Genomic DNA, 228,389 nt, shown 5'->3' with positions numbered 1-228,389 from the left:
CCACATTGCGCTTCATCGACCTGCCGTCGTCGGCCCGCACCGCACCGGTTGACGGCACGGAGGATACGGAAGCGAAGGAAGCGGGAGCCGAGCCAGACAATGACGCGGCGCCGCATCTGCGTGACCCGATCGGGACGCTGGCACAAGCTGCCGGCTATGAGGATGGCGAGAGCTGGTGGTCTGATATCATCGAGCAGAACCCGCAGCCGGGCCCCATCTTCGCCGCCATAGCGGATGCGATGACGACGCTGCGGGACGGCGAAGGTCCGCTTGCGGCGCTCGAGGCGAAACGCGAAGCGCATATGCGGCTTGAAATCGCCGCCGCGCGCAAGGAATTCGACGGTCCGATCGCGGCCGTTTGCGGCGCCTGGCATGTACCGGCCTTGCAGGCAACACGGCCGCAGAAGGACGACCAAGCGCTTCTCAAGGGGCTCGCGCGGCGCAAAAGCATGATGACCTGGGCGCCATGGACGGGACCGCGTCTGGCGCTCGGTTTCGGCTATGGCGCAGGCGTCGTCGCGCCCGGCTGGTGCAAGCATCTGTGGCGCACACGCGGTCGCCATGACGCGGCGACTCTATGGCTGGCGATGATCGCGGCGGTGCTGAGGGCCAAGGGGCACATAGCCTCGACCGCCTCGCTGATCGAGGCCGAAAGGCTGGCCCGCACGCTGGCCGTGATCCGCGAGCGTCCAAAGCCCGGTTTCGAGGAACTGCGCGATGCCGCGATCGCCGCTCTGTTCAACGGCGAAGCGCTGCTGTGGGCGCTGGTCGAAGCCGAACTGCTCCTGGGCGCGGATGTTGGTGAAATTCCGCCCGACACCCCGCTGGCGCCGTTGATCGAGGATCTGCAACGCAACCAGAAAGCAGCGCGCCTGAAGCCCGAGGCGCTGGAGCGCGAACTGTCGGTCGATCTGCGCAGCGAGAGCGGGCTGTTTCGGTCGACCTTGCTGCACCGGCTGAACGTGCTGGGCGTGCAGTGGGGCAAACTGACCGACAGCGGTCGCAGCCGCGGCACGTTTCGCGAGCGGTGGACCCTGTCGTGGGAGCCGGAATATGCCGTGCGCCTGGTCGAGAACCTGGTCTACGGACCGACCATCGAAAAGGCCGCCAATGGCCGCCTGATCCAGATGATCGGTGCGGCGACGTCTCTCGATGCGTTGGCGGCACTGGTTCAGGGCGCCATCACGGCAAACCTGTCGGAGGCCTCGACGGCCGGCTTGGCGACACTAGAGGAACGCGCGGCGCGCAGCAGCGAATGCCTGGAAATTCTGGCGTCGGTGCCGCCGCTCGCCGACATCATCCGGTATGGCGAGGCCCGCAAGACGGAAACCGCCCGCCTGTCCGGTCTGCTGGAGCGGCTGATCGTCGAAGGCGGGATCGCGCTTGCCTATGCCGCGCGCGACCTCGACGCCGAGGCTTCGACGGCGCTGGTCGGCGCCATGCGCAAGGCCGACGAGGCGATCAGGCTGGTCGAACCCGAGCAGGACGTTCTGGACGCCTGGCGCATTGGATTGGCCGCCGTGCTCGATGGATCGCGATCGACGGCACTCGTGGCGGGTTGCGCCGCGCATCTGCTTTACGAAGCCGGCCATTTGTCCGCCGACGCCGCGGCGGCCCTGATCGCACGGCGCCTGTCGCCGGGCACGCCGGTCGCCGACGCGGCAGGGTTCTTCGAAGGCTTCTTCAGCACCGCCGCTCAACGGCTCATCTATGACGAGGCATTGCGGGGAGCCGTCGATGCCTGGCTTACATCCGTCGATGAGGAAGCCTTCATTGCGTATCTGCCGCTGTTGCGCCGGGTTTTTTCGCATCTTGACTCGATGGAGCGGCGGCGGCTGATCGAGGCGGTGCTCGGCCGCGCCAGGCGCTTGCCGGCGGGGCTGACGCCGACGCCGGATGGCGGTGAGGTGTGGCGCCGGCACTTGGAACGGCTTGGGCCTTTGCTGATGAGCGAGACCGGCAATGGATGAAGAGGCCGATATCGGCGAAACCGAATCGGCCGGCGACGAACGGGAGCGCCGCTGGCGCCTGGCGATCGGTGCGGATGACGAGTCTTCGTCAGCGCTGTCCGGCAATGACAAGCGGCTTTCGGCGGCGCTCGATGCACTCTACGGCGATGGCGCCGGCGATGCTGCCGCCGATCCGCGCAAGCGGCGCGGCGGGCTCGGGCGCTCGGCGCCGAGGGTGGCGCAGTGGATGGGCGATATCAGGTCGTTCTTCCCCGCGCAGGTCGTCCAGATAGTCCAGAAGGATGCCTTCGAACGGCTCAACCTGAAGCAGATGCTGATGGAGCCGGAATTCCTCAAGGCGATCGAGGCGGACGTCAATCTCGTCGCCGACCTGATTTCGCTGCGCTCCGTCATGCCGGCCAAGACCAAGGACATTGCGCGTACGATCATCGCCGATATCGTCGCCAAGTTGATGCAGCGGCTGGAGCAGAAGACGGCCGAGGCGATACGCGGCGCGGTCGAACGGTCGCAACGCACCAACCGCCCACGCCAGCGCGACATCGACTGGCCGCGTACGATCTCGGCCAACCTTCGCCATTACCAGCCCGAGTACAAAACCATCGTGCCGGAGAAGCTGGTCGGCTTCATGCGCAAACAGCGAAGGCTGGTCGACCTGGATGAGGTGGTGCTGTGTGTCGACCAGTCGGGCTCGATGGCAAGCTCGGTGATCTACGCCTCGATATTCGCCGCGGTGATGGCTTCCCTGCCGGTCGTGCGGACCAAGCTCGTCTGCTTCGACACGGCGATCGTCGATCTGACAGAGGAGCTCAGCGATCCTGTCGAAGTCCTGTTTGGCGTGCAACTGGGCGGCGGCACCGACATCAACCAGGCCGTCGCCTATTGCGCGGACCGCATCGAACGGCCGACCAAGTCGCATATGGTGCTGATCACCGACCTTTATGAAGGCGGCAACGGCCAGGAATTGCTGCAGCGGCTTGCAGCACTCGTTCGCTCCGGCGTCAACGTCGTGGTGCTTCTGGCGCTGACCGATCAGGGCAGGCCTGGTTATGACCCCAAGATGGCGGGCTCAGTGGCCGCCTTGGGCATTCCGGTTTTCGCCTGCACGCCGGATCTGTTTCCAGACATGATGGCGGCAGCATTGCGTCGGGAAGATATAGGCGCCTGGGCGGCCGGCGCCGACATCAAGCTTGTTCGAGCCGAAGCCGAAGCGCCGGAGTGAAACAGCTGGTACCAGAGCTGCCAAGGTGCTCCTGGCAGCTCTGGGAAAGATCGCTGGAGCTCAGCCGAACTTCGGGTCGAGACTGCCTGACTTGTAGCGCTTGGCCATCTCCGCGACCGGCAGCGGCTTGATCTTCTGCGCGTTGCCGGCGGTGCCGAACTGTTCGAAACGCTCCTTGCAGAGCTTGCGCATCGCCGCCATGGCAGGTGTCAGGTACTTGCGCGGGTCGAACTCGCTCGGGTTCTCGGTCAGTACCTTGCGGATGGCGCCGGTCAGCGCCATGCGGTTGTCGGTGTCGATGTTGATCTTGCGCACGCCGTGCTTGATGCCGCGCTGGATCTCCTCGACCGGCACGCCCCAGGTCGGCTTCATCTGGCCGCCATATTTGTTGATGATCTCCTGCAGGTCCTCCGGCACCGAGGACGAGCCGTGCATGACCAGATGCATGTTCGGCAGCCGGCGGTGGATCTCCTCGATGACGTTCATGGCCAGCACCGCGCCGTCCGGCTTGCGCGAGAATTTGTAGGCGCCATGGCTGGTGCCCATGGCAACCGCCAGTGCATCGACATGGGTGTCCTTGACGAACTCCACCGCCTGTTCCGGATCGGTCAGCAACTGGTCGTGGCTGATCGCGCCTTCGACGCCGTGGCCGTCTTCCTGTTCGCCGCCGCCGCTCTCCAGCGAGCCGAGCACGCCGATCTCGCCTTCGACGGACACGCCGCCCCAATGCGCCATGTCGACGACGCGTTTGGTGATGCCGGAATTGTATGCGTAGTCGGCCGGGGTCTTGCCGTCTTCCTTCAGCGATCCGTCCATCATGACAGACGTGAAGCCGTACTGGATCGCGGTGACGCAGGTGGCTTCGTTGTTGCCATGGTCGAGATGCATACAGACCGGAATATCGGGATGGATTTCGACCAGCGCGTCGATCAGCTTGGCCAGCACCACGTCATTGGCATAGGCGCGCGCGCCGCGGCTCGCCTGCAGGATGACCGGTGACTTGGTCTCCTCGGCGGCCTCCATGATGGCGAGGCCCTGTTCCATGTTGTTCATGTTGAAAGCGGGCACGCCGTAGCCGTATTCGGCGGCGTGGTCGAGCAATTGTCTCAGTGTTATGCGAGCCACCCAATAGTCTCCCGTATCTGGTTTCAAGCGCAACGTCACGGGCCAGCCGATTGCCGCCCGGCCCTTGATGCTTCTGGCCGGATTTCAACGGAACCGCAACCTTCAGCGGTCTTCTCGATCGCAATTCTTGTTGCAGGGTTGAAATCCGGACTGTTTGGTGACCTCAGGCCGCGATCAATTCCCGCGCCGCCAGGATCTGCACGCAGGCATTGGCCGCTTCCTTGCCCTTGACCGCGAAGTGCTCGAAGAAGAAGCGGTGGTGCTCGGCGCTGTCGTGGTAGTTGTGCGGGGTGAGCACCGCCGACAGCACCGGCACGCCGGTCGACAGCTGCACATTCATCATGCCGTCGATCACCGCGCTGGCGACGAACTCATGCCGGTAGATGCCGCCATTGACGACAAAGGCGGTGCCGAGGATCGCGGCATAGCGGCCGGTCCCGGCCAGGGTCTTGGCATGCAGGGGAATTTCATAGGCGCCCGGCACGTCGAAGACATCGACGGTGAAGCGCTCGCCTCCGAGAGTGGCCAGTTCCGCCTCGAAAGCACTTACACATTGGTCGACGATGTCGGCATGCCAGCGCGCGCGAATGACGGCAATGCGAACAGTTTCATAGTCTTTGTGGGAATGCTGATTCATGGGTCCATCCTTCCGTTTCGAACCAGAATCAGGACGCACGATACGCAATCCGGCCCGCCGGGGCGGTCCGTCTTGCATTTCGTTCTCTTCCATCCGGACTTTAACCGTCGGCTCCGGAATCACACCGGATCTGCTGACCTTCCCGAAACCGGAAAGCGCTCGCGGGCTTGGGCCTGCCGCATGACCCCGAAAACCGGAATCGGTTTTCGGAAAGGTATCATGCGCAACTAAGAGTCCTTACCGCCGGTGGGGACTTTCACCCCGCCCTGAGAACATTAACGCCATTTGTATGAAAGGGCAGGGCGCTGCTGTCAACCGTGAGAAGGTTGGGCCAAGCACGTTCGGCCGCTACCTCGTGCGCCAAGCCGCCGCCGACGCGGCAATCAGCATCAGCACTGCCGCAACCGCCGCGCATATGGCGAAGCCGAAGCTGGAATAGAGCGGTCCGAAGCTGGTGGTGCCGACGAAGACCGCGAGATAGGTCACCGCGCTGTTCAGGCCCATGATCGTGCCGCGCCGCGATGGATCGAGCGCTGACAGGCGCATCACCAGGACGTTCAGGCCGAAATGATTGGCCAGCCCCCAGACCGCGACCATGGCTATGGTCACACCGAAACTGCCGCTCGTTGCGGCCATGGCCACGTAGACGACGGCGACCAGGAGATAGGCGAATGGCATGACGCGTCGTGCGCCGAGCCGATCGATGACGCCGTCGAGGAGAGCAGCCGTGCCGAAGCCGATGCCATAGGCAAGGGCTGCCAGCCCATTGGCGCTGACCGGCTGCCCAAGCCCAACGTGAAGGTGGTCGCCTAGATAGCCATAGACACCATAGAACGCGGTCATGAAGGCGGCGCAGGCAATGAGAAGCGGGACGATGCCGGGAATGCCGAGCGCGTCTATTGGCGTCGGCGCTGGGCCGCTCTTCCTGACGTCGCTCAGCGACGACAGTGCGAGGCCGGCCAACGCTAGCATTGCCAGTAGCGCGACCGCGGCGAAAACGGCACGCCAATGCACGAGATCGGCAAGTACGGCCGACAGCGAGACGCCGGCCACCATGCTGAGCGTCCATCCGGTGAGCACGACGCCGATCGTGCCGCTCTCCCTGCCCGGTGGAGCGATGGCCGCGGCGCTGGCATAGATTGCCGGCATGGCGATACCGGCGGCAATGCCGGCGAGCAGCTGTGCCGCGACCAGCATGATCACAGTGGGTGCCGCGGCACTCGCGACCAATGCCAGTGCCAGCAGCAACAGTGCGCCCTGCAGCATCCGGCGTGCACCGAGCCGGTCGATGTAGCGGGCCAGGAACAGGGCGCTTGCGGAGGTGCCGAGACCGAACGACGCCGCCGCAATCATCACGGTCGGCACGCTGGTCCCGAACGACGAGGCCACTGCAGGTGCGATCGGACCCAGCACAAGCGAGTTCGAGCCGATCACGGCGATGCAGCCCGTCAAGAGATAGGCGAGCGCCGGGATCGGCGCTCGGGCAGTCAATGGTGCAACTTGATCAATGTTCGACATATCAGCATAATGGCCGTATTTTATTCAGCGGAGAACAGGGAATTTCGCCATGGATGAAGAAACAGATGGCATTCTGCAGAACAGGGCTGCGGCCCGCGATCTCGACGCGACAGACCGAAGAATATTAGGCGTCCTGGTCGATGACGCCACGATCAGCTATGCCGAACTCGGCGATCGCGTTGGCTTGTCGCCACCCGCAGCACATGAGCGGGTCAAACGGCTCCGGCGCAGCGGCGCCATCCGCAACACGGTCGCCATCATCGATCCCCGGGCGGTGAAGAAGCCTTTGCTTGCCTTTGTCCACATCGACACCAGGGGCTGGGGAAAGACGCCGGAACTGATGGCGGTCTCGCAATATCCCGAAGTCGAGGAGATCCATACCGTCGCCGGTGATACCTGCATGCTGCTGAAGGTCCGCACGGAAGACACCAGAGCACTCGAAGGCCTTTTGGCGCGCCTGTACGAAACGCCGGGCGTCACCTCGACGCGCAGCTATGTGGTTTTATCGACCTATCTCGAGCGGCCGGTGCAGCCGGGCATTACAGAGACATGGCCCACGCCGAAGCATATGGCCGAGCCTCTGTACTAGAAGTGAGCGGCTACGCTCGCTCTGGGAACATCGCCTTCAGGCCCTCGCGTGATGCCTTGGCGACACCGCGCTCGGTGATTAGGCCGGTGACCAGCCGCGCCGGCGTCACATCGAAGGCCGGGTTCGCCGCGGGCGTCGTCTCCGGCGAAATGCGCACCTGGGCAATCTCGCCGGCAGCGGTCTTGCCCCAGACCAGCGAGACCTCGTCGGCCGAGCGCTGCTCGATCGGGATCTCGGCCAGTCCGTCATGCACTGTCCAGTCGATGGTGGGCGACGGCAGCGCGACATAGAACGGCACATCATTGTCGGCGGCTGCGAGTGCCTTCAGATAGGTGCCGATCTTGTTGCAGACATCGCCGTCGGCGGTGGTGCGGTCGGTGCCGACAATGACCATGTCGATCGCGCCGCGCTGCATCAGATGGCCGCCGGCATTGTCGACGATCAGCGTATGCGGCACGCCGTGGCCGGCCATCTCCCAGGCGGTCAGCTGGGCACCCTGGTTGCGCGGCCGTGTTTCATCGACATAGACGTGAACCGGAATTTCGGCCTCCGTCGCCAGATAGATAGGCGCGGTGGCGGTGCCGTAGTCGACGGTCGCCAGCCAACCGGCATTGCAGTGGGTGAGGATGTTGACCGGCTCGCCCTTCTGCTTGCGTGCCGCGATCGCCTTGATGATGGCGAGACCGTTTTGGCCGATGGCGCGGTTGAGGCCGACATCCTCATCGGCGATCTCGCCGGCGCGCCGATAGGCGGCCGCGGCGCGCTGGTCTGCCGGCAGCGGTCGCAGGAAGCGTCGCATCTCGTCCAGCGCCCAGCGCAGATTGATCGCGGTCGGACGCGTTTCGTGCAGGGTCTCCCACACGGCGTCGAGCGCTGCATCCGACGGATCGTCAGCCATCTGCATGGCGACGCCATAGGCCGCTGTGACGCCGATCAGCGGTGCGCCGCGCACCCACATGTCGCGGATGGCGGTGGCGATGCCGGCAACCGTGCCGATCTTCTCGATGCGGAAATCATGCGGCAGCCAGCGCTGGTCGATGATCTCCACCGAACGTCCGTCGTCGCTCAGCCAGATGGTGCGATAGTGGCGGTCGCCGACGTTCAAATGCTGCTCTCCTGTTCGATCAACGCGGCCAGTTGGTTGACCTCGTCGACGCTGTGGATCTGGCGCCGGTTGACGGCGAGATGGCGACCGAATTTCAGCGCTTTTGCTTCACAACTGGCGCGCAGATCCTCGTCGGCAATGGTCTCGAAATCGGCATTGTGGGCGAGGCCGAGGATACGCCGGTGGACCTCGATGCCGGCAAAGCCGAGCAGGTCGGTCCAGATCTGGTGCAGCACATGGTCGAGCGCCTGCTCGGCGCCGAGCCTGTCGCCCTGATCCTCGAACAGGCTCTTCTGATAGAGCATGCCGGTGCGCTCGGTGCGCCACAGATGCGAGAATTCGGCGCGGAATACGACCCAAGTCTCGACCGTCACCTCGAGCAGATAGGCGCGCATGGCGTCGCGCTTGCCCTTCTGCTCGTGGCCGCGCTGCGAGAAGAACGACATCCAGAAATTGGCGAGCAGCATGCCGACATCGAAGGCCATCGGGCCGTAGAAGGCGAACTCCGGATCGATCATCCGGGTTTCCCTTTCGGTGACCATGATCGAGCCGGAATGCAGGTCGCCATGCAGCAGCGTTTCGGCATTGGCGGCGAAGATGTGCTTCAGCCGCTGCGCCTCGACCTTGAGGTCGCGGTCGGCACGCAGTTCGGCGACGAGGCCGTCGAGCTGCGGCGAGGTGTGACGGTTCATCTTGGCGTCGAAATAGGGGTCGGAAAACACCAGGCTCTCGGTGATGTCGCAAAGCTCGACATTGTCGGCGAACAGCGCCAGATCGGCCTTGCGGTCCTTGGTTGCCATGTGCAGGTCGGAGCCGCGAAACAGCGTGCGGGCCATGAACAGGCCGATATCCCGGGCAATGTTCGGCAATTGCCGGCCCTCGATCAGCGCCCGCCGCAGGATGATGTGCGGCGGCGCAAGATATTCCATGATGATCAGCGCCTGGCCTTCATCGAAATAAAGGATCGCCGGCACCGAGCCCGGCGCGCGCGCCTCTTGCCTTGTCAGCGCGTGATATTCGAAGAAGGAGCGCTTCAACGGCAGCGGCCAGCTGTCGCCGACCAGGCGGACATAGGGCAGGGCCTGCTTGACCACCGCCGCACCGCTTGCGCCCTCGACGATGAACACCAGGTTGAGATTGCCGTCACCGACCTCGCGGACCTTCCAGCGTGTCGTGTCCTTGCCGATCATCGCGCATAGCGCCTCGTTGTCACCGAGGCGGGCAGCCAGGGTCTCTACCGACAGTGCTTCGAACGGCAATTTTTCAGTCATCGTCATCCTCCCGCATATGCGCTCCGAACATAACGGAGGCATGGCGGCCGGTCCAAGCTAGGAAGCGATCTGGCAATTGTCAATCGTGTTGACAATTGACGACACAGCCCATAGCGTCATGTCAGGGAGGAACGCATGGTCGGCAATGCCGTGTTCCGCGTAGAGGGACTGAGGAAATCCTTTGGCCATAACGAGGTGCTTGGCGGCGTCTCGCTGGAACTGCATGCCGGTGAAGTGACCGTGCTGATGGGCGCCAACGGCGCCGGTAAATCCACCCTCGTCAAGATCATCTCCGGCGTCTATGAGCGCGGCGGCGGCACGATGGCGCTCGCCGACCAGGATTTCGCGCCGAAAACCCCGGCTGAAGCGATCCGCGCCGGCGTCGTCACCGTGCATCAGAACATCAATGACGGTGTCGTCGCCGATCTCGACGTCGCCACCAATTTGACTCTCGACCGGCTGAGCGGCAGCGGCGCGCCGACCCTGTTCAATCCGGTCCGTGTACGCAGAGAGGCCAAGGCGGTCGCCGACCGCATGGGGCTGGCCATCGATTTGAAGGCGCGGGTGAGCGATCTTTCGCTGGCCGATCGCCAGATGGTGGCGATTGCCCGCGCGCTGGCGCACCAGCCGAAAGTGCTGATCCTCGATGAGCCGACTTCATCGCTCTCCAGCGCCGAGGCTGATCGGCTGTTTGCGCTGATCGACAGGCTGCGCGAGCAAGGCGTGGCGATCCTCTATATCTCGCACCGCATGTCGGACATCAGGCGGTTGGCCGATCGCATCGTCTCGATGCGTGACGGGATCGTCTCGGGCATTTTCGACAAGAAACCGCTCGACTATGAGGGCGCGGTCAACGCCATGCTCGGCCGCAAGATCCATCTCGACCAGATCATTGTCAGGGATTCGGCCAATGCTGTCATCAAGATAGACGGCCTGCGCATAGCACCGGGCGCCCGACCGATCTCGCTGACGCTCGGCGACGGCGAGGTCGTTGCTATCACCGGCCTCGTCGGCGTCGGCAAGACGGCGCTGGCCGAGACGCTGTTTGGCGTGCGCAAGCCGCTCGCCGGCACCATGACGATGAACGGCAAGCCTTATGCACCGAATTCGACGGGTGAGGCGATCGCCGCCGGCGTGTTCCTCGTCGCCAAGGACCGCGGCGAAAATGGCATCGTCGACGGCTTCAACATCCAGGAAAATATCAGCCTGCCGTTTCACAAGCGCATGTCACGTTTCGCTGTTCTCAGGCGCCGTCTGGAACGCGCTACCGCACGCCGGCAGATCGAAGAGCTGGGCATCGTCTGCCGTTCCGAGAAGGACGAGATGTCGGAACTGTCCGGCGGCAACCAGCAGAAGGTGATGGTCGCCCGCTGGATGGCCCAGGATGCAAGACTGTTCATTCTGGACGAGCCGTTTCAGGGCGTCGATATTTCCGCCAGGCGCGACATTGCCGCCAAGCTCAGGGCCAGTGCAAACGGCCGCGCCACGCTGCTGTTCGTCACGGAGCTCGACGAGGCGCTGGAGACCGCCGATCGCATCCTGGTGATGTCCGAGCAAACCATCGTCGGCGAACACCGCAATGCCGACGTCGATCTCGATCGCCTGCTGGCCGAGGTCGCCGGCGGACCGCTGCACAGCGCGGCCTGAAGGGCGGGCGATAGGAATTGGAATGAGAGAGCATGGGTTCGAGTTGGGTAAAGACGGCAGCAGCGCGCGGGAGCGCCGAATGACATTGCGCGACCACGCCATCCGCTACGGGTTCATCGTGCTCTTGTTCGGGCTCGTCGCCTATTTCTCGATCGCGGCCGACGGTTTCGTTTCGCCGCAAAGTGCGGTCTTCATCTTCCAGTCGGTCGCCATCACCGGCGTGCTGGCGCTCGGCGTCACCGCCACGCTTGTCGTCGGCGGCTTCGATCTGTCGATCGGCTCGGTCGCCACATCAGCCATGATGGCGGCGGCCTATGTGATGGTGGTGCTGGAGCAGAACGCCCTTGTCGCGGTCGTTGTCTGCTTGCTGATCGGCGCCATTGTCGGCCTGATCAACGGCTGGCTGATCGTCTACATGCGCGTGCCCGACCTGCTGGCGACGCTCGGCATGATGTTCCTGCTCGTCGGCCTGCAGCGCATTCCGACCGAAGGCCGCTCGATCGCCACAGGCATGACCATGCCGGACGGTTCGGTCGCCAATGGCAAGTTCAGCGATGCCTTCCTGGCGCTCGGCCGCCACCGCTTCGACTTCTTCATCCCGAACCTCATTCCGGTGTCGGTGGTGGTGCTGCTCGTGCTCGCCGTGCTGATCTGGTTCTTCCTCGAATACACCCGCTTCGGCCGCATGATGTATGCGGTCGGCAGCAATGAGCGCGCCGCCGAACTCGCCGGCGCGCCTGTCAAGGCATACAAGATCTGGGCCTATGTTATTTCAGGAGTTTTTGCCTCGATCGGCGGCATTTTGCTCGCCGCCCGGCTTGGACGCGGCGACATCGCCTCGGGTAATAATCTGCTGCTCGATGCAGTTGCCGCGGCGCTGATCGGCTACGCGGTGCTTGGCGCCGCCAAGCCGAACGCCTTTGGCACCGCCATTGGCGCGCTGTTCGTCGGCATTTTGCTGCAAGGCCTGACGATGATGAACGCGCCTTACTACACGCAGGATTTCGTCAAGGGTGTGGTTCTGGTCGTCGCCCTTGTCTTCACCTTTGCGCTTTCAGGCAGAGGCAGGAGGTAGCTTTCGACCGGAACAGGATTTTGGGTTCAACAAGAGTGGAGGAAAACAAAGTGAGCATTACAAGAAGACTTCTGGGGAAGGTGGCGCTCGGACTGGCCGGCGCAACCATGCTGATGCAGTTTCCGGCGCTGGCCGCGGACAAGCCGGCGCCTTTCGACAAGCCTGGTGTCAAGATCGCACTGGTGCGTTATCTCTCGACTGGCGACTTCTTCCAGGCCTATCTCAGCGGCGTCGAGGCGCAGTCGAAGGCGCTCGGCATCGACCTGCGTGTCCTCGACAGCCGCCAGGATGCCGCCCTTCAGTCCGACATGGTCGATCAGGCCATCGCGCTCGGCGTGCAGGGCATCATCATCCAGCACGGCCTGACGGAATCGATGAAGGATGCCGCCCAGCGCGCGGTTGACGCCGGCATCAAGGTGGTGGCCTTCGACGTCAATGTCGAAAACCCCAAGATCCCGCAGATCGAACAGTCCGATCGCGACTTGGCCCGCCTCGCGCTCGAGCAGGCGGTCAAGGACAATGGCGAGAGCTGGAATGCCGGCTACGTCTATGTCGCCGGCATCGCGCCGCTCGACCGCCGCAACGAGACCTGGGTCGACGTGAAGAAGAAGTATGCCGGCATCAAGGAAGTCGCGATGTTCGGCACGCTCGACAACCCGATCGCCAACTCCGTCGCCAACCAGGCGCGCTCGGTGCTGTCGGCCCACCCCGACATCAAGGTGATGTTCGCTCCCTATGACGAATTCGCCAAGGGCGTGAAGATCGCCGTCGACGAAGCGGGCCTCAACAAGGGCATCAAGATCTATTCGGCCGACATCTCGACGTCCGATATCGCCGCGATGCGCGAGGCCGACAGCGCCTGGGCGGCCACCGCCGCGACCAACCCGGCCGTCGTCGGCCAGGTCTCGGTGCGAGCGCTGGCGCAGTTGCTGGCCGGCGAAGACCCCGGCCACAACGTCGTCGTGCCGCCGACGCTGATCACCCAGAAGGACCTCATCGACAAGGACATCAAGAACATGGAGGACCTGTCGGCCAAGCTGCCGCAGTTCGCCCATGCCGATGTCGCGATGCCGGCCTGGATGCCGAACCCGAACGCGAAGTAGGCTTCGCTATCGAAGGCCGCTTGCAGCCGCTTGCTGCAGGCGGCCTTTTTGCCGAATATTTGCAGCTGGCGCGCAGGTTCCGGCCCAAGGTTCGGTGCCTATATGGAAGTCCAGGCTGTAATCGAGGAAAACCTGTCCGGCGCCGTCGCCGGAACATTGTTTCGATGCCCGCACGCCACCACCGGTGTCGTGGTGTTGGGTGGGTCGAGTGGCCGCGTCGATGTCGGGCGCGCGCGGCTGTTTGCAAACGAAGGCTCGTCTGCCCTGGCCGTGCAATGGTTTGGCGGCGAGGGCCAGGCTCCCGGAATATGCGAGATTCCCCTCGAAACCTTCTTTGCGGCAACCGATTACCTCCTCGAAACAGGATGCCGCCGCATCGTTTATGTCGGCACATCCAGGGGTGCCGAGGCTTCACTGCTTGCGGCGGCCCATGACCAGCGCATCAACGCTGTGGTCGCAATCAGCCCATCGTCGGTGGTTTGGGGAAATATCGGTGCGGGCCGGGATGGTGTCAGCTGGCCTGAACGATCCTCATGGTCGCTCGACGGTGTCCCGCTGCCGTTTGTGCCGACGGATCCGAATTGGAGCCGAGCGTACGCAGATGGCCTGGTGTCTTACCGCGGGCTTTTCGAACATTGTTTGAAAACCTTCGAACGCGAAGCAAAGGCGGCGACCGTTCCCGTTGAGACCGCATCGGCCGAGATCCTGCTTGTCGCAGGTGGCGACGATGCCCTGTGGCCCTCCCTATGGTTCGCGACAGACATTGTTCGGCGGCGAGACAACACAGGCAAGGTCACGCGCCTCGTTTCGTCGCCCGATGCGGGCCACCGCATTCTGTTGCCGGGGGAGGACACACCACGCTCGACATTGCATGCACATGGAGGCAATGACGAGGCAGATTCAGAGCTGGGCAGAGAGGCTTGGGAAGGCATCCGAGACCTGCTGTAGCAGCAGTTCAAGAATACCTTCCTGGCTATGAGGCGCGAAACTCCCAGAATCCGCGCCTGTCTCGGCCGGTTCCGCCTACCGCAGCGCTGCCGCGATATTGCCGCCGTCGACCGTCGTCACATCCGCGGTGGTTCGGTCGGCCAGCGCGTGGTGCAGGAAGGCCTGCGCCACGTCCTGTGCCGTCACTTCCTGGCCGAGCAGATTGCCGGACATGTAGTCCTTCTCCGACACGCCGCGCGCACCCGAACGGCTGGCGATCATGGCGTCGGTCAGAAGCCCCGAGCGGATGCGGTCGGCGTTGACGGCGTTGGAGCGGATGCCATGCGCGCCATAGTCGAGCGCGTATTGCCTGGACAGGAACAGTGTCGCCGCTTTCGGCACGCCATAGGCGCCGAACTTCGGCCCTGGGTTGACCGCTTGTTTGGAGGTGTTGAACAACAGCACGCCGCCGGTGCCCTGTTCGAGCATGATGCGCACGGCGTTCTGCGCCACCGACTGGTGGGCGAAGAAATTGAGCTCGAAACTCTTGCGCAAAAGCGCGTCGTCGAGCTCGCCGATGCGGCCTTCCCAGGCCGCCCCTGCATTGGACACCAATATGTCGACACCACCGAACATGGCGACCGCCCTGTCGAAGGCGGCGCGCACCTGTGCCGGGTCGGTGATGTCTGCGGCGACGCCGATCGAATTGTTGCCGGCTTTCTTGGCGGCCTCTGCGGCCTTTTCGGCGTCGAGATCGACGACGACGGCATGGGCGCCATTGTCGGCGAACAGCTTTGCCGTCGCCGCGCCGATCGCGCCGGCGCCGCCGGTGATCAGCACCACCTGGCCGGTCAGCGGCTTCGGTTTGTTGGAGGCGAGCTTGGCCTGTTCCAGTGACCAGTATTCCAGCGGGAACAGGTCGGCCTTGGCGAGCGGATGGAACCGGCCGACCGCCTCGGCGCCACGCACCGCCTCGATCCACATCTCGCCGACATCCGACGCGATCTTCGCGTCCTTCAGCGTGCGGCCATGGCCGAACATGCCGAGGCCCGGCACCAGCGTCAGCCGCGGCATCTGGTCGAGCATGGTGCGCTTGACGTCGTCGAGCGCATCATTGGTTTCGAAATAGGCGCGGTAGTCTTTGGCGAAGGCGTCGACATGGCTCTTGATTACGGATTTGTAGTCGCCGGCCTTGTCCGCATCGGGCGCCGGCAGCGCCATCGGGCCGGTCTTGATGCGGATCGACAGATCGGGCGTCGACACGCCGCGTCCGGCATAATCGGCAATCTCGGATGAACTGATGAAATCGACGATTGCCGGCGAAGTGCGGAAATCGCTGATCATGCGATCGAAGCGGCCTTCGCCGCGCGCTACCGCCACCGCGCCGCGCAGCATCGGTGCAATGGACGCCGGTGTCGCGAGCTTTGCCGGCAAGGCTACCTTTGCAGCTTGAGGCTTGCCGTGAGTGGCGATGTAGTCCTCGGCGACATTCACATAGTGGATCATACGGTCATAGGCTTGTTTGGCATCGTCGCCGAAGGTGAAGATGCCATGCTTGTCGAGGATCAGCCCTTCGACGGTCGGGTCGGCATCAAAAATATCGGCGGCTACCTTGGCGAGGTCGAAGCCGGGCATGATGTAGGGCACGTAACCCATCTTGCTGCCGAACACCGTCTCCACCAGCGGCTTCGAGTCTTCCTGGTCGACGATGGCCAGGATAGCGGTCGAGTGCGTGTGGTCGACGAATTTGTGCGGCAGGAAGGCATGCAGCAGCGTCTCGACCGAGGGGTTGGGGGAGGATGGATCGATGAGGTTGACACGTTGCAGCGCGACCATGTCCTCGTCGGCCAGTCTGTTCAGTGCGCGCGCCTTGAGCAGCGGCTTGAGCTTGACCGCTGGCAGGCCCTGCGGCTCGATGACGCCCATGTCCCAGCCGCTGCCCTTGACGCACAGCACGTCCCATTCGTCGCCGACGAGATCGGTCGCTGTCGTCTTGCAGGAGGTGTTGCCGCCGCCATGCAGGACCAGCCTTGGTTCGCCGCCCAGTAGCCGGGTCGTGTAGACGCGCAACGCCAGGTCGCGGCCGACACCCTTTTTCGCATAGTCGGCAACGAGCTTTTCGGCGGCATCGTCATTCCACAGGTTCTTCATGTTCGCTTCGTCCGGTTGCTGTCTTTGATGGTGAAACAGGAATGCCGCGACGCTTTGATGACAATGCGCCGGCGGCGGAGAGGAGGATATTCTAGGAGGCCTTTTCTGTCGTGGCAGCCGCATGATCCAGGAGCCGCTGCGCCATGCGCGCGCCGACAACCAGATGCGTGCAAAGGCCGCCGGCGATCGCCGCCAGCAGCGGCTCGAACTTGCTGTCCTCCTGCACGACCATCAGCCGCCTGGCGATGGCGCGCAGCGAAGCCAGCTCGGCGGAGATCACGCGACGGTTGTAGCTGCAGTCGAGCACCTTGCCCTCGGCATCGATGATCTGACCGGCGATGACGCCGGCAGCGCCTTGCCGGCGCAGTTCCGCCATTTCATCTGGCGTCAACGCGCCGCATTTGACCAGATGGCTGTCGGCGTCGACCGCGCCGACAGAGTACAGCGCCAGATCGCATTCACCGACACCTGACAACTGCTCGCGGATCACCGGCTCGGCACGCAGCGCGCGCGCCAGCTCTTCCGTCGACAGCACCAGCGGCGCGTAGAAGTTAAGCCCCTTGGCGTTCAGCCGTCGCGCGATTTCCATTGTGCATTGGTCGGGCCGGTAGGAATAGGGCGCGCCGAGATTGCCGCAGAGCTGCACCACAGTGACATCCTGCAGGTCGGCATAGGACATGATGTCGGCGATCATGTAGACGGTGCGGCCCCAGGCGACGCCGATGCGGTCGCCCTTCTTGACCAGCTCGAGGAACACGCTTGCCGCCAGCACGGCAATTTCCGTCGACGGGTCGGCGATATGGTCATTTTCCGGCGCGATCCAGACGGCGTCGAGGCCCAACGCATCCTCGAGCTTGCGCGCCAGCACATCGTCGGTGAAAAGCTGGGTCGAGGTCGAGATGTTGACGATGCCGGTCTCGCGCGCCTTGCGCAGATACATGGCGACCGAGGCACGGGAAATGTTAAGCTGGCTCGCCACCTGGTCCTGCCGCAGGCCATGGGCATAATAGAGCCAGGCGGCCTTGTGGATGAGTTGTTCTGCCGGTCGGATCGCCATGCCGTCTCCTCGGCTGACATTATTCACGGCCTTCGACAAAAGTCAAATTGAACAAAAAATCCAAAAACCTCGCTCCTGTCTTGACGGGGATCAAGGCGAAGCTGGGTGCAGTGCCTGACAGGCTTCGCTACAAGAATGGTGACGTGGGCTGGAGCCTGTGATTAGAAGTCTCCAGCTAGGAAGCAAGGGGAGGCGGGATGGGCAATCCTTACGAACAGGATCTCGACAAGAACGCGGCCAACCACCAGCCGTTGACGCCGCTCACCTATCTGGAACGCGCGGCCAAGACCTATCCCGACCATATCGCCATCGTTCATGGCCGCCAGCGCATCGACTATCGCAATTTCTGGCAGCGGTCGCTGAAGCTTGCCTCGGCGCTTCAGAAGCGCGGCATCGGCAAGGGTGATACCGTCACCGTCATGCTGTCCAACACGCCGCCGATGCTGGAGGCGCATTTCGGCGTGCCGATGACCAAGGCGGTGCTGCATTCGCTCAACACCCGCCTTGATGCGGCGGTCATCGCCTTCCAGCTCGACCATGCCGAGACCAAGGTGCTGATCGTCGACCGCGAGTTCTCCAGCGTCGTCAAGCAGGCCCTGGAACTGGCCAAGGTCAAGCCGCTGGTCATCGACTATGATGATCCCGAATACGCGGCCGACACACCCTATCCGAAGGGTGAGCGCATCGGCTCGCTCGATTATGAGGACTTCGTCGCTGGCGGCGACGAGGATTTCGCCTGGGCGATGCCCGACGACGAATGGGATGCTATCTCGCTCAATTACACTTCCGGAACAACGGGCAATCCGAAGGGCGTCGTCTACCACCATCGCGGTGCGGCCCTGATGGCCTACACCAACACCATCCATGCCGGCATGGCCAAGCATGCGGTCTATCTGTGGACGTTGCCGATGTTCCACTGCAACGGCTGGTGTTTTCCCTGGACGCTCGCCGTCCAGGCCGGCACCCATGTCTGCCTGCGCTGGGTGCGGCCGAAGCCGATCTACGATGCGATTGCCGATCACGGCGTCACCCATCTGTGCGGCGCGCCGGTGGTCATGTCGGTGCTGATCAATGCCAGGGACGAGGACAAGCGGGAATTCCCGCAGATGGTCACTTTCAACACGGCCGCAGCACCCCCGCCGGAAGCGGTGCTGTCGGGGATGGCCGATGCCGGCTTCGCCGTCACCCATCTCTACGGCCTGACCGAGACCTATGGTCCGGCGGTCGTCAACGAATGGCATGGCGCGTGGGACGATCTCGAAAAGAGCGAGCGCAGCGCCAAGAAGGCGCGGCAGGGCGTGCGCTATGCGGCGCTCGAAGGCCTGACCGTGATGGATCCCGAGACGATGCGGACGACACCGGCCGACGGCGAGACCATTGGCGAGGTCATGTTCCGCGGCAACATCGTCATGAAAGGCTATTTGAAGAACCGTAAGGCGAGCGACGAGGCCTTTGCCGGCGGCTGGTTCCATTCCGGCGATCTCGGCGTCATGCACGCCGACGGTTATATCCAGCTCAAGGACCGCTCCAAGGATATCATCATCTCGGGCGGCGAGAACATCTCCTCGATCGAGGTCGAGGACGCGCTCTACAAGCACCCGTCCGTTGCCTCTTGCGGTGTCGTCGCCAGGCCTGACGACAAATGGGGCGAGGTGCCTGTCGCCTATGTCGAACTGAAGCCCGGCAAGGCGGCGACCGAGGCCGAGATCATCGAGCACTGCCGCGCGCTGCTCGCCCGCTTCAAGGTGCCGAAGGCGGTGATCTTCGCCGAAATCCCAAAGACCTCGACCGGCAAGATTCAGAAGTTCCGGCTGCGCGAGATGGCCAAGGTCGCCTGAGACCTCGTCGCTGCTCTCCTCTAGTTACGACTTTCGCGGTTAGGCAAAGCCTCCGCGACCTCGTCATCAACTCTGAGGAATCGAAGCGTGTGGTGGCCGACAGCAGGCCCTCTGTCACCATCTGTCACCAATCGTACGCGTACACAGAATCCGCGTTGACAGGTCGCCCATTTCGATTTACGAGTGACGAAAGTTGAAATTCGTCACTCGTAAATTGACAGAGGATCATGTCCGAAGCCGCTACCATAGTCGCCGACGCCGCCCGACAGGAAAATGTGACGCGCATTCTCGACTGCGCCGAGCGCCTGTTCCGGCACTATGGCTACGGCAAGACCAATGTCGCCGACATTGCCCGTGAACTCGGCATGTCGCCGGCCAACATCTATCGCTTCTTCGCCTCCAAGGTGGAAATCCACCAGGCCGTCTGCGGCCGGATGCTCGGCGCCAGCTACAAGATGGCCTACGAGATCATGCACCTGCCGGTGAGCGCCGAGGAGCGCCTTAGGCGCTACGTGCATGCGCAATACAAGATGACGATGGAGGTCATGCTTGACGACAAGAAGGTCCACGAGATGGTCATTGTCGCCCTCGAACGCGACTGGGGCGTGATCGACAAGCATGTCGACAGCATTCACGACCTGTTTGCGGAAGTGATTCGCGACGGTATCGAGGCCGGAGAGTTCAGGCAACAGGACCCGGTGACCGCGTCGCGCTGCTTCGGCGCCGCCACAGTTATCCTGTGCCATCCGCAGATGGTGGCACAGTGCCTTGCCAAGACCAACCGGGCGATGCCCGACGACCTGATCGACTATGCGATCAAAGCTCTGAAGTAATAGCCGCCCAACGCCGGTCGACCATTTATCTCCAGTCGGGAGTACCAATATGTCTTTGTCCAGCTCCATTCTCCGCAAGCTGCCGGTTGCCGGCCTGATCGTCGCGGCGCTCGGGCTTGCCGGCTGCAGCCAAGAGAAAGCTGAAGTCAAGGATATCATCCGCCCGGTCAAGGTCGTCGAGATCGCGAAGGCGCATGACACCCGCACGCTCTCCTATTCCGGCTCGGTGCGGGCCCGCACCGAAAGCGCCCTGGCTTTCCGCGTCAACGGCAAGATCACCGAGCGTCTCGTCGATATCGGCCAGCATGTGGCCGCCGGCGATGTGCTCGCCCGCATCGACCCCATCGACTACGACCTGTCGGTCAAGAGTGCGCAGGCATCGCTTGATGCCGCGGATCGGCAGGTCGAGACATCAGAGCTTGCCCGCAAGCGCGCCGAGCAGCTGTTTGACAAGAAGTTCGCGCCGAAATCGCAGCTCGAGCAGGCGACCCTAAGCTACGACCAGGCCGTCGCCACTCGCGATTCCGCTCGCTCGACGCTTGCCCAGGCCAGGAACCAGGTCGGCTATACCGATCTCAAGGCCGACAGGGATGGCATCGTCACCGCGGTCAGCGCCGATGTCGGCCAGGTGGTCGGCTCCGGCGCGCCGGTGGTCACTGTTGCGGTCGACGGTGAAAAGGAAGTGCTGATCGCCGTGCCGGAGATGGAGATAGCCGAATTCAAGCCGGGCAAAATCGTCAAGGCGGGCTTCTGGTCCGACGACGCGCTGGCGCTCGACGGCAAGGTCCGCGAAGTCGCCGGTAGCGCCGATCCGCAATCGCGCACCTTCGCCGTCCGCGTCAGCCTGCCTAACGATCCGCGTGTGCTTCTCGGTATGACCGCCAGCATCGAAGCCTCGGCGGCCAATGAGCGGCAACTCGTCTCGATCCCACTGAGCGCACTGGCCGAGCAAGGCAAGCAGTCGATCGTCTGGACCGTCGATCGCGGCGCCGACACCGTTCACGCCCGTCCGGTCAAGGTCGCCGCGTTCGCCGCCGATGGCGTGCGTGTTGCCGAGGGACTGAAACCCGGCGATGTCGTGGTCGCTGCCGGCACACAGTTCATGACCGAGAACCTCAAGGTGAAACTCGCCGGGGATGCGGCGCTGCAGTCCGCATCTGCGGCAGACGGCGACGCCAAGCAGGTGCGCTGACGACAGACAACCGGCTGCGCGTTCCCGCAGCCGCTGGTTTCCGGGCGGCAATCGCTCGAACCGAGGCGCTCGATTGATGTAACCCCCACATCGATTTTCGCGTCCCACCGCGATGAGCGTTTCTCCGCTCGGAGAGCCTTGCCGCCCGGAAGCCACTACCGAACCTGGATTTTGCTCCGCGCCAGGACTTCGCATCGGCGCGCTGACGATCAAACGAAGTGGACGATCACCGATGACCAATTCCACGGAAGAGAAGCGGCCCTTCAACCTGTCGCGCTGGGCAATCGGCCATCCGTCCATTGCGCGGTTCCTGTTCGGCCTGATCATCATTTCCGGCGCGCTCGGCCTGATGCGCATGGGCCAGAAGGAAGATCCCGATTTCACCTTCCGGGTCATGGTCGTCCAGGCGATCTGGCCGGGCTCCTCGATCAAGGAGATGGAAGACCAGGTCGTCAACAAGATCGAGCGCAAGCTGCAGGAGACGCCGCATCTCGACTTCGTGCGCTCCTTCACCCGCGCCGGAAGCGCCATCATCACAGTGCAGATCAAGGGCGATACCAGCGCCGCCGAGGTGACGGACGCGTTCTACCAGGTGCGCAAGAAGGTAGGCGATATATCAGGCGATCTGCCGCAAGGCCTGCTCGGCCCGTATTTCAACGATGAGTTCGGCGACACCTTCATCACCTTGCATTCGATCAGCGGTGACGGCTTCAGCTATCCCGAGCTGAAGAAGTTCGCCATCCAGGCACGCGACATGCTTTTGACGACGCCCGGCGTCGAGAAGGCGGTCATCATCGGCGACCAGCCGGAGAAGCTCTATATCGACGTCTCGTCCAAGGCGCTGGCCGAACGCGGTCTGACGCTGACCGATCTGCAGAACGCGATCAAGGGACAGAACAATGTCGACCCGGCCGGTTCCGTCGACACCGGCACCAATTCGGTGCGCATTTCCGTCGAAGGCGATGTCAGCAAGGTTGAGGACATCAGGAACCTGCGCCTGCGCGCCGGCGGCCAGGTCACAAGGCTTGGCGACATCGCCACGGTGACCTCGGGGCTGGAAGATCCGTTCCAGCGCAAATACCGCTTCAACGGCCATGACAGCGTGCAGCTCGGCGTCGTCATGGCCAAGGGCTTCAAGGTCACCGATGTCGGCAAGGATGTCGAGGCGACCTACAAGCGCTTCGAGGAGGCGCTGCCTTACGGCGTTTCGGTGGACCAGATTTCCGACCAGCCGGGCGTCGTCACGGATGCGGTGGCCGAATTCATGCATGCGCTTGGCGAAGCGCTCCTGATCGTGCTGGTCGTTTCCTTCCTGTCAATCGGCTGGCGCTCGGGCCTGGTCATCGCCATCGCCATTCCGCTGGTGCTCGCCGCCACCTTCGCCATCATGTACGAGCTCGGCATCGACCTGCAGCGCATCTCGCTCGGCGCGCTGATCATCGCGCTCGGCCTGCTCGTCGACGATGCGATGATCGTCGTCGAGATGATGGAGCGCAAGCTGGAGGAGGGGCTGGTCAAGGTCGAGGCGGCGAGCTTCGCCTATTCCTCGACCGCCTTCCCGATGCTGACCGGCACGCTGATCACCACCGCCGGCTTCATCCCGGTCGGCTTCGCGGCCTCGACGGCCGGCGAATATGTCCGCACGCTGTTCTATGTCGTCGGCATCGCGCTGATCGTGTCGTGGTTCGTCGCGGTCTATTTCACGCCGTGGCTCGGCAACATGATCCTCAAGCAGCGCAGGCATGCCGGCAACCATCATGATGTCTTCGACACCCGTTTCTACCGCCGGCTGCGTGCCACGGTGGGCTGGGCGGTGCGCCATCGCATCATCGTCCTGGTGATGACGTTGGTGACCTTTGGTACCAGCCTGTGGGCCTTCCAGTTCATCCCGCAGAACTTCTTCCCACAATCGTCGCGGCCGGAAATCCTCGTCGACCTCTGGCTGCCGGAAGGCACCAGCATCAAGGAAGTCGAGGCGCAGGCCAAGGCGCTTGAAACCAAGATGATGGACGACAAGGACAAGCGTTTCATCGCCACCTATATCGGCGAAGGCGCGCCGCGCTTCTTCCTGCCGCTCGACCAGCAGCTCAGCAATCCCAACTTCGCCCAGATGCTGGTGATGGCCAATGACGAGCCGGCGCGTGAACGGCTGATCGTCAAGCTGCGCACTGTTCTGGCCGAGGACTTTCCGTCCGTCCGCGCCAAGGTCGATCGCCTGTTCCTGGGTCCGCCGACCGGCTGGCCGGTGCAGATGCGCGTCATGGGGCCGGATCGCCAGGAGGTGCGCCGCATCGCCGACCAGGTGAAGGCGAAGTTCCGTGAGGATCCGCTGCTTGGCGCCGTGCATGACGATTGGCTCGAACCCGTGCCGGCGATGAAGCTGGTCATCGACCAGGATCGTGCCCGCGCACTCGGCGTCACCTCGCAGCGCATCCGCCAGATGTTGCAGGCGACGATGTCGGGCGCGCCGCTCGACGACTTCCGGGACGGCGAGGAGACGGTTTCCATCGTCGCCCGCGAGCCGGATGCCAGCCGCAGCCTGCTGTCCTCGGTCGACTCCGTCTACATCCCGACCGACTTCGGCGGCTTCGTGCCGCTGTCGCAGGTGGCCAAGGTTGTCCCGGTGCTGGAGCAAGGCATCGAGTGGCGCCGCGACCGCCTGCCGACCATCAGTGTGCGGGCAACGCTGCCCGACGGTATTCAGTCCAATGACGTCGTCACCAAGCTGTACAAGGACATGCAAGGCCTGCGCGACGGCCTGGCGCCCGGCTACAAGATCGAGATCCAGGGCGGTGCCGAGGATTCGGCGGAAAGCCAGGCCTCGATCGCTGCCAAGGCGCCGATCATGCTGGCCGTCATCGTCGTGCTCCTGATGATCCAGCTGCAGCATTTCGGCAAGGCGATGCTGGTGCTGGCAACCGGTCCGCTCGGCATCATCGGCGCTGCCGCGGCACTCTTGATCAGTGGCGCTCCGTTCGGCTTCGTCGCCATCCTCGGCGTCATCGCGCTGCTCGGCATCATCATGCGCAATTCGATCATCCTGGTCGACCAGATCGACCAGGATATCGCCGCGGGCATGGATCGTTACGAGGCGATCATAGGTTCGGCCGTGCGCCGTTTCCGGCCGATCACGCTGACGGCGCTGACGGCGGTGCTGGCGCTGATCCCGATCTCGCGCGGCGTCTTCTGGGGGCCGCTCGCCTACGCCATGATGGGTGGCATTCTGGTTGCGACCGTGCTGACCATCCTGGTGCTGCCGGCAGGCTACGCCCTGTTCTTTGGCCGGGAGCCCAAGAAGGTCGTCGAGAAGGAAGGCGATTTGGCTTCCAGCGAAGAAGCCGAAAGGCCCCAACTGGCTCTGGCGGCTGAATGAGATATCGGCCGGTCGAGTTTCGACCGGCCGATTTTCCTTCCTGTTACGGGTTCCCGTGCGGCCGACCTTTCACGAAGACGTCAGATGACGAAGAACCAGTTGGCGAGCAGCATCACCACCACGCCGGCGACCAGCGTCAGATAGGGCAGCATGCCCGCCTTTTTGACCGAGAGGTCGGCCCCCGCCATGCCCAGGTCGGCCAGCATATGGTCGGGGAATTTCCCCTTGTCCTGGATGTAGTGGCGGAAGCAGAACACCGGAATGATCAAGGCTGCGGTGATCAGCCCGGCCCACAGCGCCATTGGGTTCCACACCTTGGCGCCCGCGCCCATGAAGATGGCGTTGACATAGGCAAAGATAGCCCCGACCCCGAGCAGCCAGCTCGGCGCCTTCCAAGGCCGCACGATATGGCCGTTGTCGATGCGGTGGATCCAGCCGGCGTTGAGGTTGAGGAAGTTGAAGATGATGTAGCCGCAGTTCGATACGGCGAGGATGAAGAAGAAGCTCGTCGCGTCGGCCGAGGCGATCGCCAGCACGATCAGGTTGAAGCAAAGATCGGTCCACATCGCCCGCGTCGGTGCGCCATGCTCGTTGACATGGCTGAGATAGCGCGGCAGCCAGCCGTCGACCGAGCCCTGGTAGAGCGTGCGCGAAGAGCCTGCCATGGCGGTCATGATGCACAGCACCAGCGCCAGGATCATCAGCATGACCAGGAGGCTGTGGATCAGCGCACCGCCGCCGACCATGCCGGCCAGCGCATCCGCCACGCCCGAGCCGTCGACGATCGGCGTCGCCAGCATGCCATTCAGGCCGAGCACGCCCTGGAAGGTGAAGGGCACCAGGATGAACAGCAGCATGCACAGCAGGCCGGAATAGAAGATGGCCTTGAACGTGTCGGTACCCGGGTTCTTGAACTCCGAGGTGTAGCAGACGGCGGTCTCGAAACCGTAGGTCGACCAGGCGGCGATGAACATGCCGCCAAGCACCAGTGTCCAGCCGGCGATGTTCCAGGCGCCGGGCTCGGGTGCATAGGCGGCCGCCAGCGGCACCAACGGCGAGAAATTCGCCCAGTCGATTTGGCCGGTGATAATCGGCACCACGCCGACGATCAGCATCGGGATGATGACCAGCAGGCCGATATATTTCTGCACATTGGCCGTGCCGAGGATGCCGCGATGCTGGATGGCGAAGATGATCAGCATCAGCACGGCGCCGATGCAGAAGGTCGCGTTGAACGTGAACGAGACCGGTCCCAGCGTGTGACTGTAAAGCGTCCAGTTGCGGATCGCCGGCGTTGCCGCGGCGGTCACCGCCGTGATGGCGTCGGCGGCACTGGTTCCGGCATGCGCGGCGATATAGGCGACGACATCCGGTGAGGCATCGGTGAACAGCGGCACCGGCGCCAATGCGTTGAGGATATAGGCGGCGGCGATCGAGCAGCCGAGCGACAGCACCGGCGACCAGGCGAACCAGTTGCACCATACCGACAGCGGCGCGATGAACTTGGAGTAGCGCAGCCAGGCGGTGGCGCCGTAGATCGAGGCGCCGCCCGACTTGTTCGGAAACAGGCCGGCGATTTCGGCATACGTGAAGGATTGCAGGAAGCCCATGATCATGGAGGCGATCCAGATCCCGAAGGCCAGCGTGCCGGTCGTGCCGGCAATGCCGCCGATCGAAAACAGGACGAGGGCAGGGACGCCGCTTGCCACCCAGAAGGCGCCGCGCCAGTCGATATTCCGGTGCAGCTTGCTTTCCGCCGGCTGCTCCAGTGCAGTCGCAATTGTGCTCATGTGTCTTTGTTCCCCATTTTGATGCTCCCCCGTTCGTGACGGCCGCGACTTCGCGAGGTTTCATCATCGACACATGCTTTGCGCGGCTGCCGGTGTTTCCACTCAGTCGCATTTTTTTCTTAACAGTGAAGATTGATCCGGCGCGCTTTCAGGTCAAGCGTTTTGTGAAGCCGTGCACATCACGCTTGTGAGCACGCAGGCTCACACACTCGGCGACGTCATCGACCGACCGGTCTGTTCGTCGCGAAAGTGGCCGTCAGGAGCGCGGTTTGGTCTTCTGCGGATCGTAATGCGCAAAGGCGACGACGCGCGCCGGCAGTCGCTTGGCATGGCCGTCGAACTTGCCGATCTCGACCTCGGTGCCAATGGCCGAATGGGTGACGTCGAGTCTGGCCAGCGCGATGTTCTTGTTCAGCACTGGCGAGCGCGTGCTCGAGGTGACCACGCCGATCTGGGCGCGGCCGACATGCACGCAGTCGCCATGGCCGACAGCGACATTGGCGTCGATATCGAGGCCGACCAGCTTTGTCTGCGGGTGCTCCTTGCGGCGGATCAGCGCTTCGCGGCCGATGAAATCGTCGGTCTTGCTCTTTAGCGGCACGGTGAAGCCGATGCCGGCCTCGAACGGGTCGGTCTGGTCGGAGAATTCGTAACCGGCGAAGATCAGCCCGGCCTCGATCCGCACCATGTCGAGAGCCTGCAGCCCCATCGCCTTCAGCCCGTGCGGCTGGCCGGCCTCCCAGATAGCGTCGAACACTTTTTCGGCGTCGCGCGGATGGCACCAGATCTCGTAGCCGAGTTCGCCGGTATAGCCGGTGCGCGAGACGACGACCGGAATGCCGTTGCCGCCACCGATGCGGGCGACGGCGAAACGGAACCATTCGAGTTCATCGATCGATGGCTGCAGCGGCGAGGTCCAGATCACTTCCCTGAGGATGTCGCGGCTCTTCGGTCCCTGCACGGCGACATTGTGCATCTGGTCGGTGGAGGAACGCACGAGTACGTTGAGGCCGAGTTTCGTCGCCGTCTCGCGCAGCCATTCGCCGGACAGATCGTCGCCGCCGACCCAGCGGAAATTGTCCTTGCCGAGGCGCAGCAGCGTGCCGTCGTCGATCATGCCGCCATGCTCGTAGCACATGGCCGAATAGACGACCTGGCCGACGCCAAGCTTCTTGACGTCGCGGGTCAGCGTGTATTGCAGCAGCGCCTCGGAATCCGGGCCAGTGACTTCGAACTTGCGCAGTGGCGACAGGTCCATGATGACCGCGTCCTGCCGGCAGGCCCAGTATTCGGCGATCGGTCCGTCCTTGGCGAAGGAATTGGCCAGCCAATAGCCCCTGTACTCGACGAAGTTGCGGGTGTGCTTGGCAAAGCTCGAATGAAAAGCTGTCTCGCGGGTCATTTTCGGTTCCGAATCGGGCGTCATGCGTCTGGCGATCGCTCGCGAGAATTTGTGCTGGCCGGAATAGGTCCGCACATGGATGTCGGTCGGGTTCCAGCCATTGGCCGGCGTCGTGTCGTCGGGGCAGGCGGAGGATACGCAGACGATGTCGGTGAGTGCGCGCAACAGCACATAGTCGCCCGGCCGCGACCATGGCTCGTCGGACACCATGACGCCATGCGCGTCGATCGCGGTGTTGAAGAAGAAGTTGATCGCCATCCAGCCGGCGCGGGGCGTGACGCCCTTGTCGGCCAGCGCACGGTTGAAATTCTCCGAGCAGTTGGTGTGGCCGGGGTAACCTATATCGTCGTAATATTTGGCAGCGCAAGCGAGCGCGAAGGCATCATGGCGGCCGCATGTGTCCTGTACCACCTCGACGAGCGGCTCCATGTCCTGGTCGTAATATTTCGAATGCAGGCCGGGCATCGGGTAGCTCGCACCCATCAGCGTGCGCGTCGTCGTCACGTCGAGCGGATGGTCGCGGCCCTTGTCCAGCTTGCGCGCCGAAAAGCACTGGAAGTCGGTGCACTGGCGCCCGTCGACGTCGATGATTTGCAGATAATCGCCGGCTTTGACGAAATAGGATTCCGCAGTCGCCGAATGGACGCGCAAATCGAGCACCGGCTCGGCGAGCGGATCGGCCAACTGCGATCTCAGCGCCGGACGGATCGTGGCGCGGCGGACTATGGCGGTGAGGGGCGTCGCCGTGTCGTGGCCATCGACCAGCATCGGTCCGCCGGGGGCGGCGATGACCATCGAGCCGTCGCGTACGACCGCGAAAGACTGTTCGGTGCCGGCCGGTGTGGCGCCGCCGAACACGCGCACCGCCTTGGCCTGATCGAGCTGCACCTGCCGGCGCGCGAGCCCGCCCCGCAGGGATGCGAGACTGTCGTCGCCCTCGACTAACAGCGCCTTGATGCCGGCGGCGTTGCTGTTCGATGTTTCCCCAAAAATGCCAGGGTCGGTCGCGCCGGTCCTGTCCCAGGCCAGAAGTTCGCAGGCCTGGCCACCCTCGACATTGCGCACGGTGATCGTATCGCCGGCTTCGATCTCGACGAGCACCGCGCCGTTGCCCTGGATCGTATAACGCTCCATGCCGGGCGGCAGCGCGATCTGGCCGGGCCTCAGGATGAGGCTCGGCCGGGGCGGTCCGGCTGCAATTGCGGGGTAGGGCGACTGGCTCATCTCAGCCTTGCGGTTCGAGAAACAAGTTTGCCTGTGTGTGAAATTACTTTAGCAGCAAGAATAGCAGTGCGATCGCGTTTGGCAAGGCGGAGGTGCCATGCAGCGCGTTGCCGGCATTGGCAAAATTCTACGCCAGTTCCTCAGAGTGGCTGATAGCAACTCCATATTCCGCAGCCGAGTCGAGCAGAGTATGCCAAAGGCTCTCGGCAAACGTCGCAAACACCAGAAGATTGAACACCGCCAGGCCATCCGGCCGATCATTCCCGCGCCAGAGCGTGACGCTGGTGTGATCCATGGACGTTGCGGCGGCAGCGCCGATCAGGAATGCTCCCACGTGCAGGTCGATCGACGACAGCTTGGCGAGCATCGCCCGCGCCTTGACTCCGGAAATGCTAATCAGAACGCGTGCGTGCGACTGGTCCGACAGCGAAGCGGGACCGGACAATGCCGGCACAAGCGTTTGCAACGTGTGCTTGCCACCCGCCGACAGGACAAAAAACTGATCCGGTCCAGACCAGATCAGCGTGGCGTCCTTGCCTTGGACCGCCTTGGGTGCATCAGGAGCAGTAACGCCGAAACGGGCCTTGGCCGCCTTTGCCAGTTCGGCCCCTTTGCCGCGCCGCGCCATCACCTGGATCAGGTCGAAATTGCGGATCTCGGTCAGCGAGACGCCGGCCTCGATACCGCGCGTGCCATGTGCGCCGGTGACAAGCGCATGCTCGAGTGGACTGCGGGGAGCCCAGGAAAACTCAACCACGCTGGCGCCCTCCATCCGGATCGTAGAAGACGGGATTGCACAGCTCGACATCGTAGTCTTCGCCGCGCAACGGGTCGTGCGCATGGACGATCTCGCCGATGCGCTCGCGGCCACGTTCGACAAGCGCGAGCCCGATCCACCGGTCTGATGTCGGCGAGAAGCAGACCGAGGTGACGTAACCCTGGTCATTGCCCGGGCCGGGCGTCTGCCCCTTCGGGATGATGTGCGCTCCGGAGCGCAGCCTGCGTGCCTTGTCCGCCGGCTTGATGCCAACCACGACCTGCCGGTCCGGCGCGATCAGCGCTTCGCGTCCGGCCATGACGCGGCCGATATAGTCTTTCTTGGTCGACATCATCTTGCCCAAGCCAAGATCGGCCGCCGTCGTCGTCCCGCTCAGTTCCGGTCCGGCGATGTGGCCCTTTTCGACGCGCATGACGCCGAGCGCTTCGGTGCCGTAAGGCGTCACGCCGAACGGCGCGCCTGCCAGCATCAGATTGCGCACCAACGCGTCGCCGTAGCGCGCCGGCACCGAAATCTCGAAGGCCATCTCGCCGGAGAACGAGATGCGGAACAGCCGTGCCTTGAGGCCGCCGCGCAAAGTCACTTCGCGTGCGCCCATGAACGGAAAGCCTTCGTTCGACAGGTCTTCGGCCGGATCGACGATCTCCTTCAGCAGGTCACGGGTCTTGGGTCCGGCAATCGAGAATTGCGCCCACTGGTCGGAGACCGAGGTCAGCTGCACGTCGAGTTCGGGAAACAGCACCTGCCGGCAGAATTCGAGATGCTGCATCACCAGCCCGGCCTTGGCGGTGGTGGTGGTCAGGAAATAATGATCCTCGGCCAGGCGTGCCGTCGTGCCGTCGTCATAGACGATGCCGTCCTCGCGCAGCATCAGCCCGTAGCGCGCCTTGCCGACGGCGAGGTTGGAAAAGGTATTGATGTAGACGCGGTCGAGGAAGGCGCCTGCATCCGGGCCGTGCACGTCGATCTTGCCGAGCGTCGAGACATCGCAGAAGCCGACGCCGCCGCGCACCGCCTTTACCTCGCGGGTCACCGATTCCAGCCAGTCCTTCTCGCCGGCGCGCGGATACCATTGTGCCCGCTTCCACAGGCCGGTGTCGACGAAGATCGCGCCCTGTTCCACGGCCCAGTGGTGCGACGGCGTCAGCCGCGTCGCATGAAAAGTCTCGTCGCGATGATGGCCGGCGAAGGCGCCGATGGCGACGGGCACGTAAGGAGGCCGGTAGATCGTCGTGCCGGTCTCGGGGATCGACCGGCCGCTGACAGCCGCCATGATGGCGAGGCCGGCGACATTCGAGGTCTTGCCCTGGTCGGTGGCCATGCCGAGCGTCGTGTAGCGCTTCAGATGCTCGACCGATTCAAAGCCTTCGCGTTGCGCCAGTTCGATGTCGGAAGCGGTCACGTCATGTTGGTAGTCGACAAAGGCCTTGCCCTTGCCGGCGACATGCCAGAGCGGCGTCAGCGAAAAGGCCTCGTCATCGGCGACAGGCGCGGCGCCCGGCGTACCATTGTGCCCCGCGTCACGCGCCGCTGCCGCGCCGGCTGCAAACCCCTGGCTCAGGCAGGCGCCTAGGCCGAAGTCGCCATTGGCGGCGCCCGCGGCAACCATGCCTGGCGGCGCGCCATCCGGCACGAAAGCGGCGATGTCGTCGCGCCATTTCGGCCGGCCGCGATGGAAGGAGGTCAACCCGACCGCCGGGTTCCAGCCGCCGGAAACGGCGAGGCCGTCGGCTTCGACTTCGGCGCGCGCGCCGCCGGTGAGCGACACCGCGATTTTCCTGACGCCGTCCTTGCCGCCATCGACACCGCTGACGGCGCCATGCAGCACCGGGAAGCCGCCCTTGGACGCCAGTGAACGATGCGCCGGCGATACGTCAGCCCGCGCGTCGATGACCGCGGCAATCTGCAATCCCGCCCCGAGCGCCGTCTCGACCGTGCGCCAGCCATCTTCATTGTTGGTGAACAGCGCGAGACGCTTTGCCGGTGTCGCCGCATAGCGCGCGACATAGGTCCGCATTGCCGAAGCCATCATCACGCCGGGCGTGTCGTTGCCGGCAAAGACGATAGGCCGCTCGATGGCGCCGGCCGCAACGACGCAGCGCTTCGCCACGATCCGCCACAGGCGCTGGCGCACCTGGTGCTCAGGTGGGGAGGGCAAATGGTCGTTGACCCGCTCGATCGCGCCATAGGTGCCGCCATCGTAGACGCCGAACAATGTCGTGCGGGTCATGATGCGCACGTCGGGCATTGCCGCGAGCTCAGCCAGCGTTCGCGGCAGCCATTCGGCTGCCGGAACACCATCGATCGTGCCACCGTCCGACAGCAGGCGGCCGCTGGGGACAAAATCCTCTTCGCACAGGATGACGCGGGCGCCAGAGCGGCCGGCTGCCAATGCCGCGGCCAGACCGGCCGGGCCTGAACCGGCGATCAGCACGTCGCAATGCGCCCATGCCTTGTCGTAGTGATCGGGATCGGCAACGCCGGCGGCGCGGCCAAGGCCGGCGGCGCGGCGGATCGCCGGCTCGTAGATCGCTTCCCAGAATTTCGCCGGCCACATGAAGGTCTTGTAGTAGAAGCCGGCGACGAAGATCGGCGCGAACAGCTGGTTGACCGACATCACGTCGTGGCGCAGCGACGGCCAGCGGTTCTGGCTGGCGGCCTCAAGCCCCTCATAGAGTTCGGCCGTGGTCGCCTTGGTGTTCGGCTCACGCCTTGCGCCCGTGCGCAGCTCGACCAGCGCGTTGGGTTCTTCCGAACCTGATGTCAGGATGCCGCGCGGACGATGGTATTTGAACGAGCGGCCGACCAGCTTGACGCCGTTGGCTATCAGCGCCGAGGCGAGCGTGTCACCCTGGAGGCCGGAGAAAGCCTTGCCGTCGAAACGGAAGTTCAACGGCGCCGAGCGGTCGATGAGACCGCCATTGCCGAGCCGGTGTGTCTGCGCGCCGGCCATCACGCACCGACCTTCGCAGCACCAGCACCGGCCGCCGGCTCGACCGAAGAAATCTCGTGCGTTAGCGTGTTGCGGGTGACCTTCAGCCAGGCCCGGCAGCCGCCGCCATGGTACCAGTATTCGTTGGTCTCGCCGGCGACATTGTCGCGCAGATAGACATAGTCGAAGACCTCGTCTTCCGAGGCGCCGGCTTCGGGCCGCACCGGCTTGGCGTCGCCGAGATAGGTGAACTCGCCGAGTTCGCGTTCGCCGCAGAAGGGACAGACAATGCGCATGCTGTTCTAGACCGCCTTCAATGCAGGTTCGGTTGGGCGCCCTGGCCCTTTTCGTCGATCATCGCACCGCGCCGGAACCGATCGAGGCGGAACCGTGCAGCCTCTTCGTGCGGCACATCACGGGCCAGAAGGTGGGCAAAGACAAAGCCGGATCCTGGTGTCGCCTTGAAGCCGCCATAGCACCAGCCGGCGTTGATATAGAGCCCGTCAACCGGCGTCTTGTCGATGATCGGCGAGCCGTCCATCGACATGTCCATGATGCCGCCCCACTGGCGCAGAAGGCGCACGCGGCCGATCATCGGCATCAGCGCCATGCCGCCCTCGCAGACGTCCTCCATCACAGGCATGTTGCCGCGCTGGGCGTAGGAGTTGTAGCCGTCAATATCGCCGCCGAAGACCAGCCCGCCCTTGTCGGACTGGCTGACATAGAAATGGCCGGCGCCGAAGGTCATGACGCCAGGGATAAGCGGCTTGATCGCCTCGGAGACGAAGGCCTGCAGCACATGGCTTTCGATCGGCAGGCGCAGGCCGGCCATCGCCGCGACGCGCGACGAACTTCCGGCAACGGCCATGCCGACCTTGCCGGCGCCGATCTTGCCGCGCGATGTCTCGACGCCGGTCACCTTGCCTTTGGCGTCGCAGGTGAAACCGGTGACTTCGCAATTCTGAATGATGTCGACGCCGAGTGCGCTCGCCGCGTGCGCGTAACCCCAGACAACGGCGTCATGCCGCGCCGTGCCGCCGCGCCGCTGCAAGAGCCCGCCTTGCACGGGGAAGCGCGCATTGTCGAAGTTCAGGAACGGTATCATCTTCCTGACCGCGGCGAGGTCGAGCAGTTCGGCGTCAATGCCGTTGATGCGCATGGTGTTGCCGCGCCGCGCATAGGCGTCGCGCTGCGCGTCGGAGTGGTAGAGGTTGATGACGCCGCGCTGGCTGACCATCGTGTTGTAGTTGAGGTCCTGCTCCATCCGCTCCCACAGCTTCATCGACAGTTCGTAGAAGCCGGTATTGCCGGGAAGACCGTAATTGGAGCGGATGATGGTGGTGTTGCGGCCGGCATTGCCGGAGCCGATCCAGCCCTTTTCGAGCACGGCGACATTCTTGATGCCGTACTCGCTGGCCAGGAACCAGGCAGTGGCCAGCCCGTGGCCGCCGCCGCCGATGATCACCACGTCGTAGCGGTCCTTCGGCGTGGCGTCGCGCCAGGTGCGTTGCCAGTTCTTGTGGCCGGACAAGGCGGCGCGGGCGAGCGAAAAGATCGAATATTTCATCAGTTCATTCCGAGGTCGCTCGCGTCGCGCTGGTGGTCAGATATCCAGCGTGTGGTCGCGCTCCCATTGCGTGAAGTGCGAAGCATAGGAATTCCATTCCTGGTGCTTCAGCTTTAGGTAGGCCGACGAGAATTCCTCACCCAGCGCCGCCTTGAGCGATTTGTCCTTGTCGAACTCGCGCAACGCGTCGAGCAGGTTGAGCGGCAGCCTCGGCGCGCCCTTCACCGTATGGCCGTGCTGGTACATGTCGATGTCGTAGCGCTTGCCGGGATCGGCCTTCGAGCGGATGCCGTCGAGGCCGGCCGCGATGATCACAGCCTGCAGGAGATACGGGTTCGCCGCACCATCCGGCAGGCGCAGCTCGAAGCGGCCGGGGCCGGGCACGCGCACCATGTGGGTGCGGTTGTTGCCGGTCCAGGTCACCGTGTTCGGCGCCCAGGTCGCGCCCGAGATGGTGCGCGGCGCGTTGATGCGCTTGTAGGAATTCACCGTCGGGTTGGTGATCGCGGCCAGCGCGGAGGCATGCTTCATGATGCCGCCGAGGAAATTCCTGCCCTTGGCCGAAAGACCGAGTTCCATCGAATTGTCGGCGAATACGTTGGTCTTGCCGGCTTTGTCCCAGACCGAGATATGGGCATGGCAGCCATTCCCGGTCAGGCCCTGGAAGGGTTTGGGCATGAAGGTCGCGCGCAGGCCATGCTTTTCCGCGATCGACTTGACCATGAACTTGAAGAACGAGTGCTTGTCGGCGGTCGCCAGCGCGTCGTCGAAGGCCCAGTTCATCTCGAACTGGCCGTTGGCGTCCTCGTGGTCGTTCTGGTAGGCGCCCCAGCCGAGCGCCAGCATGTGGTCGCAGATCTCGGCGATAACGTCGTAGCGGCGCATCACCGCTTGCTGGTCGTAGCAGGGTTTTGAGGCGGTGTCGTATTCGTCGGAAATCGTCTTGCCGTCGGGCGAGATCAGGAAGAACTCGGCCTCGACGCCGGTCTTGACATGCATGCCGTCACTGGCGGCCTCCGCGATCAGCCGCTTCAGCGTGTTGCGCGGCGCCTGGTCGACCTCCTTGTCGTCCATGATGCAGTTGGCGGCGACCCAGGCGACCTCCGGCTTCCACGGCAGCTGGATGACCGAATCCGGATCCGGTACCGCCAACATGTCTGGATGTGCGGGCGTCAGGTCCAGCCAGGTGGCGAAGCCGGCAAAGCCGGCACCGTCCTTCTGCATGTCGGCGATTGCCTGTGCCGGCACCAGCTTGGCACGCTGGCCACTGAACAGGTCAGTGTAGGAAATCATGAAATATTTGACGCCGTTCTCTTTGGCGAATGCGGCGAGATCGTTCCCCATTATAGTTCCTCGCTTATGGTATTTTGGAAGCTGTTGTGTCTCTTTGCTGGAGCATGATCTTTTCCGAAAACCGGATTCCACTTTTCGGGATCATGCTCTAGAAGCCGTTTTTCCCCGGTATCCAGTTGGTGCCGGCCAGCGGTACGCCGGCCATGGCGGCTGCCTCGATCGTCAGCGCGACGAGGTCCTCGGGTTCGAGATTGTGCAGGCTGTTCTTGCCGCAGGCGCGAGCGATCGTCTGCGCTTCCAGCGTCATCACTTTGAGGAAGTTCGCCAGCCGGCGTCCGGCGGCAATCGGGTCGAGCCGTTTCATCAATTCGGGGTCCTGCGTGGTGATGCCCGCGGGGTCGCGGCCCTCGTGCCAGTCGTCATAGGCGCCGGCCGTGGTGCCGAGCTCGTTGTATTCCGCCTCCCAGCGGGGATCGTTGTCGCCGAGCGCGACAAGGGCAGCCGTGCCGATCGAGACCGCGTCGACGCCCAGCGCAAGGGCCTTGGCGACGTCCGCGCCGTTGCGGATGCCGCCGGAGACGATCAGCTGCACCTTGCGGTGCATGCCGAGATCCTGCAGCGCCTGCACCGCCGGCCGGATGCAGGCAAGCGTCGGCTGGCCGACATTTTCGATGAACACTTCCTGGGTCGCGGCGGTGCCGCCCTGCATGCCGTCGACGACGACGACATCGGCGCCGGCCTTCACCGCAAGCGCGGTGTCGTAGTAGGGCCGGGCGCCGCCGACCTTGACGTAGATCGGCTTTTCCCAGTCGGTGATTTCGCGCAGTTCGAGGATCTTGATCTCGAGATCGTCGGGCCCAGTCCAGTCAGGGTGGCGCGATGCCGAGCGCTGGTCGATGCCTTTCGGCAGCGTGCGCATTTCGGCGACACGGTCGGAGATCTTCTGGCCAAGCAGCATGCCGCCGCCGCCGGGCTTGGCGCCCTGGCCGACGACGACTTCGATCGCATCGGCCCGGCGCAAATCGCGCGGGTTCATGCCATAGCGCGACGGCAGGTATTGATAGACCAACTGCTTGGAATGGCCGCGCTCCTCCTCGGTCATGCCGCCGTCCCCCGTGGTGGTCGAGGTGCCGGCTAACGTCGCGCCGCGCCCGAGTGCTTCCTTGGCAGGGCCGGACAACGATCCAAAACTCATCCCGGCGATGGTGATCGGGATCTTCAGCTCGATCGGCTTCTTGGCGTGACGCGAGCCCAGCACGACGCTGGTGTCGCAGCGCTCGCGATAGCCTTCGAGCGGATAGCGCGAGATCGAGGCGCCGAGGAACAGAAGGTCGTCGAAATGGGGCAGTTTGCGCTTGGCGCCGCCGCCACGGATGTCATAGATGCCGGTCGCCGCGGCGCGGCGGATTTCGGAAAGCGTATAGTCGTCGAAGGTCGCGGATTTGCGCGGCGTCGTCGGCGGGTTCTTGTAGGTCATGCTGCCTCAATACGCGTCGGCGTTGTCGATATTGAAATTGTAGAGCGTGCGCGCCGAGCCGTAGCGCTTGAACTCCGACGGCTTGAAGCCGGTGACGCCGGCGCGGTCGAGCAGGCCTTGCAGCAATTCCAGATGCTCGGGCCGCATCTCCTTGGCGATGCAGTCGGCACCCAGGCTGTCGACCTTGCCGCGCACGAACAGCCGCGCCTCGTAGATGGAATCACCCAGCGCGTCGCCGGCATCGCCCAGCACCACCAGATTGCCCGATTGCGCCATGAAGGCCGACATGTGGCCGATATTGCCGTACACGACGATGTCGATGCCCTTCATCGAAATGCCGCAGCGCGACGAGGCGTTGCCTTCGATGACCAGCAGGCCGCCTTTGCCCGTGGCGCCGGCATATTGGCTGGCGTCGCCTTTGATGGTGATCGAGCCCGACATCATGTTCTCGCCGACGCCTGGGCCTGCCGAACCATGCACGGTGATGGTGCTGCCGGAATTCATGCCGCCGCAGTAATAGCCGACGCTGCCACGCACATCGATGGCAACAGGTTGGTCGACGCCGACGGCGACCGAATGACTGCCTTTCGGGTTCAGCACTTCCCATGCCGTTTCGTTCGAGCCGGGGGCCAGATTGTGCAGCGCCTGATTGAGCTCGCGCAGCGACTGGTGGTCGAGATCGAAGACCCGAGGGTCGTGCGCCGCCGTCCTTGAAAGCTTGGTTGCCGGCATGAACTCAATGCTCCCAGAAATAGACGGTTGCGGGCTCGGGTTCCCAGACCCTCGCATTGTCTATGCCGGGCAGTTTGGTCAGCGCGCGATATTCCGAGCCGAAGGCGACATACTGGTCGGTTTCGGCCATCACGGCGGGCTTGCAGGCGATCGGGTCGCGCACCACGCCGAAGCCGTTCTTGGTGCCGACGACGAAGGTGAAGAAGCCGTCGAGATCGGAGAGCGTGCCTTCCAGCGCCTCGCCGAGATTCTTGCCATGCGCCATCTGCGACGAGAGATAGGCGGCCGCGACCTCGGTGTCGTTCTCGGTCTCGAAGGTCATGCCTTCGCGGATCAGCTCGCGGCGGACATTGTTGTGGTTGGACAGCGAACCATTGTGCACCAGGCACTGGTCGGCGCCGGTCGAGAACGGATGCGCGCCCATCGTCGTGACCGCTGATTCCGTTGCCATGCGGGTGTGGCCGATGCCATGCGTGCCGGTCATCTTGCGGACATCGAAGCGATCGACGACCGCCTCGGGCAGGCCGACTTCCTTGTAGATTTCGACAACGTCGCCAGCGCCCATGATGCGGATGTCGGGGCGCAGCGCCTGGATGGCTTTGCGCGCCTCATCGATCTTGGCGGGCGTGGTCTTGACGACCGCATGGGTGGATTTCACCGCGATCGTCACCGGCGTGCCAATGGCCTTGGCGAGCTCCGCCTCGAGACTGCGGAAATCGCGGTCGGGCTTGGCTGACTGGATGGTGATCTTGGCCTCATTTTTGGACGGCGCGCCATAGATGGCAATGCCGGCGCTGTCCGGTCCACGATCGCTGAGCGAGATCAGCATCTGCGACAGCATCGCACCAAGCTGGGGTTCCAGCGACTTGTCCTTCAAAAACAATCCGACAATTCCACACATGTCAGCCTCCCGGCGTTTGTAGCTAAGAGATGATGTATCGAATGAGTCCCATAAATTCAATCAAATGAAAAAAATTTTCCTCTAGTTACGCGTGCGGCCCAATGCCGCTCTGCGCACTGTCGCCGTCTCGCCGGGCATTGTGAACCCATTTGGCGGTGCGAATGCGGGCGATCTTGTAAGCGTCGAGAATCGACAAGGCATAGATGAGGAAGCCGCCGGCGTGGCGACCGACAAAGCTGGCGTCTGTCGGCGCGATCTTGGCTGTGACCCATGCCAGGATCACCATGAAGAAGAGGAACTGCAGGCCGCGCACCGGTACGCCCAGCATGACGTGCCCGCTTACCGGCAGCACGATTGCCGCGCCGAGAACCAGATAGGGGTTGGTGGGTGCAGGGATGGAACTGGTCATGCGGCCTGCCGTTCGCTTTTGTTGATGGCGTCGCGAAGCGCCGACACCGACACCAGCAGTCTCTCGATCAGCGCGGCATCGAGTGTGGCGTCGCCAAATTCGGCCTGCCGGAAAACGCCATAGCGCGCCCGATCGGCCTCGGCCAGCAGCCAGACGATACGTATACCCTTGGGCGTGATCAGCATTTCCTTGGCGCGCCCTTCAGCAAAGATCTCGATATGGCTGGCGATGAGGCCTTGTGGGAAGCGCGCCACCCTCCGGTCGGTGCGCAGCACCGCCTCGGCAGGAAATCCCGGAGATTTGGGCAGCGTATGCTCTAGATGATCGAAATTGGAGAAGCTCGTCGGCGAGCCCGACCGCATCATCATGTCGAACGTCGCTGGCACCGCGACCTCTTCGGTGATCGAAACACTGAGCCAGCGCGCCGGCAGTTTCCGCGTCGCCAGCGTATCGACGATGGTGCGCACCTGGACGCGTTGGCTGTTCCACGATCCTTCCCAGGTGATGACGCCGGCGGTGCCGTCCGAAACATTGGCAGCGTCGGCGATGACTGTGCGGATGCGGCCCTGCTCGACGGCGAGCGCCATCGAGGCCCTGCTGCGGCTGACACGCGCCTGCCAGGCAAGGTGAAGGACGAGAGCCAGGACAATGGCCCCGGCCAGCAGTGCTGATGTCACCTCGGACATTTTCTCACGCCAGGCCCGCCCGGGATCCGAACGGGCCTACTCCCATCAATAGCCCTGCGGCTTTGGCCACGGCATGGTGAATTGGTCGCCGCGCCGCACAAATTTGTAGCGATAGAAATGGAACCACAGCGAGATCAGGAAATAGAAGGCGACCATGGCGATCAGTTGCGAGCCGAAGCCGAGGAAGATGGCGAAGAAGGTCACCACACACAGGCTGAACAGCACGATGGCCGGGATCGGATGAAAGGGGTGCGTGTAGCCGCGCCGGATGGAGCCGAGCGGCCATTTCTTCCTGAACATGATGATGTTGATGCTCATGAAGGTGTATTGCAGCACGCCTGACAGGATCGAGAAGGTGATCGCCTGGTTGAGGTCGGCGATGAAGGCGAAGGCTAGCGCGATCGGCAGCAGGAACAGGATCGAACGATAGGGCGTGCGATATCTCGGATGCACAGCCGAGAACCATGTCGGCAGATAGCGGTCGCGACCGAGCGAGAACCAGGCACGCGCCGCATCGTTGATGCAGCCATTGGCCGACGCCAGTGCGGCAAGCAGCGTCGCGACGAACAGCAGGTTCTCGAGCAGCGGGCTGCCGGTAAGCTTGCCCGCGTCCCACAGCGGGTAATAGGTGATGCCAAGATATTCCCACGGCATCATCGAGGCGCAGACATACCAGGTCATGGCGGCGGCGATCAAAAGCGTGATCATGCCGGCCATGGTGCCGTAGGGCAGCGAACGGGCGGGCGAGCGCACTTCCTCGGCGGCCTGCGTGGTGCCCTCGATGCCGAGATAGTACCAGATGCCGAACTGGAAGGCGGCGATGACGCCTATCCAGCCATAGGGGAGCGCATTGCCGGGAGTGACCAGCTCGTTCAGCTTCAGCACCGCGCCTTGCGTCCACGGGCTGACCGAAAAGAACAGGATGACGATCGAGATATAGGCGATCGCGGTGATGACGAAGTTGACGTTGAGCGTCATCAGCACGCCGCGATAGTTCAGCCACGCCAGCACGACGATGGTGGCGGCGATGAAGGAATTGTGGGTGAGCCCTTCGACCCCCGCCTTGGCGACGATCGTATCGCCGAGCAGGATGGCGTCGGACACTTCGAGCATGGTGTAGGCAAAGACCAGGAACAGAGCGACGTTGAACGCCATCAGCGGCCCGACGATGTGCTTGGCCTGCGCATATTGGCCGCCTGCGGCGGCGACGGTCGATGTGACCTCGGAATCGATCATCGCGACCGAGGTGTAGAGCAATCCGACGACCCAGCAGACGATCAGTGCTGCCAGCGCACCACCCTTGTCGGCGGCAAAGTTCCAGCCGGTGAATTCGCCGACCAGAACGATGCCGACGCCGAGTGCCCAGACATGGGCGGGGCCAAGCACGCGCAGCAGTGAAACCCTGTCCCCGTGAATTGCCGGTTCAAGTGTGACCGTCATTGTTCAATCCCCACTCAGATCCGGTGTTTTTCGGAAGCGGCTTCAAGCTCGCCTTCGCGCGATGAGGTCAGCACCTCCTCGGAAAAGGTCGTGTCGACCTTGAACCAGTCATAGAGCATCCACAGGGCAAGCACGATCGAGATGCCCCAGCATGCATAGGAGAGTAGCGTCCACATGGTGCGTCCCTCGATTACTTGTCGTCGAATTTTTCGTTGATGACGTCGCGATATTCGCGGTCGGATGCGCGGAACAGGAAGACGAAATAGCCGATCAGCACCGCGGCCATGATGACCAGCGTCGGCCAGTCGATGACATAGTGGAAGCGGTTCTGGATGATGTCGTGCGCGGTCTCGGGCGTGTAGCCGAGCTTTTCCCAGATCGAGGCCATGGTCGGGTTCTGGCCGAGCGCTTCCCACGTCTTGGCGTCGAGCGCGTCGATGGATTTCGCCGCACCGGCAAGGCCCAGCTTGAGCGGCAGCCACAGCGCCACGAAAATGGCGACCACGACGACGGCGATGTCGAAAACCTGCCCGGCCTTGCTCTGCTCCGGTGGCGTGTAGCGGGACATCTCTTCTACCCCTCAGGACTTGCGGTTGCGGAACGCGTCGGCGTTCTTGATATCGAGCCCGTAGATGAACTCCTTGTCTTCCTTGTAGTGCTTGACCATCGCCAGGATCGCGGCCGTGTTGAAGATCAGCACTGCAGCGGCGGCGATCGCGACCACGGCCTTGATGCCGCCGTGCGGGATGTAGGGCCATGTCATCAGGAGCACGAAGAGGATCGTCGCCCACAGGCAAACGATCAGGAGCGCGGATCCGCGCACGTCGGAACGATACAGCGCTTCGATGCGCTGCTGCATGTCTGACATCGGCTTTCCCCTTTTTCCAACGCTCGACCCCGAATTGGCCGCCCGTTGCCCTCTTTCAAGAGAGTGAAATTTTTTTCATAAATTCAGTCCGAATTCCGCAATTGTCAAGCGCGATTTACGTTGGGTTAATTGTTTGCTTCGCGCGGCGGATTTTGCCTGACAATGAAATTAATTGCTTATGGGGATTGCGGCACCCGGAGGTTTGCGGTCAATATTCGGCCAAAGCTCCCGCCGCTGCGCAGGGGGCAGGGAACAGCTAAAGAATTTTCGAAACGGAGGACGAGCGGATGACGGCATCCTGGAGATTTTCGACCCTGGCGGATCGCCATCGCGCGCTCGGTTCGAAGCTCGAAGACTGGAGCGGCATGGGAACTGCCTGGACCTACGACAAGGATGCCGACGAGGAGTACATTGCCATCCGCACCAAGGCCGGCCTGATGGATGTCTCCGGCCTCAAGAAGGTCCACATCACCGGGCCGCATGCTTCACACCTGATCGACCTGGCGACGACGCGCGATGTCGAAAAGATCTACCCCGGCAAGTCGGCCTATGCCTGCATGCTGAATGAGGCGGGGAAATTCACCGACGATTGCATCCTCTACCGCACCGGCCCCAATGCATGGATGGTCGTGCATGGCTCCGGCACCGGCCATGAGGAGTTGCAGCGGGCAGCGATGGGGCGGGATGTCTCGGTGCGCTTCGACGACAATCTGCACGATTTGTCGCTGCAGGGTCCGACAGCGGTCGACTATCTCGCCCGGCACGTGCCGGGTATCCGCGACCTCAACTATTTCCACCACATGCAGACGCAGCTGTTCGGCTTGCCCGTCATGATCTCGCGCACCGGCTATACCGGCGAACGCGGCTACGAGATCTTCTGCCGCGGCCAGGATGCCGGCACGATCTGGGACAGGATTCTCGACGAGGGCAAGAGCGCCGGCATCATTCCATGCCGCTTCACCACGCTCGACATGCTGCGCGTCGAAAGCTACCTCTTGTTTTATCCCTACGACAATTCGCAGAAATACCCGTTCGACAATGAAGGCCCCGGCGACACGCTGTGGGAACTCGGCCTCGACTTCACCGTCAGCCCCGGCAAGACGGGGTTCCGGGGCGCCGAGGAGCATTACCGCCTGAAGGGCAAGGAGCGCTTCAAGATTTATGGCGTTCTGCTGGACGGCAAGGAGCCGGCCGATGAGGGCGCGCTGGTCTATCGCGACGGCAAGAAGGTGGGCGTGGTGACCTGCGCCATGTATTCGCCGCTGGTCAAGAAATCGATGGGCATCGCCCGGCTCGACGTCGATTGTGCGGTCAAGGACACCAAGCTCGAAATCCGCAACAAGAGCGGTGCCATCAAGGCCACCGCTCAGCCACTTCCCTTCGACGATCCCAAGAAGACCAAGCGCACGGCGAAAGGTTGAGGCATAGTCAACGGCGAGGGGTTTGAGGCACGAAGACTTAAATGGCAGCCAAAAGTATCATCAGCCGGCCCGTTTACGGAACCTTGTCTCCGCAACCCGGCAAACAGCATCTTTTTATCGCGGATGCGGAAGGGGCGCTGGCGATAGCGGAGATGGCCGAGAGGGCGCCGCCCGGGTTTTTCGACGACGCCGAAATCGTCTTCATTCCCGGGCCTGACGGCAAACACATCGCCGCGCTCGAAGCGCTGAAACCGGCGCAGTTTCATCAGGCGCCGTCCTTCGCCAGCCTGCTGCCACGGCTCAGGCAGACACTCGCCAACGCGCATATGGGCGTGCGCCTCTATCTCTCGGGCACCGAGGGCCTGATCGGCCAAGCGATGCAGGTGGCGCTGGAAACCGGCATCGACCACACCTCGATACAGACCGAGCACCGCGGTTCGCTGGCGCGGCGCATGCAATGCGTCCACTGCAAGGGCATCACCGAGAACGTGACCACGCAGCCGGCGACCTGTGCGCATTGCGGCCTGCTGCTGCTGGTGCGCGATCACTATTCCAGGCGCATCGCGGCGTTCCAGGGCGTCTGCATCAATGCGGAAGATCGCTCAGAGATTCCTCCGATGGAGGAGATTTTTCGATGAGCACCGGAACAACAAAACTCGATGTCGTGGTCAGCGATGTCGTCCCGGTCAACGATCTGGTCACCCGCTTCCATTTCCGCCGGCGCGACGGCGAGCTTTTGCCGACCTTTTCCGGCGGTGCCCATGTCGTGGTCGAGATGCGCGATGGCGAGCGCACCCGGCTCAATCCCTATTCGCTGATGGGCTCGCCGCTCGACACGCGCGAATACACGATCTCCGTGCGGCGCGACGATGTCGGCCGTGGCGGCTCGCTGTTCATGCACCGGAGCGTCAAGCCCGGCATGGAGATGGTGGTCAGCTATCCGGTCAATCTGTTCTCGCTCGACCTGCGCGCCAGGAAGCATCTGATGCTGGCCGGCGGCATCGGCATCACGCCGTTCATGGCGCAGACCGCTCAGCTTGCGGCGGAAGGCGGCAATTTCGAACTGCACTACACCTGCCGCACCGCATCGCTCGGCACCTATGCCGATGTGCTGCGCGAACGCTACGATCGCCGGGTCAGGCTCTATCATGACGACCTTGACGAGCGCATCGAACTCGACCGGTTGCTGTCGACGCAGCCGCTCGGCACGCATCTCTATGTCTGCGGCCCGGCGGGGATGATCAACTGGGTGCGCGATCGCGCGGCAAGCCTTGGCTGGCCGGCGGAAACCGTGCATTTCGAGCATTTCGCGGCACCCCAGCCCGGACTGCCGTTCGATGTGACGCTCGCCGTCAGCGGCAAGACGATCCGCGTCGATGAGCAGCAGAGCCTGCTGGAAGCGATCGAGGCGGCCGGCGTCGATCCGCCCTATCTCTGCCGCGGCGGCGTCTGCGGCCAGTGCGAAACCAACGTCATCTCTTCGGACGGCAAGTTCATCCACAACGACCATTGGCTGAGCGAGGAAGAGCACCGTTCGGGCAAGAAGATCATGCCGTGCGTGTCGCGCTTCGAAGGCCAGTCGCTGGTCCTGGAGCGGTAGGAGAAAATCATGGGCATCACCTTTCGCAAGGAAACGTTCCGCGACGACTTCACCTTCAAGAACAGCCCGGAGCACATCAAGCGCTTCCCGTTTCCGTTCCACGAAGACGCTTACATGTATGCGGTCAACATCGAGCCGCATGTCGTCGGCCCGAAGGGCAGCGTGCTGGAAAACCTGATCGACGTCGACGAGCACTATGTCGCCGAGATGCAGGACCGCGCGCTGGTGCTGGCCGAGGATCCGCTGCGCTGCCAGTCGCTGCCGCACATGACGCTGGCCGGCTGGGACCTGCTCGAGCTTTTGATGGAGCAGCAGGCTTCAGGCTATCCCGAGCATTTCACGCTGACGCGCGACGGCGACCGCTGGCGCTGGATCAACCGGCCGCTAGGCATCGACGACACCTTCACCTTCGGCGACACCTCGACGCTGCCTTACGGGCCGATGGAATACATCACGCGGCAGAGCCAGGGCGATTTCTGCATCCTCGACCAGCGTGACGGCAATCTGTGGATGGATGCCGGCATGGTCACCACCCAGGCCGACTGGTCGCTCGATTTCGACATCGGCATGAACTTCTTCGAATGGCACGCGCCGGTACCACTGGCGCATGAAAAGGGGATTTTTGTCAGGGCGCTGAAATTCCTCACCAACATCCAGCAAGGCAAGCCGGCCCGGCGCCTGAACTGGACGATGACCATCAACCCGCGCCTCGACACCAGCCCGGAGAACTACCACAAATGGGGTCCGGACCGCACCACGGTGACGCCGGAGAATGTCGGCGACAAGGTGCATCTTCGCGTCGAACTGCAGAGCTTCTGGCGGCTGCCGCGTTCGAACGGCATCGTCTTTCCGATCCGCTGCTATCTGATCAAGATGGACGAACTGGTGACGCAGCCGAAATGGGCACGGCGCCTGCATCGCGTCATCCGCGACCTTCCAGACGAACTCGCCACCTACAAGGGGCTCACGCGCTATCGGCCGACGCTGGTCGAATGGCTGTCGAAGCTGGATGACGGCAGTCCGACGAGCCCGGGGTTCGGACCGGACTAACCCGCGCTGTTTTGCGGATAGCAGATGATCGAGAGATAGCGCATCGGCAGTCGCGTCAGTTGCTCCGGTCCGTGCGGTGCGTCGGCGTCGAAGAACAGGCTGTCGCCGGGCTTCATCGGGTAGAGGTTGCTGCCGTGCCGGTAAACGACCTCGCCTTCGAGCATGTACAGGAACTCCATGCCCTCATGCTGGAAGGTCGGGAACACGTCGGAATCCTCGGTCAGCGTGATCAGGTAGGGTTCGACGACGACGCCGCTGGTGTTGGAGCCGATATGGCCGAGCAGGTTGTACTGGTGACCGGCGCGCGTGCCGCGGCGCTCGACATCGAGGCCTTCGCCCGCCTTGACGAAGACGGCGCTGCGCTCCTCCTCGAAGCGGCGGAAGAATGCGGTGACGGGAACGCCGAGTGCCCGCGACAGCGCCTGCAACGTAGTCAGGGAGGGCGAGGTGATACCGTTCTCGATCTTCGACAGCATGCCGAGCGAAATGTCGGTGGCGACGGCGAGATCGGCGACGGTGATGCCGAGCTTCTTGCGGAAGGCCCGCACCTCGCGGCCGATCGCGACCTCCAGCACCTTTTCGCGGGTGTCGCGAATGGCATGCGGGTTCTGCGTCAGCGGCGCGCGGATGGTTTTCCCGTCGGCCGAGACCTTTGGCAGCGGCTTGGCCTTTGCGGCCGTGGGACCAGCCTTGGAATCGGAAGTTTTCTTCGCCATGTCGCCCCCGGCACTCCTGGGATTTATTTCACTCTAGGTGAACATGTCAGGTGCCGATACAGCAGCGCAACCGCGACGGCAAGTCGCCTGAAGGCGCATGCGCATGATCCGGCGTTTAGCCGCGTCTGGTTTTTCGCAGGAAATCCACCGCGGTGGAACCTAGTTTCAGCACCGGACTGTTGACAGCACGAAAGGGCGAATTACTGTCCCTGTGAGTGAAATTTGTTTCGTAAGAGCAATTCAGATCGGGAGGCCTGCAATGAAAAGTCGCGTTGCCGTCATCGGAGCCGGCCCGTCCGGCCTGGCACAGCTCAGGGCCTTCAAGTCGGCGGCCGACAAGGGCGCCGACATTCCCGAAATCGTCTGCTTCGAAAAGCAGTCGGACTGGGGCGGCCTGTGGAACTACACCTGGCGCACCGGTCTCGACGAGCATGGCGACCCGGTGCACGGCTCGATGTACCGCTACCTCTGGTCGAATGGGCCAAAGGAATGCCTGGAATTCGCCGACTACACCTTCGAGGAGCATTTCGGCCGGCCGATCGGCTCCTATCCGCCGCGCGCCGTGCTGTGGGACTACATCAAGGGCCGCGTCGAAAAATCCGGCCTGCGCAAATGGGTGCGCTTCAACAGCCCGGTGCGCATGGTCACCTTCTCCGACGCGACGAAGAAATTCACTGTCACCGCCCATGACCGCACCAACGACGTCACCTATTCGGAAGAATTCGACAATGTCGTCGTCGCTTCTGGGCATTTCTCGGTGCCCAACGTGCCCTATTTCGAAGGTTTCTCGACCTTCAACGGCCGCATCCTGCACAGCCATGATTTCCGCGACGCGATGGAGTTCAAGGGCAAGGATATCCTGATCATCGGCCGCTCCTATTCGGCCGAGGACATCGGCTCGCAATGCTACAAGTACGGCGCTAAATCGATCACCTCCAGCTACCGCTCGAAGCCGATGGGCTTCAAATGGCCTGACAATTGGAAAGAGGTGTCGCTGCTGCAGAAGGTCGTCGGCAAGACCGCGCATTTCAAGGATGGCACCACCAAGGATGTCGACGCCATCATCCTGTGCACCGGGTATCTGCATTCCTTCCCTTTCCTCACCGACGACCTCAAGCTCAAGACCGCCAATCGCATGTGGCCGCTGGATCTCTATGAAGGCGTGGTGTGGGAGAAGAACCCGAAGCTGTTCTATATCGGCATGCAGGACCAGTTCTACACCTTCAACATGTTCGACGCGCAGGCCTGGTTCGCCCGTGACGTCATCATGGGCCGCATCAAGCTGCCCTCGGCCGAGGCGATGGCGGAACACGGCGCGAAGTGGCGCGCGCGCGAGGAGACGCTGGAAGACGCCGAGCAGATGATCTGGTTCCAGGGCGACTACACCAAGGAATTGATGGACCAGACCGACTATCCCGGCTTCGACGTCGAGGCGGTCAACCAGACCTTCATGGAGTGGGAACACCACAAGGGCGAAGACATTATGAGCTTCCGCGACCACGCCTACCGCTCGCTGATGACCGGCACCATGGCGCCGCTGCACCACACGCCTTGGCTGCAGGCGCTGGACGATTCGATGGAGAGTTATCTCGAGGTGAAGGGGGTTGCGGCGGAGTAACCGGCGGGCTTGCCGTCAGGCCGGCGCTGCGACCCAGTCGTGGCGACTCTTGTCGTAGACTGACTGTGTCGGCGCCGGGAACGACGGGTCAGCGAAGCAGCCGACGGCAACGGCCACCGCTGCGGGTCTCCGTGACGGATACCAGAAGACCGTCGAGCCGCACGTTCCGCAGAAATGGAAGGTGACGGGAAAGCCGCTGTCGGAATCGCGTTGGTATGACTGGAATGAGCCGCTGATCTCGGTCTCGGCGGCATCAAAGAAGGCGGCGATCCCGAACGGACTGCCGGTCCGCCGCTGGCAGTCCAGGCAATGGCAAAGCGAGACCTTGGCCGGCTCTTGCGGGCAGCGGATCTGCAATTGGCCGCAGGTGCAGCGAGCTGTCCGGCTTGTCATCACTCTCTCCTTTGCAGAGTTCGGCAGAATCCTACCCTAGCCTTGCCCTGGCCTTCGCCGTCCAGGCGCTGAACAGCCGGTCGGCGACGATGCCGATGAAGGCGATGGCGAGACCGGCGACGATGCCACGGCCGGAATCGGCCTTGGACAACGCGATGAACACTTCCTGACCGAGGTCGCGGGTGCCAACCATGGCGCAGATGATGATCATCGCCAGCGCCATCAGGATCGTCTGGTTGACGCCCAGCATGATCTCCGGCAGCGCCAGCGGCAATTGCACGCGAAAGAAGGTCTGGCGCGGCGTACAGCCCGAAACTTTGGCCGCCTCGATCAGCGCCGGCGACACCTGCCTGATGCCATGATTGGTGTAGCGGATGGCCGGCACCACCGCGAAGGCGACGGTGGCAATCATCGCGGTGACGTCGCCGACCCTAAATAGCATCACCACCGGAATGATGAAGCAGAAGGACGGCAGCACCTGCAGCGTATCGATGACCGGCGTGACGATCTTCTCGAAGCGGTCGCTGCGTGAGGCCATCAGGCCGATGGGGATGCCGATCAGGCACGCGATGAAAGCCGAAATGCCGCAGAGATAGACCGTCGCCATGGTTTTTTCCCACAGGCCGGTGACGGCGCAGAAGGCGGTCAGTGTGGCGACCAATACCGCCAGCCGCAGGCCGGAGAGCTGATAGCCGGCAAGGCCGAGCAGGAAGACGGCACCCAGCCAAGGAAACCCTTCGCAAAAGGCGCGCAGCGGATTCAGCACGTTCAGGATGAGCGCCACGCGAAACGCCTCGATCGTGTCGAAGAAATTGACCGTCACCCAGTTCACCGCCGCTTTCCACGGCGGCGCGGTGGTGAAGGTGATCGCTTTCGGCATCGCCGCGAAGGCCGGAACGAACAGGCCGAGCAGCGTTGTGACGACAAGGATGGCGATGGCCAGCGTCAGGTTGGGGTAGCGCCACCAGAACCTCGCTCTCATCTCCCGGTGGACATGGCCCTTTGCCTGTTTGTGCGCGATGGCCTGGCTCAACCGATCGAGCGCGATGGCCAGCGCCACGATGGCGAGACCGGCTTCCATCGCTTCGCCGACCTTCAGCGCGCGCAGGGCCAGAAGCACGTCGTAGCCGAGGCCGCCGGCGCCGATCATCGAGGCGATGATGACCATATTCAGCGCCAGCATGATGACCTGGTTGACGCCGATCATCAGTGTCGACCGCGCCGACGGTAGCAGCACCCGCCACAGTTTCTGCCGCGCCGTGCAGCCGGCCATTTCGCTGAAATCGTCGATCTCGGGCGGCACCCGCGACAACCCCAGCATCGTCGCCCGCACCATCGGCGGCGTGGCGAAGATGGCCGTCGCGATCATCGCCGAAACCGGGCTGTTGCCGAACAGCAGCAGCATCGGGATAAGATAGGCGAAGGTCGGGATCGTCTGCATCAGGTCAAGGGCAGGGGAGACGATGAGCCTTTCCGCCCACGGCTTGCGCCACGCCCAGATGCCGGCGAACAGCCCGGTGACGATGCAGAACGGCACGGCGATTGAGATCAGCGCCAGCGTCAGCATGGCACTGGTCCATTGGCCGAACAGGGCGATGTAGAGGAAGCAGCCACCGACCAGCAGGCTGAGTTTTCTGCCGCCAACGGCATGTCCGGCGAGGAAAGCGGCAGCGCAGACGCCAACCCAGGACAGGCGCGGCAGCACATAGGCATCAGTGCCGTGACCGATCTTGAAATTCTTGGCCAGCAGATTGAGCGCGAAATCGAGGGGAACGCCGAGCACCGCGGTGATCGAGCGGGTCAGCCACGACAGGTTCGACTTGATCCAGCGCATAAGCGCACTGACCCAGTCGGCGATCGGCACGACGGCGCTGGCCGGATAGTTGACCGCCCAGGGCAGGCGGTCCTGCAACAGGAACACGACAAGCACGGCGGCAAGCGCGAACGCCCAGATCAGCAGCCAGATCTGAATCGGCCGCGACCTTGCCTCGCTGGCGCTTGCCGTCACCGTCATGCGCCGGCCCTTGAGCGATCGATGCCGGCCAGCAGATCGATCACCGCTTGCGGCGTCACCTCGCCGATCGGTTTGCCGGTGCCGTTGACCACCGCGAACGGCTTGTTGGCGGCAACGATACCGGCTGAGAAGCTGGCGATCTTGGCACCTGGCGCCACCGTGCCGCCGTGCTCCGAGCCGTCGCAGGCGCGCATCAGGCTGCGCGCCGAAATCACCTTGGCGCGGTCGACGTCGCGGGTGAACTCGGCCACGTAGTCGGTCGCCGGATTGACCACCAGCTCCTCCGGCGTGCCGATCTGGATGACCTCGCCGTCCTTCATGATGGCGATGCGGTCGGCCAGCCGGATAGCCTCGTCGAAATCGTGAGTGATGAAGACGATGGTTTTGTGCAGCATGGTTTGCAGCCGCATCAGCTCGTCCTGCATTTCGCGGCGGATCAGCGGGTCGAGCGCCGAGAATGGCTCGTCGAGGAACCAGATTTCCGGTTTTGTCGCCAGGCTGCGTGCGATGCCGACACGCTGCTGCTGGCCGCCGGACAGTTCGCGCGGATAGAAATGCTCACGACCGCGCAGGCCGACAAGCTCGATCACCTCGCGCGCCCGTGCCTCGCGTGTCGGCCGATCCTGCCCCTGGATGCTGAGCGGGAAGGCGATGTTCTCCAGCACATTGAGATGTGGCAAGAGCGCAAAATTCTGGAAGACCATGCCCATGCGGTGTCGGCGCAATTCGATGAGTGCTGCATCCGAGATTTTCAGCAGGTCATTGCCCTCGAACTCGACCTTGCCATGGGTCGGCTCGACCAGCCGCGACATGCAACGCACCAGCGTCGACTTGCCGGAGCCCGACAGGCCCATGATGATGAAGATCTCGCCCTGGCGGATTTCGAGGTCGACGGCGCGCACCGCACCCACCAGCCCGGCAGCGGTGACGTCGGCCATGCTGGCCTTGCCGTCGCGTTCGCGGATGAAACGGGCCGCGTTCGATCCGAACAGCTTCCAGACATTGCGGCAGGCAAGTTTTATCGGACGGACATCTTTTGGCGCGCCCGCTCCGTTCAACCCCTGTTCAGTCTTCTCCGTCATTCAAACGTCCTTCTGGAACATCAACAGTGAGGCCCGGCTGATCATGCAGCCGGGTCTCATTTTCCAGTTGGAACGATCACTGCGCCCAGGCTTTCCAGTCGGCCTCGTGGGCGGCGATCCAGGCAGCGGCGACGTCTTCCGGCGTCTTGCCGTCCAGGTCGATCTCGCCGCTCATCTTGTTGAGCTCGTCTGTGTCGATCGTGTAGGCCTTCGCCACCTTGTAGGCGACAGGCCATTTGTCTTTCATGCCGGACCAGGAGTATTTCCAGATCTCGCCATGCGGCTTGCCGCAGTCATATTTGGCGTCTGGGTTCACGCCCCATTTCGGGTCGTTGTAGCACTCGGGTGTGTATTCGGGGAATTCGACCCACTCGCCCTTGTATTTGGCCGGCGCCCAATGCGGCGAATAGATCCACAGCATGATCGGCGCCTTGCGCTGATAGGCAGAATCCAGCTCGGCGAACATCGCCGCGTCGGTGCCGGCATGGATGACGGTGAAGGGCAGTTTCAGCGCCTCGACACGCTCGTCGTCAAAGCCTTCCCAGGTCACCGGACCTCCGAGATAGCGACCCTTCGGTGCGGTCTCCGCCGTCGAGAAGGCTTCGGCGCATTTCGGATCCTTGAGCGCTTCCCAGTTGGGCAGGCCCGGGCATTTCTCTTTCATGTATTCGGGAAACCACCATTCTTCCTTGGCCTTGGGTCCGAGCTTGCCCAGCCGTTCGGTCTGGCCGGTGGCATCGGATGCCTTCATGGCTTCGCCGGCGGTCGTGTCCCAGAACTCCAGGCCGATATCGAGGTCGCCATTGGTGAGGCCGGTGGTCAGGCTGGAGAGGTAGTCGGCGGTGGGATACTCGACGGTGTAGCCGAGCTTTTCCAGGATGCCGCCGAGGATCTTGGCGTTCAGATTGACGCTGGTCCAGTCGAACAGCGCGATCTTGATCGGATCGTTGGACTCCGGTGCGGCGGCTTGGGCGGAAGGTGTCAGTGCACTCGCCGCGGCGAGTGCGAAGGCTCCCATTGTTAGGTTCGAAATCACACTGCGAAGTGACATGCTTGTTCTCCTTCAAGCTGTGAAAATTATCGTTCGTTCCCTTCTTGCGGCTTTTCTTGATTGTGTTGGAAAGACTGGTCTTTGCGCAAGGCCGTCGGCGCCAAATTGTTGCCCCGGCTTTGGCCAGCGCAGGCAAGATGGTGCTCAATTCTAGTGATGATGGAACAGGATTGGAGTGTCCGCGTCATGGCTGCCGACGGATCGCTGCGGGAGCGGTCATCTGCGGATCGATTGCCAGTCTTGCGGCGCCCTGCAAGGTGCGAGCCATCAAGGTTCCATGTTCTCGGCTGTCGACCGGCAAGCCCCAACTCGCCAAGGCCGTTTCATAGGATGAAATTATATATACCAAGGTTCATGTCGTGCAACGACTAACGCCTCACGGGACATATAAATTCAGACTGCAGGCGAAGTCGAACCCTACCAACAGACGTAGCCGCCATCGACAATCAGGTCGAGGCCGGTGACGAAACTCGCTGCGCGGCTGGCCAGGAACACCGTCGGCCCGACCATTTCCTCCGGCGCCGCCATCCGCCCCATCGGCGTGTCGCGCTTGAAGATCTTCACCTCTTCCGCCACCTCCGGCCGCTTGTTCATCGGCGTCAGCGTGTAGCCTGGGCTGACGACGTTGACGCGCAAGCCGCGATCGGCCCACTCCATGGCGAGGCTCTTCGACATGTGGATGACGGCGGCCTTCGAAGAGTTGTAGTGCGCCTGCGTCAGGCCCCGGTTGACGATGGTGCCCGACATCGATGCGATGTTGATGATCGAGCCCTTGCCTCGCGCCAGCATCTTGCGCGCTTCGGCCTGACAGGACAGGAAGACACCGGCGACATTGACCTCGTGCACCTTCCGCCATGTCTCCAGCGGCATCGTTTCGGCGGGTTCAGAGCCGGCAATGCCGGCATTGTTGACTGCGACGGTCAGCGCACCGAGTTCCGCCTCGACGCGATCGATCGCCGCCGCGAGATCGCTCTGCGACGTCACCGTTCCGGTTAGCACCAGCGCCTTGCGGCCGAGCGCCGTGATCCGGTGCGCGGTTTCGTCCAGCCCACCCTTCGACGCATGGCCGAAACAGGCGACGTCGGCGCCTGCCTCGGCCAGTCCGATCGCGATTGCCTGGCCGATGCCGCTGCCGGCGCCGGTGACCAGCGCGACATCGCCGTCCAGCTTGAAAAGATCCATCGATAGCCCTCCCTGCCTCGGGGAGGGTATGCGCTGAACCGTGCTTCGATCAAGCGCCCCCGCGCAAGCGGCGTCGACGCTCAGAAATATCCGCTCGACGCGGCCGTGGCTTCCTTGCGGATTTCGACGCCGTCGACCAGGATCTTGTCGACCAGTTCGTGGTGGACTCCGCTTTCCCCATTCGGCTGCTCCCAAGGAAACCGAAAGCAAGGCAAGCAGATTGTCGACAATCTAACAAGAGGTCATCTTCGGATTCCTGGGAACCGCTGGCATGGCTGTTTCTTCAGCCTCAGGCTGCGCGGCCGTAGAAACCGACACGCTCCTCGGCGCTGAACATCACACCGGGCTTCTCATAGTAGGAAAACACCGCGATCATGCGCTCGCGCTCGCCTTCGACGGTGGTGACGCGATGCGCGGTGTTCTTGCCGCGGAAGACATTCAGCGTGCCCGGCTTCATGCGCAGGATTTTTGCATCGGGGTCACGCCCTTCAAGCAATCTGGCGACGCCATCATAGTTCGGATTGTCGTCAGATCGCAGATCGGTGCGATATTCGAGGTCGCCGCCACGCTCCGCTGCCTGCAACAACAGCGTCGTCGTGAATTCCGAACGGTCGAAATGCCAGTTCAGGGCCTCGCCGGCGCGATAGGCCATGACGTTGGTTCGGGCCAGCGGATCCTGCATGACATGCAGTCTGGTCTTGCCCATCGTTGCCGCCAGGAAGTGCAGCAGCGGCCCGTATTCGTAGATGGCGAGCACGACGCTGCCCGGAATCTGGTCGGCGCAGACGGTGTGGCTTGTTGTCTCGACCTTGCGCAGCGCCGGATGGTCGGGTGCAAGCTCGGGAATGTCGGGCTTGAAGTAGATGTTGTGCATCCGCTTGTGCACATGCGATCGCGCGGCCATCACCGGCTGGATTTCGCGCACGGCTTTCTCAGCCACGCCGGGGCGCAAAAACTCTTCGAGATTGAACATGCCGTCGGCTTCGAGCGCGGCGATGGATTGTCGGACGAGGCGTTGCCATTCGGCGCTGCCTTCGCGATCGAGCGGGTAGCGGTCGAGATCGAGAATGTCTTTCATCGTCATAGCTCCGAAGGTTGTGGGCCCTATGAGACGGCAAAAAAATCTTTCTCTCAATGCGGAAAATAGTTAGGATTGAGCAAGAAAAACTTATGGAGGGGATATGGAACGCCTGCCCCCGCTGAATGCGATCAAGGCTTTCGAGGTTGCGGCGCGTGCCGGCAGCTTCACTCTGGCCGCCTCTGAACTCGGCGTGTCGTCGGCGGCGGTCAGCCAGCAGATCCGCAATCTCGAAACCTGGTTCGGCAAGCAGCTGTTCGTGCGCAGCGGCAACCGCATCGCGCTCACCGACGCCGGCCACGCCATCTATCCGCAGACAGCGAAGGCTTTGGGCGACATCGCCGCCATAGGCCGGCGCATGCTGGAGGGCGGCTTGCGGACGCGTCTGGTCGTCAGCGTGCCGTTCTCGCTGGCCGAACTGTGGCTGGCGCCGAGGCTGGCGATGCTTCTCGATGCCTTCCCGCAGATGGCGATCGACGTTCGGGTCGAGGACGACCCGGTCGACCTGATGCGCCAGAACATCGATCTGCGCATCAGCTATGGCGACTATCACTATCCCGGATTGAAGCTCGTCCGTCTCGTCCACGACGACGTCCTGCCCGTCTGCGCGCCGGAATTCTGGCGCCGGCACGGCAATGGCGATCCCAGTCTGGCCGATCTGCACGAGAGCCAATTCATCCACACCAATTGGGGGCCGAACTATGCCTCGCACCCGACTTGGGCGGATTGGTTCGCGGCCTCCGGCGGCAGCCGCTCACCCGATCCGTCGCACGGGCGTCGCGTTGGCCTGTCCAGCCTGGCGATCGCCTCGGCGAGGTTGGGCCTGGGCATCGCGCTTGGTCAGCGGGTCATGGCTCGCGCCGATCTGGAAGCGGGGCGGCTGATCGAGCTCTCACCCGTATCGGTTCGCCTCGGCCATCCCTACTGCGCGTTCATGCCGCCGGCCAAGGCCGACCGCGCCGATGTCGCCGGCCTGGTGGAACTGCTCACGAAAACGGCGCCCGCGACCTGTGGGAAGGTCGGGGCGCCGCGCTGAAGCCGGACCTGACGGGGGTGTTCAGGTTGCCGGCTTTTCCGGCATCGGCGACACCGGTGCTCCGGGGCCGATCTTCTGCAGATTGCCTGTGATCACCTGGTCGCCCTCGGCGACGCCGCTCAGTATGGCCACCTGATCGCCGCTCGTCGGCCCGAGCGAGACCAGCCGTTGATCGACCGTGTTGCCTTTGCCGACGACGTAGAGATATTTGCCGAGCTGGCTCGAGCCCAGCGCGGTCTGCGGCACCATCAGCGCGTCGGCCTGCTGCCTCACATGCAGCCGGACCCGAACATACTGGCCAGGCAGCAGCTTGAACTTGCCGTTGCCGATCGTGGCGCGTGCCGTGATCGTGCCGGTCGAACGGTCGACCGAATTGTCGATGAAGGTGAGTTCGCCCTTCTGGCTGGCCTCGGTCTCGCCGGGAAGCAAGACCTCGACCTCGATCGGGCCGTTCGCACGGGCCTGCTCGATTTCGGCCAGATCCGTCTCGCTCGGATTGAAGGTGACGTAGATCGGATCGAGCTGCACCAGCGTGTTGAGCACCGTGCCGGCGACGCTGACCAGGGTTCCGACCGAGGCCTGGTTGCGGCCCAGGCGTCCGCCAAACGGCGCGCGGATTTCGGCATAGCTCAGATTGAGCTCTGCCGTTCTAACGGCAGCCTGGTTGAGCGCCAGCGACGCCTGCGCTTCGCGCAAGGTGCTGGTGCGCTGGTCGAAGCCGTCCTTGGCGAGGTAGCCGCTCTTGGCAAGCTCGGTGCCGCGGCCAAGGCTGGAGCGGGCATAGTCGAGCGTCGCCGTGTCGCGCTGTACCTGGGCCTTCGCTTGGTCAAGAGCCGCCTGGAAGTCGTCCGGTGAGATCTTGTAAAGAAGATCGCCTTGCCGGACGTCGACCCCGTCAGCAGCGATCTGCTCCTGCAGATAGCCAGGAATCCTGGCCTGCAAGGTGATGCTGCGGATAGGCTCCGTCCGCGCGGCATAGTCGAGATAGATCGGGATCGTCTTTCTGACGACGCTGACCACCGGCACCGGCATGACGAACGCCGCAGGAGCAGGCGCCGCGCCTGCCGTGCCGGCATTGAGGCTGAGATTGCCCATGTCGAGCAGGTGGACGCTGGCCACCGAGATCGCACCCAGCGCGACAGCCGTTCCCAACGCGATTTTCCATTTACGCATGATTAGTCTCCAATCTTATTCGGCCGCTTCCGCCAGGGGAGGGAAGGCGGGTTCGGCAGTTGGTTCATTGTCTTGAGAGGCGGGCTCGTCATTGCCGCGGCGTTCGCGCAGCTGTTCGATGACCGCGTAGAACACCGGCACGAACACCAGCGACAGGATGGTCGCCGCGACCATGCCGCCAAACACGGTGGTGCCGATCGACTGCCGGCTTGCCGCACCGGCGCCGGTCGCAAACATCAGCGGCAGCACGCCGAGGATGAAGGCGAAGGCCGTCATCAGGATCGGCCGCAGCCGCAGCCGTGCTGCTTCCATCGCCGCATCGACGATACTGAGGCCTTCTTCGCGCCGTCGCCGGGCGAACTCGACGATCAGGATCGCGTTCTTGGCCGCCAGTCCGATCAGCATGACGAAGCCGATCTGCGAGTAGACGTCGATCTGCATGCCACGCACCCACAGCACCACGAACGCGCCGAACAGTGCGAGCGGCACCGCCAGCAGCACCATGAACGGCATCGCCCAGCTCTCATATTGCGCCGCCAGGATCAGGAAGACGAAGACGATAGCGAGGCCGAAGACGACGGACGCGATCGATCCTGCCTTGAGTTCCTGGAAGGTGATGCCGGTCCATTCGAAACCGAAATCCCTGGGCAGTGCGGTGGCCGCGGCCCGTTCCATGGCGGCGACCGCCTGGCCCGAGGAGAAACCCGGTGCGGCACCGCCGTTGATCGAGGCCGAGGCGTTGTTGTTGTAGTGCGGTACGGTTTCCGGGCCGACGAAGGGCACGAGTTTGCCCAGCGTCGAGAGCGGCACCATGCCGCCGGAGGCGTTGCGTACATAGAGCCGCGAAATGTCGGCGGCACCCGCACGTGCATCCTTGTCGGCCTGGATGGTCACCCGGAAGGTGCGGCCGAACAGGTTGAAGTCGTTCACGTAAAGCGAGCCGAGATAGATCTGCAGCGTGTTGAACACATCCGGCAGGTTGAGGCCGAGCAGTTTCGCCTTGCTGCGGTCGAGGTCGTAGTTGAACTGCGGCGTCGAGGTCGAGAATGGCGAGAACAGCTGCTGCGGGTTGATCTCCGGCTGCTTGCGCGCCTCGGCTATCACCGCTTGCGTGGCATCGTTGAGGGCCGAACTGCCGCGACCGGTGAGATCCTCGACGACGAATTCGAAGCCGCCCGTGGTGCCGATACCCGGTATCGACGGCGGATCGAAGCTCAGCGCGAAGGCTTCCGGAATCTGCATCAGCTTGCCGCGTACGTCGGCGACGAGCTTCGAGGCACTCTGGTCGGGGCCGCGTTCCTCCCAGGGCTTCAGGATGGCAAATTCGACCGCCGAGTTCGATTGCGCGGCACTGGTCAGGAAGTTCAGGCCGCTGATCGAGCCGACAATGTCGACGCCGGGCGTTGCCTGCAGGATGTCGCGCGCCTTTTGCGCCACCGCGTCGGTGCGTTCCAGAGACGCGCCGTCGGGCAACTGGATGACGACGAAGAAATAGCCCTGGTCCTCGACCGGAAGGAAGGTCGAGGGCAGGCGTTGCCAGACGAAGTAGGTGGCGACCAGTCCGGCCGCGAACAGGCCGAGCATGATCCAGCGCAAGCGGATGAGAATGCGCACGCCATTGGCATAGGCGTGCGACAGCCTGTCGAAGCCGGTGTTGAACCAGCGGAACGGGGCGAACTGCGTCTCGCCGCGATGCCGCAGGAAGGCAGCACTGAGCGCGGGGCTCAGCGTCAGCGAGTTGAAGGCGGAGATGCCGACGGAAATCGCCACCGTCAGCGCGAACTGGTTGTAGAGCTTGCCGGATACGCCGGGAATGAAAGCGACCGGCACGAACACCGCCATCAGCACGGCGGTGGTGGCGATGATCGGACCGGTGACCTCGGCCATGGCGGCCTTCGTCGCCGCGAGCGGCTTGAGCCCGGCCTCCAGCTGTCGTTCGACATTCTCCACCACGACGATGGCATCGTCGACGACCAGGCCAATCGCCAGCACCATGCCGAGCAGGGAGAGCATGTTGAGCGAGAAGCCGAGCATCTCCATGACGACCAGCGTCGCCACCAGCGACACCGGAATGGCGATGGTCGGGATGATTGTCGTGCGCCAGCTCTGCAGGAAGATGAACACCACGGCGACGACCAGCACCAGCGCTTCGCCAAGCGTGATCAGCACGTCATGCATCGACGCCGAGACGAAGCGGGTGGTGTCGTAGTGCATCGCATAGGAGACGCCCTTCGGGAACCGTCCCGAAAGCTCCTGCATCTTGTCCTTGACGCGCTGCTGCAGATCGAGCGCGTTGGAACCGGGCATCTGGTAGACGGCGAGCACCACGGTCGGATCCTTGCCGAAGAAGGCCGACGACGAATATTGCAGCGCGCCGAGCTCGATGCGGGCAACGTCGCGCAGTCGCACCAGCGAGCCGGTATCCGTGTTGGCGCGCACGACGATGTCGCCGAATTCCTTGGGATCGCTCAAGCGGCCGACGGCATTGACCTGCATCTCGAAGGCAGTACCGGCCGGAGCCGGCGACTGGCCGATCTTGCCGGCCGCCACCTGGACGTTTTGCTCTGCGATGGCGTTTTGGACGTCGACTGCGGTGATGCCGAGATTGGCGAGCTTGTCGGGATCGAGCCAGACGCGCATCGAATAGCGACGCTCGCCGAAGATCTGCACGTCGCCGACGCCGGGCAACCGCTTCAGCGGATCGACCACCTGCAGATAGGCAAGGTTGCTCAATGCCACCGGATCGACCGAACTGTCGGGCGAGGTCAGGTTGACGATGAGGACGAAATTCGGGTTCTGTTTCTTGATCGTCACGCCGCCCTGGTTGACGATCGCCGGCAGCGACGAGGCGGCCTGCGAGACGCGGTTCTGGACGTCGACGGCTGCTGTGCTCAGCGAATAACCGACATCGAAGGTGATGGTGATGGTCGAGGAGCCGTCATTGGAGCTCGTCGACGACATGTAGGTCATGCCTTGCACGCCGTTGATCTGCTGCTCCAGCGGCGTCGTCACCGTGTCGGCCACCACTTGCGCGCTGGCGCCCGGATAATGGGCGCTGACCACGACCTGCGGCGGTGTGATGTCGGGAAACTGCGAGACGGGCAGCAGGAAATAACAAATCGTCCCGGCGAGCACCATGATGATGGCGATCGCCGAGGCGAAGATCGGACGGTGGATGAAGAAGTTTACCACGAGACGCAAGCCTCCCCGGCCGCTCTTGCCCGCCCGAAGGCGCTGGCAACCCTGGACAACTGGCCGTGCCCGTCACGGGAGGCTTCCCGTGACCGCAGCAACGGCACCTCGCCACGCTGCCCATCGGCAAGCGAGCGAAGCATCTTCTCGAAAGCGCGGGGGTCGACCCCATCTGCTTTCATGACCAGCCGGATCATCGGATCCCGGACGGCCTCATCTATGGTAAGATCGCGGCGCTGGGGCATTGGCCGGCTCCTTGTCTGTCGATTCGCAGCCCATGCTCGCGAACCGTTTTTCATCTCTTCACCGGCCGGAGCCGCATGAATTGCAGTTTTTCGCTCATTCCGATCTGGCAGGACCAGTTCACGGCCTTGTTATTGACGGAAGGCGACATAGGTGTTACCAGTAAGTAACATTTGCATAGTTACAGACCGGTAACACCCTAGTCAAGAGGTGGCCGTGGTTTTTAGGAAACGAAAGGAGATCATGATGACAGACGGCGTCGTGGAGCGCTCACGTCCCCGGGATCGAATCCTGGAGACGGCACGCGACATGTTCCACAAGCATGGCATCAAGGGCGTCGGCGTCGATGCTATCACCGAAGCTGCCGGCACGAACAAGATGACGCTCTACCGTCACTTCGAATCCAAGGACGAGCTGATCGTCGAATGTCTGCGCGCCAATGCGGCTAAGGCCGGCGCCATGTGGGATGCATTCGAGGCCGAATTTCCTGGTGACAAGCTTGCGCAAGTGCACGCCTGGGTTCGCAAGGCGGCTGCCATGCTCAATGCTGACGGCCGTGGCTGTGACATGGCCAATGCCGCCGCTGAGCTGACCGAGCCGGACCATCCGGCCAGGCTGGTGATCAAGGAGCTCAAGGAAGCCCAGCGCGCGCGCCTTGTGACGTTATGTCGGGATGCCGGCATTGGTCAGGCCGAGCTGCTCGCCGATACGCTGTCGCTGCTGTTCGAGGGTGCGCGTGTCAGCGTGCAGACCGTGGGTACCGAAGGTCCGAGCACGCAGTTCGTGCGCATGGCCGAAGGGTTGATCGTATCCTTCCGGGGCACCGCCGCCGGTTGAAATCCGCCGCGACTGTTGGCGATTTGCCGGTCTGCGACCGAGGGATTCCTAGCGCCCCCTTGGCGCAGGGCGGCACCGGAATTCCCGACGGCTGAACGAAAAAAGCCCGCTGCCGGGAGGAGGTGGCAGCGGGCTCGATTTCGAATGTGGCGCGGGAGGAGGTGCACCCCATTCAGCGTCGGCATCGCATCTGGGAGGAGTAGATGGCCGACAACCAAAACCTATGAGTTGCCCAATGATTCGGCAACAATGAATTGTGCATAGCTGCTGTGCAGATTCGCCGGGTCAATTGTCTTACAAATCTGGAAACAGGCTTTGCCGGGGCCGCCCACCTCACTGCACCGGCACGTTTTCCCTGAAGATCAAGCGCGGTTCGATGAACTTCCGCGTCAGATAGGGTGCGGAGGACGCAATCGAGCCGAGCAGGCGAATGACTGACTGTTCCGCGATCAGCCGGGCATTCTGGTCGATGACGACATCGAGCAGGTCGTCGACGAGGTGGCCCCGTGTGTCCTTCGTCAAGTCGTGGCAGATGAACACCGGCTTGCGGTTCGGCCTGGCTTCCCGGATCGCCTTTGCAATGCCCGAGTGTCCGGCTCCGACGCAATAGATGCCGAGCAGCTCAGGCTCGTTGTGCAGCGCCTTCATGGTCTCGGTGTAGCTGACGTCGGGCTCGTCGTTGATCTCGACGGCGCTGCTAACCGTCAGGTTGGGGAACTCTTCATTGAGCACGGAGCGGAAACCCATTTCGCGTTCCTCGTGGCCGCGATAGGAGCGCGAGCCGACGACCATCGCCAGATGGCCGGTGCGACCGCCAAGGAAGCGTCCCATCAACAGCGCCGCCGTTCGTCCCGCCCCCCGGTTGTCGATGCCGACATACGCCGATCGCGGCGCCGCCGGAACGTCGGACACCAGCGTCACCAGGCGCATGCCGGCGTCGACGATGTCGCGCAGGATGTTGCGTGTGCGCGGATGATCGACGGCGATGACACCGACACCATTGGCCCTGAGCGACAGGTTTTCGACGGCTGTCTGCAGTGCGTTCGGCGAGATACCGGCAAGGTTGTGGACCCGGCACGAGGCGACGAGCGGCAGGCGCGCGGCATAGTCCTCGATATGCCCGGCGAGATCGCGCATGAACGCATTGCTGCCGATGGGCAGCAGGAATTCGAGATGGGCGGGCCGTGACGGCAGCGTCACCTGATCGGCGACCGGCAGGTAGCCGAGCTGCTTGGCCGCCTCCATGACGCGCTGCCGGTTGGCCGCACTCGCACCCGGCCGGTTGTTGAGCGCCCTGTCGACCGTTGCGGTCGACAGTCCGCAGCTGCGGGCGATATCGGCGACGGTGGCTTTCATGCCGCAACCCACAGCCCGCAATTGCGGGCGATATCCGAGACGGTGGCTTTCATGCCGCAACCCTATGCGCCGATAAGCGATGCGATTTGAGGTGACGGTTTGATTGCCGCCCATCACCCGATAGTCAGTGCGATGGCTTGCCATCGGCGATGGCATCGCGGATTTCCTTGTCCGACATGCCGGTGATGATCCGCTCGACCTCCGCCACGCTGGTTTTCTTCGGGTCGATGTCGTCGGCGACCACCTTGCCCCGGCGCATGACGACGATGCGGTCGACCACCTGGAAGACATGGTGAATGTTGTGCGCGATGAAAATGCAGGAATGGCCGGAATCGCGGGCGTTACGCACGAAACTCAGCACGCCCTGTGTCTCGGCGACGCCGAGATTGTTGGTGGGCTCGTCCAAGATGATCAGGTCGCTGTCGAAATGCATGGCGCGCGCGATCGCCACCGCCTGGCGCTCGCCGCCGGACAGCGAGCCGATCGGCGTCGTCGGCGGGATGTTCTTGGAGATGCCGACCTGCTTGAGCAGGTCGCGGGCGACCACGTTCATGGCGTCCTGGTCCATCCGGTTGAGGAAGCGCGGCGGCTTGATCGGTTCGCGCCCGAGGAACAGATTGCGGGCGATCGACAGTTGCGTGACCAGTGCCGAGTCCTGGTAGATCGTCTCGATGCCTTGGGCGATGGCGTCGCTAGTGCTGCGCAAATTCACCCTCTTGCCGCGGATGAAGATGTCGCCGCTGGTCAGCGGGACCGCACCCGAAAGCACCTTGATCAGCGTCGACTTGCCGGCGCCATTGTCGCCGAGCAGGCCGACGATCTCGCGCTCATTGACGTGGAAATTGGCATCCTCCAGCGCCTGCACGCGGCCATAGGACTTGCGGATGTTCTGCATGCGGATCAGCGGCTCGGCCATCGTTCAAGTCCCCGCCTGATGCCGGCGTTCCAGCCATGAATGCAGCGCCATCATGCCAAGGATGATGGCGCCGATGAAGATATTGTAGGCAAGGCCGGGCACGCCGATCAGCACGATGCCGTTGCGCATCACGCGCAGGATCAGGATGCCGAGCACGGTGCCGATGATCGTGCCGCGCCCGCCGGTCAGTGCTGTGCCGCCGATCACCACCATGGCAATGACTTCGAGTTCATAGCCGGTGCCGCTGTTGGGGTTGGCCGCGGAAGTGCGCAGCGAAGAGATGACGCCGGCGAGCGACGCCATGACCGACGACAGCACGAACAGGCCAATCTTGACGCCGCTGACGTTGACGCCGCGGGCGCGCGCGGCGCTGGGGTTGCCGCCGGCCGCCTGAATCCAGTTGCCGGTTCGGCTTTGCGTCAGCACATAGCCGAGTGCGATGGCCGCGGCGATGAACCAGAACAGCGACATGTAGATGCGGAACGGCCCGATGAAGAAGTCGCCGACCAACGCCTCCGCCAGCCAGCTGCCTTCGGCGCTCCAGGTGCGCTGCGGAAAACCGTCGGTGACGAAAAGAGCGGTGCCGCGCACCACCAGCAGCATGCCGAGGGTCACCAGGAAGGATGGGATCTTGAGCTGTGTCACGAACCAGCCATTGACCAGCCCGATGAAGGCGGCGACCAGCAGTGCGGCGACAAAGCCGACCTCAAGCGAGGTGAGGCCGCTGTTGAACAGCGTCCACATCAGCACCGGCGAGAAACCGAACAGCGAACCGACGGACAGGTCGAATTCGCCCGACGTCATCAACAGCGTCATCGCCAGCGCGATCAGGCCGAGCTCGACCGTGAAGGCCAGTGTGTTGGAGATGTTCTGCGGCGACAGGAAGTCGTGATTGAAACCCCAGAAAACGGCGATCTCGACCACGAGCAGCACGAAGGGGCCAAATTCTGGCCGCGCGATCAGGCGTTGGATGAGCGAACGATTTTCCACGAGCAACCCGCGACATGAGTGGAAAGGCTGAGCCCTGCACATTCGCGTGCAAAGGGCTCGGCGAAAACGGAGACGTCAGTCGCGACCGCCGGGGCGGTCGCGACTGTTGAGGGCTGGGATGTTACTTGCCGGACAGGATGTCGTCGTAGATCTGCGCGGTGTCCTTTTCGTAGAGCGCGCCGGTGATGACGTTGAAGCCCGGAGGAATGCCGCTGGCGGCCATGTTGGCCAGCGAAAGCGCGACATAGCTGGTCGCCTGCGGGTCCTGCCACTGGCCGGCATTGACGTAGCCGTTCAGCACTTCCTGGGTGGTGTCGAGCGAGTTGCCCCATCCGACGACCGGGATTTCGCCCGCCTTGATGCCGGCCTGGTCGAACACCCGCTTGATCGAGCCGGTGACAAGGTCGCCGAGACCGATGATCGCCTTGACCTTGGCCTTGTTGGCGGTGAGGTAGTCGACCATGCGGTTGATGGCTTCGGCCTGGTCGAGCGTCGCTTCGGTGATTTCATAGGTGATGCCGAGCGGCTCGAAGACGCTCTTGATGCCTTCTTCTTCCTGGACGCCATAGGTGGCGCCGGGAATCTCGACCGGCATCCAGACGAAGTCGCCCTTCTTCACCAGGCCCTTGTCGACCAGATACTGCGCCCAGTGCTTGCCGAAGGTGACATTGTCGCCGCCGACATAGGCGTTGAAGTCGGCTTTCGGGTCGGGCGTGTTGAAATTGATGATCGGCACTTTCGCTGCCCGCGCTTCCTTGACGATCTCGATCAGGCTGCCCGGATCGGGGCTCGTGGTGACGATGCCGTCGGCCTTGGCGGAGAGGGCAGCGCGAACCGCTTCCTGCTGCGAGGCGACATCGCCATTGTGGAACGAGGTGTTGACCGTGTTGCCAGTGTCCTTGGCCCACTGCTTGGCGCCGGCCAGGAAGTAGGTCCAGACCGGATCGGCCGGGCCGCCATGCGAAATCCAGTAGAATGTCTTGGCCTGTGCCGCTGCCGGTATCACCATCAGCGCCACCAACAGGCCGTATAGAACGAGTCTTAGCCGTGTCAGCATTTGATTTCCTCCCGTTTGTAGATGGTCAGTTCCGATTCCGTCCTTGTGTTCCGGCGACCGCCGGATTGCGTCTTTTGCCAGCGCCGGTTGGATGCATCAGAGCATTCCCTTTTTCGACGGATGGCAAGCCTCTATCTGAAAGTCGTAGTTGTCGTCCGACGAGGCGCCATCAACGCTCCCATCAGATTGCATCAGTTCAGGTGATTTTCCGACTGTCGGATATTGGTGTCGAGGCTCAGCCGAGCAGATTGTCTTCACCGTGTCCAGCACGCAGGTTGCGCCACATCCTGAAGAGCCGGTCCACCGCCAGCGCGAGCACGGTCAGGGCGCCGGTGGCGAAGGTGCTCCACGCGGCATCGACGTCAAGCAGGTTCATTGCGCTCAGGATCACCTGGACGAGCAGGATGCCGATCACCGCGCCAATGACGCTGCCATGGCCACCTGAAAGCGATGTGCCGCCGATGATGGCCGCCGCAATCGCCAGCAGCATGAAGCTGCTGCCGTCACCGGGGGCGACGGAGCCCTGGGCGCCGACATGGATCACGCCGGCCAGCCCGGCTATCGCACCCATCAGCACCAGCGTCAGCAGCCGCACCTTGGGCGTCGGAATGCCGGCATAGGCAGCGGCTTGGCTGTTGCTGCCGACGGCCTGGACCCGGTAACCAAAGCGGGTGCGATGGAGCACGACGTGCATCGCCAATGCCAGCAGGGCGAAAACGATGCAAGCCGCCGGCACCACCGCGAAGGCCTTGCCTGACAGCGTCGTGAAGAAACCGCTGTTTGCGCCTGGCGGTGCGATTGTCTGTCCCTTGCCGGCCACCAGCGACAGGCCCTCGATCATCCACCAGGTGCCAAGCGTCACCACCATGGCCGGCAAGCGCAGCGTGATCGCCAGCAGCCCGTTGATGAGGCCGAGGCCAGCGCCAAGCGCGATCCCGGCCAGGGCGGCAAGCCAGGGGTCGATGCCGGCAATCATCAAAAGGGCTGCGGCAGCCGCCGCGAGATGGAACGCCGCGCCCGCCGAAAGGTCGATGTCGCGCATGGTGAGCACGAACACCATGCCGATAGCCAGCAGGCCGGGCAGGGCGGCTTGCCCCAGCAGTAACGACAGATTGGCCGGATCGAGGAAGGAGGGCTGGAGCCAGCCGAGCAGCCCGACCAGGGCGGCGAGCCCGACAGCGGCACCGGTTTCTGCCGGCAGCCGAATGCGGCGCCCCGGCTTACGGTTCGCCGATCCGGCTAAGGGCGGTGCGGTATCGGTTCTGGTCATGCAACGCCCTCGCGACTGGTCTGTTGGCCTTCGCCCTCTGCCTCGCCCGGCGCAATCAGCTGCAGCAGCCTCGCGCCATCCATGTCGGCGCCGGCGATCTCGCCCGCGAGCCGGCCCTGGTGGAAAGCAAGGATGCGATCGCTCAAGCCGGTCAGCTCGGACAACTCCCTCGAATGCAGCAGCACGATGCATCCGCTGGCCGCCATCTGCCGGATCAACGCGTAGATCTCCTGCTTGCTGCCGATATCGATGCCGCGCGCCGGCTCGTCGAGCAGCACCACTTGCGGACCGATTTCCAGCCATTTGGCGATGATTACCTTCTGTTGGCCGCCGGCCGACAGCGAGCCCGCCGGCGTCGAGGGAGCGGACCTGATGCGCAGCGCCTCGATCTGCCGCGCGGCGCGGCCGAGCGCCATCACCGGTGAATACCAGCGCGACCCCCAGTCGCGTGCGCCGACGACAACGTTCGCCAGGTTGAAGGCGATGGACTTGTCTTGCATCAGCCCGTTGCCGCGCTCGCCTGAAATCATGCAGATGTTACGCCGCGCCGCCTCTGTTCGTGTCTTCGGCAAGCCGTCCCCGTCCGGGAAGCGCACTCTGCCCGCGCCCGCCTTTTGCGCTCCGAACAAAAGGGCAATCAGGTCCGACACGCCGGAGCCGGCAAGCCCGGCAAGGCCGACGATCTCGCCCGCGCGCGCCGCAAAGCTGACGTCGGACAATCTACCGCCGCCAAGCCCCGAAACCGCGAGTTGCGGCCGCAGCGTGCCGGCAAGCGTCGGCATGGCCCTGAGCGGCAGCGGAAACAGCGATTGGCGCAACTGGCCGATCATCGCTTCCTCCGATGTCGTCAGCTCCTGGCGCGCCTTTGACAGCACGTCGCGGCCGTTGCGGATGACCGTCAGCTGGTCGGCGATGGCCAGCGCATCCTTCAGCCGGTTCGAGGCGTAGAGCATGCTCATGCCCTTGCCCTTCAGTCCTCGCAGCACCGCGAAAAGCCGATCTGTCTCGCGTCGGTCGAGCGCCGAATGAGGGTCGTCGAGGATGAGCAGTCTCGGGTTTTCCAGAAGCGCACGGGCGATCGCGATGAGTTGCCGCTCAGCCGGCCCGAGCTCGCCGAGCGGCGCGTGGACATCGACGGCGAGACCAAGCTGGCGAAGCAGGTCACGGCTGCGCGCCTCCATTTCGCGCCGCGAGATCAGCCCGTTGTGCAGCGGTTCGCGGTTGACGAACAGATTGGCCAGAACCGGGCGCTCCGGAAACAGCCCGGCCTGCTGCAGGACGACGCCGATGCCGAGCTTTCGCGCCGCATTGGGGTTGCTGATCGTTGCCCTCTTGCCGTCAAACTCGATGGTGCCGCTGTCCGACCGGACGATGCCCGCCAGCACCTTTATCAGCGTCGATTTGCCGGCGCCGCTTTCGCCAACCACCGCGTGGATCGAGCCGCGCTCGATCACAAGGTTCATGTCTTCGAGCACGACCGTGCCGCCAAAGCGTCTGGCAACATTGCGCACGAACAGTATCGGCGAATCAGACATACGGACGGCCCCCCGACCGCGCAGCGATCTTGGAGCGGATTGCGTCCGCAGTCACCCGGCTTTCGCATAAAATTGTGTTGATGGCGATCCGGGGCAAAAGCCGGCTAGATGAGGTCGGCCTTCGCCAGTTCCCGCATCAGATGGCTGGCGCCGTAGGTCCAGGGCGGGCAGTCAGGCGACAGCCGCACACGGTTGACCAGCGCACCGAATTTTTCCGACGAGATGGTGACGATGTCGCCGACCTTGTGGGTGAAGCCCTTGCCTTTCTCGCCGCGATCCTTCGACGGCACGAACATGGTGCCGAGATAGAGCGCCAGCCCGTCCGGATACTGGTGGTGCGGCCCCATGGCGGCGGCAACCAGTTCTTCAGGCGAGCGGCTGATCTCGGCCATCGAGCTTGCGCCCTCCAGCGAAAACCCGTCCTCGCCCTCGACCTTCAGGCGCACGACGGCCCGCTTCACGTCATCGATCGAGAACGTGTCGTCGAACAGCCGGATGAAGGGACCGAGTGCGGCCGAGGCATTGTTATCCTTGGCCTTGCCGAGCAAAAGCGCCGAACGCCCCTCGACGTCGCGCAGATTGACGTCGTTGCCGATGGTGGCGCCGACGATCCTGCCGCTTGAGGCGGCGATCATGGCGATCTCGGGCTCCGGATTGTTCCAGGTCGACACCGGGTGCAGGCCGACATCGGCGCCGAAGCCGACCGAGGCCATCGGCTGGCACTTGGTGAAAATCTCGGCGTCGGGGCCGATGCCGACTTCCAGATATTGCGACCAGGCGCCGCGCGCGATGAGCTTGGCCTTGATCTCCATCGCTTCGGACGAACCGGGCTTCAGCTTCGACAGATCGTGGCCGATCAGTCCGGCAATGTCGGCGCGGATGGCGTCGGCTTTCTCCGCCGAACCGCGCGCCTGTTCCTCGATCACCCGTTCCAGCAGGCTGACGACGAAGGTGACGCCCGAGGCCTTGACCGCCTGCAGGTCGATCGGGGAGAGCAAATACGGTTTTGCCGGATCGCGCTTGGTCTCGAAACTGTTGGCGGCGATGTCGTCGAGCGATCCGATCGGTCTGCCCTTGGCCGATAGCACATGGCCGGCAGGATCGGCCATCTCGCAGATGTCACGCACAGTCGGTGCCGTACGTGACGTAATGTCGAAAACCGTGCCGTCGCGGACCGTGACCACGAGGGGATGGGGGGCGGCCGGTGATCGGGCGCGGCCGAGAAAGACACCATCGTCATCAGGCAGAAAGATCATGTTCGTTACCACTCTCTCGTCACAGGGCAGGATGTTTCAACATTGTGGAGTGCCATGGTCGCTTCTTCAAGTCGGCGTGTGGCAGAGCGACAGACGCCCAACGGAAAAGGCCTATGTCCGGCCATGTCCCTGCACCGACTAACGCCGCTTCGCAACTCCGGATTCGGCGCTAGAGCTCGTCCCAGCGTAGACGCAAATGCGCGCTTGTCGATCTGCCTTGTTCCAGCGTCGTCAGGCCGCTGCCATGATGGGCGTCCACGACATGTGAAACCGGTTCGAAACAGAAGAAATCAGCATCTGGTGCCGGCGAATAGAGAACGAAGACGTTCAGCGTCGACGATGCCTCGAGCGTGACAATGATGGCGTCATCCGGCTGGGCGATCGAGGCACGGCCGTCCCAGCCTTCGAACGCATTGTTGACCCAGGTGTCGGGAAGGAGCGCGGTTTGCGAAAAATCCCAGTCCGGGCGGGAATTGAGCGACACAGCCGCCGTCGGCAGGTGACGTTCGTCCTCCAGCCATACCCTTGCCGCAGATGCTTGGAGAGAGGTGCGCGGGCCGCGCGGAAACCACGGATGGAAGCCGAGCCCGTAGGGCAGGCACATGGCGGCGCGGTTCTCAACGGTCAGGATCGCGGCCAGCGCGCCATCCTCCAGCGCGTAGCGGGCACTTGCATGGTAGCGATAGGGCCCGATTGCACCGTTTTCCAAAACCAGCTCCATTTCAGTGCCGGTTCGTCGTGTCAGCCGCCACGGCTTTTGAAAACCGTCGCCATGGAGCGGGAACGGCTCGCCTTCGACATTGGGTTCGATCGCATGGTAGCGCCCTTCGAACTCGAAGCCCCCGCCGGAAATACGGTTCGACCATGGAATCAACAGTTGAGACCCGAACTTCAGCAGACCCGTCGATGGCTTGATAACAGGCATGGGCACCCGGCCCGGGCGCAGCGCGTCGTAGCGCAGGATGGCGGCGCCTTGGCGAGGGCTCACCACCAGGCTTGCGCGCCCGTCGGCAAGCTCGACCGCATCACTATTTGTCATCGACGGAACGCCACTTCTACCAGCCACCATCGACATTGATGTTCTGGCCGCTGATCATGTCCGAGTCTGGGGAGACAAGGAACAGCACGAGATCGGCGACATGCTGCGGCTCGATGCGACGCTTCAAGCTCTGGTTGGCCAGAATCCAGTCGTTGTATTCCTGGAGCCGTTCTCCGAAAACGCGCTTCTCCGCCTCGGAAACGACAGCGCCCGGCGACACTGCGTTTACGGTAATGCCGTGCGGTCCCAATTCCCGCCCCAGAGACTTCGTGAGACCCAGCATGGCGCCCTTCGAAGCTACATAAGGCACGTAACCCTCCCAGCGGCCGTTCAGCGTCACCGAACAAAAATTGACGATCCTCCCGTTGCCCTTCTTCTTCATGCCAGGAGCGCAGGCGCGCGCCAGCGCGAAGGCAGCAGAGGAATTCACGCGGATCTGGTCCTCATATTCGGCGAGGGAAAATTCCTCGAAGGGACGGTTGATGATAAGCGCCGCGTTGTTGATCAAGATGTCGATCGCGCCCTCTTCGTCGGCGAGCGCCCTGACCGCCGCTTCGGCTTCGGCCAACTGGTTCAAGTCGCAGCCGATATAGACGATCGCACCCTTGCTCGCCGACGCCAATTCAGCCGCGATCCCAGGTCCTTCGACAGTCTCGGGGCGGTCAAGCAAAAGCACGCGAGCGCCGGCGCGTGCAAGTGCGGCAGCCTGGGCACGGCCGAGCGAACCCAGACCGCCCGTCAACAGCGCAACTTTGCCCGAAAGGTCCGTCATCACCGTTACCCGCTTCTCAAAGCACGTTGTGGACTTCGTCGATGGAGGTTTCCTCGATGCGCTTGTCGAGCACGACCTCGCCTCGCGCCATCGCGACCACGCGATCACAGCAGTCAAAAACGTGATGCATGTTGTGGCTGATGAAGACGCCGGTGACACCCTGCTCCTTCAAGCCGCGAACAAAGCCGATCACCTTCTGCGTTTCCTTGACCGAGAGATGGTTGGTCGGCTCGTCGAGAATCATCACTTTCGACTTGAAGTGCATGGCGCGCGCTATGGCGACGCCCTGCCGCTGGCCCCCTGACAGTTCACCGACCAGCGCATCGGGCGAGCGCAGATGCAGATCGACATTGGCGATCGCCTTGATGCTTTCGCTGCCCATCTTCTTCTGGTCGAGGATGCCCACGCCGAACACGGAAAACCGCGTCGGTTCCCGCCCGATAAACAGGTTCCTGGCAATCGACATGGTGGGAACCATGGAATTGTATTGGTAGATGGTCTCGATACCGAGGTTCATCGCATCGCGCGGCCTGGCGATCCGCACCGGCTTGCCGTCGACCAGGATTTCACCCTCATCGGCTGTTTGGACGCCGGATAGAATGTTGATGAGCGTCGACTTGCCGGCACCATTGTCGCCAATCAGCCCGAGCGCCTCGCCTCGCTTGAAGTCGAGGCTCACGCCCTTCAGTGCATGGACGCCCGAGTACCATTTGTGAAGATTGCGGACGGAGATGATCGCGTCGTCCATATCTCAATTCTCCATCTTGATCGCCTTGGCACGCTTGCGCATCCAGGCATTGGCGACGACGGCGAAGATGGTCAGGAAGCCGATCGCGAATTTGAACCAGTTCGCGTCGACTTGCGAGAGCACAAGCCCGTTGTCGATAATGCGGATGAGGATCGTGCCGATGATACCGCCTGCGACCGTACCGATGCCGCCTGCCAGCGAAGCGCCGCCGATGACCGCTGAGGCGACTGCTTGGAGTTCCAGACCCTCGCCGATGGAAGGCAGAGGAGAGCCCAGTCTCAGCACCTGCAACATGCCGGCGAAACCGGACAGCATCGAGCAAAGCATGAAGCATGCGAGTTTCACCCTTGCGGTCGGAATGCCCATCGAGGCGGCAGCGGGATGGAAGCCACCGGTGGCCTTTATCCAGTTGCCGAAATTGGTTCGGGAAAGCATCAGCGACGTCAGCACGGCAATTCCGGCAAACCACAGGAACGACATGCGGAACATGTGGCCGGGACCGACAAACGAGGTGAACAGCCAGTTCGGCAGATCCGCGGGAAGCAGGGGTGGAAACCCGCCCGAGACGACGATCGTCAGCGACCGGGCGATGAACAGCATGCCAAGCGTGGTGATGAAGCTCGGGATCTCGAACCGGATCGTCACATAGCCGTTGATGAAGCCGATAGCCGCGCAAACGCCAAGGCCGGCCAGCAAAGCGAGTGGGAAAGGCACACCCTCGACCATGAGGACGGCCATGGACATCGGCATCAGCGCAAACACCGATCCAACCGACAGGTCGAACTCGCCGCTGATCATCAAGATCGTGACACCGATGGCGACGAGGCCCGTTTCCGGCAGAATGCCGAGTATGCCACGAAGGTTATCCTGGTTGAGGAACACGCCATCCGAGCGGATCTCGAAAATCACCACCAGAAGCACCAGCAGGATCAGTCCAGCCAGTTCCGGCTTTTCCAGATAGGTCTTGAAGAGGCGTTTCAAGGCAGGCTCCAGGAATTGAGGCGAGGGACCACCCGGCGGCGCGGGCACCGCCGGGTGAACACATGGCGCGTGTGGGCCTAACGCAGACCTTGCGCGGAAAGCGTCATGATCGCGTCGGCCTGGTTCGGGCGTACGATGCCTTGGCCCGTATCGATGTCGGAGGGTGCCAGACCTACCTTCTTGTTCAGGTAGGCTTCCATCACCGGCATGAAGCCCTGCATGTAGGGCTGCTGGTCCACCAGGGCCTGCACATAGCCCTTCTGCATCTGCTGCAGGACTTCCGGCACCAGATCGAAGCCGCCAAGGAGAACCTTGCCCGGCGCGACACCGCGATCCTGCAAGGACCGCGCAACGCCCGCGCACCAGAAGCCGGTGTCGAAATAGGCGGTGGTGTCGGGATGCGCGTTGAGATAGGCGCCGACACGATCGGACGTGACCGCAAGGTCTGTTCCGCTGTCAATCCGCTCCCATGAGACCTGGCGGTCGGGATGGGCGGCCTTGTACTCTTCCAGGAACTGCATCACGCCTGCGCCGCGACTTTCCGACCAGTTCTGGCCTGGTGCGGAAATGCCGACCAGAATCTTGATTGGCCCTTCTTTCGGGAAGCTCTCGGAAATCGCCTTGCCGAGCGAATAGCCCGCCGGCTTGAAACCTTGCCCAATGAAGGCCTGCCGGGCATTGCCCCTGGCGCCTTCTGTGTCATCGACGTTGACGGCAATCACCAAGACGCCGGCGTCTCGCGCTTCCTTGATGACGTCGTCGAACGCCTTGTTGTCGACGATCGAGGTCAGCAAGGCATCCGGCTTGGCGGCAAGTGCTGCGCGCATGTTGGCGAGTTGCTGCTCGACCGAACCCTCGGTCTGGGTGAAGATCATGTTGCACTTGGCCTCGACCTTGCCGCAGGCATCGTCATAGCCCTTCTTCACCGCCTGCCAGAAGGTGTTCGAGGCTGACGAATGGTGCGTAAAGACGATGTTGAGCCCGTCGGCGCTGGCGATGGAAGGCCCCGCGAACAGCGTCGTGGCGAGCAAAAGCGTTGCAGTCAGTCGTTTCATTACTATTCCTCCCGTTGAGTGTTATTCAGATGTCCGCCTTGTCCGAGACGCGGCGATGGACGGTGTAGGCCCGACCGAGGTCGGGATTGAGTTCCAGCCCGAGGCCCGGGCCGGGCGGTACGGTGATCATGCCGTTCTTGACTTCCGGTAGCGCGGTCACGAGGTCGCGATACCAGGTCCGGTAGAATGCCCTCACACTCTCCTGTACGAGTGCGTTGGGCGCGTTGAGGGACAAATGTGTCGACGCCGCCAGAACCACAGGCCCAGTGCAGTCGTGCGGGGCGACTGGCAGGTGCCAGGCCTCCGCCATCGCGGCGATCTTGCGTGCTTCCGAAAGTCCGCCGCACCAGGAAATGTCCAGCATCACGATGCCTGCGGCGCCGGTCTCCAGCAGATCCCGGAATGCCCAGCGACTGCCCAAGGTTTCTGACGCCGAGATCGGCGCCGGGCTCGCGGCCTCATAGCGCTTGAGATCGCCGAGGCTGTCCATGCGGATCGGATCCTCGTGCCAGTATGTGCCATAAGGTCCGAGCGCCTTTGCGATCTTGATCGCGGGCAGGAGCTGCCACATCGAATGGAACTCGACCATGATGTCGATCCTGTCGCCGACGGCCCTGCGGATCTTCTCGAAAGGATGCAACGCGGCTTTGAGGTCGGCGGCGGTGATATCCTGCCCCCTGCTTTTCTCGGCGGCATGGTCGAAGGGCCAGATCTTCATGGCCGTGATACCGTCTTCAAGGAGTTCCGCCGCCAATTCGTCGGCGCGGTGGAGAAACCCGTTCAGGTCGTCGTAGCCTTGCTTCGTGCCGAGACCATAGTTTGCGGTGGTCTGTCCCTTGCCGTCCTTGATGTATTCGGTGCCGGCGCAGGTATTGTAGGTGCGGATGGACTGCCGTGAAAAGCCTCCAAGAAGCTGCGCTATCGGCTGGTTTGTCGCCTTGCCGAAAATGTCCCAGAGCGCGATGTCGAAGGCGGAATTGCCGCGAACCTCGGCGCCACTTGAGCGGAAACCGAGATAGCCAACCAGATCCGCGGACAGCAGATCGATCTGCAGCGGATCGCGGCCGATGACGCGTGGCGCAACATATTCGTGCAGGTATTCCGCGACCGTGCGCGCCATGAAGAAGGTTTCGCCAAGGCCGGTGATGCCTTCGTCGGTATGCACCTCGACCCAGAGCAGGTTGGGCCGCTCTTCGATGCGAATGGTCTCGATCGCGCGGATTTTCATGCGATCCCCGCGTCGTTCAGCGCCTTGACGCTCTTGTCGAAATGCGCGGCCATGTGTTCGGCGGCAAGTTGCGGATTTCCCGCGATGATCGCCCGGGCAATATCAGCGTGACCCTCGATCATCTTGATCTGATCTTCCACGGAGGCGCGTGTACGCCAGCCGATCACCCAGGTGCGTCGCGTGACGCCGCTGAAGGCGGTGATGATCAACGAGAACACCGGGTTGTGAGAAGCCCGCGCGATCGCCTCATGGAATGCGATGTCGTGCTCCATGACGATCTCAGGCGTACGATAGTTCTCGCGCATCAGTCGCGCGTATTCTTGTATTTCAGCGGCCTCGGCATCGCTCCGCCGGAGTGCGGCGAGCGCCACCGTGCGCATTTCGATGGTGCGGCGAACATCATAAACCTGGTGGACGCTGATCTGTTCGGTGGTGACGCCGTGCTCGATCACCATCGACATGGCACCGATGTCGAGCTTGGCGACGCTGGCGCGCCGACCGGCGCTCATGTCGATGAGGCGCATCGCCGACAGCGATCGAAACGCCTCCCGCACCACCGTCCGCGAGACGCTGAGCCTGCGGGTCATGTCGGCTTCGCTTGGCAAGAGGTCGCCGGGGCCGAGTCCCTCGACGCGGATGTATTGGGTGATGGCCTGAATAGCGGCGCTGACCAGGCCGGGATTGGTCTCCTCCGGCATCATGCTACGATTGGCCACCATTTGCCCTCAACCTGTATGACATGTTTTCTTGAAATGCCTATATCTTTGTGAGATGTTGTCTGTCAAGTGACGCCAACAAGCGCGACAAACGAGGCAACGCATGGATAGCGGAGAGATGCAGGCGATTTTCGTGTTCGATGCCCGGGATGTCGTCGGGGAGAGCCTGATCTGGGACGAAAACAGGAAAACACTGATCTGGGTGGATATTATCGGGCGGCGTATCCACCGGCTCGATCCGGACACTCTCGATCACCAGAGCTGGCAAGCTCCGGGCCTCGCAACCTCGATCGGCCTGCGCAGGAACGGTGGCGCAATCGTCGGGTTGCGAAAGGACGTGGCATTGTGGGATTTCGGGGAAAACTTCAGGGCGATCGCGACGATCGAACCGGATAGTCCGGACACACGGTTGAATGAGGGCGTGGTCGCCCCAGACGGCTCATTCTGGGTCGGAACCATGGAAAACAATATCGGCCCGGATGACCTTCCGCGCGATATTTCGCGGGATGCGGGGCGGATCTATCGCGTCGCCACGACCGGCATTGTGGAGGCGCTCAGCGCCGATCGTTTCGGTATCACCAACACCATGATCTGGATGGCGGATGATACCTTCGTCACGGCGGACACGATGAAGAACCAGATATTCAGCTATCGCTGGGATAGGGTGCAATCGCGAATAACCGACAGGCGCCTTTTCTTCTCGGACTTTCCGCGCGGTCTGCCAGATGGGTCGTGCGTGGATGCGGAGGGCTATGTCTGGAATTGCCGCGTTGCGGGCGGCGGCTGCCTCGTCCGCATTTCTCCCGGTGGAGTTCTCGACAAAGTCGTGGATCTGCCCTGCAGCTGGCCGACGAGTTGCGCTTTTGGTGGCGAGAATTTCGATACTCTCTTCGTCACGTCGGCGCGATTTACCATGAGCAGGGAGCACTTGCAGGCAAATCCGCAAGAGGGCGGGTTGTTTGCGGTGCGGACCGGCGTTCGGGGCACGCCGGCCAATCGGTTCGGATGAGAGATGGGTTTTTTCATCCGATGCAACTCGCAGTGCCGGGAAACCCTCGGCGAGATCTGCAAGTCGCCAGACTAAAACCCACTTTCAAAATGATGAAATGACATCTAGGATTTTCATTTTGCAATGAATCCCAGGTGACCCTTGCCCGCACCATTCTCCGATCCGATCTGGCGCAAGCCGCAGGCGGCTTCCAGATTTCAGTCGCTTTTTCCCAGTGGTGAAAAGGCCGATGTCGTCATTGTCGGCGGCGGCATCATGGGTCTGTCGACGGCTTTGCATGCTGCCCGGCTTGGCATGTCGGTGCAGGTGCTGGAAGCCGGCGAAATCGGCCAGGGTGCATCGGGCCTCAATGGCGGCCAGGTCATTCCCGGCCTGAAGTATGATCCGGAATGGCTGTTGGAGCATTATGGCCCGGAGCGCGGCGAGGCGCTTGTCGATTTTGCCGCCTCGACCGCCGATGCGGTCTTCGAACTGATCCGCGACGAAAAACTGGCTGTGCCGTTCGTTCGCAATGGCTGGATCCAGGCGGCGCACACCGAGGTCGCGCTGAAGGCGGCGGCGAACCGTGACCGGCAATGGCGGGCGCGCGGCGCCGATGTCCAGCTTCTGAGCGCGGCGGAGATCGCAGCCAGGACCGGCGCACAGGGCTATCTCGGCGGCTGGCTCGACCGCCGCGCCGGTGTGATCGATCCGCTCGCCTATACGTCGGAACTCGCGCGTGTCGCGGCCGCGGCTGGAGTGAGGATAGCCGAGCGCCAGAAGGTCGTACGGCTTACCAATGCCGCCGGTATTTGGCGTATTTCGACCGAAAACGGGACCGAGTTGCAGGCAAGAGTAGTCGTGCTGGCGACCAACGCCTATACGGATGGCCTGATCCCCGGTCTCGCCCAGACGATCGTTCCGCTACATTCCTTTCAGATCGCCACAGCGCCGCTGTCGCCCAACCTGGCCGCAACGATCCTGCCGGAAGGGCAGGCGGTGTCGGACTCCCGTCGCATCCTCGTCTACTACCGCAAGAGCGCCGACGGCCGGCTGGTGCTTGGCGGACGGGGTCGCATGGCGCTGCCGACGAGCGCTGGCGACTGGGCGCATCTCGAGCGCGCGCTGGCACGGCTCTATCCCTCGCTGTCCGGTGTCGCCATCGAGAAGCGCTGGTTCGGTCGGGTGGCGATGACGCCGGACCATCTGCCGCACATCCACGAGCTCGAGCAGGGCCTGCTGGCTGTGGTCGGTTGCCAGGGCCGTGGTGTCGGCCTGATGACCGCGCTTGGCGAGCGCATCGCTGGTTATCTCCAAGGTGGCGACGCCAGGCAATTGCCGTTCCCGCTTTCACCGATCCGGCCGATCCCGTTCCACGCCTTCCGCCAGGTCGGCGTCGCCGCGACCATCGCCTGGTATCGCTTGCTCGATGCGCTGGAGCGCTGACCAAGGGGATTCCCGTCATTGGGATTCCGTTTGGGAGATTCCTCTTGACAGTTTCATGAATATGAAAAATTCTAAGGTAATTTCAAAATTCCGATAGGCAGGTCGATGTCGACCCTAGTTGCAACATCAGCGCCAGAGGCCCGGTCTTCTTCGGGCTTCCGGGCCGCCATGCTGCTGCCGGGCGCTCTGGTCACTTTCCTGCTGATCCTGTTTGCCCTTGGCCTTGTGCTTTTCCTCGCCTTCCGCACCAATGACGGTTCGCTGCTCGGCGCCGGTTTCACCGCGGCGAATTTTGTCACGGTGGTGTCCGATCCGCTGTACTGGACGGTGACGCTGCGCTCGCTGGTCATTGCCGCTCTGGTCACGCTGGCCACGGTCGTTACTGCCTATCCCGTCGCCTACTACCTTGCCTTCCACGCCGGCCGGCGGCGCGGCCTGCTGCTGTTCCTGGTGACGCTGCCGTTCTGGACCAGCTATCTTCTGCGCGTCTTCGCCTGGAAGATCGTGCTCGCCTATAACGGCGTACTGAACTCGGCGCTGATCGAAAGCGGCATCTGGTCCGAGCCGACATTGGCCTTTCTCAACACGCCGGCCGCCGTCGTCGTCACGCTCGCGCACGCCTATGCGCCGTTCGCCATCCTGCCGATCTATGTGGCGCTGGACACGATCCCGAAATCGCTGGTCGAGGCCGCTTCCGATCTTGGTGCGCGGCCGTTCACCTCTTTCCGCCGTGTCGTGTTGCCCAATTCGATGCCGGGCGTGCTGGCAGCCGCACTCGTCGTCTTCGTGCCGACGGTTGGCGATTATGTCACGCCGGCTCTCGTCGGCGGTCCGGCCAGCACCATGATCGGTACACTGATCCAGGCGCAATTCGGCAAGGCCAATGACTGGCCGTTCGGCGCAGCACTCTCCGTCGCCGTCATGCTGGTCATCCTTGCCGTGGTGCTGGTTGCGCGCATCGCCGACCGCAGATTTGGCAGCCGCACATGAGCGAGGGGCGGCACACACAGCGAGGCGGCGGCTGGCTTGGCGTCTATGTCATTGCCTATCTGGTCTTTCTCTATCTGCCGGTCCTGCTGATCCCGCTGTTTTCCTTCAACAACTCGATCCAGGCAGCGTTTCCGCTGCAAGGCTTTACCGTGCAATGGTACGCGACTTTGTTCGGCAATTCGGCGCTGACCAGTGCGCTCTTGAACAGCCTCGTCATCGGTGTCATTGCAGCCACGGGTGCTACGCTGTGCGGCATCACTGTATCCTATATGGACCTCTATGGCCGCTCGCCGCTGGCCGCCACCATCAGCGCCATCGCCCGGCTGCCGATCCTGATCCCGGGTGTCATCGTCGGCATATCGCTGCTGATCCTTATCAACCTCATCGGTCTGGGGCCATCGCGCATCGCCATCGTTCTCGGCCACATATTGGTGGCGCTGCCGACGACCGTGGTGATCATGCGCAGCCGCTTCGCCGCCATCCCGAAAACCATTCGCGAGGCGGCTCTCGATCTCGGTGCCTCCGACTGGACGACCTTCCGGCGGGTCATGCTGCCGCTCAGCCTGCCGGCCATCGTTTCGGCCTTCATGCTGGCCTTCCTGATCTCCTTCGACGAATTCATCGTCGTCTTCTTCCTGGCCGGCACCGAGCCGACGCTGCCGCTCTACATCTGGAGCCAGCTGCGTTTTCCAAGGTCGCTGCCGACGGTCATGGCGCTGGGCACGTCGATCCTGGCGGTGTCCTTCGTGATCGCCGCAGCAGCCGAAATCCTGCGCCATCGCGGCCTGTCCGCCACGGCGCCAAGACCCGCGGATCCATCACAACCAAATCAAACCAAGAGAGGAGAACTGCAATGGCATTCGACCTGATATCCGGAAAGACGGCCCGGGTCGGCCTCGCCGCCCTGGCATTGGCGCTATCGTCGACCGTCGCTTCCGCCGGCGACAAGCTGCAATATTTCACTTGGTCGGGCTACGAACTGCCCGATTTCAACAAGAGCTTCCTCGCCGCGCATACCGATGGCGTCGAGGCCTCCATCTTCGGCGACGACGACGATGCCTTCACCAAGGTCAAGGCCGGCTTCCGCCCCGACATTGCGCATCCCTGCTATGACAAGGTGGCGCGCTGGAACAAGGAAGGCCTGCTGCAGCCGATCGACACCAAGCGCATCAAGAACTGGGATTCGATCTTCCCGGTGTTCAAGAACCTGCCCGACCTGCAGGCCGGCGACGGCAAGGTCTGGATGGTGCCGTGGGACTGGGGCAACACCTCGATCCTCTACCGCACCGATCTGGTGAAGAATCCGGAAGCGAGCTGGAACCTGCTGTGGGACAAGCAGTATGCCGGCCGCATGGCGACCATCGACGCCGTGCATGACACGCCGATCGTTGCGGCACTTCTGGCCGGCGTCAATCCGTTCGACATGACGCCCGCCGAGATGGACAAGGTGGCCGAGAAACTGCGCGAACAGCGCCCGCTGCTCTCCAACTACACCACCGACATGACCTCGGTCGAACAGGCGCTGGCCAGCGGCCAATTGGTCGCCGCCATGACCTGGAACGCTTCCGCCACCTCGCTGAAGAAGCAGGGCGTGCCGGTCGAGTTCATGAAGCCAAAGGAAGGCATGCTGACCTGGGCCTGCGGCTTCGTCATGCTCAAGGACGCCAAGAACGTCGATCTCGCCTATGACTTCATCAACAGCCGCCTGGACGCCGACTCCGGCAAATACCTGATCGAGGCCTATGGCTATGGCAGCTCGCTGAGTTCCGCCTTTGCCACAGTGCCGAAGGAAGAGCTGGAGAAATTGCAGCTGCCGTCCGACCCGGAAGTGATGCTGAAGACCACCATCTTCACCGGACCGATGAAACAGAATGACGACCTGGCGAAGATGTTCGAGAAGGTGAAGGCTGGAGGGTGAGTTGAGGCCTGCCTTCTCCCTTGTGGGGTGAGCAGCCGGTTCGCGTAAGCGAAGTCATCGTGCCATTGGCGCGATGAAAGGCCGGCGAACGCCGGGACGCTGCGAAGCAGCGGGGGGCCCGGCAGGGTGGATCGACTAAGCACGCCCGGCCCCTCGCAGGCTCAGGGCGTTCGAAGCTCGAAAAGCCAAGCTATTGGCTTTTCGTTCGCTGCGCGAACCGCTTCTCACCCCACCAGGGGAGAAGGGTAAAGTAAACGAGGACGAATGGATGGACATGCTGGACGAAGCGGCTGAGAAGCCGAAGGACGATGCCGATATTCGCGTCGGCCGGCGCGTGCGGGCGCTGCGGCTGGAGCGCAAGCTGTCGCTGGCCGATCTTGCGGCAAAAGCCGGCGTCTCGATCGGGGCGCTCAGCCAGATCGAGCGCGGCATGTCCTCGCTGCGCGTCAAGGTAATCTGGCCGCTCGCCGCCGCCCTCGACATCGAGCCGTCGGCGCTGATCGCCGACGGCAACGATGCGGCCAACGATCTCTATTGCGTGCGTGCCGACAAGCGGCGGCAAATTCCGGTCAAGTCGGAAGGCATCGCCAAGGCGCTGCTGTCGCCGCCGGGCGCGACGCTGACCGGTATGCTGGTGACGGTGGAAGCCCGCGGCGGCACGGCCGAGGCCTATGCCCATGCCGGTCATGAATTCGGCTTCGTGCTTGCCGGCGAGGTCGAACTGGTGGTGGATTCGACAAAATACGTGCTGAAGGCCGGCGACAGTTTTGCGTTCAAGAGCACGCTTTTGCACGCCTTTCGCAATCCGGGCGCCGAGCGTTGCCAGATCCTTTGGGTCAACACCACGAAGCCGTCCGAGGTTCGCGATGGCGCCTGATCCACTCGTCCGACTGCAGACGGTCTCGAAGATTTTTCCCGGCGGCATCGTCGGGCTCGACGCTGTCGATCTCGACATTATCAGCGGCGAGTTTATCACGCTGCTCGGACCCTCGGGCTGCGGCAAGACCACCAGTCTGCGCGTCATTGCCGGCTTCGAAAGCCCGTCGAGCGGCAAGGTGTTGCTCGATGGGCGCGATATCACGGCACTTCGGCCGTTCGACCGGCCGGTCAACACCGTGTTCCAGGACTACGCGCTGTTTCCGCACATGAATGTCGCCGAGAATGTCGGCTTCGGTCTGTCGCTGCGCAAACTGTCTGGCGCCGAACAGGCAAAACGGACCGGCGACGCTCTCGACATGGTCGGTCTTGCCGACAAGCTCCGCGCCCGCGTCTCCGAACTGTCGGGCGGCCAGCGCCAGCGTGTCGCGCTGGCGCGCGCCATCGTCTGCGAGCCGCGCGTGCTGCTGCTCGACGAGCCGCTGTCGGCACTCGACGCGCATCTGCGTGAACAGATGCAGGTCGAGCTGAAGCGGCTGCAGTCGCGGCTCGGCACCACCTTCGTCATGGTTACCCACGACCAGACCGAAGCCTTGTCGATCTCCGACCGAATCGTCGTCATGAACAAGGGCCGCATCGAGCAGATCGCGCCGCCGGCCACCCTTTACGACCGGCCCGCCACGAAGTTCGTGGCGAGCTTCATCGGCACCATGAATCTCCTGCAATCACGGTTTGTCGGCCGCGATGGCGAGCGCTTGCGTTTCACCGCCGGCACCTTGCCGCTGGAGGCCATTTCTGAAACCGGCCAGTCACCCGGCGAAGGCGAGGTGCGGACCATTGGCGTGCGTCCGGAGGATCTGCTGGCGATGACCGAGGCCGTGCCTGGCACCGCGCCGGCGCGCGTCGACAGCATCGTCTTTCACGGCCGCACGCTGCGCCTGCATGCCGAACTCGAGCAAGGCGCACCTGTTGTCATCGACGCGCCGCGCCAGGCCGAGGGTTTTCAATTCAGCGCCGGCGACGTGGCGCATATCCGCCTGCGCCGTGGCGCCAATTGCCCTGTGCTGCCAAGCTAGTCTCAACAACATTCGCAAGGCGGCAGCACGACCGCGCGCGGGGCAGGTCCCGATCACCTTCCTGAGGGGGACACCTTCCAGCCGGCTGTGAACAAAGACCATGGAACTAAGGAGGAATTGACTCGGCGAGGAATACATTCCTAGTTTGGCCGATGCCGGAACTGAGCAACCGACCGCGCCGAAATGTGCAGACCCTGTGCCTCGCGCACGAAGTCGGGCAACTCATTCGTGTTCGATGCCGGCACTGCAACATCACGCGGCACTACCTGCCAGGCGAGCTTGCAAAGCTTGTCGGTGACATTCCCTTTTGGGATGTCGAACGGCATATGCGGTGTGAGCGCTGCAAGCTTCGCGAGCTTGACGCCGACATAATTTTGCCGAGCGCTGCCGAGCGCTTGAAAATTCGAGTCAGGCGCCTTGTCGAAATCCGCATGGTTCGCCGGGTGATCTGGCGAGACGAGGATTGAGGAAGCTGCTGAAAGCTGGTCCTGCATCCTAGAACAGAGACCCTTGGGCCGGAGCCTGCCGCGGAAACTTGATTTGTGTGGCTGGCTTCTCGACGATGACCAACGCGTCGTCTGGCGCAGTCCGCTGCAAATGCCGTGCTTCTGCCCACGGTGCTGTCAGCCAAGCCTCGGTCTCCTCCGACGTGGTCAGGATCACGGGCATAGCCTTCTCATGGATCGGCGCGATGAGGGCGTTGGGCTTGGTTGTCATGAAGGCAAATAGTTCGAAGTCACCAGGTCCGTCCTTGACCTTTCGCACGCCCTGCCAACGGGTCCGGAAACCGGCGAAAAAGAACAGCGGCCGGCTTTCGTCTCGGGCAAACCAGTAATTGCGCTGGATGCCTGTTTCTGGGTCTTTGTCGCTCGGTGCAGGACTGGGTTCGGCAAAACTGGTCACCGGCACGACGCATCTATGCTCTACCCCGACAAACTGTTGCCAGTGCGAATATTGTGGATTGCGAACGTTTGTCGTGCCGTAGTCGGCCTTGCCTTTCGTGCGCTCTGGTGGCGTCGGCAACCCCCAAAGCAGTTTCGCCAGTTCGCGCTTCCCGTCTGCCGTGTTGCGAACGACGGGGCCGGGCTGATTGGGATAGACGTCAACGGAAGGTTCAAGATTGCCGCTGATATCGCGCAGTGTGCGCGTCCATTGACGGACCGCCTCTTGCGTCGTGGTAATGTTGTAGAGGTTGCACATGCGGCCAGCATTGCGGAATTGGCTCCTGTCCGCAACCAAATGTACGGGTCACATAACCTTGCCATTATCCACCGTGCTGACACGTATTGTCAGCTAAGACCGACCAGTAGATGGCAGGCTGGCAGGCGGTTCCCTATTTGCAGTGCGTCTGAACAGGAGGAACACAGATGACCATCGCGGAAATTGCCAAGGATTTTACCGAACTGCTCCAGCAGGGCGATCATGCGGGTGCGGCCGAGAAGTACAATGCCGACGATATTGTCAGCCTCGAAGCCATGGAAGGGCCGATGGCCATCGCCCGCGGCAAGGAGGCTCTCAGGCAGAAAGGCCAGTGGTGGCAGGAGAACAACGAAGTGCATGGCGGCTCGGTCGAGGGCCCCTATGTCAACGGCAACCAGTTCGCGGTGCGCTTCAAGTTTGACATAACGCCCAAGGCCACCGGCCAGCGTGTCACCATGGATGAAGTTGGCCTCTACACGGTCAAGAACGGCAAGATCACCGAAGAGCGCTTCTATTATTGAGGCGGAATACCACCGGCTTTAGGAGCTTGCTTTCTTAGATCCCGGATTGAAAACAAGCATGACGGCCAGGACGACGTCCTGGCCGTCGTGTGAGAAGTTCAGATCGTCTTCACGTACTGCGCAAGCTGATCGGCCACCGTGCCCCAGCCGTCGAAGAAACCCATCTCCTCGTGGTTCTTCCGGGTTGCTTCGTCGCGATGGATGGCGGTGGCGGTGTATCGCGTGCCCCGGCCATCCGGATGGAGGGAAATGACCGCGGTGATGAACGGCTCGCCTGACGGCCGGTAGCCCGGCAGCAGTGCGTCCGTCCACACCAGCCGCTCGTTCGGCACGATTTCGAGAAAACAGCAATGGCGGTCGTTGACCTCCTTGCCGTCGGGCGACTGCATGCGTGTCCGGAACAATCCGCCCGGCCTGAGGTCGATCTCGCAGTCGGTGATCAGCCACGGCTTCGGTGTGAACCACTGCTTGACATGCTCCGGCGTCGTCCAGGCGCGCCACAGCAATTCGCGCGGCGCATCGATGACGCGCTCCAGCACCAGGTCCAGTCTGGGATCCGGCTTGAAGAGATAGCTCATTCTTCTTTCTCCTTGAGGGTCATCACATAGGCGTCGAACTGGTCGAGGCGGCTCTCCCACAGCGTGCGCTGTTCGGCCAGCCAGGTTTCGGCGAGCTTCAATGGCTCGGGTGCCAGTTGATAGGTCCTGACCCGGCCGGTCTTTTGCGAGCGCACCAGTCCGCAGATCTCAAGCACCTTGAGATGCTCGATGAAGGACGGCAGCGCCATCTCGAAAGGCTCTGCGAGTTCGCTGACCGAGGCTGGGCTGCGGTTCAGTCGCTCCACAACGCGTCGCCGCGTCGGGTCGGCAAGAGCACGAAAGATGCCGTCGATGGGTGGAGGGCCGGGAGTTGCGGTCTGAAGGCTTGTCATGGTCGCTCCCGAGGCGCTGTCAAAAAAAGGCTCGACATATGCTTAGGAAAAAACCTTAGTATTGGCAAGGGCAAAAACAACGCACGCCGCAGAGCGCTGGCAAAGCGCGCGGCGCGTCCGTAATCTGCGATCAGATTCGAAATCCGAAGGGTCACTGTTTTGACGATCACCATGTACGGCATCACCACCTGCGATACGGTCAAGAAGGCGCGCGTCTGGCTGGAGGGTCATGACGTAGCCTACCGGTTTCACGATTTCAGGGCAGAGGGGCTGGACGCCAAGCGGCTCGATGACTGGGCGGGCAAGGTCGGCTGGGAAAAGCTGCTCAACAAGGCAAGCACGACGTTCCGCGAACTGGCGGACAAGGACAAGCAGGGCCTCGACGAAAAGCAGGCCAAAGCGCTGATGCTGGCCAAGCCTACGATGATCAAGCGGCCGGTGCTGGAGGTCGGCGACCGGATTCTGGTGGGGTTCAAGCCGGATGTTTATGAGCAGGCGGTGGGGAAGTAGAGCGACACTCGCCCCCGCCGCGTTCCTTCACGCCGGCCTCAGAAATTCCAGCCGCCTCAGTCTGTCCCGCGCACATATCCCGCCAGCGCCACCGCATTGTTATGCGCCTCGTCATGCGCGCCATAGAGCAGCGTCACCTTGCCGTGGCGGAGCAGGCCGCGCAATCGCCCAACCGCCTCTTCATTCCCATCCAGCTCAACACGATACCGCTCCCGAAACTCCGCCCAGCGCGCTGGCTCGTGGCCGAACCATTTGCGCAGCTCGTCGCTCGGCGCGATGTCCTTCAACCACAGCGTCAGCGCGGCGTCCTTCTTGCTGACACCGCGCGGCCAGATGCGGTCGACCAGAACCCGCTGCCCGTCATCGGGAGCGGGTGGCTCGTAGATACGCTTAACCGCCAGGTCGAAGGCCATCGGACCCTCCGGGTCAGGCCCACTCGCCCTTGCGCATGACTGGCACGCGGGCGCCGTCCTTATGGACGCCGTCAATGTCGATCTTGTCGGAACCGATCATCCAGTCGATGTGGATGAAGCTCTTGTTGCCGCCGCGCGCGGCGATCTCGTCCTGGCTGAGCGAGGCGCCATCGACGAAGCACTTCGAATAGCACTGGCCGAGTGCGATATGGCAGGCGGCGTTCTCGTCGAACAGCGTGTTGAAGAACAACAGCCCGCTCGCCGAGATCGGCGAGGAATGCGGCACCAGCGCCACCTCGCCGAGGCGGCGCGCGCCTTCATCGGTGTCGAGTACTTTCTTCAGCACGTCCTCGCCCTTCGATGCCTTGGCCTCGACGATCCTGCCCGCTTCGAAACGAACCGAGATCTCATCGATCAGCGTGCCCTGGTAGGACAGCGGCTTGGTCGAGGAGACATGACCGTCGACGCGCCTTGCATGCGGCGTGGTGAAGACCTCTTCGGTTGGGATGTTGGGATTGCAGGTGATGCCGTTCTTGGCGGTCGAGGCGCCGCCCATCCATTCATGGCCCTCCGCCAGCCCAACCGTCAGGTCGGTGCCCGGTCCGGTGAAGTGCAGCGCATGGAAATTATGGCCGTTGAGCCATTCGGTGCGGCCGCGAAGCGCTGCATTATGCGCCGTCCAGTTGCCGATCGGGTCCTCCACATCCACGCGCGAGGCGGCGAAGATGGCGTCGGCGAGTTTCGCGACCGCAACATCGTCGGCATCATCAGGAAAAACCTGCCTGGCCCAGGCGAGGTCCGGATAGGCGACGATGTTCCAGTTGATGTCGAAGCCGGTGATCTTTTCCAGCGCTGGCTGGTAGGCCATCGAATTCGCCTTGTTGGCGCGCGCCACCTTCGCCGGATCCTGTGCCGACAATAGTGACGGATCCTCGCCGCGCACGGCCAGCCTTGCCGCATTGTTGGAAAAGGCCTTCGCCATGCCTTCGTAGAGCCAGCCGGCGGCGCGGTCGAAGCTTGCATCGGCGCCGAAGCGGTAGCGGGCCAGCGTCATCTCGTCGTCGTTGAAGATCGGCGTCACCAGGCCGGCGCCGGCCTTGTAGGCATGTTCGACAATCCGTCGGGTCAGCGGCAATGCCGCGATGGAGGATGTCAGCACCAGATCCTGTCCCGGCTGCAATTGCAGCCCGACCTTGATGGCGACTTCCGCCAGCCTGTCGAGCTTCACCGGGTCGATCGATGCGGAAACGCCGCGCGAATGTGTGGTCATGATCCTGCCTGCCGTAGTTTGATGTCCGACTCACCATAGATCGGCGCCACGGTGCTTTCCACCGCGATCGCACCGGCGGTTTCGGCATTCGCGGACCCGAACTGCGCCATGGTCGCCTCGATCTCTTCCCTGATCCAGGCCTTGAAGTCGCGGACCTTGCGGCTTTCGGCCTTGGCGGACGAGGTCACCAGCCAATAGCCGAGGCCGCTCTGGGCGCGGATTCCGAAAGGCGCAACCAGCCGCCCGTCGGCCAGCGCATCGGCGGCGAGCAATTGCCAGCCCAGCATCACGCCATGGCCGGCAATCGCCGATTCCAGGCACAGCATCGGGTCGGTGAAACGCGCGCCCTTCAGGAAGGTGATAGGTGGAACGCCGGCCGTCTCGAACCAGCTTTCCCAGTTGATCATTGCCCGCTCGTCGGTGATCGCGCAGGTCTGGGCAAGATCCTCGATCGATTTCAGTTTTCTGGCGATCGCCGGCGCACAGACAGGGAAGACTTCCTGCGCCAGGAGCAGTTCCGTCCGCCCGCCAGGCCATTTGCCGTCGCCAAGCCGGATGGCGATGTCGATATCGGAATGATCGAGATTGGCCAGACGCACCGAAGCGTCGATGCGCAGCAGCACATTGGGATGCCGGTCGAAGTGGCGCGACAGTCGCGGCAAAAGCCACTTCGAGGCAAAAGCCGGCGCCACCGAAACCACCAAGGTGCACTGCGTCGCCTCGTCGGCCAGCGCCACGGCCTGGGCAAGCTCGCGAAATCCGGCACCAAGGCGGGTCGCGAAGACGGCGCCGAATTCGGTCAGCAACAGACCACCCGCCGTTCGTTCGAACAGCGCCTGGCCAAGCTGCTTCTCGGTGCGGCTTATCTGCTGGCTGACGGCGCTGACGGAAACGTTGAGCTCACCGGCCGCCGCCGCCAGCGATCCGAGACGGGCAACGGTTTCGACGGCGCGGAGGCCGTTGAGATGGACGCGGTTGAGCATAGCCATTTGAGTTTTTCTAAACCGACCCCGTTGAAATCTCAATTGTAAGAGATGTCGAAACGGCAGACCTTATCAGGGGAGACAGACCTGTGGAGCCGGAAATGCTGAGGATCTTGTCGTCGTCGCTGAAGGTCTTTTTCGCGAGCACACCATATGAACCGCGCTGGGAGAGCGAGGCGCAGAGATGGTTGACCGATCCGCTTTCGCATCCCGTGCTGAACACCATGTCGGAGCGCGAGCTTGGCGACGTGCCGTTCAGGCTGACGGCACGGCGAACAGTGCACGAGACGGCTTCATTGGATGCCGGTTTCGGCGGCCGCTGCTGAGCGGATGACACGCCTTCCGATTTAAGCATAGGTCCAGGCAATCACGGCACCCGGCCGCTGTTCTGGCCCAACATCTGGCCCAACAAAAGGCGGATTGTTTCACCGGCTCGCGCACTTATTGTGCACTGCAATGACATCCGTCGCCTCAACAGCGCTGCGTTTCGCTTTCGCCGGCATGGTTGCCATGGCTGTTGCCATGGGTATCGGCCGTTTCGTCTACACGCCGATCCTGCCCGGCATGATGGAGGAATTGCATCTGTCGCCGGCCGATGCCGGGTGGATAGCCTCCGCCAACTATCTGGGCTACCTCGTCGGCGCGTTTGCCGCGGCGGGCGGCTGGGCGCATGGGCGCGAGCGCCTGCTGATGCTGGCGGGGCTTGGCGCCAGTGCGGTCCTTGCCGCGCTGATGGGGCTGACCGACGCGATGGCCGCCTTTCTCGTCATTCGCTTTCTGGCCGGTCTGGCCAGCGCCTTCGTCATGGTGTTCATGGCCAGCATCGTTTTCAGCCACATAAACGCTGCCGGTCGCGGCGACCTGCAGGCGTGGTATTTCGGCGGCGTTGGCCTCGGCATCGCGGTGTCCGCGGCGATGATGGCGGTGCTGGTCACCGAACATGCAGGCTGGTCGGCGGGCTGGCTGTGGTCGGCGGCAATTTCGGCTTGCGGCTTCGTACTCGTGGCATTGTTGGTCAACGAGGGCCCGCTCAGCAACGGCGAAGTCGCCCGTGAGCCTGCACTGCGGATGGATCGGTCGTTGATCAAGGTCGTCATTGCCTATGGCCTGTTCGGCTTTGGCTATGTGGTGACGGCGACATTTCTGGTCGCCATCGTCCGGCAAGGCGGCGGCAGCCGCGTCTTCGAGGCCATGGTGTGGATGGTCGCCGGTCTTGCCGGCTTTCCCTCGACCTGGCTGTGGCAGAAGATCGCTGCCCGGACCGGGCTCTATGCCGCCTATGCGCTGGCATGCTTCATCGAAGTTGTCGGTGTCACCGCCAGCGTCGCCATCGGCGGACGCACCGGGCCACTGCTTGGCGGCGTGCTGCTCGGCGGCACCTTCATTGCCATTACCGCCTTTGGCCTGCAGACGGCCAGACAACTGGCACCGCAGGCGCCGCGGCGGATCTTTGCCCTGATGACGGCTGCGTTCGGCCTTGGCCAGATCATCGGTCCGGTCGTCGCCGGGTTTCTGGCGCAAATGTCCGGCGATTTCTTCCTCGCCTCGATCACCGCCGCGGTCGTGCTGGTCGTCTCCGGCGCCATCACATGGTCGGCTGCGCCAAAATCGCCATGATTATGGGTTTGCTCGGAGCGAGGCATCGGGCACGGGCATTTTCTTTCCAACTAATGTGTGACTTTATGCCCGCCGTAGCCAGCTGATTTGCGCCCAGATCGAGGAATTCGCCACAGTGTTCGTATCCTTTTTCCCGCAGCCGAAGCTCTTTTTCTCTTCGGCCGCCGTCTGGAGCCTTGCGGCAATCCTGTTCTGGTTCTTTGGCGGCGAGCAGTTGGGAGCCGTATTCGGGCTGCCGCCCGCCGCCGCCGGCGCGCCGCCCATCATCGGCATCGCCATCCTCATATCGCCGCCGTTTCTGTGGTTTTATCTCTACTTTGCGTTTTGCGTGCTCGTCTTCTACGCATTCTGGAGCTGGTATTCGCCGCATCCGTGGCAGCGCTGGTCGATCCTGATGACCGCGGTCATCCTGTTTTTCATCTATTTCAACGTGCAGGTCAGTGTAGCCGTCAACGCTTGGTACGGGCCGTTCTTCGACTATGTGCAGGGACTGATGTCGGGGACTGGAAAGTCGACCAACGGCGAATTTTATATCGGATTGGCCGATTTTTCGTGGCTCGCGCTGGTGGGCATGAATGTGCAGGTGGTCAATGCCTTCATCGTCAGCCACTGGATCTTCCGCTGGCGCACGGCGATGAACAACTACTTCGTCGAGAACTGGGGCAGGCTACGCCATATCGAAGGTGCCTCTCAGCGTATCCAGGAAGACACGATGCGGTTCTCGCAGATCATGGAAGATCTCGGCTCCAGCTTTGTCCAGTCGATCATGACCTTGATCGCATTCCTGCCGGTCATGATCCAGTTGCAGGCCCATATAACCGAGTTGCCGATTATCGGCGCGATCCCGCAGCCATTGGTTGTCGCAGCCCTTGCCTGGTGTCTGTTCGGAACGATCTCGGTCATGGTTGCCGGCCTGAGACTTCCAGGACTGCAGTTCCGCAACCAGCGTGTCGAAGCCGCCTACCGCAAGGAACTCGTCTACGGCGAGGATCATGCGGACCGCGCCCAGCCGGCCACCACTGCCGAGCTGTTCGAGAATGTTCGTCACAATTATTTCAGGCTCTATTTCCACTACATCTATTTCAACGTCGTCCGTTACACCTACCTGCAGGCCGACAACATTTTCTCGCTGCTGATCCTGGGGCCGTCGCTGGTGGCGCACAAGATAACGTTCGGCGCGCTGAACCAGATATCGAACGCATTCGGCAAGGTGACCGGCTCGCTGCAGTTTCTGCTCACCTCCTGGTCGACCATCGTCGAACTGCAATCGGTCCACAAACGCTTGCGCGCCTTCGAGGCGACGCTGCAAGGCGAGCCGTTGCCCGATATCGATCAGCGCTATATGGCAAGACAGAGCGCCGAGGATCCGGCCTAAAAACCGAGGTCTTGGAAATCGAAACCGGTTGGCGGCTCAGCCGCCGACCGAAGCCTGCTTCTGGGCAGCGTCCTGGCGCGATACATAGTCGCGAAAACTGATGCATTCGACATCCTGCTTGACGCAGACGTCGCCGGCAAAGCGCTCCAGCGCGTTCCAGTAGGCGCCGTCATTCATCAGCGCGAAGTGGAAGCCGAGTTCCAGGGGAATGCGCTTGCCGGCATACTGCTTGTCGAAGGCCGTGCGGAAGGCATCATAGGTCCGGTTGGCGAACTCGTCCGCCTTGCTTGGCCGCTCGAAGCCGCCGGAATGTCTGACATAGAGATTGTAGTCCATGGCGATCACCGGCCTTGACTTCGGTCCCTCCGGAATCTGCGGCAGCGAAAAATGCACGATGCCGTTGCTGGCCGTCGGTCGGGCAGGGCCCTGCGAGACGCCACTCGCGTCGAATTGATAGCCGGCCGCCGGTAGCGCCTCGTAGAGCGTCTTGCTGGTCGACAGGTACGGCGCGCGAAAACCGACAACCGCATGCCGCACGAAATCGCGCCAGTCCTCAGGCTCGGGCGCGATGCCGTTGATCGCATAGGCGTTCTCGAGAATGTGCTCAAACGAACTGAACTCTTTCAGCCAGTCGGCCTTGCTCCAGTCCTTGCCGTCGAAATGGCCGCAGCCATGGCTGGCGATATCGTGGCCTTCATGCGCGGCAAGGCCGATCTGCTCGAGCCGCTCGGTGACTTCCTGCTTCGAGGCGGCAAAGCCGATGTTGGATTTGCCGGCGCTTTTGCCCGGTGCGGTGTATTCCTTGCGTGTTTCCGGCGACAGCAGGAAGACGCAGGAGAGAAAGTAGGTGAAATGCGCCCCGGTGCGCTGCGCCAGCGCCCGGCTGCGCTTCCACTGCGAAATGTCGCGGGCGCTGTCGAAAGAGATGATGACGACCTGTTTCGGCTTTGCCGGCGCCGGTGGATCGGCCAAGGCCCCGCCGGCAGTGGCGAACGAGGCGAGGGAAAACGCAAGAACACGCAACGGAGGGTACATCGGCAATCTGATCTGCATTCTGGGGGACGTCTTGAAGCCGGCTATCGCCTAAATGTGGCGTGGGTGCGATGGGCCTTTTCGGCTGCCTGCCTCGGGAATAGGCGATTTTCCGGTTGAACCCCTTCCATGCCGACAAAATTTCGCTAAAACGCGGGCTGACAAAGGCCCGACAGGGCAGGAATGGTTTTGATAGATGTCGGACGACAGTTTTATTCGTGAAGTCAACGACGAGATCCGTCGCGAACAGGCGCAGGCGCTGTGGGACCGTTTTGGCCCCGCCCTGATTGTCCTTGCGATCCTCGTGGTGCTCGGCACCGCCGCCTTCGTCGGCTATCGCTATTGGGACGAGACGCGCGCCAACCGTTCAGGCGATGCGTTCTCGCAGGCGCTGAAGCTTGCCAATGACGGCAAGGACGACGAAGCCCTGACCGCGCTCGATCAGTTGGAGAAGGATGGCTACGGCGCCTATCCGTTGCTCGCCCGCATGCGCGGTGCGACCGTCAAGGCGAACAAGGGCGATATCGACGCCGCCGTCAAGGATTTCGACGAAGTCGCCGCAGACACGGCTATTCCCCAGGGCATTCGCGATATGGCGCGGCTGCGGGCAGCACTCCTGCTTGTGGACCACGGCTCCTTCGCCGATGTCTCCAGCCGTGTCGAAGCGCTGACATCCGACACCAACACGCTGCGCCATACTGCGCGCGAGGCGCTCGGCCTTTCCGCCTGGAAGGAAGGCAAGACCCAGGATGCGCTGAAGCTGTTCGACCAGATCGCCGCCGATGACGGCGCCCCGCGCAACACCCGCGAGCGCGCAACGTTGATGTCCGAGCTGATCCGCGGGTCGGGCAGTGCGTCGTGACCTTCAAAGTCGCCATCATCGGCAGACCTAACGTCGGCAAATCGACTCTTTTCAATCGGCTGGTGGGAAGGAAGCTGGCGCTTGTCGACGACACGCCGGGCGTCACCCGCGACCGTCGTGTCCATGCCGCCAAGCTCTACGACCTGCATTTCGATGTCATCGACACCGCCGGCTTCGAGGACGCGGGCGCCTCGACCTTGCCCGGCCGCATGCGCGCGCAGACTGAAATCGCCATCCGCGAGGCCGACCTGATCTTCTTCACCATCGACGCCAAGTCCGGGCTGTTGCCTGACGACAGGACCTTCGCCGAGATCGTGCGCAAGTCCGGCAAGCCGGTGGTGCTGGTCGCCAACAAGGCCGAGGCGAAGGGCGCCCAGGGCGGCATGCTGGAGGCCTGGGAACTCGGCCTTGGCGAACCGATCCCGGTTTCGGCCGAACATGGCCAGGGCATGCCCGACCTGCGCGATGCCGTGATCGGCGCGCTCGGCGAAGCGCGCGCTTTTGGCGAAGAAGAAGATGGCGAAGACGAAGAAGTCGCGGCTGGCGAGGTTCTGATCGGCGAGGATATCGCCGATCCGGATGCCGAGCACACCTATGACGACACCAAGCCGATGCGCATTGCCGTCGTCGGCCGTCCCAATGCCGGTAAGTCGACGCTGATCAACGCGCTGATCGGCGAAGAACGGCTGCTCACCGGTCCGGAGGCCGGCATCACCCGTGATTCGATCTCGGTCGACTGGGATTGGCATGGCCGCCGCCTGAAACTGTTCGATACGGCCGGCATGCGCCGCAAGGCCAGGATCCACGAAAAGCTGGAAGTGATGTCGGTGCAGGACGGCCTGCGGGCCATCCGCTTCGCCGAGATCGTCATCATCGTGCTCGACGCCACTATTCCCTTCGAGAAGCAGGATCTGCAGATCGCCGACCTGATCATTCGCGAAGGTCGTGCGCCAGTGATCGCCTTCAACAAATGGGACCTGATCGACCATCCCCAGGAGCTTCTGGCCGAACTGCGCGAGAAGACGGAACGGCTTCTTCCCCAGGCGCGCGGCCTCCAGGCCGTACCCGTGTCGGCCGAGACCGGCCGCGGTCTCGACAAGCTGATGGATGCCGTCATCAGGACCCACAAGGTGTGGAACAGCCGCGTCTCGACCGGCAAGCTCAACCGCTGGCTGGAAGGCATCCTGGCACACCACCCGCCGCCTGCCGTGGCCGGGCGCCGGCTGAAGGTCAAATACGTCACCCAGGCCAAGACACGGCCGCCGGGTTTCGTCGTTCAGTGCTCGCGGCCCGATGCGATGCCGCAATCCTATGTCCGCTATCTCTCCAACAGCTTGCGCGAAGCCTTTGACATGCCCGGCGTGCCGATCCGCATTGCGTTGCGCACTTCGGACAATCCCTTCGCCGGCAGGTCGAACAAGCGCAAATGAGCGTCGGCGCTCGAAAGGCGCTTCCTGATCACTCCACGTTGCGCAAGCTGCTGTCGCCGGCCCGCGTATTTTCAGGCAGCGCTTGCCGCGCGGCGTCCAGCAGGATGTCGGCGAGGCGGGCCGCCACCGGCTCGGCCTCGGCGTCCTTGCGATGCAGGAACAACGCCATCTTGGGCAGCGCCGGCAATCCGGCGATCTCAGGCGTCATCGCGCTGACGCTGGCCGGCAGGCCGATGTCGGTCCGGATCGTCAGCCCTAGCCCCGCCGCAACCGCTGCCCAGATGCCGCCAAGGCTCGGGCTGGAAAAGGCCATCCGCCACGACAGCCCCGCCCTGTCGAGCGTTTCGGTTGCCACCGTGCGCAAGAGGCATGGCGCTTCGAGCGCCACCAGCGGCAATGGCTCGCCGCCACGCAGGCTGGTCTCGATGCGCTTTGCCGGGCCGATCCAGCGCATCTGCACATCGGCGACATGCTCGCTGTAGGGCAGCGTCTCGCCACCGTGCCAGGCGAGCGCGATGTCGAGGCTGCCTGATAGGATCCGTTCGGCAAGGTCGTGGCTGCGCGCGATCCTGGCTTCGATCTTGACCTTGGGGTGCGCCCGGGCGAAGCGGCCGAGCACGTCAGGCAGCACCGCCTCGCCGAAGTCCTCCTGCAGGCCGAGCCTTACCCAGCCCTCAAGCTCGACATCGTGGATGGCTGATGCCGCCTCGTCATTCAGCTCGATCAGCCGGCGCGCATAGCCGAGCATGGTCTCGCCGGCCTCCGTCAGGGCGAGGCCGCGTCCCGACTTGCGGAAGATCGGCGTCGCCGCCTGTTCTTCCAGTTTCTTCAATTGCGCGCTGACCGCCGATGTCGACCGCCCAAGCCGGTCAGCCGCCTTGGCAAAGCTGCCCAGCTCCATGCCGGTGACGAAACTGCGGAGGACGTCGAGGTCGAATGTCACGCGTCTCATAGTCTTAGTCCTGTTTTTCAGGATGGTAAGTTTAAAAATTCCTGATTTTAAGGACGAAACTATGTCGCTAGAGACAGACCGTCAAGGCCAGACCACTGGCCCGGCACGGGAATGAAATCATGTCCGCCATCGTCAATTGCACTGACCAACAGCCGCCGGAACTTCATGACGATACCGGCTCCGCGAGGGCATTCAAGCCCGGTCACCGCTGGAAGGTCCTGGGCATCGGCGTTGCCGCCAATGCCAGCTTCTCCGCCACTTTCTCCGGCATACCGGCAACGGCGGTCGGGCTTCGTCAGGGCTATCATTTGGGCAATGCAGATCTCGGCCTGGCTCTCGGCCTTCTCGGGCTGGGGGTCGCGCTCAGCGAACTGCCCTGGGGCTTGCTCACCGACCGCTGGGGGGATCGCCGCGTGCTTTTGATCGGGCTCGGCGCGACGGCTGCGTGGCTCCTGGTCATGGCAATGCTGGTCGTGCCGACAAGGACCGGGATTCCCGACGTCACGCTGCTCTCCGCGAGCCTGCTCGTCACCGGACTGCTCGGCGGCAGCGTCAACGGTTCGAGCGGCCGGGCCATCATGGGCTGGTTTCGAGAAAACGAGCGCGGCTTTGCCATGAGCATCAGGCAGACGGCGGTGCCGCTCGGCGGCGGCCTTGGCGCGTTCATCCTGCCCTCGCTTGCCTTGGCTTTCGGCTTTACCGCGGTGTTCGTGGTTCTGGCGGGTGCATCCGCTCTTTCTGCCGTGTTCGCGTGGCGCTGGCTGTACGAGCCGCCGGCGGCGGGCGAGGGTCACCTCGCTTCGGCGGTCGCCGGACCGGCGCCGCTGCGCAATCGCGACGTCTGGCGTACCACCACCGCCATCGGCCTGCTCTGCTTTCCGCAAGTGGCGGTGCTCACCTTCGCGTCCGTGTTCCTGCATGACTTTGTTGGCCTGGGAACGGCAGCAATCAGCGCGAGCCTCGCCGCCGTGCAGATCGGCGCCATGGTCATGCGTGTCTGGAGCGGCCGCTTCACCGACCGCCACGGCAACCGCCGCCAGTTTCTTCGGTTGTGCAGTGTGCTCAGCGCGCTTGCCTTCCTGGTGCTTTGGCTGCTGGTTCTGGCCAGTCCCGCCATGTCGGGCGGACAGTTCTTGCTGATGGCTGTCCTTCCTGTTGTGCTGATTGTCGCGGGCATTTCGGTCTCCGCCTGGCACGGCGTCGCCTATACCGAGCTTGCCACGCTTGCCGGTGCCGGTCATGTCGGAACCGCGCTCAGCCTTGCCAACAGCTTCGTTTTCGTCGGCTTCTTCCTGGTCCCGGTGGCCATTCCGGGGCTCTTGCACGTCTGGTCGTGGTCCGGCGTCTGGCTGGCGGCCGCCATCTGCCCGCTGATCGCCTGGCCGATCTTCCTGCGCCCGGCCTGAGTTCACATGCAGGCCGCAAAACCGCCTGACTTCGCAACCACGACCTCGAGCCGACCGGGAAAACCCGATTGAACCCGTTAACGTCCCATCAAGGTTAATGCATCATTTTGCTCTCCAGTGGAGTCTGTAGCGTTCCTGGAGAGAGTTCCGTGCATCGACGTGTGTTGAAGCGGCTGATTGCCGCCGCCGGTGAGAGAAAACGTGGCTTTCTGACACCGTTCGTCATTGGTCTCGGCATCTGGATCGGCTTTCCGACCGTCGCCGCCTACCAGGACATGACGAGCCTCGTCTCCGGCCTTGAAGCATCGAGCACCCGCTGGAATTCCTATGTCGAGAAATCCGTCGCGGGCTCGACCCATGCGGCCGAGATGCCCTTTGTCGATTCCGACATCAATGGCTCCATCTCCGGATCTGGCGTCCACCTGGCCGGCGTCGGCAATGTGTCGTTTCGCGGCAAGGGTGGCAAGGTCAGCGGCACGCCCGATGAAGATCGCGTTGTGCGCGCCGAGAAGAAAGGGCGCATCGTCCAGGTATCTCCCGTGGCGCCGCCGAAGAACTTCAATGCCGGCTCGATCTTCGAGCGCACCTCCTCCTTGCTGCGGCCCAGCATGGACAGCGGCCTGAAGATGGCCTTTGCCAAGCCGCAGATCAAAGGCAAGGAAATCCAGATCGCCGCGGCGTTCCATGCACGCGAGGACAAGAAGCCGGATCCCGGCGTGCCGGCCATGCTGGCTTCGCTGGTCAACAATGATCATCCGGACGTGCTGGCGACCGCCTATGCGCAGTCCGAGCCCGACTATGCCAAGGCATCGCCCTTCGAAGCCCTGCTTCAGGACGAGCAGCCCAATGACGGCCGCTTCATTCCGCCGATGGCCAAGGGCGATCATTCGTGGATCCAGAACCCGTTGCCGGCCAGTGTCTTCTCCAAGAAGGAGCAGGCATGCCTTGCCAACGGCATCTATTTCGAGGCGAGGAGCGAATCAGTGCGCGGCCAGGCCGCCGTCGCCCAGGTCATCCTCAATCGCGTCCGCAACCCGACCTATCCGAATTCGATCTGCGGGGTCGTCTACCAGAACGACAGCTGGTTCAACCGTTGCCAGTTCTCCTTCGCCTGCGACGGCAGGAAGAAGCGCATCGACAGCCCGGTCGCCTACAAGACCGCCCAGGATATCGCCATGGCTGTCACCGCCGGCAAGATATTCATCCCGGAGGTCGGATCGTCGACCCACTACTACGCCCAATATGTCCATCCCGGCTGGGCGCGCACGATGCAGAAGATGACCAAGATCGGTCTGCACATCTTCTATCGTACCTATGGCGGCGGCTGGAGCTGAGCGACCAACAGCCGCTGATCTCTGGCAAGGCGCATAGTCGATCAAAGAGCCATTGCCCGGGGGATTCGCGCCATGCATTCCCATCATTGCGTCGGGCACGATGTCGCACCTTTCTAAATAATTGATTTTGTTGCCTAAAATACATGGCAATGAACTTCCGCCCGTGGCTTGACGGGCGCAAACCCTCTAACTATGTTGCCGGCGACTTTAGAAGCGGACGGACGGTGACGGTCTGACCGGGCAGGGGGGGTTGCGATGGCCGACAAGAATGGGCCAGACGGAACCGGAGAGACCGGCCGCGGCAAGCAGCATGAGCCCGACATCCGCGACGACGATCTCGAGCGCCGCCGGCGTGACCTTGAAGCTTCGCTTGCGACAAGGCGGCCGGACCGGCTCGAGGGGAAAGATGACGCGAAAGCGGGTGGTGCGGCCGGGTATGGCCAGGCGGTCAAGCTCTCCAGCGAATTTATCGCTGGCGTGGTGGTGGGTGCCGGCATCGGCTGGATCATCGACCGTCTGGCGGGAACATCGCCATGGGGTCTGATCGTGTTTTTGCTGCTTGGCTTTGGCGCCGGAGTGCTCAATGTGATGCGTTCCGCCGGCGTTGTGGCAGAATTCGGACAGGGCGATAAATCGCGCCGTGACCAAGACGACAAGAAATGACCGCGCTTCATGTGCGGTAATGCTAACGAGGCCGTACGCGGCATTGACGGGGTTTGAACGTGGCAGCTGACAAGGTCGATCCGATCCACCAGTTCCATATCAACAAGCTGATTCCGATCGACATCGGCGGCTACGACCTGTCTTTCACCAATTCGGCGCTGTTCATGGTCACAACGGTGGTCGTCGCGGCTGCGTTTCTGTTTCTGACGACCTCGAGCCGCAGCCTCGTTCCTGGCCGCCTTCAGTCCGTCTCCGAGATGGCCTATGAGTTCGTCGGCAACATGTTGCGCGACGCCGCCGGCACGCAAGGCATGAAGTTCTTCCCTCTTGTGTTTTCGCTGTTCATGTTCGTGCTGGTCGCCAACCTGCTCGGCCTGTTTCCGTATTTCTTCACCGTCACCAGCCACATCATCGTCACCTTCGGCCTTGCCGTGCTGGTGATCGCAACTGTGGTCGTCTACGGCTTCATGAAGCATGGTTTCGGTTTCCTTAAGCTGTTCGTACCGCATGGCGTGCCGGTGTTCCTGCTGCCGCTGGTGGTGCTGATCGAGGTGATCTCCTTCGTGTCGCGCCCGGTCAGCCTCTCGGTTCGTCTGTTCGCCAACATGCTCGCCGGCCACATCACGCTGAAGGTGTTCTCCGGATTCGTCGTCAGCCTGAGCGCGCTAGGCGCGCTCGGCGTCGCCGGCTCGATCCTGCCGCTGGCAATGGCCGTGGCGCTGACGGCACTGGAACTGCTGGTCGCCTTCCTGCAGGCCTACGTCTTTGCCGTGTTGACCTGCATGTACCTCAACGACGCCCTGCACCCCGGGCACTGACCAAGAGTTTCCGGCCCGAGAGTTTCCAACATTGGCGTCGGATGGAATCGCAACGGAATTTTAGATCCAAAGGAGTTGAACAAATGGACGCAGAAGCAGCAAAGTACATCGGCGCCGGTATCGCTTGCCTGGGCATGGGCGGCGCGGGCATTGGCCTCGGCAACATCTTCGGCAGCTACCTGGCGGGCGCACTGCGCAATCCGTCGGCTGCCGATGGCCAGTTCGGCCGTCTGATCTTCGGCTTCGCCGTGACCGAAGCTCTGGGCATCTTCTCGCTTCTCATCGCGCTTCTGGCCCTGTTCGGCTGAGCACTCGGGAAGATTGGACAGGCCGGCCGCGCAAGCGGCGGGCCTGAATTTCAGGGATAGTCCATGTTCGTGACATCTGCCTTCGCGCAAGAGTCCGCGCCATCAGCCGATACCAGCCATGCCGCAACGGAAGGCGACACGCATTCCGGCACCAGCGTGCCTGCTGAAGCGCATGGCGCGTTTCCGCCATTCGATCCGGCGACGTTCCCGTCGCAGCTTCTGTGGCTGGCGATCACTTTCGGGCTGTTCTACCTCTTCCTCAAGCGGGTTGTGATGCCGCGCGTCGGGGGCATCATCGATGTCCGCAACGATCGCATCACGCAAGACCTCGACCAGGCAGCCAAGTTGAAGGGCGAGGCCGACGCCGCTGTTGCTGCCTACGAGCAGGAACTGGCGGAAGCCAAGACCAAGGCCAACGCGATCGGCCAGCAGGCCAACGATGCGGCCAAGGCCGAGGCCGAGACCGCACGTAAGAAGGTCGAGGCCGCGCTAGACGCGAAGCTTGGCGAGGCCGAAGCCCGCATTTCTTCCATCAAGGCCAATGCCATGAAGGAAGTCGGCAGCATTGCCGAGGACACCGCTTCGGCAATCGTAGAGGCCCTGGTCGGCGGCAAGGCCAGCAAGGCCGAGATCGCGGCCGCGGTCAAATCCGTGGCCCGGTGAGGAGCGCATCATGGACGCCACATCTCTTGCAACGCTTTGGGCCACGGTCGCCCTGGTCATTTTCCTGGGCGTTGCTGTCTACATCAAGGTGCCTGGCCTGATCGCCAAGGCGCTCGACGCCCGCGCAGCCAGGATCAGCAATGAGCTGGACGAAGCGCGCCGGCTGCGCGAGGAGGCCCAGCAACTGCTTGGCCAGTATCAGCGCAAGCGCAAGGAAGCCGAGCAGGAGGCCGCCGATATCGTTGCCGCCGCCAAGCGCGAAGCCGACATGCTTGCAGCGGACGCCCACAAGAAGACCGAGGATTATGTCGTCCGGCGCACCGCGCTTGCCGAACAGAAGATCGGACAGGCCGAACGCGACGCCATCAGCGAAGTCCGCGCCAGCGCCGTCGATATCGCCGTCGAGGCAGCACGCACGCTGCTTGCCGGCAAGATCGACGCCAAGGCCGGTGCCGATCTGTTCAAGGCTTCGCTCGCGGACGTGAAGTCGAAGCTGAATTAGGCGTTCCAACCGACCTGATGATCGAAAGCCGCCCGGGCAACCTGGCGGCTTTTTTGTTGTGGAAAACCAGATTGGCAAAGCGGCCGAGATCGTAATCTCCCCCCTTGAGGGGGGAGATGGCCGGCAGGCCAGAGAGGGTCGCCGCGCGTGAAGCGCTGGCCTCTTCCTTGCTGAAAAATGGCGTGGTGCCCAGTCGAGCCGCCCCCCTCTTGTCGCCTTCGGCGACATCTCCCCTCGAGGGGGGAGACTGCTGTCGCAGCCGCTTAACTCAATCCAGGCCGGCCAAGCTCTCTTCTTCCGCCACTTCCACCCCGCCAAGCCGAAACGGCGCAAACGACACGCGGTGCAGCCGCGCCACCGGGCCATGCGCTTCGATCGCCGTGCGATGGCGGACCGTGGCGTAGCCCATGTGGACTTCGAACCCGTAGCGGTCGTGATGGTTGCCGCAGCCGCACATCATGCGGTCACGCATAACCTTGGCGACGATCGAGGCGGCGGCGATCGACTGCGAACGCTGGTCGCCCTTGATCAGCGCGCGCCCGGCGCAAGGCAGGCCCGGTGGCACGTCGCGCCCGTCGGCAAGGGCGAGCTTTGGTTGAACCGACAGGCCGACCAGCGCGCGGCGCATGGCTTCGAGGCTGGCCTTGAGAATGTTGCTGCCGTCGATGCCCTCGGCGCTGATCGACGCCATTGAAACCGCTAGCGCGGAGCCGAGGATTCGCAGGAACAGGGCCTCACGCTGCAAATGGCTGAGGCGCTTGGAATCGTCGAGCCCGTCCGGAATGTTGGCGGGGTCGAGCACCACGGCCGCGGCGACCACTGGCCCGGCCAGGGGGCCACGGCCGGCCTCGTCCATCCCGGCGACCGGCCACAGGCCGTCCGCCATCGCCTTCGTCTCGAAGGAGAAGTCGGGTTTCTCGATGATCTCAAAGAGAAGCGGAGAATCGGAACGCGCGCGAGCCATGTTGCGGCGAGGTTCGCATCGGCTCCGATTCTCCGCAAGTCCCTCCGGGTCGGGTGGGGCGTCGGACCGGGAGGGCACCGTCTGCAGGCCGGGGCAGGCCGGACGGAATTCCTATGCTGCGGCAGATCAAACCGCCGCAATGAAGTGCATTCTCAAAGCAGCGTCAGCTGCAACTGATCCTTGGCGGCGACAACGAACTGGTCGGTCCGCAGCGTGCGCCGTTCGGCATTGAGGCCGAGTCGCTTTGCGGTGATCTCGAAGCGCCGGCCAATCTGCCAGGCATAGGGACCGGCGCCCTTCATGCGCTTGCCCCATTCCGAATCGTAGTCCTTGCCGTCGCGCATCGAGCGGATCAGCGACATCACATGGCGGTAGCGATCAGGATAATGACGCAGCAGCCAGTCCTTGAAGATCGGGCTGACTTCCAGCGGCAGGCGCAGCACGACATAGCCCGCCTCACGAGCGCCGGCCGCGCGTGCCGAATCGAGGATGCGTTCCATCTCCTGGTCGGTCAGGCCCGGGATGATCGGCGCGACCATGACCGAAGCCGGAATGCCGGCATCCGAAAGCTGGCGGATCGCCTCCAGCCGCTTGGTCGGCGTCGACGCGCGTGGCTCCATCGTTCTGGCCAGCATGCGATCGAGCGTCGTCACCGACAGCGCCACCTTGGCGAGCCCCCGTTCGGCCATCCGCGACAGGATATCGATGTCGCGCGTCACCAACGCGGATTTTGTCACGATGCCGACCGGATGGCCGCGCGCTTCCAGAACTTCGAGGATCTCGCGCATGATCCGATATTGCTTCTCGATCGGCTGGTAGGGATCGGTGTTGGTTCCGATGGCGATGGTGCGCGGCTGGTAGCCATCCTTCGAAAGCTCCTTGTCGAGCAAGCGCGCCGCATCCGGCTTGGCGAACAGCTTGGATTCGAAATCGAGGCCCGGCGACAGGCCCATGAACGAGTGCGTCGGCCGGGCAAAGCAATAGACGCAGCCGTGCTCGCAGCCGCGATAGGGGTTGATCGAACGGTCGAAGGAGATGTCGGGCGATTCGTTGCGGGTGATGATGGTTCGCGGCTTCTCGACCTGCACTTCGGTCTTGAAGGGCGGCAGTTCCTCCAGCGAATTCCAGCCATCGTCGAACACATGCCGGCTGACTGGCTCGAACCGGCCGGACGGATTGATGCCCGCCGACCTGCCGCGGTTGCGGTCCGGACGGACACGCACGCCACTCTGCTCGATCATCGCATTGGCCATCTCGGCTCTTCCTGCTCCGAAAGCTGCAATGTCGGCGCGCACGATCTGTTCCATCTTCGCCCGCTCCCAGGGACTGTCCATGTTATGTCGAATCGCTCTGTTCATGAAATTATTCCTATTTTGTCGATGAGAACAAAGCAAGAACTTTTTATGGTGCGCTGCAGTAACTGGCGCTGTGCCGCGCTTTCCGCTATTCGGCTAATGATGCTCAGTGTACTCATCGAAACCCGCAATGACGAGGAAGGCCTGACCCGCACGCTTGCCTCGCTGATTGGCGGCGCGGTCGAGGGCGTCGTGCGTGAAGTCATCGTCTGCGACACGGGCTCCACCGACCAGACGCATCACGTGGCCGAGCATGCCGGATGTCAGTACGTGACTGGCGGCGTTGCTGCCGGCATCCGCCAGTGCAAGGGGGACTGGCTGCTGCTGCTGGAGCCGGGCGCGCGGCTGGTGGAGGGCTGGATCGACGTGGTGGTCGACCATACGGCCAGGCAAACCATGCCGGCACGGTTTTCGCGGGCGCGCGGCAGCCGCACGCCGTTCCTGGCGCGCGTCTTTTCGGGAAACCGTGCCTTGGCCGACGGATTGCTGATCAGCAAGCGTCAGGCCGCGGCCTCGGCCAAGAGTGCCGGCAGCGCCGAGGCCATCGCCCGCGGCCTAGCGACAAAGCGGCTCGACGCCGAGATCTGGGTAGCGCCGGTAAAGCAGAAGCATCGCTCACGACAATGATTTTTTGCAGGTGCTCTCTCCGTTGTGCATTGCACAAAATCTGACGCCGGGTTAGTTTCCAACCGAAGCGGTGAATTGGGTTTGGGTCATGCCGAGTGGTGAACACCGATGCGGCATCGGTGGCGCTCTCATAGTCGAGGACCCAATGAATCTTACAACCCCCGACAATTCCGGCACGGCCAGCCTCGAGGCCATTGCGCGCAACGGCGGCCTGTTGCGGCGCATCGCCGTGCGCATTCCGACCTATCTCAAGGATCTTCGCGAAAACCCCGCCTGGCTGCCGATGTTCGTGCTGGCGCGTACAATGCCTGGACGCCGCATGCATTGGCTGGGTGCAAAACGCGCCCGTCCAGTCGACAATACGGTGGATACGATGTTTGCCGGCGTCGAGCGTGAAGCCGTGGTCGAAGCGCTGCGCTCCGACGGGCTGTTTTCAGGCCTGGTCCTGCCGTCTGATATACACGAGGAGATCGCTGACTTCGCCGGACGCACGCCTTGCTTCGGCAATTTCGACCGCCGCCTCGAATTCATGCCGGGTGAACATTCCGAGGCCGAGAAGCGCTTCGGCCGCTCGCTGCTCAGTGGGCATTTTTTCGAGCGCATCCTCGACTGCCCGGCGGCGCTGGCCATCCAGCGCGATCCGCTGCTTCTGGATGTTGCCGCGCACTATCTCGGCGGCCAGGCAAAACTGATCACGACGCGCGTCTGGTGGAGTTTTCCGACCGGTGCTGCCTCTGATGCCGACAAGAACCTTGCCTCGCTCGGCAAGTATCATTTCGACCTCGACGACTGGCGCATGCTGAAATTCTTTTTCTATCTCAAGCCGGTCGATGCCGACACCGGTCCGCATGTCTATGTCAGGGGCAGCCACAAGCGACGCAGCCTCAAGCATCAACTCACCCTCCTGGTCGGCCATCCCGCACAAGAGGTTCTGGAGGTGTATGGCGAGCAGAGCCCGGTGACGCTGACTGGCGAGGCCGGTCTCGGCTTCGTCGAGGACCCGTTCGGCTTCCACATGGGCACCGTGCCGGCGCGCACGCCGCGGCTGATGATGGAAGTCGGCTTCGGCGTATCGCCGCCATCGCGCCGGCGATTCCATGGCGAGCCGGTCATCCGCTGAGCCTGTTTATCCAGCCTTGGTGCCACGCCGCAGATGCTCGTCCAGGCGCGGCATGATCTCGACGAAGTTGCACGGCATGTGCCGGTAGTCGAGTTGCGCCTTCAGGATGCCGTCCCACGCGTCCTTGCAGGCGCCTGGCGAACCCGGCAGCACGAAGACGAAGGTGGCGTTGACGACGCCGCCGGTTGCCCGGCTCTGGATCGTTGAGGTGCCGATCTTGTCGTAGGAGATGCGGTGGAAAACTTCCGAAAAGCCGTCCATGCGCTTTTCGAAGATCGGCTCCAGCGCGTCCGGTGTCACGTCACGACCGGTGAAGCCGGTACCGCCGGTGGTGATCACGACATCGATATCCTTGTCCAGCGACCACGCCAGAACCTTGTCGCGGATTTTCTCCCGGTCGTCGGTGACGATATCGCGGGCTGCCAGGATGTGGCCGGCCTCGGTGATGCGATCGGCCAATGTCTGGCCGGATTTGTCGTCGGCGAGGCCGCGCGTGTCTGAAACGGTCAGCACTGCGATGCGCACGGGAATGAAGGAACGGCTCTCGTCAATTCTGGCCATCAGCGCCCTCCGATGCGATGCTGCGTGTCGCCGCGACGAACCAGTCGGGCTGGCGGCCGCGGATTTCGGCGGCCGCGCGCTTGGCGACATTGCCGGTCTCGAACAGGCCGAAGCAGGTTGCGCCCGACCCGGACATCCGCGAAAAACCGGATCCAGCCTTGTTCAGCCAGGAAAGCGCCCTGCCAATCGCGGGCTGCATGGCAAGCGCTGCAGGCTCGAGATCGTTGCGGGTGATCTCCAGCCAGTTGCGCAGGCTGTGAAAGTCGATGCTGCGTGGCAGCGGCGGCAAGGCTTCGTTGTCACGACGCGAAAGCGCTGCGAAGACCTCGGCCGTCGAGAGCGGCGTGCCCGGATTGACCAGCACCAGCCCAAGCGCCGAAAAATCCGGCACCATCGACAGCTCGTCCCCAATGCCGCGTGCGACCAGCGGCCTGGCCGCCAGGCACATCGGTACATCGGCGCCAAGCGAGAGGCCGATCCGTGCCAGCTCGATGCCGTCGATGTCCAGGGCCCATATCTCCACCAGCCCGCGCAGCACGGTCGCCGCATCGCTCGACCCGCCGCCGACGCCGGAGGCGACAGGCAGGTTCTTTTCGAGCCGGATGGCGACCGGCGGTGTTCTCTCGTGCCCGACCGCCTGTCGCAAGGCATCGCGCGCCTTGAGCACCAGATTGCTCGCATCGAGAGGAACGGCCGGGGCGTAGCGGCCGGACACGGCAAACCCGTCGCTGTCGGCGAGCCCGATTTCGACCCTGTCGCCAAACCGCGTGAACACCGCCAGGCTTTCGATCAGATGATAGCCGTCAGGGCGCCTGCCGGTGACATGCAGCGCAAGATTTATCTTGGCGTGCGCGTGCCAGCTACGCGACCCGATGTCGGTGTCCACAATGGTATGCGAAATGATGCTCAGTCCTTGGCCAGCCGGTATTCGCCGGTCTTCGGATCCTTGACCAGCGTTCCGATCGCCCCATTGGCCGCCTGTTTTTCGGTGCGCCGCACCTTGGCGGTCACGCGCTCGGCTTCGCGGATGAAGGTGCGGTAGCCGAAATAGGCGGCGACGCCAACGACGGTGAAGAAAATGATCTGCGGCATGCCAAAACTCCTCCCACGCTGGGCCGGCGAAGGCGGCCGGTCGGGTCGGTTGATGCATGTCACCCAAAAGTGGATCCGGTTTTGGGAAAACGACATGCACGAGACTTCAAGGCTCTCATGCTAGACGGTTTTGTCGGCTTTTCAAAGCCCGAAGCGTGCCCACAACGCGCGCTCTTCCGCCGCATCGATCACGCCGCTGGCGGCGGCTGCTGCGATATCGGGCACTGAGAAGCCCTTGCTCGAACCGAACAGGCCGAAGCGCCCGAGGAAACCGCGCGGCGCCGTGATCAGCCTGAGCTGGGTTTTCGCCCCGAAACGGGTCTTGAGCACCGTGCGCATGTCGCCAAGCGCATCGACCAGGCCAAGTTCGAGGCCCTTGATGCCAGTCCAGAACAGGCCGGTGAACAGGTCTGCATCGTCTTTCAGTTTCGTGCCGCGCCGCTCCTTGACGAGATCGATGAACGTGCCGTGCACCTCCAGCTGCAGCGCCTTCAGGCGTTCGACGTCTTCCTTCTTCTCGGGCTTGAACGGGTCGAGCACCGCCTTGTTCTGGCCGGCGGTGTGGACACGGCGCTCGACACCGATCTTCTTCATCAGTTCCGGAAAGCCGAACGAGGCCGAGACCACGCCGATCGAACCGACGATGGAGGACGGATCGGCAAAAATCTCGTCACCGGCGACCGCGATCATGTAGCCGCCCGATGCCGCGACGTCCTCGACGAAGACCAGCACCTTTTTGTTCTTTTCCGTGGCCAGGTCACGGATACGCGTGAAGATCAGCCGCGACTGCACCGGCGAGCCGCCGGGCGAATTGATCGAGATGGCGACCGCCGGCGCGTCGTAGGAGAACGCCTTCTCGATGAGGCCGGCCGTCGAAGCCAGCGACAGGCTCGGCCGGAACTGGCCGCCGCCGGCCATGATGGTGCCGTGCAGCCGGATGACCGGAATGGTGACGACGGTGGAGCGCCAGGATTTCGGCAGCAGGCGGTTGATAAGTCGTTTCACGAGGGCGCGGTCTCCAGTCGATGGGTTGCAGGCATGTAGGCATTTCCCGGCCAACGGCAATGTGGCCCGGCTGAATAGCTCAATCTCCGAACAGCGAGGCGAGGCCGTTGGTGATCATTTCGCTGCGCTCATCGGGACCATGACCTGATTGCGCGTGCAGCATCAGGGGCGGACGGATGGCAAGCTTTCCCCGCGCCCCGAGCGTTGCCCGCACAACGATACGGATTGCCGCCGCGTCGGGGCGAGGGTGGACGGCAAGCATCTGGGCATCGCCGAAGCGCCCCGCGATCGCATCGAGAATGGCGCCGAGCTGCTCGGGACGGGCAATCACGGCAAGCCCGCCGCGCGGCCTGACCACCCCTGCCGCGCTGCGGATCCAGCTTTCGAACAGCCCGTCCTCCATGACATGGGCTTCTTTTCTGAGGCGATCGGGGGTGGCGCGGTCCCGTGCTGCGTTGAAAGGCGGGTTCATGATAACGAAGTCGAAATCATTGTCGGCGAGGCCGGCGGCCGCTCGAGCCCGCCCAGATACGGTGACATCGGCGACGAGCACAGAGGCACGATCGCTGAGATGGGCATTGCCGGGATGGGCAAGGGTGGCCGCCGCGAAGGCCGACATTTCGGGCGCGCGTTCGATCAGAACCGCCTCGGCGGCCGGGCAGCGTGACAGCACCGCCAGTCCGGCGGCCCCGGCGCCGGCACCGAAATCCGCGAGACGCCCGGCAAAGGAGGACGGCACGGATGCTGCCAGCATCATCGCATCCATGCCGGCGCGATGGCCGCCTTGCTTGGGCTGCACCAGCCAGAATCGGCCGCGATGGAAAGCATCGACCGTATGGGCTGGCGTGTCCGAGACGAGGGTGGCCGGCGCGGCGGACATTATTTTCCGCGGATTTCGTTGGCGATGCCGGCATCCGTTAGGATGCGCCGTGCCGCGTCGGCCTGGTCGGCGTCGACCATGACGCGCCGCGGCAGGATGCCAAGCGAGCCGTCGAGCACGCTCATGTTCTGGTCGGCGACGAAACACCCGATGCCGGCATCGCGCATCAGCGATTCGACAAAGGAGATGATGACGGCGTCGTTGGTGCGAATGAGCTCTATCATCGGGCGAAACTCTCAGTTTGCAGCGCTGATGTAAACGGGCAGGCGGATTTCCGTGGCAAAACGGAACTGCCTTTCGGCGTCGGTTGACATTCCGTCATCGCCGCCGCGCCAATTCGCCACTTGCCGTGGCCATGTCCGCCGCCCTAGAGTCCGTAGAGGGACTAAGGGTGCCGTCGCACGCGTTATACCAAGACGGGAGTGATTGTCGTGGGTGTCGTTCTCAACATCGAAAACGGGAAGCGGGAGCCCGCCTCCATCAAGGATCTGATCGATCTGACGGCGGCCGACATGGGGCGCGTCAATGAATTGATCCTGTCCAAGGCCGGCTCCGACGTCGAGATGATCCCCGAGGTCGCCAATCATCTGATCTCGTCCGGCGGCAAACGGCTGCGGCCGATGCTGACGCTCGCCGCCGCTCAGATGTTCGGCTATGCCGCCGAAGGCCACGTCAAGCTCGCCACTGCGGTCGAATTCATGCATACGGCGACGCTTCTGCACGACGATGTCGTCGACGAGAGCGGCATGCGCCGCGGCAAGAAGACCGCCCGCATGATCTGGGGCAACCAGGCAAGCGTGCTGGTCGGCGATTTCCTGCTCGGCCAGGCCTTCCGCATGATGGTCGATGTCGGCTCGCTCGAAGCGCTCGACATCCTGTCGAGCGCGGCCTCAATCATCGCCGAGGGCGAGGTCATGCAACTTGCCGCCGCCAAGAATCTCGAAACCACCGAGGATGAGCATTTCGCCGTCATCAAGGCCAAGACCGCGGCGCTGTTTTCGGCGGCGGCCGAAGTCGGCCCCGTCATCGCCCAGGCGACGCGCAACGATCGTGCCGCGCTGCGCTCCTATGGCATGAATCTCGGCCTTGCCTTCCAACTGATCGACGATGCGCTGGACTATGGCGGCACAAGCAAGGACCTGGGCAAGAATGTCGGCGACGATTTCCGTGAGGGCAAGGTGACCTTGCCGGTCATCCTCGCCTATCGGCGCGGCACCAAGGCCGAGCGCACCTTCTGGAAGCGCGCCATCGAGGACAATGTCACCGATGACGCCGGCCTGGAAAAGGCAATCGGCCTGATGACCCGCCACGGCGCCATTGCCGATACGATCGGGCGCGCCCGCCATTTCGGCGAGATCGCCCGCGACGCGCTGGCGCCGCTTGAAGCGACGCCGCAGAAATCGGCGCTGATCGACGTCATCGATTTCTGCATCAGCCGGGTGAACTGAAGCTGGCTTCGCGACGCTCCCTCTGGCCTGTGCTGGGGAGTAAGTTTGCGAATTCGGTCCCGCCGGCTCGACAAGCTACCCTGCCGCAAATTATCTATAAAACATGGCAAAGGGCACAGACGACACCATAGCCGTCCGCATCAGCAAGGTGCTGGCGGACCGCATCATCTCAGGCGCGATCGAGCCGGGGGCCAGGCTTCGGCAGGATCATATCGCCGAGGAATTCCACACCAGCCATGTCCCGGTGCGCGAAGCCTTCCGCCGTCTTGAGGCGCAAGGGCTGGCCATCGGTGAGCCACGCCGTGGCGTGCGCGTGGCATCTTTCGATCTGGGCGAGGTCAAGGAGGTCGCCGAAATGCGGGCGGCACTCGAAGTGCTGGCGCTGCGCCACGCCGCGCCACATCTGACATCCGCCATTCTCGATCTCGCCGAGGAGGCGACCAAGGCCGGCGACAAGTCCCGCGATGTCAGGTCGTGGGAGGAAGCCAATCGCGCCTTCCACCGCTTGATCCTGGCGCCATGCGGCATGCCGCGCCTCCTCGCCACCATCGACGACCTGCACGCGGCGAGTGCCCGTTTCCTGTTCGCGGCATGGCGCTCCGAGTGGGAGACACGCACCGATCAGGATCACCGCGCGATACTCGCCGCCTTGCGGCAGGGAAACACCGAATCGGCGGCCGTGACGCTGGGGCGGCATGTCCAATGGATCGGCCGCAAGCCGGTCAGGACAGCTTCCGGGACCACGCGCGAAGCCTTTGCCATCGTCGGCTAGGACGACCCCTTGCTCAGCCAGGGCTTGCTATCTCGGCAGATTTGTGGATTCGATAATAGATCGAAATCAGAAATTATCTATAATTTGCAATCGATCGAAGGAATCGCAATGACAGACGTCGCATTCTCGTCCAGCAGGCCGTCATTCAGCCCGCTCCGGCTTCAGGATCGTTCTCTGGCCTGGCAGGCTGGAGCCGTCGCGCTCGGCACGCTGTTCCTGGCGCTGTCGTCCTACATCGAAGTGCCGATGGTGCCGGTGCCGGTGACCATGCAGACCTTCGCCGTGACCTTGATTGGCGCGCTCTATGGCTGGCGGCTTGGCGCGATCACCATCGCGGCGTGGCTGGTCGAGGGCGCGGTCGGCTTTCCGGTTCTGGCCGGAGGCGCTGCCGGTGCGTCGTTTTTCGTCGGGCCAACGGGTGGTTATCTCTTTGCCTTCCCGCTTGCCGGCGCGCTTGTCGGTTGGCTCGCCGAACGCGGCTGGAACGGCAACAGGGTGGTGCTTGCCTTCGTCGCCATGCTGCTCGGCAACCTTGCCTGCCTGGTGCTCGGAACAGCATGGCTAGCCGTGATGATCGGCGCCGAACAGGCCATCACCTTCGGCTTCCTGCCCTTCCTCCTCGGCGGGCTGCTCAAATCGGCACTCGGTGCTGCGACCCTCATGGCCCTTCCCGGCGGCAAGGCGAAACCGGCCAATCCGTGACAATCAGGCTGCGCGCTCATCACCTCCTTTGCCTGCTCACCTATGTGGGCAAGGGATACACTCCCGCCTTCACCGCCAATTATGATCGCGTCGCGGACCGCCTGAGCCGGGGCGAGGACATCCTCCTCGTTTCCGGCCCCGACGATGTCTGCGCCCCGTTGCTCGACGAGCCGGAACCGCATTGTCTCAACGAGAGCGTCGTCGAGCGCGACCGGCTCGCGGCACAGGATGTGGAGGAGTTGCTGGCGCGCCCGATCCGGGTCGGCGCCCGTCTCGATCTCGACGCGGCGATCCTGGCCCGGATGCGACGGGCGTTTTCGGCTGGCCGTGTGCGCAAGGCTTGCGGCGGCTGTGAGTGGAACGAGCTGTGCAGCACGATTGCGGCCGGCGGATATAGCGGCACGCTGGTGCAGCGGTCTGCCTCGTCAGGCGAGGGCTGATATTGGCGCCGAGCCCAGCGGTCGAATCCGTGATATGTTCGGCTCCGAGTAGGGCCATGGCCGAAATTCAAGATCGGAAAACTGGTGCCTGTCGCCATGGTTTGTTAATCGGGTGCCCGGATTGTGAATTCGAGGCGGATTGAAGCACGACCCCAAAAAGGCCATGCTTTGCCTGGAAAGATCGAGTCTACGTCGATCCCGCTGACGCGGAGATGGCGCCTGGCTGAAAGGGATACGATGCGGCAAGGACGTGCGCGCTGGCTGACAAGGCTGGCAATTGTGGCAGGCATGGCGATCTCGGCTTTGCCGGCCTATGCCAAGCAAACCACAGAACCGGTCAAGATCACGTCGTTCTCGGGCGCCTATCTGGCAGCCCGGATCGCCGAAGGCGACAACGACCTCGACAGCGCCATCGCCTACTACAAGCAGGCACTGGCCTTCGACCCGAGCGACACCGGCCTGCAGCAGAGCCTGATGCTGTCGCTGATCGCGCAAGGCCGCTTCGACGAATCCCTCGTTTATGCCGACAAGCTCAAGGAAGTTCCCGATGTCGAGCGCTTCTCGCGCCTGGCACTCGCCGTTGATTCCTTCCACAAGAAGGATTTCACTAAGGCGCAATACTGGCTCAAGCTGTCGCTGGAATCCGATCTCGACCGGCTGATCTCCGGGGTGATGTCCGGCTGGGCCCAACAGGGCGCCGGCGAAGCCTCCGACGCGATGGCCTCCATCGACAAGCTGCAGGGGCCGGATTGGTTCGGCCTGTTCAAGTCGTTCCACCGGGCATTGATCGCCGATGCGTCCGGTATGCCCGAAAAGGCCGAAGCGATCTACGCCGCGACCATGCAGGACACCGCCGCCGGCGGTGCCGCTCCCGAAACCTGGATGCGCAACGCGCAGGCCTACGCCTCGTTCCTGGCCCGCAAGGGCGACAAGGCCAAGGCGCTGTCGGTGCTCGACCAGGCCGAGGCGTTTTCGCCGGGCAAGCTGGAAATCGTCGCCTTGCGCGGCATGATCGCCAAGGGCGACAAGATTGCGCCCTTCGCTGCAGGCCCGTCGGATGGTGCGTCGGAAATTCTGCTCGACCTCGCCACCGCGCTCAACCGTGGCGGCGGCGAGCCGTTCGTGCGCCTCTATCTGCAGTATGCGCTCGCCCTGAGGCCTGACAGCGACGCCGCCCTTGTGCAGCTCGCTGCCGTTTCCGAGCAACTGAAGGACGGCGAGGGCGCTATTGCGCTCTATCGGCGGATCCCCGCTACCTCGCCGTTGAAAGAGCTTTCGGACCTGCAGCTTGGCCTCAACCTTGCCGATCTCGACCGTCACGAAGAGGCGATCACCCATCTTAAGGCCTTCGTCGACGCCCATCCCGACGACATGCGCGCCTATCTGGCGCTCGGCGGCGTCTATTCCTCGAAGGAGGATTTCCGCTCGGCCGCCAATCTCTACGACAAGGCTGTCGATGTGCTGAAGACGCCGACCGCAGCCAACTGGAACATCTTCTACCAGCGCGGCATCGCCTATGAGCGCCTGAAGGAATGGCCCAAGGCCGAGCCTAACTTCCGCAAGGCGCTGGAGCTGTTCCCCGACCAGCCGCAGGTGCTGAATTATCTCGGCTATTCCTGGGTCGATATGAACACCAACCTCAAGGAAGGCCTGGCGATGATCCAGAAGGCCGTCGACCTCAGGCCAAGCGACGGGTACATCGTCGATTCGCTGGGTTGGGCCTATTTCCGCCTCGGCAGGTTCGATGACGCCGTGCGCGAAATGGAACGCGCCGTGTCGCTGAAGCCGGAAGATCCGGTTCTCAACGATCACCTCGGCGATGCCTATTGGCGCGTCGGCCGCAAGCTGGAAGCAACTTTCCAGTGGAACCAGGCCCGCGACCTGAAGCCGGATCCCGATGTGCTGGCCACCTTGCAGCAGAAGCTGATGAAGGGCCTGCCGCCGATCGAATCCAACACGGCGCAGGAGACCCCGAAGGTCAAGCCATTGCCGGTGCCCGCCCCGAAGGGGTGAAGTCGACTATTTGATTGCGAGCGGGGCTCTTTTCGGAGCCCCATTTTCGTTTCCGACCCATAATCTCAGCAGATTCTAGAACATCTTCCGGTAGACGACGAAGCCGGAGCGTTCGCCGACCTTGTCGTAGAGCTTCATCGCCGTGTGGTTGGTTTCATGCGTCAGCCAGTACACCCGGCCAGAGCCGGCGGCCTGGGCGCGCTCATAGACCCCCTCGATCAGCGCCCGGCCGATGCTTTTTCCTCGCGAGGCCTCAGCGGTGAAAAGGTCCTGCAGGTAGCAATTCGGCGGGATCGCCGTCGTACTGCGATGGAAGAGGTAATGCACCAGGCCGAGAAGCTTCCCCTCGCTTTCGGCTACCAGCGCATGGACCGGCTCATAGGCATCGAAGAAGCGCGACCATGTCATCGCCGTGATCTCGCTAGCCAGGGCCGTTTCGCCTGAGCGGCCATAGAATGCGTTGTAGCCATCCCACAGCGGCAGCCATTGGTCGAAATCCTGGGGCGCAATGGGGCGGATGATGATCGGGCTGGGCATGGCTGGACCTGTTGTCATTGACATGGACGACGCATCGAACAGACCTCAGGCTTCCATGACCGGCAATGGGCCAGCCCCTCGCAATGCTTTCAACATCATCCCGCACGCTCCAGGCGATCCGCACCGGCGTGCTTTGCTTGACGCTTCGCCGTCGTGTCTCTAGGACGTGCCGGCAAGCTAGCCTGTGTTGTCGAGGCCCCCGTGACGATTGAAATCCCGACGATTGAAATCCCCGCCCATATGCATCCCAGCCGCTCGTTCCAGGGGCTGATCCTGACCTTGCACAACTATTGGGCCGCCTATGGCTGCGTCATCCTACAACCCTACGACATGGAAGTCGGCGCCGGCACCTTTCATCCGGCAACGACGCTGCGCGCGCTTGGGCCAAAACGCTGGAACGCCGCCTATGTCCAGCCCTCGCGCCGTCCCAAGGACGGCCGCTATGGCGAGAATCCGAACCGGCTGCAGCATTATTACCAGTATCAGGTGATCCTGAAGCCGAATCCGCCCAACCTGCAGGAGCTCTACCTCGGCTCGCTGGCGGCGATCGGCGTCGATCCGCTGCTGCACGACATCCGCTTCGTCGAGGACGATTGGGAAAGCCCGACGCTGGGCGCCTGGGGGCTGGGCTGGGAATGCTGGTGCGACGGCATGGAAGTGTCGCAGTTCACCTATTTCCAGCAGGTCTGCGGCATCGAATGCGCGCCCGTGGCTGGCGAGCTCACCTACGGGCTGGAACGGCTGGCCATGTATGTGCAGGGCGTCGACAATGTCTACGACCTCAACTTCAACGGTCGCGAAGGGGCCGACAAGGTCACTTATGGCGATGTCTTCCTGCAGGCCGAGCAGGAATATTCGCGTCACAATTTCGAATACGCCAACACAGCGATGCTGCTCAGGCATTTCGAGGACGCCGAGGCCGAGTGCAAGGCGCTGCTCGATGCCGGTGCGCCGGCGTCGAACGACAATCTGCCGATGCACCGCATGGTTTTCCCGGCCTATGATCAGTGCATCAAGGCCAGCCATGTCTTCAACCTGCTCGACGCGCGCGGTGTGATTTCGGTCACCGAACGGCAGAGCTACATCCTGCGGGTGCGCAATCTCGCGAAGGCCTGCGGCGAGGCATTTTTGAAGACGCAAGCGGGTGGCCTGGCGGCCTGAGTTTCAGGCCCGTTTCATCATCTCTAAGGAAGCGTGGATCGGCAGCATGTTTTGGGTGCCGGTACCGTCGATCGTGCGCAATGCCTGCCGCACGCCCGGCATCGAGAAGGCGCCGTGAGCCTGTGCGGTGAAGCAGGCGCTGAGCGCGAGGATCTGTAGAAGTCTGGATGCCGTTTTCATGGTCGTTGAGCCAAATGTTCCCTGCCTGAGCGTGGGTCGCTTCAGCGCTGCGTTCGGTTCACGGAAATCTTTGATCCAAGGACGGGTGGCATCGCCTCGTCCCGACAGGGCAGCCAAAATTTCTGCAAAGGGTGACAGCGGCCAGCCGAGTTGCTATGCCCCTCTCACCTCCCCCTTGATGGGGAGGTCGCCGCGAAGCGGCGGGTGGGGGTGATAGCGCGGTTTTCTATGCCGAAGCTCGACCGGTTCAAGTTGCAGTCCGCGCAACGGCTCCGTGCGGCAATGACCGACGAGGAGCGCCTGCTGTGGCGGCATCTGTGGCGCATTCCGGTGGAAGGCACCCATTTCCGCAGACAGGCGTCGGTTGGCATATATTTCCCCGACTTCATCTCACACCGGCCGAAACTGATCATCGAAGTGGACGGCGCTCACCATAGTTTCGACGGCCAGCAGCGCCACGACGAGCGTCGAACGAAATGGCTTGAGAGCCAGGGCTACCGTGTCGTCCGCTTCTGGAACCATGAAATCAAAAACGAACTGGATTCCGTGCTCGATACGATCTATGCGGCGGTGGAAGAACGGAAATCACACCTTGGCCAGCAAGACGCCGAGGGCGCTTGACACTGAGACGCCGCCACCCCACCCCGGCGCTACGCGCCGACCCTCCCCATCGAGGGGAGGGTGAGGAGCTACCATGCCTGACCTGCTTCTAGAACTCCGTTCCGAGGAAATTCCCGCCCGCATGCAGCGCAAGGCGGCGGGCGATCTCAGGAAGATGCTGACCGACGGTCTGGTCGAGGCGGGACTGACTTATGAGGCGGCGCGTGAGTATTGGACGCCGCGGCGTCTGACGCTCGATATCAGGGGCCTGACCGCGCGCTCGAAGGACATAAGCGAAGAGATCAAGGGGCCTTCGACATCAGCGCCTGAACAGGCGGTCCAGGGTTTCCTGCGTAAGGCCGGGCTTGCTTCGATCGCCGAGGCGCACGTGCATTCCGACCCAAAGAAAGGCGACTTCTACGTCGCCCATATTTCGAAGCCGGGCAGGGCGGCGGAAGAGATCATCGCCGAGCTGGTGCCGGGCATCATCCGCAATTTTCCGTGGCCGAAATCGATGCGCTGGGGGCCGGCCTCGGCCAAGCCCGGTTCGTTGCGCTGGGTGCGCCCGCTGCAATCGATCCTGTGCACCTTCGGCCCGGAGACCGAGGAGCCGGTAGTGGTCGATTTCGAGATCGACGGCATACGCTCCGGCAACATCACCTATGGCCATCGCTTCCATGCGCCTGATGCCATTACGGTGCGCCGTTTCGACGACTATGTTTCCAAGCTGGAAGCGGCGAAGGTCGTGCTCGATGCCGACCGGCGCAAGGAGATCATCCTTGCCGATGCCCGCAATCTCGCCTTCGCCAACGGGCTCGACCTGGTCGAGGACGACGGGCTGCTGGAAGAGGTGTCCGGGCTGGTCGAATGGCCGGTCGTGCTGATGGGTGAGTTTGAAGAGGCCTTCCTGGCTATTCCGGCCGAGGTGATCCGGCTGACCATCCGCGCCAACCAGAAGTGCTTTGTCACGCGGCCGCAGGGTGTCGACGACGCGCTTTCCAACCGCTTCATCCTCACCGCCAACATCGAGGCCAAGGACGGTGGCAAGGAGATCGCCCACGGCAACGGCAAGGTTGTGCGCGCCCGCTTGTCGGATGCGCTGTATTTCTGGACGACCGATCAGGGCGATTTGCCTGATCTCGACCAGCTCGAGGCATCGGCCAAAAAATTCGGGCTCGATCTGGGCAAGCCGCTCGACCAGCGCATGGCCCGCCTCGACCATCTCGGCGTGACTTTCCATGCCAAACTGGGCACGCAGGGCGAGCGGGTGGAGCGAATTGCTCGGCTGGCTGAAGAATTGGCGCCGATCGTCGGCGCTGACCCAGTGCTGGTGCGTCGCGCTGCCGTCTTGGCGAAGGCCGACCTCACCAGCGAAGTGGTTGGCGAGTTTCCGGAACTGCAGGGCGCCATGGGCCGCAAATATGCATTGATGCAAGGCGAGCACCCATCCGTGGCCGCGGCCATCGAGGAACATTACAAACCGCAGGGACCGTCCGACTATGTGCCGAGCGATCCGGTTTCGATCGCAGTGGCGCTCGCCGACAAGCTGGACACACTGGTCGGCTTTTGGGCCATCGACGAAAAGCCGACCGGCTCGAAGGACCCTTATGCGTTAAGAAGAGCGGCGCTTGGGGTGATCAGGATTTTGGTCGAGAATGGCGTGGATGTGCGACTGGTCCCATTTTTCGCTCAGATGCTCAGACTCCACCGTGCTGCCCAACTTGGGAGGGCGTTTTCAGCGAAAATGTCACTAAGTTTCTTTGACCTGTCTAAATCCTTGCTAGCCCACGCGGCGAGTTCTCCAGTTGGCGCCGATGTTCTGGATGGGCAAGTTGGCGAACACCTGGAGCGTTATCAACAGGGGCAGATACCGCAAGAAGACGAAGTTGGGGCTTTGTATGACCTCCTCGCCTTCTTCCACGACCGCCTCAAAGTCTACCTCCGCGACCAAGGTGCACGCCACGATCTGATCGATGCCGTCATCACGCCGCAGTCCGACGACCTGCTGCAGATCGTGCGCCGCGTCGAAGCGCTCGGCTCCTTCCTCGACACAGAGGATGGAAAAAACCTGCTCGCCGGCACCAAGCGCGCGGCCAACATCCTGGCTGCCGAGGAGAAGAAGAAAACGGCGGTCGCCGAAACCGTTGAGCCGGCGCTGTTTCGTCAGGAGAGCGAGAAATCGTTGTTTGCGGCGGTGAATCAGGCTGAGAAGCAAGCCGGCGAAGCGATTCAAAACGATGACTTTTCCGGCGCCCTGCTGGCGCTTAGCGTTTTGCGTGAACCGGTTGATTCATTCTTTGAGCATGTGCTCGTAAATGACGAGGACTTGTCCGTGCGCGCCAACCGCCTGGCGTTGCTCGCCCGCATCCGCGCGGCGACCGGTCAGGTCGCGGATTTCTCCAGGATCGCAGGTTAAGGCGAAGAAAGTATTCTTTGCCACCGGCCGTCCGAGCCGGCTTACAGTCATATGACAATGATCTCTCCGTGGCAAAAGGGACATGTTCCCCAACCCCACGGAGGCTTCCATGAATTCCGATCACGACATCGAAGTGACAGAAGAAACCCCGGCTCCCGCCGTGGCGCTTGAATCCGCTTCCGAAACCATCCTCGATCATGCCGCCGCCGCTGCGGTCGAAGCCGCCGATCTGTCGGACGACGAAGGCGGCGAAGAGTCGGACAAAGACGACGCCGAAGCCGCCACTCTCTCGGGTGACGAGGAGGACGAAGACGAAGAAGATGAAGAAGACGACGCCGACGACAGCGTGAAGGCTGAAGGCGAAGACGAGGAACCCGACGAAGACGAGTCCGAAGAAGACGAGGACAAGGACGTCGCGGCCTGAGATTTCAATCCAGTTCAGTCGAGAGAGGGCGGCGCATCACAGGCTGAATGAGAACGTCGTCGCTTCGTCTCGGCAAAGCGCCTGACACAGCCATCTACCTTTCAACTCGGCTTTGGCCGGAGGTTGATGCTCCGGACCATGTTGAAACCAGCACCGAGAGTGCCATTTCGGTGCTGGTTCCCTTGATCGCCTCGAGTCGGGAACCGGCCTGTGATCATCCATCTTGTCTTGTGCTCCAGGTCGGGCGCGACGATCATCCCATTAGGATCGGTCGGACCAGGTCCAGCTTCTCGACAACGAAATCGAAGAAGGCGCGGATGCGAGGTGTCGTCCGCAGGTCGGGATGCGTCAGGAGGTACCAGCCGCGCGTCAGTTCTCGTACCGGAGGAAGGACCTGCACCAAGTCATCGTGCATGTCGGCAATCGTGGTGGGCAGCGGAGCGACACCGACGCCAGATTTCACGGCCATCAACACGCCAAGAACGCTGTTGTTGCGAGCTGCGACCTTTGCGTTGGGCGCAACGCTGGCGAACCACTTCGCCGCTCGGTGGTTCACGAGCATTCCATCGAATCCCACGATGGAGTGGTCGGCGATATCTTCAACACGATGTGGCCTGCCATTGTGCTGGATGTAGCTCTGGCTGGCGTAAACCGCCCAGATCGAATCGCCGATTTTCCGCCCGACCAGGTTTTCGTCAGCAGGTTCGCCGGAGCGCAGCGCGATGTCGGCCTCCCCTTTCGAAAGATCGAGATAACCGTCGCTCATCACGAACTCCACCCGCAGCCTCGGATGGCGCTCGTGGAAAAGGTCGAGCAAAGGCGATGATGTGATGCGGGATACCAAAGGCTCGGGGCAGGTGAGACGGATCGTGCCGACCAGCTCATTTCCATGGTCACGGACCTGCCGCTCGACTCCTGCTACGGCCTCGTCCACCCGTTCGATCGCCGGGCGCAGCGCTTCGCCGAGTTCCGTCAGCCGATATCCTGTCGGGTGGCGGCGCACCAACGCATGACCGACCTTGCGCTCCAACTCCATCAGTCGTCGATGAACCGTCGACTGATTGACGCCGAGCGCCCGAGCGGCCGCGAGCGTGCTTCCATGCCGCGCAACTGCAAGAAAATATCGAAGGCCGTTCCAATCGAACATTCGGACGTTATGCAGCATTGCATGGCCGTTCGGCAAACTTGCTGCTGCCCGCTGCCGCGGTCCCGGCCTAGGATCGGCCATCATTCGACGAAGAGAGCCGTATGCACAAGACAATGGAAGTCAGTCAGGCGATCGCGGGCCTTTCGGTCGGCGTCACCGCATCAGCGCGAGACACCGGCGCGGCGAAACTCACCCCGCTTCATCGCGAGGTCGTGCAGACGATGTCGCGCGGAGAAGATCAGGAGGTGCGCGTTCTGTCCGCCACTCTCGATCCAGGCGATCGCACGCCACATCATTCGCACCGCTTTCCGGTAACGGTCTATATGCTCGAAGGCACCTTCACTCTGGAACTCGACGACCGCGAGCCTGTTCACGTGCGCGCCGGTGAAGTGTTCGTTGAACCAGCACACGTCGCCATGACAGGACGCAATCTCGATCCCAAGGTACCGGCAAGAATGGTGCTCTTTTATGTGAGCGACCCCGACACACCATTTGCCGACCCTGTGAGGTGAACGTCCGTTTTCGCTTTGATTAGGGTGTTCCCGATCGATTAGCCTCGGTGGAGAGTCGGGAAGGGTCGCGCCGTTCGGCAGACCTCCGCGACGACGCAAAGAACCAACTGTGCTTTCACACAGCCTGATCAGCGCGACCCTCTCTTTTTAGTGCTCCCGGATGCTGACCTGTCAGTCTTCCAGGATGCTGACGCGCACGCTGTTTTCGTAGACGTCGACCTGGATCAGCGGTTCGCCATTGACGATGGCGCGCTTGGTGGAGGAACTCATCGCACCGCCGCGCTCAAGCATGCGTTGCAGGTCGGCACGCTGGTCGTTGGTCCTGAACCAGCCATCGCCCTCGTCGTCGCGGTCGCGGCGATGGAATTTGTGCCAGTTGGCGCGGTCCTGCCGCACCATTTGCGCAGCATTGTCCAGCGCATAGCCGTCACTCGCCTGATGATCGCGATCGGAAATGCGCGCGACATAGGATCCCAGCATATCGTCGGCACGAGCCGCGACGACGCCAAGCAGTGACGCCAGCAGAAGACCTGCCGCGGTTGCGATTCCAGATTTTCTCATGATCAACCCCCCTTTACCCCTAGCGATGAAATCCCGTCTGCCAGGGCCGCTTGCCGAATTCAGGCGATGGCGTCCCGGCTGACATAAACTGAAAACGGCGTTTGCCTGGCAATGGTGCGCCGGGCGCCAGACCGCCGTCAAGCCACGCCATCAATGTCAGGCTGTCTTTGAACCAAGGCTACTTGGTATAGCCGTTGGGAGGCATCCGCTGGCCTGCTGCCGGCGCCGGAGCACTCGGCGGGGCGGGTTGGTTCTCGGCGTTCCCCGAGGGGGCTGCGGAGGCTGTGGCCGTTGCCGGCGCAGTGCCTGTCGCCGGGGCCGTGCCAGCGGCCGGCGCGGCACCTGTCGCTGGTGCAGCGGTTGGCGCCGGTGCTGGGAAATCGGGACCGGTAACGCCGCCACGAATGACCATCGGGCCTGGCTGGAAGCCATGCCTGGCCTCTGGCTTGTCCGGGATCGCCGCTACCTTTTCATAGGTGACGTCGGGCTCCGTTGCGCCAAGTGCCAGCACCGACGGCGCATCCTTGGTTTTGGCTGCTTCGGTGGTTCTGGGCTGGTTGGGCGCACCGACCCTGACGATCGACGGTGTCGAGGACGGCGCACCGGGAAAAACCAGCGACGAGGCCTGGGCCCCACCCGTTGCCGCCGCAAGAATGATACCCAACAGGATACGCACTGACACGATGACCGCTCCCCTTTGCCCAGAAGCTGCACAATAGCGGACCGGAATTGATACCGGCTTTCGTGGAAACATCGCATTTTAGGAATTGATAAATCGCCAATGGCCCGACTTGCCTGACAATCGCCTGCCCAACAGCCGACTTGCCCAGCGGCCGCCATCGTACTAGGCACCCGGTATCTGTGAGGTGACGAGCGTGGCTGAAATACTTGCCGTCGGCGAGGCAATGGAACGGGCGCTGGCGCTGCTCAGGGGTGGCGATGTCGTCGCCATCCCAACGGAAACCGTCTATGGGCTTGCCGGTGACGCCACCAACGGCATCAGTGTGGCGCGCATCTTCGAAGCCAAGGGGCGGCCGCGCTTCAACCCGCTGATCGCCCATGTCGCCGACATGGCGATGGCAGAGCGCCTCGCGCTGTTCGATCCGCTGTCGAAGAAACTGGCGCTGGCATTCTGGCCCGGCCCGCTGACGCTGGTGCTGCCACATCGGCCCGGCAACGGCATCCATCCGCTGGTCACGGCCGGGCTCGATACGATCGCCTTGCGCATGCCGAGGGGCTTTGGAGGCGACCTGATCGCCAGGCTCGGCCGTCCGCTTGCAGCACCCAGCGCCAATTCATCCGGCAAGATCAGCGCGACGACCGCACAAGCGGTGGCGGCCGATCTCGGCGAACGGATAAAGCTGGTGGTCGATGGCGGCGCGACGCCGGTCGGGCTGGAATCGACGATTCTCAAGGCCGAAGGGGACAGAGTGCGGCTACTGAGGCCCGGTGGCATTGCCGCCGAGGAGATCGAGGCGGCCGTCGGCATGGAATTGTTGCGCGGCGGTATAGCCGGCGTCGAGGCGCCGGGCATGCTTGCCTCGCACTATGCGCCGGGTGCTGCGATGCGGCTCAACGCCGGCACGGTCGGGGAGGGCGAAGCCCTGCTCGGCTTCGGCGGCCAGCGGGCGCAAGGCTGGCGACACGCCGCTGCTTTCCTCAACCTGTCTGTATCAGGCGACTTGCGCGAAGCGGCGAGCAATCTGTTCGCTTACATGCAGGATCTCGACCGCAGTGGCGCCCAAACCATCGCCGTAGAGCCGGTTCCCTTCGACGGTCTCGGAGAGGCGATCAATGATCGCCTCTCGCGTGCCGCCGCCCCTCGTGACAACACACAGCCAGCGACATAGTTTTCCCGGATGACCGACGTTTCAGAGACTCTCGACCCTGCTCTCATCGATCGCTTCGCCGCGATCGTCGGCGACAAATATGCACTGCGCGACGAGCAGGACATTGCGCCTTACCTCATCGAGCGGCGTGGGCTCTGGCACGGCGCGACATCGCTGGTGCTGCGGCCGGGCAGTGTCGACGAAGTCAGCCGGATCATGCGGCTGGCGACCGAGACAGGCACGCCGATCGTGCCGCAAAGCGGCAACACCGGGCTGGTCGGCGCCCAGGTGCCGGATAGCTCAGGGCGTGAGATCATCCTGTCGCTGTCGCGGCTGAACCGCATCCGCGAGATCGATGTTCTGTCCAACACAGTGACGGTCGAGGCCGGTGTCATCCTGCAGACGCTGCAGGAAGCGGCCGACGCTGCCGACCGGCTGTTTCCGCTGTCGCTGGCCGCGCAAGGCTCCTGCCAGATCGGCGGCAACCTGTCGTCCAACGCCGGCGGCACCGGCGTTCTTGCCTATGGCAATGCGCGCGAACTTTGCCTCGGTGTCGAGGTGGTGCTGCCGACCGGCGAGGTGTTCGACGATCTGCGCAAGCTGAAGAAGGACAACACCGGCTACGACCTGAAGAACCTGTTCGTCGGCGCCGAAGGCACGCTCGGTGTCATCACCGCCGCCGTGCTCAAGCTGTTTCCGAAGCCGAAGGGGCGCGAAGTGGCCTTCGTCGGCCTGTCGTCGCCTGAGGCCGCGCTTTCCCTGTTCAGCCTGGCCATGGACCGCGCCGGGGCAGCACTGACCGCCTTCGAATTGATCGGCAAGCGGCCATACGATTTCACGCTGGCGCATGCCCAGGGCGTGGTGCGGCCCTTGGTCGACGACTGGCCGTGGTATGTGCTGATGCAGATTTCATCAGGCCGCTCATCGGAGGATTCGCGAGCGTTGATCGAGGACGTGCTCTCGGCGGGCCTCGAACAGGAATTCGTCGGCGACGCCGTCATCGCCGCAAGTCTCGGGCAAGGGGACGCCTTCTGGAATTTCCGCGAGCTGCTGCCCGAGGCGCAAAAGCCGGAGGGCGCGTCGATCAAGCACGACATTTCCGTGCCAGTGGCAATGATCCCGCGCTTCATCGCGGAGGCCGCCGGTGCGGTGGCGTCGGTGAGCGCCGGTGCCCGCGTGGTCTGCTTCGGCCATATGGGCGACGGCAATCTCCACTATAACATCTCGCGGCCCGTCGACGGCCATGACGAGGCGTTTCTCGCTCTCTATCACACCATGAACAAGGCGGTGCACGACGTCGTGCGCAGCCTGCACGGTTCGATCTCGGCCGAGCATGGCATCGGCCAGCTGAAGCGCGACGAACTGATCGCCACCACGCCGCCCATGGCGATTGATCTAATGCGAAGGGTGAAAGCTGCCTTCGACCCGGCCGGCATCATGAATCCGGGTAAGGTTATCTGATCCTTTCGACATCTTGTGGCTGGTGGGATTCCGATAACCATCCCTGAGATCAGCAAAATTTAACCGACTTTCTTAAGCGGGGCGGTAAGGAGCCCACGCTACTGTCTCCATACAAACGAGGCTGGAAAAACCGGCCCGGAGAGAACCGGACACGGCTCTCAGGAGACAGACAGGAAGGCCACCCTATGAACACCGGACTGAAGCCAGTCTGGGCGGGACGCAACATGCGCCTCGACCCATTTCGCCTGCCGCAAGTGGTGAGCTACGCGACACGCGACGACTACGGCGATGTGACCTTCACCATCGACCAGCGCGGCGCCGTGATCCGCCGCCTGCTCGAGATGAGCGGCGTGCCGGCGATCATCGCTCTGCCCGCCAATGCGTTCCGCGGCGTTGCCGCCCGCGCCATGGAAGACCCTGACGGCAATGTCACGGTGACCCTGGAACTCCTGCACAACGATCCGATGCTGTCGGTGCCGCTGCTGGTGGCCGACGATCTCGACGATGTCGCCGCCGACTGGCGCGCCTGGGCCGACGCCTACCGTCTGCCGATGCTGCTGATCGAGTCGGACGGCGTCGCCCGCACCCTGGAAGAATCGCTCGGCGCCGCCATCAAGACGCTGCCGCCGCAGGATCGCCGCAAGGGCCGTGTGTCCAACACCCGACGCCCGCGCTTCCTCGCTCGCCGCAGGGCCGGCGACCTCGGTCTCAGGCTGGTCATCGACGGCCAGGAGATCATTTCGCGCGAGTGAGCATGATCCCGGTAGGGAACATGCAAGAAAAGCGAAGCCGCTAAACCAGCGGCTTCAGTGCTACCCATACAGCGCCGCCGATCAGGCCCAGGAAGATCAGCCAGCCGACCTGGTTGTTCGACCTGAACAGGCGCAGGCATTGGTCCGGATTGTCGATATCCAACACGGCGATCTGCCGCGCCATATGGGCGCCGGCGGCGATCAGCCCGGCCAGCGCCACCACTGGAGCCTGCGCCGATGCGAAGGCGATGGCAAAGCAGATCAGCGCGCCGCCATAGAGCCCTGCCAGCCACGATTTGGTGTTGTCGCCAAACAGGCGTGCCGTCGAGCGCACGCCGACAATGGCGTCGTCTTCCTTGTCCTGATGCGCGTAGATCGTGTCGTAGCCGATCACCCACAGGATCGAGCCGATATAGAGCATGATTGCGGGCCCATCGAGATCGCCGAACTCGACCGCCCATCCCATCAGTGCGCCCCAGGAAAAGGCAAGGCCGAGCACCAGTTGCGGCCAGTTGGTTATCCGCTTCATGAACGGATAGATGGCGATGATCGCCAGTGAGCAGATGCCGAGCAGGATGGCGAAGCTGTTGAACTGGATGAGCACCACGAGGCCGACCAGGGCCTGCAGGGCAACAAACAGCCATGCTCGCCGGCGCGTCGCTTTGCCGGACGGCAGCGGCCGCGAGCGCGTGCGCTCGACCTGGTTGTCGATGTCCTCGTCGACGAGGTCGTTGTAGGTGCAGCCGGCGCCGCGCATGGCGATGGCGCCGGCCAGGAACAGCACGAGATACCAGGGCGCCGGCAGCAGTGAGAGCAGCGGGTCGCCGGGACGCGGATAGGCGCTCGCCGCAAGGGCAGCCGACCACCAGCACGGCCACAGCAGCAGCTGCCAGCCGATCGGCCTGTCCCATCGGGCAAGCTGCGCATAGGGCCATATCGAGCGCGGCAGCACGCGATAGACCCAGTGGCCGTTCGGCGCATCGGCGACACGGCCCTGGGCCGCTTTCGACTGGATAGTTTCCATGTCCATGGAGTGGCAGCAGCGGCGGAAACCGTCAAGCGGCAAGCGGAGGAGCGGCGTCCGTCAGCCTTTCACGAGGCAAAGATGTCGCGGGTGGCGAACCAACCTTTGGCCACCTCGACGAAGGCCAGTGCCGCATTCGACACACGCTGATGCGTGTCATAGGTGAGCAGGATCCGCTGCATGGGTAGCGGATCCGACAGTGGCTTGCAGATGAGCGGCAGCCCGTCATAGCTGCGGTCCCCATGCGGACGGGTATAGCTGACCGCAACGCCGAAACCGTTGGCGACCATGGAGCGCTGCAGTTCGAACGAGCTTGTTGTCGAGTCAGCCACCGGCGACAGGCCGCGGCTGCGGAACAGGTCGAGCATGTGCTGCCAGCTGTGCGGCTGGTCCGTGGTGATCAGCGGATAGGCGGCCAGATCCGCAAGGCTGACCGATGGGCAATCCGCCAGGGCATGGCCTGCCGGCAACAGAGCGTGCGGACGAAGTTCGCGCAGCAGGATGCGGGCGAAATGCGTCGGCAGGCTGAGATCGTAGGTGAGGCCGAGATCGATGGCCGCGTCGCCGAGCCGCCGCCCTAGCGTCTCGAACGTCTCGCCGCGAACGACGACCTTGACGGCTGGATGGCGTTCGGAGAAGGCGCGCAGCAGGGCCGGCGCGAAGAACGGTGCCAGATCCTCGAAGCATCCCAGCACCAGTTCTCCGCTGACAGCCGATTTGCTTGAACCCAGGCTGATGAGTTCGTCCGTTTCGGTGAGAACCTGTCTTGCCTTGGTCACGACGGCGCGGCCGAACGATGTCGGCGACACGCCGCTTCCCCGCTGGCGGACGAACAGCTTCTGGCCGAAATTCTTTTCGACCGCATCGATGGCTACCGAAATCGAAGGCTGCGATACGTTCAGCACCTTGGCTGCGCCCGTAACGCTGCCGTGACGAGCAACGGCGACAAGATAACGCAATTGGGTGAGGGTCACATTCATAGGTTCGTCCTATGTATCAAATGGAGAGTTATTATTTTACTGAATGAATAAGGGTTGCAATAGTCGGTTCATTCCAAAAGGAGAGCGCCATGGCTTCCGCAACCGACCCCCAGACAATCGATGCCCAGACAATCGATGCAAAGACGATCGCCGACTATCAGCGTGACGGTGCGGTCTGCATTCGCGGCGCCTTCAAGGGCTGGGTCGACACGATCGCCGCCGGCATCGAGCGCAACATGCAGAACCGCAGCGCCACTGCATCCGACATAGCCAACGGCCGCGGCAGTTTCTTCGACGACTATTGCAACTGGGAGCGCATTCCCGAATTCGTCAGCGTGGTGCGGGAATCACCCGCCGCTGAACTGGCTGCGGCGGTGATGCAGTCGCGCACCGCGCAGTTCTTCCACGATCATGTGCTGGTCAAGGAACCCGGCACGCAGAAGCCGACACCCTGGCACCAGGACATTCCGTACTACTTCGTCGATGGCCAGCAGACGGTAAGCTTCTGGATACCCATCGACTCGGTGAAGGAGGCGACATTGCGCCTGATCGCCGGCTCGCACAAATGGGACAAGATGATCCTGCCGGTGCGCTGGCTCGACGACAGCAATTTCTATGCCGGCGAGGGCGACTATCTGCCGGTGCCTGACCCCGACAACGATCCGTCGCTGAAAGTGCTCGAATGGGAAATGGAGCCGGGCGACGCCATTCTGTTCGACTTCAGGACCGCGCATGGCGCGCGCGGCAACCTGACCGCGGCGCGGCGCCGGGCGCTGTCGCTGCGCTGGGTCGGTGACGATGCGCGCTATATCGAGCGGCCGGGACGCACGTCGCCGCCCTATCACGGCCATGGCATGCAGCCGGGACAGAAATTGCGGGAGGACTGGTTTCCGGTCGTCTTCCAGGGCTGAAGCGGGCCAGAATATGGGCGCCGGAATTCGGCTCCCATATTCGGCCGGGGATAACGTTCCCGTGCGCAATTCCGATCAATGCGCCCTGATGCCTTGACCCGTCGCGCAGAGAGCAATAGCGGGTTCTCTGCAGGATTATAGGCATCAAGAGGTGGGCCATGAACGTTCTTCTTCTCGGCTCCGGCGGCCGCGAACATGCGCTCGCCTGGAAGATCGCCTCGTCGCCGCTGCTGACGAAGCTTTATGCCGCCCCCGGCAATCCGGGTATCGGCGGCGAGGCCGAACTGGTGAAACTGGATACAGCCGACCATGCCGCTGTAGCCACGTTTTGCCGGGAAAAAGAGATCGACCTCGTCGTGGTTGGCCCGGAGGGGCCGCTGGTCGCCGGCATTGCCGACGATCTTCGCGCCGAAAACATCCGCGTCTTCGGACCCTCCAAGGCTGCCGCACAGCTGGAAGGCTCTAAAGGTTTCACCAAGGACCTCTGCGCCCGGTACAACATCCCGACCGCCGCCTATGGCCGCTTCGGCGACCTGGCCTCGGCCAAGGCCTATGTTGAAAAGACGGGCGCGCCGATCGTCATCAAGGCCGATGGGCTCGCTGCCGGTAAGGGCGTCACCGTCGCCATGACGCTCGGCGAAGCGCAGGCCGCGCTCGATGCTTGTTTCGATGGTTCCTTCGGCGCTGCCGGCGCGGAAGTGGTGGTCGAGGAGTTCATGACCGGCGAGGAGGCAAGTTTCTTTTGCCTCTGCGACGGCACCACAGCACTTCCCTTCGGCACCGCGCAGGATCACAAGCGCGTCGGCGATGGCGACACCGGCCCTAACACCGGCGGCATGGGCGCCTATTCGCCGGCCCCGGTGATGACGCCGGAACTGGTCGAGCGCACCATGCGCGAGATCATCGAGCCAACCATGCGCGGCATGGCAGAACTTGGCGCGCCGTTCTCCGGCATGCTGTTCGCCGGGCTGATGATCACGGACAAGGGGCCGAAGCTGATCGAATACAACACCCGTTTCGGCGATCCGGAATGCCAGGTGCTGATGATGCGGCTGAAGGACGATCTGCTGGTCCTGCTCAACGCGGCAACCGACGGCCAGCTTGCGCATATGTCGGTGCGCTGGCGCGACGAGGCCGCGCTCACCGTGGTGATGGCGGCCAGGGGCTATCCCGGCACGCCGGAAAAGGGATCAGTCATCAGCGGCGTCGAAGACGCGGCGAGCGACGGTGTCCAGATCTTCCACGCCGGCACTGCCATCAACGGCGGCGCGCTGGTTGCCAATGGCGGCCGCGTCCTCAATGTCACGGCATCAGGCGCAACGGTCGGCGAGGCGCAGAAACGAGCCTATGCCGCGCTCGACCGCATCGACTGGCCGGATGGCTTCTGTCGCCGCGACATCGGCTGGCAGGCCGTGGTGCGCGAGCAGGCTGGCTGAAATTCTGTATTGGGAGACGGCAGTCTACCGCAAACCGCGATCGATCTCGGTTGAAGCGGTGCTGAGCGGATCGGCGGCGGCAAAGGCGGCGTCGAGTTGCGCGGGGGAACGCTGTTCGGTCCGCTTCCAGGCGACATATTGGACAATGCCGAAACCCGGCCGTCGCGGCACCGTCTTCACCACTGGCATGCGGAAGCCGTCGCGGAAACGCGACCAACGTGTGCCCAGCGCTGCAACCATCTCCTCGAAAGTCGGCGGCGCGGCCACGGACGCGTAGGTGATGGTGACATTGCCGGCAAGGCCGGCTTCGCGTGAGACCGGTAGCGGTATCGATGCGAGATAGTCGGGCGGCACGTCGATGAGCCCACCGAACGGCCATTGCGCGCGTAGCGTGGCGGCGTCTGTCGGCGCGACATTGACGTCGATGTCGTTAGGCGTGCCTGCGACCCTGTAAGGGCAGCGGAAACGGCCGCAATTGGCTTGCGCCGAAAACTGCCACAGTGCGTAGCCTTGCCAGTTGCCCATCGGAAAATGCACGTCGATGTCGGACTTGTAACGCGCATACCAGAGCGGCAGCCGCGACAGGAGCCTGTATCTGTAGCTGTTGTCGGCAATGTACTGGGCCGTCTTGCCGTTGGTGTAGAGCACCGGGAAACGTCCGATGCGCCGATGCACCTGGCGCACGAACTCCTCGGCATCGTCGAGCGACATCCATTGCGAAGGATCGTTGCCCTCGATGTCGAGAGCCATGAGATCGTCCGGCGCAGGCTCGGCGAAATCGAGGAAATTATTGGCCTGTTCGACCGGATTGCCGGGGCGGGCGAGATGATAGGCGCCCCATTTCAGGCCAAGTGCCTTGGTAACGACCCGGCGCGTCCGGAACAGTTCCCGCGTCACCGCATGGCGTTTCCACAGCGCCTTGCAGAGCTTCATCTCGGTGTCGTCACCCAAACAGAAATAGGGCGGCGGCATGCCGTCGGAGGCTTTGTTGATGAAGGCGACGATGCGCTTGTCGGTGGCGAGTCGCGCCCAGTCGATGGAATTGTACTCGTAGGCGTCGACGACCAGGGCGCGGTCAGCGTTCTTCCAGGGTTCGGAAAAATCCGAAGTCTTTGCCGCCGTCGACAGCGCCATCGTCGCCGCCAAGGCGAGAAGCGCTGTGCGGCGAAGGAGGCGCGCCGTCCTTTTCAAAACAGGGAATCCCCGTTGATCAAAGGCAAATCCTGAACCGTCATGGTTAATGATTTGCTTTCGGAGGCCGGCGTCAGAAAAGCTGGCGTCGCATCAGCGGCTAGAATCCAAACGGGTTGGGCGCGGGCTCTTGCCGCAGCGTGCCTTCGGCGGCGCGTTTACGGTGGTGGGCGAGAGAGCATTGCGGCGAGCACAATATGCCGCGATCCGACCAATAGGCGGCACCGTGCTCCAGTCTGCCTTCATGGTAGCAGAACCCCTCCGCCCGATAGGGCAGGCCGCATTCGACGCAGCGATAGGCGTCGGGTCTGGCAAGCATGGCAGGGGTTCCGGTCTGCTGGTTCTGATCTGTCGCCGGTTGATTTGATCCGGCATCATTGAATTTAATACGCGCCGCCGCGATTGCAAAATCCGCGTGACAAAATTTGACGTTTACGTAAAAAGAAGATGGGAGACCACTCAACAAGCTGATGGTTTTGCAGTGGCACCGGCTCTAGAGTCGGCGGGGCCGATGCATCAGGAGGAGAGAGCGGCATGTATCGAGCACCGGTCGAGGATATCGCTTTCACGCTCAAGCACGTGGCCGGCATGAAATCGGCACTTGATGCCGGCAGGTTCGGCGATCTCGGTGAGGATCTGGTCGATGCCGTTCTGGGTGAGGCCGGTCGCTTCGCCACCGAAGAGGTCGCACCGCTCTACAAGATCGGCGACGAGCAAGGTGCCGTGCTGAAGGAAGCTGCCGTCACCACACCGCCCGGCTGGAAGGAACTCTATCGCCGTTGGATCGATGGCGGCTGGAACGCGCTCTCCGGGCCTGAAGCCTATGGCGGCCAGGCGCTGCCGACCATGCTTGGCGTCGCCGCGCTCGAAATGTGGAACTCCGCCGCCATGGCCTTCGGCATCGGCCCGACGCTGACCATGGGCGCGGTCGAAGCGCTCGACAAACACGCCTCCGAGGACCTCAAGGCGAAATATCTCGAAAAGCTCGTGTCCGGCGAGTGGATGGGCACGATGAACCTGACCGAACCGCAAGCCGGTTCGGACCTTGCCGCCTTGCGCGCCCGCGCCGAGCCGGCCGGTGACGGCAGCTACCGCATCTTCGGTCAAAAAATCTTCATCACCTATGGCGAGCACGATTTTACCGACAACATCGTCCACCTGGTTCTGGCGCGGCTGCCCGATGCTCCGCCCGGCACGCGCGGCATATCGCTGTTCCTGGTGCCGAAGTTCCTGGTCGGCGACGATGGCTCGCTGGGCGCGCGCAACGACGTCTTCTGTTCCGGGCTCGAGCACAAGCTCGGCATCCATGCCTCGCCGACCTGCACCATGATCTATGGCGACGGCTTTCAGGGCGCCAAGCCAGGCGCCATCGGCTGGCTGATCGGCGAAGAGAACAAGGGCCTCGCCTGCATGTTCACGATGATGAACAATGCGCGGCTTTGTGTCGGCATGCAGGGGGTCGCGGTCGCCGAGGCCGCAACGCAGAAGGCGATTGCCTATGCCAATGAGCGCCGGCAAGGCAGGGCGGCGAGCTACGCTGGTGCCGGCATGGCGCCGATCGTGCATCACCCCGACGTGCAGCGCAATCTCCTGACCATGAAGGCTCTGACGCAGACCGCGCGGGCGATCAGCTATTCTTGTGCCCACGCCATCGATCTGGCTCGGGTGTCCGCTGGCGATGAGGCGGCGCATTGGCGTGACCGCGCCAATCTGCTGACCCCGCTGGCCAAGGCTTTCTCGACCGATGTCGGGGTGGACGTTGCTTCGCTCGGGGTCCAGGTGCACGGCGGCATGGGCTTCATCGAAGAGACGGGCGCGGCCGCCTTCTACCGCGATGCACGCATCGCCCCGATCTATGAGGGCACCAACGGCATCCAGGCCATCGATCTGGTGATGCGCAAATTGCCGCTCGGCGGCGGCGACCATGTGCATGGTTACATCGCCGAACTGGCAGCGATGGCCGGAGTGGTGCGGACATCGAACCTGCAAGGTTTCGGCCGCACCGCCGATGCGCTCGACGCAGCGTTTGGCGATCTGACGCAAGCGACCCGTTTCCTGCAAAAATTGGCGGCCGACGGCCGGTCGGACGAGGCGCTGGCGGGTGCGACGCCCTATCTCAGGCTGATCTCGCTGGCCGCCGGCGGCGCCTATCTGGCGCAGGGGGCGCTTGCCGATCACAACCGCATCGCGCTTTGCCGCTTCTTCGCCGAGAACCTGCTCGGCGAGGTCAGTGCCTTGAAGGAGCGCGTTGTCGACGGCGCCGAGAGTCTCGCCGCAGCCGGCAAAACGCTGATTTCCACCTGACGTTCACAAGGAAAAACCGTGACTGACCATATCCTCGTCGAGCGCCAGGGCGCCATCCAGCTCATCCGTATGAACCGGCCGGACAAGAAGAACGCGCTGACGCGCGCCATGTATGCGAAAATGTCGGCGGCTCTTGCCGAGGGTGACGCCGATCCGGCGGTCCGCGTCCATGTCTTCCTCGGCGTGCCCGGCGCCTTCTCCTCGGGCAACGACCTTGCCGATTTCATGGTCATAGCGACGGGCGGCGATGGCGGCACCGAGGTCTGGGATTTCCTGATGGCGCTGGCGAGGGTCGAGAAACCCATCGTCTCCGGCGTCGACGGCATCGCGGTCGGCATCGGCACGACGCTCAACCTGCATTGCGACCTGACCTTCGCCACGCCACGCACCGTGTTCAGGACGCCGTTCGTCGATCTCGGTCTGGTGCCGGAGGCAGGATCGAGCCTTCTGGCGCCGCGGATATTGGGACAGCAAGCTGCTTTCGCGTTGCTCGGCCTCGGCGAAGGCTTTTCGGCCGAGCGCGCGAAGGCCGCCGGCCTGATCTATGAGGTGGTCGAGGAAGCGGTACTTGAAGCCTCGGTCCTGGCGGCGGCCGGCCAGATCGCGGCCAAGCCGCCGCAAGCGCTGAAGATCGCACGCGACCTGATGCGCGGCTCGCGCGACGACCTCGTCGCCCGCATCGGCGAGGAAAGCGAGCATTTCCGTGAGCGGCTGAAATCCGATGAGGCGCGCGCGGCGCTCACAGCGTTCATGACCAGAAAGAAAGCCTGAGCCTCTCTTTCAGGGGTAAAGCCTTGTCTTGCCCCAGCCGCCTTTCGCGTCACGGCTGAAGACGACACGGTCATGCAGCCGGAACGGCCTGTCGTGCCAGAATTCAATCGCCTGCGGCACGATGCGGAAGCCCGACCAGTGTTTTGGCCGCGGAATGTCGCCGATCGCATGGCGCGCCGTGTATTCGGCCACCGCCTTTTCCAGCGCGAATCGGCTTTCCAGCGGGCGCGACTGTTTCGAGGCCCAGGCGCCGATGCGGCTGCCGCGCGGCCGCGTCGCATAGTAGGCATCGGCTTCAGCGTCGCTGACGATCTCCACCGGGCCGCGAATGCGCACTTGCCGGCGCAGCGATTTCCAATGGAAGCACATCGCCGCCTTCATGTTGCCAAGAATTTCCTGGCCCTTGGCGCTCTCGAAATTCGTGTAGAAGACAAACCCGCCTTCATCGAACCCCTTGAGCAACACCATACGCACATCCGGCATGCCGTCGGCATCGACGGTCGCCAGCGCCACGCCGTTGGGGTCGTTCGGCTCGCTTTTCGTGGCGTCGTCCAGCCATGCGGCAAAGAGGCGAAACGGCTCGGCAGCCTCGGTAAAGTCACTGCTTGTTAACTCTGTGTCACTCATAGTTTTTCTCTAATTGTCACGAAGCCAAGATTCTTACGAAGCAGGGGGAGGTTGCCGATTGTCGCGTATCGCGCAAGCTTTTGACAGCAGGCAATGGAGCGTTATCGCTTCGGCCAGCACGAAAGCCGCGATCGTGGCAGTTGCCTTGCCACTTGCCGCCTGTGGCGCCGGTGGCTTCAGCCTGGAAAAGGCCGAAGTCGACCGCTCGATCCTGACCAGCAGCACATCCGCCTCAGCCGCGTCGGCCAGTTCGGATCGCGATTCCGACCAAACGACGATCGGCAATGCGGTGTCCTCGGCTGACATCGAGCAGCTCGGCGGACAGGCCGTGCCGTGGGCCAATGCCGGCACCGGGTCACGCGGCTCCATCACCGGGCTGGCGGAGTTGAAGGACAACGGCCAGACCTGCCGCCGTTTCAAGGCCTCGCGCGAAAGCTTTGATGGCGTTGCCATGTTCGAAGGCGAACTGTGCCTGTCCAGCGCAGGCGGCTGGCGCATGCAGGACTTCAAGGCGCTCTGAGCCTGATCCGAACGTGATCGGGTCGGCTTGGCGAGTCTTTTCGCCGCCCGGTACGTCACCACTCTTGCCGATATCCCGATATCGGCTGCGATAAAAATCCTTCACCAATCCTCAGCCGCCGACTTTCGGATCAAGCTCTGATTTTCCGCCTTTGATATGCTGCTCCAGCACTGGAATTTGTTCCTATGCGAGCGCATATAGGAGGCAACCAGAGACTCAACTCTTCTCCAGGGCAGTAAGTATGCGCGACCCTTATGAGGTGCTGGGCGTTGCCAAGAACGCATCGGCCAAGGACATAAAATCGGCGTACCGGAAACTCGCCAAGAAGCATCATCCGGATCAGAATCCGAATGATCCCAAGGCGAAGGACCGTTTTGCCGCGGCCAACCAGGCCTACGAGATCGTCGGCGACGAGAAGAATCTTTCCGCTTTCGATCGTGGCGAGATTGACGCCGACGGCAAGCCGCGATTCCAGGGCTTTGAGGGCGCAGCCGGTGGCGGCGATCCCTTCGGCGGTTTCCGTCGGCAGCAGGGTCCGGGCGGTTCGCGATTCGAATTCCGCTCCGGCCGACCGGGCGGCGATCCGTTCGACGGCAACAGCGACATTTTCAGCCAGATTTTCGGCGACGCCTTTTCGGGCGCGCGTGGCTCCGGCGATCGCCGCCAGCCGGCGACATCAGCCGATCTGAACGTGACGCTCGACGTCACCATCGAGGAAGCGGCGACCGCTGAAAAGGTGACGGCGATGTTCCCTGACGGCCGCAAGGTGGCGGTCAAGCTGCCAGTCTATGTCGAGGATGGCCAGACCATCCGCCTGAAGGGGCAGGGCGAGCAAGGGCCGGGCCAGCCGGGCGATGCACTGGTCAAGATCCATCTGCGCCGGCATCCGCGCTACCGCATCGAGGGCCGCGACCTGCACGCCGATCTGCCGGTGGCGCTGGCGGATGCGGTGCTCGGCGCCAAGGTGCCGGTCGATACGCCGACCGGCAGGCTTGCAGTCAACGTTCCAGCCTGGTCGAGCTCCGACAAGGTCCTGCGGCTCAAGGGCAGGGGCCTGCCGGAAAAGGCCGGCGGCCACGGCGATCTCTACGCCCATGTGCGGATCATGCTGCCGGAGGGCGGCGATAGCGCGCTCGAAGCGCTGTTGCGCGGCCAAAAAGACTGATCGACGGCTTTTGTCCCCCGAACTGTCCGGTTTGAGCGCTTGAAGGGGCTCTGTGCCTGTGCGATAGGGCACTCCACAAAGCAGAAAAATCTTGCGGAGAGCGCTCACATGGCGGGTGGACAGGGCCTGATGGCCGGCAAGCGCGGCCTTATTCTTGGCGTCGCCAACAACAGATCGATCGCCTATGGCATCGCCAAGTCGTGCGTTGACCATGGCGCCGAGATCGCGCTGACCTATCAGGGCGAGGCGTTCAAGAAGCGCGTCGAGCCGCTGGCGGCGGAACTGGGCGCCTTTGTCGCTGGCCATTGCGACGTCACCGATCCGGCGAGTCTGGACGAGGTTTTCGCCAATGTCGCCAGGCATTGGGGCAAGCTTGATTTCCTTGTCCACGCCATCGCCTTCTCCGACAAGGACGAGCTGACCGGCCGTTATGTCGAAACGACGCGCGACAATTTCCTGCGCACCATGGACATTTCGGTCTATTCTTTCACCACCATTGCCAAGCGCGCCGAGGCGCTGATGACCAATGGTGGCTCGTTGCTGACGCTGACCTATTACGGCGCCGAAAAGGTGATGCCGCACTACAACGTCATGGGCGTTGCCAAGGCGGCGCTCGAGGCGAGCGTGCGCTACCTTGCCGTCGACCTCGGCGCCAAGAAGATCCGCGTCAACGCCATCTCGGCCGGCCCGATCAAGACGCTGGCCGCCTCCGGCATCGGCGATTTCCGCTACATCCTGAAGTGGAACGAATACAATTCGCCGCTGAAGCAGACGGTGACACAGGAGGAAGTCGGCGATTCCGGCGTCTATTTCCTGTCCGACCTGTCGCGCGGCGTCACCGGTGAAGTGCATCACGTCGATTCGGGCTACCACGTCGTCGGCATGAAGGCGGTCGACGCGCCGGACATTTCGACGGTCAAGGAATAACATCCACCAAACCGTCGTCCGTCCCGCTCCATCCGGAAGACCTGATGTACCCGCTGGTTTATATCGTGCGCCACGGCCAGACCGCGTGGAATGCCGAAGCCCGGCTTCAGGGGCAGGCCGACACCGACCTCAATGCGCTTGGCCGCGATCAGGCGACCGGCAACGGTCGCCAGTTGGCCGAGTTGATCCAAAATCCCGAGGATTTTGATTTCGTCGCCAGCCCGATGCGACGGACGCGCGAAACGATGCAGCGCATCCGCGCCGCGATGAAGCTCGATCCGGATGCCTATCGAACCGATCCTCGCCTGGTCGAAGTCAATTTCGGCGATTGGCAGGGATTTACCTTTGCCGAGCTCGAGACACGGTATCCCGGAGCGCGCAAGACACGCGCTCGGGACAAATGGAACTTTCAGCCGCCCGGTGAAGGCGCCGAGAGTTATCAGATGCTGCTCGTACGGGTGAAGCCCTGGTTCGACGCGATAGAACGCCAGACGATCTGCGTGGCGCATGGCGGCGTCATGCGCACCTTGTTTCGCTTCGTTCTGGGACTGGCCGAGAACGAGGCAGCAAACCTGGAAATACCACAGGATCGCTTGCTTAAGCTCGACGGCAAGAGCCTCGAGTGGCTTTAGGCTGCAAGAACAATTGGTTAGATTGGCTCAGCGAAAACTGAACCGCAAACACTGCATTCAATTGAGGCCGGAAGCTTCTAATTGGCCGAGCTGTCCGGAAGTTCCATGTCGGTGATGACGTTTTCACCATTGGTCACATCGTAGGCGATGACGATGTCCATGCCCGGCTTCAGCGCGTCGAGATCGGTCTCGGCGTTCAGCTTGTAGGACTTGCCGTCATCCAGCGTCAGCGTCGCCGTGTCCTTGTCGACTTTTTTGATCAGGCCTTCGGTCTGGCCGGCGAAAGCGGCAGTGGAAAGCAGCAGTGTGGCGGCAACGGCGCCAATCAGGGTACGCATAATCGTTCCTCTTTATCATTGCACCGGCATGGCGGCGGCCGTTCAACGGCGGATAGAGCAGAGCAGAAACCAACCGAATGTGTCAAAACTAAATCCGGCAGATCACAGTTTGACCCCTATGAAAAACGCCAATAGAAGGCAACCTTGAGCCGGCTCCGCTGCCGGGCAGGGTCATTTCATGTCTCACAACACGTTCGGCCACCTTTTCCGCGTCACCACCTGGGGCGAAAGCCATGGCCCGTCGCTCGGCTGCGTGGTTGACGGCTGTCCGCCAGGCATCCGCTTTACGCGCGACGAGATTCAGACCGAGCTCGACAAGCGCCGGCCGGGCCAGTCACGTTTCGTGACGCAGCGTCGCGAACCTGACGAGGTCAAGATCCTGTCAGGCTTCATCCTCGACGAGGACGGCGAGACGATGATCACCACCGGCACGCCGGTGTCGATGCTGATCGAGAATGTCGACCAACGCTCAAAGGATTATGGCGAGATCGCCCACCAATACCGGCCCGGCCATGCCGATTACACCTATGACGTCAAATACGGCGTGCGCGATTATCGTGGCGGCGGCCGCTCCTCGGCCCGCGAGACGGCAGCTAGAGTGGCAGCCGGTGCTTTGGCCCGCAAGGTGGTGCCCGGCGTGGTGGTGCGCGGCGCGCTGGTGTCGATGGGCGAAAAATCCATCGACCGCGCCAACTGGAACTGGAATTTCATCGGCGATGCGGAAAATCCGTTCTTCACCCCGGATCCGGCCTCCGTTCCCACCTTCACGCGGTATCTCGACGGCATCCGCAAGGCGGGCTCCTCGGTCGGCGCGGTGATCGAGATCGTCGCCGACGGCGTTCCGGCCGGCCTCGGCGCGCCGATCTATGCCAAGCTCGACCAGGACATCGCCTCTGGCCTGATGTCGATCAATGCCGTCAAGGGCGTCGAGATCGGCAACGGCTTCGAGGCCGCCCGCATCACAGGCGAGCAGAATGCCGACGAGATGCGCATCGGCAATGACGGCAAGCCGGTGTTCCTGTCCAACAATGCCGGCGGCATCCTGGGCGGGATCTCGACCGGTCAGGCAATCGTCGCCCGTTTCGCCGTCAAGCCGACCTCGTCGATCCTGACGCCGCGAAAGTCGATCGACAAGGACGGCAAGGACGTCGAGATCATGACCAAGGGCCGCCACGACCCATGCGTCGGCATCCGCGCCGTGCCGATCGGCGAGGCAATGGTTGCCTGCGTGATCGCCGATCACTATCTGCGGCATCGAGGACAGACAGGGAAGGGAATAGGCAGTAGGGAATAGACAGTAGGCCCACGATACAGCCTTTTTTCTTTCCCTACTGCCTACTCCCTATTCCCTGCGAGCGAAGCGAGCGTTCATGCCTTACGACCAGAAGAAAATCGTCGAAGCCCTGCGCGCTTTCGAACGCGGCGAGATCGTCGTCGTCATGGATGATGACGGGCGCGAGAACGAGGGCGATCTGATTGTCGCCGCCGTCCACTGCACGCCGGAAAAAATGGCGTTCATCGTTCGCCACACCTCCGGCATCGTCTGCACGCCGATGCCGCGCGAGGAAGCCAAGCGGCTGAACCTCGCGCCGATGGTCGCCGACAACGACTCCGCCCACACCACCGCCTTCACCGTCAGCGTCGATTTCAAGCATGGCACCACCACCGGCATTTCGGCCGAGGACCGCACGCTGACTGTTCGAAATCTTGCCAACGGCAATGTCGGCGGCTCGGATTTCGTCCGGCCTGGCCACATCTTCCCGCTGATTGCGCGCGAGGGCGGGGTGCTGATGCGCTCTGGTCATACCGAGGCCGCGGTCGATCTCTGCAAGCTCGCCGGCCTGCCGCCGGTCGGCGTCATTTCCGAGTTGGTCAACGATGACGGCACCGTCAAGCGCGGTCCGCAGGTGCAGGCTTTCGCCGAGGAGCATGGCCTGAAGCAGATCTCGGTCGCCGACCTCATTGCCTACCGGCAGCGCAAGGAAACACTGGTCGAGCGCGTCGCCTGCTCCGAAATCGACACGCTGGGCGGCAAGGCGCAGGTCTTCACCTACACGCTGCCCTGGGACTCCATGCATCACGTCGCCATCGTCTTCGGCGACATCCGCGACGGCGAGGACGTGCCGGTGCGCCTGCATTCCGAGGATGTGGTGACGGATGTCTTCGGCACCAGCCACCGGCTCGACGGCATCATGAAGTCGATGGGCGAGCGCAGGCGTGGCGTCATCGTCTATCTGCGCGAAGGCTCCGTCGGCGTCGCCCATCAGGAGCGCAAGCGGCCGACGAGCGGCGATCGTGAGGATCATGAAGAGGCCCGCCGCCGCGAAAACGAGTGGCGCGAGATCGGGCTCGGCGCGCAGATACTCAAGGATCTCGGCATTTCCTCGATCAACCTGATCGCCTCGCGCGAACGCCACTATGTCGGCCTCGAAGGTTTTGGCATCCATATCGCGAAGACCGAGATACTCTAGGTATGTCGATATTCAGGTGAGGCCGGCCTGACCCGAATCTCAACATACCCCGGCTATCACTCGGCCGGGATTGCCGCTTCGCATCCATCCAGTTCGCATTGGTGAGTGGCAAGGCTGCGCTGGCCAAGCAGCACGGTGGCCAGGGCGATTGTGCCTGAAGCCACCGAGACCCAGAACCCGTTCTGGGCGCCGAACGCATCCACCACGGCACCAGCGGCGAAGGAGCCGAGCGCCATGCCGATGCCGATGCCGGTCATGACCCAGGTGATGCCTTCGGTCAGCATCGCCTCCGGCACGTGCCGCTCGATCAGGCCGAAGGCGGTGATGAAGGTCGGCGAGATCGCCACACCGCTGATGAACACGGTCAGCGCCAGCAGTGGCACGGTGTCGGCGGTGAGCGGCAGCAGCGTGCCGAGCGCGACGAGGGCGACTGCGATGGCCAGCTGGCGTTGCAGCGGCGCCTTCAGGCTGAGCGCGCCGACGACGAGGCCGAGCACGAACGATCCCAGCGCATAAACGCCGATGACGAGGCTCGCGGCGCCCGGCTGGCCGAGTTCCTTGGTGATTGCCACCGTGCTCACTTCCGTCGTCGCGAAGGTCGCGCCGATGAAGATCAGGGCAAAGGTAATGATCTGCACCGGCCTGAGCCGGATTGCCGAGCCGCTCGAGACATGATTGACCGGCCGCACTTGCGGTTCGGTCGAACGCTGCAGGATGAAGGCTGTCGAGCCAAGGGCGAGGAATAGCGTGCTGACCAGGACACCAGCTTCCGGGAACAGGGCGGCACTCAAACCCACCGAAAGCGACGCACCGGCAATATAGACCAGCTCGTCCGCAGCCGACTCGAAGGCGAAGGCGGTGTTCATCTGCGACCGCCCGCGGAAAATCTCGGTCCAGCGCGCACGCACCATTGCCGGCATGCTGGGCATGGCGGCGGCCAGAAACGCCGACACGAACAACGTCCATACCGGCCAGTCCTGATTGGCCGCCGCTATCAGGACGGCGAAAGCCAGCACGGAAATGATGGTGGTCGGCACCACGATCCGTGTCTGACCCAGGCGATCCACCAGTCTCGATATCTGCGGCGCGACGAAAGCGTTGGCCAGCGCGTATGTCGCGGAGACGGCGCCAGCTAGCCAGTATTCACCACGCGTCTGCGACAGCATCGCCACGATGCCGATTGGGGCCATGGCGATCGGCAGGCGCGCGATGAACCCGGCGGCTGCAAAGCCCTTTGCTCCCGGGGCACGAAAGATTTCCGAATAGGGATTTTGCATGGGTGGTTCCTCGACAAAGGACGATTCGACAATTACATACGAAGCGTATGATTGTTAGATAGAGCATACGTCCCCCGCAAGGAGATGATTGCCGAGACGCGCGCCAAGCTGATCGCGGCGGCCCGCCATGCTTTCGGCACGATCGGCTACGCCGAAGCCTCGATGGATGATTTCACCGCCTCGGCCGGGTTGACGCGCGGCGCGCTCTATCATCATTTTGGCGACAAGAAGGGATTGCTGCAGGCAGTCATCGCCGAAATCGACGGAGAGATGGCGGCGCGCGTGAACGAAGTGGCGGCAAGAGCACCGACCCGCTGGCAGCGTTTCGTCGACGAATGCACGACCTATATCGAGATGGCGCTGGAGCCGGAAATCCAGCGCATCATGTTCCGCGATGGCCCGGCGGTTCTGGGGGATCCCGCGCAATGGCCGAATGCCAATGCGTGCATCGCTTCAATGACCGGCCATCTGACGACGCTGCAGGAGGAGGGGGTTGTCGTCTCCAGACTCGACCCCGAGACGGCCTCGCGGCTGATCAACGGGGCGAGCAGTCAGGCGGCGCAACGGATCGCCAATTCGAACGACCCCGAAGCGACGTCGGAAAAGGTGGTGACGGCGTTCAAGCAACTGCTCGAAGGCCTGCTCAAGAAGCCGGGTCCGCAATCGAGCTGAACTCCCATCGGTGGCCCGGCGCCATGTCCGGCAATTGACAATCGCCGGGTTGAGTTCATCCTCTGCCACCATCTCTGAGGGGAGATTCGGGGCATGTGGGATTTCGATATCGGCAGGTCGGTGTCCATCATGATGCGGACCTGGCCGTTCATTGTCTTTCGCATGATCGTGTATTTCGGCATCACGCTGGCCTACATCATGGCGACCGGCACCGGCGCCTCCGTCGGCTACGGCGTCGGCCATATCTCCACCGATCCCGACGGGCCGCTGTCCTTTGCCCTGTGGGGCGGCGTGGTCGGCTTCGGCATTGTCTCGATCGCCGTCTACTGGATCCGCGAATACATCCTCTATGTCGTCAAGGCCGGTCACATCGCCGTCATGGTCCATCTGATCGACGGCCGCGACATTCCCGGTGGCCAGGACCAGATTGCCTACGCCAAGGACATCGTGACCCAGCGTTTTGCCGAGGCCAACATCCTTTTCGTCGTCGACCAGCTGGTCAAGGGAGCCATCCGCGCCATCACAGGCCTGCTCGGCGGCATCGCCGCCTTCCTGCCGATTCCGGGCCTGAGCGGCCTGGTCTCCTTCATCAACACGGTGATCCGCCTGTCGCTGACCTATGTCGACGAGATCATCCTCGGCTACAACATCCGCATCAATTCAGCCTCGCCGTTCGAGACGGCGCGCCAAGGCGTCATGCTTTATGCCCAGAACGGCAAGGTCATGGTCAAGAACGCCGTCTGGCTGGCGGTCATCATGTGGGGCGTGTCCTTCGTCATCTTCCTGCTGATGCTGGCGCCCGCCGGCGCCATTCTCTTCCTGATGCCTGGCCAACTCGCCGGTTGGGCCTTCGTGCTCGCTATCGTCTTCGCCTGGGCCTTCAAGGCGGCGTTCATCGAGCCTTTCGCCATCGCCTGCCTGATGCAGGTCTATTTCAAGACCATCGCGGGCCAGGTGCCAGATCCGGCCTGGGACGCCCGGCTGGCCGAGGCGTCGTCGAAGTTCAGGGAGCTCAAGGACAAGGCGCTGGCCTCCTTCGGCGGCTCGCGCTGGGGCACGGCCGGCGCGACACGCTGATCCGGTGCGGCATCGACAGCGTTGAGACGCGCCACGGTTGACTTCAGCGGCACCTCACCTTGGCCGCAAAAGATCTCGCTCATGATCAACTCCGGCAGCGGCAGCCGCCTTCCCCATCCATGCGTTTCGAGATCCGGTCTCGGCGCGAACTCGGAAACACGGCCGACGCAGAGATAGGCGACCGGCGTCACATGATCGGGAATCGACAGCAGGCTTTTCAGCGCCTGCGCCTCGATGATGCTGACCCAGCCGACACCGACGCCTTCGGCGCGAGCCGCCAGCCAGAAATTCTGCACCGCGCAGACCGTGCTGTAGAGGTCCATCTCCGGATTGTGCAAGCGGCCCAGCGGCGAGCCCTTCGAACGCTGCCGGTCGCAGGTGATGCAGATGTTGAGCGCGCTTTCGCAGATGCCTTCCAGCTTGAGCTTGCGGTAGAGCGCCTGGCGCTCTTCCTCAATGGCGGGCAGTTCCTGCTCGCGCGCAGCCAGGAAAAGATCGCGCACCTTTTCCCGCCGCCCGGCATCGCGAATGACGATGAAGTTCCAAGGCTGCATGAAGCCGACCGACGGCGCATGATGAGCGGCAAGCAGCAGCCGCGCCAGCACCTCATCGTCGAGCGCGGTGGGCAGGAAATGGCTGCGCACGTCACGCCGCGTGAACATGGCGCGATAGACCGCATCGCGCGCTTTCTTGTCAAACCCATCGTCAATGGCAGTGGTCATGTGCTCCGGCATCGCTTGTCCCCTTGCGATTGCTATCGATGCCATCCGCCTGACCATGCGGATGACGATGCCTGCCAGGCCGGTCTTCTGGCTCGGGATCAACCCGCGTCCGGTGCCTTCCCGTCATCGACAGTGGCATTTACCGGCGCGGTCCCCCTTACAGCGTTGGGCACGCCACGGAATTCAACCGTGTTCCCGATTCTCCCGCTTGTGGCGGGCACCAGGCAGTGCCGGGGACCTTACGCTGAAGAGCGGAGGACGCCAATGCCCGCAGCGACACGAATGGACGCAGGCGTGATTTTCCCCAGTCATCGGCCGCCTGCGCATGGCCTTTGTCGATCCGGGTCACTAGATTAGGACGATGGCCACTCGTCTCTACACCCATCCGATCTTCCTCGAGCACCTCACGCCGCCCGGCCATCCCGAGCGGCCGGACCGCTTGCGCGCCATCGAGCGCGTGCTCGATGACGAAGCCTTTGCCGGGCTCGATCGCGTCCAGGCACCGGAAGGCGACGAGGCCACCATCCTCTATGCGCATCCCGCCGATTTCGTCGCCCGCGTTCGCGCCGCCATTCCCGACGAAGGGATCGCGCGCATCGACGCCGACACGTCAGTCAGCCCGAAGAGCTGGCAGGCGGCGATCACCGCGATCGGTGCCGCCAACGCCGCCGTTGACGACGTCTTTTCAGGCCGCGCCGACAACGTTTTCGTCGCCGCCCGGCCGCCCGGCCACCATGCCGAAAAGACCACGGCCATGGGCTTCTGCCTGTTCAACACAGCGGCGGTCGCGGCGCGTTATGCGCAGAAGAAACACGGTGTCGAGCGCGTTGCCGTCGTCGACTGGGACGTGCATCACGGCAACGGCACGCAGGATATTTTCTGGGACGATCCGTCGGTGCTCTATTGCTCGACGCACCAGATGCCGCTTTACCCCGGCACCGGGGCAAAAAGCGAAACCGGCGCCGGCAACATCGTCAACGCGCCGCTGGCGCCGCAGACCGGCAGTGAGGTTTTTCGCGATGCCTTCCTGTCGCGCGTGCTGCCGGCGCTCGATAATTTCGCGCCCGACCTGATCATCATTTCGGCCGGGTTCGACGCGCACCACCGCGACCCGCTGGCCGAGATCAACCTGACCGAGGATGATTTCGACTGGGCGACCGGCCAGCTGATGCAGAGCGCCGCGCGCCACAGCGGCAACCGGCTCGTCAGTCTGCTTGAGGGTGGCTACGATCTGCAGGGATTGGCATTTTCGGTCGCCGCCCATGTCGGGCGGCTGATGAAAGGATGAATGATGGCTGGTGAGACCAACGAAGACGTCAAGGCGATGAGCTTCGAACAGGCACTCGACGCGCTGGAGAAGATCGTCGATGATCTGGAGCGTGGCGACGTGCCGCTCGACCAGTCGATCAGGATCTATGAGCGCGGCGAGGCGCTGAAGGCACATTGCGACCGGCTGCTGAAGGCCGCCGAGGACAAGGTCGAGAAGATCAGGCTGTCGCGTGACGGCAAGCCGGTTGGAACGGAGCCGCTCGATGCGGACTGAGGCACGCAGCCGTCTCACGGACACGATCATGATTGAGGATAGAACTCGTCTCGATTGAAAACGCTCCAGGACAAGAGGAGATACGGAAGCGATGTGCAGAAACATCAAGACCCTGTTCAATTTTGACCCGCCCGCAACCAACGACGAAGTCCGGGACGCGGCACTTCAGTTTGTCCGCAAGCTGAGCGGAACGACGCGGCCCTCGAAGCAGAACCAGCATGCTTTCGACCACGCGGTCGAAGCCATTGCCGCATCGGCGCGCGAACTGCTCGATTCCATGGAAACCCATCAGCATCCGCGCAATCGCGAAGAGGTGGCGGCCAAACTGCGGGCAAAGGCGGCGATCCGCTTTGCCTGACGCGGCCAAGCAGGCATTGCCCGCTGACAAGGAGATCTCGTGAGCTTCTTTCCCGGAAACGACCCACAGGCCGGCGATGCCTTCGCCAGCGACCAGATCGAATTGATGGTCATCCCCAACGCCAAGGATATTGGCGGTTTCCAGGTGCGCCGCGCACTGCCGACCGCCAAGAGGCGGCTGGTCGGACCCTTCATCTTCTTCGACCGCATGGGTCCGGCGATCCTGCGGGCCGGCCAGGCACTGGATGTCCGTCCCCATCCGCATATCGGTCTGTCGACCGTCACCTATCTGTTCGACGGCAAGATCCGGCATCGCGATTCACTCGGCACCGAAATGGTCATCCAGCCCGGCGACGTGAATTTGATGACCGCTGGCCGCGGCATCGTCCATTCCGAGCGCACGCCGGAGGAACTGCGCGGCGCGCCGATGTCGATCTCCGGCCTGCAGACATGGCTGGCCTTGCCGGACGGCAAGGAAGAAGTGGCGCCGGTGTTCGAGAACACCGCAGCGCTACGGCTGCCCGAGATCGACGCAGAGGGCGTCAGCGGACGCGTCGTCATTGGTGATTTCCAGGGATTGCGGTCTCCGGTCAGGGCTGACTCCGACACGCTCTATGCCGACTTGCGCCTGACGCCCGGCGCCAGCGTGAAAATCCCGGCCGATGCAGAAGAACGCGCCATCTACACGCTGGAAGGCGAGGTCTCGATATCAGGCGACGTCTTTCCGGCCGAACGGCTGCTGGTGTTTCGGCCCGGTGACGAGATCGTCGTATCGTCGCTGATCGGCGCGCATTTCATGCTGTTTGGCGGCGCCTCGCTCGGCTCACAGCGCTACATCTGGTGGAATTTCGTCTCGTCATCCAAGGAACGCATCGAGCAGGCCAAGCAGGAATGGAACACGGGCCGTTTCGATATCGTTCCCGGAGATGAGGAAGAGTTTATTCCGCTGCCGGAAAGCTAATGCATGTCGCCCAAAAGTGGCCCCGGTTTTGGGAGAACGACATGCATAAGAACAAAGGCCACAGCCTGATCCGCGTCACTGATGCGCATTTACTTTCGCCGGCCGGCGGCCTATTTCGCCCATCAACCGAAAGCCTGACACCCGTGAACGCAACGCCGCATACGCCTCTTCTCGACAAGGTCCGTATCCCGGCCGACCTGCGCACGCTTGCCGAGAGCGACCTGCCGCAACTGGCATCCGAGCTTCGCGCCGAACTGATCGACGCCGTCTCCCGCACCGGCGGCCACCTTGGTGCCGGCCTTGGCGTGGTCGAGCTGACGGTGGCGCTGCACTATGTCTTCAACACGCCCGATGACCGGCTGATCTGGGATGTTGGCCACCAGGCCTATCCGCACAAGATCCTGACCGGTCGCCGCGACCGCATCCGCACTCTGCGCCAGGAAGGCGGCCTGTCCGGCTTCACCCGCCGCGCCGAGAGCGAGTACGATCCCTTCGGTGCGGCCCACTCCTCGACCTCGATATCGGCCGGCCTCGGCATGGCCGCTGCTCGCGACCTCTCCGGCGGCCGCAACAATGTCATCGCCGTCATCGGTGACGGCGCCATGTCTGCCGGCATGGCCTATGAGGCGATGAACAATGCCGGCGCGCTCGATGCACGGCTGATCGTCATCCTCAACGACAACGACATGTCGATCGCACCGCCAACCGGCGCGATGAGCGCCTATCTGGCGCGTTTGGCCTCGGGCAAGGCCTATGTCGGCCTGCGCGATTTCGGCAAGAAACTGACCTCCTACCTCGGCAAGCGGGCCGACCGTGCGATCACAAGGGCGGTCGAGCATGCACGCGGCTACGTCACCGGCGGCACGCTGTTCGAGGAGCTCGGTTTCTATCACATCGGCCCGATCGACGGTCACAATCTGGAGCATCTGATCCCGGTTCTGAAAAATGTCCGCGACAATGGCGAAGGCCCGGTGCTGATCCATGTCGTCACCCAGAAGGGCAAGGGCTACGCGCCGGCGGAGGCCGCCGCCGACAAGTATCACGGCGTCAACAAGTTCGACGTCATCACCGGCGCCCAAGCCAAGGCGCCGGCCAACGCACCGGCCTACACCAAAGTGTTTGCCGAAAGCCTGGTCCAGGAGGGCCGTGAAGACGACCGCATCGTCGCCGTCACCGCCGCCATGCCGGGCGGCACCGGCCTCGACCTGTTCGGCGAAGCGTTTCCGTCGCGGATTTTCGATGTCGGCATTGCCGAACAGCACGCGGTGACCTTTGCCGCTGGCCTCGCCACCGAAGGTTACAAGCCGTTCGCGGCGATCTATTCGACCTTCCTGCAGCGCGCCTACGACCAGGTCGTCCACGACGTCGCCATCCAGAAATTGCCGGTGCGCTTTCCCATCGACCGCGCCGGCTTCGTCGGCGCCGATGGCGCCACCCATTGCGGCGCTTTCGACACCACTTTCCTGGCGACCTTGCCGGGTTTCGTCGTCATGGCGGCGGCCGACGAGGCGGAGTTGCGCCACATGGTGCGCACCGCGGCGAGTTATGATGAGGGCCCGATCGCCTTCCGCTATCCGCGCGGCAACGGCGTCGGCGTCGACATGCCGGAACGGGGCTCGGTGCTCGAAATCGGCAAGGGCCGCATCGTCAAGGAGGGCACCAAGGTAGCGCTGCTGTCCTTCGGCACGCGGCTGCAGGATTGTCTGATCGCCGCCGAGGAGCTTGGCGCTGCCGGGCTCTCCACCACGGTCGCCGATGCCCGTTTCGCCAAGCCGCTCGACGAGGATCTGATCCGGCGGCTGGCCCGCTCGCATGAGGTTCTGGTGACGGTGGAGGAAGGCGCCGTCGGCGGCTTCGCCAGCCACGTACTGCAGTTCCTCGCCCACGAAGGCCTGCTGGAAAGCGGCCTGAAGGTGCGCCCGCTGGTGCTGCCCGACGCGTTCACCGACCATGCCAAGCCGGAAAAGATGTATGCCGATGCAGGGCTCGACGCAGCCGGCATTGTGCGCACGGTCTTCGTCGCGCTCGGGCACAGCACTCACGCCCAGCGCGCCTGAATCAAAGTCTCAAAGACTTGAATCAGTTTGCCGGCCAACGATCTTAACGCATTGTTTACGCTAACGTTTGGCTTTTCGCTTACCGTGTCTCTTGGCCGTTTTTCAACGGCGCCCTGCTAGTCGTTGATCAGGCAGGGAGACAACAACAATGAAAACGCTTCTGTGCGGCGTAGCGCTTTGCGCCGTCCTCGTCGCGCCGGCCGTCGCCGAAACGCGCTATGATCGCAGCCTCGAAAAGGCGGCAGTGGGCATCGTCGCCGGCAAGATGGGCAATATCCGCGGCGGTTTTTCCTACAAGCAGGTGCCGCAGCTTGTGGTCGTGCCGGGAGCAGCGCCAGCGGCCGTGACCGAACGCCCACGCGAGGAAGCAACAGGCAAGCCGGCCGACGGTCTGTCGCCCGCCGTGGAACGGCAGGTTTCGCGAACCATTTTCTAAATTGAAGGCCAGTAAACCTAGAGCTGCCTAAGAGGGTATGATCGGAGTCGGTCTGCCGGCCGATGCCTTTCCATGCCGCCATGCAGGCGATGTCAAAAGGTTATTCCTCCGCCGGCACCGCTTGTTTCGCCGGTTTCTCGGATCGCCAGGATTTCATGGCGTGGCGGGCGCGGTCGGCCAAGACGGCGAGGCGTCCGCGCAGGCTTCGTCCGCCCATCACCGATGACAAGGTCACCGAATGCGTCGCAAAGCGGCGCTTGAAATCCTCGCCGCCGCAGAGAAAATCGACCGTGGTCAAGCCCCGGTCAAGCGACCACTGGATGTAATCCATCATCAGGACCATGCCCGGCGAGGCACGCTCGAAGGCCGGGTCATAGGTCGTGACGAACGCCATCATCGTTCCATGCTGCTCGAAATTGATCGAGATGGCGATGATCTCGTTTTCGCGTTCGAGCACGAAGATGCGCAGCAATCCGAGTCCGGCCAGCACGGAGACCAGCGCTGCCAGAGCGGTGGAGCCTTCGTCGAAGAGGTCCGAAACGCGGCCGTGCTTCGCCAGCCATAGCCGCTTCAGCGCCGCGACGCGCTCGAGCACGGGCTCGCGGGCTTCGTGCGCTTCCATCAGGCGGAAGCGTAGCGCGCCGCCTTCCTCCATGAATTTGCGGCCACGGCGATAGTTTTGCCGGACTTTTTTCGATTGGCTTTCGAACCATTGCGCGCCGCCTTGCCAGGCGCCAGCGACACGATAGCTGACCTCGCTGCGGTGATTTGGTTGCAAGATCGTGCCGTGGCCTGGGGCGGCGGAGCCGAGCAGGGCCGGCAATCGAGCATCGGGCAAAAGACGATTCAGATAGACAAGGTCGAAGCCGCCATCGTCGAGAATGCGTTGCCAGAGCTGCCGCAGGATCTGCAGGTCGCAATCGGGGGCAAGCAGGACATCGCCATAATCGCAGTGGTCCTTCGCCGCCCATTCCAGGACGCGGATGCCGGAGCGCCTGAAGGTCGCGAGCGCAATGACCGCCACGAGCCGCTCGTCGCTCCAGACCAACCCGATCCTGAGGCCGCGCCGCTCCTGATGCGGCGTCGTGCGCCACCACGCCGAGATCCAGTCCGGATGCTGGAAAACGAGGCCGCCGGCGCGTTGCCAGAGCGCCGCCCAGGCGGGCGCGATCTCTGCCAGGCGTGCATCCGAAGTTGCAACTTCGATCCGGTGCGTTCGCGGCAGCCGGCACACGACGGGCCCGTTCAAGGCTTGGCCCTTTGCGAGGATTGCTGTGGCTCGGGCTTGTCGGTTCGGAAATGTCTGGCGATCTGCCACCACATCCGCTTCAGCGGCATGATATAGAGCCCTGCGAGCGACTGATAGTCGCGCACGTTGCGTTCGATTAACCCGAATTTGAAGTCCTCGTCGGGTCTCGGAACGCATAGAGTTCCAAAGAGCCGATCCCAGAACGAGAAGAGCAGTCCGAAGTTCTTGTCGTAGTGGCGCGGGTCCGTGCTGTGGTGCAACTGATGCCAGTGCGGGCACAAGATCAGGTTGTTCAGCGGCCCAAACGAGATCTTGAAATGCGTGTGCCTGACGAAATCCATCATCAGGATGTTGCGTATGATGTAGACGTTGACGCCGAAGACCGTCAGCTCAACGAGGTTCAGCGACACCAGCGACCAGATGCCGAAGCAGATGCCGGGAATGACGCCGTCCCAGGCGCGGTTCATCAATTCGTCGAGCGGGTGGACGCGGTCCTTGGTGATGCCGACCATCACCTCGGCCGAATGGTGCACCTTGTGCAGTTCCCAGAGCACCGGGTAGCGGTGCTGGGCGACGTGATAGAGATAATACGAAATGTCGTAGGCGAGCAGCATGGTGATGGTGAAGATGGTCACCGTCACCGGCCCTGCCGGACCCTCGATCAGGGGCGGCTGGATCGCCAGGAGCGTCGAGAGCAGCCAGTTCGTTGCATAGCCCACGGCGCTGACAAAGACGATGCCGGCAGGCAGCATGAGGAATGGCATGAGTGCCTTCCTCGTTACCCAGAACAAAAGGTCGGCCCTCGCCGAGGGATGAGTGATCACCTCGTGCGGGACCGCGAACTCGAAGAATTCTTTCCAGCTCTTTTTCTCGACCGTGCGCCAATAGGCGACGAGGGCGCTGGCCAAAGCGGTCAGCAACAGAAGTCCGGTCGCCAGCAGTCCGGCGCCGGAAATCCGGTCAAGCACCTTGTAGACTATGTCGCTGGCCATTTCCAAGATTGACGCCTCTTCATCCCGTCTTGCGGGCTGTCGCAGTCATAACATTCAGTCCTCAAGCAAATGCGACGAAAATAGGTTAACAATCTATGAGATTTCTGGAATTCGGGACAATGGTCTGCAAACGGCGACGCCGCGTGCTTCGGCAATCACACGCCTCAGCGAGTGTAGTTTTCACAGGATGTGGGCGTGACAGAACTAACCACCGTCGTCTCAAAGCCCAATATTGCCGGGATGATGGTTGGAGTGGGTGACGAATGCCTCCCTCAATGCCCGGCTGGCGCCCTTGCTATCGTCGTCGGCTTTCGCCATGAAGGCCGATGAATTCACCTCTGCAAGCCAGCACACGCCAGCGGCTCGACGACCTGCTCGTCCAGCGCGGGCTGTTTGCCAGCCGCTCGCGTGCCCGCGACGCGGTCGAACGCGGCACGGTGACGGTCGACGGTGTCCTCGCCCGCAAGCCCGGCCAGAGTGTTTTGCCGCAATGCCTGATTGCCATTGACGATCCGGCGCAGGGCTATGTGTCGCGCGCGGCACTCAAGCTGATCGGTGGACTCGACCATTTCGGCCTCGATCCTGCTGGCTGCGAGGCGCTCGACGTCGGCGCCTCGACCGGCGGCTTTACTCAGGTTCTGCTGGAGCGTGGCGCTGCTCATGTCACCGCGATCGATGTCGGGCGTGGCCAGATGCACCCTGATGTCGGAGACGATCCGCGTGTGACGGTGATAGAGGGCCTGAACGCCCGCGATCTCACAGCCGCCGATCTTGGCGGTCGTATTCCGGATTTCATTGTGTCCGATGTCAGCTTCATTTCGCTGAAACTGGCGATGCCACCGGCGCTTGGCCTTGCGAAGGCTGGCGCCAAGGCCATGTTTCTGGTCAAGCCGCAATTCGAGGCTGGTCGCGAAGCGATCGGCAAGGGTGGTCTGTTGAAAGATCCCTACGACGCCTCCCGTGTCGCCGGCTTGCTGCAGGATTGGCTGGACGCCGTTCCCGGTTGGCGCTCGCTCGGGCTGCATTTGTCGCCGATCGAGGGCGGCGACGGCAATCGCGAATTCCTGCTCGGTGGGATCAAGGACCGATGAGCGCGCGCTTCAGCATCAGGAAACTTGGCGCCCAGGGCGACGGCATCGCTGAGACCGAGACAGGCGATCTGTTCATTCCCTTCACACTGCCCGGCGAAACGGTCACCGCCGCGCGCGAAAGGGATCGCGCCATGCTTATGGCGGTGCTGGAAGCCTCGCCGCTGCGCGTCGATCCCGCCTGCCGCCATTTCACCGAATGCGGCGGTTGCGCGCTCCAGCATTTCGAAGCCGAAGCCTATCGCCAGTGGAAACGCGAAAAGGTGGCGCACACCTTGAAGGGCAAAGGCATCGATTGCGAGATCGGCGAACTGGTCGCCTGCGCGCCGCACACGCGCCGCCGCGTCGTGCTTGCCGCCCGGCGCACCGATACAGGCATGCTGCTCGGCTTCCATCGCCATCTGTCGCCGGAGATCATCTCCATCGAGGAATGCCCAATCTCGCTGCCGGAGATCGTCGCCGCGCTCGATCGCTTGAAGGCGCTCGCCGAATTGGTTTGCGCCACCACCAAATCGTTCCGCATGACGGTCACCGTGACCGGTTCAGGCCTTGATATCGCAGTCTATGAGTCAGGCAAGTTGGGCGAGAACCAGCGTCGGGTCGCCTCCAACTTCGTCATGGCCCAGGGATTTGCCCGGCTTTCGATCGACGACGAGATCGTCATCGAACCCAAAAAGCCGGTGGTCACGTTCGGCGGCGTGGCCGTTGCCATTCCGCCGGGCGCCTTCCTGCAGGCAACCGAGGCCGCGGAACAGGCGATGGCCGATATTGTCGGCGGACATCTGAAGCGTGCCAAGAAGGTGGCGGATCTTTTCGCCGGTTGCGGCAGCTTTGCCTTGCGGCTGGCAGTGAAATCGGAAGTCCATGCGGTGGAGGGTGATGCGGCAGCCCTTTCGGCGCTCGACCGGGGATCGCGCTTCGCGACCGGCCTGAAGCGGGTGACGGGCGAACGCCGCGACCTGTTCCGCAGGCCGCTGACGTTCAAGGAATTGAATGCCTTCGATGGCGTGGTGTTCGACCCGCCGCGCGCGGGCGCCGAAGACCAGTCGAAGCAGATCGCCCGTTCGGATGTGCCGTACGTCGCCGCGGTGTCCTGCAATCCGGTGACGTTGGCTCGCGACCTGCGCATCCTCATCGATGGCGGTTACACCTTGAAAAGCGTGACGCCGATCGACCAGTTCCTGTGGTCGCCGCATGTCGAGGCAGTGGCGCTGCTGGAGAAGCCGAAGCGGCGGCGGTAGCCGGAGGCTTCGGCTCCTACGAGCTTGGCGACAGTCGTTTCGACGTGCCGCCCCGTTGGTTGATTGACACCCAGGTGTTTGGGTTCTGCTGCGACTGGCGTTTCAGGAAGTAATAGCCGGTCGCGTTCCAAGGCCTGATCTCATTGACCAGATTGTCCAGGACAAGATCGCCCTTGTCGGTTTTCACCGTCAGAATGGTGTGGCCTTCATTGTCCAGGTCGCGCACCACGGTCATCAGCAGCGCCTGCCGGGGGAATCCCGCTTCCAGAAGAAGCTTGCGCTTGTAGAGCGCGTAGATCTTGCAGTCACCCTTGCCGTCCACGGGGTAATCCCAGTGGTCCGCCATCGTGCCCCAATGATCGAAATTGCTGACGGGCTTGATGGAGCTGTTCGCCTTGTGATTTATCCGCTTGAGGATGCGCAGCTTCTGCGGAGTGAGCTTGACATTCGCGGCCGGCAGAGCGGGCACCTTGCACTCTTTTGGCCGGCGATGGCAGAAATCGATCCAACCGTAGGGGACGCTGGTGCTTCCACCAACGGCGGCAGAGCGCAACCCATCCACGGAAGATTGCGTCGATCGCGACTTGAACCATGTCGACTGTGCCGCCGCCGGGCTGGCTTGCAGCGATGTCGCACCAATCAACGAAACAAAGCCAAGCAGCAAAGACGAAGTCAGGACTGGGGAATGCCGCATTGCCAAAACCACCATCGCAACGAGGAAGCTGGTGCTGCGTTCGTGCGCAAAAGGCAGCCCAGGCACTTAAACACTTAATAATTTCCTAACGTGGATTGTGTTCACTTCAAGGTACCGACAGGGCTTCAGGCTTAAAAGCGCAAGCATGGGCCCGTCCCGACAAAATACGCTCCACGATGCGCTCAAACCCGCGTGCCGCCCACCGTCATCTGGTTCATCCTCAAATGCGGCTGGCCGACGCCGACCGGCACGCCCTGTCCGGCCTTGCCGCACATGCCGATGCCGGTGTCGAGCTTCATGTCGTTGCCGATCATCGCAACGCGGTGCATGGCGTCCGGCCCGTTACCGATCAGCATGGCGCCCTTGATCGGCTGTGTCACCTTGCCGTTCTCGATCATGTAAGCCTCAGTGCAGCCGAAGACGAACTTGCCGGAGGTGATGTCGACCTGGCCGCCGCCGAAGGAGACGGCATAGATGCCGTTCTTGACCGAGGCGATGATTTCGTCCGGCTCCATATCGCCTGATGTCATGTAGGTATTGGTCATGCGTGGCATCGGCTGGTGGGCGTAGCCCTCGCGCCTGCCGTTGCCGGTCGCCTTCATGCCCATCAGCCGGGCGTTCTGGCGATCCTGCATGTAGCCGACCAGTTTGCCGTCTTCGATCAGCACATTGCGGGCCGAAGGCGTGCCTTCGTCGTCGACGGTGAGCGAGCCGCGCCGCTCGGGCATGGTGCCGTCGTCGACGACGGTGACCCCCTTGGCGGCGACCTGCTGGCCCAGCAAGCCGGCGAAGGCCGAGGTCTTCTTGCGATTGAAGTCGCCTTCCAGCCCATGGCCGACGGCCTCGTGCAGCATGACGCCCGGCCAGCCGCTGGACAGCACGATGTCGAATGTGCCGGCCGGCGCCGGTATGGCCTCGAGATTGACCAGGGCTTGCCTGAGCGCTTCCTTGGCGGCGTGCTTCCAGCTGTCCTCGACCAGGAACTCGCCAAACGCCTTGCGGCCACCCATGCCGTAGGAGCCGCTCTCCTGGCGGTCGCCATTGCCGACCACGACAGAGACGTTGATGCGGACCAGCGGGCGGATGTCGCGCACCACCTGGCCGTCGGCGCGCACGATCTCGACATGCTGCCAGGAGGCGGCAAGCGATGCCGAAACCTGGCGAACGCGCGGATCCTCGGCGCGCAGCCAGGCGTCGATTTCCTGCAGCAGCTTTGCCTTGGCCTCGAAGGAAGGCGAGGGGATCGGGTTCTCGTCGCCATAGAGATGGCGGTTGGTGCGGGCAGGCGCCGCGGCAAGCGTGCCGGAATAACCACCCTTGACGGTTGAAACGGCGTCGGCCGCGCGAAGCAGCGAGGCCTCGGACAGGTCGCTGGAATGGGCATAGCCGCTGGCTTCGCCGGCGACGGCACGCAGGCCAAAACCCTGGTCGGTGTTGAAGTTGGCGGTCTTCAGCCGGCCATTGTCGAACATCAGCGCTTCGCTCTCGCTGTATTCGAGGAACAGCTCGCCGTCGTCGGCGCCGTTGATGGTCTCGGTAACGATCTGCTTGATGCGATCGTCTGAAATGTCGAATTGGCCGATCAGGCTGTTCATGGCGCGTCCGTTCACAGGAGGAATGGGTCTTTGCCACGATGTAGGCGCGAAGGCGCGTCGAGACAATCGTCCCGTCGCATTGCGAAGACAAATGCGCTCCGCCGACTACCGTCGACGTCGCTTCTCTCAGGGGAGGGCAGCGAAGCCGTCGGCGAAACCCTTGAGGTCAACCGGGATGCCGATGCCCTCTTCCGGGGTCTGGAAGACGATGAAGGTGGCCGACGTGCCGGTCTTCAGCGTGTCGAGCAGCGGCTTTTCGAGAATGACTTCTGCATAGCAGCCGTCCTGGAAGCAGCGCACGAAATAGGCGCGGCCAATATCCTTGCCGTCGACATTGAGGCCGAGCCCGTTGGGCAAAAGCACGCCGAGCGGCGCCAGCACGCGCAGGATCTCAGCCTTGTTGTCGGCGGTGCGCAGCACGACGACCGACAGTCCCATCTCCGGACGGTCCTCGGCCACGACGTTCTGCATCATCACGCATTGTTCCGAGGTGGCGCCGGCCGGCGTGTCACAGATGATCGACCACGCGCCATGCGTAGAGCGCACCGTGCCGCTCGGTTGCGCGGCGTTGGCCGTGCCGGACAGGCCGATACCAGACAGGGCGGCGAGAAAGATGACCTTCGCCAAGGTTCTCGAAAGCCAAGGGATCATGACGGCTCCATTGCGAATCACGGCACTTTAAGCCGCGCCAAAGCCAAGTAAAGGACGAGACCGCAGCCGGTCTGCCCCGAAAAAGCCAATACGGCGCTTTTCCCTGCCAATTTCGCCCGAATTGCGACGTTCGGCACGCGCGGCCCGCGGGAATGTCACCGTTGGCCCAGCATAGGCGATTCGGGGCCGCCGCCGCCGCCTTCAAAGGCACATCCGGGCTTGCGCGCAAAAATGCCGCACGGTTTCGTCCGCTCCTTTCTTGCGGAGGGAAAAAGAGTATGGTTTGAACCACCTTGAGACTGTCGGGATTCCCGTCCCGGCATTGTTCGTTATTCTCGCGGGTACAGCCGCGAGAAACTGGGAGACGATGAGGGCGATGAGAAATTTCATGGCGAGCGCCAAGTTTCTAGCAAGTGCCAAGTTTCTAAGTGCTTGTGCCGCTATCATTTTTTTCGCCGGCACATCCGCCCATGCCGACCAGCCCAAGGACTGGGAGACAACCTTCCAGGCGCCGGCGACCGACATGATGCGGCAGATCGAGTGGTTCGGAAACTACACGATGTGGTTCATCGTCCCGATCACCATCCTGGTGTTGCTCCTTCTCGCCTATTGCATCGTCAGATTCCGCGCGAGCGCCAATCCGGTTCCGTCCAAGACCAGCCACAACACGCTGATCGAGGTGATCTGGACTGTCGGTCCGGTCGTCGTCCTGCTTTGCCTCGCAATTCCCTCGTTCCAACTGCTGACCGCGCAATACACGCCGCCGGAAGAAGCAAAGCTGACCGTCAAGGCGACCGGCAACCAGTGGAACTGGGACTACGAATACCAGACCGAGAACACGCTCTCCTTCAACTCCGCGATCCTCCAGGACACCGACCGCGCCGCTGCCGGCAAGGAGGACCGGAAGGTCTATCCGCGTCTGCTGGCCGTCGACAACGAGCTGGTGGTGCCGGTCAACACCATGACCCGCGTGCTTGTCACCGCGACCGACGTGATACACTCCTTTGCCATGCCGTCGTTCGGCATCAAGATCGACGCCATTCCGGGTCGCACCAACGAGACCTGGTTCAAGGCGGAGAAGGAAGGCCTCTATTACGGCCAGTGCTCGCAGCTCTGCGGCAAGGACCATGCCTTCATGCCGATCGCCATCCGTGTCGTCTCCGATGCGCAGTTCAAGACTTGGCTCGCGGCAGCCAAGACCGATCTGCCCGGGGCCAACAAGACGCTGATGGCCGCGGTCGACGGCCAGAACAAGGTAGCGGCCGCCGGCAACTGATGCCGCGGGTTAGCAAGATTTAGGGAACGGAGCGGAACATGGCAGACGCTGCAGCTCACGACGGGCACGACCACAAGCCTTATCACGGTTGGGTGCGCTGGGTTTATTCGACCAACCACAAGGATATCGGCACGCTCTACCTGATCTTCGCGATCATGGCCGGCATCATCGGCGGTGCCTTGTCGGTCGCCATCCGGATGGAGCTGCAGGAGCCTGGCATCCAGATCTTCAGCGGTCTGGCGCAGATGGTCTACGGCATGAACGGTGACGCAGCAATCGACGGCGGCAAGAGCATGTACAATGCCTTCGCCACCGCGCACGCCCTGATCATGATCTTCTTCATGGTCATGCCGGCTCTGATCGGCGGTTTTGCCAACTGGATGGTCCCGATCATGATCGGTGCGCCCGACATGGCGTTCCCGCGCATGAACAACATCTCCTTCTGGCTGCTGCCGCCGGCCTTCATCCTGCTGCTCACCTCGATGTTCGTGCCGAGCGCGCCGGGCGCCTTTGGCGCCGGTGGCGGCTGGACGCTTTATCCGCCGCTGTCGACCTCGGGCCAGCCCGGACCGGCGATGGACCTGGCGATCCTGTCGATTCACATCGCCGGTGCGTCGTCGATCCTTGGCGCCATCAACTTCATCACCACCATCTTCAACATGCGCGCGCCCGGCATGACGCTGCACAAGATGCCGCTGTTTGCCTGGTCGGTGCTGGTCACCGCCTTCCTGCTGCTGCTGTCGTTGCCGGTTCTGGCCGGCGGCATCACCATGCTGCTCACCGACCGCAATTTTGGCACCACCTTCTTTGCGCCTGACGGTGGCGGCGATCCGATTCTGTTCCAGCACCTTTTCTGGTTCTTCGGTCACCCGGAAGTGTACATCCTGATCCTGCCGGGCTTCGGCATCATCAGCCACGTCATCTCGACCTTTTCGAAGAAGCCGGTGTTCGGTTATCTCGGCATGGCCTACGCCATGGTGGCGATCGGCGCAGTCGGCTTCATCGTCTGGGCGCACCACATGTACACGACCGGTCTGTCGCTCGACACGCAGCGCTATTTCGTCTTCGCCACGATGGTCATCGCGGTGCCGACAGGCGTGAAGATCTTCTCCTGGATCGCGACGATGTGGGGTGGGTCGATCTCGTTCAAGACGCCGATGCTGTGGGCGCTGGGCTTCATCTTCCTGTTCACCATCGGTGGCGTCACCGGCGTCCAGCTGGCCAATGCCGGCCTCGACCGTTCGCTGCATGACACCTATTTCGTCATCGCCCACTTCCACTATGTGCTGTCGCTGGGCGCGGTGTTCGCGATCTTCGCCGGCTGGTACTACTGGTTCCCGAAGATGACCGGCTACATGTACTCGCCCGTTATCGCCAACACCCACTTCTGGGTCACCTTCGTCGGCGTGAACCTGGTCTTCTTCCCGCAGCACTTCCTCGGCCTCGCCGGAATGCCGCGCCGCACCATCGACTATCCGGACGCGTTTGCCGGCTGGAACTATGTGTCGTCCATTGGCTCCTATATCTCGTCCGTCGGCGTCCTGATCTTCCTCTATTGCGTGTTCGAAGCCTTCCAGAAGAAGCGGGTTGCCGGTGCCAACCCATGGGGCGAGGGCGCAACGACTCTCGAATGGCAGCTGCCTTCGCCGCCGCCGTTCCACCAGTGGGAACAGCTGCCGAAGATCAAGTAGGCGGCTGCCCTCTCGAATACGAAACCGCCGGTCCGCCGGCGGTTTCGGCCAACGGAATGATGGACTTAAAGTACGCATGGCCCTTGTCGACGACCCATTGATTGACGAAGCGGGCTTTCGCATGTCGGAAGCGACGGCGGGCGATTTCTTCGCCCTGTTGAAGCCGCGCGTCATGTCGCTGGTGGTGTTCACCGCCTTTGTCGGTCTCGTCGCCGCACCGGTGACCATCAACCCGCTGCTGGCGGTGATCGCCATCCTGGCTATTGCAATAGGTGCTGGCGCCTCCGGCGCGCTTAACATGTGGTATGACGCCGACATCGATGCGGTGATGACCAGGACCGCCAGCCGTCCGGTCCCGGCCGGTCGCATCCAGCCGCACGAGGCGCTGAGCTTCGGGCTGGTGCTGTCTGTGCTGTCGGTGATGACGCTCGGCGTGCTGGTCAACTGGCTGTCGGCGACGCTGCTGGCCTTCACCATTTTCTTCTATGCCGTCGTCTACACGATGTGGCTGAAGCGCTGGACGCCGCAGAACATCGTAATCGGCGGTGCTGCAGGCGCCATTCCGCCAGTCATTGGCTGGGCCGCGGTGACCGGAACGGTCAGCCTCGAAAGCCTGATCCTGTTCCTGATCATCTTCCTGTGGACGCCGCCGCATTTCTGGGCGCTGGCGCTGTTCAAGTCCGAGGACTATGCCAAGGCCGGCATCCCGATGATGCCGAATGTCGCCGGGCAGGCTTCGACCCGCCGTCAGATCTTCGCCTACGCGCTGGTCCTGGCCCCGGTCGGCGTGTTGCCATGGCTGCTTGGTTACACCACCCCGATCTATGGCGTGGCCGCCGCGCTGCTCGGGGTCGGTTTTGTCTGGTATGCGTGGAAAGTACTTGGCATGGCCGATGACGACCGCGTCATGAAGCCGGCCAAGGCCTTGTTCGCCTATTCGCTTCTCTATCTCTTTGCAATTTTCGCCGCCTATCTTGCCGACAGCGTCGTCGAGCGCGCGCTTGCCATGGGCGGAGCATGACCATGATCGAAGAAAAGCTCGAGCTGGTCACGCTGACCGAGCGTCAGAGGAAGGCCCAGCGTAGCCGTTCCATCGCCATCGGCGTGGCGCTGGCGTTGCTGGTCGTCATTTTCTATATCGCGACGATCGTGAAGTTCGGCCACAATTTGGGCGCGATGTGATGAGCGCCGAGATGTCCAAAAAAACGACGGGAAAGACCAGCAACGTCATCGTCGCGGCGGTCTGCCTTGCCTTCTTCACCGGCATGATCGGCATGGCCTACGCTGCGGTGCCGCTTTACAAGATGTTCTGTCAGGCGACAGGCTATGGCGGCACGACGCAGCGTGCCGAGAAGCAGTATGCCGGCCGTGTGCTCGACCGTGAGATCACCGTCCGCTTCGATGCCAACATCGCCGGCGTGCCTTGGGACTTCCAGCCGGTCCAGCGCTCGATGACCATGAAGATCGGCGAGACGGTGCAGGCGCACTACAAGGCCACCAACAAGTTCGATCGCCCCGTGACCGGCCGCGCCACCTTCAACGTGCAGCCGGAACTGGCAGGCCCCTACTTCAACAAGGTCGAGTGTTTCTGCTTCACCGACACGTCGCTGAAGCCCGACGAGACGCTGGACATGCCGGTCCTGTTCTATGTGGATCCCGATATCGTCAACGTCCCGGAACTGAAGGACGTGAAGACGATCACCCTGTCCTACACGATGTTCCCGGTCGAGAAGACCAAGCCGGTCGCCTCCTCGGAGCCGGCCAAGGGCAATAGCAAGACAATTTCGAATACCGAAGCAAATCTCGGGGGTTGATATGGCAGACGCGCACGCAAAACCACAGCATGACTATCACCTCGTCGACCCGAGCCCGTGGCCTTTCCTAGGCTCGGTGGGCGCGCTCGTCATGGCGTTTGGCGGCGTCTGCCTCATGGAGTACCTGAAGGGCGGTTCCTTTCCGATCTTCGGCTTCAATATCGCCAATCCGTGGCTGTTCTTCATCGGCCTGGTGATCGTGCTCTACACGATGTTCGCCTGGTGGTCGGATACGATCAAGGAAGCGCATGAGGGCCATCACACGCGGGTCGTGTCGCTGCATCTGCGCTACGGCATGATCATGTTCATCGCTTCGGAGGTGATGTTCTTCGTTGCTTGGTTCTGGGCCTATTTCGACGCCAGCCTGTTTCCGAGCGAAGTCCAGCAATACGCCCGTACCGCGTTTACCGGTGGTGTCTGGCCGCCGAAGGGCATGGAAGTTCTCGATCCTTTCCATTTGCCGCTCTACAACACCGTCATCCTGCTCCTGTCGGGCACCACGGTCACCTGGGCGCACCATTCGCTCATCCATGGCGATCGCAAGGGCCTGATCAACGGCTTGGTGCTGACCGTCGGCCTCGGCATGCTGTTCACCATGGTGCAGGCTTACGAGTACATGCACGCTCCGTTCGGCTTCAAGGATTCCATCTACGGCGCCACCTTCTTCATGGCGACCGGCTTCCACGGCTTCCATGTCATCATCGGCACGATCTTCCTGGCTGTCTGCCTTATCAGGGCGATGAAGGGTGATTTCACCCCCAAGCAGCATTTCGGCTTCGAGGCGGCCGCCTGGTATTGGCATTTCGTCGATGTGGTCTGGCTGTTCCTGTTCGCATCGATCTACGTCTGGGGATCGGTCGGCGCGGTGATCGAAGGCCACTGATCCGTCCTTTGGGATTTGATCTGGGGAGGGCGGCCGCGGCAACGTGGCCGCCTTCTTCTTTTCGGCGCAATGATCGCCGATCCGTAGCCGATGCGGCTGACAATTCCCTGTGCCATTTGCACATTCGTCATCGCGGCATTCCCGGCCTTGCCGCGGAAAGGATCGATCTGGTGGGGCTGGCTGCTTCAATTGGTCGACTGGACCGATGGCTGCATTGCGGTTACGGACTCCGACATGGACGAAATCTGGGCAATGGTTGCCGATGGCACACCGATCGAGATCGAGCGGTAAAAAATGAGCGACGACGCTTCCATGAGTGAAGATAGGGCGATCTGGCCGCCGATCGACCCGATTTCGGCCGGCTTACACGGCCGTTGTCCGCGGTGCGGCGAAGGGCGGCTGTTTGCCGGGTTCCTCACTGTTGGCAAGCGCTGCGCCAATTGTGGCCTCGACTATTCCTACGCCGATGCCGGCGACGGGCCGGCGGTCTTTGTCATCCTGATCATAGGCTTCCTCATTGTCGGCCTGGCGCTCTGGGTTGAAGTCACGCTGAGCCCGCCGCTCTGGCTGCATCTGCTTGTCTGGATCCCGCTGGCTGTCGTGCTGTGCCTGACGGCGCTCCGGCTGATCAAGGGCGTGCTGCTTACCCTGCAATACCGCAACAGGGCGGCCGAGGGCCGGCTGGATCGCGGGGAATGAGCGAGGCATCCGTCAAGGCCGGCGGCCGTTCGCGACCACGGATGGCATTGCTTTTCAGCCTTGGCCTTGTGCTGTTCCTGATCCTGCTGGCGCTCGGCACCTGGCAGGTCCAGCGCCTGTACTGGAAGGAAGGTCTTCTCGAGACCATCGACCAGCGCACCCACTCGGTGCCACGGCCGCTGGCCGAGGTTGAGAGAGAATTCACCGCCACCGGCGACGTCGACTACACGCCAGTCACCGTCACCGGCACTTTCCTGCATCAAGGCGAACGGCATTTCTACGCAACCTGGGACGGCGACGCGGGCTTCAATGTCTACACGCCGCTTGCCCTGGACGATGGTCGCTTCGTCCTGATCGATCGCGGCTTCGTGCCCTACGATCTGAAGGATGCCGCCAAGCGCGCCAAGGGACAGGTGACGGGCAAGGTGACGGTCACGGGACTTGCCCGCAATCCGCTGCCGGCAAAGCCATCGATGATGCTTCCCGACAACGACGTGGCGAAGAACATCTTCTACTGGAAGGACCGCGACGTGATGGCGGCGAGCGCCGGGCTGCCGGCTGGTGCCGCGCTGGTGCCGATCTTCATCGACGCCGACAAGACGCCCAATCCAGGCGGATTGCCGGTTGGCGGCGTCACCATCATCGACCTGCCGAACAGCCATCTGCAATATGCGATGACCTGGTATGGGCTTGCCGCGGCGCTCGCCGCCGTGCTCATCCTGCGGCTTCGCCGTCCCGCGAAAGAGGAATGAACGCGACCGATGCCCTTGACAGGGCAGGGGTGCGCAGCTCATTTCGGCTTTGATCAACCGGCCCGGATTCATGCTTCAGACAACCATCAAGCCTCCCTTGACGATCCGGCTCTGCCAGCCGCGCGGTTTTTGCGCTGGTGTCGACCGTGCCATCCAGATCGTGGTGCTGGCGCTGAAGAAATATGGCGCGCCGGTCTATGTCCGCCATGAGATCGTGCACAACCGCTACGTGGTCGAGGGGCTGCAAAGCCTTGGCGCTGTCTTCATCGAGGAACTCTCCGAAATCCCGGCGGAACATCGCCAGAGCCCGGTCGTGTTCTCGGCGCATGGCGTGCCGAAGTCGGTGCCTGCGGATGCCCAGGCGCGCAATCTCTTCTATCTGGATGCCACCTGCCCGCTGGTGTCGAAGGTCCACAAACAGGCGATGCGCCATCAGCGGCTCGGCCGCCATGTGCTCTTGATCGGGCACGCCGGTCATCCCGAGGTGATCGGCACCATGGGCCAGTTGCCGGACGGGGCGGTGACGCTGATCGAGACCGAAGCTGACGCCGCCAGGCTTGTGCCCGCCGATCCGCAGGAGCTCGGCTTCGTTACCCAGACCACTTTGTCGGTCGAGGACACCGCCGGCATCATCCGCGCGTTGCAGGATCGCTTTCCAGCCCTGCAGGCGCCGGCGGCGGAGTCGATCTGCTACGCCACCACCAACCGTCAGGAGGCGGTCAAGGAGACCGCCGCCGGCGCCGATCTCTACCTGATCGTCGGCGCGCCCAATTCTTCCAATTCACGGCGCCTTGTCGAAGTGGCGGAACGTGCCGGCGCCTCAATGTCGCTTCTCGTGCAGCGTGCCGCCGAGATTCCGTGGAATGACATCGGCAACATCACGACGCTCGGCCTGTCGGCCGGCGCGTCAGCGCCCGAAATCATCGTCGACGAGATCATCGACGCGTTCCGGCAGCGCTTCGATGTCACGATCGACCTAGCCATCACGGCCACGGAAACGGAGGATTTTCCGGTCATGCGGGTACTGCGCGATGTCGAACTGACGCGGGCCGACATGGCCTTCGTCAATGGAGCCGCGTAGGGCACATGGCGGTCTACACCGACGTTGCGGAAGGCGAACTCGGCGCATTCCTGAAGCACTATCCGGTCGGCGATCTGCTGTCCTACAAGGGCATCGCCGAAGGCACCGAGAACTCGAACTTCCTGCTGCACACCTCCAGCGGCTCCTACATCCTGACGCTCTATGAAAAGCGGGTCGAGAAGGCGGATCTGCCGTTTTTCCTCGGCCTGATGGGCCATCTCGCCAACAAAGGCGTGTCCTGTCCGCTGCCGGTGACCGCGCATGACGGCAGCGTCATCGGCACGCTCGCCGGCCGGCCGGCGGTGATCATCACCTTCCTCGAAGGGCTTTCGCTGCGGCGGCCGACAGCAACGCATTGCGGCGAGGTCGGCAAGGCGTTGGCACAGTTGCATCTGGCCGGCGCCGATTTTTCGATGACGCGCCCAAATGCGCTGGCCATCGACGGCTGGCGCAAGCTCTGGAACGCGGCGCGCGACCGCGCCGACGAGGTCGAGCCGGGCCTGGCGGCCGAGGTCGATGCCGACTTCGCCGACTTCGAGCGGAACTGGCCGAAAGACCTGCCGCAAGGCATCATCCATGCCGATCTTTTCCCGGACAATGTCTTCTTCCTCGGTGAAAAGCTCTCCGGCCTGATCGACTTCTATTTCGCCTGCGACGACCTCTATGCCTACGATGTCGCCACCTGCCTCAACGCCTGGTGCTTCGAGAAGGATTTTTCCTTCAACCTCACCAAGGGCAAGGCGTTGCTTGCCGGCTATCAGAGCGTGCGTCCCCTGAGCGACCAGGAGAAGGCGGCGCTGCCGATGCTGGCGCGCGGTTCGGCGCTGCGCTTCATGCTGACCCGGCTGTACGACTGGCTGACCGTTCCCGATGGCGGGCTGGTGATGAAACGCGATCCGACCGAGTATATCCGCAGGATGCGGTTCCACCGGGCGATCAGATCTCCTTCGGAATATGGATTGGCCTGATATGGGGTATCATGAGCAAACAGGTTGAGATCTTCACCGACGGCGCCTGTTCGGGCAACCCCGGCCCCGGCGGCTGGGGCGCGATCCTGCGCTTCAACGGCACCACCAAGGAGCTTTCCGGCGGCGAGGCCGAGACGACCAACAACCGCATGGAACTTCTCGCCGCCATCTCGGCGCTGAATGCGCTGAAGGAACCTTGCACGGTCGAGCTTCACACCGACAGCAAATATGTCATGGACGGCATTTCCAAGTGGATCCACGGCTGGAAGAAGAACGGCTGGAAGACCGCCGACAAGAAACCAGTCAAGAACGGTGAACTCTGGCAGGCGCTCGACGAAGCCAACAGGCGCCACAAGGTCATCTGGAACTGGGTCAAGGGCCATGCCGGCCATACCGAGAACGAGCGCGCCGACGAACTCGCGCGCGAAGGCATGGCGCCGTTCAAGAAAGGCCCGTTCAAGCCTGCTGCTGCACCAAAGCCGGCTGGGCAGGCAAAACAGCCGGCAATCGCCAAGGTGCGGCGCTCGACCCAGAGCTATTGATTCCGGTAGCCGGGCGGCTCTCAGGCAGGGGATTACTATCGTGCCGATCCTCTACTACGTCACGCATCCCCAGGTTCAGGTCGATGCCAGCGTTCCCGTTCCGGAATGGGGGCTATCCGACATCGGACGCGCGAGAGCGTTTGCAATGCTCGATCAGCCCTGGGTCGGGTCGATCCGGCGTATCGTGTCGTCTGCTGAACGCAAGGCGATGGAAGCCGCCGAGATCCTCGCAGCGCATCTGCGTCTTGCCATCGAGGTGAGGGAACGGATGCACGAGAACGACCGATCGGCAACGGGTTTCCTGCCGCCGCCGGAGTTCGAAGCGGTTGCGGGCCAATTCTTTGCCAATCCACACGAAAGCATTCGCGGATGGGAAAGAGCCATCGATGCGCAGCATCGTATCGTGAGCGAGGTCGACACCGTGCTCCGTACCAATGATGCCGACGACATTGCCTTCGTGGGGCACGGAGGGGTGGGAACGCTGCTGTTGCTGTCTCTCAGGGGCCGCGAGATCAGCCACGAAGCGGATCAGCCAGCCGGCGGCGGCAACTATTTCGCCTACGACATTGGCGCAGGCAGAGTCGTCCACGGATGGCGGCCGATCGACGGGCCAGCACAGCCGTAACGCTCAGCGTATCAGCAGCGCCGTGCCGTATAGCCCGATCGCGAACACCGTGTGCGATACCAGGTTGAGGGCACGGATCTGCATCGGGTTGGGGCGCTTCGAGGCGGCCCAGCCGGCGCCCATGCCGGGCGCCAGCAGGAACCAGCCGGCGCAGACGGTGACGATGCCGAGGATGAAGGCCGGCAGGAATCTCGGCGCGGCAAGCCAGCCCGCTCCGGCCAGCACCACCAGGATGATGCCGTAGACGATACCGACAAAATAATGAAAGGCCCAACCCAACGCCTTTTCATGCGTGTAAGGCGCTGCATCGCCGATATCATCGTGAAAGACCTTGTCGCGCAGGTGCCAGACCCAACGCCCGACCGGCCCCCAGTTCGGCCGGGGCTGGCCAAACGCCTTGTGCAGGAACATGGCCCAGAGATCCATCAGCACGGTGGCGCCGATGCCGATCGCGATGGCGCGCCAGAAGATGTCAAACATCGCTAGGGTTCCCCCAAGGCAAGCCCTGGACTGCAAGCGCGATCGCCGTTGCGGTCCTCCGCCCGACGCCGCGCTGAAGTTCAGAGCTGTCCCAGAATATGAGCCGCGCCGGACTCGTCGACACCGGGCTTGGTCTCGACATTGAGCGCGGTGACCTTGCCGTCGTCGATGACCATCGAAAACCGCTTCGAACGCAGCCCCATGCCGCTGGCGGAAAGGTCATTGTCGAGACCCACCGCCTTGGCGAAATCGCCACTGCCGTCGGCGAGGAACAGGATCTTGCCCTCACCGCCGGTGAAGTGCGCCCAGGCGCCCATGACGTGGACGTCATTGACCGAAACGACGGCGATGGTGTCGACGCCGCGCGCCAGGATGGCGTCATGATTCTCGAGATAGCCGGGCAAATGGTTGTTGCTGCAGGTCGGCGTGAAGGCGCCGGGAACCCCAAACAGCACGACCTTCTTTCCAGAGAAGATCTCGGCCCCGGTGATCGGCTTGACGCCATCGGCGGTCATCGTCTTGAAGGTCACGTCAGGCAGCTTGTCGCCAACGGAAATGGTCATGAATTCCTCGCTTGGGAAAATGGGGAAGGACGTGTCTTTGCGTAGCGAAGTCAACGGCTTCCTGCAACCGTTCGGATGGGCTGGATCAAGGGAAAGGCAGAATCCCTTCGACCGCGCCAGCCGAACTCGTCAGCGTATAGTGAAGCCCGCCATCCGTCGGCGTCGTCGAAGGGCGATCGAGGATCGGCACGGTGAAAATCAGCTTGCCGTCCTTTTCGCTGCGAGAAGGGGTGCCGAACATGTAGTCCCGCTCGCCGGCAACGAAGAAATCCGCCGCCTGCGGATCGCCGGGAAAGCTCGCCTCGACGATCAGCGTCTCATGGTCGCCCGGCAGGACATTGATGCCGAAATCGGATCTCGCCGGCGCCGGCAGTGCCGTGAAACTCGCCTTCACCAGCGCCGCGTCCTCGGCATTGTCCGGATCGGAGGCGGGGTCGACGGTCAGCCGCGTCTGCACCGGAATGCAGATCGTTTCGCAGATGCCGAGAAAGATGTCAGCATCGATAACCGCCGGCTGGTTCGGCGTCCCCAGCGTGAATGTCACCGGCAGCGAAACCGGATAGTTGTAGCCTGCCCATTTGCCGTAGCCGTCGTCATGGCGCTGCGGGGCAGGGAACGCCAGAGCGGCGTCGGTTATGTTGGTGCTGGCTGAAATGTCGAGCTGCGGCGGCACGCCAGCGTCGCCCGGATCGCGCCAGTAGGTCTTCCAGCCGGGCTTGAGCGCTATGTCGAGGACGCCCTGGATGCGGCCGGCCTCGTCGGCTTTGCCTGATGTCACCAGCCGGACCTTGCCGCCTTCGCTGTTGTACCACGCCGATGAGGAGGCGGCGGCGGGAAGAGCGGTTGCCGATCCGATTGCGGCGCCGAGCAGCAGGATTTTCAAGCTTTGCATGGTGGTGATTTGATCGTCCGTTCGTGGCCGCGCAATGATTTCATGGCCTTGCCGGTATCATATTTGCGTGACCTCGAGGGAGAAGAATGCTCGAGCCGGCGGCATGGGCTTTGGTCGAATCCCACACGGCGCATCTTTTCGGCGCTTTGGAAACGCGTTACGCTCCCTCTCATGGACTTGTTGCGCCACAAGAAGACAGCCACGAGCCGTGGCTTTCTCGACGATCAGTTCCTGATTGCCATGCCCGGCATGAAGGACGACCGTTTCACGCGCTCGGTCATCTATGTCTGCGCGCACTCAGATGAAGGCGCCATGGGCCTGATCATCAACCAGACGCAGCAGATGCTGTTTCCGGACCTGCTCGTGCAACTGGGCATCATGAACGAACAGGAGGCGATCCGCTTGCCGGCGCAGGCGCGCGATTTCGTCGTGCGCAATGGCGGGCCTGTGGATCGCAGCCGGGGCTTTGTCCTGCATTCGGGCGACTACCGGGTGGAATCGTCGCTGACCGTTTCGGACGACATCTGCCTGACCGCGACCGTCGACATCTTGCGCGCCATATCGTCTGGCCGCGGGCCGCGTCACGCGCTGATGGCGCTCGGCTATTCCGGCTGGGGCGCCGGCCAATTGGAGACCGAGATCGCCGAGAATGGCTGGCTGACCTGTCCGGCCAATGCCGAGCTCCTGTTCGACACCGACATCGAGCGCAAATATGACCGGATTCTCGCCTCGATCGGCATCGATCTAGCCCATCTCAGCCTCGCCGCCGGACACGCCTGAGCCTCTCAGGCTTGCGTTAGCGGATACTGCTCCTTCAGCGTCTTCAGCACCTGGTCGCCCGGCATCGGCGCGCCGAACATGAAGCTTTGGACATATTCGCAGCCCATCTGGCGCAGTTCCAGCGCGTCGCTTTCGTCAGAAATCCCCTCGGCGACGACAGACAGGCCAAGCTCATGCGCCATGTTGACCATCGATTTGAGCAGCACCGCGCGCTTGGGCGTGTTGTCGTCAACGAAGCTCTTGTCGATCTTGATGGTGTCGAAGGGGAAACGCGTCAGATAGGCCAACGACGAATAGCCGGTGCCGAAATCGTCCAGCGACAGGCCGATACCGAGCTGCTTCAGCTTGGTGAGCACATGGGCGGTCTGCTCGGGATTGTCCATGACAAGCGATTCGGTGAGTTCGAGCCGGAAGCAGCGCGGCTTCAGATTGGCCCGAGCAATTACCGAGCGGACGTCGCTGACCAGATCGCGGCGGATGAGCTGGCGGCTGGACAAATTGACCGAGACCGACAGCGGCGCGTCGCCGATCTGTTTTTGCCAGCTGGCGAGGTCTTCCGCCGCCTGCTGCATGGCAAACAGGCCGAGCTGCACGATCAGCCCGCAGCTTTCGGCGACCGGGATGAAATCCGCCGGCGGGATCATGCCCCGGCGCGGATGGTCCCAGCGCAGCAGCGCCTCGAAGCCGGCGACGCTGCCGTCCTCGAGCCGCACGATCGGTTGGTAGGCAAGGGTGAACTCGCGCCGCTCGATGGCGCGACGCAGGTCGGATTCGAACTGCAGCCTGTCGGTACCCACGGTGCGGAAAGCCGGACGGAACGGCTCGATCCTGTCGCCGCCGAAGCGCTTGGCCTGATGCATGGCAAGCTCGGCATCCTTGACCATGTCCTCGGCCGACATCTGCGGCGAATTCCAGGTGATCAACCCGATCGACGCGGTCAGCACGATCTCGCGCTTGGCGAAGGTGATCGGGTTGTTGATGGCATGCTTGATGGCGTCCGCCACGGCGGCGATGCGAGCCGGGTCCTGTTCGGAAAGCAGCATCAGCGCGAACTGATCGCCGGCAAAGCGCGACAGCGAATCCTTCGGCTTGAGCAATCTATGCAGCCGTCGCGCGATGGTCAACAGAATGGTGTCGCCGGCCGAGATGCCGAGCCCGTCATTGACCTGCTTGAAACGGTCGATGTCGATGACGAAGACGGTCGGGCGCACCTTCTCTTCGGTGCGCGCGATCGAGATGATCGCTTCCAGCCGGTTCATCAAAAGTTCGCGGTTCGGCAGGCCGGTCAGATTGTCATGCACGGCATCGTGCAGCAGCCGCTCTTCGGACTTCTTCTGCTCGGTCACGTCGACCATGGTGCCGACGCAGCGGATGACCTCGCCGTCCGATCCGATCACCGGGCGCGCGCGCAGGGAGAACCAGTGATAGTGGCCGTCGGCACCGCGTAGGCGGAAATTCTGCGACACCCGGCCGCGCCGGTGTTCCAGCACGACGTCGAGCGTCGTGCGGAACGTGTCGCGGTCGTCGGCATGCAGCACCGGCAGCCAGTTGCGCGCGGCGCCGCCGAGGCTGTTGGGTGCCAGCCCGAGCTGGATGCTGACATCGGGCTTGGTGACGACGCGGTCGCGCAGCACGTCCCAGTCCCACACCGTGTCACCAGATCCAGCCACCGCCAGCGCCTGCCGCTCGAGGTCGGAGAACAGACCCTGATGCAGGGCGCCGCCGGCAAAGGCATGCTGCATGACGGTGAAGCCGATCAACAGGATGATCAGGATCAACCCGCCGCCCAAGGCCGGCTGGGCGATGTCGTTGTCGAGCATGCCGGTGATCGCCATCCACGAACCGCATAGCCACAACAGCACCATGACCCAACTGGGCACCAGCATGATGGCGCGGTCGTAGCCGCGTATGCCGAGGAAGATAATCAGGCCGAGCCCGGTCAGCGCGGTGGCGGCGAAGGATAGTCTGGCGATGCCGGCGGCGACCGCCGGATCGACGATGGCGACGCCGGCGATCAGCACCAGTCCGAGGATCCAGACCAGCGCGCCGTAGCTGAAATGGCCGTGCCATCGGTTGAGATTGAGATAGGCGAACAGGAACACCACGAAGGTTCCCGCCAGCGCCACTTCCGTTCCGGCTCGCCACATCTGCTCGTTGCCGGGCGAGATCTCGATAATCTTGTTGAGGAAGCCGAAATCGACGCAGATATAGGCAAGCACCGCCCAGGCGAGTGCCGCGGTCGCCGGGAACATCGAGGTTCCTTTGACCACGAAAAGGATGGTCAGGAACAGCGCCAGCAGGCCGGCGATGCCGATGACGATACCGCGAAACAGCGTGTAGGAATTGACCGAGTCCTTGTAGGATTCCGGATCCCACAGATAGACCTGCGGCAGCTTCGGCGAGGCCAGTTCGGCGATGAAGGTGATCACCGTGCCGGGGTTCAGCGTCACCCGGAACACGTCGGCGTCGGGGCTGGTCTGGCGGTCGAGCGCGAAGCCCTCGCTGGGCGTGATGGCGGCGATGCGTGTCGAGCCGAGATCCGGCCAGAAGATGCCGGAATTCACCAGTCGGAAATGCGGTGCGACGATCAGCCTGTCGAGCTGCTGGTCGGTGGTGTTTGCGAGCGCGAACACCGCCCAGTCGCCGGTCGAACGCGCGTCATTGGCCTCGACCTCGATGCGCCGCACGATGCCGTCCGGCCCCGGCGCGGTCGACACCTGGAAATTCTCACCCTGGTTCCGGTAGATCTCGACGGCGCCTGAAAGGTCGAGCGCGACGTCGTCACGGGCAATCTTGATCGGTTCGACGGCGAAGGCCGACGATGCCGCGCACAGCGTCAGGATTGTCGCGAGCACAAAGGCGAACAGCGGCCCGTTTCGCAGGAAATTCGTCAAAAATCAGTCCTTCGTTCCAACGCCCGGCGGATCGTCCGCGATCCGGGCGTAGAGGTAGTGGTCCTGCCATATGCCATTGATCCTGAGATAGGATCGCAGAAGTCCTTCGCGCCGGAATCCGGCTTTTTCAAGCACGCGGATCGACCGGATATTGTCGGGAATACAGGCCGCTTCGATCCGGTGCAACCTCAGCGTATCGAAGGCGAAGCGGGCCACCACCTTGACCGCGTCGGTCATCAGGCCGCGGCCGCCAAAGCGCTCGCCGATCCAGTAGCCGACATGGCCGCTTTGCGAGACCCCGTGGCGTATGTTGCCGAGCGTGATGCCGCCCGCCAGCTTGCCGCTGCTCATCTCGAAGATGAAGAAGGCGATAGCCGTCCCTTGTGCATAGTCTTCGCGGTACCGGCTGATGCGCAGCCGCCATGCGGTGCGGTCGAGTTCATCCGGCGTCCAGCGCGGCTCCCAGGGTTCGAGGAAGGCCCGGCTTTCGCCGCGCACCGTCGCCCACTCGCGGTAGTCGTTCGTGAATGGCACGCGCAGCGTGACGCGGTCGCCCTTCAGTGCCGGCAGGTCACGGCGAAAGAAAGGGAGCGCGAACACGACGCTTTGAGGGGCTTAGACGGCGAGCTTGCGGGCCGTGGTCTGCGTGCCTGCGAGCGATTCGAGGATCGCTTCGTATGGCGCTAGCGTACCCACAGGCCCGACAGCGGTAAGCGTCGGCTTGGTCGAGAACAATCGCGACGACAGATCGGTCAGCCGCTCGATCGTCAGCGCCGACAGCCGTTCCATCAGTTCCTCCTTGGCGATCGGCCGGCCGAACAGAAGCAGTTGCCGTGCGATCTGCGAAGCCCGGCTGGCCGGGCTTTCGGCGGACATGATCAGCCCGGCGCGATACTGGGCGCGCGCGCGGTCGAGTTCTTCCTGCAGGATCTTCTCGCCGGCCTTCTGCAGTTCGTCGATGATGACCGGCACCAGTTCGGCGATGTCGCTCTGGCCGGTGGCGGCATGGACGCCGAAGACGCCGGTGTCGGAAAAGCCCCAATGGAAGGCATAGACCGAATAGCACAGGCCGCGCTTCTCGCGGACCTCCTGGAACAGACGCGACGACATGCCGCCGCCGAGGATCATCGACAGCACCTGCGAGGCATAGAAATCGCGCACATGATAGGCGCGGCCTTCGAACCCTAGGACGATCTGCGCGTCCATCAGGTCGCGGTCTTCGCGGAAGTCGCCGCCGACATATTGCGCGTATTGCGGAATGGTGCTGTCGGCCTTGCTGCGGAAGCCGCCGAGCTGCTTTTCGACCTCGCGCACGAAATTGTCGTGCTTGATGTCCCCGGCGGCGACGATCACCATGCGCTCGGCACCATATTGCCGCTCGATGAAATCGTGCAACTGCTTGGAGGTGAAGGATTTGACCGTTTCGGGCGTGCCGAGAATGGAGCGGCCAATGGTCTGATGGCGATAGGCGGTTTCCGTGAAGCGGTCAAAAACGATGTCGTCGGGCGTGTCGTGCGCGGCGCCGATCTCCTGCAGGATCACATGCTGTTCGCGTTCAAGCTCCTGAGGGTCGAATTCGGATTCCTGCAGGATGTCGGCAAGAATGTCGACGGCCAGGGGCACATCGTCGGAAAGCACCCTGGCATAGTAGGAGGTGGTCTCGACGCTGGTGGCGGCGTTTATCTCGCCGCCGACGTCCTCGATCTCCGAGGCGATTTCGAAGGCGCTTCGCCTTTTCGTGCCCTTGAACGCCATGTGCTCGAGCAGATGGGCCATGCCATGCTCGTCGTCGCGTTCATTGCGGGCACCCGACTTGACCCAGGCACCAAGGGCAACCGATTCGATGCTTTGAAGGGTTTCGGTGGCGACTGTCAGGCCGTTCGACAGACGGCTTACCTCAACACCCATATGGCTAGTACTCCCTAACGCGCCGCCCGCGCGCGGCGGCCGACGTAATCTTCCACCATTTTCAGGTCGGATGGAAGTACCGTGTATTTTTCCTCCGCTGTCATCAACCCACCTAGCCATGCGGGCAGTGCCGGCGACACCCCGCTGGCGGCTTCGACGGCGGCCGGGAATTTTGCCGGGTGGGCGGTGCCCAGCACCACCATCGGCACCGGGCCTGCCGCCGTGCCTGCCGCGACATGTACGGCCGCCGCAGTGTGGGGATCGAGCAGATAGTTGCTGGCCGCGAGCGTCGAGCGGATGGTGGCAGCGACCTCGTCCATATCAGCCCGGCCGGCGTCGAATTCGGACCGCATGCTGGCGATTTGCTGGGTTTCGATGGTGAAAGCGCCGGATTGCTTCAGGCTGTCCATGTAGCGTCGCACGGTCGCGGCGTCACGGCCTGAGGCCTCGAACAGCAAGCGTTCGAAATTGGACGATACCTGGATGTCCATCGACGGCGACGTGGTCGCAAAGACGCCTTTGGTGCGGTATTCGCCGGTTGCGAAGGTCCGCGCCAGGATGTCGTTGTCATTGGTGGCGATGACCAGCCGTTCGATCGGCAGGCCCATCTTCTTGGCGGCATAGCCGGCGAAGATATCGCCGAAATTGCCGGTCGGCACGGTAAAGGAGACCGGCCTGTCCGGCGCACCGAGCGACAGCGCCGAGGAGAAATAATAGACGATCTGGGCCATGATACGGGCCCAGTTGATCGAATTCACGCCCGAAAGCGCCACCCGGTCGCGAAAGCCGTGATCGTTGAACATGTCCTTGAGCAGGCCCTGGCAATCGTCGAAATTGCCTTCGATCGCCAGCGCATGGACGTTTTCAGCCGTCGATGTTGTCATCTGCCGCTGCTGCACCGGCGAGACGCGGCCGTGCGGGAAAAGGATGAAGATGTCGGTGCGGCTACGCCCGGCAAAGGCATCGATTGCCGCCCCGCCGGTATCGCCAGAGGTGGCGCCGACGATGGTGGCGTGCTGATCGCGTTCGCTAAGCACATGGTCCATCAGCCGGGCGAGAAGCTGCATCGCCACGTCCTTGAAGGCGAGTGTCGGCCCGTGGAAGAGTTCCAGGATGAAGGTGTTGGGGCCGGTCTGCACCAGCGGGCAGACGGCCTCGTGGCGGAAGGTGGCATAGGCTTCGCGCACCAGCCGTTCGAAGACGGGCGCCGGGATTTCGCCGCCAAGGAACGGCGCCAGCACGCGGATGGCAAGATCGGGATAGGCAAGGCCGCGCATGGCGCGGATCTCGGCTGCGGAAAACTGCGGCCACTCGCGCGGCACATAGAGCCCACCGTCGCGCGCCAGCCCAGCCAGCACGGCGTCGGAAAATCCAAGAACGGGGGCTTCCCCGCGGGTACTCACATATTGCATGTCACAAATCCGTTACTGCTTGGCTTTTCCGTCCACCGCAAGGTGGTTAATTTCTGCGCTGGCTCAGTCGCATTTTTGCCGCGCGGTTGATATACGTCACCAGCTTTGCGAGAGGGAAGTGCAGTTTCATGGCGTTTCGTACATTCAGTGGTCGCTTTTTGGCGGGTCTTGCGCTCACCGGCTTTATGCTTGCCGCCGCCGGCTGCCAATCGGGCGACAATGGCATCCTGAACCTCGGCATCGGCAAGAAGGATCCAACCGCGCCACCGCCGCCTCAGGATCCCAAGATACTGGCCAGCCAGTTGCAGGCCTACTGCCCAAGGGTGACGGTGCGCGACGGCACGGCATTCTTCAACACCTATGCCAAGGACGCCCAGAAGCCCAAGCCTAAGGTCAAGAGGACCGGCGACGCCGCGCTGGATGCCGCGGCCCAGGCTGAGGCTGACGCCGCCGCTGGAACTCCGCCCGACGAGTCGGCGAACATCATCTACCAGGCATCGGTCAGCGACGTGACGCGCGACTGCAGCCGTGCCAACGGCCAGTTGACGATGAAGATCGCGGTCGCCGGCAAGATCGTGCCGGGACCGAAATTTTCTCCGGGCACCATCACCATGCCGATCCGCACCGCCGTGATGCACGGCACCGAAGTCCTCTACTCTCAGCTTCACCAGTATCAGGTTCAGGTTACCGATCCTTCGGCTGCCACGCAGTTTGTGTTCACCGATTCCAATGTTGTCGTGCCTGAGCCGACGGCGCAGGACTATCAGGCCTTTGCCGGCTATGATGAAAACGCGCCGAAGGTGACGACGGACAAGCCGAAGAAGCACCGCAAGAAAGCTGCCGCGACGAACTAGATCGCGGCGTCGCGGCGCACGCTTCTCAGGCGTCCGACCACTCCGACAGCGCAGCGATCACGCTTTTCAGCTCCGCCCAGCGGCGGATCACCGTCTCGGCGCCGGCTTCGGTCAGCGCGTCGGCATGGCCGGGATAGCTGTGGGCGGCGCCGGTGAAGCCGATCACCCGCATGCCGGCCGCCCTGGCGCCGTGGACGCCGTGCACGGAATCCTCGATGACGAAAGTGTTCGCCGGGTTGGCGATGAGTGTCTCCGCCGCGAACAGGAACACGTCGGGCGCCGGCTTGGTCTTCTTGCTTGGTATTTCCAGTGCCGAAAAAATTCGGCCGGCGAAAAACGGCTGCAGATGCACCTTCTCCAGCATGAATTCGATCCGCTCCGAGCGAGAATTGGAGCAGACGCAACGCGGCGCCGTTACCGCGGCGACCGCCTCGCGCACGCCATCGATGGCGCGGACGTCGCTGCGCAGTTTGCGGTCGACCAGGTCCTCGGCACGGTCGATCAGCGAGGCCTGGAACGGAATCCTGGACTTCTCCTCGACCCGCATCATGATGTCCTTGAAGGTCAGTCCGGCATAGGTCTCGGAAATCTCATCAGCCGATATTTCGTACCCGGCCAGGGTCAGCAGTTCCGCCTCGACACGGGCGGCGATGATTTCGGAATCGACGAGCACGCCGTCGCAATCGAAGATGACAAGGTCTGGCTGGGGCATGGTGATCCGGACAATGGGGGTGAAGGGCCTCGGAAGGCTCAGGCGGCGCGGCATACACCAACAGGGCGACCTTCGCAAATTTGGCAGTCTTCACCGAATATTTACGCTGATCGGTAACCATAACAGAGAGTAAAACAGTAACGCGTGCCTTGGGTGTCAGAATGTCTGCCGTGCGTCTTCTCGACGAGCTATCCCACGCTCCCCAGCAATCCGAATGGCTGGATACGATCCTCAAGGGCGACTGCGTCGCCGCACTCGACCGGCTGCCCGAAAAGTCGATCGACGTCATTTTCGCCGATCCGCCCTACAATCTGCAGCTCGACGGCGACCTGCACCGGCCCGACCAGTCGAAGGTCGACGCCGTCGACGACGACTGGGACCAGTTCGAGAGTTTCGAGGCCTACGACGCCTTCACCCGCGCCTGGCTGCTGGCGGCGCGCCGGGTGCTGAAGCCCAACGGCACCATCTGGGTCATCGGCTCCTATCACAACATCTTCCGGGTCGGCGCCAAGATGCAGGATCTCGGCTTCTGGATCCTCAACGACGTCGTCTGGCGCAAGACCAACCCGATGCCGAATTTCCGCGGGCGCCGCTTCCAGAATGCGCATGAGACGATGATCTGGGCTACGCGCGACCAGAAGGGCAAGGGCTATACCTTCAACTACGAAGCGATGAAGGCGTCCAATGACGACATCCAGATGCGCTCCGACTGGCTGTTTCCGATCTGCACCGGCGGCGAGCGCCTGAAGAACGACAATGGCGACAAGCTGCACCCGACGCAGAAGCCGGAAGCACTGCTTGCCCGCATCATGATGGCCTCGACCAAGCCGGGCGACATCGTGCTCGATCCCTTCTTCGGCTCCGGCACCACCGGCGCGGTGGCCAAGCGTCTTGGCCGCCATTTCGTCGGCATCGAACGCGAGCAGGCCTATATCGACGCCGCCAACGAGCGCATCGACGCGGTGCGGCCGCTGGATGGTGCGGACCTCACCGTGCTGACCGGCAAGCGCGCCGAGCCGCGCGTTGCCTTCGTCAGCCTGATCGACACCGGGCTGATGCTGCCGGGTGCGACGCTCTATGACGCCAAGAAGCGCTGGGCGGCCAAGGTGCGTGCCGACGGTACGGTGGCGATCGGCGACAGCGCCGGCTCGATCCACAAGATCGGCGCCGAAGTGCAGGGTCTGGATGCCTGCAACGGCTGGACCTTCTGGCATTATGAGCGCAGCGGCGGCCTAACCCCGATCGACGAGCTTCGCCGCATTGCACGGCTAGGCATGGAGCGGGCAGGGGCCTGAGCCCCTGCCAATTGCTTCGAATTCCGTTGATTCAAAGGCTCAACGGATCGCGCGAAGCGATTCAAATCACGCCTTGATTCCGAGACGCTCAAGGTCTGCTTGAAGCGTCTTCGCATCGGTGAACAGCACCGATTGCCAGCCTGCCGCCTTGGCGCCATCGACATTCTTCTGGCTGTCGTCGATGAACAGCGTCGCGGCCGGTTCGAGGCCGAAGGCAGCGACGTGATGATCGTAAATGCCGCGATCCGGCTTGATCAGGCCGATCTCGCCAGAGATGGTGACGCCGCGCGGGCGTTCGAGAAAATCGAAGCGCTCGCGGGCCTCGGCCAGCGTGTCGCTGGCAAAATTGGTCAGCATGGTTACGTCGTGGCCGCTCTCGATCAGGCCGACCATGATGGCGACGCTGTCTTCATAAGCATGCGGCACCATCTCGTGCCAGTGGCGGCGGAAACTACGGATGTTTTCCGCGTGATCGGGATGGTCCGCGATCAGCAGCGCCTCGGCCTCTTCCCAAGTCCGGCCGCGATCCTGCTCGATGTTCCAGTCATGCGTGCAGACATTGTCGAAGAACCACTTTCTCTCTTCGGCATCCGGAATGAGGCGGCTGAACGGAATGTTGGGATCGTAGTGGATCAGCACTCTGCCGATGTCGAAAACGATGTGGCGTATTTCAGTCATGGGGCCTCTTTGCACTGTGTGGCGACGGCTTTTTCGTCGCGCCCGGTATCGCCGCTTCGATTGCCTTTTTCATGACAGTCGGCAGCGCTTCCCCGGAAATCTCGTGGGCTGGCGACCAAAAATGCCCCGCCAGCGCATCACCTTTGATGTGGGCGTGAAAGACTTCGAGCTCGAGAGCGAAATGCGTGAATACATGCGCAATGCGGCCTGCATGCCGCCAGTCGGCGGGAAAGGGCGCGGACGCTTCCGTGGTCGCCCCATCGATCCGCGCTGTCCAGCCTGTCGTCGGCACCTCGGTCATGCCGCCAAGCAAGCCCTTCTCCGCCCGTTTGCGCAGAAGGATGGCGCCGTCGTTTCGCACGGCGACGAAGGCAGCACCCCGCCGCAGCGGCTTGTCGGCCTTGGGCAGGCGCACCGGGAAGTGCTCGGGATCGCCTGAAAGGACGGCGCTGCAGTCTTCACGCAGCGGGCACAACATGCAGCGCGGCCGCCGCGGGGTGCAGATCGTGGCGCCGAGATCCATCATCGCCTGGGCGAAGTCACCCGGCCTTGTCCCGGGCACCATGCATTCGACATGGGCGCGTATCTCGGCTTTGGCTTCACTCAGCGGCGTTGTGATCGAAAACAACCGGGAGATGACGCGTTCGACATTGCCGTCGACAACGGCGGCCGGGCGGTCGAAGGCGATCGCCGTGATCGCGGCCGACGTATAGGCGCCGATGCCGGGCAATTCTCTCAAAGCCGCCTCCGTGTCGGGAAACTGGCCACCACGCTGAGCGACGAGATCGGCACAGGCCTTGAGATTGCGGGCGCGAGAGTAGTAGCCGAGCCCGGCCCAGGCCTTCATTACATCCTCGGTCGGGGCCGCGGCCAGTGCCTCGACATCGGGCCATTTCTCGATGAAAACCCGGAAATAGGCCTTCACCGCCTCGACGGTGGTCTGCTGCAGCATGACCTCGGACAGCCAGATGCGGTAGGGATCAGTCCGTGCGCCGCGCGCATGCTCACGCGGTGTGATGCGCCACGGCAACTCACGGTGATGCACATCGTACCAGCCGAGCAGGCGGGATGCGATATCTCTGGATGCAGCTCTGCTGCTATCCCTGGATACAGCCATGCTGTTATCCTCGGATGCGGTCTTGCGGGTCTGGTCTGCTGATGCCATTGATCTTGTATTGGCCTGGCCGGTATCTGCTGGGGTCGTGGCTGGAGAACGTACATGGCAGGGAGAACGCCCTACGGCAATCCCGTCCCGGTCAGCGATCTCGCGACCAAGATCCTCGACCCGGTGCTGCGCAAGCGGGCCGGCATTTCGATCGGCCTCGTCCAGTCATGGGAAGAGATTGCCGGGCCACGACTGGCCAGCCACTCGCGCCCCGAAAAAATCCAGTGGCCGCGCCGCATGCATGAGGACGATCCGTTCGAGCCGGCCGTGCTGGTCATCGCCTGCGAAGGCATGGCGGCACTTCATCTGCAGCACGAGACCGGCGAGATCATCAACCGGGTCAATGCCTTCCTCGGTTTCACCGCGATCAGCCGCATCAGGATCTTGCAGAAGCCGGTGACAGCCGACAAAGGGAAGCGCAGACCGGCCCTCAGGCCGCTGACGGCGGCCGAGAAGACGAAATTGTCCGGAACGGTCGGCTTGGTCGACAATGATGAGTTGCGCGCCTCGCTGGAAAGACTTGGCGCGACCATTATCGGGGAGAGGAAGTCATAGGCCCTTGGAAGAAGTCATGAGGCCCTTGAAGAAAGTCATGGATTTGTCGTCAATATCTCGCATTCGTGATCGCTCTTGTCAGGTTTCGCGATTGGATTGGGGATCGAGATGCCTTAATTCGCGCCAACTCTCGCCTTTTCGTGCCTTTGCATTGCAAAATCCAACCCTTGTCAGGTGATTCGTATGAACCGTCCCCCGTTCGGCCAAAGCTTGTCTCGCAGAAACGTCCTGTCTTCGCTGGCAGCCATTCCGGCGGTCGCCCTGCTCGCCGCGTGCAGCGACTCTGGCGAGGAAGCGAAGGCCGCGGATGTAAAGCCCGCGGCGCCGGCCGCTCCCGCGAAGCCGGCCACGCCGGCCGCTGCTACCGCCCCGGAAGCCCAGGGCACCGTGGATATGGCGGAACTGATGAAGCCGGGTGCGCTGCCCGACAAGCAACTCGGCAAGGACGACGCCAAGGTCACCATCGTCGAATACGCCTCGATGACCTGCCCGCACTGCGCGCATTTCGCCGAGACCACCTTTCCGGAGCTGAAGACCAAGTACATCGACACCGGCAAGGCGCGTTACATCCTGCGCGAATTCCCGTTCGATCCGAGCGCCGAAGCCGGTTTCATGCTGGCGCGCTGCGCCAAGGATAACTATTTCCCGATGGTGGACGTCCTGTTCAGGCAGCAGGCGAACTGGGTTGGCGTCCAGAACACCAAGGATGCGCTGCTGCAAATCTCGAAGCTCGCCGGTTTTACACAGGAGTCCTTCGAGGCCTGCTTGACGGACCAGAAACTTCTGGACGATGTGAGATCGGTCCAGAAGCGCGGCGCCAATGAATTCAAGGTCGACTCGACACCGACCTTCTTCATCAACGGTAAGACCTACAAAGGGGCGATGTCGATTGAGGAAATGTCGGCCATCATCGACCCTCTGCTCTGACGTCCAGTCAGCAATGAGGCGGCGGCGCTTCGGCGTGCGCGGCTTCTTGTCGTGCCGCGAATTCCTTTCGCAGAACCACGGAAATCCGCTTAGTGGGCGGCGCGAATGAAGTTTTCGCGCCTTCGCCTCCTCGGTTTCAAGTCCTTCGTCGAGCCCGGCGAGTTCGTTATCGAACGCGGACTGACCGGCATTGTCGGGCCGAATGGCTGCGGCAAGTCGAACCTGGTCGAGGCGCTGCGCTGGGTGATGGGCGAAAGCTCCTACAAGAACATGCGCGCGTCCGGCATGGACGACGTCATCTTTTCCGGTTCGGGCACGCGCCCGGCACGCAACACCGCCGAAGTCACGCTTTTCCTCGACAACAGTGATCGCTCGGCGCCCGCTGCCTTCAACGATGCCGATGAACTTCAGGTGTCGCGCCGCATCGAGCGTGAGGCCGGCTCGCTCTACCGCATCAACGGCAAGGAGGCCCGCGCCAAGGACGTGCAGCTTTTGTTCGCCGACCAGTCGACTGGCGCGCGTTCGCCGTCGATGGTCGGTCAGGGCCGTATCGGCGAACTGATCCAGGCCAAGCCGCAGGCACGTCGCGCCCTGCTCGAAGAGGCGGCCGGCATTTCCGGCCTGCACACCCGTCGCCATGAGGCCGAGCTGCGGTTGAAGGCGGCCGAACAGAACCTCGAGCGGCTGGACGACGTCGTCGGCGAACTGGAAAGCCAGATCGAAAGCTTGAAGCGCCAGGCGCGCCAGGCCTCCCGCTTCAAGAACCTGTCGGCCGATATCCGCAAGGCCGAAGCAACGCTTTTGCATCTGCGCTGGACGCTGGCCAAGACGCAAGAAGGCGAGGCGCGCTCGGCGCTGGCAGTTGCTACGGCACTGGTCGGCGACCGCGCCGCCGCCCAGATGGCTGCCGCCAGGGAGCAAGGCATCGGCGCTCATCGCTTGCCTGACCTGCGCGACGCGGAAGCAGCCGCGGCTGCCGCCTTCCAGCGCCTGTCTATCGCCAAGTCGCAGATCGAGGAGGAAGCCGGCCGCATCCGCGCCCGTCAGAGCGAACTCGAGCGCCGGCTGCAGCAGCTGGACGGCGATATCGCGCGTGAGGAGCGGATGGTCCGCGACAATGCGGATATCCTCGAACGCCTTCGCACCGAGGAAGCCACGCTCAATTCGGAAAATGCCGGCGCCGCCGACCGCGAGGCCAGCACCCGGGCCGCGTTCGAGCAGGCTGCATCGACGCTTTCACAAAGCGAAGCCAAACTCGCCGCGCTGACCGCCGAACGGGCCGAGGCTGCCGCCTCGCGCAACCAGATCGAACGGACGCTGCGCGACACCGCCGAGCGCCGCGACCGTTTCGCCCGTCAGCTTGCCGACGTCGATCGCGAATTGTCGGAGATACTCTCCAAGGTTGCCGGCCTGCCGGATCCGGCCGAGAAGCGCGTGCTGGTCGAACAGGCCATGGCGCTGCTGGAGGAATCCGAGGCTGCCGTATCGGATGCGGAGCAGTCGGTCATCGATGCCCGCGCCACGGAAAGTGCTGCCCGGCCACCGCTTCAGGATGCCAGGGCCGAGCTGGCACGGATCGAGACGGAAGCGCGCACGCTGGCAAAAATCCTGAACGCCGCCAGCGGCGATCTCTTCCCGGCCGTGCTGGAACAGATCAGCGTCGATCGCGGTTTCGAGACGGCGCTGGGCGCGGCACTCGGCGAAGACCTCGACGTGCCGCTCGACCGCAGCGCGCCGGTGCATTGGGGCGAAAGCGGGATCCAACCCGGCGACGCGGCTTTGCCGGAGGGCGTAAAGAGCCTTGCCAGCGTGGTCCATGCGCCGGTACAGCTCGCCCGCCGTCTGGCGCAGATCGGCATCGTCGACGCCGGCGATGGCCGCCGGCTGCAGGCGCTTCTTGCTCCCGGCCAGAGGCTGGTCAGCCGCGAGGGTGCGCTCTGGCGCTGGGACGGCTTTACCGCCAGTGCCGATGCCCCGACCGCCGCCGCGCAACGGCTGGCGCAGAAGAACCGGCTGGCTGAGCTCGATGCCGAGGCGATACAGGCGACCCTCGTCCTGCGTCAGGCTGAAGAGGCGCTTGCCCAGGCCGAACAGGCGCTTCGCCTGGCGAGCGAGGCCGAGCGCAACGCGCGCCAGGCCGGTCGCGACGCGCAGCACCGCCTGGACGCTGCCCGCACTGCGCTGGCCGAGGCCGAAAGGGCCGGCGGCGAATTGCAGAGCCGGCGCGCCGCACTGGACGAGGCGCGCGCCCGCATCGTCGACAGCCATGAGGAGACCTCGGCCGCCTTCGCCGAGGCGGAAATGCTGCTGCAGGACGCGCCCGATCTCGGCGATCTGCAATTGCAGCTCGAACAGTCCTCGGCCAATGTCACCCGCGATCGCGCCACGCTTGCGGATGCGCGGGCGGTGCACGAGGGGCTGAGACGCGAAGCCGAGGCGCGTGCGCGCCGGCTCGATGCCATTGGCGCCGAGCGCAGCAACTGGCTGGAGCGGGCCGAAAACGCCTCGACGCAGATCGCGTCGCTCGGCGAACGCAAGGCCGAGGCCGAGGCCGAACGCGAGCGGCTGGCCGATGCTCCCGATGAAATCGACGCCAAGCGGCGCGCGCTGCTGTCCCAGCTCACCGAAGCCGAGACCTTGCGCAAGGCGGCGGCCGACCGTTTGCAGGAAGCCGAGAACCGGCAATCCGAAATGGACAAGGCCGCCACCGGCGCGATCCAGTTCCTGGCCGAGGCACGCGAGACCCGCGTTCGCGCCGAAGAGCGGCTGACCGCGGCCGACGAACGCCGGCTGGAGGTCGAGGCGCGCATCCAGGAGACGCTGAACACGCCGCCGCATCTGGTCATCCGCCACACCGGTCTGGAGGCTGACAGCCCGATGCCGGAAATGGCCGAGATCGAGCGGCAGCTCGACCGGCTGAAGATCGAGCGCGAACGGCTGGGCGCCGTCAATCTGCGCGCCGAGGAAGAGCAGAAGGAGCTTTCCGACCGGCTGGAGGCGATCGTCTCCGAGCGCGAGGACATCATCGAGGCGATCCGCAAGCTCAGGCAGGCGATCCAGAGCCTCAACCGCGAAGGCCGTGAGCGGCTGCTTGCCGCCTTCGACGTCGTCAATGGCCATTTCCAGCGGCTATTCTCGCATCTGTTCGGCGGCGGCACGGCGGAATTGCAGCTGATCGAATCCGACGATCCGCTCGAAGCCGGGCTCGAAATCCTGGCCCGCCCGCCCGGCAAGAAGCCGCAGACCATGACGCTGCTGTCCGGCGGCGAACAGGCGCTGACGGCGATGTCGCTGATTTTTGCGGTGTTCCTGACCAATCCGGCGCCGATTTGCGTGCTCGACGAAGTCGACGCCCCGCTCGACGACCACAATGTCGAGCGCTTCTGCAATCTCATGGACGAAATGGCCAACACCACCGAGACACGCTTCGTCATCATCACCCACAATCCAATCACCATGGCGCGCATGAACCGGCTGTTCGGCGTGACCATGGCCGAGCAAGGCGTCAGCCAGCTGGTGTCGGTCGACCTGCAGGCGGCCGAGGCGATGCGCGAGGCGAGCTGATCCAGGTCGCGCTGCCTGGCCGTTTTCAACCTCTGCGCTGCAAAATCCAGTTCATGGAGATCATGGCCACGAGCCCGCATGCCATGCCGACGCAATCGGCGACCCAGTCGAACACATCCAGGTCGCGCGCTATCAGTGCGGTGCCCTGGAGAACCTCGATCGCCGCGCCGACCAGGGCCAGGAAGACGATCAGCCTTGCCTTGCGGTCGGGCCAGCCGAGCCCTCCCAGGAAGGTCAGGACGGCAAAGGCGCTGGCGTGGTTCAGCTTGTCGTAGTGGAAACCGACATCGATCCCATACTCATTGAGACGAGGTACCGGCAGCAGCGCAAGCACAAGAACCGCGATGAGCGTGACGAGAAAAGCGACCCGTTCGGCGACTGAATAAAATCTCATTCTACTCCAACAACAATCTGCGCCGACCGCGGGGAAGGCCGAAGCCGTTCCCTAGAAATAAGTTCGCGGCGCGACAAGGTTCTTCTGCTGGCGAACATAAAAACAATAGAAGCCGAACGCTGCGGCGAACCACATGAAGGCCTCACCCATAGCCAGCCGGTTGTTTGAATTCGTAAGGATGGTTATGGCGAAAAAGACCAGTGTCGAGATGTAGCAGGACCATGCGGCCGGAGCGACAAGCTTGGCCCGCATGGCCAGCAGAACCTGCCTGGACGACCAGGTGTAGAGAAAGGCAAAGAACGCCAGTCCGACCACTCCATAGCGCACGGCAATCTCCAGATATCCGTTGTGGAAGACGTTGAAGATCATGGGATGATAGGTTCTATGCTGCCATTCGGTCAGCCAGCTGGAGCTGGCTCCAAAGATCGGGTGGCGTTTCCAGATTTCGATCGCATCCGCCCACAGCATCAGCCTTTCCTTGGCTGCAAGCGGAACCGTATCGCTCGCGATGGCGCGGTCGAAGGCCGGGAGGACGCCATGCCTCAAGACATCCGGAACCAAGGCCTTGACGAAGATCATGGTGTCGCCGGCGGTGGACGAGAAGACGTTGCGTGTCGCGACGATGCCGACCGCCACGATCGCCAGCACGCCACACGAAACCAGCAGTTCGCGGCGATGGCCTCTCGCCAGGGTCATGACTGCCAACAAGAGCAGGACGAGCGCAAGCGCAAGCCAGACACCCTTTGACCGCATCTCGATGATGTTGACGAGGGCAAACAGCAGGACGGCTGCCGACAGCGCCCAATACAGGTTCTTGGTTGCTTTCCTCAGGTCCGTTCTTTGGGCCGTGTACGCCATGAATTGCAGCGCGCAAAGGAAGATGAAACCAGCCGCCACCGACGCGTGGATGGGATTGTTGAAAAGCCGCGGTGTCGGTTGGACGCCTTGAAACATGTCCGAATAGAAGGTGTCCGCCGCCAGGAAGACAAGACTGAGGATCATGAACCAGAGCACGAGCCGCGCGGGCTGCTTGACAAACAGCAGAAACGCGAAGCCGGTCGTCGCGTAAAACAGCGGAAACATGTAAACGCCTTCGGCGCCACCCAACTGATGGGTACCGAAATAGACGATCGCCAGTCGGATGAAGACATAGAGCGACCAACCCACGCACAGACCGCCGACCCAACCGATCAGCGGTTTGCTGTAGGTCCACAAATCCACCCTGAACCAGCGGACGACTGCGACCAAGGCCAGCGCCAGGCCCGCATAGCGGTAGGTGTCGGCCTCGCGCCAGACCGCGGAGACCAAAGCGAGGATGGCGAGCGCCGCAAGCAACAGAAGCAAGGTGTTGCGCGGCGCGTCGTCCTTGGCGTAGTCCGGGGTTTCCCGCGGCAAAGAGGGCCGCAGCAGGACGTGATGCAAGCGGCGCAGCTCGTCGCCGGCCCGCAACGCCCCGGCACTTAGCCGGCTCGGCCCGCCAAGCCTTGCGAATTTGTAGCTTCCCGAGGGACCGGCTATGCCGGAAATCTTGCTGCTGGCGGCGAAGCCAAGCACGTTTTGGCGGACCGAATAGACTTTCAAGCCGGTGTCCCAGAAGCGTTCGAGTGCGACGTCCCATGGCATTTTCATTACGGCGAGCGCCGACAACAGCCCCTGCGCGCCTTCCCGCGTCACCAGATAGGCGGCCGCCGAGCCTTGCGGGCCATGCAGCGCGCGACCGATCTCGTCGCCTTCCGTCGTCTCGACGGCGCGCATGAAGAAGCTCATGCGATGATTGGTCAGCTTGATGGCATCGAAATCCGGGACCGCCGCGATGATGGCCTCGATGCGCCGTATGGTGTTTTCGCTGAAGAGGACGTCGTCCTCGACAATCAGGCCATAGGCGCCGCCACCCGCGAGGAATGCCTCCAGCGCCTGGATATGGCTGCGGTAACAGGCATATTCGCCCGGCAGGATGTCGCGCCCGCTCAGCTTACGCGCGGCTGGAAGATCGATCTCCGTCCAGTCCTTTTTAGCGAGGGCGCGGCCGTCGACGGCGGCAATGCGCTGCAAGGTTAGGCCGGCCGCTTCCGCGCTGGCGAGCAATTCGCTCCAGCGACCGGTCTCGCGATCGAGGTTGATGGCGAATATAGGAAGGTTCATCGAAGTTCCATGTTGAGCCGCCACCCACCCGGTCGACCTATGTATGGAAAGAGGGAGATGTTCAAGGCGACACTGTCCAGATCATGCGCAAGTGGTGACCCGAATTTGCCGCGATGGCGTTGGCTCATCTGAATTTATGACACAGTCGAATTATTAGCCGATCGGCTTCATGGAAGATCGCAAAGGTACTCTCGGGTCCTATATGTCCAGTATGGACCAACCCCTTCGGGCCAAAAGTGTTACCCATGTCTCCGGTATAAACCGTAACCTATGTGTCCGGAACGGACCATAATCAGATGGCTGGGGCGCCAGGATTCGAACCTGGGAATGTCGGTACCAAAAACCGATGCCTTACCACTTGGCGACGCCCCAATTGCCGTCAGAGTCGCTTGTGCGGCGCGTTATTAGCAGAGCAGCCGAAAAGCACAATCCTCATGAACGATGGTCAGAACGTCCAATCGGGCAGCTAACGCAGCTGCCGCCAGAGGGCATGCGTGCGGGCTATTCGGACCACACCGCCATCTCGTTGCCGGCCGGATCGACGAAGTGGAAGCGCCGGCCGCCGGGGAACGGGAAGATCGGCTTGACGATCGCGCCGCCTGCACTTTCGACAGCGCGCAGCGTTTCCTCCAGTTCTCTGCTGTAGAGCACGGGCAGCGGCTTGGCCGGTGCTTCCGCGGCATCGGCCTGGAAGCCGCCGTCCAGGCCCTCGGCAAAGGCCGAATAGGTCGGCCCATAGTCGGTGAACGACCAGGCGAAGGCGGCACTGTAGAAGGCCTTCAACCGGTCCAGCGTTCCACCGATCGCCGGCATTTCAAGATAGTCGAGTTTCCCGGGCAATTTCATGGAGCACCTGTTTGTTCCTGTTATGTTCTACATTAAATGCCTCAGCCTGGCAAGTCTTTTTGACGCATCTTTGGACGTAGCTTTTGCTTAATCGATTGTAGGGGCCGCACGGCTTTGCCGACGCCTTGCCTTTCGCACTGCAGCATCATATCGCTCCAAAGTCGGGACACGGCGGAACTTTCCGTTTCGCCAATCTTTCCAATCTCCTGCAACCGGAGAGCAAAGCATGACCAAATGGGTTTTCACCTTTGGCGACGGCGCGGCGGAAGGCCGTGCCGGCGACAAGAATCTGCTGGGCGGCAAGGGCGCCAACCTGGCCGAGATGTGCAGCCTGGGCCTGCCGGTACCGCCGGGCTTCACCATCACCACCGAGGTCTGCAACGCCTATTATGCCAATGGCCGTACCTATCCGGCGGGGTTGGAAGCCGATGTCGCGGTTGCGCTCGATCATATCGGATACCTGACCGGCCGTCGGTTCGGCGACCCTTCGAAACTGCTGCTGGTGTCGGTGCGTTCGGGGGCTCGTGCTTCGATGCCCGGCATGATGGACACCGTGCTCAATCTCGGGCTGAACGACGAGACGGTCGAGGCGCTCGCCGCCGATTCCGGCGATGCGCGCTTTGCCTATGACAGCTACCGACGCTTCATCCAGATGTATTCCGATGTCGTCATGGGTCTCGACCATGAGGTCTTCGAGGAAATCCTGGAAGACCAGAAAGGCGGGCTGGGGCATGAGCTCGACACCGAACTGACGGCGCTCGAATGGCAAGGTGTCATCGCACTCTACAAGGCCAAGGTCGAAGAAGAGCTCGGCAAGCCGTTCCCGCAGGATCCGCACGAGCAGCTGTGGGGCGCGATCGGCGCCGTGTTCTCGAGCTGGATGAACAATCGCGCCATCACCTACCGGCGCCTGCACGACATTCCCGAAAGCTGGGGCACGGCGGTCAATGTCCAGGCCATGGTGTTCGGCAATATGGGCGAAACCTCGGCCACTGGCGTTGCCTTCACCCGCAACCCGTCGACCGGCGAAAAGATGCTCTATGGCGAGTTCCTGGTGAACGCGCAGGGCGAGGACGTCGTCGCCGGCATCCGCACGCCGCAGAACATCACCGAGGCGGCGCGCATTGCTGCTGGCTCCGACAAGCCGTCGCTGCAGAAGCTGATGCCGGAAGCGTTCCAGTCCTTCGTCACCATCTCCGACAGCCTGGAGAAGCACTATCGCGACATGCAGGATCTCGAATTCACCATCGAGCGCGGCAAATTGTGGATGCTGCAAACCCGTTCCGGCAAGCGCACCGCCAAGGCGGCGCTGAAAATCGCCGTCGAGATGGCGCGCGACAGGCTGATCACGAAAGAGGAGGCGGTCGCCCGCATCGATCCGGCCTCGCTCGACCAGCTGCTGCATCCGACCATCGATCCCAAGGCCGCGCGCGACGTCATCGGCATCGGACTGCCGGCCTCGCCCGGTGCCGCCACCGGCGAGATCGTCTTTTCCTCAGGCGACGCCGAGGAATTGAAGACGCAAGGCCGCAAGGCGATCCTGGTGCGCATCGAAACCAGCCCCGAAGACATCCACGGCATGCATGCGGCGGAGGGCATCCTGACCACGCGCGGCGGCATGACCAGCCACGCTGCGGTGGTCGCGCGTGGTATGGGCAAGCCCTGCGTGTCGGGCGCCGGCTCGCTGCGTGTCGACTACAAGGCCGGCACGCTGATGGCGATGGGATCGACCTTCCGCAAAGGCGACATCGTCACCATCGACGGCAGCAATGGCCAGATATTGAAGGGCGCCGTATCGATGCTGCAGCCGGAACTTTCCGGCGATTTCGCCGCCATCATGGAATGGGCCGACGCGGTGCGCCGCATGAAGGTGCGCACCAATGCCGAAACGCCGCTCGACGCGCGCATGGCGCGCTCCTTCGGCGCCGAAGGCATCGGGCTTTGCCGCACCGAGCACATGTTCTTCGATGGCGACCGCATCGTCGCCATGCGCGAGATGATCCTGGCCGACACTGAGAAGGACCGACGCACCGCGCTCGCCAAGCTTTTGCCGATGCAGCGCTCGGATTTCCTCGAGCTGTTCGAGATCATGGCCGGCCTGCCAGTGACGATCCGCCTGCTCGATCCGCCGCTGCACGAATTCCTGCCCAAGACCGAGGCGGAGGTGGCCGAGGTCGCCGCCGCCATGAAGGTGTCGCCGGATAAGCTCAGGCAGCGCACCGAGGCGCTGCACGAGTTCAACCCGATGCTCGGCCATCGCGGCTGCCGGCTGGCGGTCTCTTATCCCGAGATCGCCGAGATGCAGGCGCGCGCCATTTTCGAGGCGGCCGTCGAGGCCGGCAAGAAGGCCGGCGCGCTGGTGGTCCCCGAAATCATGGTGCCGCTGGTCGGCCTGGTGAAGGAACTCGACTACGTCAAGGCGCGCATCGATGCGGTCGCCAAGAGCGTCATGGAGGAAACCGGCGTCAAGATCGACTATCTCACCGGCACCATGATCGAACTGCCGCGCGCGGCCATCCGCGCCCATGTCATCGCAGAGTCGGCCGAGTTCTTCTCCTTCGGCACCAACGACCTGACCCAGACGACCTTCGGCATTTCGCGCGACGATGCGGCCTCGTTCCTGGAGACCTATCGGCAGAAGGGCATTATCGATCAGGATCCGTTCGTCTCGCTCGACATCGATGGCGTTGGCGAACTGGTGCGCATGGCTGCCGAAAAGGGCAGGGCAACGCGACCCGACATCAAGCTCGGCATTTGCGGCGAACATGGCGGCGACCCGGCCTCGATCCGCTTTTGCGAAGAGGTTGGCCTCGACTACGTGTCCTGCTCGCCCTATCGTGTGCCGATCGCCAGACTGGCGGCCGCGCAGGCAGCGGTGCTGGTCGCGAAGGCAGGCCGCGGATAGGTCTATCCAGGCCGAGCTTACCGTTTTGTAAAACAAGTCGCGCGAACGTGCTGACGAGTTTGCATAATCTCGACAATATTTCCGCTCAATTTGCAGACGTCCCGACAATTGCTCTCGGAAACAGATGTTGCAGAGTTCACCGGCACCGTTCCACTCGATCCTGGTCATTCAGACGAAGTTCATCGGTGATCTCGTTCTCGCCTCGACGCTTGCAGAAAACCTGCGGCTCGAATTCCCCGGCGCCAGGCTGGTGTTTCTGTGCGAGGCGCGCTTCGAGAGCTTCGTGATCGCCCATGGCATTGCTTCCGAGGTGGTCACGTTCAGGCGCGCCCGCATGCGCGGCACCAACCTCGAGCGCGGGAAAGAGCTTTACGCCATGGTGAGGGCGTTGCGCCGCTTCCGCTTCGACCTGACGATCGACTTGGCCGATTCGAAGACGTCGCGCATCATCACCGGGCTCGTCAACGCAAGGACCCGCGTCGGCTACAATCCTCCCGAAAGACCCTTGCGTATGCTGGAGCGGCAGCCCGCCAATGTCTTTGCCACGCCCTACGGCTTTGATGGCCAGCATTTTCAGTACCGCTACCTCTCGCCGCTCGAAGCGCTCGGCATCGAACTTCGCACGGTGATTCCGAGCCTTCAGCCGCTGCCGCTGGAGACGGCGAATGCATTGTCGCTGCTGGGTAAGCACCACCTGCGGCCAAACGCCTTCATCGCCGTGCATGCGGGTGCAAGCTTCGAGGGGCGACGTTGGCAGCCGGAGCGGTTTGCCGCGGCGATCGTCGAGATTGCGGGCGAAACCGGCCTGGACGTTGTCCTGGTGGGCGGCCCGGATGAGCGGGAGATTGCCGAACGTATCGTCGCCAGGACCGCGCCGTCAGTCGTCGATCTCGTAGGGGCTCTGTCGCTTGAAAGGCTGCTGGCGGTGCTGAAACAGGCCCGGCTGTTTCTTGGCAACGAGAGCGGCCCGATGCACATGGCCGCAGCCACTGGGACCCCGGTTGTCGGGCTGTTCGGTCTGACGGATCCGGCGCGCTGGGGTCCCGTCGGCGTGCCCAGCATCTCGCTCCAGCCGCCGATGCCTTGCGCCTGCGTGGCCAAGGACCTCTGCCGCGCGCCGGATCCCAGCAAGGCTTGCTGCGTCTGGAGCCTTGAGGTCAAGCCTGTCGTCGACGCGGTGCGCGAGCTTCTTTCGCGTACCGAAATGAAACGGGAACGCTCCGTCTGAGATCATGCGCCGCGCGGGCAAGCGCTGTCGCCGTCGAGGAATGGCCTGTTCAACACGCGAACGGTCAAATTGTCACGCCGGGCGCTTTTCTGCTATGCGCCATCCCGATTTCCGCCTTCATGCCGTTCTTGGGATGCCCGCTTGAAATGACCCGTCAGGAATTCGGTTTGATGCGCCTGCTGCAAGAAAATCTCTGCATGATCGCCATGTGCTTGGCGATGGTATCCGCCGGCCATGCCGCGCCGCTCGTCGAGCCGACGCTGCACATCAGGCCGCAGGCGAGCGGAGCCGGCCACGTTGCGCTCACGCTCGACGCATGCGGCGGACAGACCGACAACCGGATCCTTTCGGCACTGGTGGACAACAAGATCCCCGCCACCATTTTCGTCACCGGGATCTGGCTGAAGCGAAACGCTGCCGCCGTCGAGATCATGCAGGCGCATCCCGATCTGTTCGAGCTGGAAAATCACGGCGGCCATCATATCCCGGCGGTCGACACGCCGCAGAAAATCTACGGCATCCGCAGCGCCGGCAGCCCGGACGCGGTGCTGGCCGAGGTCGAGTCGGGTGCCGCCGCCCTTGCCGGGACCGGGGAGCCGGCGCCGAAATGGTTTCGTGGCGCGACCGCCGAATACAGCCCGTCGGCAATCGCCATGATCCGCAAGCTTGGCTTCAAGATCGCGGGATTCTCGATAAACGGCGACGGTGGCTCCTTGCTTGGCGCCAAGGAAACCGCGCGGCGCATTGCGGCGGCCAAGGACGGTGACGTGATTATCTCGCACATCAACCAGCCGACCCATGCGGCCGGCGAAGGCGTGGTGCAGGGGCTGCTGGCGCTCAAGGCCAAGGGCTTGACCTTTGTGCGGCTCGATGATGCCGACGGGGTCGGCAATCACGGCACCACCGACTGACCGGTGCATTGATATTCAGCCGGACTGCGAATGGTGGTTTCCTGTGCTTCCGGTGCTCACGGACCCAAAAGTCCGCTCCGTTCCGGTTCTCGGAACGCACCATTCTCGGCTCGACCTGACCTGAATCTCGACGCACCTCACGCCGAGTTCGCCTGGGTTCGAAAATCGCTCAGGCCGGTTTGGCTTCGATCGAGACCTTGCTGGCGTAGAATGCGCCGTGGTCGCGGATTTCAGTCATTTCGTCGAAAGGCCGTTCATAGGCCCACATAGCGTTCTGGCCGGTCTCGCCGGCAGGCAGCACGCTCCAATAGTTTGCGTCGCCCTTGTAGGGGCAATGGGTCGAGTGTTCGGTGCTGCCGAGCTTGCCGAAATCGATGTCGGCGAACGGAATGTAGAAGGCCGCGGGATAGGGGGCCTCGGTCAGCACCTTGGCGTTCGCTGATGAAGCGATGACCACGTCTCCGGCGCGCACCGTGACGGTGCCCGCATAGGGCTCGATGGTGATGACTTTGTCGGGATTGCGTTGAAAACCGGGGGCGGGATTGGCGATCTGATCCATGGGGGTCTCCTTGCGTCGACTTTAAGTGTGTCGCGCAAGCGCATTGCGCAAGGCCCCCGGGGGCGTGCAACACACAAGGCCTGGCCGAGGCCGGCGATGATGGATCGCGCCTCCGAAGATACTTGTCCGCCAGAGCAATCCAGGAAAAATATGAAACGGTTTTCCCTTGGGAATTGCATCAAAACAGTCGGTTAGGCAGCGGCCTTGAACACGTCCATGAGACCGGCATAGGCAGCAGCGATACCGGCGACCGGATTGCTGCTTCTCGACACGGTCTCGACTTTCAAGGAACCACCGCCGGTCGGCAAGGTGAGCAGCAGAAACTGGCGATTGCCGCCGTCGCCGACGGATGCGGCAGCGACATGCTGGCCTTCGCCCTGATTCTGGACGCACATCTTGAACAGCAGTGTGCCGCCGACCGCTTCGAGCGCGCCGCCGACAACTTCAACAAATTCATCTTCGGAAACAGTCTTGGTATCCGGCACCAGATCGGCCAGACTTTCGGCAAGCGTACTCTCCAAGGCCTTGTCGTCGAGCTGCGCGTCCATGCGAACCTCTTTCAGTCGCCAATCGCACCCCTTTGCCCGTTAACGAAACTTAACGCCGACGATGGCCGGATTGTGGCGGTTTTTCACCAATGTAGCGCCCGGCGGTGCTGGCGGCTGGACAATCCGCGGGTTCGCTCCACAATGGCCCGAAAAGCACAACGCGAAAGCGTGAGGGAGGACCGAATGCTGGGACTGATGCAGGAATGGCCGCTGCTTTGCCACAAGCTCATCGACAATGCCGAGCGGCAGCATGGCGTGCGCGAGATCGTGTCGCGCTCGATCGAGGGGCCGATCGTGCGCACCACCTATGCGGACATCCATCGTCGCGCCCTGAAGGTCGCCCAGCGGCTGGAGCGTGACGGCTATCGCCTGGGCGACCGCATCGCCACGCTGGCCTGGAACACCGCGCGCCACATCGAGGCCTGGTATGGCATCATGGGCATCGGTGCCATCTACCATACGCTCAACCCGCGGCTGTTTCCCGAGCAGATCGTCTGGATCATGAACCATGCCGAGGACAAGGCTGTCTTCGTCGACCTGACCTTCGTGCCGCTGCTCGAGAAGATCGCCGGAGCCGTCAAGTCGCTGAAACAGGTAATCGTGCTGACCGACAAGACACACATGCCGCAGACGACATTGCCCAATGTGGTCGCCTATGAAGACTGGCTTGATGAGGCGGATGGCGACTTCGCCTGGAAGACCTTCGACGAAGGCACAGCCGCCGGCATGTGTTACACGTCCGGGACCACGGGCGATCCAAAGGGCGTCGTCTACAGCCACCGTTCGAACGTGCTGCACGCCATGATCGCCGCTATGCCCGACGCCATGGGCCTGTCGTCGCGCGATACGATCTTGCCGGTCGTGCCGATGTTCCACGCCAATGCCTGGGGCCTTGGCCAGAGCGGGCCGATGATCGGCGCCAAGCTCGTCATGCCTGGCTGCAAGATGGACGGCGCCTCGATCTACGAACTGCTCGACACCGAAAAGGTGACCTTCAGCGCCGCTGTGCCGACCGTCTGGATGATGCTGCTGCAGCATCTGGAGGAGACCGGCAAGAAGCTTCCCTATCTCAACAAGGTCGTCATCGGCGGCTCGTCCTGTCCGCGCGCGATCATGACGAAGTTTCAGCAGAACTACGATGTCCAGGTCATCCATGCCTGGGGCATGACCGAAATGTCGCCGCTCGGCACGCTGTGTACCTTGAAGCCGGACTATGCCGGTCTTCAGGGGGAAGCCCGGCTCGATGTCCAGCAGAAACAGGGCTACCCGCCCTTCGGCGTCGAAATGAAGGTGACCGACGACGACAACAATCCGCTGCCCTGGGATGGCAAGACATTTGGCCGCCTGAAAGTGCGCGGACCGGCCGTTGCCCGGGCCTATTATGGCGGTGCCGGCCTGGAGCAGTTCGACGAGGACGGCTGGTTCGACACCGGCGACGTCGCTCACATCGACGCTGGCGGCTATATGCAGATCACCGATCGCGCCAAGGACGTCATCAAATCCGGTGGCGAATGGATTTCGACCATCGACCTCGAGAACCTGGCTGTTGGCCACCCCGATGTCGCCGAGGCGGCAGCCATCGGCGTCCATCATTCGAAGTGGGGCGAACGGCCGTTGCTGGTCGTCGTCCGCAAGCCGGGCAAGGAACCCAGCAAGGTGGATATTCTCGACTTCATGAATGGCAAGGTGGCCAAATGGTGGATGCCGGACGATGTCGCCTTCGTTGGCGAAATTCCGCACACCGCCACCGGCAAGATCCAGAAGATCACCTTGCGCCAGCAGTTCAAGGACTATCGCTTGCCGACGGATTGACGGGGTGGTGCATGTTTCGGCTTCATGCCATCGCAAAAAGGCACTAAGTGTCCGTTCGGGTTGGGGCAGCGCAGAGAACGATGGTTAGCATTCCCGAACGGCAAACGTCGAAGGCGGCCGGATGGTCCCGGCGCACGGCCGCTTTTTCGTTGGTGTTGCTGCTGACGGTCTTCGTCGGCCATCGCTTCGATCTCGTCGAAACACCGGTCTTCCTGTGGGTGCTGGGCATTGTCGCGCTGCTGGCGGCCATGGCGCTGCTGTTTGCCGGATTTGCCTTTTCGCGGCTGTGGAACTTCGGCGATCGCGGCGGTCGCGACCTGACGGTCGGCGCGCTGCTGGCGCTGCTGGTGCTCGCGCCCTATGGCGTCGTCGCCTACTGGGCGACAATCTATCCGCCGCTCAGGGATATCTCGACGGATTTCGACGAGCCGCCGGCGCTCGACGTGAGCGACCGGACGAAGGACATGAACGTGCTCTCCCCGTCGACGCCTGGCGAACAGCGGCTGCAGACCGACAGCTATCCGCTGGTCAGCGCACGCAGCTACGACTTGCCGTTCGAGACTGTCGTCAATGCCGTGGAAACCGTACTCGATCGGCGCAACTGGGATCTGTCGGAACCCTATCCCGACCTCGCCGGGCAAAGCGACGTGACCATTACCGCCGTCGCCAAGGGCTTTGTGCTCGGCCTTCCCGCCGATGTGGCGATCCGCGTGACCGACGATGGCGATACGGTCATCGTCGATATGCGGTCAGCTTCGCGATACGGCCGCTACGATCTCGGCGACAATGCCGCGCGCATCACCGATTTCCTGGCGGAACTCGACCAGGAGGTCGCCGGCCAGGTTGGCGCGGCGCCGGCCGAGTAGGGCCGGCCTATCTGGCCGGCGTGAAGATGCCGTCAATGGCCGGGGCGGCGTCTGTCATGACCAGACCGCGCGCCACCAGATCCTCGAGATGGGCAAGCACCGACAATCCGGCGGCGCCATGCAGCCGCGGGTCGGTATCCCTGTAGATCGCCTTGACCATGTCCACAATCGTCCGGTCGCCCTCTCTGACCCGCTGCAGGATGGCGCGCTCGCGCATTTTGCGGTGCGTCTTCAGCCCGCGCATGAAAGCCCGCGGCGCCGTCACCGGTCCGCCATGTCCGGGCAGCAGCAAGCCATCCCCGCGTTCGATCAGCCGGTCCAGCGAGGCCATGTAATCGGCCATCGCTCCATCCGGCGGGGCGACGATGGAGGTTGCCCAGGCCATGACGTGATCGGCCGAAAACAGGATGCCGGTTCCTTCCAGCGCGAAAGCCGCGTGATTGGCGGTGTGGCCCGGGGTCAGAACCGTCCTGATCGACCAGCCGTCGCTGTCGACCACCTCGTCGTGGGAAAGGGCGATGTCGGGGACGAAAGCCATGTCGGCACTGGCGTCGAGCGCATTGGTCTCCCCGATATGCAAAGGCCTTGCCGGCCGGTGCGGCCCTTCTGCCAGCACGGCGGCGCCGGTGCGCTCTTTCAGCCGGGCCGCCAGCGGGGAATGGTCGCGGTGCGTGTGGCTGACGAAGATATGGCTGACCGGCCGGCCCGCGATCACGTCGAGCAGGGCGTGCAGATGCGCCTCGTCATCCGGCCCCGGATCGATCACCGCCAGCGTCTCGCGGCCAACGATGTAGCTGTTGGTGCCGTGAAAAGTGAAGGGGCTCGGATTGCGGGCCGTGATGCGCTGGATATCGGGCGCGACGCTTACCCCCTGTCCATAGAAGGGATCGAAGCCGGTATCGAATTTGAGTGCCATGGCGGATGCATCGGTGCCTTGTTTCAGGAAACGGCAAAACCGATTGCCGCATAACACGCAAGCCAATATAGGAGGACGTGAGGCCGCGAACATCGGAGTGCGGCAATCGGAATGGGGAAATACCATGGCAATTGCAACTACGATGCGTCCGCTTGTTTCTCTGGCTTTGCCGCAAAATGCCGCGGCGCGGCTGGCAACGCAGCTTTTCCTGGCGATCGCCGGAACGCTGGTGCTGACCCTGTCGGCCAAGACCAAGGTCATGCTTGGGCCGGTCGACATTTCGATGCAGACGCTGGCCGTGCTGCTGATCGCCGCCGCCTTCGGCATGCGTCTCGGCGTCGCCACCCTGCTGCTTTACATGGCGGAGGGCGCCATGGGCTTCCCCGTCTTCCAGAGCACCCCGGAAAAGGGTCTCGGCATTGCCTACATGCTCGGCTCGACCGGCGGTTATCTCGCGGGCTTCGTGGTCATGGCGGCAATCGTCGGCTGGGCCGCCGATCGCGGCTGGGACCGCCATCCGATCAAGCTTTTCAACGCCATGCTGGGTGCCGAGGTCGTCATGATGGCGATGGGCTTCGCCTGGCTGGCGCTGCTGATCGGCCCGGAAAAGTCGTGGCAGTTCGGCGTCGTGCCCTTCATCGTCGGCGACATGATCAAGGTTGCCCTGGCAGCAAGCCTGGTGCCGGCCGTTTGGACGTTGCTGAAGCGCGGCTGAAGCGCGAACAGGGCCTGCGGCTTGAGCAATCAAGCCTTGGCTGGCATGGCGCGATTGGCGGATTTAGGCGTGGTGTCCGCCAAACACTATATGTTGGCGTTCACATTGCCCGAAGGCGTGCCGATATTTTCAATGATGATGTCCAGTAAGCCGGTCTGTTAGGGCCGGCTTTTCTACAGCATCAAAGAATGCTATTGATCAAAACTTCCGCTAACCGTTGACGTGAAATAGATGCTTGCTGGTGCAGTTGCACTGTCGTAGCCCTTGGTCTTCGACCACATGGAATCGCCGGGGGGCGAGACGTCCGGTTCGTTCTGCGAACGAACCGGCAGGTCAGATGCAGCATTGCGCTGGCCTGTCGCCGACACGGCAACTTCGGGGGAAGGGGCAAGACGTTGAATGTTGCAGCGTCAACTATTGTCGGAAGCCGGCATTTCTTGTTCAGGATTCGATTTCAGCTGCTTGGCGGACTGACATTCGCGATTTTTGCGCCGGCCATTATCCGGATTGTCTTCAATCCTGAGTTTATCTATTCGGCCAACCTTCAGGTGACGGTAACCGCCGCGGCGATTGCGCATCTTGCGGGCTTCCTCTCCTATCGCCGCATCGGAAACTTCCCGGGCGTGGCCGCGGCCAGTTACATCTTGCCGACATTTGCCCTGTCCTACGGGGCCGTTTTTCTGACCATTTTCTTTTTCCGTTTCGAGTACAGCCGGTTTCAGGCCGCCGCCAGCTTCACGCAGTCCACGTTCTGGTATTTCGGCCTGAGCCTGTTGACGCGGCGTCTCGATCCGTACCGGCTCGTCGTCGTTCCCGGCGGAGATGTCGAGCGCCTCAAGGCGCTACCGGGGGTGCATTGGTTCTGGATCAAGTCGACCAACACCATCATTGAGAGAGCTAACGGCGTGGTCGTTGATCTGCGTGCCAATCTTGGCGCGGAGTGGGAACGATATATCGCGGATCGGGCCCTTTCGGGAACGCCCGTATACCACGTCAAGCAGGTCAGAGAGTCGCTGACTGGTCGGGTCGAGATCGAGCATCTGTCGGAAAACACGCTTGGTTCGCTCAATCCGAACCAGGCCTATCTCAAGATCAAGCAGGCAGCCGACTGGGTCTCCGCGCTTGTCTTGATTGTCGTTCTTTCCCCTGTCCTGGCGCTGATAGCGCTGCTGATCCGCTTGGACTCCGAGGGTCCCGTGCTGTTTCGGCAGCAACGCATGGGCTACCGGGGCGAGATCTGCACGGTCTACAAGTTTCGCTCGATGCGGCAGCATCCTGACGCCGGCAGCGACAAGGAGAGGGCGATCACCAAGCGCGACGATGATCGCATCACCCGTGTTGGGCGTTTCCTGCGAAAGTTCAGGATCGACGAGCTGCCGCAGGTCATCAACATCCTCCGTGGCGAAATGAGTTGGATCGGACCGCGGCCGGAAGCTGTCGTGCTGTCACAGTGGTACGAGGCTGAGCTGCCATTCTATCGCTACAGAAATATCGTCAGGCCAGGCATAAGCGGATGGGCGCAAGTAAATCAGGGGCATGTGGCTGCCGTCGATGATGTTATGGAGAAATTGCACTATGATTTCTATTACATAAAGAACTTTTCGCCTTGGCTGGATGTTTTGATAACTCTCAAGACAATGAAAACGATGTTTACCGGCTTTGGCGCCCGATAGCCAAAGCGAAGCACGACTCTGGAATAGCAAGCGCAGGAAGCAGATGGATCTCGCCTCCAGGAAAATAGCAATCATCGGGCTTGGCTATGTCGGTCTGCCGTTGGCGGTCGCCTTCGGCGCCACCAGGGATGTCGTCGGGTTTGACATCAACCAGTCGAGGGTGGACGCGCTGAAGCGTGGCGACGACCATACGCTGGAAGCCAGCAACGATGAGATCAATGCTGCTACGCGGCTGAGGCTCACCACCGACAAGGCCGATCTGCGCGATTACGGGGTTTTCATCGTCACGGTGCCGGCGCCGATCGACAGGGCCAACCGGCCGGATCTGAAACCGCTGATTATGGCATCGACATTAGTCGGTGAGGTCATCTCGCCAGGCGCGGTGGTGATTTTCGAATCGACTGTCTATCCCGGCTGCACGGAAGAGGTGTGCGCGCCGCTGATCGAGAAACATTCGGGCCTGCGTTACAATGACGGGTTCTTCCTCGGCTACAGTCCCGAGCACATCAATCCGGGTGATCAAGAGCATCGGCTGCAGGCGATCGTCAAGGTCACCAGCGGCTCCACGCCGGAAGCGGCCGAAGGCATCGATGCGCTCTACGCCGCGATCGTGCCGGCGGGTACGCACCGTACGTCCGAAGTGCCGGAAGCCGCCGGCACCAAATGGAATTTCCTGCGCTTCACGCCGGGTCTCGTTGGCGGTCACTGCATCGGCGTCGATCCTTACTATCTCACCCACAAGGCCCAGGAACTCGGCTATCATCCGGAGGTGATTCTTGCCCGCCGCCGTATCAATGACGGCATGGGTCAGCACGCGGCGGATCAGACGGCCCGCCTGATGATGCGCAAGGGGATACCTGTCGGCAGCCGGATTTTGGTGATGGGCGCGGCTTTCAAGGAAAACTGTCCGGACCTGAGAAATTCCAAGGTCGCCGATATCGTCGCCCAGCTGAAAGAATACAATGCCGGTATCGACATCTGGGACCCCTGGGTCGACGCGCAGGAATGCGCGCGCACCTTCGGCGTGGCGAGCATGAACGACATTCCCGACGAGCGCGATGACGACGTCATCGTGGCCGTCGGCCACCGGCAGTTCCGCGCTCTTGGCGTTGACGGCCTGCAGTCGCTTTGCAAGACCCCGGGCGTCATCTACGACATCAAGGGCCTGTTCCCCAGGCATGTTATGGATGGGCGGTTCTGATGAAAGTTCTGGTTACCGGCGCTGCCGGCTTCATAGGCTATCATGTATCGAAACGGCTGCTGGAGCGCGGCGACGAGGTTGTCGGCATCGACAACGTCAACGACTACTATGATCAGCGGATCAAGGAGGCGAGGCTGCGGCTGCTGGAGGAGGCGAGCCGCAAGACCAATGCCGGCTATCAGTTCATCCGTGGCAATCTCGCCAACAGAAGTGTTGTCGATGGCTGCTTTGCCGACCACGCATTCGACCGGGTGATCCATCTCGCGGCCCAGGCCGGGGTTCGCTACAGCCTGGAAAACCCGCACGCCTATGTCGAAAGCAACATCATCGCCTATGCCAACATGCTCGAGGCCTGCCGCAACAGCGCCGTTGCGCACCTGACCTATGCCAGCACCTCGAGCGTCTACGGCGCCAACACCGACATGCCGTTTTCCGAGCACCGGCCGGCCGACCATCCGCTGCAGTTCTACGCCGCGACCAAGCGCGCCAACGAGTTGATGGCGCACAGCTACAGCCATTTGTTCCGGTTGCCGACGACCGGGCTTCGCTTCTTCACCGTGTATGGCCCCTGGGGGCGCCCGGACATGGCGCTGTTCCTGTTCACCAAGAACATCCTTGCCGGCGAGCCGATCAAGCTGTTCAACAACGGCAACCACACGCGCGACTTCACCTATGTCGAGGACATCGCCGAAGGCGTCGTGCGGGCCAGCGACAGCCCGGCCACGGGCAATGCCGCCTGGGACTCCAGCCGTCCAGATCCGGCGACGAGCAGCGCCCCGTGGCGCATCTTCAACATCGGCAACAACAATCCAGTGAAGCTGACCGCCTATGTCGAGGCGCTGGAAAAAGCGCTGGGCCGGAAAGCCATCGTTGAACTGCTGCCGCTGCAGCCCGGCGACGTGCCAGATACCTTTGCCGACACATCGGCGCTGGAGCAGGCGGTCGGCTACCGCCCGACGACGACGGTGACCGAGGGGGTGGGGCGGTTTGTGGAGTGGTACCAGGCGTATTTTGGGCGAGGATAGGTCTGTTCGCGCATAGCCCTGTTCCATGACCACGCAACCAGGAGGAGATGGAATCGATACGGCTCGCAAACAGGCCCAGGCGCTATTGAGCGTTTGCATCCCTACGTTCAATCGGCGGGATCGCGTTGCCGCGCTGGTCCAGGAGCTGTTGCGCGCGAAATGCCCATTGCAGATATGTGTCCATGTCGACGGTTCGACCGACGGGACAAGCGAAGCGCTTGCCGAAATCGCGTCTCGCGATGCCAGATTGGTGGTCACCTCTGGTCCGAATGGCGGCAGAGGAGCCGCAATGTTTTCGGCGATCGCTTTGGCCACTGGCGACTATTGCATGATTTTCGATGATGACGACGATCTCTTCACCGATCGCTTGCCCGAGATTTGTGAGCGTCTCTTCGAGCAAAGTATCGACGAGAGGACTGCCGGTTTTGTATTCTCGATGGTTCTGAGTGAATCGGATGTAAGAGCAAACCAGTTTCCATCAGAGCGCACAAACCTGATCAAGATGCGAGCTGACGAACGTGTTGTCGGCGACAAGAAGGAGGTCATCAGAACTCCTTTGTTGAAACGGGTTGCCGTGCCACCCGCAGGGCGGTTCCGCCGTGTTCCAACATCTCTTCTCTGGTCCAGATTGTCGATCGAATACGACGTTATCTGTGTCAACGTCGCTATCGGGCGAAAGAGGTATTTGCCGGAAGGGATGACGGCAAGAATTCGGCTTCATCAGCGGCGAAATGCGTACCCGATGTTGTTGCTGAACTTGAATTACATCAGGGCATTCTGGCTTGGACGATATCGGTCGGTTCGGTTCCTGGGCAAGGCGGTTCTTGCCTGCTTGAGCTTTGGTGTCTTGAGTTTCCCATTCTTGCTCAAGAGGTCGTTCGCACGGGTGACCTCATGAAAAGAGCCAGCCTGTGGAAATTTGTGGAGTCCATCGTAATACGAATTGTCCCTGGTCTGCTCAATATAGTGACTTTGCTATACATTGGCAGGCATCTGGACGTCGGCCAATATGGTATTTTCAGCACGACGATTGCGACAGTTTCATTTATTTCGACGCTCGTTTTTGGAGTTGCGACCTATTCCATAATGCCGATTTCTGCAAAAATGCATGCGGCAGGATTGGGTAGTGAGTACGTATCGTCTATTCTGACCGCCCTGTCTGCTGTGGCCTTGTTTGTCGTCTTGGCCGGATTGATGCTGGCGTGGTTCGGATTTGGCAATGTCGTTGCTGCAACCATCATTGTTTCATTCGGCTTGCACACCGCACTTCAAGAGATTCTGAGGTCTCAGCTGCGTTTGTGGGCATACGGTTGGTCGGCGATCGGCCAGGCTGTCGCGTACCAGGCCGGAGCCATAGTCCTGCTTGTCGGAGATGCGAAAGTGGGCTCCGCGCTTAGTGCCTTTTCGCTCAGCTACTTCGCCGGAGCGCTGATTTCATTTGCTTTCCTGGGGCCGATGAATCTGAGGCGGCCTCGCCTTTCCTATCTTGGCGGGTCGCTGGCCACAGGCTGGGGATTTGTGTTGAGCAATCTGGCCGAGAGCGGTGTGTTTGTCGGCATTCGATACATCATTTTGATGTTTGGCTCCGAGACCCATCTCGGCGTCTTTTCGTTTTGTGTCGATCTTTCGCAACGGTCGTTCGGCTTCTTCATGAATGCGGCCAGCTTCGTGTTCGTGCCGCGGGCATTTCTCAGTGCCGCAAGTGGAAACATCAGGGAGTTTCGGCGCGGCTTGTTCGAGGGGGCGGCCATTGCGCTGATTTTTGCGGTCGCGTCTGCAGCGGGGATAATTGGTCTGTTTTTATCCGGCTATGCGTCCGAATGGCTGGGGACGTCATTTGATCCGGCGGTCTTTGCGGTCGTTTCTTGCGCCGTCCTGATAAACAGGACGAAGAAGGTGGTCATCGATCCGTTTGCGCTCCGCTCGAACAACGCAATGACGCTGACCTATTCTTACGCGATAGGAGCATTGGCTTGCTGCTGCTTGGCGGCATTGAGCCTGTGGTGGCGGCTGCCGCTTGGCAGCGAAATGGCATTTCTGTCCGCATATGCCATAGCCGCGGCTTGTTCGTTTTTCGCGTTGAGGAGCGTGATTGCCGACAACGGGCCGGATGCAGCACAGCGAGCCTTTTCGATGGCCGGGTCGGATGCCGGGAATGAATGAGAAGAAAGCATTCTACGACGACAAGAACAGCCGCATCGTCCATGTCGGCACGATAGCCGACGACGACTATTGGGATTCCCACTGGGCCGAAGGGATCGTCTTGAGGCCGGATCGCTTTGTCGTCGAAACGACCAAACGATATCTGACAGGACCGGCGAAGGTCCTGGACGCCGGATGTGGCCTCGCCAATACGGTCTATGGCCTGCATCAGGCAGGCTTTTCCGCCCATGGAATCGACTTTGCGCAGAAGACCGTGGGGATGGTGAATCGCATCGCGCCGTATTTGCAGGTGACGGTTGGAGATGTTCGGGCAACTGTCTTCGGGGACGAATTCTTCGATGGGGTGTGGTCTCTCGGAGTGATCGAGCACTTCTTCGACGGGTATGACGAGATCGTCTTGGAGATGCGGCGCATCATCCGATCGGGAGGAATTGCCTTCGTGACGGTGCCGAGCATTTCTCCTCTCAGAAGATTGAAGGCCAGAATGGGTCTTTATCCCAGGTTTTCGGGTCAACAGGACGGATTTTACCAGTTCGTCCTTGAGCCGTCTTCGATCGTGTCCAGGTTCGAACAGCACGGCTTCAAGCTTCTGGAGTCGCGGCCAAGGGGCGGCTTCAAGGGGTTGAAGGACGAGACATTTTTCGCCAGGCCAATGCAGGCCTGGTACGACAGCAACAACGGCGTCCTGAGGGGCTTACGCGCTGCTGCCGATCGGTTGCTCGGTCCATTTTCGCATCATACGCGGCTCTATGTGTTCCACAGGGTATAGCGCGGATGCTGAGCGCGAATGGGCACAGATCGGCGAACGAAATCGATGGTGAAGCAGTGTCGATATTGCGAAAGTTTGTTCGCGCGAACGTGGCGATTTCCGAGTTCCTCGACAGAGCTCTGCCATCGCGCCTTCGCATCGATGGCAATCGGACCTTTGCGACGGAGATAGCACCTGCCCTGCTTACTCCAAACGCGCGGGTTTACGATCTTGGCGGGGGTGCCAGGCCGTTCGTCAGCCCTTCGGAGAAGCGGCGCCTGAGGCTTTTTGTCGTCGGGCTCGACCTGAACGCGGAGGAGTTGTCGAAAGCGCCGCGCGGAATATACGACGAGGAGATTGAAGCGGACCTAACCTCGTTTGAGGGGAGGGGTGATGCTGACGTTGTGATTTGTCAAGCGACGCTCGAACACGTGCGTGACGGTGAGGGTGCCTTGCGCGGTATTGCCAGTTGCGTGAAGCCGGGAGGCGTGGTTGCCATTTTCTCGCCCTCGCGCAACGCTGTTTTCGCCAGGTTAAATCGGGTTCTGTCGGAAGGGCTGAAACGACGGCTGCTTTTTGCGATCTATCCCGAAAAGGGCAAGGGTCACGACGGGTTTCCGGCTTTCTACGACAAGTGCCTGCCTAGTGACGTCGAAACAATCGCAAAACGGAACGGCCTGGAGCTCATCGAGCGCCATCTGTTCTGGAAGAGTTCCTATTTCTATTTTTTCGTGCCGGCCTTTCTCGCCTGGCGCATCTGGCTAGGCGTTTCGGCTTTGGTTCTCGGCAAGGATGCTGTCGAGACCTACGCCTATGTTTTTCGGCGAAAACAGTGAAACCTTGCGGCTCATGACAAGGAAGCTCGCGCTGATCGCCATTCCGCTCGACATCAGAGGTGGGGCCGAAACCATCCTGAAACTGGTTGCACGTGCACTCGCGAGCCGGCCCGACTGGGACGTCGAAATCGGCTTCCTGGGTGGCCAGGCCGCGGGGGAAGCCGGTGGATCATACCAGGATGGGATCCGGCGCAGTTACGGCTTTGGCGGCGGTAAGGCCATGAGCGAGTTTTTGCTCGCCCCGAGGCTGATCCGGCATCGATACGATTTTGTTTTTTCAAGCCACGCGCGGGTGAATTCGTTCCTGGCTGCCGCCCGAAATGTTGGAGTTCTTCGAAGCCGCAGGTTGGTCGCTCGCGAGTCCACGGTACTTCTGGATCGCTTCAAAGGCCGTCGCGCACTGGCTTACAGGGCACTCTACGCTGCTTATGGCAGTCAGGACATGGTTGTCGCGCAAACGAGCTACATGAATGAACGCCTGCGTGAGGTGTTGCCCCCGCGTGCCATTGCTAAATTGCGTACTTTGCCCAACCCGGTCGATGAAGATCTCATCATCAAAATGTCCACTAGGGTGTTGTCGGAGAGCGACGCCGGGATATTTTCCCGCCGTCCGCAGTTAGTCTGGTGCGGCCGGCTGATTGAGGTCAAGCGCCCGACGATCGCGGTTGATGTGCTCGCCGAGGTCAGACGAAGGACCGGCGAAGATTATGAGCTTGCCGTGGTTGGCTCCGGGCCCATGGATTCGGAACTGAGAGCTTACGCCAGCAAGCTTGATCTGGTCTCGCGCGTAAATCTGCTCGGCCACAGAGACAATCCATTTCCGCTGCTTCGCGCATCGCGTGTCGGCCTGCTCACGTCGGCGGCCGAGGGATTTCCAAACGTCCTTCTGGAAATGATGGCTTGCCGGGTTCCCGGCATCGTCACCACGCCCTGTGCGGGAGATCTGGACATGCTGTCCGGCCTGGAGGTTTCAGCCGGCTTTGGCGCGTTCGAAATTGCGGATGCACTGTTGAAGGTGATTCGCGGCGGCGATCGGTCGGCCTTGTATGCAAAGACCTTGTCGGAAAGATCGCCCGGGCGATTTGCGGATATGCTGTTGGGAGCGCCTTCGCCATATCCGGGCGGGCAGAGATGATGCCCGCTGTTCGCAACACTGTTGTCATCTCGATAAACACGTCCTGGAACGTCGTCAATTTCCGCAAGGGTCTGATCGAGGCCTTGCGGAGCCATGGCTATGACGTCGTCATCATGGCGCCGAGAGACGAGTATTCTTCGCTGACAGCGGCGATGGGCTGCCGCTATGTCGAACTCGAAATGGACAATTCCGGCACGTCGCCGTTGCGGGACATGGTGCTTCTGTGGCGCTACTGGCGTCTCTTGCGGCGTGAAAGACCGTTGGCGTTTGTCGGCTTCACGATCAAGCCCAATGTGTTCGGCTCCATCGCGGCCAATCTGAATGGCATTGCGGTCATCACAACATTTCCGGGCTGGGGACGGCATTCGTCCGTGGTGGTCTGCTGCTCAGAATTGCCAAGGCCTTGTATCGGGTAGCGCTGGCTCGTTCCAAAATGGTTTTCTTTCAGAACGACGACGACAGGATGCTGTTCGTCGATGCGCATCTGGTCCACAAGGAACGGACCGCGCTTTTGCCTGGCTCCGGCATCGACCTCGTGCGCTTTGTCCCGTCGTCCGAAGTGCGCACCCGGTCTGGTGCGATCGTGTTTCTTCTCATGGCCCGGCTTCTCTGGGACAAGGGCGTCGGCGAATTCATCGATGCGGCCCGTCTGGTTCGCCAGGAACTGCCCGGTGCACGCTTCCAACTGCTCGGCTTTCTTGATGTGGAGAACCGAACCGCCGTCAGTCGGCGGCATGTCGAGCAATGGGTCGGTGAGGGATTGGTCGAATATCTAGGCTCCACAGACGATGTGCGGCCTTTCCTGAGTGCTGCCGATTGTGTCGTCTTGCCCTCCTACAGGGAGGGAACACCGCGCTCGCTGCTCGAGGCGGCTGCCATGGGCAAGCCGCTGATCGCGACCGACGTGCCCGGATGCAGGGAGGTGGTGGACCACGCGGTCAACGGCTTCCTATGCAAGGTGAGGGACCCTGATGATCTGGCAAGCAAGATGATCGAGTTTGCGATGATGGATGATGCATCCAGGGTCGGGATGGGGGCGCGGAGCAGAAACAAGGTCGAGCGGCAATTTTCGGAAACGATCGTCATCGAGAAGTACATGCGGCAGATAGAGAAGCTGCGTGGCCTCGCGGCGAAATGAGTGAACGGGCCTCGCGGGGTCGGCGGAGGACGGTCTTGTCAATCAGGAGCATGGCTTGCCATATCAGCTGTTCTGTTTGGTGCCGGCTTTCTGGGCATCATCGTGATGCAAAGGGGCAACCCGCCGCCTCCCAAGCTGGCAGCAGTGCTCAAGCCGTTTGACGGCAAGCTCGCCGTTCCCTCGATCGACGATCTCCGCGTCGGCGGTCGCAAGGTCCTGCTGTGCGGTGCGGCGTTTTCAAGGCCCCAGGGTGATGCGCGCCCTGGTGACGGAAGCAGCGCGCCGGGACTACCAGGGGCTCATCGTTACTTGCAAACCCGTCGGTGCCGGCACGCCTTGCGACGGCAAGATAGCTTCGAGGGTTGGCGATACCCTCGTTGTGCAGTGCTTGACGGCCGAGGGGAAAGACTTGGCCACCATGCTTACGCAGGGCGGAATCCTCTGCGGGCAGCCGGTTCAGGCCGGTGCAACGTACAAGCCTTGTTGAACAGGCGGACTGGAGGCTCTTGCGGCGAAATGAATGGATCTGCCCTGACGCCAGCCTGACCGGTTTTTGCATTTGGGTATTTATGGGTCCTTTATTGGGTAATGTCGGTTCTTGCCAGAATAGGCGATAAAGGCTCCAAGTCTGAGGCACATCGACTTGGTGAGTTGGATCGAGGTGGGGGTCATGGAGCCAGATCTCTATGGCGGGAGAGCAGGAATGGATAGCCGGGTCCGACCGGTCTACCTTGGTCGCGATTGGTATCGAGGCGATCTCGAATTACATGCTGTCAGCACGACCAATGGTCGAAATCGCACGGCTGCCATCACGAAGGTTAAAGCAAAAATATACTGTTAATTCAATGCATTAGGCGATTTTTTGCGAAAATCCGTTTGGCGCGCTCGGCTTCGATCAAACCGTATCGAGTCAGTCACCGCGGAAAGGAAATTTCATTTTTTTGCCCGACAACAAGAAACCTGTGACAGGTAGTCAAAATTATTCATGCGATTTGGCTAAAGTACTGTGCTCGGACAGGCACGCACCAGGTTAGATCGCCTCGCGCGCGAAACGGGTTGGAATCGTGGCAGAAAACTGGTACGCATTGTTTTACTATCTTTGAATTGGTGCGTCCGAAGGTGGCGCAGCAAGAGGGGATCAAAGACAGATGAAGCTTGTGGTTAAAGCTGTGCTTGCTGTATTTGTTGCGTTACTCGGGTTCGGTCCAGTTTTATCGTTCGCCCAGGACGCCTCGTGCAGCTGCGCGACCGCCTATCAAGGCCCGGCAAACCCGACTGGATCAATCCGATCAGCAAACGGCGACGTGATGGTGTCGCAGTCGGCTGGCTGTGGCCCGGCCAAGGCTGGAATGCGCTCGATTTCGGCAGCCGCGTGGTGGTTGGCGCCAACGGCGCGGCTTCTGTCCTGGTTGGCGGCTGCAAGCTGGATGTGCCGGTCAGTTCGAGTCTCGATATTTCCCGCGTCGGAAACAACATTTGCCTCAAGCTTGTTGGCTCCGAGCAGACGGCGGCCATCCAGCCGTCTGGTGGTGGCGGTGGGTTCGGTCCGCCGGAAGCGATTTTCGACGGCGCACTTTTGACGACTGGCGTGCTCGCGGCGACGCAGGACGACGACAACGGCGTCAGCTGCTGACGGAGATGGCAGCGGCGTTTGACGCTATGATGGTGGGTTTGCCCGAACTGGATTGACTGGCATCGGGCCGGGGTGTGATTTGCCCCACGAGGGCGGGTTGCAGGTGTGGGTGGGGTAAAAATGACGGGTCGTCATCAGTTCGGGGCTGCGTTCGCTTGTGTTGCACTCGCCGCAGGGGGCGTCCTGTTTGTTGGGTCTGACGCTTTCGCCCAGTCGGCAGGGAACTGCTCCTGCCTCGCGGCTATGCCTGCGCCCGGCGCCGCGGTCGGCCGCCTTACGCAGGTCTATGGTGATGTTCAGATGTCCCAGGCCGACGGCTATGCGGGGGTGGGCTCTGAGGCGCCGGTGTATTCGGGCGCGCGCATCATGACGGGGGCGCAGGCGTCCGCTTCGCTGGCTGTCGGGACCAATTGCGCGTTCGATATTCCGGCCAATGTCACGGTTAAGATCGATCCTGTCGAAGGCGGCATGTGTGTTTCGCTCGATACGCCAGCTGCGACGGTCGTGCCTGCCGACTCGGAGCCTGGCATGCTGCCGATTCTCTTGGGTGGCGGCGCGGTTGGTGGTGCCGCGGCACTTGTTGTCGGCCTGCAGGATGACGACGACGCCGTCAGCCGGTAGTCGGGATCCGACATCCGCTGTTTTGTGAACGCGTCATTTGCCATCATGCGGGTGACGCATTTGTGTTTTGTCGAGACGAGGCTTGCGGCAGCCAGAAACGCCAATGATCGACCTGTATTCTGTGATGGGCTTTTTGATGGGCTTTTTCTTCGATCTTGCAAGAAGTCATGCGGGCACCGTGCCGGCGTTGCTCGCATCTCTGGCGATATCTGCTTGCGCGAGCACAGCGTCGACATCGAAGTCATCCACCAGTTCTGTCGATGCGCTGCAACTGGCGGCGTCTTCAACTGCTCCTTCTGGCGGCGGCACGCTGCAGGTGGTGAAGGATCTGCCTGCGCCGCAGAACACCCAGAATGGCAGCGAGCAGCCTTTGTCTGCCAACGATGTGCTCGAGGTCAGCGTGTTCCAGGTCGACAATTTGAACAGAACCGTTCAGGTCGACGCGGGCGGGCAGATTTCGCTTCCGCTGATTGGGGCGATGGCTGCGGCCGGGAAGACCGTTCGCCAGCTCGAGAAGGAAATCGAGACCGCCTATGGCGAAAAATATCTGCAATCGCCTGATGTGACGATTTTCGTCAAGGAATCGATTGGCCAGCGCATCACGGTCGATGGTGAAGTCAACAAGGCTGGCATTTATCCGGTGTCCAGCAGCGCTTCCTTGCTGGATGCGATCGCCCTTGCCGGGGGCTTCAATCCGGTTGGTGATGCCGGCAAGGTCTTCGTCTATCGCAATGTCGGCCAAAACAAGCTGGTCGCAAACTACAATGTAGAGGAAATCCGCGCCGGCAAGAATCGCAACCCGCGCATCTATGGCGGCGACGTGGTCGTCGTCTTTGCTTCGAAGTCGAAAATCGCGATGAACAATTTGAAGGATGCTCTGGGCATCGCCTCTAGCGCTGCCCGCATTGCGGTCATTCCGTAGACACGGACAACCCCTGGATCACCTCGCGCATGCTCGATCGTAACAGGCAGCCCCAATTTACCGGACCCGGACATGGCCAGGCCCTGTCTGCGGACCTCTATTACGACGTGCCGCAAAACTACGGCCCCTATGGTCGCGACTATGCCGGCCAGGATGAGGGGTTCAATCCGCTCAAGCTGCTTTTCTACATTGTCCAATACCGCTGGCTGATCGTCATGATGGCAGCCGCCGGGCTTGTTGCCGGCGTCATCGTGACGATGATGCAGACACCAAAATATCAGGCAACGACGCAGCTCGAAGTTCTGGTCCCTTCGGCGAAGGTCTTTCAAGACATTGAGGTTGTTTCCGAAACCAGCGATGTCAGGGCCTTCCTGACCGCGCGTGAGAAGCTGAGGAGCCGGGCGCTGGCTCAGCGCGTGGTGTTCCAGCTGGGGCTTGGCGAAAAGCCGGATTTCCTGTTTCCGACGCCGAGCTTTTCGCTGAGCAACATTGTCTACCGAGCGTTCGGGATGTCCAAGTCGCCTTCCATCGAGGAGAAGACACCCGAAGAGCGTGAGGCAATTGCCATCAAACGTATCCTCGAAGACCTGACGGTCAATCTGGTCACCAACACAAGCCTGCTGTCGATCACCTTTGTCGACCAAAAGCCGAAATATGCAAGCGATGTAGCCAATCAGGTGGCGCAGAGCTTTATCGATCAGCGCCTGGACCAGACCAGCGAGACCTCTGATCTGGCAAGGCAGTTCATCCAGGAGCAGGTTTTGCAGGTGAAGCAAAAGCTGCAGACCTCCGAGGAGGAATTGGTCGCCTATGCAAAAGATGCCGGCATTACGGTTACGGGCGACGACAAATCACTGATCGGCTCGAACATCGAAGCCCTGAACACCGCACTGGCCACGGCAATCCAGGAGCGCCTTGATGCGGGGCGGATGGTGGATCAGATAGAAAAGGGCCGCGGGTCGAGCCTCGGTCCGGTTCTGGAAAGCGAAGGTCTGCAGAAGCTCAGCGAAAAGTTGGCGGATCTGACCAGCCAGTATCAGCAGAAACTGGGTATTCTGAAGCCTGGTTATCCGGAAATGCAGCAGCTGCAATCGCAGATCAAGGAACTGCAGCGGCTCTACAACAACGGCGTGCTGGCGATAACCGATTCGTTGCGGCTGAAATACCAGGAAGCGCAGAACAAGGAGGCCGATCTCAAATCCAAGCTCGCGGAGATGGAGAGGCAGCAGGTCGTCTTCAACGACAAGAATATCAAATACACGATCCTGAAGCGTGAGGTCGATTCCAACCGGTCACAGTATGACAGCCTCATCACAAAGCTGAATGAAGTCGGGGTTAGCTCGGAGCTCAAGACGCAAAGCGCCGCGATTGTCGATTTCGCTTCGTTGCCCACAGCGCCTGAGCATCAATCTTGCAATCGCTCTGGCGCTTTTCATGGCCTTGGCTGCATCGATCATCTACATCATCGAGTTGCTGAACAACACCTTCACCAACCCTGAGCAGATCGAGAAAGAGCTGGGGCTGTCGATGCTCGGCATCTTGCCGCTTGTCGATGACCGCGAACTCATAGGCAGCATCGCCGATCAGAAGTCCGGGCTCTCCGAGGCCTATCGTTCACTGCGAACATCGCTGCAGTTCTCCGGTGCGGAGGGCGCGCCGCGATCGCTGCTGGTGACCAGCTCGGAACCGTCGGAAGGCAAGTCGACCACCTCGTTCAAGCTTGGCCAGGATTTCGCGGCGCTCGGCGCAAGGGTTCTGCTTGTCGATGGCGACCTTCGCAAACCCAACCTGCATCGGCTGTTTGGCCTCGACAATGCGATCGGGCTGAGCAACCTGCTGACAAATACCGTTCGCAAGGACGATCTGGCGGGCATTTTCAGGCCGACGAAATACGCCAATGTCACCGTGCTGACGTCCGGAACGATTCCGCCGAATCCGGCCGACCTGCTATCTTCGCAGAAGATGGCGCTGGTCTTGACCAATCTCGGCAAACGCTTCGATCTGGTCATCATCGACGCCCCACCGGTCGTCGGTCTTTCCGATGCACCAATCCTCAGCCGGCTTGCCGAAGGCACGTTGATGGTCGTTTCCACCAACCAGGTCACGCGCAAATCAGCCAAGACGGCGGTCAAGCGTCTGCGCGCAGCCGGTGCGAATGTGATCGGAGCGGCGATGTCGAAATTTGCGGTCAACACGTTCGATTACAACTACGCCTACAAATACATGAACTACCAGTACTACGACTACGGCGCGAGTACCCCGAAAATTGAGGGCAAAGTCGATGACGGAGCAGGCCAGCCCGCTCACGCAAAATCTCCGGCGTTCAGGCGTTTGGTTCGTCGCCTCCGTTCTGCTGTTGGCGGCTTCGTCGATCGGGCTAAGTCGGCTCCTTGAGGCCGGAACTCCGGCCGTCTCGCTTGCGCTCGATCCGTTGAACATAGATGCCTTGATAGGTGACATTACCGGTGAGTTGAACAAAACAGGCAGCCGTCCTGATCTTGACGTTTTGGCTGCCAAGGCGAGGGGCGCGCTTCACTTCAATGTCGGGGATGCCCGGCTCTACAGCCTGATCGGCGAGATCAAGTACCGGCAAGGCGAGATAGACGAGGCTTTTGAATTTTTCGATCAGGCTCGAAAGCTGTCCAAGACCGAAATCCATGCGCTTCAGAGATCGATCGACCGTTCGATCGGGGTAGGTGATCTGTCAAAGGCCGTCGGCGAGATCGACACCTTGCTGCGCCGGTGGCCGGACCGTTTTCCAGTCATCGCGGCGGGCATGCCGGCCATTCTTTCAAATCCAGACGGATATCGGGCTGTCCTGGCAGCCTTAAGGATCGAGGCACCGTGGAGGTCCAATCTTTTCTCCGCCCTTGGTCAGGATCCGCGGGGCCTGCGCGCCGCAAACCAACTGTTGCTTGACCTTGCCGGATCGAGTTCACCACCGACATCGAAGGAACTGTCTGCCGTGATCAACGGCTACATCAGGCAAAAGGAATACGAGCCGGCCTATCGGCTGTTCCTTTTCAGCCTGTCCGATCAGGAGCGGACGCTGGGCGGATACATTTTCAACGGCGGCTTTGAGCCGGTCCGCAGCGGCAAGCCGTTCGATTGGCAGGTTCACGATCGGTCCGGTCTGGAAATTACCTTTGCCGGGTCGCGCGAGGTCGGCGAAAGCGACAGCGGAGCGACCGTTCGATTTTTGAACACGCCGGTGAAGAACGCCGCGCTCCAGCAATATGTCGAATTGCCTCCCGGCTCCTACAGGATTTCCCTGATCGCCTCCGCGAGAAACCTGAAGCTGCCAAAGCAGCTGTTCTGGTCCATCAGATGCGCGGATCCGGCAAGCGAGATAGTCCGGTTCAACATCCCGGAAGGCACATTCAACCGGCAGGATTTGAGCCTGGATTTCGCGATCGGAGCAAGCGCGTGTCCCATGCAATTGCTGCGACTGGAAACAGCCGCTATCGCTGAGAGCTGGCGATTTCGATACGTCGGCACGTTGGTCATGCACAAGCTGAGCATCGAAAGAGTTTCATCTTGAGAGAGCGGTCAACCCGGTCCACGGAGTGGGAAAAGTATCTGCTTGGGTCGGTTCTTTTCGTGTCGGTGCTGATTGGCGGCGGCACGGCGAGTGGCCTTTATACCGAAACGCTGATCGAGATTGCGGCGATTGTTTCGGCCGCGGCCGTCTTTTCAAGGCCATCGGGGCAGGGCATTCCCCGTTCGGCTCTGTGGCTGCTTGCCCTTGCCCTTGCCGTGTTCTGTTTTCAGATCGTGCCGATGCCCGCGGCCCTGTTGAGCGGATTGCGGCCTGAAGTTCTGCTCGCGACCCCGTGGCTCGCCGGCGAGACCGAGCTGCGCTTCGTCAGTGTTGGCGTGGGGCGCACGATCGAGTGTCTGTTGTATTTCGCGGCGGCGGCGGCATTTTTCCTGGGCGTCACCCGCCTGCGCCCGGATCAGGTCTACGGCCTTCTGCCCTTCTTCTTTATGGGTGTCATCTGCAACGGATTGGCCGCGGCGATCCAGTATTCACTCTCCGACACCGTTGCCATAGAGGGGTTGTTGCCGTTCACGATAAACGCGGGGCTGTTTGCCAACCAGAATCATTTTTCAGCTTTGCTATTCGTCTCCATTCCCTTCGTCGTCTACTACGGTCTGTTCCGCGGGCACCTTCTGTCCGGATCGCTGGGGTTGATGTCGCTGTTGCTGCTGCTTCTGGCCGCGGGTTCGCGCGCCGGTATTCTGATAGGCTTGGCGATCACGATAATAGCGGTCGTCTTTCTGTCTGCTCGCTCCAGGCTAGGCGGTTATGGCATCCTTGCTGTCTTCATCGGTCTTTCGCTCTACACGATAGGCGCGTGGACCAAGATCGATGCGGAGGTGGTTGATCCGGCCTTTGGGCGAGCTGAATTTGCCCGCACGACGATTGCGGGAATTGAACAGAATTGGCCGACAGGAGTGGGTTTCGGCAGTTTTCAGAAGGTCTATCAGATTTACGAAAAGGGAGAGATGATCTTCAAGCCCTACGTGAATCACGCTCATAACGACTATCTGGAATTGGCACTTGAGGGTGGGGCGCCTGTTGTTTTTCTGATCGCAGTTTACCTGATATTGCTTTTTGCATCATCTGTTGGGGGCCGGCGAGATCCGCTTCAGAAAGCGGCGTTCCTCTCAGTGTCGTTTCTTCTCGTTCATTCTCTGGTTGATTATCCCTTGCGAACAGCGGCGCTTGCGATGGCTTTTGCGTATATGAATGGCATTATCCTTCACAAGGGCTTTGCTGAACGGTTGAGCCAACGGGGCGAGTCGACCGCGGCCCGTCATGACAATCTCCTTGTTCCCGTCAGGCCGTCGGCTCTGGCAAGATAAGAGCAGTGGGGTCGCCTGGAATTGGCGATGGATTGGCGCCGGACGTGGTCCGGTCGTTTGTCGAATCCCGAGATTGACAAGCCATTGCATGGAACCTAAGCACGGACTGCTCGGGCCGGGGGGCTTAGGCATGTCAAGGAGAGCTTCTTGAAAGGAATTATCCTTGCTGGAGGCAGTGGAACGCGTCTTTATCCGCTAACATTAGCAATCTCTAAGCAGATTCTGCCGATATACGACAAGCCGATGATCTATTATCCGCTGAGCGTTTTGATGCTCGCGGGTATCCGCGAGATTCTGGTCATTTCAACGCCGCGTGATCTGCCGGTTTTTCGCGATCTGCTTGGCGATGGATCGGAGTTCGGGCTCGACCTGTCCTATGCCGAGCAGCCGCAACCCAACGGCCTTGCGGAAGCCTTTATCATCGGCCGCGATTTCATCGGCAAGGACAGCGTGTCGATGATCCTCGGCGACAACATCTATTTCGGCGATGGGCTGTCGCAGCTTTGCCGCGACGCGGCCTCGCGCGAAAAGGGTGCTTCGGTGTTCGCCTATCATGTCGAGGATCCCCAGCGTTACGGTGTCGTCTCCTTCGACAAGGCCACCGGAACGGCGCTGACCATCGAGGAAAAGCCGCAGAACCCGAAATCCAACTGGGCTGTCACCGGTCTCTATTTCTATGACAACGACGTCGTCGACATCGCCCCCGCCATCCGGCCCTCGGCGCGCGGCGAACTCGAGATCACGGCGGTCAACAATGTCTACCTCGAGCGTGGCCAGTTGCATGTGCACCGGCTGGGGCGCGGCTATGCCTGGCTCGACACCGGCACGCAGGACAGCCTGCATGAGGCCTCCTCGTTCGTGCGCACCATCGAGCATCGCCAGGGCATCAAGGTCGCCTGTCCCGAAGAAATCGCCTTTGAACAGGCTTGGCTGACGGCGGACCAGGTCCTGCGGCGCGCCGATCGCCTGGGCAAGAATGAGTATGCCGCCTATCTGCGCCGGCGTGTCGTCGACCTGTCGGAGGGCTAGCTGTTGGAAGTCAGGTCCCTTGGCATCGATGGCGTGCTGGAAATCGTTCCGAAGCGGCATGGCGACGCGCGCGGCTTCTTCGTCGAAACCTACAATGCCGAGCGCTTCGCGCAGGCCGGCATCGACTTGGCTTTCGTGCAGGACAATCATTCCTATTCCGCGGCAGTGGGTGTCTTGCGCGGGCTTCACTATCAGCTTGCGCCGCGGGCGCAGGACAAGCTGTTGCGCGTCATCCGGGGCAGCGTTCTCGACGTCGCGGTCGACATTCGCCGCGGCTCTAAGACCTTCGGAAAATGGGTCGCTCTCGAAGTGTCGGCCGAAAAGGGCAACCAGATCCTGGTGCCAAAGGGCTTCGCGCACGGCTTCGTCACGCTCGTGCCCGACACCGAGGTCCTGTACAAGGTCACCGACACTTATTCACAGGAGCATGACCGCTCGATCCGCTTCGACGATCCCGCCATCGGCATCGAATGGCCGCCCTTGGCCGGCGGGTTCCAGCTTTCGGACAAGGACCTCAAGGCGCCGCTGCTGGCCGCCGCCGAGGTGTTTGCCTGATGGATTGCCAAAGGTGTAGAGTGAGGACAGCGGCATGAATTTTCTGGTGACGGGCGGTGCCGGCTTCATCGGTTCGGCGGTGTGCCGGCATCTGTGCGCCAACCCGGCCTACCGGGTGACCAATCTCGACAAGCTGACCTATGCGGGAAACCTGGCCTCGCTGCGGCCGATCGAGAATGCGCACAATTACCGCTTCGCCCAGGCCGATATCCGCGACGAGCGGGCGGTGCTCGACATCCTGCGCCGGGACGATATCGACATCGTCATGAACCTCGCCGCCGAGAGCCATGTCGATCGCTCGATCGACGGGCCGGGCACGTTCATCGAGACCAACATCGTCGGCACCTACAAGATGCTCAATGCCGCGCTGGAATACTGGCGCGGCCTGCCCGAGGACAGGAAGAGCCGCTTCCGCTTTCATCACGTCTCGACCGACGAGGTGTTCGGCGATCTTCCTTTCGACGGCGGCATGTTCGTCGAGGAAACGCCCTATGCGCCGTCGTCGCCCTATTCCGCCTCGAAGGCGGCCTCGGACCATCTGGTGCGGGCCTGGCACGAAACCTATGGCCTGCCGGTCGTGCTTTCCAATTGCTCGAACAATTACGGACCCTATCATTTTCCCGAAAAGCTGATCCCGCTGGTCATCCTCAACGCGCTCGATGAAAAGCAGCTGCCGGTCTACGGCGCCGGCGCCAATGTGCGCGACTGGCTGTTCGTCGAGGATCACGCGCGCGCGCTGGAACTGGTCGCGACCAGGGGGCAGCCGGGCGAAAGCTACAATGTCGGCGGCAATTGCGAGCGGACGAACCTGGGCGTCGTCGAGACGATCTGCGATCTGCTCGACATCAGGCGGCCCAGGCCAGGCGGCAGGAGCCATCGCGACCTGATCTCCTTCGTCACCGACCGCCCCGGCCATGACCGCCGCTATGCCATCGATGCATCCAAGATTGGCCGCGACCTGGGCTGGGCGCCCAGGGAGAATTTCGACAGCGGCCTGGCCAAGACCGTCGACTGGTTTCTCGACAACAAATGGTGGTGGGGGCCGATCCGCGAACAGGGCTATGCCGGTGAACGGCTGGGCGAAGCGCGCAAGGGGGTGGCGTGAGGCTCGTTGTCACCGGGCGCGAGGGCCAGGTCGCGGCAAGCCTTGTGGAGGCCGGCCAGGCGCGCGCCGGCGTCGAAATCATCGCCATCGGCCGTCCGGAACTCGATTTGGCGAGACCCGACACGGTGATCGAGGCCATTGCGGCCGCGAAGCCCGACATCGTCGTCTCGGCCGCCGCCTACACGGCGGTCGACCAGGCCGAGGACGAGCCCGACCTGGCATTCGCGGTGAACGCCGTCGGCGCCGGCAAGGTGGCGCAAGCAGCAAGGCGGCTTGGCGTTCCCGTCATCCATCTTTCGACCGACTATGTCTTCGACGGCAGCGCTGCCGGCGCCTATGTCGAGACCGACGCGACCGCGCCGGCCGGCGTTTACGGCGCCTCCAAGCTTGCCGGCGAACAGGCGGTGGCATCGGCCAATCCGCGCCATCTGATCCTGCGCACGGCATGGGTCTACAGCCCGTTCGGCCGGAATTTCGTGAAGACCATGCTGCGGCTCGCCGCCGACCGCGACGAGATCGCGGTGGTGGCCGATCAGTGGGGAAATCCCACCTCGGCGCTTGATATCGCCGACGCAATCCTGCATGCGGCGACGATGCTGCACGACGACAAGAACTTCCCTGCGTTTGGCGTCTATCATCTGGCCGGCACGGGCGAGGCCAACTGGAGCGGCTTTGCCCGTCATATCCTGGACACAAGCCGCGTGTCTGGTGGTCCCTGGGCGCGGGTACGGGACATTGCCACGATGGACTACCCGACCAAGGCGCGCCGCCCCGCCAATTCCCGGCTATCGAGCGCGAAATTCGCCACGGCGTTTGGGTGGAATGCGCCGGAGTGGCGGCAATCGACGGAAGCGGTGGTGCGCCGGCTCCTCATCGGTGGGACGAAACAGGCAATGACCGCATGAGCAAGCGTCCATCATCCGAAAACCTGCCTGCTGACGCGGTGGCGCCGAAGGCGCGCGCCAAGACGAAAGCCGCACGGCCTGGAAAGCGCGACGTTTCACTTCGTGACTTGTACAATGCGCATCGCGGCAAAGTGTCGGATAAATGGTCGATCTATCTCAGCACGTATGACTATATTTTTTCAGCATACCGAAACAAGCCGGTTCGGATTCTTGAAATCGGAGTTCAGAACGGCGGTTCACTGGAAATATGGCGGAAATATTTTCCGAATGCGGAGCTTATTCTCGGCTGTGACATCAATCTGGCTTGCGGAAACCTGGTTTTCGATGACAAAAGGATTGGGATTGTCGTAGGTGATGCCAATACCGATGAAGTAGAGCGTAATATTGTTGCGAGATTCGAAAAATTCGACATCATAATTGATGACGGATCGCACCTGTCATCGGACATAATACGCTCGTTCGCCAGATATTTCCCCCACCTTTCCGAAGGGGGAATGTATATAGCCGAAGATCTGCATTGCAGTTACTGGCAGGAATTCGAGGGCGGTCTCTACGATCCCCTTTCCTCGATGTCGTTCTTCAAGCGCCTGCTTGATGTGGTCAACCATGAGCATTGGGGGCTGGATCGTCGTCGAGTCGATGCCTTGGCCACTTTCGCGGACAGGGACAAGGTTGCATTCGATGAAGCTTCTCTCGCGTCGGTTCATTCCGTCGAGTTCTTGAACTCGCTTTGCGTTGTAACGAAGCGGCCAATTTCGGAAAACATCCTGGGCGCGCGCAGCGTGCACGGCCTGGTTGCGCTCGCCGATGGAAGCGTGGTTACTCTCGACGGAACGGATAGCAAGGCGACCGATCAAACCGGAAACCCATGGTCGTTGACGTCGACGACCATGGAACAGGAGATTGAAACCAACAGGGAGTTGGCGACACGCCAAGGGGCGCGCATCGAGGCTTTTTCCAACGAGATTGCCGACATGCGCGAGCGGATTAGGAATCGCGACGACGAGATCGCCGACATGCGCGAGCGGATTGGGAATCGCGACGACGAGATCGCGCAGACAGGGGCTCTGGCTATCGCGAGGGCTGAAAAGATTCAAATCTTGCAAGACGAACTATCGATAGCGCAAGCGAAAATGAGCGCGCTGCTTGCGGATCGCGACGCCGCGCGCTCGGAGGAAGTCCGTCTGCATGGTGTTCTCGATGCCGTCTACGCCAGCACCTCCTGGCGACTGACCGGGTCGTTGCGCGGGATCAGGAACCGCGTCCGCGCGATCGGCAATGCGCGCATGAGGGCTCGCCGCTTGGTAACTCGCGGCGCTTACGCTTGCTGGCACAATCTGCCGCTGCCTGTCGACGTCAAGCGGAAGGTGAAGAGAGTGGCATTTTCGACCTTCCCTTCGCTGTTTGGCGTCACGAATGCTTATCGCGCCTGGAGAAGCATGGAGGCGCCGGATGCGCCCATCGGCGACAGCGGAATGGTCCTGCGCGGGGCGCTGGTCAGCTCCGGTCCTATCTTTGCGCCCGAACCCGTCTATGTGCCACTTCTCGATGCGCCACCGCTGCTCCAAAAGCCGGTGCGTGTCATCGCGTTCTACCTGCCGCAATTCCATCCGATCCCTGAAAACGATGAATGGTGGGGGCAGGGCTTCACCGAATGGACCAATGTCAGGCCCGCGGAGCCGCAATTTGTCGGCCACCACCAGCCGCATGTGCCGGATGCGCTCGGCTATTATGACTTGCGCGATACCGCCGTACAACACCGCCAGATCGAATTGGCAAGGCTCTATGGCGTTGAAGGCTTCTGCTTCTATTTTTATTGGTTCGCAGGCAAGCGGCTCTTGGAAAAGCCGCTTGAGAACTGGCTCGAGGACAAGAGCCTGGACATGCCATTCTGTGTCTGCTGGGCCAATGAGAATTGGTCGCGTCGCTGGGACGGGATGGACCAGGAGATCCTGATCGCCCAGGACCATTCCCCCCAGGACGATCTCGCTTTCATCGCCGAGGTTGCGCCCTATCTTCGCGACCCTCGCTATATCCGCATCGACGGCAAGCCGCTGCTGCTCGTCTATCGTCCAAGCCTGCTCCCGGCATCAGCCGAAACAGCACGGCGTTGGCGGACATGGTGCCGGGAGAACGGCATTGGCGAGATTTTCCTGGCCTACACCCAGTCTTTCGAAGCCGCCGCCCCCGACCGCTACGGGTTCGATGCCGCCGTGGAATTTCCGCCGAACAATTCCGCGCCGCCAAACGTCACGCATACAGTGACGCCGCTGCATGAGGATTTTGCCACGACCGTCTATGACTGGTCGGTCTTTCCGCAACGCAGCGAGAACTATTCATCTCGCAGATACAAGCTTTTCCGTTCGGTTTGCCCTGGCTGGGACAACACCGCACGCCGCAAGCGTGGCGGCACTGTGTTCGTCAACAACACCCCTGCGCTCTACCGCAGATGGCTGGATAATGCGATTGAAGACACTCTGGCCCATGTCAAGGAGCCATCAGAACGGTTGGTTTTCGTCAACGCCTGGAACGAATGGGCGGAAGGCGCCCATCTGGAGCCCGATAGCGAAAACGGCCACGCCTACCTGCAAGCGACCCGTGACGCTTTGGAGGCGGCTAATAGGAAATCCAAGCCCCGGATAGCAATCGTTTCCCACGACGCTCATCCGCACGGTGCACAATTGCTGGCTCTCAATTTGGCCAAGGGATTCAAGCAACTTGGTTTTGAGCCCGATCTCATTGTGCTGGGTGATGGGCCGTTGCTCGGTCGTTTCGCCGACACAGCGACCGTGCACCGGATCAACGTGCCTGAGCGAGGTGATGCCGATGCATTGAATCGTCTGATCGCCGTCAGGAACACCGGTGCCGAGGTGGCTATCGTGAACACCACCGTATCCGGAAAGCTCATCCCGCTGCTGAAGCTCGCGGGGTTCCGTACGGTGTGCCTCGTCCACGAGTTGCCCGGAATATTGGCGTCTTACGGCCTTGCTGATGCCGCCGCGGCCATTGCCGAGAGCGCCGACAAGGTTGTTTTTCCAGCCGAGATGGTCAAGGCCGGATTCGAGGGCTTTGTTGGCCGGTCGGTTGGCCAGTCGGTGGTTAGACCACAGGGCCTCTATTTGCGCATGCCATACCATGCTGATGATCGCCAACGGGTCCGCGAGGCTGTCCGCGCGAAATTGCAGCTATCGACAAATGCCTACATTATCTTGTGTGCGGGCTATGCCGATCATCGAAAGGGCCTCGATCTTTTCGTCGATGTTTGCCTCAATGTGATGAGGTCCAAGCCGGATGCGGTTGCTGTCTGGGTTGGCCATGTCGATCACAGCTTGCACGCTAGGCAAATGCAGCGGGTGAGGGACGCGGGACTCGAGCACCGCTTTGCCTTTGTGGGATTGGTGGAAAATCCACAGGAATACTATTTCGCAGCAGATATCTACGCCTTGACCTCGCGTGAGGATCCATTCCCCTCGGTGGTGCTTGAAGCGCTTGATGCTGCAATACCGGTCGTTGCGTTCGAAGGGGCTGGCGGTTTCCAGGACTTGCTGAAGCGTGATTGCGGAATTCTTGTGCCGGCATTCGATACCGATGAGATGGCCAGGGCCATCGGCAGCTTGATCGATAATCCGGACAGCGCCCGGCATCTGGCAGGCGTTGGCCGTGATATTGTCCGCCAGGAATTCAGCTTCAGCCATTACCTGCACGACTTGCTGGCTTACGCCGAAAGGCCGTTGCCTAGAGTGTCCGTCGTCGTGCCGAATTACAATTACGCGCGATATCTGAGCGCACGGCTGAGTTCGATCGCCGATCAGACAGTGCGGCCGTATGAGCTAATTGTGCTTGATGATGCTTCGACAGATGAAAGCGTCGAGGTCATCGAGCAATTCCTGGACGATTGCGACATTCCGTGCCGACTGGTCGTGAACGCAGAGAATTCAGGCTCGGTATTTCGCCAGTGGATGCGCGGGGTCGAAATAGCGCGCGGCGACTACGTCTGGATCGCGGAAGCAGACGACCTCGCCGATCCCGACTTCCTCGCCGAACTGCTGCCAGCCTTCGAGCGCGACCATGTCGTGATGAGCTATTGCCAGTCGCGCCAGATAGACAGCACCGGCCACGTCCTGTCTGAACACTATCTCGACTATGTGGCCGATATCGACCGATCTCGTTGGACGAAACCCTATGTCGTGGATGGCCGCCAGGAAATCGCCGAGGCGCTTTACCTCAAAAACACCATCCCGAACGTCAGTGGCGTTCTATTCCGAAAAGGGGCGCTTCGGAATGCGTTGGGCAACTATGGCGAAGAGATCATGTCGTTCCGAAACGCTGGCGACTGGGTTGCGTATCTGCGTGTGCTTGAGGATGGCGCCATCGCTTTTTCGCCACGCTCGCTCAATTCTCACCGCCGGCACCAATCAAGCGTGACCGTAGGGAGTTTCGATGTCAGGCTTCTTCAAGAGATTGTCAGGGTACAGGCCGAGACGATAAGTCGCCACAATCTTGGCGCCGCTGCCCTCAAGAGCGCGAAGGTTTACGCGCACGAACTCTATCGGCAATTCGGTCTTTCGACGCGCGAACGGTCCCGATTGGACGATTATCTGAATACTCACACGAATACGCAACCCGCCTAGGAGATCTTGGTGAGAATTCTTTTCTTGGGAGCTAGAATTGCTCCACATCCCGACCCCAAGCT

Annotated in this window: 218 protein-coding genes, 1 tRNA gene, 2 pseudogenes and 2 riboswitches (2 of these 223 cut by a window edge); of the genes and pseudogenes, 122 read left to right on the top strand and 99 right to left on the bottom strand. The window is 62.5% G+C overall.

The window, feature by feature from the left end; genetic code table 11:
* Together ASD12_RS02120 and ASD12_RS02115 are read left to right on the top strand one after the other, a co-directional pair.
* Positions 1–1,970: the 3' portion of a DUF5682 family protein gene (locus tag ASD12_RS02120; protein WP_056581422.1), read on the top strand. The gene continues 280 nt to the left of window position 1, outside the view; 1,970 of the gene's 2,250 nt are visible here — the last part of the coding sequence; its start codon lies beyond the left edge, outside the window; its stop codon occupies positions 1,968–1,970.
* Positions 1,963–3,189 carry a VWA domain-containing protein gene (locus tag ASD12_RS02115; RefSeq protein ID WP_056581419.1) on the top strand — a complete coding sequence of 409 codons (1,227 nt, stop codon included), beginning with the start codon at positions 1,963–1,965 and terminating at the stop codon, positions 3,187–3,189. Before ASD12_RS02120 ends, ASD12_RS02115 begins: the two co-directional genes overlap by 8 nt.
* 60 nt (positions 3,190–3,249) lie before the next feature.
* Here ASD12_RS02115 and fba read toward each other — a convergent pair whose 3' ends face one another.
* The 3 genes from fba to ASD12_RS02100 all read right to left on the bottom strand — a co-directional run bounded on the left by fba (position 3,250) and on the right by ASD12_RS02100 (position 6,469).
* Positions 3,250–4,314, bottom strand: coding sequence for a class II fructose-bisphosphate aldolase (gene fba / locus ASD12_RS02110; protein WP_013532928.1), 1,065 nt, complete (start codon positions 4,312–4,314; stop codon positions 3,250–3,252).
* Between the two features lie 163 nt (positions 4,315–4,477).
* Positions 4,478–4,951, bottom strand: a complete 474-nt coding sequence (locus tag ASD12_RS02105; protein ID WP_056581416.1) for a 6,7-dimethyl-8-ribityllumazine synthase — start codon at positions 4,949–4,951, stop codon at positions 4,478–4,480.
* A gap of 77 nt (positions 4,952–5,028) precedes the next feature.
* A riboswitch (FMN riboswitch) is annotated at positions 5,029–5,229 on the bottom strand.
* Between the two features lie 70 nt (positions 5,230–5,299).
* Positions 5,300–6,469 carry an MFS transporter gene (locus ASD12_RS02100; protein ID WP_056581413.1) on the bottom strand — a complete coding sequence of 390 codons (1,170 nt, stop codon included), beginning with the start codon at positions 6,467–6,469 and terminating at the stop codon, positions 5,300–5,302.
* A 49-nt stretch (positions 6,470–6,518) separates the two neighbouring features.
* On the opposite strand from ASD12_RS02100, the gene ASD12_RS02095 reads away from it, so the two are divergent.
* Positions 6,519–7,058 carry an Lrp/AsnC family transcriptional regulator gene (locus ASD12_RS02095; RefSeq protein ID WP_056581410.1) on the top strand — a complete coding sequence of 180 codons (540 nt, stop codon included), beginning with the start codon at positions 6,519–6,521 and terminating at the stop codon, positions 7,056–7,058.
* Positions 7,059–7,068: 10 nt separating this feature from the next.
* Here the strand turns inward: ASD12_RS02095 and mtnA are convergent, their stop codons facing one another.
* Together mtnA and mtnK are read right to left on the bottom strand one after the other, a co-directional pair.
* Positions 7,069–8,163 (bottom strand): S-methyl-5-thioribose-1-phosphate isomerase, encoded by a 1,095-nt coding sequence (mtnA, locus tag ASD12_RS02090; RefSeq protein ID WP_056581405.1) that lies wholly within the window; start codon positions 8,161–8,163, stop codon positions 7,069–7,071.
* Positions 8,160–9,434, bottom strand: a complete 1,275-nt coding sequence (gene mtnK, locus ASD12_RS02085; protein WP_056581402.1) for an S-methyl-5-thioribose kinase — start codon at positions 9,432–9,434, stop codon at positions 8,160–8,162. The genes mtnA and mtnK overlap by 4 nt, the downstream gene beginning before the upstream one ends.
* Before the next feature lie 135 nt (positions 9,435–9,569).
* Between mtnK and ASD12_RS02080 the strand changes: the two genes are divergently transcribed.
* From ASD12_RS02080 to ASD12_RS02065, 4 genes are all read left to right on the top strand, one after another.
* Positions 9,570–11,081, top strand: a complete 1,512-nt coding sequence (locus tag ASD12_RS02080) for a sugar ABC transporter ATP-binding protein (RefSeq protein WP_056581400.1) — start codon at positions 9,570–9,572, stop codon at positions 11,079–11,081.
* A 79-nt stretch (positions 11,082–11,160) separates the two neighbouring features.
* Positions 11,161–12,156, top strand: coding sequence for an ABC transporter permease (locus ASD12_RS02075; protein ID WP_023808756.1), 996 nt, complete (start codon positions 11,161–11,163; stop codon positions 12,154–12,156).
* Between the two features lie 50 nt (positions 12,157–12,206).
* Positions 12,207–13,259 (top strand): substrate-binding domain-containing protein, encoded by a 1,053-nt coding sequence (locus tag ASD12_RS02070; RefSeq protein WP_056581397.1) that lies wholly within the window; start codon positions 12,207–12,209, stop codon positions 13,257–13,259.
* A 102-nt stretch (positions 13,260–13,361) separates the two neighbouring features.
* Positions 13,362–14,207, top strand: a complete 846-nt coding sequence (locus ASD12_RS02065) for an acyl-CoA thioester hydrolase/BAAT C-terminal domain-containing protein (RefSeq protein WP_056581925.1) — start codon at positions 13,362–13,364, stop codon at positions 14,205–14,207.
* 75 nt (positions 14,208–14,282) lie between these two features.
* Here ASD12_RS02065 and ASD12_RS02060 read toward each other — a convergent pair whose 3' ends face one another.
* A complete protein-coding gene (locus tag ASD12_RS02060) occupies positions 14,283–16,337 on the bottom strand; it encodes a bifunctional aldolase/short-chain dehydrogenase (RefSeq protein ID WP_056581394.1) in 2,055 nt (684 codons plus the stop codon).
* Positions 16,338–16,428: 91 nt separating this feature from the next.
* Positions 16,429–17,394 carry a sugar-binding transcriptional regulator gene (locus ASD12_RS02055; protein ID WP_056581392.1) on the bottom strand — a complete coding sequence of 322 codons (966 nt, stop codon included), beginning with the start codon at positions 17,392–17,394 and terminating at the stop codon, positions 16,429–16,431.
* Positions 17,395–17,591: 197 nt separating this feature from the next.
* Between ASD12_RS02055 and ASD12_RS02050 the strand changes: the two genes are divergently transcribed.
* The 4 genes from ASD12_RS02050 to ASD12_RS02035 all read left to right on the top strand — a co-directional run bounded on the left by ASD12_RS02050 (position 17,592) and on the right by ASD12_RS02035 (position 24,630).
* The gene (locus tag ASD12_RS02050) at positions 17,592–19,232 is read left to right on the top strand and encodes an acyl-CoA synthetase (protein ID WP_056581389.1); all 1,641 of its coding nucleotides are present in this window, start codon (positions 17,592–17,594) and stop codon (positions 19,230–19,232) included.
* Between the two features lie 227 nt (positions 19,233–19,459).
* Positions 19,460–20,065 carry a TetR family transcriptional regulator gene (locus ASD12_RS02045; RefSeq protein ID WP_056581385.1) on the top strand — a complete coding sequence of 202 codons (606 nt, stop codon included), beginning with the start codon at positions 19,460–19,462 and terminating at the stop codon, positions 20,063–20,065.
* Positions 20,066–20,114: 49 nt separating this feature from the next.
* Positions 20,115–21,257: an efflux RND transporter periplasmic adaptor subunit gene (locus tag ASD12_RS02040; protein ID WP_056581382.1), complete on the top strand. Its 1,143-nt coding sequence runs from the start codon at positions 20,115–20,117 to the stop codon at positions 21,255–21,257.
* 232 nt (positions 21,258–21,489) lie between these two features.
* A complete protein-coding gene (locus tag ASD12_RS02035; protein WP_056581380.1) occupies positions 21,490–24,630 on the top strand; it encodes an efflux RND transporter permease subunit in 3,141 nt (1,046 codons plus the stop codon).
* An 80-nt stretch (positions 24,631–24,710) separates the two neighbouring features.
* On the opposite strand, the gene ASD12_RS02030 is transcribed toward ASD12_RS02035, so the two are convergent.
* From ASD12_RS02030 to ASD12_RS01960, 16 genes are all read right to left on the bottom strand, one after another.
* Positions 24,711–26,420, bottom strand: a complete 1,710-nt coding sequence (locus ASD12_RS02030; protein WP_056581377.1) for an APC family permease — start codon at positions 26,418–26,420, stop codon at positions 24,711–24,713.
* 256 nt (positions 26,421–26,676) lie between these two features.
* Positions 26,677–29,046 (bottom strand): aminomethyltransferase family protein, encoded by a 2,370-nt coding sequence (locus ASD12_RS02025; protein WP_056581375.1) that lies wholly within the window; start codon positions 29,044–29,046, stop codon positions 26,677–26,679.
* A gap of 127 nt (positions 29,047–29,173) precedes the next feature.
* Positions 29,174–29,803, bottom strand: a complete 630-nt coding sequence (locus ASD12_RS02020; protein ID WP_056581924.1) for a sarcosine oxidase subunit gamma family protein — start codon at positions 29,801–29,803, stop codon at positions 29,174–29,176.
* Positions 29,796–32,777 (bottom strand): sarcosine oxidase subunit alpha, encoded by a 2,982-nt coding sequence (locus ASD12_RS02015; RefSeq protein WP_056581371.1) that lies wholly within the window; start codon positions 32,775–32,777, stop codon positions 29,796–29,798. Before ASD12_RS02015 ends, ASD12_RS02020 begins: the two co-directional genes overlap by 8 nt.
* On the bottom strand, positions 32,777–33,052 hold the full coding sequence (locus ASD12_RS02010) for a sarcosine oxidase subunit delta family protein (protein ID WP_056581369.1): 276 nt from the start codon (positions 33,050–33,052) through the stop codon (positions 32,777–32,779). Before ASD12_RS02010 ends, ASD12_RS02015 begins: the two co-directional genes overlap by 1 nt.
* Before the next feature lie 17 nt (positions 33,053–33,069).
* Positions 33,070–34,323 (bottom strand): sarcosine oxidase subunit beta family protein, encoded by a 1,254-nt coding sequence (locus tag ASD12_RS02005; RefSeq protein WP_056581365.1) that lies wholly within the window; start codon positions 34,321–34,323, stop codon positions 33,070–33,072.
* 36 nt (positions 34,324–34,359) lie between these two features.
* Positions 34,360–35,667 carry a type III glutamate--ammonia ligase gene (gene glnT / locus ASD12_RS02000; RefSeq protein WP_056581362.1) on the bottom strand — a complete coding sequence of 436 codons (1,308 nt, stop codon included), beginning with the start codon at positions 35,665–35,667 and terminating at the stop codon, positions 34,360–34,362.
* Between the two features lie 97 nt (positions 35,668–35,764).
* Positions 35,765–37,093, bottom strand: coding sequence for an FMN-binding glutamate synthase family protein (locus ASD12_RS01995; RefSeq protein ID WP_056581359.1), 1,329 nt, complete (start codon positions 37,091–37,093; stop codon positions 35,765–35,767).
* 6 nt (positions 37,094–37,099) lie between these two features.
* Entirely contained in the window at positions 37,100–37,825 is a 726-nt protein-coding gene (locus ASD12_RS01990; RefSeq protein WP_056581356.1) for a GXGXG domain-containing protein, read from the bottom strand.
* Positions 37,826–37,829: 4 nt separating this feature from the next.
* Positions 37,830–38,726 carry a glutamine amidotransferase family protein gene (locus tag ASD12_RS01985; RefSeq protein WP_056581353.1) on the bottom strand — a complete coding sequence of 299 codons (897 nt, stop codon included), beginning with the start codon at positions 38,724–38,726 and terminating at the stop codon, positions 37,830–37,832.
* Between the two features lie 85 nt (positions 38,727–38,811).
* On the bottom strand, positions 38,812–39,135 hold the full coding sequence (locus ASD12_RS01980) for a hypothetical protein (RefSeq protein ID WP_056581350.1): 324 nt from the start codon (positions 39,133–39,135) through the stop codon (positions 38,812–38,814).
* A complete protein-coding gene (locus tag ASD12_RS01975; RefSeq protein WP_056581347.1) occupies positions 39,132–39,821 on the bottom strand; it encodes a hypothetical protein in 690 nt (229 codons plus the stop codon). The genes ASD12_RS01980 and ASD12_RS01975 overlap by 4 nt, the downstream gene beginning before the upstream one ends.
* Before the next feature lie 45 nt (positions 39,822–39,866).
* Entirely contained in the window at positions 39,867–41,261 is a 1,395-nt protein-coding gene (locus ASD12_RS01970; protein WP_056581344.1) for an amino acid permease, read from the bottom strand.
* Positions 41,262–41,275: 14 nt separating this feature from the next.
* Positions 41,276–41,437, bottom strand: a complete 162-nt coding sequence (locus ASD12_RS34750; RefSeq protein ID WP_082525195.1) for a hypothetical protein — start codon at positions 41,435–41,437, stop codon at positions 41,276–41,278.
* A 14-nt stretch (positions 41,438–41,451) separates the two neighbouring features.
* Entirely contained in the window at positions 41,452–41,829 is a 378-nt protein-coding gene (locus ASD12_RS01965; RefSeq protein ID WP_056581341.1) for a hypothetical protein, read from the bottom strand.
* A 12-nt stretch (positions 41,830–41,841) separates the two neighbouring features.
* Positions 41,842–42,129 (bottom strand): hypothetical protein, encoded by a 288-nt coding sequence (locus tag ASD12_RS01960; protein ID WP_056581339.1) that lies wholly within the window; start codon positions 42,127–42,129, stop codon positions 41,842–41,844.
* Positions 42,130–42,416: 287 nt separating this feature from the next.
* Here ASD12_RS01960 and ASD12_RS01955 point away from each other — a divergent pair, with 287 nt between their 5' ends.
* Genes ASD12_RS01955 through ASD12_RS01940 form a run of 4 tightly spaced genes read left to right on the top strand, consistent with a single transcriptional unit; the run spans position 42,417 to position 46,200 of the window.
* A complete protein-coding gene (locus ASD12_RS01955; protein ID WP_056581336.1) occupies positions 42,417–43,550 on the top strand; it encodes an aminomethyltransferase family protein in 1,134 nt (377 codons plus the stop codon).
* A 41-nt stretch (positions 43,551–43,591) separates the two neighbouring features.
* Positions 43,592–44,188 (top strand): dimethylamine monooxygenase subunit DmmA family protein, encoded by a 597-nt coding sequence (locus ASD12_RS01950; protein WP_056581333.1) that lies wholly within the window; start codon positions 43,592–43,594, stop codon positions 44,186–44,188.
* Complete coding sequence (locus tag ASD12_RS01945) at positions 44,185–45,150, top strand: PDR/VanB family oxidoreductase (protein ID WP_056581330.1); 966 nt, start codon at positions 44,185–44,187, stop codon at positions 45,148–45,150. Before ASD12_RS01950 ends, ASD12_RS01945 begins: the two co-directional genes overlap by 4 nt.
* Positions 45,151–45,159: 9 nt before the next feature.
* On the top strand, positions 45,160–46,200 hold the full coding sequence (locus ASD12_RS01940; protein ID WP_056581326.1) for a DUF3445 domain-containing protein: 1,041 nt from the start codon (positions 45,160–45,162) through the stop codon (positions 46,198–46,200).
* Here ASD12_RS01940 and ASD12_RS01935 read toward each other — a convergent pair.
* Positions 46,197–46,916, bottom strand: coding sequence for an XRE family transcriptional regulator (locus tag ASD12_RS01935; RefSeq protein WP_056581322.1), 720 nt, complete (start codon positions 46,914–46,916; stop codon positions 46,197–46,199). The genes ASD12_RS01940 and ASD12_RS01935 overlap by 4 nt on opposite strands.
* Before the next feature lie 259 nt (positions 46,917–47,175).
* Between ASD12_RS01935 and ASD12_RS01930 the strand changes: the two genes are divergently transcribed.
* A complete protein-coding gene (locus ASD12_RS01930; protein ID WP_056581319.1) occupies positions 47,176–48,534 on the top strand; it encodes an NAD(P)/FAD-dependent oxidoreductase in 1,359 nt (452 codons plus the stop codon).
* Positions 48,535–48,549: 15 nt separating this feature from the next.
* Here ASD12_RS01930 and ASD12_RS01925 read toward each other — a convergent pair whose 3' ends face one another.
* From ASD12_RS01925 to ASD12_RS01900, 6 genes are all read right to left on the bottom strand, one after another.
* Positions 48,550–48,927, bottom strand: a complete 378-nt coding sequence (locus ASD12_RS01925; protein ID WP_056581316.1) for a GFA family protein — start codon at positions 48,925–48,927, stop codon at positions 48,550–48,552.
* A 31-nt stretch (positions 48,928–48,958) separates the two neighbouring features.
* Entirely contained in the window at positions 48,959–50,941 is a 1,983-nt protein-coding gene (locus ASD12_RS01920) for an ABC transporter permease subunit (protein ID WP_056581313.1), read from the bottom strand.
* Positions 50,938–52,023, bottom strand: a complete 1,086-nt coding sequence (locus tag ASD12_RS01915; RefSeq protein WP_056581310.1) for a glycine betaine/L-proline ABC transporter ATP-binding protein — start codon at positions 52,021–52,023, stop codon at positions 50,938–50,940. The genes ASD12_RS01920 and ASD12_RS01915 overlap by 4 nt, the downstream gene beginning before the upstream one ends.
* Positions 52,024–52,099: 76 nt before the next feature.
* Entirely contained in the window at positions 52,100–53,074 is a 975-nt protein-coding gene (locus ASD12_RS01910) for an ABC transporter substrate-binding protein (RefSeq protein ID WP_056581307.1), read from the bottom strand.
* Positions 53,075–53,491: 417 nt separating this feature from the next.
* Positions 53,492–54,256, bottom strand: a complete 765-nt coding sequence (locus tag ASD12_RS01905; RefSeq protein WP_056581304.1) for an SDR family oxidoreductase — start codon at positions 54,254–54,256, stop codon at positions 53,492–53,494.
* 289 nt (positions 54,257–54,545) lie between these two features.
* Positions 54,546–55,334 carry a 2OG-Fe(II) oxygenase gene (locus tag ASD12_RS01900; RefSeq protein ID WP_056581302.1) on the bottom strand — a complete coding sequence of 263 codons (789 nt, stop codon included), beginning with the start codon at positions 55,332–55,334 and terminating at the stop codon, positions 54,546–54,548.
* A gap of 103 nt (positions 55,335–55,437) precedes the next feature.
* Here ASD12_RS01900 and ASD12_RS01895 point away from each other — a divergent pair, with 103 nt between their 5' ends.
* On the top strand, positions 55,438–56,370 hold the full coding sequence (locus ASD12_RS01895) for a LysR substrate-binding domain-containing protein (RefSeq protein ID WP_056581300.1): 933 nt from the start codon (positions 55,438–55,440) through the stop codon (positions 56,368–56,370).
* A 21-nt stretch (positions 56,371–56,391) separates the two neighbouring features.
* On the opposite strand, the gene ASD12_RS01890 is transcribed toward ASD12_RS01895, so the two are convergent.
* The 3 genes from ASD12_RS01890 to ASD12_RS01880 are packed head-to-tail and all read right to left on the bottom strand — an operon-like array spanning position 56,392 to position 60,980.
* Positions 56,392–57,543 carry an efflux RND transporter periplasmic adaptor subunit gene (locus ASD12_RS01890; RefSeq protein ID WP_056581296.1) on the bottom strand — a complete coding sequence of 384 codons (1,152 nt, stop codon included), beginning with the start codon at positions 57,541–57,543 and terminating at the stop codon, positions 56,392–56,394.
* Between the two features lie 15 nt (positions 57,544–57,558).
* Positions 57,559–60,735: a multidrug efflux RND transporter permease subunit gene (locus tag ASD12_RS01885; RefSeq protein WP_056581294.1), complete on the bottom strand. Its 3,177-nt coding sequence runs from the start codon at positions 60,733–60,735 to the stop codon at positions 57,559–57,561.
* Positions 60,729–60,980, bottom strand: a complete 252-nt coding sequence (locus ASD12_RS01880; RefSeq protein WP_056581291.1) for a hypothetical protein — start codon at positions 60,978–60,980, stop codon at positions 60,729–60,731. Before ASD12_RS01880 ends, ASD12_RS01885 begins: the two co-directional genes overlap by 7 nt.
* 244 nt (positions 60,981–61,224) lie before the next feature.
* Here ASD12_RS01880 and ASD12_RS01875 point away from each other — a divergent pair, with 244 nt between their 5' ends.
* Entirely contained in the window at positions 61,225–61,815 is a 591-nt protein-coding gene (locus tag ASD12_RS01875) for a TetR/AcrR family transcriptional regulator (protein WP_056581923.1), read from the top strand.
* A 333-nt stretch (positions 61,816–62,148) separates the two neighbouring features.
* On the opposite strand, the gene ASD12_RS01870 is transcribed toward ASD12_RS01875, so the two are convergent.
* The 14 genes from ASD12_RS01870 to ASD12_RS01805 all read right to left on the bottom strand — a co-directional run bounded on the left by ASD12_RS01870 (position 62,149) and on the right by ASD12_RS01805 (position 76,737).
* A complete protein-coding gene (locus ASD12_RS01870; protein ID WP_056581922.1) occupies positions 62,149–63,171 on the bottom strand; it encodes a LacI family DNA-binding transcriptional regulator in 1,023 nt (340 codons plus the stop codon).
* 124 nt (positions 63,172–63,295) lie between these two features.
* A complete protein-coding gene (locus tag ASD12_RS01865; protein ID WP_056581288.1) occupies positions 63,296–64,087 on the bottom strand; it encodes an ATP-binding cassette domain-containing protein in 792 nt (263 codons plus the stop codon).
* 3 nt (positions 64,088–64,090) lie between these two features.
* Positions 64,091–65,077 (bottom strand): ABC transporter permease, encoded by a 987-nt coding sequence (locus ASD12_RS01860; RefSeq protein WP_056581921.1) that lies wholly within the window; start codon positions 65,075–65,077, stop codon positions 64,091–64,093.
* 121 nt (positions 65,078–65,198) lie between these two features.
* Positions 65,199–66,134 (bottom strand): substrate-binding domain-containing protein, encoded by a 936-nt coding sequence (locus tag ASD12_RS01855; RefSeq protein ID WP_056581285.1) that lies wholly within the window; start codon positions 66,132–66,134, stop codon positions 65,199–65,201.
* Between the two features lie 235 nt (positions 66,135–66,369).
* On the bottom strand, positions 66,370–67,404 hold the full coding sequence (locus ASD12_RS01850) for an ABC transporter permease (RefSeq protein WP_056581282.1): 1,035 nt from the start codon (positions 67,402–67,404) through the stop codon (positions 66,370–66,372).
* A complete protein-coding gene (locus ASD12_RS01845; protein ID WP_056581279.1) occupies positions 67,401–68,939 on the bottom strand; it encodes a sugar ABC transporter ATP-binding protein in 1,539 nt (512 codons plus the stop codon). The genes ASD12_RS01850 and ASD12_RS01845 overlap by 4 nt, the downstream gene beginning before the upstream one ends.
* A gap of 104 nt (positions 68,940–69,043) precedes the next feature.
* Positions 69,044–70,195 (bottom strand): fumarylacetoacetate hydrolase family protein, encoded by a 1,152-nt coding sequence (locus ASD12_RS01840; RefSeq protein ID WP_056581275.1) that lies wholly within the window; start codon positions 70,193–70,195, stop codon positions 69,044–69,046.
* 169 nt (positions 70,196–70,364) lie between these two features.
* On the bottom strand, positions 70,365–71,234 hold the full coding sequence (locus ASD12_RS01835) for an aldose 1-epimerase (RefSeq protein ID WP_082525227.1): 870 nt from the start codon (positions 71,232–71,234) through the stop codon (positions 70,365–70,367).
* Positions 71,235–71,250: 16 nt separating this feature from the next.
* Entirely contained in the window at positions 71,251–72,006 is a 756-nt protein-coding gene (locus ASD12_RS01830; protein WP_056581272.1) for an SDR family oxidoreductase, read from the bottom strand.
* Positions 72,007–72,022: 16 nt separating this feature from the next.
* The gene (locus tag ASD12_RS01825) at positions 72,023–72,754 is read right to left on the bottom strand and encodes an ATP-binding cassette domain-containing protein (RefSeq protein ID WP_056581269.1); all 732 of its coding nucleotides are present in this window, start codon (positions 72,752–72,754) and stop codon (positions 72,023–72,025) included.
* 3 nt (positions 72,755–72,757) lie between these two features.
* Positions 72,758–73,735, bottom strand: coding sequence for an ABC transporter permease (locus tag ASD12_RS01820; RefSeq protein ID WP_056581266.1), 978 nt, complete (start codon positions 73,733–73,735; stop codon positions 72,758–72,760).
* Positions 73,736–73,812: 77 nt separating this feature from the next.
* Positions 73,813–74,790 (bottom strand): sugar ABC transporter substrate-binding protein, encoded by a 978-nt coding sequence (locus ASD12_RS01815; protein WP_056581263.1) that lies wholly within the window; start codon positions 74,788–74,790, stop codon positions 73,813–73,815.
* A gap of 25 nt (positions 74,791–74,815) precedes the next feature.
* Positions 74,816–76,018, bottom strand: a complete 1,203-nt coding sequence (locus tag ASD12_RS01810; RefSeq protein ID WP_056581260.1) for a mandelate racemase/muconate lactonizing enzyme family protein — start codon at positions 76,016–76,018, stop codon at positions 74,816–74,818.
* Positions 76,015–76,737 carry a FadR/GntR family transcriptional regulator gene (locus tag ASD12_RS01805; RefSeq protein WP_056581258.1) on the bottom strand — a complete coding sequence of 241 codons (723 nt, stop codon included), beginning with the start codon at positions 76,735–76,737 and terminating at the stop codon, positions 76,015–76,017. Before ASD12_RS01805 ends, ASD12_RS01810 begins: the two co-directional genes overlap by 4 nt.
* 100 nt (positions 76,738–76,837) lie before the next feature.
* Here ASD12_RS01805 and ASD12_RS01800 point away from each other — a divergent pair, with 100 nt between their 5' ends.
* The 7 genes from ASD12_RS01800 (at position 76,838) to ASD12_RS01770 (ending at position 84,028) form a co-directional block, all read left to right on the top strand.
* Positions 76,838–77,743 carry an SMP-30/gluconolactonase/LRE family protein gene (locus tag ASD12_RS01800; protein WP_056581254.1) on the top strand — a complete coding sequence of 302 codons (906 nt, stop codon included), beginning with the start codon at positions 76,838–76,840 and terminating at the stop codon, positions 77,741–77,743.
* A gap of 141 nt (positions 77,744–77,884) precedes the next feature.
* Complete coding sequence (locus ASD12_RS01795) at positions 77,885–79,168, top strand: FAD-dependent oxidoreductase (RefSeq protein WP_056581252.1); 1,284 nt, start codon at positions 77,885–77,887, stop codon at positions 79,166–79,168.
* A 105-nt stretch (positions 79,169–79,273) separates the two neighbouring features.
* Complete coding sequence (locus ASD12_RS01790; RefSeq protein ID WP_056581248.1) at positions 79,274–80,158, top strand: ABC transporter permease; 885 nt, start codon at positions 79,274–79,276, stop codon at positions 80,156–80,158.
* Positions 80,155–81,027: an ABC transporter permease gene (locus tag ASD12_RS01785; RefSeq protein ID WP_056581245.1), complete on the top strand. Its 873-nt coding sequence runs from the start codon at positions 80,155–80,157 to the stop codon at positions 81,025–81,027. The genes ASD12_RS01790 and ASD12_RS01785 overlap by 4 nt, the downstream gene beginning before the upstream one ends.
* Positions 81,012–82,076, top strand: coding sequence for an ABC transporter substrate-binding protein (locus tag ASD12_RS01780; protein ID WP_056581241.1), 1,065 nt, complete (start codon positions 81,012–81,014; stop codon positions 82,074–82,076). The genes ASD12_RS01785 and ASD12_RS01780 overlap by 16 nt, the downstream gene beginning before the upstream one ends.
* Before the next feature lie 268 nt (positions 82,077–82,344).
* Positions 82,345–82,953 (top strand): cupin domain-containing protein, encoded by a 609-nt coding sequence (locus tag ASD12_RS01775; protein ID WP_056581238.1) that lies wholly within the window; start codon positions 82,345–82,347, stop codon positions 82,951–82,953.
* Entirely contained in the window at positions 82,943–84,028 is a 1,086-nt protein-coding gene (locus tag ASD12_RS01770; protein WP_056581235.1) for an ABC transporter ATP-binding protein, read from the top strand. The genes ASD12_RS01775 and ASD12_RS01770 overlap by 11 nt, the downstream gene beginning before the upstream one ends.
* Before the next feature lie 140 nt (positions 84,029–84,168).
* On the opposite strand, the gene ASD12_RS34745 is transcribed toward ASD12_RS01770, so the two are convergent.
* Both ASD12_RS34745 and ASD12_RS01760 read right to left on the bottom strand, forming a co-directional pair.
* Positions 84,169–84,522 (bottom strand): hypothetical protein, encoded by a 354-nt coding sequence (locus ASD12_RS34745; RefSeq protein WP_056581232.1) that lies wholly within the window; start codon positions 84,520–84,522, stop codon positions 84,169–84,171.
* Between the two features lies 1 nt (position 84,523).
* The gene (locus ASD12_RS01760; RefSeq protein ID WP_056581230.1) at positions 84,524–85,228 is read right to left on the bottom strand and encodes an SOS response-associated peptidase; all 705 of its coding nucleotides are present in this window, start codon (positions 85,226–85,228) and stop codon (positions 84,524–84,526) included.
* 167 nt (positions 85,229–85,395) lie between these two features.
* Here ASD12_RS01760 and ASD12_RS01755 point away from each other — a divergent pair, with 167 nt between their 5' ends.
* On the top strand, positions 85,396–85,749 hold the full coding sequence (locus ASD12_RS01755) for a nuclear transport factor 2 family protein (RefSeq protein ID WP_056581228.1): 354 nt from the start codon (positions 85,396–85,398) through the stop codon (positions 85,747–85,749).
* Positions 85,750–85,847: 98 nt separating this feature from the next.
* Here the strand turns inward: ASD12_RS01755 and ASD12_RS01750 are convergent, their stop codons facing one another.
* Positions 85,848–86,327, bottom strand: a complete 480-nt coding sequence (locus tag ASD12_RS01750) for an SRPBCC family protein (protein ID WP_056581225.1) — start codon at positions 86,325–86,327, stop codon at positions 85,848–85,850.
* Complete coding sequence (locus tag ASD12_RS01745; RefSeq protein WP_056581221.1) at positions 86,324–86,680, bottom strand: metalloregulator ArsR/SmtB family transcription factor; 357 nt, start codon at positions 86,678–86,680, stop codon at positions 86,324–86,326. The genes ASD12_RS01750 and ASD12_RS01745 overlap by 4 nt, the downstream gene beginning before the upstream one ends.
* Before the next feature lie 159 nt (positions 86,681–86,839).
* On the opposite strand from ASD12_RS01745, the gene ASD12_RS01740 reads away from it, so the two are divergent.
* Entirely contained in the window at positions 86,840–87,190 is a 351-nt protein-coding gene (locus tag ASD12_RS01740) for an ArsC family reductase (protein ID WP_056581219.1), read from the top strand.
* A 56-nt stretch (positions 87,191–87,246) separates the two neighbouring features.
* Here the strand turns inward: ASD12_RS01740 and ASD12_RS01735 are convergent, their stop codons facing one another.
* Genes ASD12_RS01735 through ASD12_RS01725 form a run of 3 tightly spaced genes read right to left on the bottom strand, consistent with a single transcriptional unit; the run spans position 87,247 to position 89,862 of the window.
* Positions 87,247–87,603, bottom strand: coding sequence for a DUF488 domain-containing protein (locus tag ASD12_RS01735; protein ID WP_056581216.1), 357 nt, complete (start codon positions 87,601–87,603; stop codon positions 87,247–87,249).
* A gap of 13 nt (positions 87,604–87,616) precedes the next feature.
* On the bottom strand, positions 87,617–88,873 hold the full coding sequence (locus tag ASD12_RS01730; protein ID WP_056581213.1) for an aminopeptidase: 1,257 nt from the start codon (positions 88,871–88,873) through the stop codon (positions 87,617–87,619).
* Complete coding sequence (locus tag ASD12_RS01725) at positions 88,870–89,862, bottom strand: LysR substrate-binding domain-containing protein (RefSeq protein WP_056581210.1); 993 nt, start codon at positions 89,860–89,862, stop codon at positions 88,870–88,872. The genes ASD12_RS01730 and ASD12_RS01725 overlap by 4 nt, the downstream gene beginning before the upstream one ends.
* A gap of 95 nt (positions 89,863–89,957) precedes the next feature.
* Between ASD12_RS01725 and ASD12_RS01720 the strand changes: the two genes are divergently transcribed.
* The 3 genes from ASD12_RS01720 to sbmA all read left to right on the top strand — a co-directional run bounded on the left by ASD12_RS01720 (position 89,958) and on the right by sbmA (position 92,848).
* A complete protein-coding gene (locus tag ASD12_RS01720; RefSeq protein ID WP_056581919.1) occupies positions 89,958–90,182 on the top strand; it encodes a hypothetical protein in 225 nt (74 codons plus the stop codon).
* A 130-nt stretch (positions 90,183–90,312) separates the two neighbouring features.
* Positions 90,313–91,473 carry a YbfB/YjiJ family MFS transporter gene (locus ASD12_RS01715; RefSeq protein WP_056581207.1) on the top strand — a complete coding sequence of 387 codons (1,161 nt, stop codon included), beginning with the start codon at positions 90,313–90,315 and terminating at the stop codon, positions 91,471–91,473.
* Between the two features lie 115 nt (positions 91,474–91,588).
* Positions 91,589–92,848, top strand: coding sequence for a peptide antibiotic transporter SbmA (sbmA, locus tag ASD12_RS01710; RefSeq protein WP_056581204.1), 1,260 nt, complete (start codon positions 91,589–91,591; stop codon positions 92,846–92,848).
* 36 nt (positions 92,849–92,884) lie between these two features.
* On the opposite strand, the gene ASD12_RS01705 is transcribed toward sbmA, so the two are convergent.
* A complete protein-coding gene (locus ASD12_RS01705) occupies positions 92,885–93,883 on the bottom strand; it encodes a polysaccharide deacetylase family protein (RefSeq protein ID WP_056581918.1) in 999 nt (332 codons plus the stop codon).
* Positions 93,884–94,076: 193 nt separating this feature from the next.
* Between ASD12_RS01705 and ASD12_RS01700 the strand changes: the two genes are divergently transcribed.
* Together ASD12_RS01700 and der are read left to right on the top strand one after the other, a co-directional pair.
* Entirely contained in the window at positions 94,077–94,742 is a 666-nt protein-coding gene (locus tag ASD12_RS01700) for a tetratricopeptide repeat protein (protein ID WP_056581202.1), read from the top strand.
* Positions 94,739–96,172: a ribosome biogenesis GTPase Der gene (gene der, locus ASD12_RS01695; protein ID WP_056581199.1), complete on the top strand. Its 1,434-nt coding sequence runs from the start codon at positions 94,739–94,741 to the stop codon at positions 96,170–96,172. Before ASD12_RS01700 ends, der begins: the two co-directional genes overlap by 4 nt.
* Before the next feature lie 28 nt (positions 96,173–96,200).
* Here the strand turns inward: der and ASD12_RS01690 are convergent, their stop codons facing one another.
* Positions 96,201–97,124: a LysR substrate-binding domain-containing protein gene (locus tag ASD12_RS01690; protein ID WP_056581196.1), complete on the bottom strand. Its 924-nt coding sequence runs from the start codon at positions 97,122–97,124 to the stop codon at positions 96,201–96,203.
* A gap of 119 nt (positions 97,125–97,243) precedes the next feature.
* On the opposite strand from ASD12_RS01690, the gene ASD12_RS01685 reads away from it, so the two are divergent.
* The 7 genes from ASD12_RS01685 to ASD12_RS01655 all read left to right on the top strand — a co-directional run bounded on the left by ASD12_RS01685 (position 97,244) and on the right by ASD12_RS01655 (position 102,818).
* Positions 97,244–98,530 (top strand): MFS transporter, encoded by a 1,287-nt coding sequence (locus ASD12_RS01685; protein ID WP_056581193.1) that lies wholly within the window; start codon positions 97,244–97,246, stop codon positions 98,528–98,530.
* A 149-nt stretch (positions 98,531–98,679) separates the two neighbouring features.
* On the top strand, positions 98,680–99,864 hold the full coding sequence (locus ASD12_RS01680) for a cell wall hydrolase (protein WP_056581191.1): 1,185 nt from the start codon (positions 98,680–98,682) through the stop codon (positions 99,862–99,864).
* A gap of 255 nt (positions 99,865–100,119) precedes the next feature.
* Entirely contained in the window at positions 100,120–100,527 is a 408-nt protein-coding gene (locus ASD12_RS01675) for an AtpZ/AtpI family protein (protein ID WP_056581189.1), read from the top strand.
* 59 nt (positions 100,528–100,586) lie between these two features.
* Positions 100,587–101,345 (top strand): F0F1 ATP synthase subunit A, encoded by a 759-nt coding sequence (locus ASD12_RS01670; RefSeq protein WP_056581917.1) that lies wholly within the window; start codon positions 100,587–100,589, stop codon positions 101,343–101,345.
* 83 nt (positions 101,346–101,428) lie between these two features.
* The gene (locus tag ASD12_RS01665) at positions 101,429–101,653 is read left to right on the top strand and encodes a F0F1 ATP synthase subunit C (protein ID WP_006206606.1); all 225 of its coding nucleotides are present in this window, start codon (positions 101,429–101,431) and stop codon (positions 101,651–101,653) included.
* A 63-nt stretch (positions 101,654–101,716) separates the two neighbouring features.
* Positions 101,717–102,316, top strand: a complete 600-nt coding sequence (locus ASD12_RS01660) for a F0F1 ATP synthase subunit B (RefSeq protein WP_056581188.1) — start codon at positions 101,717–101,719, stop codon at positions 102,314–102,316.
* 10 nt (positions 102,317–102,326) lie between these two features.
* A complete protein-coding gene (locus ASD12_RS01655) occupies positions 102,327–102,818 on the top strand; it encodes a F0F1 ATP synthase subunit B (RefSeq protein ID WP_056581186.1) in 492 nt (163 codons plus the stop codon).
* Positions 102,819–103,086: 268 nt separating this feature from the next.
* Here the strand turns inward: ASD12_RS01655 and ASD12_RS01650 are convergent, their stop codons facing one another.
* A complete protein-coding gene (locus ASD12_RS01650) occupies positions 103,087–103,782 on the bottom strand; it encodes a ribonuclease HII (RefSeq protein WP_056581182.1) in 696 nt (231 codons plus the stop codon).
* Positions 103,783–103,934: 152 nt separating this feature from the next.
* Entirely contained in the window at positions 103,935–105,089 is a 1,155-nt protein-coding gene (locus tag ASD12_RS01645) for a PA0069 family radical SAM protein (protein ID WP_056581181.1), read from the bottom strand.
* 150 nt (positions 105,090–105,239) lie between these two features.
* On the opposite strand from ASD12_RS01645, the gene ASD12_RS01640 reads away from it, so the two are divergent.
* Together ASD12_RS01640 and ASD12_RS01635 are read left to right on the top strand one after the other, a co-directional pair.
* On the top strand, positions 105,240–105,764 hold the full coding sequence (locus tag ASD12_RS01640; protein WP_056581916.1) for a glycosyltransferase: 525 nt from the start codon (positions 105,240–105,242) through the stop codon (positions 105,762–105,764).
* Positions 105,765–105,909: 145 nt separating this feature from the next.
* Positions 105,910–106,884, top strand: coding sequence for a hypothetical protein (locus ASD12_RS01635; protein WP_056581179.1), 975 nt, complete (start codon positions 105,910–105,912; stop codon positions 106,882–106,884).
* A 6-nt stretch (positions 106,885–106,890) separates the two neighbouring features.
* Here the strand turns inward: ASD12_RS01635 and moaB are convergent, their stop codons facing one another.
* From moaB to ASD12_RS01605, 6 genes are all read right to left on the bottom strand, one after another.
* Entirely contained in the window at positions 106,891–107,445 is a 555-nt protein-coding gene (gene moaB, locus ASD12_RS01630; protein WP_056581175.1) for a molybdenum cofactor biosynthesis protein B, read from the bottom strand.
* Entirely contained in the window at positions 107,432–108,331 is a 900-nt protein-coding gene (locus tag ASD12_RS01625) for a 4-(cytidine 5'-diphospho)-2-C-methyl-D-erythritol kinase (protein ID WP_056581170.1), read from the bottom strand. The genes moaB and ASD12_RS01625 overlap by 14 nt, the downstream gene beginning before the upstream one ends.
* Before the next feature lie 20 nt (positions 108,332–108,351).
* Positions 108,352–108,537, bottom strand: a complete 186-nt coding sequence (locus ASD12_RS01620; RefSeq protein ID WP_056581167.1) for a hypothetical protein — start codon at positions 108,535–108,537, stop codon at positions 108,352–108,354.
* Positions 108,538–108,678: 141 nt separating this feature from the next.
* Entirely contained in the window at positions 108,679–109,542 is an 864-nt protein-coding gene (locus tag ASD12_RS01615) for a S49 family peptidase (protein ID WP_056581164.1), read from the bottom strand.
* A gap of 79 nt (positions 109,543–109,621) precedes the next feature.
* Positions 109,622–110,422: a methyltransferase gene (locus tag ASD12_RS01610; protein WP_056581161.1), complete on the bottom strand. Its 801-nt coding sequence runs from the start codon at positions 110,420–110,422 to the stop codon at positions 109,622–109,624.
* Positions 110,422–110,646, bottom strand: coding sequence for a DUF2007 domain-containing protein (locus ASD12_RS01605; RefSeq protein ID WP_015318845.1), 225 nt, complete (start codon positions 110,644–110,646; stop codon positions 110,422–110,424). Before ASD12_RS01605 ends, ASD12_RS01610 begins: the two co-directional genes overlap by 1 nt.
* 207 nt (positions 110,647–110,853) lie before the next feature.
* Here ASD12_RS01605 and ASD12_RS01600 point away from each other — a divergent pair, with 207 nt between their 5' ends.
* From ASD12_RS01600 to ASD12_RS01580, 5 genes are all read left to right on the top strand, one after another.
* Positions 110,854–111,870: a polyprenyl synthetase family protein gene (locus ASD12_RS01600; protein ID WP_056581915.1), complete on the top strand. Its 1,017-nt coding sequence runs from the start codon at positions 110,854–110,856 to the stop codon at positions 111,868–111,870.
* A 103-nt stretch (positions 111,871–111,973) separates the two neighbouring features.
* Complete coding sequence (locus ASD12_RS01595; protein ID WP_056581156.1) at positions 111,974–112,642, top strand: GntR family transcriptional regulator; 669 nt, start codon at positions 111,974–111,976, stop codon at positions 112,640–112,642.
* Between the two features lie 108 nt (positions 112,643–112,750).
* The gene (locus ASD12_RS01590; protein ID WP_056581914.1) at positions 112,751–113,344 is read left to right on the top strand and encodes a biotin transporter BioY; all 594 of its coding nucleotides are present in this window, start codon (positions 112,751–112,753) and stop codon (positions 113,342–113,344) included.
* The gene (locus ASD12_RS01585; RefSeq protein WP_056581154.1) at positions 113,341–113,784 is read left to right on the top strand and encodes a DUF1284 domain-containing protein; all 444 of its coding nucleotides are present in this window, start codon (positions 113,341–113,343) and stop codon (positions 113,782–113,784) included. Before ASD12_RS01590 ends, ASD12_RS01585 begins: the two co-directional genes overlap by 4 nt.
* Before the next feature lie 237 nt (positions 113,785–114,021).
* On the top strand, positions 114,022–115,797 hold the full coding sequence (locus ASD12_RS01580; RefSeq protein ID WP_056581152.1) for a tetratricopeptide repeat protein: 1,776 nt from the start codon (positions 114,022–114,024) through the stop codon (positions 115,795–115,797).
* Positions 115,798–115,872: 75 nt separating this feature from the next.
* Here the strand turns inward: ASD12_RS01580 and ASD12_RS01575 are convergent, their stop codons facing one another.
* The gene (locus ASD12_RS01575) at positions 115,873–116,334 is read right to left on the bottom strand and encodes a GNAT family N-acetyltransferase (protein ID WP_056581150.1); all 462 of its coding nucleotides are present in this window, start codon (positions 116,332–116,334) and stop codon (positions 115,873–115,875) included.
* 240 nt (positions 116,335–116,574) lie between these two features.
* Here ASD12_RS01575 and ASD12_RS01570 point away from each other — a divergent pair, with 240 nt between their 5' ends.
* Positions 116,575–117,495, top strand: a complete 921-nt coding sequence (locus ASD12_RS01570; RefSeq protein WP_056581147.1) for a glycine--tRNA ligase subunit alpha — start codon at positions 116,575–116,577, stop codon at positions 117,493–117,495.
* Positions 117,496–117,498: 3 nt separating this feature from the next.
* Here the strand turns inward: ASD12_RS01570 and ASD12_RS35020 are convergent, their stop codons facing one another.
* Entirely contained in the window at positions 117,499–117,675 is a 177-nt protein-coding gene (locus ASD12_RS35020) for a hypothetical protein (protein WP_164482326.1), read from the bottom strand.
* A 228-nt stretch (positions 117,676–117,903) separates the two neighbouring features.
* Between ASD12_RS35020 and ASD12_RS01565 the strand changes: the two genes are divergently transcribed.
* The 3 genes from ASD12_RS01565 to ASD12_RS01555 all read left to right on the top strand — a co-directional run bounded on the left by ASD12_RS01565 (position 117,904) and on the right by ASD12_RS01555 (position 121,115).
* Positions 117,904–118,296, top strand: coding sequence for a DUF559 domain-containing protein (locus ASD12_RS01565; RefSeq protein WP_056581145.1), 393 nt, complete (start codon positions 117,904–117,906; stop codon positions 118,294–118,296).
* A gap of 73 nt (positions 118,297–118,369) precedes the next feature.
* Positions 118,370–120,691: a glycine--tRNA ligase subunit beta gene (glyS, locus tag ASD12_RS01560; protein ID WP_056581142.1), complete on the top strand. Its 2,322-nt coding sequence runs from the start codon at positions 118,370–118,372 to the stop codon at positions 120,689–120,691.
* 109 nt (positions 120,692–120,800) lie between these two features.
* The gene (locus ASD12_RS01555; RefSeq protein WP_056581140.1) at positions 120,801–121,115 is read left to right on the top strand and encodes a hypothetical protein; all 315 of its coding nucleotides are present in this window, start codon (positions 120,801–120,803) and stop codon (positions 121,113–121,115) included.
* Positions 121,116–121,368: 253 nt separating this feature from the next.
* On the opposite strand, the gene ASD12_RS01550 is transcribed toward ASD12_RS01555, so the two are convergent.
* The gene (locus ASD12_RS01550) at positions 121,369–122,280 is read right to left on the bottom strand and encodes a LysR family transcriptional regulator (RefSeq protein ID WP_210173850.1); all 912 of its coding nucleotides are present in this window, start codon (positions 122,278–122,280) and stop codon (positions 121,369–121,371) included.
* Positions 122,281–122,375: 95 nt separating this feature from the next.
* Here ASD12_RS01550 and ASD12_RS01545 point away from each other — a divergent pair, with 95 nt between their 5' ends.
* Entirely contained in the window at positions 122,376–122,774 is a 399-nt protein-coding gene (locus ASD12_RS01545) for a cupin domain-containing protein (RefSeq protein ID WP_057145525.1), read from the top strand.
* Between the two features lie 171 nt (positions 122,775–122,945).
* On the opposite strand, the gene ASD12_RS01540 is transcribed toward ASD12_RS01545, so the two are convergent.
* Complete coding sequence (locus ASD12_RS01540; protein WP_056581913.1) at positions 122,946–123,335, bottom strand: hypothetical protein; 390 nt, start codon at positions 123,333–123,335, stop codon at positions 122,946–122,948.
* A gap of 178 nt (positions 123,336–123,513) precedes the next feature.
* On the bottom strand, positions 123,514–124,017 hold the full coding sequence (locus tag ASD12_RS01535; RefSeq protein ID WP_056581132.1) for a hypothetical protein: 504 nt from the start codon (positions 124,015–124,017) through the stop codon (positions 123,514–123,516).
* A gap of 193 nt (positions 124,018–124,210) precedes the next feature.
* Here ASD12_RS01535 and ASD12_RS01530 point away from each other — a divergent pair, with 193 nt between their 5' ends.
* The 3 genes from ASD12_RS01530 to ASD12_RS01520 all read left to right on the top strand — a co-directional run bounded on the left by ASD12_RS01530 (position 124,211) and on the right by ASD12_RS01520 (position 127,377).
* A complete protein-coding gene (locus ASD12_RS01530) occupies positions 124,211–125,185 on the top strand; it encodes an L-threonylcarbamoyladenylate synthase (RefSeq protein WP_056581128.1) in 975 nt (324 codons plus the stop codon).
* Between the two features lie 9 nt (positions 125,186–125,194).
* Entirely contained in the window at positions 125,195–126,625 is a 1,431-nt protein-coding gene (locus ASD12_RS01525) for an FAD-binding oxidoreductase (RefSeq protein WP_056581125.1), read from the top strand.
* Positions 126,626–126,810: 185 nt separating this feature from the next.
* Positions 126,811–127,377 carry a DUF6101 family protein gene (locus tag ASD12_RS01520; RefSeq protein WP_056581123.1) on the top strand — a complete coding sequence of 189 codons (567 nt, stop codon included), beginning with the start codon at positions 126,811–126,813 and terminating at the stop codon, positions 127,375–127,377.
* 40 nt (positions 127,378–127,417) lie between these two features.
* Here ASD12_RS01520 and ubiA read toward each other — a convergent pair whose 3' ends face one another.
* Positions 127,418–128,401 (bottom strand): 4-hydroxybenzoate octaprenyltransferase, encoded by a 984-nt coding sequence (gene ubiA, locus ASD12_RS01515; protein ID WP_056581912.1) that lies wholly within the window; start codon positions 128,399–128,401, stop codon positions 127,418–127,420.
* Between the two features lie 68 nt (positions 128,402–128,469).
* The gene (locus tag ASD12_RS01510; protein WP_056581120.1) at positions 128,470–129,381 is read right to left on the bottom strand and encodes a LysR family transcriptional regulator; all 912 of its coding nucleotides are present in this window, start codon (positions 129,379–129,381) and stop codon (positions 128,470–128,472) included.
* Between the two features lie 89 nt (positions 129,382–129,470).
* On the opposite strand from ASD12_RS01510, the gene ASD12_RS01505 reads away from it, so the two are divergent.
* A complete protein-coding gene (locus ASD12_RS01505; RefSeq protein ID WP_056581117.1) occupies positions 129,471–130,292 on the top strand; it encodes a phytanoyl-CoA dioxygenase family protein in 822 nt (273 codons plus the stop codon).
* Positions 130,293–130,450: 158 nt separating this feature from the next.
* On the top strand, positions 130,451–131,728 hold the full coding sequence (gene purD, locus ASD12_RS01500; protein WP_056581114.1) for a phosphoribosylamine--glycine ligase: 1,278 nt from the start codon (positions 130,451–130,453) through the stop codon (positions 131,726–131,728).
* A gap of 24 nt (positions 131,729–131,752) precedes the next feature.
* Here the strand turns inward: purD and ASD12_RS01495 are convergent, their stop codons facing one another.
* Both ASD12_RS01495 and ASD12_RS32640 read right to left on the bottom strand, forming a co-directional pair.
* Positions 131,753–132,862 carry a glycoside hydrolase family 25 protein gene (locus ASD12_RS01495; RefSeq protein ID WP_056581111.1) on the bottom strand — a complete coding sequence of 370 codons (1,110 nt, stop codon included), beginning with the start codon at positions 132,860–132,862 and terminating at the stop codon, positions 131,753–131,755.
* Between the two features lie 157 nt (positions 132,863–133,019).
* A complete protein-coding gene (locus tag ASD12_RS32640; RefSeq protein ID WP_082525190.1) occupies positions 133,020–133,238 on the bottom strand; it encodes a hypothetical protein in 219 nt (72 codons plus the stop codon).
* A gap of 215 nt (positions 133,239–133,453) precedes the next feature.
* On the opposite strand from ASD12_RS32640, the gene ASD12_RS01485 reads away from it, so the two are divergent.
* Both ASD12_RS01485 and ASD12_RS01480 read left to right on the top strand, forming a co-directional pair.
* Positions 133,454–135,223: an acyl-CoA dehydrogenase gene (locus tag ASD12_RS01485; RefSeq protein WP_056581106.1), complete on the top strand. Its 1,770-nt coding sequence runs from the start codon at positions 133,454–133,456 to the stop codon at positions 135,221–135,223.
* Positions 135,224–135,241: 18 nt separating this feature from the next.
* Positions 135,242–135,994, top strand: coding sequence for a crotonase/enoyl-CoA hydratase family protein (locus tag ASD12_RS01480; RefSeq protein ID WP_056581102.1), 753 nt, complete (start codon positions 135,242–135,244; stop codon positions 135,992–135,994).
* Positions 135,995–136,003: 9 nt separating this feature from the next.
* On the opposite strand, the gene pdxH is transcribed toward ASD12_RS01480, so the two are convergent.
* Positions 136,004–136,621 (bottom strand): pyridoxamine 5'-phosphate oxidase, encoded by a 618-nt coding sequence (gene pdxH / locus ASD12_RS01475; RefSeq protein ID WP_056581100.1) that lies wholly within the window; start codon positions 136,619–136,621, stop codon positions 136,004–136,006.
* A 58-nt stretch (positions 136,622–136,679) separates the two neighbouring features.
* On the opposite strand from pdxH, the gene ASD12_RS01470 reads away from it, so the two are divergent.
* The 4 genes from ASD12_RS01470 (at position 136,680) to ASD12_RS01455 (ending at position 139,865) form a co-directional block, all read left to right on the top strand.
* Positions 136,680–137,141, top strand: coding sequence for an RT0821/Lpp0805 family surface protein (locus ASD12_RS01470; protein ID WP_056581098.1), 462 nt, complete (start codon positions 136,680–136,682; stop codon positions 137,139–137,141).
* Between the two features lie 241 nt (positions 137,142–137,382).
* A complete protein-coding gene (locus ASD12_RS01465; RefSeq protein WP_056581095.1) occupies positions 137,383–138,306 on the top strand; it encodes a J domain-containing protein in 924 nt (307 codons plus the stop codon).
* 108 nt (positions 138,307–138,414) lie between these two features.
* Positions 138,415–139,233 carry an enoyl-ACP reductase FabI gene (fabI, locus tag ASD12_RS01460; RefSeq protein WP_056581092.1) on the top strand — a complete coding sequence of 273 codons (819 nt, stop codon included), beginning with the start codon at positions 138,415–138,417 and terminating at the stop codon, positions 139,231–139,233.
* A gap of 44 nt (positions 139,234–139,277) precedes the next feature.
* Positions 139,278–139,865 (top strand): histidine phosphatase family protein, encoded by a 588-nt coding sequence (locus ASD12_RS01455; protein WP_056581089.1) that lies wholly within the window; start codon positions 139,278–139,280, stop codon positions 139,863–139,865.
* 77 nt (positions 139,866–139,942) lie between these two features.
* On the opposite strand, the gene ASD12_RS01450 is transcribed toward ASD12_RS01455, so the two are convergent.
* On the bottom strand, positions 139,943–140,203 hold the full coding sequence (locus ASD12_RS01450; RefSeq protein ID WP_056581086.1) for a DUF1344 domain-containing protein: 261 nt from the start codon (positions 140,201–140,203) through the stop codon (positions 139,943–139,945).
* 178 nt (positions 140,204–140,381) lie between these two features.
* Between ASD12_RS01450 and aroC the strand changes: the two genes are divergently transcribed.
* Together aroC and ribB are read left to right on the top strand one after the other, a co-directional pair.
* Positions 140,382–141,497, top strand: a complete 1,116-nt coding sequence (gene aroC, locus ASD12_RS01445; protein WP_056581083.1) for a chorismate synthase — start codon at positions 140,382–140,384, stop codon at positions 141,495–141,497.
* A gap of 76 nt (positions 141,498–141,573) precedes the next feature.
* Positions 141,574–142,674: a 3,4-dihydroxy-2-butanone-4-phosphate synthase gene (gene ribB / locus ASD12_RS01440; protein WP_056581080.1), complete on the top strand. Its 1,101-nt coding sequence runs from the start codon at positions 141,574–141,576 to the stop codon at positions 142,672–142,674.
* A gap of 56 nt (positions 142,675–142,730) precedes the next feature.
* Here ribB and ASD12_RS01435 read toward each other — a convergent pair whose 3' ends face one another.
* Positions 142,731–143,951, bottom strand: coding sequence for an MFS transporter (locus ASD12_RS01435; RefSeq protein WP_056581078.1), 1,221 nt, complete (start codon positions 143,949–143,951; stop codon positions 142,731–142,733).
* An 84-nt stretch (positions 143,952–144,035) separates the two neighbouring features.
* Here ASD12_RS01435 and ASD12_RS01430 point away from each other — a divergent pair, with 84 nt between their 5' ends.
* Entirely contained in the window at positions 144,036–144,623 is a 588-nt protein-coding gene (locus ASD12_RS01430; RefSeq protein ID WP_056581075.1) for a TetR/AcrR family transcriptional regulator, read from the top strand.
* Between the two features lie 93 nt (positions 144,624–144,716).
* Positions 144,717–145,700: a hypothetical protein gene (locus ASD12_RS33895; protein ID WP_056581072.1), complete on the top strand. Its 984-nt coding sequence runs from the start codon at positions 144,717–144,719 to the stop codon at positions 145,698–145,700.
* Positions 145,701–145,774: 74 nt separating this feature from the next.
* On the opposite strand, the pseudogene bluB reads toward ASD12_RS33895, so the two are convergent.
* Positions 145,775–146,434 (bottom strand): annotated as a pseudogene (bluB, locus tag ASD12_RS32630) (5,6-dimethylbenzimidazole synthase); the annotation flags it as partial.
* Between the two features lie 47 nt (positions 146,435–146,481).
* A riboswitch (cobalamin riboswitch) is annotated at positions 146,482–146,662 on the bottom strand.
* A 121-nt stretch (positions 146,663–146,783) separates the two neighbouring features.
* On the opposite strand from bluB, the gene ASD12_RS01420 reads away from it, so the two are divergent.
* The 6 genes from ASD12_RS01420 (at position 146,784) to ASD12_RS01395 (ending at position 151,776) form a co-directional block, all read left to right on the top strand.
* Positions 146,784–147,710, top strand: a complete 927-nt coding sequence (locus ASD12_RS01420; RefSeq protein ID WP_056581070.1) for a histone deacetylase family protein — start codon at positions 146,784–146,786, stop codon at positions 147,708–147,710.
* A 3-nt stretch (positions 147,711–147,713) separates the two neighbouring features.
* Positions 147,714–147,965: an exodeoxyribonuclease VII small subunit gene (locus ASD12_RS01415; RefSeq protein WP_013532792.1), complete on the top strand. Its 252-nt coding sequence runs from the start codon at positions 147,714–147,716 to the stop codon at positions 147,963–147,965.
* Positions 147,966–148,056: 91 nt separating this feature from the next.
* A complete protein-coding gene (locus ASD12_RS01410; RefSeq protein ID WP_056581067.1) occupies positions 148,057–148,323 on the top strand; it encodes a DUF2277 domain-containing protein in 267 nt (88 codons plus the stop codon).
* Between the two features lie 39 nt (positions 148,324–148,362).
* A complete protein-coding gene (locus ASD12_RS01405; RefSeq protein WP_056581064.1) occupies positions 148,363–149,283 on the top strand; it encodes a pirin family protein in 921 nt (306 codons plus the stop codon).
* A gap of 143 nt (positions 149,284–149,426) precedes the next feature.
* Positions 149,427–151,340 (top strand): 1-deoxy-D-xylulose-5-phosphate synthase, encoded by a 1,914-nt coding sequence (dxs, locus tag ASD12_RS01400; RefSeq protein ID WP_056581911.1) that lies wholly within the window; start codon positions 149,427–149,429, stop codon positions 151,338–151,340.
* 148 nt (positions 151,341–151,488) lie between these two features.
* Positions 151,489–151,776, top strand: a complete 288-nt coding sequence (locus tag ASD12_RS01395; RefSeq protein ID WP_056581061.1) for a hypothetical protein — start codon at positions 151,489–151,491, stop codon at positions 151,774–151,776.
* A gap of 100 nt (positions 151,777–151,876) precedes the next feature.
* Here the strand turns inward: ASD12_RS01395 and ASD12_RS01390 are convergent, their stop codons facing one another.
* Both ASD12_RS01390 and ASD12_RS01385 read right to left on the bottom strand, forming a co-directional pair.
* Positions 151,877–153,025: a GNAT family N-acetyltransferase gene (locus ASD12_RS01390; RefSeq protein WP_056581058.1), complete on the bottom strand. Its 1,149-nt coding sequence runs from the start codon at positions 153,023–153,025 to the stop codon at positions 151,877–151,879.
* On the bottom strand, positions 153,022–154,017 hold the full coding sequence (locus ASD12_RS01385; protein ID WP_056581055.1) for a sterol desaturase family protein: 996 nt from the start codon (positions 154,015–154,017) through the stop codon (positions 153,022–153,024). Before ASD12_RS01385 ends, ASD12_RS01390 begins: the two co-directional genes overlap by 4 nt.
* A 326-nt stretch (positions 154,018–154,343) precedes the next feature.
* Here ASD12_RS01385 and ASD12_RS01380 point away from each other — a divergent pair, with 326 nt between their 5' ends.
* Both ASD12_RS01380 and ASD12_RS01375 read left to right on the top strand, forming a co-directional pair.
* On the top strand, positions 154,344–155,108 hold the full coding sequence (locus ASD12_RS01380; protein WP_056581052.1) for a TlyA family RNA methyltransferase: 765 nt from the start codon (positions 154,344–154,346) through the stop codon (positions 155,106–155,108).
* Positions 155,105–156,346 (top strand): class I SAM-dependent RNA methyltransferase, encoded by a 1,242-nt coding sequence (locus ASD12_RS01375; protein WP_056581049.1) that lies wholly within the window; start codon positions 155,105–155,107, stop codon positions 156,344–156,346. The genes ASD12_RS01380 and ASD12_RS01375 overlap by 4 nt, the downstream gene beginning before the upstream one ends.
* A gap of 16 nt (positions 156,347–156,362) precedes the next feature.
* Here ASD12_RS01375 and ASD12_RS01370 read toward each other — a convergent pair whose 3' ends face one another.
* The 3 genes from ASD12_RS01370 to ASD12_RS01360 all read right to left on the bottom strand — a co-directional run bounded on the left by ASD12_RS01370 (position 156,363) and on the right by ASD12_RS01360 (position 159,286).
* Positions 156,363–157,040: a transglutaminase-like cysteine peptidase gene (locus tag ASD12_RS01370; RefSeq protein ID WP_056581910.1), complete on the bottom strand. Its 678-nt coding sequence runs from the start codon at positions 157,038–157,040 to the stop codon at positions 156,363–156,365.
* Between the two features lie 182 nt (positions 157,041–157,222).
* Positions 157,223–158,635 (bottom strand): metalloprotease TldD, encoded by a 1,413-nt coding sequence (gene tldD / locus ASD12_RS01365; RefSeq protein ID WP_056581047.1) that lies wholly within the window; start codon positions 158,633–158,635, stop codon positions 157,223–157,225.
* A gap of 126 nt (positions 158,636–158,761) precedes the next feature.
* Positions 158,762–159,286 carry an invasion associated locus B family protein gene (locus ASD12_RS01360; protein WP_056581044.1) on the bottom strand — a complete coding sequence of 175 codons (525 nt, stop codon included), beginning with the start codon at positions 159,284–159,286 and terminating at the stop codon, positions 158,762–158,764.
* A 259-nt stretch (positions 159,287–159,545) separates the two neighbouring features.
* Here ASD12_RS01360 and coxB point away from each other — a divergent pair, with 259 nt between their 5' ends.
* From coxB to ASD12_RS01295, 13 genes and pseudogenes are all read left to right on the top strand, one after another.
* Positions 159,546–160,562 (top strand): cytochrome c oxidase subunit II, encoded by a 1,017-nt coding sequence (coxB, locus tag ASD12_RS01355; protein ID WP_056581042.1) that lies wholly within the window; start codon positions 159,546–159,548, stop codon positions 160,560–160,562.
* 38 nt (positions 160,563–160,600) lie between these two features.
* Positions 160,601–162,253, top strand: coding sequence for a cytochrome c oxidase subunit I (ctaD, locus tag ASD12_RS01350; protein WP_056581039.1), 1,653 nt, complete (start codon positions 160,601–160,603; stop codon positions 162,251–162,253).
* 76 nt (positions 162,254–162,329) lie between these two features.
* Complete coding sequence (locus tag ASD12_RS01345) at positions 162,330–163,274, top strand: heme o synthase (protein ID WP_056581036.1); 945 nt, start codon at positions 162,330–162,332, stop codon at positions 163,272–163,274.
* Positions 163,275–163,276: 2 nt separating this feature from the next.
* On the top strand, positions 163,277–163,435 hold the full coding sequence (locus tag ASD12_RS01340) for a hypothetical protein (RefSeq protein ID WP_082525185.1): 159 nt from the start codon (positions 163,277–163,279) through the stop codon (positions 163,433–163,435).
* Entirely contained in the window at positions 163,435–164,067 is a 633-nt protein-coding gene (locus ASD12_RS01335) for a cytochrome c oxidase assembly protein (RefSeq protein WP_056581030.1), read from the top strand. The genes ASD12_RS01340 and ASD12_RS01335 overlap by 1 nt, the downstream gene beginning before the upstream one ends.
* A 1-nt stretch (position 164,068) precedes the next feature.
* The gene (locus ASD12_RS01330; protein ID WP_056581027.1) at positions 164,069–164,950 is read left to right on the top strand and encodes a cytochrome c oxidase subunit 3; all 882 of its coding nucleotides are present in this window, start codon (positions 164,069–164,071) and stop codon (positions 164,948–164,950) included.
* 168 nt (positions 164,951–165,118) lie between these two features.
* Positions 165,119–165,241, top strand: a pseudogene (locus tag ASD12_RS32620) (L,D-transpeptidase family protein); the annotation flags it as partial.
* A gap of 21 nt (positions 165,242–165,262) precedes the next feature.
* Complete coding sequence (locus tag ASD12_RS01320) at positions 165,263–165,649, top strand: DUF983 domain-containing protein (protein WP_056581909.1); 387 nt, start codon at positions 165,263–165,265, stop codon at positions 165,647–165,649.
* Positions 165,646–166,401: an SURF1 family protein gene (locus ASD12_RS01315; RefSeq protein ID WP_056581021.1), complete on the top strand. Its 756-nt coding sequence runs from the start codon at positions 165,646–165,648 to the stop codon at positions 166,399–166,401. The genes ASD12_RS01320 and ASD12_RS01315 overlap by 4 nt, the downstream gene beginning before the upstream one ends.
* A gap of 70 nt (positions 166,402–166,471) precedes the next feature.
* Positions 166,472–167,482 (top strand): 4-hydroxy-3-methylbut-2-enyl diphosphate reductase, encoded by a 1,011-nt coding sequence (gene ispH / locus ASD12_RS01310; protein WP_056581908.1) that lies wholly within the window; start codon positions 166,472–166,474, stop codon positions 167,480–167,482.
* A 5-nt stretch (positions 167,483–167,487) separates the two neighbouring features.
* A complete protein-coding gene (locus ASD12_RS01305; RefSeq protein WP_056581018.1) occupies positions 167,488–168,450 on the top strand; it encodes a homoserine kinase in 963 nt (320 codons plus the stop codon).
* An 11-nt stretch (positions 168,451–168,461) separates the two neighbouring features.
* Entirely contained in the window at positions 168,462–168,992 is a 531-nt protein-coding gene (gene rnhA / locus ASD12_RS01300; protein ID WP_056581015.1) for a ribonuclease HI, read from the top strand.
* 40 nt (positions 168,993–169,032) lie between these two features.
* Entirely contained in the window at positions 169,033–169,617 is a 585-nt protein-coding gene (locus ASD12_RS01295; RefSeq protein WP_056581012.1) for a histidine phosphatase family protein, read from the top strand.
* A 3-nt stretch (positions 169,618–169,620) separates the two neighbouring features.
* Here the strand turns inward: ASD12_RS01295 and ASD12_RS01290 are convergent, their stop codons facing one another.
* The 3 genes from ASD12_RS01290 to ASD12_RS01280 all read right to left on the bottom strand — a co-directional run bounded on the left by ASD12_RS01290 (position 169,621) and on the right by ASD12_RS01280 (position 171,552).
* Complete coding sequence (locus ASD12_RS01290; protein ID WP_056581009.1) at positions 169,621–170,097, bottom strand: DUF2938 domain-containing protein; 477 nt, start codon at positions 170,095–170,097, stop codon at positions 169,621–169,623.
* A gap of 80 nt (positions 170,098–170,177) precedes the next feature.
* Positions 170,178–170,660: a peroxiredoxin gene (locus tag ASD12_RS01285; protein ID WP_056581006.1), complete on the bottom strand. Its 483-nt coding sequence runs from the start codon at positions 170,658–170,660 to the stop codon at positions 170,178–170,180.
* An 85-nt stretch (positions 170,661–170,745) separates the two neighbouring features.
* Positions 170,746–171,552, bottom strand: a complete 807-nt coding sequence (locus tag ASD12_RS01280) for a protein-disulfide reductase DsbD domain-containing protein (RefSeq protein WP_056581003.1) — start codon at positions 171,550–171,552, stop codon at positions 170,746–170,748.
* A gap of 171 nt (positions 171,553–171,723) precedes the next feature.
* On the opposite strand from ASD12_RS01280, the gene ASD12_RS01275 reads away from it, so the two are divergent.
* A complete protein-coding gene (locus ASD12_RS01275) occupies positions 171,724–172,332 on the top strand; it encodes a YqgE/AlgH family protein (protein ID WP_056580999.1) in 609 nt (202 codons plus the stop codon).
* Positions 172,333–172,337: 5 nt separating this feature from the next.
* Here the strand turns inward: ASD12_RS01275 and ASD12_RS01270 are convergent, their stop codons facing one another.
* From ASD12_RS01270 to thrC, 4 genes are read right to left on the bottom strand one after another with little or no spacing between them, the layout of a single operon-like run.
* The gene (locus tag ASD12_RS01270) at positions 172,338–175,226 is read right to left on the bottom strand and encodes an EAL domain-containing protein (protein ID WP_056580996.1); all 2,889 of its coding nucleotides are present in this window, start codon (positions 175,224–175,226) and stop codon (positions 172,338–172,340) included.
* Between the two features lie 3 nt (positions 175,227–175,229).
* On the bottom strand, positions 175,230–175,826 hold the full coding sequence (locus ASD12_RS01265) for a GNAT family protein (RefSeq protein ID WP_056580993.1): 597 nt from the start codon (positions 175,824–175,826) through the stop codon (positions 175,230–175,232).
* Between the two features lie 15 nt (positions 175,827–175,841).
* Positions 175,842–177,134 carry a pitrilysin family protein gene (locus ASD12_RS01260; protein ID WP_056580991.1) on the bottom strand — a complete coding sequence of 431 codons (1,293 nt, stop codon included), beginning with the start codon at positions 177,132–177,134 and terminating at the stop codon, positions 175,842–175,844.
* Between the two features lie 14 nt (positions 177,135–177,148).
* Complete coding sequence (thrC, locus tag ASD12_RS01255; RefSeq protein ID WP_056580988.1) at positions 177,149–178,546, bottom strand: threonine synthase; 1,398 nt, start codon at positions 178,544–178,546, stop codon at positions 177,149–177,151.
* Positions 178,547–178,674: 128 nt separating this feature from the next.
* On the opposite strand from thrC, the gene ASD12_RS01250 reads away from it, so the two are divergent.
* Positions 178,675–179,400: a hypothetical protein gene (locus ASD12_RS01250; protein WP_056580983.1), complete on the top strand. Its 726-nt coding sequence runs from the start codon at positions 178,675–178,677 to the stop codon at positions 179,398–179,400.
* A gap of 25 nt (positions 179,401–179,425) precedes the next feature.
* Here ASD12_RS01250 and ASD12_RS01245 read toward each other — a convergent pair whose 3' ends face one another.
* Entirely contained in the window at positions 179,426–180,112 is a 687-nt protein-coding gene (locus ASD12_RS01245; RefSeq protein WP_056581907.1) for an HAD family hydrolase, read from the bottom strand.
* 161 nt (positions 180,113–180,273) lie between these two features.
* Between ASD12_RS01245 and ASD12_RS01240 the strand changes: the two genes are divergently transcribed.
* Entirely contained in the window at positions 180,274–181,407 is a 1,134-nt protein-coding gene (locus tag ASD12_RS01240; RefSeq protein ID WP_056580980.1) for a site-specific DNA-methyltransferase, read from the top strand.
* Positions 181,408–181,473: 66 nt separating this feature from the next.
* Here ASD12_RS01240 and ASD12_RS01235 read toward each other — a convergent pair whose 3' ends face one another.
* Both ASD12_RS01235 and mutY read right to left on the bottom strand, forming a co-directional pair.
* Positions 181,474–182,085: an HAD family phosphatase gene (locus ASD12_RS01235; protein ID WP_056580978.1), complete on the bottom strand. Its 612-nt coding sequence runs from the start codon at positions 182,083–182,085 to the stop codon at positions 181,474–181,476.
* The gene (gene mutY, locus ASD12_RS01230) at positions 182,078–183,202 is read right to left on the bottom strand and encodes an A/G-specific adenine glycosylase (protein WP_244482708.1); all 1,125 of its coding nucleotides are present in this window, start codon (positions 183,200–183,202) and stop codon (positions 182,078–182,080) included. Before mutY ends, ASD12_RS01235 begins: the two co-directional genes overlap by 8 nt.
* A 102-nt stretch (positions 183,203–183,304) precedes the next feature.
* On the opposite strand from mutY, the gene ASD12_RS01225 reads away from it, so the two are divergent.
* From ASD12_RS01225 to smc, 3 genes are all read left to right on the top strand, one after another.
* Positions 183,305–183,805: a DUF721 domain-containing protein gene (locus ASD12_RS01225; RefSeq protein ID WP_056580972.1), complete on the top strand. Its 501-nt coding sequence runs from the start codon at positions 183,305–183,307 to the stop codon at positions 183,803–183,805.
* A 183-nt stretch (positions 183,806–183,988) separates the two neighbouring features.
* Positions 183,989–184,732, top strand: coding sequence for a DsbA family protein (locus tag ASD12_RS01220; protein ID WP_056580969.1), 744 nt, complete (start codon positions 183,989–183,991; stop codon positions 184,730–184,732).
* A gap of 105 nt (positions 184,733–184,837) precedes the next feature.
* Positions 184,838–188,296 (top strand): chromosome segregation protein SMC, encoded by a 3,459-nt coding sequence (gene smc / locus ASD12_RS01215; RefSeq protein ID WP_056580966.1) that lies wholly within the window; start codon positions 184,838–184,840, stop codon positions 188,294–188,296.
* A 25-nt stretch (positions 188,297–188,321) separates the two neighbouring features.
* Here smc and ASD12_RS01210 read toward each other — a convergent pair whose 3' ends face one another.
* From ASD12_RS01210 to ASD12_RS01195, 4 genes are all read right to left on the bottom strand, one after another.
* Positions 188,322–188,690, bottom strand: coding sequence for a hypothetical protein (locus ASD12_RS01210; protein ID WP_056580963.1), 369 nt, complete (start codon positions 188,688–188,690; stop codon positions 188,322–188,324).
* A 51-nt stretch (positions 188,691–188,741) separates the two neighbouring features.
* A complete protein-coding gene (locus ASD12_RS01205; protein WP_056580960.1) occupies positions 188,742–190,832 on the bottom strand; it encodes an O-antigen ligase family protein in 2,091 nt (696 codons plus the stop codon).
* Positions 190,833–191,129: 297 nt separating this feature from the next.
* Positions 191,130–191,204 (bottom strand) — tRNA-Gln (locus tag ASD12_RS01200).
* A 129-nt stretch (positions 191,205–191,333) separates the two neighbouring features.
* Positions 191,334–191,678: a VOC family protein gene (locus ASD12_RS01195; protein ID WP_056580956.1), complete on the bottom strand. Its 345-nt coding sequence runs from the start codon at positions 191,676–191,678 to the stop codon at positions 191,334–191,336.
* A gap of 226 nt (positions 191,679–191,904) precedes the next feature.
* Here ASD12_RS01195 and ppdK point away from each other — a divergent pair, with 226 nt between their 5' ends.
* The 3 genes from ppdK to ASD12_RS01180 all read left to right on the top strand — a co-directional run bounded on the left by ppdK (position 191,905) and on the right by ASD12_RS01180 (position 196,722).
* The gene (gene ppdK / locus ASD12_RS01190) at positions 191,905–194,583 is read left to right on the top strand and encodes a pyruvate, phosphate dikinase (protein ID WP_056580952.1); all 2,679 of its coding nucleotides are present in this window, start codon (positions 191,905–191,907) and stop codon (positions 194,581–194,583) included.
* Between the two features lie 124 nt (positions 194,584–194,707).
* On the top strand, positions 194,708–195,811 hold the full coding sequence (locus tag ASD12_RS01185) for a glycosyltransferase family 9 protein (protein ID WP_056580949.1): 1,104 nt from the start codon (positions 194,708–194,710) through the stop codon (positions 195,809–195,811).
* A 170-nt stretch (positions 195,812–195,981) separates the two neighbouring features.
* Positions 195,982–196,722, top strand: a complete 741-nt coding sequence (locus ASD12_RS01180; RefSeq protein ID WP_056580946.1) for a polysaccharide deacetylase family protein — start codon at positions 195,982–195,984, stop codon at positions 196,720–196,722.
* A 169-nt stretch (positions 196,723–196,891) separates the two neighbouring features.
* Here ASD12_RS01180 and ASD12_RS01175 read toward each other — a convergent pair whose 3' ends face one another.
* The gene (locus ASD12_RS01175) at positions 196,892–197,281 is read right to left on the bottom strand and encodes a DUF427 domain-containing protein (RefSeq protein ID WP_056580943.1); all 390 of its coding nucleotides are present in this window, start codon (positions 197,279–197,281) and stop codon (positions 196,892–196,894) included.
* Positions 197,282–197,472: 191 nt separating this feature from the next.
* Positions 197,473–197,829, bottom strand: a complete 357-nt coding sequence (locus ASD12_RS01170; RefSeq protein WP_056580940.1) for a hypothetical protein — start codon at positions 197,827–197,829, stop codon at positions 197,473–197,475.
* Between the two features lie 183 nt (positions 197,830–198,012).
* On the opposite strand from ASD12_RS01170, the gene ASD12_RS01165 reads away from it, so the two are divergent.
* Both ASD12_RS01165 and ASD12_RS01160 read left to right on the top strand, forming a co-directional pair.
* Complete coding sequence (locus ASD12_RS01165; protein ID WP_056580938.1) at positions 198,013–199,641, top strand: fatty-acid--CoA ligase; 1,629 nt, start codon at positions 198,013–198,015, stop codon at positions 199,639–199,641.
* 80 nt (positions 199,642–199,721) lie between these two features.
* Positions 199,722–200,507, top strand: coding sequence for a DUF1499 domain-containing protein (locus ASD12_RS01160; protein ID WP_056580935.1), 786 nt, complete (start codon positions 199,722–199,724; stop codon positions 200,505–200,507).
* Between the two features lie 7 nt (positions 200,508–200,514).
* On the opposite strand, the gene ASD12_RS01155 is transcribed toward ASD12_RS01160, so the two are convergent.
* On the bottom strand, positions 200,515–201,423 hold the full coding sequence (locus ASD12_RS01155) for an MBL fold metallo-hydrolase (RefSeq protein ID WP_056580932.1): 909 nt from the start codon (positions 201,421–201,423) through the stop codon (positions 200,515–200,517).
* Positions 201,424–201,547: 124 nt separating this feature from the next.
* Here ASD12_RS01155 and ASD12_RS01150 point away from each other — a divergent pair, with 124 nt between their 5' ends.
* The 24 genes from ASD12_RS01150 to ASD12_RS01035 all read left to right on the top strand — a co-directional run.
* A complete protein-coding gene (locus ASD12_RS01150) occupies positions 201,548–202,138 on the top strand; it encodes a biotin transporter BioY (RefSeq protein WP_056580930.1) in 591 nt (196 codons plus the stop codon).
* Positions 202,139–202,533: 395 nt separating this feature from the next.
* The gene (locus ASD12_RS01145) at positions 202,534–203,811 is read left to right on the top strand and encodes a sugar transferase (protein WP_056580927.1); all 1,278 of its coding nucleotides are present in this window, start codon (positions 202,534–202,536) and stop codon (positions 203,809–203,811) included.
* Between the two features lie 43 nt (positions 203,812–203,854).
* Positions 203,855–205,012, top strand: a complete 1,158-nt coding sequence (locus tag ASD12_RS01140) for a UDP binding domain-containing protein (RefSeq protein WP_056580924.1) — start codon at positions 203,855–203,857, stop codon at positions 205,010–205,012.
* Entirely contained in the window at positions 205,012–206,037 is a 1,026-nt protein-coding gene (locus ASD12_RS01135; RefSeq protein ID WP_056580920.1) for an NAD-dependent epimerase, read from the top strand. Before ASD12_RS01140 ends, ASD12_RS01135 begins: the two co-directional genes overlap by 1 nt.
* A 25-nt stretch (positions 206,038–206,062) precedes the next feature.
* Positions 206,063–206,935, top strand: coding sequence for a glycosyltransferase (locus tag ASD12_RS01130; protein ID WP_056580917.1), 873 nt, complete (start codon positions 206,063–206,065; stop codon positions 206,933–206,935).
* Complete coding sequence (locus ASD12_RS01125; protein ID WP_056580914.1) at positions 206,932–208,200, top strand: hypothetical protein; 1,269 nt, start codon at positions 206,932–206,934, stop codon at positions 208,198–208,200. Before ASD12_RS01130 ends, ASD12_RS01125 begins: the two co-directional genes overlap by 4 nt.
* A complete protein-coding gene (locus tag ASD12_RS01120) occupies positions 208,130–208,969 on the top strand; it encodes a class I SAM-dependent methyltransferase (protein WP_156398525.1) in 840 nt (279 codons plus the stop codon). Before ASD12_RS01125 ends, ASD12_RS01120 begins: the two co-directional genes overlap by 71 nt.
* Before the next feature lie 5 nt (positions 208,970–208,974).
* Positions 208,975–209,784, top strand: coding sequence for a methyltransferase domain-containing protein (locus ASD12_RS01115; RefSeq protein WP_056580907.1), 810 nt, complete (start codon positions 208,975–208,977; stop codon positions 209,782–209,784).
* On the top strand, positions 209,762–210,919 hold the full coding sequence (locus tag ASD12_RS01110; protein ID WP_056580904.1) for a glycosyltransferase: 1,158 nt from the start codon (positions 209,762–209,764) through the stop codon (positions 210,917–210,919). The genes ASD12_RS01115 and ASD12_RS01110 overlap by 23 nt, the downstream gene beginning before the upstream one ends.
* Positions 210,916–211,335, top strand: a complete 420-nt coding sequence (locus ASD12_RS34740; protein ID WP_200953676.1) for a glycosyltransferase — start codon at positions 210,916–210,918, stop codon at positions 211,333–211,335. Before ASD12_RS01110 ends, ASD12_RS34740 begins: the two co-directional genes overlap by 4 nt.
* Positions 211,336–211,382: 47 nt before the next feature.
* Positions 211,383–212,057, top strand: a complete 675-nt coding sequence (locus ASD12_RS34735; RefSeq protein ID WP_200953675.1) for a glycosyltransferase family 4 protein — start codon at positions 211,383–211,385, stop codon at positions 212,055–212,057.
* A 1,234-nt stretch (positions 212,058–213,291) separates the two neighbouring features.
* On the top strand, positions 213,292–213,690 hold the full coding sequence (locus ASD12_RS01095; protein WP_056580898.1) for a hypothetical protein: 399 nt from the start codon (positions 213,292–213,294) through the stop codon (positions 213,688–213,690).
* A gap of 300 nt (positions 213,691–213,990) precedes the next feature.
* Positions 213,991–214,311: a hypothetical protein gene (locus ASD12_RS01090; RefSeq protein WP_156398524.1), complete on the top strand. Its 321-nt coding sequence runs from the start codon at positions 213,991–213,993 to the stop codon at positions 214,309–214,311.
* A 103-nt stretch (positions 214,312–214,414) separates the two neighbouring features.
* Positions 214,415–215,233: a polysaccharide biosynthesis/export family protein gene (locus ASD12_RS01085; protein WP_244482707.1), complete on the top strand. Its 819-nt coding sequence runs from the start codon at positions 214,415–214,417 to the stop codon at positions 215,231–215,233.
* A 29-nt stretch (positions 215,234–215,262) separates the two neighbouring features.
* Positions 215,263–216,732, top strand: a complete 1,470-nt coding sequence (locus ASD12_RS35110) for a GumC family protein (protein WP_244482706.1) — start codon at positions 215,263–215,265, stop codon at positions 216,730–216,732.
* Positions 216,668–217,627: a CpsD/CapB family tyrosine-protein kinase gene (locus ASD12_RS35105; RefSeq protein ID WP_244482705.1), complete on the top strand. Its 960-nt coding sequence runs from the start codon at positions 216,668–216,670 to the stop codon at positions 217,625–217,627. The genes ASD12_RS35110 and ASD12_RS35105 overlap by 65 nt, the downstream gene beginning before the upstream one ends.
* The gene (locus tag ASD12_RS01075) at positions 217,515–218,774 is read left to right on the top strand and encodes a tetratricopeptide repeat protein (protein ID WP_056580892.1); all 1,260 of its coding nucleotides are present in this window, start codon (positions 217,515–217,517) and stop codon (positions 218,772–218,774) included. The genes ASD12_RS35105 and ASD12_RS01075 overlap by 113 nt, the downstream gene beginning before the upstream one ends.
* A gap of 59 nt (positions 218,775–218,833) precedes the next feature.
* Positions 218,834–220,102, top strand: a complete 1,269-nt coding sequence (locus tag ASD12_RS01070) for an O-antigen ligase family protein (protein ID WP_244482704.1) — start codon at positions 218,834–218,836, stop codon at positions 220,100–220,102.
* Positions 220,103–220,249: 147 nt separating this feature from the next.
* The gene (gene rfbA, locus ASD12_RS01065; protein WP_056580886.1) at positions 220,250–221,131 is read left to right on the top strand and encodes a glucose-1-phosphate thymidylyltransferase RfbA; all 882 of its coding nucleotides are present in this window, start codon (positions 220,250–220,252) and stop codon (positions 221,129–221,131) included.
* Positions 221,132–221,686 carry a dTDP-4-dehydrorhamnose 3,5-epimerase gene (gene rfbC / locus ASD12_RS01060; protein ID WP_056580883.1) on the top strand — a complete coding sequence of 185 codons (555 nt, stop codon included), beginning with the start codon at positions 221,132–221,134 and terminating at the stop codon, positions 221,684–221,686.
* A 34-nt stretch (positions 221,687–221,720) separates the two neighbouring features.
* Positions 221,721–222,791: a dTDP-glucose 4,6-dehydratase gene (gene rfbB / locus ASD12_RS01055; RefSeq protein WP_056580880.1), complete on the top strand. Its 1,071-nt coding sequence runs from the start codon at positions 221,721–221,723 to the stop codon at positions 222,789–222,791.
* Positions 222,788–223,696, top strand: a complete 909-nt coding sequence (gene rfbD, locus ASD12_RS01050) for a dTDP-4-dehydrorhamnose reductase (protein ID WP_056580877.1) — start codon at positions 222,788–222,790, stop codon at positions 223,694–223,696. Before rfbB ends, rfbD begins: the two co-directional genes overlap by 4 nt.
* Positions 223,693–228,327, top strand: coding sequence for a glycoside hydrolase family 99-like domain-containing protein (locus ASD12_RS01040; RefSeq protein WP_156398523.1), 4,635 nt, complete (start codon positions 223,693–223,695; stop codon positions 228,325–228,327). Before rfbD ends, ASD12_RS01040 begins: the two co-directional genes overlap by 4 nt.
* 9 nt (positions 228,328–228,336) lie before the next feature.
* Positions 228,337–228,389: the beginning of a polysaccharide pyruvyl transferase family protein gene (locus ASD12_RS01035; protein WP_056580866.1), read on the top strand. 1,108 nt of this gene lie beyond the right edge of the window; the window shows 53 of its 1,161 coding nt (coding positions 1–53); its start codon is at positions 228,337–228,339; its stop codon lies beyond the right edge, outside the window.

It is taken from the genome of Mesorhizobium sp. Root102 (assembly GCF_001425625.1).
GTDB lineage: Bacteria > Pseudomonadota > Alphaproteobacteria > Rhizobiales > Rhizobiaceae > Mesorhizobium.
This window is presented reverse-complemented; position numbering and strand designations above follow the sequence as displayed.

Coding starts and splice junctions, on each gene's coding strand:
- ASD12_RS01415 (WP_013532792.1), top strand. CDS start 147,714: ATGGCTGGTGAGACCAACGAAGACGTCAAGGCGATGAGCTTCGAACAG.
- ASD12_RS01800 (WP_056581254.1), top strand. CDS start 76,838: ATGGATAGCGGAGAGATGCAGGCGATTTTCGTGTTCGATGCCCGGGAT.
- ASD12_RS34740 (WP_200953676.1), top strand. CDS start 210,916: ATGATGCCCGCTGTTCGCAACACTGTTGTCATCTCGATAAACACGTCC.
- ASD12_RS01540 (WP_056581913.1), bottom strand. CDS start 123,335: ATGAGAAAATCTGGAATCGCAACCGCGGCAGGTCTTCTGCTGGCGTCA.
- ASD12_RS01595 (WP_056581156.1), top strand. CDS start 111,974: ATGGCAAAGGGCACAGACGACACCATAGCCGTCCGCATCAGCAAGGTG.
- ASD12_RS01660 (WP_056581188.1), top strand. CDS start 101,717: ATGTTCGTGACATCTGCCTTCGCGCAAGAGTCCGCGCCATCAGCCGAT.
- smc (WP_056580966.1), top strand. CDS start 184,838: ATGAAGTTTTCGCGCCTTCGCCTCCTCGGTTTCAAGTCCTTCGTCGAG.
- ASD12_RS01510 (WP_056581120.1), bottom strand. CDS start 129,381: ATGAATGTGACCCTCACCCAATTGCGTTATCTTGTCGCCGTTGCTCGT.
- ASD12_RS01890 (WP_056581296.1), bottom strand. CDS start 57,543: ATGCGTAAATGGAAAATCGCGTTGGGAACGGCTGTCGCGCTGGGTGCG.
- ASD12_RS01730 (WP_056581213.1), bottom strand. CDS start 88,873: ATGACCACACATTCGCGCGGCGTTTCCGCATCGATCGACCCGGTGAAG.
- ubiA (WP_056581912.1), bottom strand. CDS start 128,401: ATGGAAACTATCCAGTCGAAAGCGGCCCAGGGCCGTGTCGCCGATGCG.
- ASD12_RS01705 (WP_056581918.1), bottom strand. CDS start 93,883: ATGTACCCTCCGTTGCGTGTTCTTGCGTTTTCCCTCGCCTCGTTCGCC.
- ASD12_RS01990 (WP_056581356.1), bottom strand. CDS start 37,825: ATGCCGGCAACCAAGCTTTCAAGGACGGCGGCGCACGACCCTCGGGTC.
- ASD12_RS02045 (WP_056581385.1), top strand. CDS start 19,460: ATGTCCGAAGCCGCTACCATAGTCGCCGACGCCGCCCGACAGGAAAAT.
- ASD12_RS01845 (WP_056581279.1), bottom strand. CDS start 68,939: ATGTCTGATTCGCCGATACTGTTCGTGCGCAATGTTGCCAGACGCTTT.
- ASD12_RS01110 (WP_056580904.1), top strand. CDS start 209,762: ATGTTTTTCGGCGAAAACAGTGAAACCTTGCGGCTCATGACAAGGAAG.
- ASD12_RS01830 (WP_056581272.1), bottom strand. CDS start 72,006: ATGACGGACCTTTCGGGCAAAGTTGCGCTGTTGACGGGCGGTCTGGGT.
- ASD12_RS02075 (WP_023808756.1), top strand. CDS start 11,161: ATGACATTGCGCGACCACGCCATCCGCTACGGGTTCATCGTGCTCTTG.
- ASD12_RS01575 (WP_056581150.1), bottom strand. CDS start 116,334: ATGCCCAGCCCGATCATCATCCGCCCCATTGCGCCCCAGGATTTCGAC.
- rnhA (WP_056581015.1), top strand. CDS start 168,462: ATGAGCAAACAGGTTGAGATCTTCACCGACGGCGCCTGTTCGGGCAAC.
- ASD12_RS01840 (WP_056581275.1), bottom strand. CDS start 70,195: ATGATCTTTCTGCCTGATGACGATGGTGTCTTTCTCGGCCGCGCCCGA.
- ASD12_RS01170 (WP_056580940.1), bottom strand. CDS start 197,829: ATGGACGCGCAGCTCGACGACAAGGCCTTGGAGAGTACGCTTGCCGAA.
- ASD12_RS02080 (WP_056581400.1), top strand. CDS start 9,570: ATGGTCGGCAATGCCGTGTTCCGCGTAGAGGGACTGAGGAAATCCTTT.
- ASD12_RS01930 (WP_056581319.1), top strand. CDS start 47,176: ATGAAAAGTCGCGTTGCCGTCATCGGAGCCGGCCCGTCCGGCCTGGCA.
- thrC (WP_056580988.1), bottom strand. CDS start 178,546: ATGCAATATGTGAGTACCCGCGGGGAAGCCCCCGTTCTTGGATTTTCC.
- ASD12_RS01545 (WP_057145525.1), top strand. CDS start 122,376: ATGGAAGTCAGTCAGGCGATCGCGGGCCTTTCGGTCGGCGTCACCGCA.
- ASD12_RS01635 (WP_056581179.1), top strand. CDS start 105,910: ATGAATCTTACAACCCCCGACAATTCCGGCACGGCCAGCCTCGAGGCC.
- ribB (WP_056581080.1), top strand. CDS start 141,574: ATGCCTTACGACCAGAAGAAAATCGTCGAAGCCCTGCGCGCTTTCGAA.
- ASD12_RS01235 (WP_056580978.1), bottom strand. CDS start 182,085: ATGACTGAAATACGCCACATCGTTTTCGACATCGGCAGAGTGCTGATC.
- ASD12_RS01970 (WP_056581344.1), bottom strand. CDS start 41,261: ATGACGGTCACACTTGAACCGGCAATTCACGGGGACAGGGTTTCACTG.
- ASD12_RS34750 (WP_082525195.1), bottom strand. CDS start 41,437: ATGTGGACGCTACTCTCCTATGCATGCTGGGGCATCTCGATCGTGCTT.
- ASD12_RS01435 (WP_056581078.1), bottom strand. CDS start 143,951: ATGCAAAATCCCTATTCGGAAATCTTTCGTGCCCCGGGAGCAAAGGGC.
- ASD12_RS01565 (WP_056581145.1), top strand. CDS start 117,904: ATGCCGAAGCTCGACCGGTTCAAGTTGCAGTCCGCGCAACGGCTCCGT.
- ASD12_RS01770 (WP_056581235.1), top strand. CDS start 82,943: ATGGCGCCTGATCCACTCGTCCGACTGCAGACGGTCTCGAAGATTTTT.
- ASD12_RS01220 (WP_056580969.1), top strand. CDS start 183,989: ATGAACCGTCCCCCGTTCGGCCAAAGCTTGTCTCGCAGAAACGTCCTG.
- tldD (WP_056581047.1), bottom strand. CDS start 158,635: ATGAACAGCCTGATCGGCCAATTCGACATTTCAGACGATCGCATCAAG.
- ASD12_RS01085 (WP_244482707.1), top strand. CDS start 214,415: ATGATCGACCTGTATTCTGTGATGGGCTTTTTGATGGGCTTTTTCTTC.
- ASD12_RS01380 (WP_056581052.1), top strand. CDS start 154,344: ATGAATTCACCTCTGCAAGCCAGCACACGCCAGCGGCTCGACGACCTG.
- ASD12_RS01165 (WP_056580938.1), top strand. CDS start 198,013: ATGCTGGGACTGATGCAGGAATGGCCGCTGCTTTGCCACAAGCTCATC.
- ASD12_RS01940 (WP_056581326.1), top strand. CDS start 45,160: ATGGGCATCACCTTTCGCAAGGAAACGTTCCGCGACGACTTCACCTTC.
- ASD12_RS01370 (WP_056581910.1), bottom strand. CDS start 157,040: ATGCGGCATTCCCCAGTCCTGACTTCGTCTTTGCTGCTTGGCTTTGTT.
- ASD12_RS01140 (WP_056580924.1), top strand. CDS start 203,855: ATGGATCTCGCCTCCAGGAAAATAGCAATCATCGGGCTTGGCTATGTC.
- ASD12_RS01495 (WP_056581111.1), bottom strand. CDS start 132,862: ATGGCGCTGTCGACGGCGGCAAAGACTTCGGATTTTTCCGAACCCTGG.
- ASD12_RS01725 (WP_056581210.1), bottom strand. CDS start 89,862: ATGGCTATGCTCAACCGCGTCCATCTCAACGGCCTCCGCGCCGTCGAA.
- ASD12_RS01280 (WP_056581003.1), bottom strand. CDS start 171,552: ATGCAAAGCTTGAAAATCCTGCTGCTCGGCGCCGCAATCGGATCGGCA.
- ASD12_RS01160 (WP_056580935.1), top strand. CDS start 199,722: ATGGTTAGCATTCCCGAACGGCAAACGTCGAAGGCGGCCGGATGGTCC.
- ASD12_RS01305 (WP_056581018.1), top strand. CDS start 167,488: ATGGCGGTCTACACCGACGTTGCGGAAGGCGAACTCGGCGCATTCCTG.
- ASD12_RS01550 (WP_210173850.1), bottom strand. CDS start 122,280: ATGCTGCATAACGTCCGAATGTTCGATTGGAACGGCCTTCGATATTTT.
- ASD12_RS01130 (WP_056580917.1), top strand. CDS start 206,063: ATGACCACGCAACCAGGAGGAGATGGAATCGATACGGCTCGCAAACAG.
- ASD12_RS01610 (WP_056581161.1), bottom strand. CDS start 110,422: ATGTCCGCCGCGCCGGCCACCCTCGTCTCGGACACGCCAGCCCATACG.
- ASD12_RS01650 (WP_056581182.1), bottom strand. CDS start 103,782: ATGGCTCGCGCGCGTTCCGATTCTCCGCTTCTCTTTGAGATCATCGAG.
- ASD12_RS01835 (WP_082525227.1), bottom strand. CDS start 71,234: ATGACAAATAGTGATGCGGTCGAGCTTGCCGACGGGCGCGCAAGCCTG.
- ASD12_RS01785 (WP_056581245.1), top strand. CDS start 80,155: ATGAGCGAGGGGCGGCACACACAGCGAGGCGGCGGCTGGCTTGGCGTC.
- ASD12_RS01690 (WP_056581196.1), bottom strand. CDS start 97,124: ATGAGACGCGTGACATTCGACCTCGACGTCCTCCGCAGTTTCGTCACC.
- ASD12_RS01345 (WP_056581036.1), top strand. CDS start 162,330: ATGGCCCTTGTCGACGACCCATTGATTGACGAAGCGGGCTTTCGCATG.
- ASD12_RS01275 (WP_056580999.1), top strand. CDS start 171,724: ATGGACTTGTTGCGCCACAAGAAGACAGCCACGAGCCGTGGCTTTCTC.
- ppdK (WP_056580952.1), top strand. CDS start 191,905: ATGACCAAATGGGTTTTCACCTTTGGCGACGGCGCGGCGGAAGGCCGT.
- ASD12_RS01640 (WP_056581916.1), top strand. CDS start 105,240: ATGCTCAGTGTACTCATCGAAACCCGCAATGACGAGGAAGGCCTGACC.
- ASD12_RS01455 (WP_056581089.1), top strand. CDS start 139,278: ATGTACCCGCTGGTTTATATCGTGCGCCACGGCCAGACCGCGTGGAAT.
- ASD12_RS01465 (WP_056581095.1), top strand. CDS start 137,383: ATGCGCGACCCTTATGAGGTGCTGGGCGTTGCCAAGAACGCATCGGCC.
- ASD12_RS01735 (WP_056581216.1), bottom strand. CDS start 87,603: ATGGCCTTCGACCTGGCGGTTAAGCGTATCTACGAGCCACCCGCTCCC.
- ASD12_RS01090 (WP_156398524.1), top strand. CDS start 213,991: ATGTCCCAGGCCGACGGCTATGCGGGGGTGGGCTCTGAGGCGCCGGTG.
- ASD12_RS35105 (WP_244482705.1), top strand. CDS start 216,668: ATGGCCTTGGCTGCATCGATCATCTACATCATCGAGTTGCTGAACAAC.
- ASD12_RS01240 (WP_056580980.1), top strand. CDS start 180,274: ATGTCTGCCGTGCGTCTTCTCGACGAGCTATCCCACGCTCCCCAGCAA.
- ASD12_RS02060 (WP_056581394.1), bottom strand. CDS start 16,337: ATGAAGAACCTGTGGAATGACGATGCCGCCGAAAAGCTCGTTGCCGAC.
- ASD12_RS01915 (WP_056581310.1), bottom strand. CDS start 52,023: ATGACGGAGAAGACTGAACAGGGGTTGAACGGAGCGGGCGCGCCAAAA.
- ASD12_RS01910 (WP_056581307.1), bottom strand. CDS start 53,074: ATGTCACTTCGCAGTGTGATTTCGAACCTAACAATGGGAGCCTTCGCA.
- ASD12_RS01880 (WP_056581291.1), bottom strand. CDS start 60,980: ATGCCCCAGCGCCGCGATCTTACCATAGATGAGGCCGTCCGGGATCCG.
- purD (WP_056581114.1), top strand. CDS start 130,451: ATGAACGTTCTTCTTCTCGGCTCCGGCGGCCGCGAACATGCGCTCGCC.
- ASD12_RS01920 (WP_056581313.1), bottom strand. CDS start 50,941: ATGACGGTGACGGCAAGCGCCAGCGAGGCAAGGTCGCGGCCGATTCAG.
- ASD12_RS01665 (WP_006206606.1), top strand. CDS start 101,429: ATGGACGCAGAAGCAGCAAAGTACATCGGCGCCGGTATCGCTTGCCTG.
- ASD12_RS02010 (WP_056581369.1), bottom strand. CDS start 33,052: ATGCGCATTGTCTGTCCCTTCTGCGGCGAACGCGAACTCGGCGAGTTC.
- ASD12_RS01865 (WP_056581288.1), bottom strand. CDS start 64,087: ATGGCCGAGCCGCTGATCCGCATGCAGAACATCCGCAAGTCCTATGGC.
- ASD12_RS02035 (WP_056581380.1), top strand. CDS start 21,490: ATGACCAATTCCACGGAAGAGAAGCGGCCCTTCAACCTGTCGCGCTGG.
- ASD12_RS01075 (WP_056580892.1), top strand. CDS start 217,515: ATGACGGAGCAGGCCAGCCCGCTCACGCAAAATCTCCGGCGTTCAGGC.
- ASD12_RS01555 (WP_056581140.1), top strand. CDS start 120,801: ATGAATTCCGATCACGACATCGAAGTGACAGAAGAAACCCCGGCTCCC.
- ctaD (WP_056581039.1), top strand. CDS start 160,601: ATGGCAGACGCTGCAGCTCACGACGGGCACGACCACAAGCCTTATCAC.
- ASD12_RS02015 (WP_056581371.1), bottom strand. CDS start 32,777: ATGGCCGGCGCGCAGACACACCGGCTCGGCAATGGCGGTCTCATCGAC.
- ASD12_RS02100 (WP_056581413.1), bottom strand. CDS start 6,469: ATGTCGAACATTGATCAAGTTGCACCATTGACTGCCCGAGCGCCGATC.
- ASD12_RS01685 (WP_056581193.1), top strand. CDS start 97,244: ATGTCCGCCATCGTCAATTGCACTGACCAACAGCCGCCGGAACTTCAT.
- ASD12_RS01335 (WP_056581030.1), top strand. CDS start 163,435: ATGAGCGCCGAGATGTCCAAAAAAACGACGGGAAAGACCAGCAACGTC.
- ASD12_RS01720 (WP_056581919.1), top strand. CDS start 89,958: ATGCTGAGGATCTTGTCGTCGTCGCTGAAGGTCTTTTTCGCGAGCACA.
- ASD12_RS01115 (WP_056580907.1), top strand. CDS start 208,975: ATGCTGAGCGCGAATGGGCACAGATCGGCGAACGAAATCGATGGTGAA.
- ASD12_RS01340 (WP_082525185.1), top strand. CDS start 163,277: ATGATCGAAGAAAAGCTCGAGCTGGTCACGCTGACCGAGCGTCAGAGG.
- ASD12_RS01655 (WP_056581186.1), top strand. CDS start 102,327: ATGGACGCCACATCTCTTGCAACGCTTTGGGCCACGGTCGCCCTGGTC.
- ASD12_RS01925 (WP_056581316.1), bottom strand. CDS start 48,927: ATGACAAGCCGGACAGCTCGCTGCACCTGCGGCCAATTGCAGATCCGC.
- ASD12_RS01285 (WP_056581006.1), bottom strand. CDS start 170,660: ATGACCATTTCCGTTGGCGACAAGCTGCCTGACGTGACCTTCAAGACG.
- ASD12_RS33895 (WP_056581072.1), top strand. CDS start 144,717: ATGTGGGATTTCGATATCGGCAGGTCGGTGTCCATCATGATGCGGACC.
- ASD12_RS01505 (WP_056581117.1), top strand. CDS start 129,471: ATGGCTTCCGCAACCGACCCCCAGACAATCGATGCCCAGACAATCGAT.
- ASD12_RS01870 (WP_056581922.1), bottom strand. CDS start 63,171: ATGAAAGCCACCGTCGCCGATATCGCCCGCAGCTGCGGACTGTCGACC.
- mtnK (WP_056581402.1), bottom strand. CDS start 9,434: ATGACTGAAAAATTGCCGTTCGAAGCACTGTCGGTAGAGACCCTGGCT.
- ASD12_RS35110 (WP_244482706.1), top strand. CDS start 215,263: ATGCTCGATCGTAACAGGCAGCCCCAATTTACCGGACCCGGACATGGC.
- ASD12_RS01360 (WP_056581044.1), bottom strand. CDS start 159,286: ATGATCCCTTGGCTTTCGAGAACCTTGGCGAAGGTCATCTTTCTCGCC.
- ASD12_RS01485 (WP_056581106.1), top strand. CDS start 133,454: ATGTATCGAGCACCGGTCGAGGATATCGCTTTCACGCTCAAGCACGTG.
- rfbB (WP_056580880.1), top strand. CDS start 221,721: ATGAATTTTCTGGTGACGGGCGGTGCCGGCTTCATCGGTTCGGCGGTG.
- ASD12_RS01290 (WP_056581009.1), bottom strand. CDS start 170,097: ATGTTTGACATCTTCTGGCGCGCCATCGCGATCGGCATCGGCGCCACC.
- ASD12_RS01135 (WP_056580920.1), top strand. CDS start 205,012: ATGAAAGTTCTGGTTACCGGCGCTGCCGGCTTCATAGGCTATCATGTA.
- glnT (WP_056581362.1), bottom strand. CDS start 35,667: ATGGGGAACGATCTCGCCGCATTCGCCAAAGAGAACGGCGTCAAATAT.
- ASD12_RS01965 (WP_056581341.1), bottom strand. CDS start 41,829: ATGTCCCGCTACACGCCACCGGAGCAGAGCAAGGCCGGGCAGGTTTTC.
- ASD12_RS01975 (WP_056581347.1), bottom strand. CDS start 39,821: ATGTCCGAGGTGACATCAGCACTGCTGGCCGGGGCCATTGTCCTGGCT.
- mutY (WP_244482708.1), bottom strand. CDS start 183,202: ATGGCTGTATCCAGGGATAGCAGCAGAGCTGCATCCAGAGATATCGCA.
- ASD12_RS01430 (WP_056581075.1), top strand. CDS start 144,036: ATGATTGCCGAGACGCGCGCCAAGCTGATCGCGGCGGCCCGCCATGCT.
- ASD12_RS02005 (WP_056581365.1), bottom strand. CDS start 34,323: ATGAAATATTCGATCTTTTCGCTCGCCCGCGCCGCCTTGTCCGGCCAC.
- ASD12_RS01995 (WP_056581359.1), bottom strand. CDS start 37,093: ATGACCTACAAGAACCCGCCGACGACGCCGCGCAAATCCGCGACCTTC.
- ASD12_RS01715 (WP_056581207.1), top strand. CDS start 90,313: ATGACATCCGTCGCCTCAACAGCGCTGCGTTTCGCTTTCGCCGGCATG.
- ASD12_RS01620 (WP_056581167.1), bottom strand. CDS start 108,537: ATGCCGCAGATCATTTTCTTCACCGTCGTTGGCGTCGCCGCCTATTTC.
- ASD12_RS01410 (WP_056581067.1), top strand. CDS start 148,057: ATGTGCAGAAACATCAAGACCCTGTTCAATTTTGACCCGCCCGCAACC.
- ASD12_RS01850 (WP_056581282.1), bottom strand. CDS start 67,404: ATGACCAGAACCGATACCGCACCGCCCTTAGCCGGATCGGCGAACCGT.
- ASD12_RS34745 (WP_056581232.1), bottom strand. CDS start 84,522: ATGCAGGACCAGCTTTCAGCAGCTTCCTCAATCCTCGTCTCGCCAGAT.
- ASD12_RS02025 (WP_056581375.1), bottom strand. CDS start 29,046: ATGAGCCAGTCGCCCTACCCCGCAATTGCAGCCGGACCGCCCCGGCCG.
- ASD12_RS01180 (WP_056580946.1), top strand. CDS start 195,982: ATGCGCCTGCTGCAAGAAAATCTCTGCATGATCGCCATGTGCTTGGCG.
- ASD12_RS01125 (WP_056580914.1), top strand. CDS start 206,932: ATGAAAAGAGCCAGCCTGTGGAAATTTGTGGAGTCCATCGTAATACGA.
- ASD12_RS01985 (WP_056581353.1), bottom strand. CDS start 38,726: ATGTGTGGAATTGTCGGATTGTTTTTGAAGGACAAGTCGCTGGAACCC.
- ASD12_RS01395 (WP_056581061.1), top strand. CDS start 151,489: ATGAAAACGCTTCTGTGCGGCGTAGCGCTTTGCGCCGTCCTCGTCGCG.
- ASD12_RS01675 (WP_056581189.1), top strand. CDS start 100,120: ATGGCCGACAAGAATGGGCCAGACGGAACCGGAGAGACCGGCCGCGGC.
- ASD12_RS01755 (WP_056581228.1), top strand. CDS start 85,396: ATGACCATCGCGGAAATTGCCAAGGATTTTACCGAACTGCTCCAGCAG.
- ASD12_RS32640 (WP_082525190.1), bottom strand. CDS start 133,238: ATGCTTGCCAGACCCGACGCCTATCGCTGCGTCGAATGCGGCCTGCCC.
- ASD12_RS01875 (WP_056581923.1), top strand. CDS start 61,225: ATGACAGACGGCGTCGTGGAGCGCTCACGTCCCCGGGATCGAATCCTG.
- ASD12_RS01450 (WP_056581086.1), bottom strand. CDS start 140,203: ATGCGTACCCTGATTGGCGCCGTTGCCGCCACACTGCTGCTTTCCACT.
- ASD12_RS01945 (WP_056581330.1), top strand. CDS start 44,185: ATGAGCACCGGAACAACAAAACTCGATGTCGTGGTCAGCGATGTCGTC.
- ASD12_RS01520 (WP_056581123.1), top strand. CDS start 126,811: ATGAACACCGGACTGAAGCCAGTCTGGGCGGGACGCAACATGCGCCTC.
- ASD12_RS02115 (WP_056581419.1), top strand. CDS start 1,963: ATGGATGAAGAGGCCGATATCGGCGAAACCGAATCGGCCGGCGACGAA.
- ASD12_RS01750 (WP_056581225.1), bottom strand. CDS start 86,327: ATGAGCTATCTCTTCAAGCCGGATCCCAGACTGGACCTGGTGCTGGAG.
- ASD12_RS01955 (WP_056581336.1), top strand. CDS start 42,417: ATGACGGCATCCTGGAGATTTTCGACCCTGGCGGATCGCCATCGCGCG.
- ASD12_RS01790 (WP_056581248.1), top strand. CDS start 79,274: ATGTCGACCCTAGTTGCAACATCAGCGCCAGAGGCCCGGTCTTCTTCG.
- ASD12_RS01760 (WP_056581230.1), bottom strand. CDS start 85,228: ATGTGCAACCTCTACAACATTACCACGACGCAAGAGGCGGTCCGTCAA.
- ASD12_RS01700 (WP_056581202.1), top strand. CDS start 94,077: ATGTCGGACGACAGTTTTATTCGTGAAGTCAACGACGAGATCCGTCGC.
- ASD12_RS01195 (WP_056580956.1), bottom strand. CDS start 191,678: ATGAAATTGCCCGGGAAACTCGACTATCTTGAAATGCCGGCGATCGGT.
- ASD12_RS01605 (WP_015318845.1), bottom strand. CDS start 110,646: ATGATAGAGCTCATTCGCACCAACGACGCCGTCATCATCTCCTTTGTC.
- ASD12_RS01590 (WP_056581914.1), top strand. CDS start 112,751: ATGACAGACGTCGCATTCTCGTCCAGCAGGCCGTCATTCAGCCCGCTC.
- ASD12_RS01810 (WP_056581260.1), bottom strand. CDS start 76,018: ATGAAAATCCGCGCGATCGAGACCATTCGCATCGAAGAGCGGCCCAAC.
- ASD12_RS01525 (WP_056581125.1), top strand. CDS start 125,195: ATGACCGACGTTTCAGAGACTCTCGACCCTGCTCTCATCGATCGCTTC.
- ASD12_RS01980 (WP_056581350.1), bottom strand. CDS start 39,135: ATGACCAGTTCCATCCCTGCACCCACCAACCCCTATCTGGTTCTCGGC.
- ASD12_RS01905 (WP_056581304.1), bottom strand. CDS start 54,256: ATGGATCTTTTCAAGCTGGACGGCGATGTCGCGCTGGTCACCGGCGCC.
- pdxH (WP_056581100.1), bottom strand. CDS start 136,621: ATGAGTGACACAGAGTTAACAAGCAGTGACTTTACCGAGGCTGCCGAG.
- ispH (WP_056581908.1), top strand. CDS start 166,472: ATGCTTCAGACAACCATCAAGCCTCCCTTGACGATCCGGCTCTGCCAG.
- ASD12_RS01320 (WP_056581909.1), top strand. CDS start 165,263: ATGAGTGAAGATAGGGCGATCTGGCCGCCGATCGACCCGATTTCGGCC.
- ASD12_RS01150 (WP_056580930.1), top strand. CDS start 201,548: ATGGCAATTGCAACTACGATGCGTCCGCTTGTTTCTCTGGCTTTGCCG.
- ASD12_RS01375 (WP_056581049.1), top strand. CDS start 155,105: ATGAGCGCGCGCTTCAGCATCAGGAAACTTGGCGCCCAGGGCGACGGC.
- ASD12_RS35020 (WP_164482326.1), bottom strand. CDS start 117,675: ATGAAAACGGCATCCAGACTTCTACAGATCCTCGCGCTCAGCGCCTGC.
- moaB (WP_056581175.1), bottom strand. CDS start 107,445: ATGGCCAGAATTGACGAGAGCCGTTCCTTCATTCCCGTGCGCATCGCA.
- ASD12_RS02095 (WP_056581410.1), top strand. CDS start 6,519: ATGGATGAAGAAACAGATGGCATTCTGCAGAACAGGGCTGCGGCCCGC.
- ASD12_RS01225 (WP_056580972.1), top strand. CDS start 183,305: ATGGCAGGGAGAACGCCCTACGGCAATCCCGTCCCGGTCAGCGATCTC.
- ASD12_RS01815 (WP_056581263.1), bottom strand. CDS start 74,790: ATGAAACGACTGACTGCAACGCTTTTGCTCGCCACGACGCTGTTCGCG.
- ASD12_RS01895 (WP_056581300.1), top strand. CDS start 55,438: ATGGAACGCCTGCCCCCGCTGAATGCGATCAAGGCTTTCGAGGTTGCG.
- ASD12_RS01185 (WP_056580949.1), top strand. CDS start 194,708: ATGTTGCAGAGTTCACCGGCACCGTTCCACTCGATCCTGGTCATTCAG.
- ASD12_RS01570 (WP_056581147.1), top strand. CDS start 116,575: ATGCATCCCAGCCGCTCGTTCCAGGGGCTGATCCTGACCTTGCACAAC.
- ASD12_RS01950 (WP_056581333.1), top strand. CDS start 43,592: ATGGCAGCCAAAAGTATCATCAGCCGGCCCGTTTACGGAACCTTGTCT.
- ASD12_RS01330 (WP_056581027.1), top strand. CDS start 164,069: ATGGCAGACGCGCACGCAAAACCACAGCATGACTATCACCTCGTCGAC.
- ASD12_RS01210 (WP_056580963.1), bottom strand. CDS start 188,690: ATGAGATTTTATTCAGTCGCCGAACGGGTCGCTTTTCTCGTCACGCTC.
- ASD12_RS02040 (WP_056581382.1), top strand. CDS start 20,115: ATGTCTTTGTCCAGCTCCATTCTCCGCAAGCTGCCGGTTGCCGGCCTG.
- ASD12_RS01745 (WP_056581221.1), bottom strand. CDS start 86,680: ATGACAAGCCTTCAGACCGCAACTCCCGGCCCTCCACCCATCGACGGC.
- ASD12_RS34735 (WP_200953675.1), top strand. CDS start 211,383: ATGCTGTTCGTCGATGCGCATCTGGTCCACAAGGAACGGACCGCGCTT.
- ASD12_RS01825 (WP_056581269.1), bottom strand. CDS start 72,754: ATGGACGACGCGATCATCTCCGTCCGCAATCTTCACAAATGGTACTCG.
- fabI (WP_056581092.1), top strand. CDS start 138,415: ATGGCGGGTGGACAGGGCCTGATGGCCGGCAAGCGCGGCCTTATTCTT.
- ASD12_RS01175 (WP_056580943.1), bottom strand. CDS start 197,281: ATGGATCAGATCGCCAATCCCGCCCCCGGTTTTCAACGCAATCCCGAC.
- ASD12_RS01900 (WP_056581302.1), bottom strand. CDS start 55,334: ATGAAAGACATTCTCGATCTCGACCGCTACCCGCTCGATCGCGAAGGC.
- ASD12_RS01580 (WP_056581152.1), top strand. CDS start 114,022: ATGCGGCAAGGACGTGCGCGCTGGCTGACAAGGCTGGCAATTGTGGCA.
- ASD12_RS01250 (WP_056580983.1), top strand. CDS start 178,675: ATGGCGTTTCGTACATTCAGTGGTCGCTTTTTGGCGGGTCTTGCGCTC.
- ASD12_RS01420 (WP_056581070.1), top strand. CDS start 146,784: ATGGCCACTCGTCTCTACACCCATCCGATCTTCCTCGAGCACCTCACG.
- ASD12_RS01040 (WP_156398523.1), top strand. CDS start 223,693: ATGAGCAAGCGTCCATCATCCGAAAACCTGCCTGCTGACGCGGTGGCG.
- ASD12_RS02055 (WP_056581392.1), bottom strand. CDS start 17,394: ATGGCGATCCGACCGGCAGAACAACTCATCCACAAGGCCGCCTGGCTC.
- ASD12_RS01780 (WP_056581241.1), top strand. CDS start 81,012: ATGGCATTCGACCTGATATCCGGAAAGACGGCCCGGGTCGGCCTCGCC.
- ASD12_RS02050 (WP_056581389.1), top strand. CDS start 17,592: ATGGGCAATCCTTACGAACAGGATCTCGACAAGAACGCGGCCAACCAC.
- ASD12_RS01805 (WP_056581258.1), bottom strand. CDS start 76,737: ATGGTGGCCAATCGTAGCATGATGCCGGAGGAGACCAATCCCGGCCTG.
- ASD12_RS01315 (WP_056581021.1), top strand. CDS start 165,646: ATGAGCGAGGCATCCGTCAAGGCCGGCGGCCGTTCGCGACCACGGATG.
- ASD12_RS01775 (WP_056581238.1), top strand. CDS start 82,345: ATGGACATGCTGGACGAAGCGGCTGAGAAGCCGAAGGACGATGCCGAT.
- ASD12_RS01205 (WP_056580960.1), bottom strand. CDS start 190,832: ATGAACCTTCCTATATTCGCCATCAACCTCGATCGCGAGACCGGTCGC.
- ASD12_RS02065 (WP_056581925.1), top strand. CDS start 13,362: ATGGAAGTCCAGGCTGTAATCGAGGAAAACCTGTCCGGCGCCGTCGCC.
- ASD12_RS01855 (WP_056581285.1), bottom strand. CDS start 66,134: ATGCTGACACGGCTAAGACTCGTTCTATACGGCCTGTTGGTGGCGCTG.
- ASD12_RS01960 (WP_056581339.1), bottom strand. CDS start 42,129: ATGTCAGACATGCAGCAGCGCATCGAAGCGCTGTATCGTTCCGACGTG.
- ASD12_RS01935 (WP_056581322.1), bottom strand. CDS start 46,916: ATGGCGAAGAAAACTTCCGATTCCAAGGCTGGTCCCACGGCCGCAAAG.
- ASD12_RS01385 (WP_056581055.1), bottom strand. CDS start 154,017: ATGGCCAGCGACATAGTCTACAAGGTGCTTGACCGGATTTCCGGCGCC.
- ASD12_RS01260 (WP_056580991.1), bottom strand. CDS start 177,134: ATGGGTGTTGAGGTAAGCCGTCTGTCGAACGGCCTGACAGTCGCCACC.
- ASD12_RS01155 (WP_056580932.1), bottom strand. CDS start 201,423: ATGGCACTCAAATTCGATACCGGCTTCGATCCCTTCTATGGACAGGGG.
- ASD12_RS01245 (WP_056581907.1), bottom strand. CDS start 180,112: ATGCCCCAGCCAGACCTTGTCATCTTCGATTGCGACGGCGTGCTCGTC.
- aroC (WP_056581083.1), top strand. CDS start 140,382: ATGTCTCACAACACGTTCGGCCACCTTTTCCGCGTCACCACCTGGGGC.
- glyS (WP_056581142.1), top strand. CDS start 118,370: ATGCCTGACCTGCTTCTAGAACTCCGTTCCGAGGAAATTCCCGCCCGC.
- ASD12_RS02105 (WP_056581416.1), bottom strand. CDS start 4,951: ATGAATCAGCATTCCCACAAAGACTATGAAACTGTTCGCATTGCCGTC.
- ASD12_RS02030 (WP_056581377.1), bottom strand. CDS start 26,420: ATGAGCACAATTGCGACTGCACTGGAGCAGCCGGCGGAAAGCAAGCTG.
- ASD12_RS01645 (WP_056581181.1), bottom strand. CDS start 105,089: ATGGAACAGATCGTGCGCGCCGACATTGCAGCTTTCGGAGCAGGAAGA.